Source organism: Streptomyces sp. NPDC059866, assembly GCF_042731325.1.
GTDB lineage: Bacteria > Actinomycetota > Actinomycetes > Streptomycetales > Streptomycetaceae > Streptomyces > Streptomyces flavusporus.
Window position 1 is genome coordinate 1 of the sequence record NZ_JBHWJT010000015.1, and the last position, 221,579, is coordinate 221,579.

The following is a 221,579-nucleotide window of genomic DNA, read 5'->3' on the forward strand; positions in this document are numbered from 1 at the left end:
TCATGGGCCTGATGTACACCGCCCACGCGGCCGTCCCCCACCTGGTCAAGGCCGCCGCCGAGGAGCCGCGCCAGGTCGCCGACATCGTCAACATCGGCTCACTCGCCGGCCGTAACGCTTATGCCATGTCCGCCGTGTACAGCGCGACCAAGTTCGGCGTCGGCGCCTTCAGCGAGGCGTTGCGTCAGGAACTGGCCCGTCAGCACGTCCGCGTCTCCGTCGTCGAGCCGGGCAGCGTCGACACCGAACTGCGCACGCACAACCCCGACGTCATCCAGCAGCACATCGTCGCCGCCCTGGGCGACATCGACCGGTTGCAGAGTCAGGACATCGCCGACACCGTCGGCTACATCGTGACCCGCCCCCGGCACGTGGCCGTCGCCGAACTGCTCGTACGCCCCACCGAGCAGGTCTGAGCACCATCCCCGTAGCCAACTCCGAGGCAGGCAAGGAGGGCAGGGCGCCGTTCCTGCTGGAGGACGAATTGCGCGCGAAGGGCGCCACGTATGTGCGCTCCACCGTCCCGATGACGCCATACCGGATGGTCGGCGTCCGGGTACTCGGCGGCCGCGTTCAGGAACGGCGATCCGCGGGAGCCGCGCTCGCGGGCGTGCTCGGTGATCGCCTCGAAGATCGGGTGGATCGCCTCCGTGGACGGATGCCCGGCGGCCAGCGGTTCGGCCACCTCCCGGTGGCAGGCGTCCTTGCCTTGCCCGTTCACGCCGACACGATCGACCACCCCCACCCCCACCCCCTCCCCACTCTCCGACAAGGGCATCGACATGACCACCAGCACCGCGCAACGAACAGCCCGCTGCCGTCTCTGCAAGCCCTCGCAGGAGCCGAACGACTACACCCTGTTCCTGCGGCAGTGGGTGCGTGCACCGGCCCGCATGGGGGCCATCGCCCCCAGCTCGCGGCACCTGGCCGAGGCGGTCTGCGCCCCGGTGCCCGAACGCGGAGAGCCCGTCGTGGTGGAACTGGGTGCCGGCACCGGACCGTTCACCGCCGAGATCCAGCGCCGGCTCGGCGGGCGCGGCCGCCACCTGGCCGTCGAGATCGATCCACTCCTCGCCCAGCGCCTGCGCCACCGCCACCCGGGGGCGGAGGTGATCCAGCGCGACGCCGTACACCTGCGCCACCTGCTGGACGAGCGTGAAATCGAAAGCGCCGACGTGGTGGTCAGCGGCCTGCCCTGGGCACTTTTTCCCCTCGCCGTCCAACACCGGCTGATGGACGCGACAGCGGCGGTGCTCGCCCCGGCGGGTGCCTTCACCGCGTTCACCTACCTCCACGCCGTTCCCCTCAGCCCCGCCCGTCGGTTCCGCGGGCTGCTGGCCGAGCGCTTCGAGGAAGTCGTGCCCAGCCGCACGATATGGCGCAACTCACCCCCGGCCTTCGTCCTCCACGCGCGCAGACCCCGCCCATAACCCCGGGTTCGGCGCCATGGTCGCTGGGAGGAAGTGTGTCGTCAACAACACCGTGACGAGCCGCGGCGACCGGCTCATCGTGGAGGCCAGTTCCTCCGCCCACTTCTCCACGTGCTCCGGCGCCACATCAACCAGCATGACCAGACAACGACATCGCCGATCAGCAGTCACAAGATCTGAGGCTGTAGTACTTGGCGTCCTGGACGGGCATGCGGAAAGCCGCTCAACAATGCTCACCGCTTGAATCCGCCCCAGGCGGCGCCGGTCAATGGGCCGTCCCGGGAAGTCGGAGCGTCCGCGCGAAGTCGTCCAGTGCCTCCATTGCCGCGGCGATCACTTCCGGATCGTCGTGGTGGCCGCGGAGCAGGACGTCGGGGAGGCCGGGCGGGGTGTGCCAGTGGTACGTCACCGAGGTCATCATGATGGTGCTGTCCGCAGGGTAGGAGCGGGTGACCCGGACCCCGTCCGCGCCCAGGTGGGGAGAGGCGAACGGCACGCTGCCGGTTCGCTGCTGCCACTCGGGGATGTCCGGGTGCGGCACCGTGAGCGTGGTGACTCCCTCGCAGGAGGCAGCGTCACGGGCCTCGCAGTGGAGGCGGGTGGCGTGCATCACCAGCGGCATGTAGGTCAGCGGAACGGGGTGGTAGATGAACGCCTCGTCGGCCTGCAGCTTGTCCCGAAGCGTGACAATCGTCTGCTCGTAGAAGCTCTTGTGGAACCGGCGAATTTTGCGAGTGAGTTCGATGTCGTGGACGGCGGCCAGGCCGGTCAGGTGCAGGTCCAGCCATTCCTTGAAGGTCTTCTTGTCGATCTGGAGGTGAAGATAGCCCCAGAGGTCTGGGCTGGCATCCGTGTCGATGTGGAGCGGGGCGCCGAGGTCAGTGCTCCACAGAGTGCCTTCGGACATGAATGGTCTCTTTCTTCGGGGGGCACGGCAGAAGGGAGCCTTCAGGCGTAGCTCCAGCGGAAGGTGCCCATCACGGCATCGAACAACTCCACGAGGGTGTCGTAGAAGGCGGGATCCGAGCCGGGCGCGATCAGGGCACTGAAGGAGAAGGTGAGGTACTGGTCGGGGGCGCTGTCCGGGACCGGAACGAAGTACTCGACCCGGCGGTGAGCAACGTCGACGCCCTTGGCTGCGTCGGCGGGTACGTCTCGCTCCGAGCGCAGCGCCGCGATGGTGTCGAGCTCCCGCGTCTCGGCACCGGGAGTCACGGAGGCGAGCGCGGCCAGGACCGATTCCGGGCCGCTGTTGGGCCGGACCCGCGGAATCTCGATCGGCTCGGAGGCCACGACCGAGACGGGCAGCGCGATGCCGTGGAGGCGTTCGGTGGGGAGGTAGAGGGTCATGCCTCCCTTGGCGCTGGCCCGGCGGACGACCTTCTTCATCTCCTGGGTGAGCTTCAGCCGGGCCTTCGGAATGTCGTCCTTGGGAAAGCCGACGGGCAGTTGTGCGACGGCCTTGCGGACGATGCGGTCCATCGCTTCCTTGGTGCCCGTGCGTAGCGGAATCACGTCCCAGCCGGGCGGCGGCACCAGGTTGAAACCGTTCGGGGGCCGGCGGTGCTCAGCGGTGGTCATTGCGCCCCCGCGTCACTTCCACGGCGTAGGCAACGCCTACGAAGAGCGCCCACGCCGGGGCGGCGATCATGCCCGGCCAGAAGCCGAAAAACAGCGAGGGTATGAAGAAGCCGCCGCCCATGGCGAGATCCCGGTGAGGTAGGGCGGACGGCCCGCGTGCCGGGGGTACTTCACGAACACCCAGACGTAGTGCAGGAGGCAGCCGACTATCCCGGCCTCGTAGACGTAGAGCACGTCATTCATCAGGGACTTCGGCACCAGGATCATGATTCCCAATACCGGCAGGAACAGCGGCATCCCGATGATCAGCGTCAGCCGGAGCCGCCGGTTGGGGCCGGTGCCGATTCCGGTACGGGCGGCTTCGGCTTCGGCAATGCGTTGCGCCGAGTTCAGGTCCATGGTCATTCCTCACCAGTGGGTGGCGGGGGCGGGCTTCAGGGTGTTGTCCTTCCAGTCCGAGTACGCCGCGTTGTACGGCTTCTCGCCGGTACCGAACTCCTCCTTGGCCCAGCTTGTCAGGTCGCTCTTTCCCAGCGACTTGTCCATGACGTCCATCTCCTTGTCGCCGAGGTGCACCAGCGTCGACAACGGGCTGACCCTCAGCGGCCCCTTGGCGACCAGGCCGACGTTCTGGGAGATGGACTTGCGCATCGCGTTACGGGCCGCTCCGAGGGTCTGCCGCCCCGGCCCTTCAGGCAATTTGGTCATCATCCGCCCCGTGTCGTCCAGGATGCCCTTGACGCCCCTGAGCCCTCGGCTCAGGCCGGCGGCAAGCTCGCCTTCGGATGTGGCCTGCGCCAGGGCGAGGTGTCCGGCTTCGCCATCGAGGACATCGACTTCAAGGGCGGCTGGGTCCACGTCAACCGCCAAGTGCGGCTCGTGGGCACGAAGCCCGTCTTCGCCCTGCCCAAGGGAAACAAGATCCGGTCCGTACCTCTGCCGGCTCAGCTCGCCTTCGCCCTCAAGGCCCACATGAAGGAGTTCCCGCCGGTCGAGGTCACGTTGCCCTGGATAAAGCCGGACGGCGAGCGGAAGCCCTTCAGCCTCCTCTTCGTCGACGCGAAGGGGCGGGCCTACAACCGCAGTGTCTTCAACATGGGCGACTGGAAGCGCGCCCTGGCCGCCGCCGGCGTCATACCTCCCCGCGAGCGCGGGGCGAGGTACCTCCAGGCGGCCCCGGAAGACGGCATGCACGCCCTCCGGCACGCCTAGCCTCCGTACTGCTGGACGCGGGGGAGAGCATCAAGGCGCTGTCCGAGTACCTCGGGCACTCGGACCCCGGCTTCACGCTGCGGACGTACAGGCACCTGCTGCCAGCGAGACCCGCACCCGCAAGGCGATCGACGACGCCTTCACGGAAGCGGAGCCCCAGGACGCCGGAGAAGCCCAGAGCACATCAGTGCCCTCGCCCAAACCCATGTGCCCCCAATGTGCCCTGGCCGCCTGACGGCCCCTCCCGGCACATGACGAGGGCGGGGTCTGAAAACCCCGCCCGAAACCACCGAAACCCCAGGTCAGGGCCACACAAGGCAATACGGCTGATGCCCCGCCTCATGCAACCGATGGCTGAAGTCCTGCCACTCGTGCAGCAGCTGGTACACGTTGAACGCATCCCGCGGCCCACCCCGGTCCGGCACCGTCGACCAGATGAACGCCGCCGCGCCCACCGCCTCCTCGCCGATGCCCCGCAGCGGGTCCACGACCGTCATCGGGAGCTTGACGACCGCGTAGTCGGGATGCAGGACCACCAGCTCCAGCGGCGGCACCTTGTGCAGGGGGACACCCTCGATGCCGGTGAGGACCATCGCGGCCATCGTCTCCGGCTTGATCTTGGTGAACATGCCGTTCATGCCGAGTTCGTCGCCGCCGAGTTCCTCGGGGCGCATCGAGATCGGGACGCGGGCCGCGGTCGCACCGTCCGGCGCGCCGAAGTACTTGTACGTCACCCCCACCCGACCACCATTCCTGCTCCCCGCCCGGAGGCGATCCACCTGGCGGTCGACCCCTCGGTCGATCCGCCGGTCGATCGGTTCGAGCTCACTCGGTACACCCTGTGTCTGTGCCTGACGTGCTTCGGCGGCTTCCTCCGCGTCGCGCCGGTGCCTCCCCCGCCGGGCACGTCGAGGACCCAGGTCATCAGTCCCTTCGCCCAGTCCGCCACCGCGATGCATATCTCCACCCGACTGCTTTTCTAGGACGCGTGGCGCCCGCTGCGCAACCCGATCATCGTGTCAGTGACCTCCCCCACGGTCACGCGCCGAAACGTGCGTTGAAACACCTGTCCGCAGGATCTTTGCAGCCCCTGAACGCCATACTCCGCATGAGCTGTACGTACAGGTCCCAGTATCGGCTCACAGTTTCGCAGACGGGAGTGGGATCGATCACCGGTTTGGCGGCCCCCTGCCGCCCGGCCCCGCTGGCCTACCCTGAGGAGGTCACTGGCAACCGGAGTCCGAGAAGTCGGAGAACTCGCAGGTCATGAGCGAACTGCCTTATTCATACGAAGCGCCTGCGTCGCAGGCTCTGTTCGACCGTGCGGCCGCCGTCACACCCGGCGGCGTGAACTCGCCCGTGCGGGCCTTCCGCGCGGTGGGCGGTACGCCCCGGTTCATGGTGTCCGGCAGGGGGCCGTATCTGACGGACGCGGACGGCCGGGACTACGTCGACCTGGTGTGTTCGTGGGGGCCGATGATCCTCGGGCACTCCCACCCCGAGGTGATCGCCGCCGTGCAGGAGGCGGTCGCGCGCGGTACGTCCTTCGGTACGCCCGGTGAGGGCGAGGTCGCGCTCGCCGAGGAGATCGTCGAGCGGGTCGCGCCGGTCGAGCAGGTGCGGCTGGTGTCCAGCGGGACCGAGGCGACCATGTCCGCCATCCGGCTCGCCCGTGGGTTCACCGGGCGGGCCAAGGTGATCAAGTTCGCCGGGTGCTACCACGGCCACGTCGACGCCCTGCTCGCCTCCGCAGGCTCCGGTGTCGCGACCTTCGCGCTGCCCGACACGCCCGGCGTCACGGGCGCCCAGGCCGGCGACACCATCGTCCTGCCGTACAACGACCTCGAGGCCGTGCACGCCGCCTTCCACGCCCACCCGGGCGAGATCGCCTGTGTCATCACGGAGGCCTCGCCGGGCAACATGGGCGTCGTACCGCCGCTGCCCGGGTTCAACCAGGGGCTGAAGGACGCGTGCCGGACCAACGGTGCGCTGTTCATCTCCGACGAGGTCATGACCGGCTTCCGCACCAGCCGCGCCGGGTGGTTCGGCGTCGACGGTGTGGTGCCCGACCTGATGACCTTCGGCAAGGTGATGGGCGGTGGGTTCCCCGCAGCCGCCTTCGGGGGGCGCGGTGACGTCATGGCGCACCTCGCGCCGGCCGGGCCCGTCTACCAGGCCGGCACCCTCTCCGGGAACCCCGTCGCCACCGCCGCCGGGCTCGCCCAGCTGCGGCTGCTCGACGACGCCGCGTACGCCAAGATCAACGCCGTGTCGCAGCAGATCCAGGCGCTGGTCTCGGAGGCGCTGAGCAAGGAGGGCGTGGCGCACACGCTGCAGAACGCCTCCAACATGTTCTCCGTCTTCTTCACCGACCGCCCGGTGCGCGACTACGAGGACGCCAGGGCGCAGGAGTCGTTCCGCTTCAACGCGTTCTTCCACTCGATGCTGGCGAACGGGGTCTATCTGCCGCCGTCGTCCTTCGAGTCCTGGTTCGTGTCCACCGCGCACGACGAGCAGGCCGTCCAGCGGATCGCCGACGCCCTTCCGGCGGCGGCCCGCGCGGCAGCGGAGGCGACCGCATGAGCCAGACCCGTGACATCACCGTCGTCCACGTCATGCGGCACGGCGAGGTCGCCAACCCGGACGGGATCCTGTACGGCCGGCTGCCCGGCTACCACCTGTCCGAGCTCGGCCGGCAGATGGCCGACCGGGTCGCCGAGCACCTCGCCTCCCGCGACGTCACCTACGTCGCCGCCTCCCCGCTGGAGCGGGCGCAGGAGACGGCGACCCCGATCGCCAAGGCGCACGGCCTGGACCTGGCGACCGACGCACGGCTGATCGAGGCCGACAACGTCTTCCAGGGCAAGACGTTCGGCGTCGGCGACGGCGCGATGCGGCGGCCCGGCAACTGGAAGCACCTGGTCAACCCGTTCCGGCCGTCGTGGGGTGAGCCGTACCTCGAGCAGGTCATCCGCATGATGGGGGCGCTGGACGCGGCGAAGGACGCGGCGCGCGGGCACGAGGCGGTGCTGGTGAGCCATCAGCTGCCGATCTGGATCGTGCGGTCGTACGTTGAGCGGCGCCGGCTGTGGCACGACCCGCGCCGCCGGCAGTGCACGCTCGCGTCCCTGACGTCCTTCACCTACGACGGCGACCGGATCGTGTCCGTCGGCTACACCGAGCCGGCCCGCGACCTCGTGCCCGCCCATCTGCTGGCGGGCGCCAAGCCGGTGAAGGGGAAGGACAAGGCCTTCGGGGCGTAGCGCTCCGCTGGGTTGGTGGGGCTTTCCAGGTAGTAGTTCTTCGGCTGCCGGCCGGTGGGGATTGTTCGCACCGACGGTGGGGGTCCCCCCCGCTCATGGGGGTCCCCCCGCTCGAGCGAAGCCGAGAGTGGGGGAGAAGCCGCGTATCGATGCAGCCCCGCGCCCCTTATGGGGCGCTGTTGCACTGTTGTTGCATTCGTTCCGAAACGCTGGCAATCGGCCGGAACCTCCCCGTCCGTCGCACCCTCTGACTGGGTGACCACCAGAGAGCGCAACGGACGGGGACGGCATGCGTCACATCAGTCGACGGGGAGCGATCGGGCTCGGCGCGGGGGCCGCGGCCGCCGTCGGACTCGCGGGGTGCGGCACCCTCACCTCCTCAGACGGGCCGGCCCACGCCGGAGGTTCCGCCACCAAGGGCAGTCCCACCCCTCGTCCCGACCGCCCCCTCGGCGACGGCTCCACCGCCTTCACCGGCAAGCAGCCCCACCAGCCCGCCGAGCCCGAACCGTTGGAGCCGGGGCAGACCCCGCCGCAGTTCGTCGTCTTCTCCTGGGACGGGGCCGGCGAGGTCGGCAACGGGCTCTTCCCGCGCTTCCTGGACCTCGCGCGCGACCACGGCGCCCACATGACCTTCTTCCTCTCCGGCCTGTATCTGCTGCCCGAGTCGAAGAAGCGGCTCTACGACCCGCCGAACAACCAGCGCGGCGCCTCCGACATCGGCTACCTCACCGACGCGCACATCAAGGACACGCTGAAGAACATCCGCCGGGCGTGGCTGGAGGGCCATGAGATCGGCACCCACTTCAACGGTCACTTCTGCGCCGGGTCCGGCTCGGTCGGCAACTGGACGCCGCAGCAGTGGCGCAGCGAGATCGATCAGGCGAAGTCCTTCGTGAAGGAGTGGCGGACCAACACGGGGTGGACCGATCTGCCCGCCCTGCCCTTCGACTACGACAAGGAACTCGTCGGCGGCCGTACGCCCTGTCTGCTGGGCCAGGACAACCTGCTGCCCACCGCCCGCGAACTGGGCTGGCGTTATGACGCCTCCGCGCCGGGCGGCCTTCAGGTCTGGCCCAGCAAGAAGCAGGACATATGGGATCTTCCGCTCCAGCAGATACCTTTCCCCGGACGCAGTTTCGAGGTCCTCTCGATGGACTACAACATGCTCGCCAACCAGTCGGTCAACTCCACCAACGCCCCCTCCCACAACTACCCGGGCTGGCGGGAGCAGTCGGCACAGGCCTACATATCCGGCTTCAAGCGGGCATACGAGACAAACCGCGCCCCCTTCTTCGTCGGCAATCACTTCGAGCAGTGGAACGGCGGCATCTACATGGACGCCGTGGAGGAGGCGCTGAAGCACATCGCGCGGGAGAAGGAGAAGGGCGGGGACGTACGACTGGTGTCCTTCCGGCAGTTCGTGGACTGGCTGGACGTACAGAAGCCGGAAGTGCTCGACAAGCTGCGGACCCTCGAGGTCGGGCAGGCGCCCGCCGAAGGGTGGAAGCGGCTCTGAAGTGGTCCTGAGATGCGGGTTCACGCCCGCAAGGGGGGTGCGCAAGATCCCCGGAACGGACATGCGAAACTTTTCACATGAGTGCCGCCAGCCGCGCCCCCCTGCGCTCGAACACCACACGCCGCACCCGTCGCCGCGCCGCCCTGCTCACGGCCGGGGCCGCCGCCGCGGCACTCGCCCTCACCGCATGCAGCTCCGGAGGCACCTCCGGGGGCGGCGGTGACACCAACTTCGTCGCGGGCTCCGACGGCATCGACACCGTCGAGAAGGGCGACCGGACCGCCGTACCCGACCTGTCCGGCGAGACCGTCGACGGCAAGCAGCTCGACATCGCCGACTACAAGGGCAAGGTCGTCGTCCTGAACGTCTGGGGCTCGTGGTGCTCGCCCTGCCGCGCCGAGGCGAAGAACCTCGAGACGGTCTACGAGGACACCAAGGACCAGGGCGTCGAGTTCGTCGGCATCAACACCCGTGACACCAGCACCGGTCCGGCGCTCGCCTTCGAGAAGGAGTACGGGGTCACCTACCCGAGCCTGTACGACCCGACGGGCAAGCTGATGCTCCGCTTCGAGAAGGGCACGCTCAACCCGCAGGCCATCCCGTCCACGCTCGTCATCGACCGGGACGGGAAGGTCGCCGCCCGCACGCTCCAGGCGCTCAGCGAGGACAAGCTGCGCGACATGCTCGCCCCGGTCCTTGCGGAGAAGTGACGTGACCGGAGTGTCCGTGCTCGCCGCCGTCGGGCAGAACGAGACCGTCTTCAGCGGTGCTCTGATGCTCGCGATTCCGATTGCTCTGCTCGGCGGCCTCGTCTCCTTCTTCTCGCCGTGCGTCCTGCCGCTCGTGCCCGGTTATCTGTCCTACGTCACCGGAGTCGGCGGTACGGATCTGGCGGAGGCCCGGCGTGGCCGGATGGCCATCGGTGCCTCGCTGTTCGTGCTCGGCTTCACCGCTGTGTTCGTCTCGGGCGGTGCGCTGTTCGGGTTCTTCGGCCAGACCCTTCAGGAACACCAGTCCACCTTGTCCAAGGTGCTCGGTGCGCTCATGATCCTCATGGGTGTGTTCTTCATGGGACTGATGCCCTGGCTCACCCAGCGCGAGTTCCGGTTCCACACCCGTCCGACGGCCGGACTCGTCGGCGCCCCGCTGCTGGGCGCGCTGTTCGGGATCGGCTGGACGCCTTGCATCGGCCCGACCCTCGCCTCGGTGCAGGCTCTCGCGATCAACGAGGCCAGCGCGGGCCGCGGCGCGATACTCACCATCGCCTACTGCCTGGGCCTCGGCCTCCCCTTCGTCCTCGCCGCCGTCGCCTTCCGCAAGGCCCTCGGTGCCTTCGGCTGGGTCAAGCGCCACTATGTCTGGGTGATGCGCATCGGCGGGACCATGATGATCGCGACCGGTGTGCTGCTGCTGACCGGCGCGTGGGACAGCCTGGTGCAGGAGATGCAGACCTGGTCCAACGGCTTCACTGTGGGGATCTGATCGATGAGCAAGACGACAACCAGCGCGCCCACCGGCCAGACCCCTGCCCCCGGCGAGGACCAGGACCTGAGCGCGGCCGGCTCCCAGCTGTCCACCGCGCCCCGCGAGGAGGCGCCCAACCTGCCCTCCCTCGGCGTCATCGGCTGGGCCCGCTGGTTCTGGCGGCAGCTCACCTCCATGCGGGTCGCGCTGCTGCTGCTCCTGCTGCTGTCGCTGGCCGCGATCCCCGGCTCGCTGATCCCGCAGACCGGTAGCGACGCCACCGCGGTCGCCGACTTCCGCGACCGGCACGAAACCCTCGCGCCGATCTACGACAAGCTCGGCCTCTTCCACGTCTACAGCTCGGTGTGGTTCTCCGCGATCTACATCCTGCTGTTCATCTCCCTCATCGGCTGTATCGTCCCGCGCACCTGGCAGTTCGTCGGCCAGCTGCGCGGCCGCCCGCCGGCCGCGCCCAAGCGCCTCACCCGGCTCCCGGCCTACACGACCTGGCGCAGCGAGGCCGAACCCGAGCAGGTCCGTGAGGCCGCGCTGGCCCTGCTGAAGAAGCGCCACTTCCGTGCTCACGCCACCGGTGACGCGGTCGCCGCCGAGAAGGGCTATCTGCGCGAGGTCGGCAACCTCGCCTTCCACATCGCGTTGATCGTGATGCTGATCGCCTTCGGCTGGGGCCAGCTGTTCAAGTCCGAGGGCAACAAGCTGATCCTCGAGGGCGACGGCTTCGCCAACACCCTCACCCAGTACGACGACTTCAAGTCCGGCAGCCTCTTCACCCAGGACGACCTGGACGCGTTCAGCTTCAACCTGCAGGACTTCCAGGGCACCTACGAGGTCTCCGGCCCCAACCGCGGCACCCCGCGCACCTACCAGGCGAAGGTCACCTACAGCGTCGGCGCCTACGGCAAGGAGCAGCAGACCACCATCAAGGTCAACGAGCCGCTGGAGATCGGCACCTCGAAGGTCTACCTCGTCAGCCACGGCTACGCGCCCATCGTCACCGTCCGGGACGCCAAGGGCAACGTCGTGATGGACAAGGAGGCCGTGGCGCTGCTGCCGCTCGACGCCAATGTCACCTCCTCCGGTGCGATCAAGGTCATGGACGGCTACCGCAACGCCAAGGGCGAGAAGGAACAGCTCGGCTTCAACGCCTTCTTCGTGCCGACCTTCGCCGGCGAGGGCCACGGCACGATGCTGTCCCAGTTCCCGGCGGTGCTGAACCCACGGCTCGCGCTGTCGGCGTACCACGGCGACCTGGGCGTCGACTCGGGCATCCCGCAGAGCGTGTACCAGCTGGACAAGAGCCACCTGAAGGAGTTCAAGGACTCCAAGGGCGAGCTGTTCAAGAAGCGGCTGGCCGTCGGCGAGACCATGACGCTCCCGAACGGCGCCGGCTCGGTCACCTTCGAGGGCATCCAGGAGTGGGCCGGCTTCCAGGTCGCCCGGCAGCCCGGCAGCGGCTGGGCGCTCGCCGGAGCGATCGCCGCGATCCTCGGCCTCGCCGCCTCCCTGTTCGTCCAGCGCCGCCGTGTGTGGGTGCGGGCGGTGCGGGGCGCCGACGGAGTCACCGTCGTGGAGATGGCCGGCCTCGGCCGCAGCGAGTCCGCAAAGGTACCGGAGGAACTGGGCGACCTCGCCGGGCTCCTGTACGAGAAGGCACCTGGCGCACCCGACCCCGATCACGAACCCCACCCAACCGACTCCGCTGTTCCTGCCGAAGGGGCTGAGAAGCAGTGACGCTCGCCGCCGCGACCAACGAGAATCTCGCGGACCTCAGCAACACGCTGATCTACTCCGCGATGGCCATCTACACCCTGGCCTTCTTCGCCTACATCGCCGAATGGCTCTTCGGCAGCCGCAGCAAGGTCGGCCGCACCGCCGCCGCGCTCACCGCCAAGACCGGCACCACGGCCGACGCCCCGGCCGTGACCGTGCGCAAGGCCGGCGGGACCGCCGTTCTGGAGCGGCCGAAGGTCGTCGTCCGGGCCGCGGCCGGCAGCCGTGACGTACCGGACGGACCCGGAGCACACGGCGGGGACGCGCAGGGCGACCTCTACGGGCGTATCGCCGTGTCCCTCACCGTGCTCGCCTTCCTCCTCGCGGCCGGCGGTGTGCTCTGCCGTGCGCTCTCGGTGCAGCGGGCGCCGTGGGGCAACATGTACGAGTTCAACATCACCTTCTCCACCGTCGCCGTAGGCGTGTACCTCTCACTCCTCGCGCTGAAGAAGAACGTCCGCTGGCTCGGCCTTCCCCTGGTCACCACGGTCCTCCTCGATCTCGGCCTGGCCGTCACTGTCTTGTACACCGCCAGCGACCAGTTGGTTCCCGCCCTCCACTCGTACTGGCTGTACATCCACGTCTCCACGGCGATCTTCTGCGGCGCGGTCTTCTACGTCGGCGCCGTCTCCACGCTGCTGTACCTGTTCCGCGACTCCTACGAGAACAAGCTCGCCGGCGGCGGCAAGCCCGGCCGCTTCGCGACCTCCGTGCTGGAGCGGATGCCCGCCGCGGCCTCGCTCGACAAGTTCTCCTACCGCGTCAACGCGGCCGTCTTCCCGCTGTGGACGTTCACGATCATCGCGGGCGCCATCTGGGCCGGCGACGCGTGGGGCCGCTACTGGGGCTGGGACCCCAAGGAGACCTGGTCGTTCATCACCTGGGTCGCCTACGCCTGCTACCTGCACGCCCGCGCCACGGCCGGCTGGAAGGGCCGCAAGGCCGCCTACCTGGCGCTGATCGCGTTCGCGTGCTGGCTGTTCAACTACTACGGCGTGAACCTCTTCGTCTCCGGCAAGCACTCGTACGCCGGGGTGTAAGTCCCCCACGCGAGGGCCGGTTCCTGTGACCCAGGTCACGGGAACCGGCCCTCGTCGTACGGACAGGCAAAGGGACGTGGATACGAATCTGCGGAAACGCATCCGCGCGGGGGACCACGACGCCTTCGGTGCTCTCTTCGACGCGTACGCACGCTCCGTCTACAACCACGCCTTCCGGCTCACGGGCGAGTGGTCGACGGCCGAGGACGTCGTCTCGCTGACCTTCCTGGAAGCCTGGCGGCTGCGCGAGAAGCTCGACGAGGACGGCGGCTCACCGCGCCCCTGGCTGCTCGGCCTCGCCACCAACGTCACGCGCAACTCCCGCCGCGCCGCCCGAAGACACGCCGCCGCCGTCGCCCGACTGCCGCGCGACGAGACGGTACGGGACTTCGCCGACGAGGTCGCCGGGCGGATCGACGACGCCGCCCAACTGGCCCTCGTACGCACCGCCCTGGCCAAGCTGCGGCGCGCCGAGCGCGAGGTGCTGGCGCTGTGCGTGTGGTCGGGGCTCGACTACGCCGCTGCCGCCGAGGCGCTCGGCGTGCCCGTCGGCACCGTACGATCACGGCTCTCCCGCGCGCGGACAAAACTCGCGAAACACATGGAACCGCCTCACCCCCACGGACAGATGAGAGGTGACCGCACCACCGCGGTCAGGCCCATCAGGGAGGGAAACCGATGAACCAGCTTCCCGAACGCGACCTTCCGCCGGGCCGTCACCGACTCCTCAAGGAGCATCTGATGACCGAGATCCGGCGAGAGGCACCGACCGAGCAGCGCACGCGCCCCAAGTGGCTGCGGCCCGCGCTCGTTGCGGGTGCCGTCGCGGCCGTGACCGCCGTGACCCTGACCCTCGCCGCACCGTCCGGCGAGCAGCCGACGCCGACCGCCTCGAAGGAGGCCGTGGCGCTGTTGGAGGACATCGCGCTGGCTGCCGAGCAGGCGGACACGCTGAAGATCCGTGACGACCAGTTCGTGTACATCAAGAGCAAGGTCGGCTGGAGCGTGTACGAGGAGGGCAAGCCCGCGAAGCTCGAACCGATCCACCAGCGCGAGGTGTGGCTCTCGGCGGACGGCAGCAAGCGGGGCATGCTGCACGACCCCGTGGTCCGCTCCGACCACGAGCTGCTGGAGAAGGAGACTCCCGGGATCCCCTCCAACACCAACTACCGGCACCTCCAGACCCTGCCCACCGACCCGGACCGGATGTTCGACTGGCTGAACAGTGTCAGCCAGGGCAGCAGCAAGGACGAGGCCAACTTCGTCCTCGTCGGCGACCTCGCCCGCGAGTCCCTGATGCCACCGGCCCAGGCCGCGGCCCTCTACCGGGCGGCCGCGAAGATCCCCGGCGTCTTCGTGATCGACGACGCCGTCGACGCGGCCGGGCGGCACGGCGTGGCGGTCGCCCGGGTGGACGACGGGGAGCGGGTCGAGCTGATCTTCGACAAGGAGACCAAGGAGTTCCTCGGAGAGCGGGAAGTGGCCGTCGAGGACCGCCCGTCGGGCTTCGAGAAGGGCGACGTGACCGGGCGCAGCGCGATCCTGGAGCGCACGGTCGTCGACAAGGCGGGTCAGCGGCCGTAAGGGGTGCATATCGTCCCCGGCGGGGTGAGGCTGGTGTCATGACCGGTTCCATCGAGCAGGGCACCAGCCAGACCCACGGGAACACGCACATCCTGCACTTCCTGGTGCGGCTTCCGCGGCCCATGGAACAGGTCTGGCCCGCGCTGACCACGGGGGACGGGCTCGCGGCCTGGTTCACCCCGGCCGACGTGCTCGAACCCCGCCTCGGCGGCGCGGTCACCCTGCGTGACGTCGGCTCCGGACACGTGACCGCCTGGGACGTGGACCGGGTCGCCGAGTACACGGTGCAGGACGGCGGCCGGATCCGCTTCCACCTGGAGCGCGACGGGGAGGAGGGCAGCGCCCTGCGGTTCACCCACGAGTTCGAGGGCGAGCAGGAGTCGGAGCCACGCTGGCGCGCCCGCTTCGAACGTCTGATCGCATTCCTGGAGGCCGGCGCCCCGTAGCAGGCCTACGGCTCACTCACCGATGTCCTCGTTCCACAGAGCCGAGTGCGTGGCGATGAAGGCGCGCATCATCGCCACGCACTCGGGATCGTCGACGAGCACGATCTCCACGCCGTGCTCCGCGAGCCAGTCGTGCCCGCCGTGAAAGGTGACGGCCTCGCCGATCACCACCCGCGAGATGCCGAACTGCCGGACCAGGCCGGAGCAGTACCAGCACGGCGAGAGCGTCGTCACCATCGTCGTACCGCGGTAGGAGCGCTGCCGCCCGGCGTTGCGGAACGCGGCCGTCTCCGCGTGCATCGAGGGGTCGTCGTCCTGGACGCGCCGGTTGCGGCCGCGGCCGAGCAGGGTGCCGTCGGAGCCGTACAGCGCGGCGCCGATCGGGATGCCGCCCTCCGCCAGCCCGGCACGGGCCTCGGCGACGGCGGTGGCGAGCCACGCGCGGGACTGTGCCTGATCCATACGTCCACTCTGCTGGCGTGCAAGCACCGAGGCAACGTGCCCGAGCCGACGGTCACTGCCTCAAAGGCGGTGGTGTCACTGGCGTTCCAGCACCGCTGTCCCCGCCGTCGTCCCCGTCCGCGACAGCAAGAACCCTGATGGCCCCGTCCTGGTCGTCCGCCGCGAGGCGTGGTCCGCGTTCACTGCGACCCTGCGCTGATCGACCGCCAGATCCGTTCCGGCAGGACACGCGCCGCCTCGTCGAGGTCGACGTCGCCGACGGCCAGCCAGCGGCGGGCGGTGCCGATGACGGGGCCGAGGACGAGGCTCTCGATCAGCGCCGGCGGCAGGGGCGCGATCTCGCCCTTCTCGACGTACAGGTTGATCCAGTCCGACAGCGGCGACAGCCTGGCCTCCTGGGCGTCACGGAGTTGTCTGGCCTGCGTCATTCCGAGGCGGTCGGCGCGGGAGGAGTGCAGCAGCATGCCCGCTTCCGGGTGCTCCTGGATGAAGCCCAGGTAGGCCTTCACGATGGCGCGGACACCGGTCCGGGCGCTGCGGGAACGTTTCACGGCGGTGACCATCTCGCCCAGCAGCCGTTCCAGCCAGCGCATCAGCAGGGCGTTGACGAGGCCGTCGATGCTGCCGAAGTGGTGGTAGAGGCTGCCCAGGCTGACCCCGCTGGCCTTGGTGACGGCGCTGACCGTCAGCCCCTGCTCACCCGACTCGGCGTACACGCGCAGCGCGGCGTTCAGGAGAAGGTCGGTGGTGACCTCGCCGCGGTGCTGCTTGGGGCTCATGAAGGAAATTGTACGGCAGGTTTCTAGAGTGATTTTCTAGAAAAACCCTCCAACTCTGCTGTCTTTTGCCCCACACTTGTGCCCGTGCCCGGACTTGCGTCCGCCCGTCGGGGGGAGGGGTGGACGTGGGTTCGGGTGCCACTGAACGGGGACATCGGGGGGCGTTGGCGCGTGTTGAACCTCAACGGCAGCGGGGCCGAGCCGCTGGAGGACGACGATCCGCGGCGGATCGGGCCGATCCCGCTGGCCGGACGGCTCGGATCCGGCGGCATGGGGCGGGTGTTTCTCGGCGTGTACGAGGGGCGGTACGCCGCCGTCAAGCAGCTGCTGCCCTCCGTCGTCGGCGAGGACCCGGCCTTCCTGCGCCGCTTCGGGCACGAGCTGGACAACCTCTCGCGGCTGCCCGAGCGCGCCACCGCGCCGCTGCTCGCCAGCGATCGCACCGCACGGCCACCGTGGTTCGCCACCGCATACGTCCCAGGGCTCACCCTGCGGGAGGCCGTCGAGGTGCACGGGGGACCCCTGCCCCCCGAGGCGCTGTGGCTGCTGTTACGGGAGGCGGCCGCGGGGCTGGCGGCGGTGCACGCTCTGGAGATGGTGCACCGGGACGTCAAGCCGTCCAACGTCATGCTGACGCTCGACGGCCTCACGCTCATCGACTTCGGTGTTGCGCGAGCGGCCGAGCAGAGCCAGCTCACCCGGACCGGCATGGTCGTGGGCACGCCCGCCTACATGTCTCCCGAACAGCCCTCGGGGGCCCGGCGGTTGACTCCGGCCGTCGACGTGTTCGCGCTCGGCTCGGTGTTGGCGTACGCGGCGTGCGGCCGTCCGCCCTTCGGCGACGAGTCGGGGCACGGCGTGCTGTACCGGATCGTGCACGAGGAGCCGGACCTCGGGCCGCTGCGGGACCGGTGCCCGGGCCTCGTCGAGACCGTGGAGGCCTGTCTCGACAAGGATCCCGAGGGCCGCCCCACAGCGGCTGAACTCGTCGAACTCGCCGAACGGCACGGGCCGTTCACCGAACCGCTGTGGCCGGAGGCCGTCACCGAGCGGCTGGCTGAGCGGACCGCGTTCTCCGAGACGATTCCGGCGATTCCCACGATTCCGGAGAGTGTTCCGGACACCGTTCCGGACCCGGAGGCCGAACCGAAGCCGTCCTCGTCCCGCCCGGAGCCCTCAGAGTCCCCAGAGCGCCCGGAGCGGCCCGACCGTCGCCGGACCCGCGTCCTTTTCGCCGTCGTCCCCGTCGTGGTCGTCGTCACGGGCACGACCCTCGCCATCCAGCTTCTGCCGAACACCTCCCCACCACCGGACGGGGCCCACGCCAAGCCGTCCGCCTCCGTCCCGGCCTCCCTCACCCCCACGCCGTCCTCGTCGCCCTCCTCGGACCCGAGGCCCTCGAACACAGCAAGGCCATCGAACTCCCCGCCCCCGGCCACGTCGCAGGCCGCGGACAGCGGAGCCCGAGAGGAAGGCGTGCAGGACGACTCCGGCGACGCAGCCGCAGGCAGTGGCTCGGACGGAAACGACCGTTCCGCAGGCTCGGGCACCTCCGGCCGGGACACCGACGGCGCCACCGACTCGGGCGCGGGCGCAGCAGCCCCCACCGGCTACTTCCAGCTCAAGAACGCCTACAACGGCCGTTGCCTGGACGGGAGTCAGGGCACCTACGGCGTGAGGTTCGGAGGCTGCTCGGACAGCCCGGCGATGTCGTGGGCGTACAAGAACGGGTCTGGCGGCGCCTACCAGCTGGTCAACGAGTACAGCGGTCAGTGCCTGACCGCCAGTGTCGGCAACGTCACCAGCACGGGCACATGCGACGGCAGCGCCCAGCAGTCCTGGCGCACCGGCTCCGGCGGCACCCTGCAGAGCACGTACAACAGCCTGTGCCTCGACGAGTCCGCCGGCTGGCCCAGCGCCGCGACCTGTGAGTCGGGGAAGGTCTCGCAGCGCTGGACGAAGTTGTAGCCCTGTCCCTGCATCGTCCTCACGACTTGGAGCTGCCAGTGTCGTCTTCGCCCAACCTCCCTTCCACCCCTACTCGGTCGCGCGGCTCCCAATGGCTGGGGGCGTTGGGAGCCGCCGCAGCGACCGTGTTACTCGTGACGCTGACCAGCGGATGCGCCGCCGGCGACAACACCACCGACTCCTCCGCCTACGAGAGCAGCTCCGCGCCCTACGACCCCAGCACCGAAGACTCGTACACGGAGGACGAGCCAACCGAGGACGAGTACACCGACGAGCCGTACACGGAAGATCCGTACACCGAAGACACCGACGACCCCTACGCCGAAGACCCGTACGACACCGAGACCGAGGCCCCCGACCCGTACGAGTCCGGCACCTGCCTCAACGGAACGCTGCCCAACTCCACCACCGCACAGGAGGTCAGCGACGTGGAGGAGGTCTCCTGCTCGGCATCCGACGCCCACTACCAGGTGATCGAGACGATCCCCTTCACCTCGGACATGAGCCGCTGCAGCAGCAATCCCAGGACGGAGTACGCCTTCTCGTCCCGTTACACCATCAACGGCGCGACCATCAACGAGTACGTGTACTGCCTGATCGGCCTCGGCTCGTACGCGCAGTCCTGACGCTCGGCCTCAGCTGTCGTCGCCGTCCTTCTTCTTGTCCCGGCCGTCCCGCTCCTCCCGGTCCTCCTCGGAAAGGGACTTCAGGAACTCCGGGTTGTCGTCCGGCGCGACCCACTGCTGCCGGCGTCCGCCGGCCGCCCAGCCGCCGGGGCGGCCCGGGCCGGCCGGGTGCCGCTTCTTGCCCGCGATCAGCCAGGAGATCGATCCGACGAGCGGGAACAGCAGTACGAGGATCGCCCACAGCGGCTTGGGCATGTGCCGGATGTCCTTCTCGTCGGTGCTGATGCAGTCGATGAACGCATACACGCTCAGTGCCAGTGGCACCACGAACATCAGGATCCGGAGCATCAGCACTCCCCTTGTGGAACGGTGGTCGGGAGCCGCGCGCACGGCCCCCGTGACGGGGCCAGGGTAGCCCCTCGGGGATACTTGGCCCCATGGCATACGACGATCTTCGCTCCCTGCTCAGGGCACTGGAGCGCGAGGGGGACCTGAAGCGCATCAAGGTGGAGGTCGACCCGTATCTGGAGATCGGGGAGATCGTCGACCGGGTGCAGAAGGCGGGCGGTCCCGCGCTGCTCTTCGAGAAGGTGAAGGGGTCGTCGATGCCCCTCGCCATGAACGTCTTCGGGACCGACCGCCGGCTGCTGAAGGCCCTGGGCCTGAAGTCGTACGGCGAGATCAGCGACAAGATCGGCGGGCTGCTGAAGCCGGAGCTGCCGCACGGGTTCGTCGGTGTGCGCGAGGCCTTCGGCAAGCTCGGCGCGATGACCCACGTACCGCCGAAGAAGGTCAAATCCGACAATGCACCCGTCCAGGAAGTGGTGCTGCGCGGCGACGACGTCGACCTCGACGCGCTGCCCGCCCTCTTCACCTGGCCGCAGGACGGCGGCTCCTTCTTCAACCTGGGGCTGACCCACACCAAGCACCCGGAGACCGGGATCCGCAACCTCGGCCTGTACCGCCTCCAGCGCCACGACAAGCGCACCATCGGCATGCACTGGCAGATCCACAAGGACAGCCGCAACCACTACCAGGTCGCCGCGAGGCGCGGCGAGCGGCTCCCGGTCGCGATCGCCTTCGGCTGCCCGCCCGCCGTCACCTACGCCTCCACCGCCCCCCTCCCCGGCGACATCGACGAGTACCTGTTCGCCGGGTTCATCGCGGGCAAGCGGATCGAGATGGTCGACTGCAAGACCGTGCCGCTCCAGGTGCCGGCGCAGGCGGAGGTCGTCATCGAGGGCTGGCTGGAGCCCGGTGAGATGCTGCCCGAGGGCCCGTTCGGCGACCACACCGGCTTCTACACGCCACAGGAGCCGTTCCCGGCGCTGAAGATCGACTGTGTGACGATGCGGAAGCGGCCCCTCCTGCAGTCGATCGTCGTAGGCCGCCCCCCGACGGAGGACGGACCCCTCGGCCGTGCGACCGAGCGTTTCTTCCTCCCCCTGCTGAAGATCATCATCCCGGACATCGTGGACTACCACCTGCCCGAGGCAGGCGGTTTCCACAACTGCGCGATCGTGTCGATCGACAAGAAGTACCCCAAGCACGCGCAGAAGGTGATGCACGCGGTCTGGGGTGCGCACATGATGTCCCTGACCAAACTGATCGTGGTCGTCGACGCCGACTGTGACGTCCACGATCTGCACGAGGTCGCCTGGCGGGCCCTCGGCAACACGGACTACGCCCGCGACCTCACGGTCGTCGAAGGCCCCGTCGATCATCTCGACCACGCCTCCTACCAGCAGTTCTGGGGCGGCAAGGCGGGCATCGACGCGACGAAGAAGTGGCCCGAGGAGGGCTACACGCGCGACGGCGGCTGGCCGGACATGGTGCTGTCCGACCCCGATACGGCGGCGAAGGTCGACCGCCGCTGGAAGGAGTACGGACTGTGAGTTCGGCTTCCGCGGCGCTCCCGCAGCCGGGGCGCACGAAGGCGTTCCTGCGCCTGGTGATGATCGAGCACTCCGTCTTCGCCCTGCCCTTCGCCTACATCGCGGCCCTCACCGCGATGTTCCAGTGGGACAGGAACATCCACTGGGGTCGGCTGCTGCTGGTCACCATCTGCATGGTGGGCCTGCGCACCTTCGCGATGGCCGTCAACCGGATCATCGACCGTGAGATCGACGCGCGGAACCCGCGAACGGCCCACCGCGAGCTGGTGACGGGCGCGATGTCGGTACGGCACGCCTGGACCGGCGCCCTCATCGCCCTGGTGGTCTTCCTCGGCGCGGCGGCCCTGCTCAACCCCCTCTGCCTGGCCCTGGCCCCCGTCGCGGTGATCCCGATGGTGGTCTACCCGTACGGCAAACGGTTCACGAACTTTCCCCAGGCCATCCTCGGCCTCGCCCAGGCCATGGGCCCGGTCGGCGGCTGGCTGGCCGTCACCGGCGAGTGGTCCTGGGAGGCGGTGATCCTGGGCCTGGCCGTCGGCATCTGGATCGGCGGCTTCGACCTGATCTACGCCTGCCAGGACGTCGAGACCGACCGCGAGATCGGCGTCATGTCGGTCCCGGCCCGCTTCGGGATCCCGGCGGCGATCTGGGGGGCGCGGGTCTGCCACGCCGTGACGACGGCGCTGTTCGTCTGGTACGCCGTGGTGACCGACGCGGGCACGTTCTTCTGGCTGGGTCTGCTGATCGTCGCCGGCGCGTTCCTGTACGAGCACACGATCGTCCGCCCGCACGACCTGTCCCGCCTGAACCGCGCGTTCTTCAGCGTCAACGGGTTCATCGGGATTGCCCTGTTCGGGTGCGCGCTGCTGGATCTCCTGGTCCGGGGCCTGACCGTGTGAACAGCGTTCGCCCTGCCCTCGAGGGCATGACCCGGGGGGCACCCCACCGGTCCTGAAGACCTTTCCGTACACCGGTACGCTCAAGGTGTGAACGCAGGAGAAACGCAGCGCGTGCCTTGGATCGTGGGGGTGTCCGGGGCGTCCGGTACGCCCTATGCCGCCGCCGTGCTGCGAGCGCTGCTGGATGCGGGGGAGAGCGTCGACCTGGTCGTCAGCAGGGCCTCCCGGCTCACGCTGCTCGACGAGACCGGTCTGTCGTTCCGGGACGCGCACTGGCAGGACGACCTGCGGGAATGGCTCGCGCGGGGGGCCGACGGGAAACCGGACGCGTTCGCCGTGGACATCTCGGGCGTACGGCACTGGAGTGCCGGGGACCTGGCGGCGGGGCCGTCCTCGGGGTCGTACCCCGCGAAGGGGATGCTCATCGTGCCGGCCTCGACCGCGTGTGTCGCCGGGGTGGCCCTCGGGCTCTCGAAGGACCTGCTGCAACGAGCGGCGAGCGTGACCCTCAAGGAGGGCCGCCCGCTGGTCGTGACCGTGCGGGAGGCCCCGCTGAACGGACAGACGCTCCGGCACCTCGTCAGCCTCGACGACGCGGGCGCCACCGTCGTGCCGGCCTCGCCCGCCTTCTACGCGGGCGCCACCCACATCCAGGACCTCGTCGACTTCGTCGCCGGACGTGTCCTCGACGCGGCGGGCGTCCCGCACACGCTCTACCGCCGCTGGAAGGGCGAACTGGGCGGCGGGTCCCGCACCACCTAACGCCTGATCAACTCCAGGAACTCGTCAGACACTTCAGCGGAAGGCTTCGATCGCATGGACGCCGTGGACAGGCAGCTCATCCAGGCCCTGAGGGAGAACGGCCGGGCCTCCTACGCGGAGCTGGGGCGCCTCGTCGGCCTGTCGGGCCCCAGCGTCACCGACCGCATCAACCGGCTGGAGGCGGCCGGTGTCATCACCGGCTACCGCGCCACCGTGAACGCCGCCTCGCTCGGTCTCGGCGTCACCGCCCTGATCGGCATCTCGCTCTCCGACGCCGCCGACCACGAGGACGTGGCACGCCGGTTGAAGGACCTGCCGGAGATCGAGGACTGCTGGTTCATCGCCGGCGACGACTCGTTCATGCTCAAGGTGCGTGCGACGGACGTCGACGGGCTGGAGAGGATCATCCGGCGGCTGAGCGGGACCAAGGGCGTGTCCCGGACCCGTACCACCATCGTGCTCTCCACCAAGTGGGAGAACCGGGTGGGTGAGCTGCCGGAGGAGGTCTAGGCGTAACGTTGGGCGAGCTGTCGTAGAAAGGGCGAACGCATGGACGTCGGGCTCAAGCGCGAGCTGGAGGAGAAGGTGAGGGCGGGCGTCCGCCTGACCCGCGAGGACGGCATCGCGCTGTACGAGTCGGACGACCTCGCCTGGCTCGGCGGACTCGCCCACGAGGTGCGGACGCGGAAGAACGGCGACGTCGTGCACTTCAACGTCAACCGGCACCTCAACATGACGAACGTGTGCACCGCGTCCTGCGCCTACTGCTCCTTCCAGCGCAAGCCGGGCGAGAAGGACGCGTACACGATGCGCATCGAGGAGGCCGTCAAGCTCGCCAAGGCGATGGAGGGCGAGAACCTCACCGAGCTGCACATCGTCAACGGGCTGCACCCCAACCTGCCGTGGCGCTACTACCCGCGCTCCCTGCGCGAGCTGAAGGCCGCCCTGCCGGACGTCTCCCTGAAGGCCTTCACGGCCACGGAGATCCACCACTTCGAGACCATCTCGGGGCTCAGCGCCTCCGAGATCCTGGACGAGCTGATCGACGCCGGCCTGGAGTCCCTCACCGGCGGCGGTGCCGAGATCTTCGACTGGGAGGTCCGGCAGCACATCGTGGATCACCGCACCCACTGGGAGGACTGGTCCCGTATCCACCGGCTGGCGCACGAGAAGGGGCTCAAGACCCCCTGCACCATGCTGTACGGCCACATCGAGGAGCCCCGCCACCGCGTCGACCACGTGCTGCGGCTGCGTGAGCTGCAGGACGAGACCGGCGGCTTCCAGGTCTTCATCCCGCTGCGTTACCAGCACGACTTCGTCGACATGAAGGACGGGAAGGTACGCAACCGGCTGCAGGCCAGGACCGCGATGGCGACCCCCGCCGAGGCCCTGAAGACCTTCGCCGTCTCCCGGCTGCTGTTCGACAACGTCCCGCACGTCAAGGTCTTCTGGGTCATGCACGGCATCCAGACCGCCCAGCTCGCGCTCCAGCACGGCGCCGACGACATGGACGGCTCGGTCGTCGAGTACAAGATCACGCACGATGCCGACAACTACGGCACCCCGAACAAGCTGACCCGCGACGACCTGCTGGACCTGATCCGCGACGCGGGCTTCCGGCCGGTGGAGCGGAACACGCGGTACGAGATCATCCGCGAGTACGAGGGCGCCGACCCGGCGCGCCGGGAGTCACCGCAGCCGATGCGGGTGTGAGCGTCCGTGAGGGGTACCCGGCGTGGGTGACCCCTCGTACGACCGCACCTGAGGACGCGTACACCGCCGCGCCCTTCGTTCCGGCCGACGGCGCCGATCTCGCCGCCCTGCGCCGCGCCGCCGCCGAATGCCGGGGCTGCCCCCTGCACCGGAACGCCACCCAAACCGTGTTCGGCGCCGGCGACAAGGACGCCCGCGTCATGCTCGTCGGCGAGCAGCCCGGCGACCAGGAGGACCGGCAGGGCAAGCCGTTCGTCGGCCCCGCCGGCCGCCTACTGGACCGCGCGCTGGAAGAGGCCGGCATAGACCCCTCCGAGGCCTACGTCACGAACGCCGTGAAGCACTTCAAGTTCACCCAGGCCGAGCCCCGCAAGCGCCGTATCCACAAGACGCCGACCCTCCGGGAGATGACCGCGTGCGGCCCCTGGCTGGCCGCCGAGCTGGCCGTCGTGGAGCCCGAGCTGATCGTGATCCTGGGCGCGACCGCGGGGAAGGCGCTGCTGGGCTCGTCGTTCCGGGTCGGGGAGGTCCGAGGGGCGCTGCTGGAGCGCGAGATCCACGGCCGGCCGGAGAGGCTGGTGGCGACGGTGCATCCGTCGTCGGTGCTGCGGGCCCAGGACGAGGACCGGAGGGCCGCGTACGAGGGGCTGGTTGCCGATCTGAAAGTGGCGGCGCGAGCACTCTCGTAATAGCTACGATGGCGCGGTGTCCCTTACTTTCACACTCGACCCCGCCGTCGACCCCACCCTCCACGACGGCATCCTCGACCTGTGGACCGACGTGTCCAACGCGGGCGGAGCCGTCGGCTTCGTCCCGCCGGTGACGCGGGAGGCGATCCGGCCGGAGCTGGTGAAGCAGCTCGTCGCCCTCGGCGAGGGCCGGGTCCGGCTGCTCGCCGGGCACGACGAGGACGGACGGGTGGCCGCGACCGCGTTCCTCACCTTCAACGCGCACCGCCTCATGACGCACTGGCTGTGGCTGTACACGGTGATGGTGCACCCGCGCCACCAGGGCAAGGGCTACGGCCGCGACCTGCTGGCCGCCGCCGCGGACGCGGCCCGTACGTTCGATGGGATCGAGGCGATACGGCTCACCTGCCGGGGCGGGCTGGGTCTGGAGCGGTTCTACGGCTCCTGCGGCTACAAGGAGGTCGGCCGCGTGCCCGGCGCCATCCGGGTGGGACCGGGGGACCACCGGGACGACATCACCATGCTGCTGCCTCTGGGCTGACCGCGCGTACCCCCCTCCAAGATCGGCGCAGTGGCGTGCTTCACTGGGGGGTGCCCTTTGGTGACGTTCGGGAACGGAAGAGTGGATTGAGATGCTCCGCTACACACTGATGCGCCTCGGAATCTTCGCAGGCTGCTTCGTGGTCGTCTGGGGCCTCGTCTACACCGGCCTTGCCCCGCGCGGACTGGGCGCCTCCAACGGCATCTGGGTCCTGCTGCTCGCCCTCGTCCTCTCCGCGCCGATCAGCTTCGTGGTGTTGCGCAAGGAGCGGGACCGGGCCTCCGTCCAGATCGTGCAGAAGGTGGACCGGGCGAAGGCCAGCCTGGAGGCCAACCGCAGCCAGGAGGACGTCGCCGACGACTCGGCCCGGGCGCAGGGGCAGACGTCGTAAGGTCCCTCACACACCTGCAGGTGCCCCGGTTTCCGGACCCCCGGAAACCGGGGCACTTTGCGTTGTTCGGGTCATCGTTGCCCCCCCGCCTCTCAAAGTCAGGCTTTGAGGTTCCCAAAGCTCAGGTGTTACGGTCTACAGGTGAAGTCTGCAGCTGTGTCCGCCACGCCCCGAAGCGTCCCGCTCGTGGTGCGTCTGCGCGTGGACCTCTGCCGGTGCGCGTCCGCGACCTGTCGCCTCTGACGTCCTGCGACCCTCGCGCCTTACGCCAGTCACCTCACGTCAGCCCCTGCGCACCCCCAACGGAGCATGTCCGTGTCCGCGAACACGAAGTCCTTCAAGCTGCCCTTCTGGGCCCAGATAATCGCCGGTCTCGTCCTCGGCGTCCTGCTCGGCTGGATAGCCAGGAGCCAGGACCTGTCCTGGCTCGTCACCACCCTCGAGAAGGTCGGCGACACCTTCATCGGGCTGCTGAAGCTCGCCGTCGCCCCGCTCGTCTTCTTCGCGATCCTCGTGTCGATCACCAACCTGCGGAAGGTGAACAACGCGGCCCGGCTGGCCTCGCGCACCCTCCTCTGGTTCATGATCACGTCGCTGATCGCGGTGGCCGTCGGCATCGCCATCGGCCTGGTCACCAACCCGGGTGCCGGCACCGGCCTCACCCCGCAGGACGGCGCGAAGCCCGAGACCACCGGCTCCTGGATCGACTTCCTGACCGGCATCGTGCCGACCGATGTGATCACCCCGTTCACCGAGCTGAACGTACTGCAGATCGTCTTCATGGCCGCCGTCGCCGGCATCGCCGCCCTCCAGCTCGGCGAGAAGGCCCAGCCGATCCTCACCCTGAGCGAGTCCGTCCTCGAACTCCTCCAGAAGGCCCTGTGGTGGGTCATCCGCCTCGCCCCGCTCGGCACCGTCGGCCTCATCGGCAACGCCATCGCCACCTACGGCTGGGACCTGATCGGCCAGTACGCCACCTTCACCGCCGACATCTACGTCGGCTGCGCGATCGTGCTGTTCGTGGTCTACCCGGTGCTGCTGGCGACCGTCGCCAAGGCCAGTCCGCTGCAGTTCTTCAAGGGCGCCTGGCCGGCCATCCAGCTGGCCTTCGTCTCCCGGTCGTCGGTGGGCACGATGCCGCTGACCCAGAAGGTCACCGAGCGCCTCGGCGTCCCCAAGGAGTACGCGTCCTTCGCCGTGCCGTTCGGTGCCACCACCAAGATGGACGGCTGCGCCGCCATCTACCCGGCGATCGCCGCGATCTTCGTCGCGCAGATCTTCGACATCCAGCTGGGCGTCGGCGACTACCTGCTGATCGCGTTCGTCTCGGTGGTCGGCTCCGCCGCCACGGCGGGCCTGACCGGCGCCACGGTGATGCTGACCCTCACCCTGTCCACCCTGGGCCTGCCCATGGAAGGCGTCGGCCTGCTCCTGGCCATCGACCCGATCCTGGACATGATGAGGACCGCTACCAATGTCGCCGGGCAGGCCCTGGTGCCGGTGCTCGTCTCCGCCCGCGAGGGCGTGCTCGACCGCAACGCCTATGACAAGGCGGCGAGTTCCCCCGTGGACGAGCCGCAGCAGGTGACGGTCGCCGCCTGACCGGGAGCCGCCGGAGCTGCGCGGACCGTACGCTGATCCCCATGGGTGCCGTGAAGACCAAGCGGATGCCGCGTGCGGTCCGTGAGCAGCAGATGCTGGATGCCGCCGTGCAGACCTTCGGACAGCGGGGGTACATGGCCGCGTCGATGGACGACATCGCCGAACTCGCGGGCGTGTCCAAGCCGTTGGTGTACCTCTACCTCAACTCCAAGGACGACCTCTTCACCGCCTGCATCCGCCGCGAGGCCAAGGCGCTCACCGCCGCCGTCCGGGCCGGCGTGCACCCCGAACTGCCCGCCGACCGCCAGCTCTGGGAAGGCCTGCTGGCGTTCTTCACCCACACCGCCCGGCACCCCGACGGCTGGTCCGTACTGCACCTCCAGGCCCGCACCCACGGCGAGACCTTCGCCGCCGAGGTCACCGCGATGCGCACGGAGATCGTCACGTTCGTGACGCAGCTGATCGCCGACGCCGCCCGCGAGGCCCACCGTGACCCGGACCTGCCCGACAAGGAGGTCGCCGGGCTGGCCGAGGCCCTGGTCGGCGCCGCCGAGTCGCTGGCCACCTGGGCCAATGCCACCCCCGGCGTCACGGCCCGGCAGGCGGCGGCGACCCTGATGAACTTCGCCTGGGCGGGGCTGGGCGACCTGATGGCGGGGCGGGCCTGGTCACCGCCGCCCGCGTGAGGTGAGCGGGAGCACCTCGCCGGTCACACACCGGCGTTCCCCGCTCCGGAGCTCGAACCGCCCGCCGTCCGCCGCGTACGCCACCGTCCCCGGCAGCAGCACCGGCGCCCGGAACTGCGCCCGTACCAGCACCGCCTCGGGCGTCCCGTGCGCGGCGAGGCAGCGGGCCACCGTCCACATGCCGTGCGCGAGGGGCCGGCGGAAGCCGAACAGGCGGGCGGTGAGCGGATACAGGTGGATCGGGTTGCGGTCGCCGGAGACGGCACCGTACCGCCGCCCGATGTCACTGCCGAGCCGCCACTCGGCGCGGACCGGCAGCGGGGCGCGCTCGGTCCCGGTCGAGGGCCGGGCATCGGTGCGGTGCCGCGCGAGATAGGTGCTCCTCGACTCCCATACGACCTCCCCGCCGGCCCGCGCCTCGGTCACGACCGTCGCCTCCGTCCCGCGCCGGTGCGGAGCCAGTCCCTCGATGCACACGGCGAGTTCGTACGCCCCGGTGGCCGGGAGCGCGGTATGGCGGCTGATCTCCACCGAGGTGTGGACCAGGCCGAGCAGCGGCAGCGGGAAGTGCGGGTCGCTCATCAGGCGCATGGCGAGCGGGAAGCCCAGGACGTGCGGATATGTGAGGGGCAGGGCGTCCTCCCCGGTCGGGAAGCCGCACACCCGCTCGTAGGCGGCGAGCCGGGCCAGGTCGACGCGTACGCCGGACAGGACGAGGCGGGTGCGGGGGAAGCCGGCGTCCGGGCGGGGCTGTTTGAAGGGGGAGAGCAGCGCGCCCCGCGCGAGGGAGCGGACCTGGCCGGGTGCGGTGCCGGTGCAGCTCAGGTGGCGGTCGGCCATGGGTACCCCCTGTCCTCACTGTTTACTCTGGAGTAAGGTTACCGCAGGTAAGCCCAAGCCCTGTCCGGCCCCGAGCTGCACACCCCCGTCCCCGGACCACCTCGGAAGCACCCCCGAACCCGCGCAATCTCCCCACGCGGGCCCCGTAGGATCTCCGCCCACCGGCGGCCGACGGACGAGCCGCGCCGCCGCCGTTGAACGCCTTCGTGCGCACCACGCGTACCTCATGCAGCGAGCAGTGCCGATGTCGTCGCTGCAGGCCCCAGGAGCTGCCATGCCCATCTCGTACTCGTCTGCCCCTTTGCCGCCGGAGTCGTCCGACCCGTCCACGGCCGCGTCGCTCGAGTACGACCCCGACAGCGGGCCGGTCCTTGTCGAGCCCGAGATACGGCGGCTGGACGGGGAGGTGCGGGAAGTGGCCGTACCGCCGCTGGTGCCGCCGGTGTCGCACGGTTCGCTGGCCGACCTGCCGTTCGAGAACGCGGACGCGGCGCCCGGGCATCCGGTGCTCAGCCGCCGTACCGAGGACGGGGGTTGGGCGGACGTGACCGCGGCGGAGTTCGCCGCGCAGGTGCTGGCCGTGGCGAAGGGGATGATCGCCGAGGGGCTGATGCCGGGCGACCGGATCGCGGTCATGGCGCGCACGTCGTACGAGTGGACGCTCCTCGACTTCGCCGCCTGGGCGGCCGGCCTGGTGACCGTCCCGGTGTACCCCACCTCGTCGGTCTTCCAGACCCGCTGGATCCTCCAGGACTCCGGCGCGGTGGCGCTGGCCACGGAGACGGTCGGCCAGGCGGCCGCGCTCGGCCCCGAGCGGGAGCATCTGACCGACCTGAAGCACATGTGGGTCATCGAGAAGGGCCATGTGGACCGCCTGGCGGAGCTCGGCCGGTCCGTGCCGGACACCGAAGTGGACGTACGGCGCGGCATGCTGGGCCCGGACACCCTGGCCACCCTCGTCTACACCTCGGGCACCACCGGCCGCCCCAAGGGCTGCGCGCTCACGCACGGCAACTTCCTGGCGGAGGTCGACAACGCGATCGAACTCCTCTACCCCGTCTTCAAGGCCCGCACCGACGCGGAGCCCTCCACCCTCCTCTTCCTCCCCCTCTCGCACGTCTTCGGCCGCATGGTGTCGGTGGCCTGCGTCCGCGCGCGAGTGCGGATCGGTCACGCGCCCAGCCTGAAGTCGGAGGACCTGCTGGCCGACCTGGCGAGCTTCCGGCCGACCTTCCTCATCGCCATCCCGTACATGCTGGAGAAGATCTTCAACAGCGCCCGCGCGACAGCCGAACGCGGCGGCAAGGCACCGGCCTTCGACCGTGCGGCGAAGGTGGCACGCCGCTACGGCGAGGCGGCGGAGGCCAGGGCGAGCGGCACCGGCCCCGGCCCCGGCGCCTCCCTCAAGGCGGCCCGCGCCCTCTACGACACCCTCGTCTACCGCCGGATCCGCAACGCGCTGGGCGGCAGGGTCCGTTACGTCATCTGCGGAGGCTCGCCCCTGGGCCGCGACCTGGCCGCGTTCTACGCCGGCGCGGGCATCGACGTCTACGACGGCTACGGCCTCACCGAGACGACCGGCGCGGCGACCGTGACCCCGCCGCTCAAACCCCGCCTCGGCACCGTGGGCTGGCCCCTGCCCGGCACGCGCATCCGCATTGCGGCGGACGGCGAGATACTGCTCGCCGGCGGCCAGGTCTTCCGCGGCTACTGGGACCCGTACGCGGGCGGCGTCGTCCCGGCAACGCCCGGCGGCTGGTTCCCCACCGGCGACATCGGCCGGCTGGACGACGAGGGCTACCTCACCATCACCGGCCGGAAGAAGGAGATCCTGATTACGGCGGGCGGCAAGAACGTGGCCCCGGCCCCGCTGGAGAACTGGCTGCGCTCGCACCCCCTGATTTCCCAGTGCATCGTTCTGGGCGACCGCCGCCCCTACATCACCGCCCTGATCACCCTCGACACCGACGGCATCACCCACTGGCGCCAGATGAACGGCAAGCACCCCGTACCGCCGGAACTCCTCGTGACCGACGACGAGTTGCGCGGGGTGGTGCAGCGCGCGGTGGACGAGGCCAACAAGCTGGTGTCGCGCCCGGAGTCCATCCGCCGCTTCGCCGTCCTCCCCGTGGACTTCACCGAGGCCGCCGGCCATCTGACCCCGTCGATGAAGCTGCGCCGGGAGGCGATCCTGCGGGACTTCGCCGGGGAGGTGGAGGCGCTGTACGAAAGCTAGCGGGCGAGATCGGGGAAGGGCACGCCACGCTCAGCGCGCTCGCGCCGCTCTTCGTCGGTCGGAGGGAACCCGGATCGGGTCGGCAAGCCGACCCCTACTGGAAGGTGACCGTCGGGGCCGCCCGCTTCTTTGTCAGTGTCGTGCTTCCACGGCCCGCGTCAAGGGCGCTCCCTCCGGTCGCGTCGCCTTCGGCGATGACCCTGCGGGTCACCCTTGACCCGGTCCGTTCCAGCACGGGTGAGAAGCGAGCGAGCGGCCCGGGAAGGCGGGTGGCCGAGGCCTGTTTGCGGGCGGGGTCGGCTGCGTCGCCGGCCGGGGTTGGCGGGCGCGGTCGCGCCTCGCATGCACGCCGGGTGGGTTTGGCGGCTTGCGGGTGGTGGATGGCTGGGGCGGGCGCGTCGGCAGGGTGGGGGCACGCCGGGTCGGCTTGGCGGCTTGCGGGTGGTGGGGAGGGGGCGCGCGGTGGCGTTCCGGATGCACGCCGGGTCGGGTCGGTTCGGCGGCTTGCGGGTGGTGGGGAGGGGGCGCGCGGTCGCGTTCCGGATGCACGCTGGGTCGGGTCGGTTCGGCGGCAGTGCGGGCGCCGGGTGGTTGGGTCGTGTCCGGTGGTCTGGCCTGGTCACGCCGGGTGGGCCAAGCGGCTTGCGGCCGGTGGCGTGCGACTTCGCGTCGAGGGGAGACGGCGATCGGTTGGGGGCCTGCCCCTCCGGGGCGCCTGCCGACTCGGCGCGGACAGTCCCAGGCGCAATTGGAGGATTTGGGCCACCCCTGGCGTCAAAAGTGCAGGTCACCGGAGAGGCGGGTGGCACAAACCCTCCAATTGTTCCTGGGCAGTGACCTGTGAGGCTGATGTGATCCCACCGGCCGCAAGCCGCTGAGCCCGCCCGGCGTGCATGCGAGGCGCGACCGCGTCCGTCGACGCCGGGCAAGACCGCAGCCGACGTCACTCGTCGGCCAACCTGGGCCACCCGCCTTTCCGGGCCGCTCGCTCGCTTCTCACCCGTGCTGGAGCGAGGTGAGTCAAGGGTCGGCCGCAGGCCGATCGCCGAAGGCGACGCGGAGACGGAGTCGGAGCGCCCTTTACTCGGCTCGTGGAAGCACGACACTGGCCAAGAAGCGGGCGGCCCCGACGGTCACTTGGCAGCGTGCGTGAGGAAGTCGGCCCAGGCGGCACCGCCCAGCACCTTGTCGCCGAACTCGCCGCCAATGCCGTCACCCACGGCCGCGTACCCGGCCGCGACTTCGAAGCTCTCGCTCGCCTGGGGCGTCAGCGAACGCGACGTCGGCAAGACGGTCTGGGCCGAGCTGTCTCTCAAGGAGCCACGGTCTCCGCGAACGCCCGTGCCAGAGGGCTCAGCGCGTCCCAGCGGCGGACTGCCCAGCCGACGGTGAGGGGGCGGAGGGCTGGGAGGGGGATCAGGCGCAAGTCACCGTTGGCTGCAGGGCTGCCGGGGCCGTTGATCCGCAGGCCGGGCAGTGCCGGGACCACCGCCCTGCCCAGCCCCAGTTCCGCCAGCAGCAACGCCGTGTCCCAGTCGGCGACACTCGTGTCGAAGCCGAGGCGGATGCCCAGCTCGGCGCAGCAGGCGTCCAAATGGGCGGCGGACGTCGAGTTCGGGGGGAGGCGGATCAGGCGGAGGCCGGTCAGGTCCTGGACGTCCGCGTACGGGCGGTCGGCCAGCGGGTCGTCGGCCCGTACCGCCAGCACCCACGGCAGGTCGACCACCGGCCGCTGCTCGATGCCGCGCACCGGAGGCCCGAGGGTCACCCAGGCGAGGTCCAGCTCGCTGTCGGTGAGCGCGTCGAAGCAGGCGCGGCTCGAACTCTCCGTACGGAACTCCAGGTTGACCTCGGGATGGCGCCGGCGGAAGGCGACCACCGCGTCGGCCATGAAGTGCCGTACGGTCGTCGCCCCGGTGGCCACCCGGACCGAGCCGCGTTCACCGTCGGCCAGCTCCCGCAGCCGCCGCAGCGCGAGATCCAGCCCGGCGAGCCCTTCCGTGGCCGCGGCTTCGAGCACCCACCCGGCCTGCGTCACCGTCACTCCACGCGGCTGCCGCTCCAGCAGACTGACCCCGGTCTCCCGCTCCAGCCGCTTCACGTGCTGGCTCACGGCCGACTGAGAGCACCCCAGCTCCCGTGCCACCGCACTGAGACTGCCGGCCCGGCACACCGCCACGAACACACGCAGGTCTTCAAGGGTCACAACTCCAAGCTAACACTTGGGTTTTGACAGCAATCCCAAGGATTGACTGGCCCTGCAGGCTGTACGACGATCTTCATCAGGGCCCAGGGCGGCAACCCGCTCCCCACGTCCACCGGCGTCCGGATCCGGGGAGGCAGGGGCAGCGGGTGCCGACCCGCCACCCAGCCCTCGTCGCGAAAGGACGCCCCGTGCCGTCTTCCCACGACCGAGCCACGGCGCTGCTACGGCAACTCGGCGCCGAGTCCGTGCCCCATCCCGGCGGCACGCTCCTCACGCACCTCGACCGCGTCCGCATCCGGCTCGCCGGCTGGCAGGCCCGACCCGCCCTCCAACTCGCCGGGTTCTGCCACGCGCTCTACGGCACGGACGGCTTCCCCAAAGCCCTGCTTCCGCTGCATCGCCGTACCGCGGTCGCCGCCGCCCTCGGTTCGGAGGCCGAGGGGCTCGTGTATCTCTACGCGAGCTGCGATCGGGGGGCCACTTACCCGGTCCTGCCCGACGGCCCGTTCCACGACCGCTTCATGGAGGCCTCCCATACCCCCTCGCTCGCCGTGCTTCGTGACTTCGCGGAGCTCACCGCAGCGAACGAGCTCGACCTCGCCGCCCACGACCCGGAATTCCGCACCCGTTACGGCGCCGACCTCCTCGCCCTCTTCACCCGCTTCCGGCCGCTGCTGAGCGGGACGGCCTGGGACGACTGCGTTGCGGTGCTCGGGGGCAGGCCCTAGGGCCTGCCCGGCGGATCATGCCGGAGACGCGGGGGCTGGCACGCCCATCTGCGGCGTTGTCGTCGGTCGCCGACGCTCCGCGTCGACTCCCTCCTCCGCCTTGCAGCTGGACGCCCCAGCCCCCGCTCACCTGCGCTGACGAGGTGCCGCCGTTTTCCTCCGACCTGATCCACCGGACAGGCCCTAGCCGGCGGAGTCGTCCGCGACGGCCAGGAAGGCGTCGCCCAGGCGCTGTTGCTGTTCGGGCGTGGCGTTGCCGAGTTCGACGGAGTGCCCGTTCGGCTCCACCTTGACGGTGCGGACGGGGCAGGTCTGCATCCACGTCTCGACCAGACGCAGCGCAGGCCGGAGCAGGACGGGCGCGAGGCTGACGGCGAGGGCCCGACCGTGAGCAGTTCGACCGCCTTGGCGTCGGCCGATGAAGTAGCCCTGGATCAGGGAAGTTGGGGATCAGCAGGCGTCCATGCCGGTGCCCCGGCGGCCGGGCTTGCGGGCGATGAGATACGCCTGCGCGGTCGACTCCCCGAGCTCCTCTTCCGCCTCCCGCACCGTCCGCGCCCGCATCTCGAAACCGGCCCCGACCAGCAGCTCGGCGATCCGATCCGGCTGTCGGCGTTCGAAATCCAGGGAGACGGGGTGCCCGAAGGGCCGGTCGAGGCGGCGTGGGCGGTCGCCGACCTGGAAGGCGAGGAACAGATGGCCGCCCGGGGTCAGGACACGGGCGAACTCCGCGAAAAGGCCGGGCAGCCGGTCCACAGGGGTGTGGATGGACGAGTAGTAGGACACGACGCCTGCGAGGTGACCGTCGGGCAGGTCCAGGTCCAGCATCGAACCCTGCTCGAAGCGCAGGCCGGGATTCTCACGCCGGGCGATGGCGAGCATCGACGCCGACAGGTCGAGCCCGAACACCGACAGGCCGAGCGAGGCGAGGTACGCCGTCACCTCCCCTGGTCCGCACCCCAGGTCGGCCACCTCACCGCCATCGCCCACGAGTTCCGCGTACGCGGCCAGCACGGCCCGGTCCATCGGCCTGGCCGCCAGCCCGTCCCGGAACCGGTCGGCGTAGTCCTCGGCAACGGCGTCGTAGAAGTCCCGGGTGGTGGTCAGGAAGTCGCTGTCAGTCATGGTCGGCGACCCTATCCACTCCCACTGACAACCGGCCGCGCACCTGAGGCCACTGCCGTCAAAGGAGAGGGGGGAAGGAATTCTCGGAGAATTCACCTCGGGATACTCGGGCTGCTCGGGCTGCTCGGGAAAAGGCAGGAGCCCCGTCGCCGAAGGCGCGGGGCTCCTTGGGTACTGCACTCGATCCGGATCGGAGGATCAGATCATCAGATCAGACCGGGGTGACGTTCTCCGCCTGCGGGCCCTTCGGGCCCTGGGTGACGTCGAAGGACACCTGCTGGTTCTCCTCAAGGGAGCGGAAGCCGCTCGCGTTGATCGCGGAGTAGTGGACGAAGACGTCGGGGCCGCCGCCTTCCTGGGCGATGAAACCAAAGCCCTTTTCGGCGTTGAACCACTTCACGGTTCCGGTAGCCATAAGCCCTCCTTGGGCTCAAAGGGTTGCCCTGCTCCAGAACCAGCAAGTGTGAAGATCGAGATTCTGCACAACTGCACCCGTCTGAGAACGACGAGAGCCCGCGGTCACATGCTCCGCAGGCTCTGTACTGCAAGGGAAACCAAACTGCAACTTGCGGCGAGCCTAGCACGCGGGAAGCCGAAAGCAATAGAGGTCAAGATCACGTCACCCGAACGTTTGACATCCACTACTCCAGATGACGGTGGGGCCCAGACTTGCACGTCACCCCACAGGGTCAGCGCCTGCCCGGCGGACGCTAGCCTCCGGATGTGGACATTCCTCGCACCCGGCCGCGCGTCGGCCACATCCAGTTCCTGAACTGCCTGCCCCTGTACTGGGGGCTCGCGAGAACGGGCACACTCCTCGACTTCGAGCTGACCAAGGACACCCCGGAGAAGCTCAGCGAGCAGCTGGTGCAGGGCGACCTCGACATCGGGCCGATCACCCTCGTCGAGTTCCTGCGCAACGCCGACGACCTGGTCGCCTTCCCCGACATCGCGGTCGGCTGCGACGGGCCGGTGATGTCCTGCGTGATCGTCTCGCAGGTCCCGCTGGAGCGGCTGGACGGCGCCCGGGTCGCCCTCGGCTCCACCTCCCGCACCTCCGTACGCCTCGCGCAGCTGCTGCTGGCGGACCGTTTCGGCGTACGGCCCGACTACTACACGTGTCCGCCCGACCTCAGCCTGATGATGCAGGAGGCGGAGGCGGCGGTGCTGATCGGGGACGCGGCGCTGCGGGCCAACCTGCTCGACGGGCCGCGCTTCGGGCTGGAGGTGCACGATCTCGGTGCGCTGTGGAAGGAGTGGACCGGACTGCCGTTCGTCTTCGCCGTCTGGGCGGCCCGCCGCGACTACCTGGAACGCGAGCCCGTGATCACCCGCAAGGTGCACGAGGCCTTCCTCGCCTCCCGCAACCTCTCCCTGGAGGAGGTCGGCAAGGTCGCCGAGCAGGCCGCCCGCTGGGAGGCCTTCGACGAGCAGGTCCTGGAGCAGTACTTCACCACCCTCGACTTCCGCCTCGGCGAGCCCCAGCTGGCGGCGGTCGCGGAGTTCGCGCGCAGGGTCGGCCCGACGACCGGCTTCCCGGCGGACGTGAAGGTGGATCTGCTCCAGCCGTAGAGGATCTGCTCCAGCCGTAGGGACCTGGCGCGAGCGGCGGGACTATACGCTGCGGGACAGTGGAGGCGTACGGGGGAAGGGGGCGCACGCCATGCAGCCGCTCGGAGTCGACGAGCCCACGAGCATCGGGCCCTACCGGCTGCTCGGCCGGCTCGGTGCGGGCGGAATGGGCCGGGTGTATCTCGGCCGCAGCGCAGGGGGCCGTACCGTCGCGGTGAAGGTCGTGCACCCGCACTTCGCGCTCGACGAGGAGTTCCGCGCCCGGTTCCGCCGCGAGGTCGAGGCCGCGCGGCGGGTGGGCGGCGCCTGGACCGTGCCGGTGCTCGACGCGGACCCGGAGGCGCCGGTGCCGTGGGTCGCCACGGCGTACGCGGCGGGCCCGTCGTTGACCGTGGCGGTCACGGACGGCGGTCCGCTGCCCACGCATTCCGTACGAGTACTGGGTGCGGGCCTCGCCGAGGCGCTCGCGGCGGTGCACGAACTGGGCCTGGTGCACCGGGACGTGAAACCGTCCAACGTCCTGCTGACGCTGGACGGCCCCCTGCTGATCGACTTCGGCATCGCCCGCGCCACGGACGGCACGGCCTCCCTGACCTCCACCGGCGTCTCGGTCGGCTCGCCCGGCTACATGGCGCCCGAGCAGATCCTGGGCAAAGGGGTCACCGGAGCCGCCGACGTCTTCTCACTGGGCGCGGTACTGGCGTACGCGGCGACCGGCGAGCCGCCCTTTCCCGGGGACTCGTCGGCCGCGCTGCTCTACAAGGTCGTCCACGAGGAGCCACAACTCGCCGCGCTGGAGGGCGGGTTGGTGCGGGAGATCGTCGAGGCATGCCTGGTGAAGGAACCGCGGGAGCGGCCGACCCCGGCGGAGGTGGGCCGGCGGCTCGCGCCCGAGGGGGCGGCGCGGCTGGTCGCGGGCGGGTGGCTGCCCGGGGCGCTGGTGGAGCAGGTCAGCCGTAGTGCCGTACGGCTGCTGAATCTGGAGACGGCGGCGGAGGCGGCTCCTTCGGGGCCGGTGGAATTCAGTAAGCCGGCGGTGGGGGAGGCGCCGCCGGGGCCGGTGGGGTTCGGCAGTCCGGCCGTCGGGGAGACGCCGCCGGGGCCGGTGGGATTCGGCAGTCCGGCGGTGAGCCCGTCCTCGGCCGTGGGGGAGTTCGGGCCGCCGCCCGTGATGCCGGGGGTGCCGCCGGTCGTACCCGAGCCGCGTCCGGCGGAGCCGGAGGACCCGGACCCGACGTCGGGCGGACGGCCCGGCAAGCTCTCCGTCACGTTCGCCGCGTCGGCGGCACCGGAGGCCGGTGGGCGGGGCCGCCGGCTGAGCTGCACGGTGGCGCTCGCGGTCGCCGGGGCGCTGGCGGCGGTGACGGTGGGGTCGGTGTTCGTGTTCGACCTGTTGCCGGACGACCGTCGGGACAGTGCGGATGGGGCCGCCCCGTCCCAGTCCGCAACGCCGGGTGACTCCGCCACGGGTACCGCCTCCGCCGTCCCCGCCCGCTACCTCGGCACCTGGGAGGGCCAGGGCACCGCCCTCGACGGCAACCTGCCGCTCGGCACGTTCCGTATCACCGTCCGGGACGCGGAGGTCGGCGAGGAGCTGGGCCGGCTCCGGCAGACCGACCAGCTGGGCGGCGTCTGTGTCGACGTACTGACCCTGAAGCAGGCGACGGAGAAGCAGCTCGTCGCGACGTCGGTGGGCGCCAAGGAGAACCACGGTGGGTGCAATCCGGCGGCGACGACGGTGCGGCTGATTCCGACGGGGGATGACCTGGTGTACGAGTCGGACAGCAAGGAGTCCGGGAAGCCCGAGGCTCGGATGTCGAAGGTCAAGTAGCACGGCGGTAAGCATCAGCTCCTCGGCGAGGCAGAGCAACGGGCTGTGCGGCAGGCCGTGCTGGACCGCCGGCCCTGTCTCAGTCTGTCGGCCTGTAGGACACGCGTTACCCCTGTACGTACGTTCCTATCGTGCGTCGGCCTTGAGGCTACCGAGGAACCCCGTGAAGGTTTCGGTGGGGAAGGTGAGGGTGGCGCGGGTGGGGTTCTTTGAGTCGCGGATGGCTATGTGGGTGGGGAGGGTGGCGACCTCTACGCAGTTGTTGCCGTCACCGCTTCCCGAGTAGGACGACTTCTGCCAGTTGTCGGGGGTGCTCACGGCGCGCCTCACAGTTCCTTCGACAGTCTGTGGATGAGGTCACGCGAACGTGCGGATTCGAGTGACGCTGCCTTCACCATACGGAAGAGCGTTCGAAAGGCGCCCAGTTGGGCTTCTGCGTCGATGAAGGCTGCTCCCTGGGGTGCGTCGCGCACGGCTGTGTCCAGCTTGGGGACGGCACCGCCCGCGTACATCATGGCGTTGGTGGCTCCGGCGAAGCCGTCCAGGTCGAAGGGGATGACGCGCACGGTGATGTGGTCCGCTTCGGAGGCTTCAAGGATGTGGGCGAGCTGGGCCCGCGCGGCGGGCCGGTCGCCGACTCTGATGCGCAGGGCAGCTTCATGGATCACTGCTTCGTAGGGGACGGGCGTAGGTCCCTCGATGACGGCCTTGCGCTGCATGCGGTGACGGACGCGCAGTTCCAGGTCGCTCTGGGGGAGTCTCGGGACTCGGTACGAGAAGACGGCGCGGGCGTAGTCCTCCGTCTGGAAGAGGCCGGGGATGTGCAGGAACTCCACGTCCAGCCGGTACGTCGAGTGGTACTCCAACTCGGCGAGGTCCAGGAACGGCGTGGGCAGTAGGCCCTGGTACTCCTCCCACCAGCCGCGTGTCCGATCAGTGGCCATCGCTACGAGAGCGGCAATCAACTCCTCGTCCGTGCATGAGTACTGAGCGGCAAGCCTCCGTACCCGCGCCTCGCTCACACCTGCGATGCCGGACTCGATCTGGCTCATCTGGGCTGAGTTCGTCGCGAGCAGTGCGGCGGCCTCAGTCGCCTTGAGCCCTGCGGCATCCCGGAGTTTGCGCAGCTCAGCCCCCAAGCGTACTTGGCGTGCGGTGGGTTGCTGCCTGCGCGTCATGACTCTTCCTTGCCTCAACTGCTGGGAGACAGTGACTCGTTCGAGGGGAAGATTACGGCAGCGGCTTGCTCGGCCCAAACTTTACCTCTACCGTCAGTGACGCGACGCACACGCTGCGAATCCCCGGGATCCCGGAAGCGCACCGCTCCGCCCTGCCATGACGGATGCGGCACTGCCACCGCAACTCCCCTTCCAATGCCAGGAGTCCAGCCATGCCTGAAACCGAAGCTGCCGCCCCCTGGGAGTACACCCTGTACATCCCCCACGACCCCCGCGCCGTCACCGTCTGTCGCCGCACCCTCCGGCTGATCCTCACCATGCACGGCCTGATCAGCATCACTGACACGGCCGAGTTACTCGCGACGGAGCTGGTCGCCGACGCCGTACTGCACACCAAGGGACCCGCCGCTCTGCGTGTGCGGTGGTCGGCGGGGGTGCTGCGGATCGGGGCGTGGGACGCGGATCCGGCTCCGCCCGATCCGCCGGCGCCGGTGGAATCCCTCGCCGAAGCGGAGTGCGGCCGCGGACTGGCCCTCGTCCGTGCTTGCGCCGATCTGTGGGGGTGGCAGCCGCCGGTCAGGGAGGGCAATCGCGGCAAGTACGTGTGGTGTGACCTCGTCGCGGCGTAGTTCGTTGATCACGCCGTATGGAAAGGAGATCTGTTCGTTGACGACTGAGCCCGAGCCGGTGGCCGGACATGCGGAATGTCACGATGAGTCCACGTGCCCGCTCACGCTGCTCTTCGGGCACCCCGTCTTCCTGAAGGCCTACCTTGAGGGGCCGCCGAAGACAACTGGCCCCCTGAGAAGCTCGCTGAGCTGGTCCTGGCTCTTCTGGAGACGGGGCCCTTGGCGGTCACGGACGACATTCGCGCCCGGGTGAATGCCTGCTCCGACCCGGACCAACTCAGGGCATGGGCGGGCCGGGCGATGCGCGTGAACGACCCGGAGGATCTGTTCGCCGAGGGCGCGAGCTGATCCAGCCGTCGAGGCTCGCAGCGGTTCAGCGGTAGATGGACTGGATCCCCTGGACGGTCATGTCCCGAGTTGCCTCGAACGTGCGTCCGGCAGGTCGCCGCCCGTGCCGCCGGAGCCTTCCCAGGGGATCTGCCACGTGATCGAGGTCTTGAGCTGGTAGGGCTCTCAGTTTGAGGCACGGAGGTAGCGGATGCCGCACGGTGGGGTCTTCTCGGCGTCGCCCGATTCATACGGCGGCGAACGACGGGGTCCTGAGCGTGTGAACGGGGTGGACTTGCAGGGTATTTGGGTGAGCAGGAGGGCATGAGTCGAGGGGGGAGCGTGGGGGTGCTGATCGCCGTCGTCGTCGCCGTGGTGTGGGGAGCGGCGGCGGGCGTGCTGCTGCCGCGGGCCGCGTATCGGTTCTCCGTGCCGTCCGAGGAGGACTGGCGGGAGCGGTGCCCGGGCGGGCATGCCGTCCGGGGATGGATCGGGCCGGCGCGGTGCGCGGAATGTACGGCGGCCCCGTCGCCGTACGGCCCAGGCACTCACCTCATGAAGTCGTACGGCCCCAGCACCCCCCTCCTCGCCACGGTCACCGCCCTCCTCTGCGCCGCCGCAACCGCTGTCACCGGCCCCCGGCCCGAACTCGGCGTCTGGCTGCTGATCGTGCCCGTCGGTGTACTGCTCGCGGCCGTCGACCTGCGGGTGCAGCGGCTGCCCGATGTGCTCACCCTGCCCCTCGCGGCCGCCGCCCTCGCCCTGCTCGGCCTGGTCGCGCTGCTGCCCGGGCACGCCGGTGACTGGACCACCGCCCTGCTCGGCGCCCTCGCACTCGGCGCCGGATACTTCGTCCTCTTCCTGATCAACCCCAGTGGCATGGGCTTCGGTGATGTGAAGCTGGCGCTCGGGGCGGGGGCGGTGCTCGGGTGGTACGGGTGGCAGGCCGTGCTGCTCGGGACCTTCGCGGGGTTCGTGTTCGGGGCGCTCTACGGGGGCGCCCTCGTCGTCGCACGGAAGGCGGGGCGCAAGACGGCGATCCCGTTCGGGCCGTTTCTGCTCGCCGGGGCGTACACCGGCCTGCTCGTGGGCGCGGCCTGACGGCAACCCGGGAAAACGGCTGGCGTAGGCTGGTTCAGTCCGTCCACAACCCTTGACGAAAGGGACGCTTCGGTGACCGAGAAGGCCGACCTCCAGTCTGTGCTCGACCGTGCCGCGGCCGGCGGACGGATCACCCCCGAAGAAGCCCTCGACCTCTACCGCGACGCGCCCCTGCACGCACTGGGTTCCGCCGCCGACGCCGTACGCCGCCGCCGTTACGCCGGTGTCGAGCACATCGCGACGTACATCATCGAGCGGAACATCAACTACACGAACGTCTGCGTCACGGCGTGCAAGTTCTGCGCCTTCTACGCCCCGCCGAAGGACACGGCGAAGGGCTGGACGCGCGACCTGGACGACATCCTGCGCCGGTGCGCGGAGACCGTCGAGCTCGGCGGTACGCAGATCATGTTCCAGGGCGGTCACCACCCGGACTACGGCGTCGAGTACTACGAGAAGCACTTCTCGGCCATCAAGCGGGAGTTCCCGCAGCTCGTCATCCACAGCCTGGGGGCGAGCGAGGTCGAGCACATGGCGCGGATCTCGGGCGTCTCCGTGGAGGAGGCCATCCAGCGGATCAACGCCGCCGGTCTCGACTCCTTCGCCGGTGCCGGTGCCGAGCTGCTCCCCGAGCGGCCGCGCAAGGCCATCGCCCCGCTGAAGGAGAGCGGTGAGCGCTGGCTGGAGATCATGGAGACGGCGCACAACCTCGGCGTCGAGTCCACGTCCACCATGCTCATGGGCACCGGCGAGACCAACGCCGAGCGGATCGAGCACCTGCGGATGATCCGTGACGTACAGGACCGGACCGGTGGCTTCCGCGCCTTCATCCCCTACCTGTACCAGCCGCAGAACAACCACCTGAAGGGCCGCACGCAGGCCACCATCTTCGAGTACCTGCGGATGATCGCGATCGCCCGCCTCTTCCTCGACAACGTCGCCCACATCCAGGGCTCCTGGCTGACCACCGGCAAGGACGCCGGCCAGCTGACCCTGCACTACGGCGCGGACGACCTCGGCTCGATCATGCTGGAGGAGAACGTCGTCTCGGCGGCCGGTGCCAAGCACCGCTCCAACCTGCTGGAGATGATCGAGATGATCCGTACGGCGGACCGCGTCCCGGCCCAGCGCTCCACGACCTACGAGCACCTCGTCGTCCACGACGACCCGGCGAACGACCCCGTCGACGACCGCGTCATGTCCCACATCTCGTCCACGGCGATCGAGGGCGGCACGGCTCATCCGGAGCTGAAGCTGCTCGCCTCCAACTGAGTTGCTGACACTGCACGCCGACTCCAGGGGCCGATGCCTGGCCGTGCGCGGTGAGTGGATCGCCGCCGTCGGCATCCTGGAGGAACTCCTCGCCGCGCATCCCGGGGCGCGGGTGCGGCAGTGGCCCGGCATTCTCACCCCGGGGCTGGTCAACCTGCACGGGCCCGAGCTGCTGGAGCAGGCCTATCACCCGGACCCGCGCGAGGCCGACACACTCGGCACCGAACCGCTGACCGGGGACGCGCTCGCCGCGCTCCCCATGGACGAGGCCCGCTGGGGGGCCAGCGCCCGGCGCGGGGTGCAGCGGATGCTGGCGAACGGGACGGTCGCGGTGGCGGGGGAGCTGCGCAACCGGGCCGTGGTGGCCGCCGTGCGGCGGTCCGGGATCGGGGTGGTGGGGCGGCTCGGGGTGCCTGGGGGAGTGCCCGCGCTCGATCCGTTCGGCTCCGGGGTGCCGGTGGAGTTTCCGCCGGAGCGGGAGAGCGGGTCGGCTGCGCGGTTCGCCGTGTTCGACGTGCGGGACGAGGAGGAGCTGGCCGAGCGCGGGGGCGGGAGCTGTGTGGCCACGGTGGTGGCGGGGCGGATCGTCTACCGCCGCCGATAGCGGTCAGCCCGCGAACGCCTCCCCGAACGCCCCCGAACTCTGCTCCATTCCACTGCAGTTGGTCGACGCATCGTCCTGCTCCGCGTCCTCGTCCGCGCATTGCCGGTCGCGGAACGTCGACCACATCGACACCCACCCGATCCCCTTCTCCTCCGCGAACTTCCGCACCTGGGCGGCATCTTCGAGCGTGAACGTCTCGTTGTCGACGTCGTTCACGCCGATCATCGAGGTGAGCGCCATGCCCTGCCAGGCGGCGGCGTCGGACAGGCCGAAGATGCCGGCCAGTTGGGCGTGGGCGGCGGTGGCGGACTGTTCGGCGTAGTCGCCCATGTCGCCGGTGTAGGAGCTGCCGTAGTTCATGGTCATGAGGTTGACCGTGGAGACCTGGACATGGTGGTCGTTGGCCGATTCGAGCAGGGCGACGCCGTCGTCGTCCAGGCCGGACGGCATCACCGGGAGCGTGAACGACACCTCCAGGTCCGGCCGTTCCTCCTGCAGCACCGCGATCGCCTCCGACCGCAGGGCGACCGAGTCGGAGTCGGTCAGCTCGTCGCCCTCGATGTCGAAGTCGGCCCGGGTGGCACCGGCCGCGTCCAGTGCACCGGCGTACGCCTGCGCCAGCTCCTGCGCGCTGTCACAACTCGCCGCCAGTTCCTTGCCGGAGGCGCCGCCGAAGGAGACGCGTACGGTGGCGCCGGAGTCCGTCAGCTGCGAGATGCGGGACGCCACCACCGAGTCGTCGATGGCGTGGGTGCCGTTCCACTTCGGGGTGCAGTCGCTGCCGTCCGAGATCACGAAGGCCAGGTTGTACGTCGCCGGGGAGCCGGCCGCGTCGTTGTCGGAGGCGGTCGTGGCACTGACGTACGGGGCGTACGAGGTGGTGGAGGCCGCCGACTGCGACGGCGACGTGGGTACCGCCGGGGCCGCGTCGGAGGAGCTGCTGGAGCCCGCCGAGCACCCTGCCGTTGCCAGGGCGAACAGACAGGTGAGCCCGGCGGCCGGCTTCAGGAAACTCCTCATGGCGCATGTACCCGCTCTCGTGATGTCCGATTTCGGAATCCGAAATCTCTCACACGGAGTTGGCGGTTTGCGGTGGTATGTCCAGGCGTCCGGGAATTCTCTCAGGGAACGGACAGGCTGGCGCTTTTCTCATGGCTGTCTCATATGCAGACCAGAGAGATGTGCACATAAAGGCTCCCTACTATCCGGGGAATGCATTCCGAGCCTGCCATCGAAAACCGCGCCGCTCCGCGCGGTCGCCGTCGCAAACGCGGCAACGGGTCCGTCTCTGCCTCCGCCTCCGGCTCCGCAGAGGGACCCGTGTTCGTTGACAACTCCGGGCGCCGGGCCAGACTGCTGCGCCGGATCGGACTCCTGCTCGGCGTCGTCTGCCTCGGCTACGCGGTCGTGCTCGGCGCGGCCTTCATGGGCTGGGGCACCTCGCTGACCCCGTCCTCGCTGCTGCCCTTCGCCGGCGGGGCGAACGGTCAGGGCGGCCCCGCCCCGCAGAACGGTCCCGGCAACGGGGCCGTCCCGCCCGGCGGCACCCCGTCCGCGCCACCCTCGGGCGCCACAGCCCCGACCCCGATCCCGACCTCGTCCGCGTCGGCCGTCGCCGCCGCCAACTGACCGGAACGCACCCATCCTCATGACGACGACTTCCCGACGCGGGCGCCGGCGCGCCCCCACCCGTATCGAGCGGGCGGCCGGCCGGGCCGCGGCACTGCAGAAACCGCGTGTCATCCTTGCCCTGCTGCTCCTGCTCGCCCTGACCAGCATCATGCTGCTCGACGGCTATCTGCGCGCTGAGGTCGGCGGCGACCAGCGCGTGCGCAGCGGCGCCAGCTCCAGCGAGGTCCCCGACGAGGTCCTGAACGGCGGGCCGATCCTCACGTTCCGCGGGGGACAGGCGACCACCGTCTCCGTGCCGGACAAGACGATCGCGCTCACCTTCGACGACGGCCCGAACCCCACCTGGACGCCCCAGGTGCTGGAAATCCTGGAGGAGTACGACGTTCCGGCCACGTTCTTCGTGGTCGGCTCGATGGTGTCGCGCTACCCGGGCATCGTCGAGGACATGGTCGAGCAGGGCAACGAGGTGGGCATCCACACCTTCACCCACATCGACCTCTCCTACCAGAGCGACGCCCGCGTCGAGCGCGAGATGCAGCAGACGCAGCTCGCGCTGGCGGGCGCGGCCGGCATCACGACCACGCTGTTCCGTGCCCCGTACTCCTCGAAGACGGACGCCGTCGACAACTACAGCTGGCCCGTCTACCAGAAGCTCGGCGCGGACGGTTACACCAGCGTCTTCATCGACACCGACAGCGAGGACTGGAAGCGGCCGGGCGTCTCGAAGATCATCAAGGGCGCCACGCCGGAGAGCGGTGAGGGTACGTCGGTGCTGTTCCACGACGCGGGCGGTGAGCGCTCGCAGACGATCAAGGCGCTGCCTGCGTACATCAAGAAGATGAAGGCGAAGGGATACACCTTCACCACGATCAGCGGCGTCATGCAGGAGCAGGACGCCGGTGGTCAGGCGGCGAACCAGCAGGCCGACGGCCGGCCATCGGGCGCCCCGGGCGTGGCCGGTGCCCGGGCCGGTGCCGCACCCGGTGGTCTCCAGGCCGCCCACCGCACCGCCACCGGCGCCACCCTCTACGAGGGCAAGGCCCTCGTCGCGGCCGTCGCCGTCGCCGAGTGGACGGTCCCGAGCCTCGCGGTCGGGCTGGCCGTGGTCGGCTGCGCGGTCATGGGCCGGTTCGGCATGATGCTGCTGCTCGCCCGGCGCCACCACCGGCAGCGCAACAGACGCCGGTTCAGCTGGGGACCGCCGGTCACCGAACCGGTGAGCGTGATCGTCCCGGCGTACAACGAGAAGGAGTGCATCGCCAACACCCTGAAGTCGCTGGCGCAGAGCACGCATCCCATCGAGATCATCGTCGTCGACGACGGTTCGACGGACGGTACGTCCGAGATCGCGCGCAGGGCGGCCCATGAGCTCGGCATGACGAACGTCCGGGTCATCCGGCAGGAGAACGCGGGCAAGCCGGCGGCGTTGAACAACGGCGTCCGCAGCGCCAGTCACGACATCGTCGTGATGATGGACGGCGACACCGTCTTCGAGGCCGACACCGTGCGGCAGCTGGTGCAGCCCTTCGCCGACCCCGGCGTCGGCGCGGTCGCCGGCAACGCCAAGGTCGGCAACCGCAACACCGTCATCGGCGCCTGGCAGCACATCGAGTACGTGATGGGCTTCAACCTGGACCGGCGGATGTACGACCTGCTGCGCTGCATGCCGACCATCCCCGGCGCGATCGGCGCCTTCCGCCGGGGCGCGGTGCTCGAGGTCGGCGGGATGAGCGAGGACACGCTCGCCGAGGACACCGACATCACCATCGCCATGCACCGCGCGGGCCGGCGGGTCGTCTACCAGGAGCACGCCAAGGCGTGGACGGAGGCGCCGGGTTCGCTGAAACAGCTGTGGTCGCAGCGGTACCGGTGGTCGTACGGCACGATGCAGGCCCTCTGGAAGCATCGCAGGTCCCTCACGGACAAGGGCCCTTCGGGCCGCTTCGGCCGCGTGGGCATGCCGCTCGTCGTCGTCTTCCAGATCATCACGCCCGTCTTCGCCCCGCTGATCGACGTCTTCACCGTCTACTCGATGATCTTCGTCGACTTCAGGGCGGCGCTGCTCGCGTGGCTGGCAGTGCTGGGCATCCAGCTGCTCTGTGCGGCGTACGCCTTCCGCCTGGACCGCGAGAAGTACCGCTACCTGCTGATGATGCCGCTGCAACAGCTGGCGTACCGCCAGATGATGTACCTCGTCCTCATCCACTCCTGCATCACCGCCCTCACCGGCGGCCGCCTGCGCTGGCAGAAGCTGAAGCGGACGGGCGAGGTGGGGACGCCGGCGGGGGTGGGCTGATGGGGGCGCACAGCAAGGGGGCTGTGCGGCCGGTCGGCCCGGCGGTGGGCAGCGGGGCCAGGGACCGCTACTTCGACACCCTCCGGGCCGCCGCCCTCATCCGCGTCGTCACCTACCACACCTTCGGCTGGCCCTGGGCGGGCATGGTCTTCCCCTCCATGGGGATCATGTTCGCCCTGGCCGGCACCCTGATGGCGAAGTCCCTGGAGCGCCCGGCCCTGGTGGTCGTCAAGAGCCGGATCCGAAGACTGCTCCCGCCCTTCTGGTTCTGGGGCTTCTTCGTGGTCGCCGCCATACTGGTCCACGACTGGATGCCGGGGTGGCAGATCGTCTACTGGATCGTCCCGCTCGGCGACCCGCCGGGCAACGCGTGGGGCATGCAGGCGTACGAGATCCTCTGGTACCTGCGCACGTACCTGTGGTTCGTCCTCCTCTCACCGCTCCTGCTGCGGGTCTTCCGGCTCGCGCCGCTCCCCGTGCTGCTGCTGTCCCTCGTCCCCGTCGTGGTGTTCGAGTTCGCCTGGCAGCCGCCCGGCGACCGGCTCGGCAGCGCGCTCGTCGACCTGGCGACGTACCTCTTCTGCTGGCTCCTCGGCTTCGCGCACCGCGACGGCGTCCTGCAGCGGATGGAACCGGCCGTGGTGGTCGTCCTGTCGCTTGCCGCGCTCGGCTACGGCGGCTGGTACGCCGTCACGCACCAGGCCGACTACGGCACCTACGACCTGGACGAGATCCCGCTCGCGCAGGCCTTCTGGTCGGCGGGCTTCGTGACGCTGCTGATGTGGGCGAAGTCCCGCCACCGGATCGACTTCGAGGGGCTCGCCGGCTTCAGACGGCTCGACCGGATCGTGACGGTCTTCAACGCGCGCGCGGTGACCGTCTACCTGTGGCACCAGATCGCGCTGATCCTCGCCGTCCCGCTGATCGACCAGCTCTGGAAGGTGCCCGCGTTCGAGGCGTACCTGCCGCTGGAGAGCCAGTGGTTCCTGTTCGGCGTGGGGTGGGTGCTGATCGCCGGCTTCGTGCTGCTGTGCGGGTGGGTGGAGGACGTGGCGGCGCGGAGGAAGCCGAGACTCCTCCCGTGAACGCGGGCTGCAAGAATGGGCCCGTGACCCGCGCATCCCTGAACAAGCAGCCGCACGAAGTCGCCTCGATGTTCGACGACGTCGCGGAACGGTACGACCTGACGAACGACGTGCTGTCGCTCGGCCAGGACCGGGTGTGGCGCAGGGAGGTCGCGAAGGCGGTCGACGCCCGGCCCGCGCAGAAGGTCCTGGACCTGGCCGCCGGTACGGCCACCTCCTCGCTGCCCTTCACACGGGCGGGCGCGTATGTCGTCCCCTGCGACTTCTCCCTCGGCATGCTCCAGGTCGGCAAGCAGCGCCACCCGTGGCTGCCGCTGACGGCGGGCGACGCTACGCGGCTGCCGTTCAAGGACGACATGTTCGACGCCGTCACCATCTCCTTCGGGCTGCGCAACGTCCAGGACACGGACGCCGCGCTGCGCGAGATGTACCGGGTGACCCGGCCGGGCGGGCGCGTCGTGATCTGCGAGTTCTCGCATCCGACCTGGGAGCCGTTCCGCAAGGTGTACACCGAGTACCTGATGCGGGCGCTGCCGCCGGTCGCCCGGGCGGTGTCGTCGAACCCGGACGCGTACGTCTACCTCGCCGAGTCCATCCGCGCCTGGCCCGACCAGCCCGCGCTGGCCGAACGGCTGCGCAAGGCCGGCTGGTCGAGGGTGGCGTGGCGGAACCTCACGGGTGGAGTGGTGGCCCTGCACCGGGGGTTCAAGGAGACGTCCTGAGGTTTCCGGTACGGGCGGGCGCTCACCGGATCACCTCGAACGCGTCCCCGGGTGCGTCCAGCTCGCGTTGCAGCCCGCCGCCGGGCGGCTTCGGCAGGCGCGGTTCGCGGACGCCCGCGCCGCCGCCCCCGCCACCGCCCTCGCCGAAGTCGAACCACACGGTGACGACGGCACCGCGGGGCACCTCGACGCCGGGCAGTGGGTACTGCCGTACGACGTAGTCGACGACGGTGAGATGGAAGTCGGGCCGGTCGGGCGCGGCGAGCAGCACTCCGTGTGTCTCGGCCGTCTCGCGGGCGTCCACGGCCATCAGTCCGACGAACTTGGGCACGCGCACTTCGGGCGTCTTGGGTGTGATGTGCACAGATGTCACCCCCCAGCGGTACTGGAAGGGTAACCGCCCGGGGTGCGGTCCGGAAGCGTCAAGTGGCTTTCTGTAGCTGACCGTTACAGTCTGTCACGTCTCTTGCAGCTCGAGTCGGTAGCAGTGCCCCAGCAGATTCGACTCGGGGCTGGTGAAGGTCTCGGTGAGGTGCATGCCCAGCCGCCGGGTGACCGCGATCGACCGCGTGTTGCGCGCGTTGACCATCGCCACCACGCCGCCCACGCCCGTCGCGCGCACGCGCTCCAGCGTCATCTGCGCGGCCGCGGTGACGTACCCCCGGCCCCAGTGCTCCCGCCCCAGTCGCCAGCCGATCTCGATCTCGCCCTTCGGGCCCCACTCCCGCGGCCACGGCTGCGCGCCGGTGAAGCCGATGACCCGGTCTTCCGCGTCGAGCATCGTCCACAGACAGAAGCCCAGCTCGGCGTCGTGCTTGCGCTGGCGGGCGGTGAGCTCCTCGTAGACGGACAGGCCGGCGGACTTGCCGCCGTGGAACTCCATGACGTCCGGGTGGTCGAAAACCCGGTGCCACGCCACGGCGTCCTCGTCGGTGGGGACACGCAGCCGTACCACGGGGAGAGCTCGGTTCACTGGGTATCCCTTCAGCCGGTTGATCAATTCTGCTGCATAGACTGCCCATGTCCAGTGCCGGTCGGCACACAGTTTCCGAACTTGGGGAGATCCAGCCGTGACCGCCGTGACCGAGCCCCACTCCCAGCCCGTCTCCGAGCCCTTCTCCGAGAACACCGCCGATGTGATCGTCGTGGGCGCGGGACCGGCCGGCTCCACGACGGCGTACCACCTCGCCAAGGCCGGACTCGACGTACTGCTCCTGGAGAAGACCGAGTTCCCGCGGGAGAAGGTCTGCGGCGACGGCCTCACCCCACGCGCCACCAAGCAGCTGGTGGCGATGGGCATCGACATCTCCGAGGAAGCCGGCTGGCTGCGCAACAAGGGGCTCAGGATCATCGGCGGGGGCGTGCGGCTGCAGCTGGACTGGCCGGATCTCGCCTCCTTCCCCGACTACGGCCTGGTGCGCAAGCGCGACGACTTCGACGAGCAGCTCGCCCGGCAGGCCCAGAAGGCGGGGGCGCGGCTGTACGAGCGCTGCAACGTCGGCGCGCCGGTCATCGACGACCGCACCGGCCGCATCACCGGCGTGCACGCCAAGCTCGGTGAGGAGAAGCGCGAGGTCACCTTTCACGCGCCGCTCGTGGTGGCCGCCGACGGCAACTCCACCCGTCTCTCCCTCGCGATGGGCCTGCACCGCCGCGAGGACCGGCCGATGGGCGTCGCGGTCCGTACGTACTTCACCTCCCCGCGCCACGAGGACGACTACCTGGAGTCCTGGCTGGAGCTGTGGGACCGCCGCGGCCCCGGCGAGGACCGGCTGCTCCCCGGCTACGGCTGGATCTTCGGCATGGGCGACGGCACGTCCAATGTGGGCCTCGGCGTGTTGAACACCTCCGACTCCTTCAAGGAGCTGGACTGGCGGGAGGTGCTGAAGGCGTGGTGCGCGTCCATGCCCGAGGAATGGGGCTACACGCCCGACAACATGACCGGACCCATCCGCGGGGCGGCGCTGCCGATGGCCTTCAACCGCCAGCCCCACTACACCAAGGGGCTGCTGCTGGTCGGCGACGCCGGCGGCCTGGTGAACCCCTTCAACGGCGAGGGCATCGCCTACGCCATGGAGTCCGGTCAGATCGCCGCCGACGTCATCGTCCAGGCGCACGCGCGGGCCACGCCGGCCCAGCGGGAGGCCGCGCTCCAGCGCTACCCGCGCGTGCTCAAGGACACCTACGGCGGCTACTACACCCTCGGCCGCGCCTTCGTGAAGCTCATCGGCAACCCGAAGGTCATGAAGATCGCGGCCCAGCGCGGCCTCACCCACCCCATGCTCATGAGGTTCACCCTGAAGCTCCTCGCCAACCTCACCGACCCGACGGGCGGCGACGCGATGGACCGGATCATCAACGGGCTGAGCAAGGTCGCTCCGAAGGCCTGATCAGCCGCTCAACGCGGCTGCCTTCGCGGCCCGGCGGGCGAACACCTCCTCCCGCCGGTCCGCCACCTGCCGGAGCGCCTCTTTCCGCTCCCGGCTGGAGAGCCGGTCCAGGTACACGTGCCCGTTGACGTGGTCGGTCTCGTGCGCGAGGCACCGGGCGAAGTACCCGGTCCCCTCGATCACCAGCGGCCGGCCCTCCTGGTCGTACCCGCGGACGACGGCCCGGTCCGGACGCGCTACGTCCATCACCGCGCCCGGCACCGACAGGCACCCCTCGCCCTCGTCGAGCAGCCGTCGCCCGGCCGGGCCGAGCGGTTCCAGCACGGGGTTGACGATGTGTCCGACATGTCGGACACCGTCGTCGTCCGGACAGTCGTACACGAACAGGCGCACATCGACCCCGACTTGGTTCGCCGCGAGTCCCGCCCCGTCGGCGATGTACATGGTCAGGAACATGTCGTCGATGAGCGCGGCGAGATCCGGCCCGAACTCGGTGACGTCCCGGCACGGCTTGTGCAGGACCTCCTCACCGACCTCGGTGATCCGCCGCACCTTGCCGCGCCGGGCCTCGGGCGCGAGCGGGGGGTACGAGTCGACGGGCCGTCCCTGCACGAAGACACTCGGCATCGCTGGCTCTCCTTCTGCTGACCGGTGTTGGTGGGGGTGCTGCGGGCGGCCGGGAATCGGCCTTCCGGCCGTTGCCGCCCGTTCCACCCTCCCGCACTCATGACAGCAGAACACTCACAGCAGCCTCAGGAGCAGACCGGTCACGCCCGCAGGGGAGCGGCCCTCGCACCAGGAGCCGCCGGCCGCGCGGCCGGCGCCGGATCCCGGCAAGCGCGTCGCCGTCCCCGCGCGCAGACGGAAGGGCCGCAGCCCCCGAGCGGCTGCGGCCCTTCCGTACGTCGATCTGCCCTGCGTCAGAGCACGCGCACCGCGCCCGACGCCGGGTAGCCGGAGAGGTCCTGGATGACGACGCCCTTGGCCGAGTTCGCCGCGTCCAGGTACTGACCGTTCCCGATGTACACGCCCACGTGGTACGCCGAACCCTTGCCACCCCAGTACAGGATGTCGCCGACCTGGATGTCGGACAGGGGGATGTCGGTGCCGACCATCGACTGGTCCTGCGACACGCGGGGGAGGTCCACGCCGACCTGCTTGAAGGCGGCCTGGACGAGGCTGGAGCAGTCCCAGGCGTTGGGGCCGGTGGCGCCCATGACGTAGGCGTCGCCCACCTGCGCCTGGAGGAAGGAGATGACCGTCGCCACGCTGCCGCTGGCCGGCGCGGACGCCGTCGTGGACGTGGCGGTTTCGGCGGTCGTGGAGAGGGCGGCCCGCTCGGCGTCGCGCGCGGCACGCTCGGCGGCGGCCTGCCGTGCCTCCTCCGCGGCCTTCTTGCGGGCCTCGGCCTTCTTCTTGGCCTCCGCGAGGTCGGCCTTGGCCTCCTTGGCGGCCTGGGCGGCGGCCGCGTCACGCTCGGCCTGCAGCTCGTAGTTCGCGGCCGCCTGCTGGGTGACGTCCGCGGACTGGGCGACCTGAACGGACAGGTCGGCCGTCAGAGTGGGCAGTTCGAGCGTCTGTGTCACCGGCTCGGCGGCATTCGCCGAAGCCGACGCACCCGCCACTGCCACGGTGCTGAGGATGCCACCGGCAACTCCGGCCCGCATCGCGAGCGTCGAGGCGCTGCGCTGGCGGGGTTTTCGGTGGCTTCGTATGTGAGCGGTGTGGGACATGGGAACAACCGGTATCAGGGGCTCCTCCATACCTTCAAGAAACGTGTGGTGCGCCACAGTTGTTCAACCGGCGCCCCGAATCCTTGGGGCTCAGTTCCTTATTGACGCCGTAACGGACATTGCGGACGCTCCCCATCAAGCCTGTGATCATGGGTTTTCTTCGTTTGGTCCGAATTGCCCCCCGCCTACCACTCGTTGGGGTGGTTGGCCAAGCCTCCTTCTCGGGCGCCTCTCATGAATGTGACGGAGGTCACGGAACGGTCACCGCGGCCACGGCGTCTGCCGCCGCGCATCCGCCCGCGGCGCTCGTGAACGCGTGCACGCGTCCACATCGCGACACCCTCCTCGCTCTGATGTGTGAACGCCGCCCACTATCAGGACGCGAGGTCCATCACCAATTTGCATGCAGCGGAAGTCTCTTGATATTGAGACGACCCCTCCGAGCTGCGCCGACGAGCAGAAATGTCACGTCTGGTGATCACTTGAACGCTTCATGTGCGAAGATCGCCGCTCATCCGACTTCATGATCCTTCATCAGGTGGTGGAGATCACAAAGCTTGTGGAATACCCCGTGTCGCAGATCACAGAGCGGCGGGCATAAGATGCGAGGCAGTTGGGCTTGTGACCTGCTTCACATGTTCTCGATCTTCGCCGGGACGAGCGGGGGTCGTGGGGCCGGTGAGGCAGGCGTGAAGCCTGATGCAAACCGCCAGCAGTCAGTGCCGACTGAGAGGAGCGAGGAGCGGTGAACGCGTATGCGCCCATCCTCGTACTGGGAGCCCTCGGGGCAGGCTTTGCGATCTTCTCCGTGGTCATGGCCACGCTGATCGGTCCGAAGCGGTACAACCGGGCCAAGCTCGAGGCCTATGAGTGCGGTATCGAGCCGACCCCCACGCCGGCCGGTGGCGGGCGCTTCCCCATCAAGTACTACCTGACGGCGATGCTCTTCATCGTCTTCGACATCGAGATCGTCTTCCTCTACCCCTGGGCCGTCACGTTCGACGCCCTGGGGGTGTTCGGGCTCGTGGAGATGCTGCTCTTCGTGCTCACCGTCTTCGTCGCGTACGCGTACGTGTGGCGGCGCGGCGGCCTGGAATGGGACTGAGGGGCCTTTAGTCATGGGACTCGAAGAAAAGCTGCCGAGCGGTTTCCTGCTGACCACCGTCGAGCAGGCCGCGGGCTGGGTGCGCAAGGCGTCGGTCTTCCCCGCCACGTTCGGCCTCGCCTGCTGTGCCATCGAGATGATGACCACCGGCGCAGGCCGCTACGACCTGGCGCGCTTCGGCATGGAGGTCTTCCGCGGTTCACCCCGGCAGGCGGACCTGATGATCGTCGCCGGCCGGGTCAGCCAGAAGATGGCGCCCGTGCTGCGGCAGGTCTATGACCAGATGCCGAACCCCAAGTGGGTGATCTCCATGGGCGTGTGCGCGTCCTCGGGCGGCATGTTCAACAACTACGCCATCGTCCAGGGCGTCGACCACATCGTCCCGGTCGACATCTATCTCCCCGGCTGCCCGCCCCGGCCGGAGATGCTGATGGACGCGATCCTCAAGCTCCACCACAAGATCCAGACCTCCAAGCTCGGCGTGAACGCCGAGGAGGCGGCCCGGGAGGCGGAGGAAGCGGCGCTCAAGGCCCTGCCGACGATCGAGATGAAGGGGCTGCTGCGATGAGCGACGCGAACGGCACCAACGGTGCGTCGAACGGGGTCAACCCCGAGAAGGACCTCGGCGCCTCCAACCTCCCCGGCCAGCGCGGTGAGCACGGTGAGGAGATCCGCGTCCAGCGCGGCATGTTCGGCGCCAACAACGGTGGCGACACCTCCGGCTACGGCGGCCTGGTCCGCTCGGTCCGGCTCCCGGGACCGGCGGCCCGTCCCTACGGCGGCTGGTTCGACGAGGTCGCCGACGAGCTCGAGGGCGCCCTGGAGGAGCAGGGCCTGCTCCCCGAGAACGCCATCGAGAAGACGGTCGTGGACCGCGGCGAACTCACCTTCCACATCGAACGCGAGCACCTGGTCCGCGTCGCCCGCACCCTGCGCGACGACCCGGCCCTGCGCTTCGAACTCTGCACCGGCGTCAGCGGCGTCCACTACCCGAACGACAAGGGCCGCGAGCTGCACGCCGTCTACCACCTGCGCTCGATCACCCACAACCGGCTGCTCCGCCTCGAAGTCAGCGCCCCCGACAGCGACCGGCACATCCCGTCGCTGGTCTCCGTCTATCCGACCAACGACTGGCACGAGCGCGAGACCTACGACTTCTTCGGCATCGTCTTCGACGGTCACCCGGCCCTGACGCGGATCATGATGCCGGACGACTGGCAGGGCCATCCGCAGCGCAAGGACTACCCCCTCGGCGGCATCCCCGTCGAGTACAAGGGCGCCCAGATCCCGGCTCCGGACCAGCGGAGGTCGTACTCGTGAGCACGCACTCAACAGCCGCCGCGTCGGCACGCGAGACCACCGAGGGCACCGTATATACGGTCACCGGTGGCGACTGGGACGAGGTCGTCCAGTCCGCGGCCCGCGCCGACGACGAACGCATCGTCGTCAACATGGGCCCCCAGCACCCGTCCACCCACGGCGTGCTCCGTCTCATCCTGGAGATCGAGGGCGAGACGGTCACCGAGGCCCGCTGCGGCATCGGCTACCTCCACACCGGCATCGAGAAGAACCTCGAGTTCCGCACGTGGACGCAGGGCACCACGTTCGTGACGCGCATGGATTACCTGACGTCCTTCTTCAACGAGACCGGCTACTGCCTCGCCGTCGAGAAACTCCTCGGCATCGAGGACCAGATCCCCGACCGGGCGACGATCATCCGGGTGCTCCTGATGGAGCTGAACCGGCTCTCCTCGCACCTGGTGTGCATCGCGACCGGCGGTATGGAGCTGGGCGCCACCACGATCATGATCTACGGATTCCGTGATCGTGAAATGATTCTCGACATCTACGAGCTCATCACGGGCCTCAGGATGAACCACGCGTACATCCGGCCCGGCGGACTCGCCCAGGACCTGCCGCCCGGCGCGGTGGACCAGATCCGCGAGTTCGTGAAGAAGATGAAGAAGAACCTCCCGGAGTACGACAAGCTCGCCACCGGGAACCCCATCTTCAAGGCCCGCATGCAGGACATCGGCTATCTCGACCTGGCCGGCTGCATGGCCCTCGGCGCCACCGGCCCGATCCTGCGCGCCACCGGCCTGCCGCACGACCTGCGCAAGGCCCAGCCGTACTGCGGCTACGAGACGTACGACTTCGACATCCCGACCGCAGACACCTGCGACGCCTACGGCCGCTTCCTGATCCGCCTCGAGGAGATGCGCCAGTCGCTCAGGATCGTCGAGCAGTGCCTGGACCGGCTGCAGCCGGGACCGGTCATGGTCGCCGACAAGAAGATCGCCTGGCCGGCCCAGCTCGCCCTCGGACCGGACGGACTGGGCAACTCCCTCGACCACATCAAGAAGATCATGGGCACCTCCATGGAGGCCCTGATCCACCACTTCAAGCTGGTGACCGAGGGCTTCCGCGTCCCGCCGGGACAGGCGTACACGGCGGTCGAGTCGCCCAAGGGCGAGCTCGGGGTGCACGCCGTGTCCGACGGCGGCACCCGCCCCTACCGGGTCCACTTCCGCGACCCGTCCTTCACCAATCTGCAGGCCATGGCGGCGATGTGCGAGGGCGGCCAGGTCGCCGACGTCATCGTCGCCGTCGCGTCCATCGACCCCGTGATGGGAGGCGTCGACCGGTGAGCACCAGTTCCTCGGAGCGGGGCGTCAGCCTGGGCATGCCCGAACTGCCCGCGCCCGACTACCCGGACGACGTTCGAGCCCGGCTCGAGCGGGACGCGCGCGAGATCATCGCCCGCTACCCCGACTCCCGGTCCGCCCTCCTGCCGTTGCTGCACCTGGTGCAGTCGGAGGAGGGCCATGTCACGCGCACCGGAATGCGGTTCTGCGCGGACATGCTGGACCTGACCACGGCGGAGGTCACCGCGGTCGCCACCTTCTACACCATGTACCGGCGCAGGCCCTCCGGTGACTACCAGGTCGGGGTGTGCACCAACACGCTGTGCGCGGTCATGGGCGGTGACGCGATCTTCGAGGCGCTCCAGGAGCACCTGGGCGTCGGCAACGGCGAGACCACCGACGACGGCAAGGTGACCCTGGAGCACATCGAGTGCAACGCGGCCTGCGACTTCGCGCCGGTCGTGATGGTCAACTGGGAGTTCTTCGACAACCAGACCGTGGACAGCGCGAAGCGCCTGGTGGACGACCTGCGCGCGGGAGCACAGGTCGCGCCGACCCGCGGGGCCCCGCTGTGCACGTTCAAGGAGACCGCCCGGATCCTGGCGGGCTTCCCCGACGAGCGGGCCGGGGCCGTCGAGGCGACCGGCAGCGCGGGACCCGCTTCGCTGGTGGGCCTCCGCCTGGCCAGGGGAGAGACCGCACCCGCGCGCGTGGTCCACCCGCGGGAGGGGGGACCGCACGACGAGCCGCAGGACAGGGCCGTACACGAGCCGTCGCCCGCCGAACACCTCAGCTCGCACGACGCGCCGCAGGACACATCGGCATCCGACCCCGCGCACCCCGCCGGGCCTGTCGCAGAGGAGGGGGAGTGATGACGTTGGCACCCGAGCTCAAGGACATGAGTCCCGAGAAGCTGCTCGCACCCGTGCTGTCGGCCTTCTGGGACGAGGACAGGTCCTGGACGCTGGACGTGTACCGAAGGCACGAGGGATACGAGGGGCTCCGCAAGGCGCTCGCGATGTCGCCGGACGACCTCATCGCGTACGTCAAGGACTCCGGGCTGCGCGGCCGCGGCGGCGCGGGATTCCCGACGGGAATGAAATGGCAGTTCATTCCCCAGGGTGATGGAAAACCGCACTATCTAGTTGTCAACGCCGACGAATCGGAGCCCGGAACCTGCAAGGACATTCCGCTCCTCTTCGCGAACCCGCACAGCCTCATCGAGGGCATGATCATTGCGTGTTATGCCATCAGGTCGTCGCATGCCTTCATCTATCTGCGTGGTGAAGTCGTCCCCGTATTGCGGCGGTTGCACTCAGCTGTCGCTGAGGCCTACGCGGCCGGCTATCTCGGCAAGAACATCCTGGGCAGCGGACTCGACCTCGACATCACCGTGCACGCGGGCGCGGGCGCGTACATCTGCGGTGAGGAGACCGCACTGCTCGACTCGCTCGAGGGCCGCCGTGGTCAACCGCGGCTTCGTCCCCCCTTCCCTGCTGTCGCAGGCCTCTATGCGTGTCCGACTGTGGTGAACAACGTCGAGTCGATCGCGTCGGTTCCCGCCATCCTGAAAAACGGCAAGGAATGGTTCAGGTCGATGGGCAGCGAGAAGTCCCCGGGCTTCACGCTCTACTCGCTCAGCGGCCACGTCGCGAGCCCCGGCCAGTACGAGGCCCCGCTCGGCATCACACTGCGCCAACTCCTCGAGATGAGCGGCGGGATGCGACCCGGCCACCGACTGAAGTTCTGGACGCCGGGCGGCTCCTCGACACCGATGTTCACCGACGAGCATCTCGATGTCCCTCTTGACTACGAAGGAGTGGGCGCCGCGGGTTCCATGCTCGGCACGAAAGCCCTGCAGTGCTTCGACGAGACGACCTGCGTCGTCCGTGCCGTCACCCGCTGGACCGAGTTCTACGCCCACGAGTCCTGCGGCAAGTGCACACCCTGCCGCGAAGGCACGTACTGGCTCGTGCAGTTGCTGCGCGACATCGAGGCCGGCAAGGGCGTGATGAGTGACCTCGACAAGCTGAACGACATCGCCGACAACATCAACGGCAAGTCCTTCTGTGCCCTCGGCGACGGTGCCGCCTCGCCGATCTTCTCCTCGCTGAAGTACTTCCGCGAGGAGTACGAGCAGCACATCACGGGCCGCGGCTGCCCCTTCGACCCGGCCAAGTCGACGGCCTGGGCCGACCACCGCACGGAGGTGAACGCATGACTGTGACCACCAGCGCTCCCTCGGGCGGGGGAGAGGCGGCGGTCCCGCCGGAAGATCTGGTGACGCTGACGATCGACGGCATCGAGATCAGCGTGCCCAAGGGCACTCTGGTCATCCGGGCCGCCGAGCAACTCGGCATCGAGATCCCCCGGTTCTGCGACCATCCCCTCCTCGATCCGGCCGGCGCCTGCCGCCAGTGCATCGTCGAGGTCGAGGGCCAGCGCAAGCCCATGGCGTCCTGCACCATCACCTGCACCGACGGGATGGTGGTGAAGACCCACCTCACCTCGCCGGTCGCCGAGAAGGCCCAGAAGGGTGTGATGGAGCTGCTGCTCATCAACCACCCGCTGGACTGCCCGGTCTGCGACAAGGGCGGCGAGTGCCCGCTGCAGAACCAGGCCATGTCGCACGGCAACGCCGAGTCCCGCTTCGAGGGCAGGAAGCGGACCTTCGAGAAGCCGGTCCCGATCTCCACGCAGGTGCTGCTCGACCGCGAGCGGTGCGTGCTGTGCGCGCGCTGCACCCGGTTCTCCAACCAGGTCGCCGGTGACCCGATGATCGAGCTGCTCGAGCGGGGTGCGCTCCAGCAGGTCGGCACCGGTGAGGGCGACCCCTTCGAGTCGTACTTCTCCGGGAACACCATCCAGATCTGCCCGGTCGGCGCACTCACCTCGGCGGCGTACCGCTTCCGCTCCCGCCCCTTCGACCTCGTCTCCTCGCCCTCCGTGTGCGAGCACTGCTCCGGCGGCTGCGCCACGCGCACCGACCACCGGCGCGGCAAGGTCATGCGGCGGCTCGCCGCCAACGACCCCGAAGTCAACGAGGAGTGGATCTGCGACAAGGGGCGCTTCGCGTTCCGGTACGCGCAGCTGCGGGACCGGCTGGAGACGCCCCTGGTACGCAACCCCGAGGGCGATCTGGTGCCCGCCTCCTGGCCGGAAGCGCTGCAGATCGCCGCTCAGGGACTCCTCGCCTCGCGCGGGCGCACCGGTGTCCTCACGGGCGGCCGCCTCACCATCGAGGACGCCTACGCCTACAGCAAGTTCGCGCGCGTGGCGCTCGACACCAACGACATCGACTTCCGCGCGCGTCCGCACAGCAGCGAGGAGGCCGACTTCCTGGCCGCGCGGATCGCCGGACGCGGGCGCGACCTCGACGGTACGGGCGTCACGTACACCTCCCTGGAGAAGGCGCCCGCCGTCCTGCTGGCCGGGTTCGAGTCGGAGGAGGAGGCCCCCGGCGTCTTCCTGCGGCTGCGCAAGGCCTGGCGGGGGCACGGACAGAAGGTGTTCTCGCTGGCCACGCACACCACGCGTGGTCTGGAGAAGGCCGGCGGCACGTTGCTGCCGGCGGCTCCGGGCACCGAGACCGAGTGGCTGGACGCGCTCGCGAGCGGGGTCGGCCTGGAGGAGGACGGCGCCAGGGCCGCTCAGGCGCTGCGTACCGAGGGCGCGGTGATCGTCGTCGGCGAGCGGCTGGCCGGGGTGGCCGGCGGCCTCACCGCCGCCGTACGTGCCGCCTCCGCGACCGGCGCGCAGCTGGTGTGGATCCCGCGTCGCGCAGGAGAACGGGGCGCCATCGAAGCGGGCGCGCTGCCGTCGCTGCTGCCGGGCGGACGTCCGGCCACCGACCCACGCGCGCGTGCGGAGGTCGCCGCCGCCTGGGGCGTCGCCGACCTTCCGCACCGCTACGGCCGTGACACCGGCCGGATCATCCAGTCCGCCGCAAACGGCGACCTCCAGGCACTGCTGGTCGCGGGCGTGGAGGTCGCCGACCTGCCCGACCCGGCACGCGCGCGTGCAGCACTCGCCGAAGTCGGCTTCGTGGTGTCGCTCGAACTGCGACCCAGTGAGGTCACGGAACTCGCGGACGTGGTCCTCCCGGTCGCCGCGGTCGCCGAGAAGACGGGCGCCTTCCTCAACTGGGAGGGCCGGGTCCGCTTCTTCGAGGCCGCGCTCAAGCCCGACCAGATGAGCCGCCGACTGGCACCCACCGACGCACGCGTGCTGCAGATGCTGGCCGACGCCATGGACGTACACCTGGGTCTGCCGGATCTGCGGACCGCGCGCGCGGAGCTGGACCGGCTGGGGGTCTGGGACGGGCCGCGGGCCACCGACCCCCTCGAGACGGCGGGCGTGCTGCCGCGTCCGGCGGCCGGGGAAGCCGTACTGGCCGGGCACCGGCTGCTGCTCGACCGGGGTGTGCTCCAGGAGGGCGACGAGGCTCTCGCCGGGACCCGGCACGCCGCACGCGCGCGTGTGTCGCCCGCGACGGCCGCCGAGGCAGGCGTCAAGGACGGCGACGCGCTTGCCGTGACCGGCCCGGCCGGCACCGTCGAACTCCCGCTGCAGATCACCGAGATGCCCGACCGTGTGGTCTGGCTCCCGCTGAACTCGGTCGGCGGCGGCGTCGCCTCCGGTACCGGGGCGCTGCCCGGCTCCCTCGTCCGCATCGGCCCGGCGACCCTCGCCGGCGAGGCCCCCAAGGAGGTGGAGGCATGAGCCCGTACCTCGCCGTTGAAGACCTCTCGATGTTCGGCCGCGACCCGTGGTGGCTGGTCGCCGTCAAGGCGGTCTTCTGCTTCGCCTTCCTGATGGTGACCGTGCTGTTCTCCATCGTCTGGGAGCGCAAGGTCGTCGCCTGGATGCAGCTGCGCATCGGCCCCAACCGGCACGGCCCCTGGGGCATGCTCCAGTCGCTCGCCGACGGCATCAAGCTGATGCTCAAGGAAGACGTCATCGTCAAACGCGCGGACAAGGTCGTCTACGTCCTCGCGCCGATCGTCGCGGCCATCCCGGCCTTCATGGCGATCGCGGTGATCCCCTTCGGGCCGGCCGGCAACGAGATCTCGATCTTCGGCCAGCGCACCACGATGCAGCTCACCGACCTGCCGATCGCGATGCTCTACATCCTCGCGGTCGCCTCGGTGGGCATCTACGGCATCGTGCTGGCGGGTTGGAGCTCAGGATCCACCTATCCGCTGCTCGGCGGTCTGCGCTCCTGCGCGCAGATGATCTCCTACGAGATCGCCATGGGCGCCGCGTTCGCCTCCGTCTTCCTCTACTCGGGGTCGATGTCGACCTCGGCGATCGTCGAGGCGCAGGCGGACCGCTGGTACATCATCCTGCTGCCGGTCTCGTTCCTGATCTACATCGTGACCATGGTCGGCGAGACCAACCGCGCCCCGTTCGACATGCCGGAGTCCGAGGGCGACCTGGTCGGCGGTTTCAACACCGAGTACTCGTCGATCAAGTTCGCGATGTTCATGCTCGCCGAGTACGTGAACATGGTGACGGTCTCGGCCGTGTCCGTGACGCTCTTCCTGGGCGGCTGGCGGGCACCCTGGCCGGTCTCCACCTTCTGGGAGGGCGCGAACCACGGCTGGTGGCCGATGCTCTGGTTCGTCCTCAAGGTGCAGCTGCTGCTGTTCTTCTTCATCTGGCTGCGCGGCACGCTCCCCCGCGTCCGCTACGACCAGTTGATGAAGCTCGGCTGGAAGGTCCTCATCCCGGTCTCCGTGGTCTGGCTGATGCTCGTCGCGACCGTGCGGACGCTGCGCAACGAGAACTACGACTTCGCCGACATCGCCCTCTACGTCGGCGGCGGAGTCCTCGCTCTGCTCCTGCTCTCCTTCGTCGCGGACTTCTTCCGCGAGCGCGGCAAACCCGCGCCCGAACCGCCCGCCCAGGCCGCCGGCTTCGACCCGATGGCGGGCGGATTCCCCGTACCGCCGCTGCCCGGACAGGAGGTGCCGCCGGTGCCGCGACGCAGGTCGCGACGTGAGCGGGAGCTGATTGTCAGTGGTGGGCCTGATACTCAGAGTGACGGATCTCTGGATGGAAAGGAGGCGTCCGATGGCTGAGGAGCCCAAGGAGACCAAGCCCGGTTTCCTGAACCCCGTGGCCGGCTTCGGCGTGACCTTCAAGGCCATGTTCAAGAAGCGGCTGACCGAGCAGTACCCGGAGCAGCAGAAGACCACCGCCCCCCGGTTCCACGGACGGCACCAGCTCAACCGCCATCCGGACGGCCTGGAGAAGTGCGTCGGCTGCGAGCTGTGCGCCTGGGCCTGCCCCGCCGACGCCATCTATGTGGAGGGCGCGGACAACACCGACGAGGAGCGCTACTCGCCGGGCGAGCGGTACGGGCGCGTGTACCAGATCAACTACGCCCGCTGCATCCTGTGCGGCCTGTGCATCGAGGCATGCCCCACGCGCGCGCTCACGATGACGAACGATTTCGAGCTGGCCGACTCCACCCGCGCCAACCTCATCTACACCAAGGAGCAGCTGCTCGCCGGCCTCGAAGAGGGCATGGTCGACTCGCCCCACGCGATCTACCCGGGGATGGACGAGCAGGACTACTACCGGGGGCTGGTCACCGAGGCCGCGCCCGGCACCGAGCGCCAGGTCGCCGTCTCCAAGGGCGAGAAGCCCACGGACGAGGAGGTGGACGCATGAGCGCGCAGCTCGCCGCCTACACCACCTCCACCGGAGAGGCCGTCCAGTTCTGGATCCTCGGCACCGTCGCGGTGATCGGCGCCCTGTGCACCGTCTTCATGAAGAAGGCCGTGCACAGCGCGCTCTGCCTGGCCGGCACCATGATCGTCCTGGCGGTGTTCTACCTCGCCAACGGCGCCTACTTCCTGGGCATCGTGCAGATCGTCGTCTACACCGGCGCGATCATGATGCTGTTCCTGTTCGTGGTGATGCTCGTCGGCGTCACCGCGGCGGACTCCCTGAAGGAGACCATCAAGGGCCAGCGCTGGCTGGCCCTGCTGTGCGGTCTCGGCTTCGGCGTCCTGCTGGTCGGCGGCATCGGCAACGCCTCCCTGAAGGAGTTCAACGGCATCGGCCAGGCGAACGCGGGCGGCAACGTGGAGGGCCTGGCGGCCCTCATCTTCACCAAGTACGTCTTCGCCTTCGAACTCACCGGCGCCCTGCTGATCACGGCCGCCGTCGGTGCCATGGTGCTCACCCACCGCGAGCGCACCGAGCGCGCCAAGACCCAGCGCGAACTGTCCGAGCAGCGCGTGCGCGAGGGCAAGCACGTACCGCCGCTGCCGGCGCCCGGTGTGTACGCCCGGCACAACGCCGTGGACATCGCGGGGCTGCTGCCCGACGGCACCCCGTCCGATCTGACCGTCAGCAAGACGCTGCGCGAACGGGGCCAGATCAGGGACGTGTCGACCGAGGCGATCAACGACCTGCGTGCGCTGGAACAGCGCGCGGAGGAACGCCTGGAGCGGAGCGAGATCGAGCCGCCGTCGTTCAAGCGGACCGAGGAGGCGTCGAAGTGAACCCCGTCTACTACCTCTATCTCGCCGCCCTGCTGTTCACGATCGGCGCGATGGGCGTGCTGATCCGGCGGAACGCGATCGTGCTGTTCATGTGCATCGAGCTGATGCTCAACGCCTGCAACCTCGCGTTCGTCGCCTTCTCCCGGATGCACGGCAATCTCGACGGCCAGATCATCGCTTTCTTCACGATGGTCGTCGCCGCCGCCGAGGTCGTGGTCGGGCTCGCGATCATCGTGTCGCTGTTCCGCGCCCGTCACTCGGCCTCGGTCGACGACGCCAGCCTGATGAAGCTGTAAGGGGTCGGAAGAATCGTGGAGAACCTGATTGCGCTGCTGATCGCGGCGCCCCTGCTCGGAGCGGCCGTCCTGCTGTGCGGTGGCCGGCGGCTCGATGCCGTCGGCCACTGGATCGGCACGGTGCTCGCGGCCGTCTCCTTCGTCCTCGGCGTCGTCCTCTTCGCCGACCTGCTGGGCAAGGACGCCGAGCACCGGACGCTCACGCAGCACCTGTTCAGCTGGATCCCGGTCGAGGGCTTCCAGGCCGACGTGGCCTTCCAGCTCGACCAGCTGTCGATGACGTTCGTCCTGCTGATCACTGGTGTCGGCTCGCTGATCCACCTCTATTCGGTCGGGTACATGGAGCACGACGAGCGGCGCCGCCGCTTCTTCGGCTACCTGAACCTGTTCCTGGCGGCGATGCTGCTGCTCGTCCTTGCCGACAACTACCTGCTGCTGTACGTCGGCTGGGAGGGCGTCGGCCTCGCCTCCTACCTGCTGATCGGCTTCTGGCAGCACAAGCCCAGCGCCGCGACCGCCGCGAAGAAGGCCTTCCTGGTCAACCGCGTCGGAGACATGGGCCTGTCGATCGCGATCATGATCATGTTCACCACCTTCGGTACCTTCGCCTTCGGGCCGGTGCTCGACGGCGTGGGGGACACCTCCGAGGGCACGCTCACCGCCATCGGCCTGATGCTGCTGCTCGCCGCCTGCGGCAAGTCCGCCCAGGTACCGCTCCAGTCCTGGCTCGGGGACGCGATGGAGGGCCCGACCCCCGTCTCGGCCCTCATCCACGCCGCGACGATGGTGACGGCGGGCGTGTACCTGATCGTCCGCTCCGGAGCGATCTTCAACGCCGCGCCCGACGCCCAGCTCGTGGTCACCATCGTCGGTGCGGTCACGCTCCTCTTCGGTGCGATCGTCGGTTGCGCGAAGGACGACATCAAGAAGGCGTTGGCCGGCTCGACCATGTCGCAGATCGGCTACATGATCCTCGCCGCGGGCCTCGGCCCCATCGGCTACATCTTCGCGATCATGCACCTGGTGACGCACGGCTTCTTCAAGGCCGGGCTGTTCCTCGGCGCCGGTTCGGTGATGCACGGCATGAACGACGAGGTCGACATGCGCAAGTACGGCGGCCTGCGCAAGTACATGCCGATCACCTTCGTCACCTTCGGCCTCGGCTACCTCGCGATCATCGGCTTCCCCGGTCTGTCCGGCTTCTTCTCCAAGGACAAGATCATCGAGGCGGCGTTCGCCAAGGGCGGTACCGAGGGCTGGATCCTCGGCGGATGCGCCCTGCTCGGCGCGGCCATCACGGCGTACTACATGACGCGCGTGATGCTGCTGACGTTCTTCGGCGAGGAGCGCTGGCGGCACGCCCCGACTCCGTCCCCGGCCGAGCCCAGCGTGGAGCCCGCCGCCGAAACGCGCGGCGAGCACGCGGAGCCGCACCCGCACGAGTCGCCCAAGGTCATGACGATCCCGATGATCCTGCTGGCCGTCGGGTCGGTCTTCGGCGGCGCCTTCTTCAGCATCGGTGACCGCTTCGTGCACTGGCTGGAGCCGGTCACCGGCCATGACCACGGGCACCCGCCGGTCAGCGCCCTCACGGTCACGCTGTCCACGGTGGCTGTGATGGTGATCGGCGTCGGCATCGCGTACGCGCAGTACGGCCGCCGCCCGGTCCCGGTCGTCGCCCCGCGCGGGTCGCTGCTCACCCGGGCAGCCCGGCGCGACCTGCTCCAGGACGACTTCAACCACGTCGTCCTGGTCCGCGGCGGCGAGCACCTCACGCGCTCCCTGGTGTACGTCGACCACACCCTGGTCGACGGAGTCGTCAACGGCACGGCGGCCTCGGTCGGCGGCCTGTCCGGACGGATGCGCCGACTGCAGAACGGCTTCGCGCGCAGTTACGCGGTCTCGATGTTCGGCGGCGCGGCGCTCATCGTCGCCGCGACCCTGCTGATGAGGGCGGTCTGATACCGATGTCCTTTCCTCTGCTGACAGCGACGGCGGCGCTCCCGGCCATCGGGGCGATCGCCACGGCCGCGGTACCGGCCGCGCGGCGCACCGCCGCCAAGTGGCTGGCGCTGCTCGTCTCGCTCGCCACCCTCGCCCTCGCCATCGCGGTCCTGGTCCGCTTCGACCCGGACGGCGACCGCTACCAGCTCACCGAATCCCACGCCTGGATCGCGGACTTCGGGGTGAGATACGAGCTGGGCGTGGACGGCATCGCGGTGGCGCTCATCGCGCTCACGGCGCTGCTGATCCCGTTCATCATCCTCGCGGGCTGGCACGACGCCGACCCCTTGGAGACCGGAAGCAGGCGGTGGCGGCCGACACAGGGCTTCTTCGCCCTGATCCTGGCCGTCGAGGCGATGGTGATCCTCTCCTTCGAGGCCACCGACGTCTTCCTCTTCTACATCTTCTTCGAAGCCATGCTGATCCCGATGTACTTCCTCATCGGCGGCTTCGGGGACCGTGCCCACGAGCACGGCGAACAGGTGGCGTCGACACAACGGTCGTACGCGGCCGTGAAGTTCCTGCTCTACAACCTGGCCGGCGGTCTGATCATGCTGGCCGCGGTGATCGGCCTCTATGTGGTCGCCGGGAACTTCTCGCTCCAGGAGATCGCCGCGGCACGGGCCAACGGCTCGCTGGACATGGCGACCAGCACCGAACGCTGGCTGTTCCTGGGCTTCTTCTTCGCCTTCGCGGTGAAGGCACCGCTGTGGCCGCTGCACACCTGGCTGCCGAACGCGATGGGGGAAGCCACCGCCCCGGTCGCGGTGTTGATCACCGCGGTCGTCGACAAGGTGGGCACCTTCGCGATGCTCCGCTTCTGCCTCCAGCTGTTCCCGGAGGCGTCGAAGTGGGCGACACCGGTCATCCTCGTCCTCGCCCTGATCAGCATCATCTACGGGGCGCTGCTCGCGGTCGGCCAGCGGGACATCAAGCGGCTGGTGGCGTACGCGTCGATCTCGCACTTCGGCTTCATCATCATGGGCATCTTCGCGATGACCAGCCAGGGCCAGTCGGGCGCGACGCTGTACATGGTCAACCACGGAATCTCGACGGCGGCGCTGATGCTGGTGGCCGGATTCCTGATCTCGCGCCGCGGCTCGCGGCTCATCGCCGACTACGGAGGAGTGCAGAAGGTCGCCCCGGTGCTCGCCGGCACCTTCCTGATCGGCGGCCTCGCGACGCTGTCGTTGCCCGGACTCGCGCCGTTCGTGAGTGAGTTCCTGGTACTCGTCGGTACGTTCGCGCGCTACCCGGCGATCGGCATCATCGCCACCTTCGGCATCGTCCTCGCCGCGCTCTACACCCTCGTCCTCTACCAGCGGACGATGACGGGCCCGGTGAAGCCGGAGGTCTCCGCGATGCCGGACCTCAGGGTGCGTGAGCTCGTGGTGGTCGCCCCGCTGGTCGCACTGTTGATCTTCCTGGGCGTCTACCCGAAGCCCGTCACGGACATCGTCAACCCGGCGGTCCAGCACACCATGTCCGACGTACAGAAGACAGACCCTCAGCCCGAGGTGGAGGCGGCCAAGTGAGCGCAGCAGCCGTCCACAGCCTGTGGACAACCGCGGCCGATCCCATCGGCAAGATCGACGCGCCGAAGATCGAGTACGCACAACTGTCGCCCATGCTGATCGTCATCGGCGCGGCGATCGTCGGGGTGCTGGTCGAGGCGTTCGTACCGCGCAAATCCCGTTATCACGCCCAGATGTTCGTGTCCGTCGTCGGCCTCGCCGCCGCGTTCGCCGCGGCCGTCGCCCTGGCGGCGGACGGATACGGCACCACCAAGGCGCGCATCGCGGCCATGGGCGCGATCGCGGTCGACGGGCCGGCCCTGTTCCTGCAGGGCACGATCCTGCTGGCCGCGCTGGTCGCCCTGTTCACCTTCGCCGAACGGCGACTGGACCCGGCCGCCCACGGCAACCGGGTCGACTCCTTCGCCGCGCAGGCGGCCTCCGTGCCCGGCAGCGACAGCGAGAAGGCCGCGGTGAAGGCCGGTTTCACCACGACCGAGGTCTTCCCGCTGCTGCTCTTCGCGGTCGCCGGCATGCTGCTCTTCCCCGCGGCCAACGACCTGCTGACGCTGTTCGTGGCCCTGGAGGTCTTCTCGCTGCCGCTGTACCTGATGTGCGCGCTGGCCCGTCGCAAGCGGCTGATGTCGCAGGAGGCCGCGGTCAAGTACTTCCTGCTCGGCGCGTTCGCCTCCGCGTTCACGCTGTTCGGCATCGCGATGCTGTACGGCTACTCCGGCTCGATGTCGTACGCGACGATCGCCCGGGTCGTCGACGGCACCATCACCGACGTCACACCGGCGCTCGCGGACACCATGGGCAACGACGTGCTGCTCCTGCTCGGCGCCGCGCTGATCGTCATGGGGCTGCTGTTCAAGGTGGGCGCTGTCCCGTTCCACATGTGGACGCCGGATGTGTACCAGGGGGCGCCGACGCCGGTGACCGGCTTCATGGCGGCGGCGACCAAGGTGGCCGCGTTCGGCGCGCTGCTGCGGATCCTGTACGTCGTGCTGCCGGGGCTGCGCTGGGACTGGCGGCCGGTGATGTGGGGCGTCGCGATCGTCACCATGCTGGGCGGTGCGATCGTCGCGATCACGCAGACCGACATCAAGCGACTGCTGGCGTACTCGTCGATCGCGCACGCCGGCTTCATCCTGGCCGGTGTCGTCGCAACGAGTCCGGACGGGATCTCGTCGGTCCTCTTCTACCTGGCGGCGTACTCGTTCGTGACGATCGGCGCGTTCGCGGTGGTGACGCTGGTGCGTGACGCCGGAGGTGAGGCGACGCACCTGTCCAAGTGGGCCGGTCTCGGCCGCCGTTCGCCGCTGGTCGCGGCCGTGTTCGCGGTGTTCCTGCTCGCTTTCGCGGGCATTCCGCTGACCTCCGGCTTCGCCGGGAAGTTCGCCGTGTTCAAGGCGGCGGCGGAGGGCGGGGCGGCCCCGCTGGTGGTGATCGGTGTGATCTCGTCGGCGATCGCCGCGTTCTTCTACATCCGGGTCATCGTGCTGATGTTCTTCAGCGAGCCGCGCCCCGAAGGGCCGACGGTCGCGGTGCCGTCGCCGCTGACGATGACGGCGATCGGGGTGGGGGTTGCGGTGACGCTGGTGCTGGGTGTGGCGCCGCAGTACTTCCTGGAGCTGGCGGGGGATGCGGGGGTGTTTGTGCGCTGACGCGGCGCTTGCTGTTGTCGGTACGGCGGCGGCCCGGCTCCCGGTGGTGGGAAGCCGGGCCGCCGTGTGTTTCGGGTGGCTTCTGGAACCGGCTCGATGGGGCAAGCCTGTGGATAACTCCGACGCTGTCAGTCCGGACGCCTATCGTGGACGCAGTGGTCGAGATGCGACGTACGGGGGCACGGCGATGGGTGGGACAGGCGGGATCGGTGGAATGGCGGCGGTAGCCGAGAGCGAGGCGCTGGCAGCGCTCCACAGGGTCTTCGGGTACGAGGCCTTCCGCGGTGAGCAGGAAGCGGTCATCGAGCATGTCGTGGCCGGCGGTGACGCCGTCGTGCTGATGCCGACCGGTGGCGGCAAGTCGCTCTGCTATCAGATCCCGGCCCTGGTCAGACCGGGTACGGGCATCGTCGTCTCCCCGCTGATCGCGTTGATGCAGGACCAGGTGGACGCGCTGCGGGCGCTGGGCGTGCGAGCCGGGTTCATGAACTCCACGCAGGACTTCGACGAGCGCCGGGTGGTGGAGGCCGAGTTCCTGGCCGGTGAGCTCGATCTGCTCTACCTGGCGCCGGAGCGACTGCGTCTTGAGCCCACGCTGGATCTGCTCTCGCGCGGCAAGATCTCCGTCTTCGCGATCGACGAGGCGCACTGCGTGTCGCAGTGGGGCCACGACTTCCGCCCCGACTATCTGGCGCTGTCGCTGCTCGGCGAGCGCTGGCCCGACGTGCCGCGCATCGCGCTCACGGCGACGGCCACGCATGCGACGCACCAGGAGATCACCCAGCGGCTGAACATGCCGACGGCCCGGCACTTCGTGGCGAGCTTCGACCGGCCCAACATCCAGTACCGGATCGTGCCGAAGGCGGACCCCAAGAAACAGCTGCTGAGCCTCCTGCGTGAGGAGCACGCCGGCGATGCGGGCATCGTCTACTGCCTCTCGCGCAACTCGGTGGAGAAGACGGCCGAGTTCCTCACCCGAAACGGCATCGAGGCGGTGCCGTACCACGCGGGCCTGGACGCGGGCACGCGCGCGGCGCACCAGTCCCGCTTCCTGCGGGAGGAGGGCCTCGTCGTGGTGGCGACCATCGCCTTCGGGATGGGCATCGACAAGCCGGATGTGCGGTTCGTCGCCCACCTGGATCTGCCCAAGTCGGTCGAGGGGTACTACCAGGAGACCGGCCGCGCGGGACGTGACGGTCTGCCGTCGACGGCGTGGATGGCGTACGGACTCAACGACGTCATACAGCAGCGCAAGCTGATCCAGTCGGGCGAGGGCGACGAGGCGTTCCGGCGCCGGGCCGCCGCGCACCTGGACGCGATGCTCGCGCTGTGCGAGACCGCCCAGTGCCGCCGCGGCCAACTGCTCGCCTACTTCGGCCAGGACCCGGATCCGGCGGGCTGCGGCAACTGCGACACCTGCCTCACTCCGCCCGAGACCTGGGACGGCACCATCGCGGCGCAGAAGGTGCTGTCGACGGTGGTGCGGTTGCAGCGGGAGCGGAGGCAGAAGTTCGGCGCGGTGCAGATCGTCGACATCCTGCTGGGGAAGCGCACCGGCAAGGTCATCCAGTTCGACCACGATCAGCTCTCCGTGTTCGGCATCGGTGAGGAGCTGGCCGAGGGCGAATGGCGGGGCGTCATCCGGCAGTTGCTGGCGCAGGGGCTGCTCGCGGTCGAGGGGGAGTACGGCACGCTGGTGCTGACCGAGTCCAGCGGTTCGGTGCTGCGGCGGGAGCGGGAGGTGCCGCTGCGCAAGGAGCCGAAGAAGCCGGTGACCTCGCGGTCGGCGTCGGCGTCGGCGTCTTCGTCGGGGCGCGGCGTGGGCAAGCCCAAGGTTGCGGCCGCCGAGCTGCCCGAGGAACTGCTGCCGGCCTTCGAGGCCCTGCGCGCCTGGCGCGCAGAACAGGCCCGGGAGCAGGGCGTCCCGGCGTACGTCATCTTCCACGACGCCACGCTTCGGGAGATCGCCACGGCGTGGCCGACGTCGATCGCCGAGCTCGGAGGCATCAGCGGGGTTGGTGAGAAGAAGCTGGCGACGTACGGGGAGGGCGTTCTCGGGGTGCTCGCCTCCCTGGAGGGGCCGCCCGGTGCCCCGGCCGGGCAGGCCGACGCAGGTGCACCGCCGGTTCCGAGAACCGCGGCCGATCAGGGCGGGCCGGACGACTGGCCGGAGCCGCCCGAGGGGCCGGAGCCGGACGACTGGATATAGGCGGACCGCTGGACAGGGGCTCGGGGTGCCTCCGCAGTCCCTCCTGCGCCCTTACCCCAACGCCGTCAGGCCCGGGGCGAACGTGATCAGGAGCGGTACCAGGGGGACCAGGGCGGCCACCGTGGTCGTCAGGGCACGGTGGCGGCGGCCAAGGCGGGGCGGAGGTTGCAGGAGGCGGTCTACGCGTTCGCCGAGGAGGCGGTGGCTGGAGGCGCAGGACAGGACTCCGCGGTGCTGGTTCAGCTCGATCAGCGCCAGAGCGGTGGTGAGGTGGCCGCAGCGGCGGGAGGCGGTGTCGTCGGCGGCGAGTTCGACCAGGCGGCGGGTCTGGTCGCAGAAGTGGGCGAACAGTGGGACACGGGGGAAGCCGGTGGCAAGGGCGGTCGACAGGTGCAGCAGCCAGTCGTGGTGGGCGCGGGCGTGTCCGCGTTCGTGGGTGAGGACGGCGTCCAACTGGTGGTCGGTGAGACGGTGCAGGGCTCCGGTGGTGACGACCAGCTGGGGCGGGTGGCCCGGCAGCCACCAGGCATCGGGGTACTCGTCCTCCAGGACGAGCAGCGGGCCGCGGGCGGCCGGGAGGCCGGCGGGCAGGTCAGGGGCGCGTTCGCGCAGATGGGCGCGGGCCTGGGTGCGGCGCCGCCGGGCCTCGACCAGCTCCCGGGTGAGCATCGCGGTGGTCCAGGCGGCACCGCAGGCCAGCAGCAGGGTGAGCGCAGCGGCCCAGGGAGGCGCGGCGGAGAGGTCGTACGCCGCGGTGACATGGGGCGCTGCGGGGGCGAAGACCTGGTCGCGGACGGTCTGGAAGACGGCGGCCGCACCCAGGAGGAGGGCGGCCAGACAGCACAGCAGGACGGTGGCGACCAGGCACTGCCATACCCACAGCCCGACCACGGGCTCCCGTTCGGGCCACGCGGCCCGGGTCAGCGCACGGGGGGCCGGTACAGCGGCCGTCAGGGCGACGACGCTCAGCAGGAGCAGGCAGACAGTCATGCCACGGGCTCCGGATCCTGGTCGGGAGTGAGGGCGGCTCGGGTCGTGCGGTGGGGGCAGCGGCCGCGCCTGCCGACCGCGTCCCGCGTCCCGCCTCGCGCACACCACCCACCGCCAGTATGACGGCGCCGGGCACCTGGAGTCAGCGCCCGGACCGGCGCTTGCCCGAAAAGCTCACCTCGCGCCACCCCGCAGCTCAGCTCGCGACAACCCTCCCGCTCACCTCCCCCAACCCCACCCGGACCCCGCCGGCCCCCGGTGCCCAGGCCGACAGTGTCACGACATCCCCGTCCTCCAGGAACGTCCGCTTGCCGTCGGGGAGTTCGAGTGGGTTCCGGCCGTTCCAGGTCAGTTCGAGGAGGGAGCCGCGTTCGCGTTCGGTCGGGCCGCTCACCGTGCCCGAGCCGTACAGGTCGCCGGCGCGCAGGGATGCGCCGTTGACGGTCATGTGGGCGAGTTGCTGGGCGGCCGTCCAGTACATGGTGGAGAAGGGGGGTTCCGAGATGACGTGACCGTTGAGAGCGACGGTGATGCGCAGGTCGTAGCCGCCGGGTTCGTCGTCCGTGTCGTCCAGGTACGGGAGGAGGGGGTGGGTGCGCTGCGGTGGGGCCACCCGTGCCTCGTCCAGCGCGTCCAGCGGGGTGATCCAGGCCGACACCGACGTGGCGAAGGACTTGCCGAGGAAGGGGCCGAGGGGGACGTACTCCCAGGCCTGGATGTCGCGCGCGGACCAGTCGTTGAGGAGGCACAGGCCGAAGACGTGGTCGCGGAAGCCGGCCAGCGGAACGGGTCGGCCCAGCGGGGACGGGGTGCCGACGACGAAGCCGACCTCCGCCTCGATGTCCAGGCGGACGGACGGCCCGAAGACGGGCGCGGGGTCGGTCGGGGCCTTGCGCTGGCCGGAGGGGCGGATGACATCCGTGCCGGAGACGACGACCGTGCCGGAGCGGCCGTGGTAACCGATCGGCAGATGCTTCCAGTTGGGGGTGAGTGAGTCGGCGGCGTCGGGGCGGAAGATCTGGCCGACGTTCCGGGCGTGGTTCTCTGAGGCGTAGAAGTCGACGTAGTCCGCGACCTCGAAGGGCAGGTGCAGGGTCACCGAGGAGAGGGGGTGCATCAGAGGCGCGAGGGTTTCGCGGTGGGACGGCACCGTCACCCAGGCGGTCAGCGCCCGCCGGACGTCCGACCAGGCGGTGCGGCCGGCGGCGAGCAGTGGGTTCAGGGTGGGCCGGGCCAGCAGGGCGGCGTAGGGGGAGCCGAGCGCCAGCGCCGCCGCGCCGGCGTCGAGGACGTGGTCGCCGAGGCGGACGCCGACGGTGCGTTCGGTGGACCCGGCGGGTGAGAAAACGCCGTACGGAAGGTTGTGCGGACCGAAGGGGTCGCCCTCGGGGACATCGAAGGGGGGCATTGGGGTGCTGCCTCACTTTCGTACGTACGGTCCATGCGGTTCGCGGCACACGTTACGGCTGCGGCGGCCGTCTTGGGCAGTGACTTAAGCGCGCGAAGAGTCCGTAATGTCAGGAATGAGGGGGTCGTATACGTCCCGCGGCCTCGTCCCGCTGTCCGTGTCCTGCCGTCCGTGACCCACTGTCCGCGCCGCGCCTTCGCCCGGCCGCGGCCGGCACCGAGGAGCCGGACCGCTGAAATGTGGAGAGGTGGAAGGGAGTTGGGGGTGAACGGCGTGGGCGCGGTGTCCGTATTCTCTGATCATGGCCGCACCCATCGCATATGCCGAGCGCACCGCGTACGCCCTCATCGCCACCGACCTGGACGGAACGCTGCTGCGCGGCGACGACACGGTCTCCGACCGGTCGCTCACCGCGCTCGCGCGGGTCTCGGCGGCCGGTGCCCGGCATCTGGTGGTGACGGGACGGCCGGCGCCCAGGGTGCGGCCGCTGCTGAAGTTCCTGGGCGGCGGGGGGCTCGCGGTGTGCGGGCAGGGCGCGCAGTTGTACGACGCCGGCGTGGACCGTCTGCTGTGGTCGGTCACCCTGGACCGGGAACTGGCCGAGACCGCGCTCGGCAAGATCGAGGCGGAGGTGGGCACGGTGTACGCGGCCGTCGACCAGGACGGCGTCGACGGCCTGACGCTCATCGAACCGGGGTATCGGATGCCGCACCCGACGTTGCCGGCGGTGCGGGTCGGCCGGCGTGACGACCTGTGGTGCGAGCCCATCAGCAAGGTGCTGCTGCGCCATCCCACCCTCTCCGACGACGAGTTGGCGTCGGTGGCCCGCTCGGTGGTGGGTTCGCTCGCGACGGTCACCATGTCGGGGCCCGGGACGGTCGAGCTTCAGCCGTCCGGCATCACCAAGGCGACGGGGCTGGCGCTGGCGGCCCGGCATCTGGGGCTGCGCCCCGAGGACACCATCGCCTTCGGGGACATGCCCAACGACATCCCGATGTTCGACTGGGCCGCCCACGGCGTCGCCATGGCCAACGCGCACCCCGAACTGAAGGCGGTGTCCGACGAGATCACTCTCTCGAACGAGGACGACGGCGTCGCCGTCGTCCTCGAACGGCTCCTCACCGAGGACCGGCGCCCGCAGCGGCTCGGCGGGCGCAGGCCCTCGGTGGGTACGAAGGTTCAGTAGGCGCGAAGGGCTCAGTAGGCGCCGAAGACGTTGTCGATCGAGCCGTAGCGGTCGGCTGCGTAGTTGCAGGCGGCGGTGATGTTGGCGACCGGGTCGAACGGGTCGTAGGCCGTGCCGGGCACGTGGTACGCGGCGAAGGTCGGGTCGATGACCTGGAGCAGGCCCTTGGACGGGGTGCCCTTGGCCGCGTTGGAGTCCCAGTTGTTGATGGCGGCCGGGTTGCCGGACGACTCGCGCATGACGTTGCGGTAGATGCCGTTGTAGGAGCCCGGGATTCCGTGCTTCGCCATGATGGCGAGCGACTCGCGGATCCAGCCGTCGAGGTTGTCGGAGTACGCCGTGGTGGCGGTCTTCGCGGTCACCGCGGTGGGGGTGGCGGCCGATGCGGTGCTCGCACCGATGAGCGGCAGGGCGAGCACGGCCGCGCCGGTGCCGGCGACCGTGAGCTTGCGGGCCATGCGGGCTATGCGGGGGGTGCGGGTGCGGAGCTGACCGTTTGCAGGCATGGGGCTGTTCCTCTCCTTCGCCTGCGAGGTGAGCTGTCGGGTTCGGGCTGGGAGGTGCCCGGCCGCGCCCTTGCGAGCGCAACTTCACCCCAAGCCGTTCCGGTGCGTCGTACGACGTCCGGCCCGGCGACTTACCTGGGTCCCCCGCTCCTGCCGTGCGTGAGTGGTCTCGTCATCGGTGGTACCGGGCGGCGGCAGGATTCGGCGTCCGCCCGACTGGCCCGGAACGTATGCGAGAGCACATGTCGGAAACAAGTGGCTGGTTCATGCAACATGCTGTTTGATCTTTGTCTGGGGTGTTTTGTCAGCTTGAGCCTTTGCGTGTGCCAAGGCTCAACTTGCAAGCGGGAAAAGCCGGATGGTCGCCGACTGTTGAAACCTGTCGGCAGGTGAAGGTGAGTCACGTCACGCGCGGGGCGCAAGAGTGTCAAATCGGGCAATAGGCTCAAGTGCCCATCAATCAGCTGTGCATGGGGTGCGCTTCTCCCAAGTGCGGCGGAAGGGAGTCTCTCCGCCTTCTGTGCAAATCACCCCATTGGAGGTCAGAGTCACCTCACGGGGAGGGGTGCAGGAGTGTACGGATGTGCGTCGAGGTCACCCGAATGGTCGGAGGTGAGGCGGAGCAGCTGGGACAATACGGGACAAAGCTCACTCATTCGTATTAAGTCGGTAAATAACTGCTCGTATCAACTGATCGAAAACATACCGCTCGTGATCCGATACAGCCCGGCCTGTAACCCCGGGCGCCCTCGGTGATCGAAACGTGACCGGATACGCTGACTTGAGTGAAGCAGCGACGTATCGACAAACCGCGTAACCGCCGGTAGACACCAGCAGACAGGAGACCCCTCGTGACCGTCGTCGGGCCGTTCGGGCTGAGCGTGCGGGACCAGGCTCTGGAAGCCGATGTCCAGGCCGGATTGGCGGCTGTCGAGGAAGGGTTGCTCGAAGCAACCAAGAGCGAGGTCCCGTTCATCACGGAGGCCGCGCAGCACCTGGTGCGGGCCGGAGGCAAGCGGTTCCGCCCGCTGCTGGTGATGCTCGCCGCGCAGTTCGGTGACCCGTACGCGCCCGGGGTCGTGCCCTCGGCCGTGGTCGTGGAGCTGACCCACCTCGCGACGCTGTACCACGACGACGTGATGGACGAGGCGGAGGTACGGCGCGGGGTACCGAGCGCGAACGCCCGCTGGGGCAACTCGGTCGCGGTCCTCACCGGCGACTTCCTCTTCGCCCGTGCCTCGCACATCCTGGCAGACCTCGGGCCGGAGGCGGTGCGGGTACAGGCGGAGGCGTTCGAACGGCTCGTCACCGGTCAGATCCTGGAGACGGCCGGGCCGTCGGACGGGCGCGACCCGGTCGAGCACTACCTGGACGTACTGGCCGGCAAGACGGGGTCGCTGGTGGCGGTCTCGTGCCGCTTCGGCGCGATGATGTCGGGCGCCGACGAGTCGCTCGTGAACGTCCTGACGCAGTACGGCGAACGGCTGGGCGTCGCCTTCCAGCTCGCCGACGACGTGCTGGACATCGCGTCCGACTCCCACGAGTCCGGGAAGACGCCGGGGACGGATCTGCGGGAGGGCATCGCGACCCTGCCCGTGCTGCGGCTGCGCGAGCGCGCGGCCCGACTGGGGACGGCCGAGGACATCGCCCTGTGCGAGCTGCTGGACTCCGACCTGACGGACGACGCCCGGCATGCGCAGGCGCTGGCCGCGCTGCGCGCGCACCCCGCGCTGGAGCAGGCGCGACGGGACACCGTGCGGTACGCGGAGGAGGCGCGGTCGGCGCTTGCACCGCTGCGGGAGTGCGAGGCCAAGGCGGCGCTCATCGAACTGTGCGACGCGGTGGTGCACCGCGCGGGTTAGGACACGCCCCCCCCCCCGGGGGACATCCCCGGGACCCGGCATCGAGGCGGCGCCTCCCTACGACCCCTACGGGTCGGCGGAGGCGCCGCCTGCTTGTGTCATACCGCAGCAGTACGCGGAGTTGAGCCCGCGGTCTGACGCTTCTTCGCATCCGGTTTGGTCAGATGGAGACCACGGAACACACCACTCCTCACCGATTCGGGTGAGAATGGCGGCTCAGGGTGGACGAGTGCGAGGACGCGAAGTGACGGACAGCCGCCGCCTACGACGGAGGTAAGGCACACATGGCACCGTACGAATCCGACGACAGCACGACCGCGGCGCAGGCCGAAGAACTGCGCGCGGCGCGGCGGCGCAAGGCCGCGCGGTACGTCGTCCCGGCGGCGGTCCTGGGGGTGGCTGCGGGGACCATCGGGCTCGTCCCCGCGATCGCCGACTCCGGCAGCCCCGACCTGCCGGAGATCACCGCACAGCAACTCATCGAGAAGATCGCCGAGTCGGACGTGCAGCAGCTGTCCGGCACGGTGAAGATCAGCACCGATCTGGGACTGCCCGACCTGGGCGGCCTGGAGAGCGGGCTGACGTCCGGCGCGACCCCCTCGGAGGGCGAGGGCTCCGCGGCCGACCCGTCGGCCAAGCTGACCGAGCTGGCATCCGGCACGCACACGCTGCGCGTCGCCGCCGACGGCCCGGACCGGCAGAAGCTGTCGCTGCTGGAGAACGCCGCCGAATACAGCCTGATCCACAACGGCAAGGACGTGTGGGGCTACGACAGCGCGTCCAACGAGGTCTACCACGGCACTGCCACCGAGGCCGCGGACGGCAAGGCGTCCGAGGAGGTGCCGGCCACGCCCAAGGACCTCACCGAGGAGGCCCTGAAGGCGGTGGACGACACGACGTCCGTGACCGTCGACGGCACCGCGCAGGTGGCCGGCCGCGACGCGTACAAGCTGCTCATCGAGCCGAAGCAGTCCGGTTCCACGGTGGGCGCGATCAGTGTGGCGGTGGATGCGGAGACCGGCCTGCCGCTGAAGTTCACGCTGACCCCGGCGAGCGGCGGTGCCGCCGTGGTGGACGCGGGCTTCACCCAGGTCAGCTTCGCCAAGCCGGCCGCGTCGACCTTCGACTTCACCCCGCCCAAGGGTGCGAAGGTGACCGAGGGCGACAGCCTGGAGGCGGCGCCGGAGCACGAGCGGAAGTCCGCGGAGGACCTCGGCAAGGGCCTCGACGGACTGAACGTCATCGGCGAGGGCTGGAACTCCGTCGCCGTCCTCGACACCGGCGCAGAGGGCGGCATGCCCTCCGACGCCGCCGGCGGCGACATGGGCAGCTTCCTGGGCTCGCTCGGCGACGAGGTGAAGGGCAAGTTCGGCTCCGGCACGGTCTTCAAGACCCGTCTGGTCAACGCCCTGATCACGGACGACGGCAAGGTCTACGTCGGCGCGGTCACCAAGGACGCCCTGGTGAAGGCGGCCGACTCCGGGCAGTGAGTACCGTACGGAAGGGGCGGTAAGTACCGTACGCGCACGACGAATCGGGGGAGCCCATGGACGAACCGTCCGCCACGGCAGAGCAGGGCGCGGGTGACGGCGTCATCCACACCCGCGCCCTGACCAAGCGCTACCGCGGCGGACAGCTCGCCGTCGACGGGCTCGATCTGACCGTCCCGGCGGGCAGCGTCTTCGGCTTCCTCGGCCCCAACGGCTCCGGCAAGACCACCACCATCCGCATGCTGATGGGTCTGATCGAGCCCACGTCGGGCACGGCGCACGTGCTGGGGCGGCCCATGCCCCGGGCCACGCGCGCCGTGCTCCCGCACGTGGGCGCCCTCATCGAGGGCCCGGCCCTGTACGGCTTCCTCTCCGGCCGCGACAACCTCCTGCGCTACGACTCCGCAGACCCCGCCGCCGATCCCCGCACCCGGCGGGCCCGTGTCGCCGCGGCGCTGGACCGGGTCGGGCTCGCGGCGGCCGCCGGCAAGAAGGCCAAGGCGTACTCCCTGGGCATGAAGCAGCGGCTCGGACTCGCGGCCGCGCTGCTCCAGCCAAGGCGCCTGCTCGTCCTCGACGAACCGACCAACGGGCTCGACCCGCAGGGCATGCGGGAGATCCGGGCGCTGATCCGGGAGCTGGCCTCCGAGGGCACCACCGTGTTCCTCTCCTCCCACCTCCTCGACGAGATCGAGCAGGTGTGCACGCACGCCGCGGTGATGGCGCAGGGCCGGCTGATCACCCAGGGTGCGGTGACGGACCTGGCGGCGGGCATCAGGGGTCGGCTGGTGGTGACCACACCGGACACCGGCGACGCGGCCCGGGTGCTGAAGGAACGCGGGGTCGCGGACGTCATCGTCGACGAGGACCGGGTGACCGGGGAGCCACCGGACGGGGAACTCGCCGACCTCAGCGCCGCGTTGGTGGCGGCGGGGGTGCGGGTCCGCGGCTTCGGGGTGGAACGGGCCTCCCTGGAGGACGCGTTCGTGGCGCTGACGGGGGAGGGTTTCGATGTCGCAGGTTGAGGCCATCGGCTCCCGCCGCAGCCCGCTGTGGACCTTCGGTCTGCTGCGCAGCGAACTCGCCGTCACCTTCGGCCGCTGGCGCACGCTCGCGCTGCTCGGTGTGCTCGCCGCCGTCCCGGTCCTGGTCGGCATCGCCGTGAAGATCGAGACGAGTGACGGCTCGACGCTGGGCGGCTCAGGCGGTCCGGAGGGCGGCGGGGGTCCGGCGTTCATCACGCAGATCACCAACAACGGACTGTTCCTCGTCTTCACCGCCCTCGCCGCGACCCTCCCGTTCTTCCTGCCGATGGCCGTCGGCGTCGTCGCGGGCGACGCGATCGCCGGCGAGGCGAACGCCGGAACCCTGCGCTACCTCCTGGTTGCCCCCGCCGGCCGTACCCGCCTGCTGCTCACCAAGTACGCGACCACGATGGCCTTCTGCCTGACGGCCACCCTCGTCGTCGCCGTCTCGGCACTGACGGTCGGCGCGCTGCTCTTCCCGCTCGGCGATCTGACGACCATCTCCGGTACGCGGATCAGCTTCGCCGAGGGGCTGGGCCGGGCCCTGCTGATCGCCCTGGTCGTCGCCGCGTCACTGATCGGGATCGCGGCGCTCGGGCTGTTCGTCTCGACGCTGACCAACAGCGGCATCGCGGCGATGGCGACGACGGTCGGGCTGCTGATCACCGTCCAGATCCTCGACCAGATCCCCCAACTGCGCGCGATCCACCCGTACTTCTTCTCCCACTACTGGCTGTCCTTCGCCGACCTGATGCGCGAACCGGTCTACTGGGACGACCTGGTGCGCAACCTCGGCCTCCAGGGCCTGTACGCGGCCGTGTTCGGCTCGGCGGCCTGGGCACGGTTCACGACGAAGGACGTCACCGCGTAGACCTCGTGGGCCTACGAGACCTCGTACGGGAAGCGGGCGAGCGGCGGTTCCTGCGTGAAGAAGGTCTTCGCGCGGGCGAGGGCCTGGGTGTCCTCGAGTACGTCTCCGGGCCTGCTGCCGTTGCCGAGCAGGACCCCGCCGAAGCGCATCCCCATGTAGGCGGCCGAGTGGTTGAGGGTGCCGATCAGCGGGTCGGCGACCTCGCTCTCCTCGTGCGCGAGGGCTGTGACGCCCCACAGGATGCGCCCGGCCAGCGTGGCCTTGAAGTCGAGACCGGGGGTGCGCAGCCAGCCGGACCAGTAGTCCAGGTAGCGCTTGGTGTGGGCGGACACCGAGTACCAGTACAGCGGCGAGGCGATCACGATGTCGGTCGCCGCGAGCGTGGCGTCCAGCAGGAGGGCCACATCGCCCTGAGTGGGGCGGACGTGGTCGCTGTCGTGCCGCAGGTCTTCGAAGTCGGGCAGCGGGTGCTCGGCGAGGCGGATCCACTGCTGCTCGACGTCCGCGGGGAGCTGCTCGGCGGCCCGGCGGGCCAGTAGCTCGGTGTTGCCCTCGCTGCGGCTGCTGCCCAGCAGGAACAGAAAGCGGCGGGTCATGGTTCCCCCAGATCCCAGATGGTCGGCACACGACAATTGCACGCACGTGCATTATATGCACCTGCAAGTAATTCTTGTCCGGCGACCTGGCCGGGGCCTGCTCAGGGGGTCAGCGAGCCGCCCCCGTCAGCCGGGCCAGCGCCTCCGTCTCCCGGGGCGGGCGGCCGCTCAGGTCGCCGAGACGCCAGGCCTGCACCCAGGGCACGCGGTACACGTCGACGACCGACTCGATGAGCTTCGCCTGCTGTGCCAGCGGTCGCGGCAGCCGGCCCGGCGCATCCGCGACCAGCACGACGGCGTCCAGGTCCAGCCCGGCCGGAGCCTGACCACGCCGGAAGATCTCCAGGGCGTGCAGGACGGCCGCCAGCCCCGACGCGTGCGTCCGGGCGACGAGCAGCACCGACGGCGGATCATCGGGGCCGGGCCAGTCGCGCCCGCAGTCCTGACCGCCGTAGACCGCGGCCAGCGTGGTGACTCCCGACCCGCCGTGCGTGCCGACCCAGGAGAAACGCCGGACCGTGCCGGAGGTGCGGGCGGGTTCCGGTTCCGGTACGGCCACCGGTCCCCGGATCCAGATCTCCGGCCCCTGCTGCGCGCCCGTCCGCATGCCCGCTCCTCTCTGTCGTCACCTCATCGATCTTCGCGGCTCGGTGGACGGCTGGGTGACGGGGGTACCCGTTCTTGGGACGAGCCTGTGACGCGCCGGTGACGCGAGCACCGTGGGGGAGCGGCGAGACTCGGGAGTACGGGTTCGCCGACGTGCGGACGCCAGCGAGTGAGGGAACGGATGTCTCGACTCAGCCGCGAGAAGAAGCGGGAACAGCAGCACCAGGCCGCCTCTGCGGTGTCGGCGATCGACGTTCACGTGCCGGGCGCCGGCAACGCCTCGATCGGCGGCGTACCGGTCGTCGCCGCGCCGGGCGAGGAACTCCAGCACGCCGTACTGAACCGCCTTCACCGCATCGCCCTCGCCACCGGCCGACCCGTCCTCGTCAGGGTCCACGACGAGCGCATCGGCTACGTCGTCCCTCTCCAGGTCCACCCGGACGGCTCCAGCCGGTACACGGGGGAACCGGTGCGGACGGGGGCGGAGCCGCAGCCCTCGCAGGAGCCCGCACCCGACCGAGCCACCCAGGTGTTCCGCACGCCCGCCGAACCGCAGGCCGACGCCGCGCCGACGTTCCCGCTGCGGGCGGTGACGGAGCCTCAGCCCTTGGGTGATGCGGTGCCCACCTTTCCGCTGCGGGCGGTGCCCGAGGACGCCGTCCCCGGTTCGGCCGTCGCCGCGCCGACGGGCGAGTTCGGCCCGCCGCCGGTGATGGATGCCAAGCCGCACCCGGAGTCGTTTGCATCGTCGGCGTCGGACCCCGACCCGAAGCCGACCCCGCCCCGGGGCTTCGACGCCGTCGCCGAGGCGATCCTCGGTGGCGTACCCGGCAACCCTGAGAACGCCGAGGGGCACAACGACCCTGCTCCCGCCGTCCTCGCCGAGCCGATCGCCCGGATCGGCGAGGCCGTGAAGGCGGGCCGGATCGATGCCGCGGCGGAGCTGGCCGAGCAGACCCTGGCTCAGGCGGCGGCGACGCTGGCACCGGACCACCCCGAGCTGCTCCGGCTGCGCGAACTCACCGCGTACGTCGCCTACTTGGCGGCCGAACCGGTCCGGTCCTTCCGCCTCTCCCTCGACGTGGTGCACATCCACCGCCGCCTGCGGGACGCGGAGTCCGCCTACGGCAACATCCAGAGCGCGGCCACCGCCTGGCGGGCCGTACGCGACCCCGCGCTCGGGCTGGAGCTGGGGCGGGACCTGATCGGCCTGTGGACCGAGCTGGTCACCGAGGGCGGCCCGGCCGCCGACGACATCGAGGAACTGGAGTCCGCCCGCGCCCGCATGGGCCGCCTGGCGAACCGGGCGGGACGGGCACCCGGAGCGTGATGCAGAGGGACACCAGTCCCTAGTGCACGCAGAACTCGTTCCCCTCCGGGTCCTGCATCACGACCCACTCCCCGCCGGGTTCCTTCACCTCGCGCAGCACACTCGCCCCCAGCTCGCGCAGCCGCTCCACCTCGTCGGCCCGCCGTCCCTGAGCGGGGTGCAGGTCCAGGTGGAGCCGGTTCTTGCCGGACTTGGGCTCGGCGACGCGCTGGAACAGCAGCCGCCGCCCCAGCCCGGTGCCGCTCTCCTCCTCGACCGGGTCCTCCGGATGCCGTACGGCGACCAGGTCCCGGAAGGCGGGGCGGCCGTGGAAGTCGACGGTGGCGGCGACGGGCAGGGCGCCCAGCTGCAGCAGCCGTTCGATCAGGGCGCTGTTGTCCTCGACCTCGTAACCGATCGCGGCGGCCCAGAAGTCGGCCTGTGTGTGCGGGTCGTGGGAATCGATGACGAGCTTCCAGTGCACGGGTGTCGGCGCGTATGTCTTCTCGCTCATGTAACCAGTATTATCGGTTACATGAGCGAGCGTCCACCGGAATTGCCGAACACGTCACCCGGCCTGACCCTGATCTCGCACGAAGGGACGCCCTACCGCTTCGACCCCGGAGCGCTCTGTCTGGAGCTGCTGCCCACCGGCGGGCCCGGAGCCTTCGCGCGTTTCGAGGTGCTGCACGAGCCCGCCGACCTCGTGACCTGGGCCGGTCGCAGCCGGCTGCCGGCCGGACTCGATCTCACCGTCAGCGAGGGCGAACTCGCGGCGGCCCGAGCCCTGCGCGACGCCCTCTTCCTGCTCACCGCCGACCGCGCACACGGCCGCCCGCTCCAGCAGCGCCACCTGGACATCGTCAACGCGGCCGCCGCTGCGCCCTCACTCGTCGCCCGCCTCACCCCGGACGGCACCCACGCGTGGGCCCCGGGCGCCGGCGGCACCCAGCTGCTGTCGACCGTTGCCCGTGACGCGATCGACCTCTTCACCGGCCCGTACGCCGACCGCATCCGTGAGTGCGCCGCCCACGACTGCTCTCTGCTCTTCGTCGACACCTCGCGCCCCGGCCGGCGGCGGTGGTGCGCGATGGAGCACTGCGGGAACCGGGCGAAGGTCCGGGCGCACCGGGCCCGGAAGGCGCCCTAACCGGCCTTGGCCTCGGCCCCGGCCTCTCGTGCGTCGTATGCCGCCCGTGCCGCGGCGATCTCCCGCTGGTGGTCCTCGGTCCATCTGACCAGTGACTGGATCGTGGCGTGCAGTGTGCCGCCGAGCGGGGTGAGTTCGTAGTCGACCCGGGGTGGTACGACCGGGTGCACGGTGCGTCGGACCAGGCCGTCGCGTTCCAGCTGGCGCAGGGTGACCGTCAGCATCCGCTGGCTGACACCGTCGATCTCCCGGCGCAGCTCGGTGAAGCGCAGTCGGCGGTTCTCCAGCAGGGCGATCACCAGCAGGGACCACTTGTCGGCGACGCGGTCGAGGATCTGCCGTACCTCGCAGCCCTCCCGGGTGTCCCACTGGAAGGGGTCGGCGTCGCCGTAGTCCACGGTGCTCGCGCAGTTACTCGGTGACTTCGAAGTGCCTACTTCCATGTCTGTCGATGCTGCCGCAGGCTGGCTGTGGTTACAAGAGGGAACCGACCCTCAGTTCCGTAACCGCCCTGTCTGCGCCTACCTGAGGAGTCCCCATGGGCACCCGCGCCTGGGCCCTGCTGCTCGTGCTGTGCGGAACGATCTTCCTGGAGGGCATCGACGTCGCCATGATGGCGGTCGCGATCCCCACCATCCGGTCCGAACTGGGCCTGTCGACGGGAACGGCCGCCTGGGTGATGAGCGCCTACGTCCTCGGCTACGCCGGCTTCACCCTGCTCGGCGGTCGGGCCGCAGACCTGCTCGGCCGCCGCCGGATGTTCCTGACCTGGCTGACCGTCTTCCTCCTCTTCTCCGGGCTCGGTGGATTCGCGACCGACGGCTGGATGCTGGTCGTCGCCCGTTTCGTCACCGGTGTCGCCGCGGCGTTCATGACCCCGGCCGCGCTGTCGCTGATCACGACGTCCTACGAGGAGGGCCCGCAGCGCAACAAGGCCCTGCTGGTCTTCGCGGGCACGGCGGCCGGCGGTTTCTCGCTGGGCCTGGTCATCGGCGGACTGCTCACCCAGCTCGGCTGGCGGTGGGTGTTCTTCGCGCCGGTGCTGCTGGCGGGGGCGCTGCTGGTCGCGGCGGTGCGGCTGGTGCCCGCGGCGGACGGTGTCCCGCGGGTGCGCGGCGGCTTCGATCTGCTCGGCGCGGTCACCGCGGCCGGTGCCATGCTGCTGGCCGCCTACGCCGTCGTACGCCTGGAACACGGTCTGCACGACTGGCCGCTGACCGCCCTCGCTGTGCTCGCCGCGGCGGCGCTGGGCGGCGCCTTCGTCGCCGTCGAGCGGCGGGCCGCCGCCCCGCTGGTCCGGCTGGGCATCCTGCGCAAGGGGTCCGTGGTGCGGGCCGACCTCGGGGCGCTGCTCTTCGTCGGGGCCTTCTTCGGCTTCCAGTTCGTCGTCACGCTGTATCTGCAGGAACTGCGCGGCTGGTCGTCCCTCCAGACGGCGATCGCGCTGGTCGTCATGGGCTGCGACGCCGTGCTCGCCCCGACGCTCACCCCGAAGCTGGTCGCCCGCTACGGCAACGTCCGTGTGATCCTCGGCGGCTTCGTGCTGGCGGTGCTCGCCTACGGGCTGTTCCTGCCGGTCGGCCTGGACTGGTCGTACGCCGCGATGTTCCCGACGCTGATCCTGGCGGGCACGGCGTTCGCCCTGGCGTACGGGCCGCTGACCATCGCGGCGACGGACGGGGTCGCGGAGGAGGAGCAGGGGCTGGCCGGCGGGCTGCTGAACACCGCCACCCAGTTCGGCTCCGCGATCGGGATCTCCGCGGTGACCGCGGTCTACGGCTTGGCGTCCAGCGGCTTTGGCCCCGAGGCGACGCTCTCCGCGTTCCGTACGGCGCTGACGGTGCCCGTCGCGATGGTGGTGCTGGGCTCCCTGGTCTCGGCCCTGAGCGTGCGGGCCGAGCGGCGCGCGGTGCGCAGCGCGTCCCAGGTGAGCAGCGTGAGCGCCAGCCAGACCAGCGCGAACCCGGCCCAGCGCTCGGGCGGCATGGCCTCGCGGAAGTAGAGGACACCGAGCAGGAACTGGAACACGGGGGCCAGGTACTGCAACAGCCCCAGCGTGGACAGGGGCACGCGGATCGCGGCCGCGCCGAAGCAGACCAGCGGGAGTGCGGTGACGACACCGGTCGTGGCGAGCAGCGCCGCGTGCCCCGCGCCCTCGGTGGCGAACGTGGAGCCGCCGTCGGCCGTCAGCCACAGCAGATAGGCCAGCGCCGGCAGGAACTGGATCGCTGTCTCGGCGGCCAGCGACTCCAGTCCGCCGAGGTTGACCTTCTTCTTCACCAGGCCGTACGTGGCGAAGGAGAAGGCGAGGATGAGCGAGATCCATGGCGGCCGGCCGTAGCCGACGGTGAGGACGAGAACCGCCGCGAAGCCGATCCCGACCGCCGCCCACTGCACGGGCCGCAGCCGCTCCTTCAGGAGCAGCACGCCCATCGCGATGGTGACGAGGGGGTTGATGAAGTACCCGAGGGAGGCCTCGACGACCCGGTCGTTGTTCACGGCCCAGATGTAGACGCCCCAGTTGACGGCGATGACCGCCGCGGCGACCGCGATGAGCCCGAGGCGGCGTGGCTGCTGCAGCAGCTCGCCGGCCCACCTCCACCGTCGTACGACGAGCAGCGCCGCGGCGACGACGACGAAGGACCACACCATCCGGTGGGCGAGGACCTCGAACGGCCCGGCGGGCTTCAGCAGGGGGAAGAAGAGGGGGAACAGCCCCCACATCCCGTATGCCGCGAAGCCGTTCAGCAGACCTATGCGCTGCTCGCCCCTGGACTTCCCGGCCACCGGCTCCTCCTTCATGCGTCAGCCTCGCCTGAACGAAGGTAGCGCCGGGCCACCCCGCCTGTCATGTCCGTATCGCTATACGGTCATGACGGGCGGGGTGCGCTGTGCCGGTCAGCCCTTGAGCGCGGCGGTGACGGCCTCGGAGAGCGGGGTGGTCGGACGGCCGGCCAGGCGGGACAGGTCGCCGGTCGCGACGACCAGCTCGCCCTTCTCGATGGAGACGTCCACGCCCGCGAGGATCGCGGCCATCGGCTCGGGCAGCCCGGCGCCGGTGAGGATGCCGGTGAGCGCCTCGGGCGTGACCGCGTTGTAGACGATCTCCTTGCCGGTCTGCCGGCTCAGCTCGGCCGCGTACTCGGCGAGGCTCCACGCCTCGTCGCCGCCCAGCTCGTACGTCTTGTTCTCGTGCCCCTCACCGGTCAGCACGGCGACGGCGGCGGCCGCGTAGTCGGCGCGGGAGGCGGAGGAGATCCGGCCCTCACCGGCGGCGGCGACGACCGCGTTGTGCTCCAGTACCGGGGCGAGGTTCTCCGTGTAGTTCTCGTGGTACCAGCCGTTGCGCAGCAGCGCGTACGGCACGCCGGACGCCAGGACCGCCTCCTCGGTGCCGCGGTGGTCGTCGGCGAGGGAGGCGGTCAGGCTGCCGGGGGCGCTGGTGTAGGCGAGCAGTGCGACACCGGCCGCCTTGGCGGCGTCGATGACGACCTTGTGCTGGCCGACGCGGCCCTTGTCGAACTCGTTGCCGGAGATCAGCAGCACCTTGTCGCCGGCGGAGAACAGCCCGTCGAAGGTCTCGGGCGCGTTGTAGTCCGCGACCGCCAGCCGTACGCCACGGGCCGCGAAGTCGGCCGCCTTGGCCTCGTCACGGACGACGGCGACGATCTGGTCGGCCGGGACCTTCTCCAGCAACTGCTCGATGACGTGCCGGCCCAGGTGTCCGGTGGCTCCGGTGACGACGATGCTCATGAGGTGACTCCTGTGTACGGGTGAGTACGGGTTGGTATGCACTCACCCTAGGAGCGGCGCTAACTATTGGAAAGTACCCACTTTGAAGTAAGGTACCTGCATGGCGGAGAGTGGAACGGCAGGCGGCTGGAAGCCCGACGGCGAGACGATGTGCCCGCATCGCCTGGTCCTGGAGCACGTCACCAGCCGCTGGGGTGTGCTGGTGCTGATGTGTCTCCTGGAGCGCCCGCACCGGTTCAGCGAGCTGCGTCGGGCGATCAGCGAGGTCCGCCCGGTCAGCGAGAAGATGCTCACCCAGACGCTGCAGACCCTGGAGCGGGACGGCATGGTGCACCGGGACGCCAAGCCGGTGATCCCGCCGCGCGTCGACTACTCCCTGACCGAGATCGGCCGCGAGGCGGCGGAGCAGGTGCAGGGGCTGGCGCTGTGGACCCAGAAGCGGATGGACGACGTGGTGAAGGCGCGGCGGGCATACGACGAGGCCCGGGTCTGAGACCCGGGCCCCTGGGGACGAACGGTGCTCAGCCGACGACCGTCCAGGTGTCGCCGCCGGCCAGCAGTGCGGCCAGGTCGCCCTTGCCGTTCTGCTCGATGGCCGTGTCGAGTTGGTCGGCCATCTGGGTGTCGTAGACCGGCCGGTCGACGGCGCGGAAGACGCCGATGGGCGTGTTGTGCAGGGTGTCGGGGTCGGCGAGCCTGCTCAGCGCGAAGGCGGTGGTGGGGGAGTCGGAACGGGCGTCGTGCACGAGCACCTGGTGTTCGTTCTCCGGCGTCACCGTGACGACCTTGAGGTCGCCGGTCTGCTGGTCCCGTACGACACCACGCGCGTTGTCCCGGCCGAAACGGATCGGCTGCCCGTGCTCCAGCCGGATCACCGCCTCCTCCGCCTGCTGCTTGTCCTTCAGGGCGTCGAACGCGCCGTCGTTGAAGATGTTGCAGTTCTGGTAGATCTCGATCAGGGCCGTGCCCGGGTGGGCCGCGGCCTGGCGCAGTACCTCGGTGAGGTGCTTGCGGTCGGAGTCGACGGTCCGCGCGACGAACGACGCCTCCGCGCCCAGCGCCAGCGACACCGGGTTGAAGGGCGCGTCCAGCGACCCCATCGGCGTCGACTTGGTGATCTTGCCGACCTCGGAGGTGGGGGAGTACTGGCCCTTGGTCAGGCCGTAGATCCGGTTGTTGAACAGCAGGATCTTGAGGTTGACGTTGCGGCGCAGGGCGTGGATCAGGTGGTTTCCGCCGATCGACAGCGCGTCGCCGTCACCGGTGACGACCCACACGCTCAGATCGCGCCGGGAGGAGGCGAGGCCGGTGGCGATGGCGGGGGCGCGGCCGTGGATGGAGTGCATCCCGTAGGTGTTCATGTAGTACGGGAAGCGGGAGGAGCAGCCGATGCCCGAGACGAAGACGATGTTCTCCTTCGCCAGACCCAGCTCGGGCATGAAGCCCTGCACGGCGGCGAGGATCGCGTAGTCACCGCAGCCGGGGCACCAGCGCACTTCCTGATCGGACTTGAAGTCCTTCATGGACTGCCTGGCCTCGGCCTTGGGAACGAGCGAAAGCGCTTCGATCGTGCCCGTGCCTTCCGTGGACGTCTCAGCCATCGATGGCCTCCTTGAGCGCCGTGGCGAGCTGTTCGGCCTTGAACGGCATCCCGTTGACCTGGTTGTACGAGTGGGCGTCGACCAGGTACTTCGCCCGGATCAGCGTGGCGAGCTGACCGAGGTTCATCTCGGGGATCACCACCTTGTCGTAACGCTGCAGCACCGTGCCGAGATTCCGCGGGAAGGGGTTGAGGTGGCGCAGATGGGCCTGCGCGACCGGCTTGCCGGCGGTGCGCAGACGGCGGACCGCGGCCGTGATCGGTCCGTACGTCGACCCCCAGCCCAGCACCAGGGTGCTCGCCTCCTGCGGGTCGTCGACCTCGAGGTCCGGCACGTCGATGCCGTCGACCTTGGCCTGACGGGTGCGGACCATGAAGTCGTGGTTGGCGGGATCGTAGGAGATGTTGCCGGTGCCGTCCTGCTTCTCGATGCCGCCGATGCGGTGCTCCAGACCCGGGGTGCCCGGGATCGCCCAGGGGCGGGCCAGGGTCTGCGGGTCGCGCTTGTACGGCCAGAAGACCTCGCTGCCGTCCTCCAGCGTGTGGTTGGGGCCCTGCGCGAACTGGACCCCGAGGTCGGGCAGCTCGTCCAGCTCCGGGATGCGCCAGGGTTCGGAGCCGTTGGCGAGGTAGCCGTCGCTCAGCAGGAACACCGGGGTGCGGTACGTCAGGGCGATCCGGGCCGCCTCCAGCGCCGCGTCGAAGCAGTCGGCGGGGGTGCGGGGCGCGATCACCGGCACCGGCGCCTCGCCGTTGCGTCCGAACATCGCCTGCAGCAGGTCGGCCTGCTCGGTCTTGGTCGGCAGACCGGTCGACGGCCCGCCGCGCTGGATGTCCACGACCAGCAGCGGCAGCTCCAGCGAGACCGCGAGCCCGATGGTCTCGCTCTTGAGCGCCACGCCCGGCCCCGAGGTCGTGGTCACGGCGAGCGAACCGCCGAAGGCCGCGCCCAGCGCCGCCCCGATGCCCGCGATCTCGTCCTCGGCCTGGAAGGTCCGCACACCGAAGTTCTTGTGCTTGCTGAGCTCGTGCAGGATGTCCGAGGCCGGGGTGATCGGGTACGAGCCGAGGAACAGCGGCAGGTCGGCCTGCTTGCTCGCGGCGATCAGACCGTAGGACAGGGCCAGGTTCCCGGAGATGTTGCGGTACGTGCCGACCGGGAACGCCTTGACGGCCGGCGCCACCTCGTAGGAGACCGCGAAGTCCTCGGTCGTCTCACCGAAGTTCCAGCCCGCGCGGAACGCGGCGATGTTGGCGGTCGCGATGTCGGGCTTCTTCGCGAACTTCGACCGCAGGAACTTCTCGGTGCCCTCGGTGGGCCGGTGGTACATCCAGGACAGCAGGCCGAGGGCGAACATGTTCTTGCTGCGCTCGGCCTCCTTCCGGGTGAGGTCGAACTCCTTCAGCGCCTCGACGGTGAGGGTGGTCAGGGGCACCGGATGCAGGTGGTACCCGTCGAGCGAGCCGTCCTCGAGCGGGTTGGTCGCGTACCCGACCTTCTGCATCGCCCGTTTGGTGAACTCGTCCGTGTTGACGATGATCTCCGCGCCGCGCGGCAGGTCGCCGACGTTGGCCTTCAGGGCCGCCGGGTTCATCGCCACCAGCACGTTCGGCGCGTCACCGGGGGTGAGGATGTCGTGGTCGGCGAAGTGGAGCTGGAAGGACGACACCCCGGGCAGGGTCCCGGCAGGCGCACGGATCTCGGCGGGGAAGTTCGGCAGCGTCGACAGGTCGTTGCCGAAGGACGCCGTCTCCGACGTGAACCGGTCACCGGTGAGCTGCATACCGTCACCCGAGTCCCCCGCGAACCTGATGATCACCCGGTCGAGACGACGGACGTCCTTGACGCCGGCCGCTTTGCGCTGCTCTCCCACGACGGCTCCGTCGGCCTGCTCCGCTTGGCTACTGACCTGGCTCGTCACTGAACTGGACCTCCTTCGAGGCGGCTGTCTGGGAGTGACCTTCCCGCAGGCTCTCCCAAGACCAACCCTACGTCGGCACGGCTTGCCTTCCCTCGGTCATTCGCATGAAGACCCCTCGGTCATTCGCATGAAGAACGCCGCTTGGGACGCGGCCCGTACCCCGGGTAGGACGCAGCCCGTACCCCCGTTGGATGCGCAGCCCGGCCCGTACTCGTCAGGAATTCAAGTACGTCAGGACGGCCAGAACCCGCCGGTGATCCCCCTCGCTCGGGGACAGGCCCAGTTTCAGGAAGATGTTGCTGACGTGCTTCTCGACGGCGCCGTCGCTCACCACCAGCTGCTTGGCGATGGCCGAGTTGGTCCGCCCCTCGGCCATCAGCCCCAGCACCTCACGCTCCCTCGGGGTGAGCCCGGCGAGCACATCCTGCTTACGACTGCGCCCGAGCAGCTGCGCCACGACCTCCGGATCGAGGGCGGTGCCCCCCTCGGCGACCCGCACCACGGCGTCCACGAACTCCCGCACCTCGGCCACCCGGTCCTTCAGCAGGTACCCGACCCCGCGGCTGGATCCGGCCAGCAGTTCGGTGGCGTAGCGCTCCTCCACGTACTGCGACAGCACGAGCACACCGAGCCCGGGATGCTCCTTCCGCAGCTGCACCGCGGCCCTGACGCCCTCGTCGGTGTGCGTCGGCGGCATCCGCACATCGGCCACCACGACGTCCGGCAGGGTCCCTTCGGCGTTCAGATCCGTGATGGTCTTGATCAACGCCTCCGCGTCCCCGACTCCGGCGACGACCTGGTGTCCACGGTCGGTCAGCAACCGGGTCAGGCCCTCCCTGAGCAGCACCGAGTCCTCGGCGATGACCACCCGCACCCTGTCCTCCACGATCCTCGGCCCCCCATTGCCCGACTCGGTCCGTACGACCAGTCAAGCATTCCAGCTTTCGGACGGGGGCGGGACGGCACCGGGAGGGGGCGGGCGCTCACCCCCGCCAAGGGAGTTCCGCGGTGATCCGGGTGGGCCCGCCGGCCGGCGAGTCCACCACGAGGATCCCGTCCACGGCATCCAGCCGCTCGGCCAGCCCGGCCAGCCCGGACCCCCCGCCCGCAGCGGCACCGGCCCCGCCCACGCCGTTGTCCATGACCTGCAGCATCAGCCGGTCCTCCGACCGCCACACATCCACCGCCGCCCAGGTGGCCCGCGCATGCTTGCTGATGTTCTGCAGCAGTTCCGACACCGTGAAGTACGCGATCCCCTCGATCGCCGGCGCCGGCCGCGACGCCAGGTCCACCTCCACCTGCACCGGCACCGTGCACCGCGAGGCGACCGCGGAGAGCGCCGCGTCCAGGCCACGGTCGGTGAGGACCGCCGGATGGATCCCGCGCGCCAGGTCCCGCAGCTCCTGCAGCGCCGTCTTCACCTCACCGTGCGCCTCGTCCACCATCTGCGCCGCCGCCTGCGGATCCTGGCTCAGCTTCTCCTTCGCCAACCCCAGATCCATCGCCAGCGCCACCAGCCGGGCCTGCGCCCCGTCGTGCAGATCGCGCTCGATGCGCCGCAGATCCGCCGCCGCCGTGTCGACGACGACGCCCCGGTCGGACTCCAGCTCCACCACCCGCGTCGCCAGCCGCGACGGCCCGAGCAGCCCGTGCACCAGCAGCCGGTCCACCAGGGTCAACGCCCGCACGATCCACGGCGTGGCCAGCGTGAACAGCAGCCCCACCAGCGCCGTCACCGTGATCTCGAACGGGTTGTCGAGATAGACGTGATGCGTCTCGTCGCCGTACAGCTGGAGCCCGTCCTGCCCGCCGTACACGGGGAACAGCCAGAACCACAGCGGATACGTCAGCAGCGCCCAGCCGTACGCCCAGAAGTTCACCGCGACGACGAAGGAGAACACCGCCCACGGGAAGTGCAGCACCGCGTACAGCAGATGCCGCCACGACGTGCCGCTCTTCAGGACGGCGCCGATCCATCCCATCAGGCCGTTCCTGCGCACCCGCAGCGGCTCCGGGTCGGCCACCTCGAGGCCGAGCAGTCCGCGCGCCCGCGCCCGCTCCAGCGCCCCGAGTCCCCGGCACCCGGCCAGCCCCGCCGCCAGCACCGGAATGCCGAGGAACGTCACCAGCAGCCCCGCACCGAGCGCGAGCATCGTGACGGCGTACGTGAACATCAGCACGCCCATCGGCAGGCTCAGCAGCACATACGCGAACTCACGCCAGCTGCGCGCCTCGAACGGCGCCCGCAGCCCGGCCGGCAGCCGATGCCGCCGCTCGACGTCGCCCCCCAGGCCCAGGCCGGGCCGCCCGCTGTGGGATCCGTACCCCTGTCCGTACTCCGTGGCCATCGGCCTGCTCCCCGTCTCCTCGTCCCGCTCGGTGTGCCTCTGCGGCGGTCCTGCCGTCGTATCTCCACCCTGCTGGGCGGCGGGCGAGCGGACCATGGAGTCCGTCGGCGTCTCGAACGGGGGGTTTTCCCTACCTTCCGCGCCCGCGTCTATGCGCGCCGCGGCTGCCGGTCGCGCCAGGGCAGCTCGGCCGTGATGAGCGTCGGCCCGCCCCGCGGTGACTCGATGACGAACAGACCGTCGACGGCGTCCAGCCGCTCGGCGAGCCCCCGCATCCCCGTACCGCCGTCGAGGCCTGCACCCCCGCGGCCGTTGTCCCCCACCTGTATGAGCAGCCGTTCCTCCGTCCGCCACACGTCGACGGAGGCGGACGTGGCCCCGCTGTGCTTGCTGACGTTCTGCAGCAGCTCGGAGACGGTGAAGTAGGCGATGCCCTCGATGGCCTCGGCCGGCCGCGACTTCAGGTCGACGGTCACCTGCACCGGCACCGTGCAGCGCGAGGCGACCGCGGAGAGCGCCGCGTCCAGGCCGCGGTCCGTGAGGACCGCCGGATGGATCCCGCGGGCCAGGTCCCGCAGCTCCTGCAGCGCCAGCTTCACCTCGCCGTGCGCCTCCTCGACCATCGCCGCCACCAGTTCGTCGGACTGGCCCTCCAGCAGCTTCTCCTTGGCCAGGCCGAGCCCCATCGCCAGATTGACCAGGCGGGCCTGCGCACCGTCGTGCAGATCACGCTCGATGCGGCGCAGATCGGCGGCGGCCGTGTCGACCACGACCCCCCGGTCCGACTCCAGCTCGGCGATCCGCCGCTCCAGTTCGTCGGAGGGCGACAGCAGCCCGCGCACCATCGCCCGGTCCGCGTTGGCCAGGGCGCGGGCTATGAACGGCAGCACCGGCCACAGCACGAACAGCGAGGTCAGCGTGATGACGAAGGTGAGAATGCCCCAGGGCAGCCGCATGAAGTCGTACAGGATGGTCCGCCAGCCCACCGGGTCCTTCAGCGTCATCCACAGCCGGGGGAGGAACCCACCGCCGCCCCGCAACGGCAGCGGACTCGGCTCGTCCACCCGCACCCCGAGCAGCTTCCTGGCCCGCGCCCGCTCCAGCTTTCCCAGCTGCCGCGCGCCCATCAGTGCCGCCGCGAGCAGCGGGAACCCGATCACCGTGACGGTCAGGAAGGCGCTGGTGAACAGCGCCGTCGCCACATAGACGAAGCCCAGCAGCGACATCGGCAGATTGGCCAGGAGATGCGCGATCTCCTTCCAGGTGTGCACGTCGTAGGCGAAGCGGGGCGGCGGCACGCGGTCGCCGTCGCGGTCGGCGGGCGCCGGGCTCGACGCGGGGAAATTCTCGGTCACATGGGCCAGCGTGCCCGGCGGCGCGTGGCCGCGCCATGAGGTGGACCGCCAGGTTCTGCTGAGGAAAACCCCACCCCGGCCGCTCAAGGCGATGATGAGCTGCTTACCGCCGCTTTAACAGGCCCTAGACTCACGTTGCGTACAGATACCGCAAGGTCATCGGATCGAGGTCAGGGGAGCGAGGGACGGACGTGCGGGAACCGACCGTCGAACGGACCGCAGTCGTCGCGGCCGACTACTTCCAGTCCTATTCGGTCGTCGGGCTGCTCGCCGCCATCGGCGTGCTGTTCGTCGCCATCGCATTCGGCGCCGGCCGACTGCTGCGCCCTGTCGTCCCCACCCCCGAGAAGCTCCTGACGTACGAGTGCGGCGTCGACCCCGTGGGCGAGGGCTGGGCCCACACCCAGGTCCGCTACTACGTCTACGCCTTCCTGTACGTGATCTTCGCGGTCGACTCGATCTTCCTCTTCCCGTGGGCAACGGTCTTCGCCGCCCCCGGCTACGGGGCGACGACCCTCGTGGAGATGTTCCTCTTCCTCGGCTTCCTGGCCGTGGGACTGCTGTACGCCTACAAGAAGGGTGTCCTGGCATGGACGTGACGCCAGAAGCGACCCCCTCGGCGACTCCTTCCGAGCCCGTACTGCTCCCGGAGCCGAAGCGTCTCGGCGCCCTTGCGCGCCTCGCCCCCGAGCCCATGAAGGTCGTCCTGAACTGGGGCCGCCGCTACTCGCTCTGGGTCTTCAACTTCGGACTCGCCTGCTGCGCCATCGAGTTCATCGCCGCATCGATGGCCCGCCACGACTTCATCCGCCTCGGCGTCATCCCGTTCGCGCCGGGCCCGCGCCAGGCCGACCTGATGGTCGTGTCGGGCACGGTCACCGACAAGATGGCGCCTGCCATCAAACGCCTGTACGAGCAGATGCCCGAGCCGAAGTACGTCATCTCCTTCGGCGCCTGCTCCAACTGCGGCGGCCCTTACTGGGACTCGTACTCCGTCACCAAGGGCGTCGACCAGATCATCCCCGTCGACGTCTACGTCCCCGGCTGCCCGCCCCGTCCCGAGGCACTGCTCCAGGGCATCCTCAAGCTCCAGGAGAAGATCGCCCGCGAGTCGCTGGGCGAGCGCTACGGTACGGCGCGCCCGTCGGCGGCCGCGCTGCAGAGCGGCCTGGTGCAACCGTCGGCCGCGGCCGGCCCCGGTGCGGGGGAGGCCTGATGAGCAGCACGGTCGGCTGGCTGCCCGCCCCCGCCGAGCAGCTGTTCGGTGCGGAGGCCACGGCCGAGGAGTCGTACGAGGTCCTGACGGTCGACGTACCCCCGACCACCTGGACCGCGGCGCTGCGCACCGCCCGCGACGAGCTGGGCTGCACCTACTTCGACTGGCTGAGCGCGGTCGACGAGCCGGGCACGGGCTTCCGCATCTCGGCGCACGTCGTCGCGCTCTCCCCCGTACGCCGCCTGCTGCTGCGCACCACGGTCCCGCACGAGACCCCCGTCCTCGCCTCCGCCGTGGACGTCTACGCGGGCGCGGCGTGGCACGAGCGCGAGACTCACGAAATGTTCGGCGTCCGCTTCGAGGGTCACCCGGCCCTGGACCACCTCCTCCTTCCGGAGACCTTCGAAGGCCATCCGCTCCGCAAGGACTTCGTCCTCGCCTCCCGCGTCGCCAAGGCGTGGCCGGGGGCGAAGGAACCGGGAGAGGCCGCGGCCCACGGCGCCCCCAAGCGCCGCCAGATGCTGCCCCCGGGCGTCCCCGACCCGAACGAATGGGGCCCGCTCAAGGGCCAGCTCCCCCCGGCCCCCGCCCGTCCGGCGCGCGGCGCCGCCCGCCCCGCAGGCGAACGCCCCGCACGCCGCACCCGCACGGCCACGGAAGGGTCGGCTTCGCAGCGCCCGACACCCGCCTCCACGCCCGCCGAATCCCCACGCCGCGCGCGCAGCGCGAGCGAGGGGTCGGCTTCGCAGCGGGCGGAGGGCGCGGCTGCTGGGCCCCGGCGTGCGCGGAGCGCCGGTGAGGGCTCGGCTTCGCAGCGGGCGGAGGGCACGGACGCCGAGCAGACCCGGCCCGACACCGCCGCCCCGCGCAGCTCCGACGCGCCGTGGCACCACGCACGTCCGACGTTCGACGAGCGCGAGGAGAAGGACACGGAGCAGACCCCCGACCCCGAGGACCCCGCAGGAGGCCGGCAGTGAACGACGCGCTCGACGTCGCCCTGCGACTTCTGATCGTCTTCGGTGTGTTCCTCACCTTCCCTCTGATCGTCGGCCAGACCGAGCACAAGGTGATGGCACACATGCAGGGCCGCCTCGGTCCCATGTACGCCGGCGGCTTCCACGGCTGGGCCCAACTCGTCGCCGACGGCGTGAAGTTCGCGCAGAAGGAGGACGTGGTCCCGACCGGCGCGGACCGCCGTATCTTCCAGCTCGCGCCCGCCGTGGCCCTCCTGCCGTACCTCCTGGTCCTGCTCGCCATCCCGATCGGCCCCGGCGAGGGCGCGGTCGGCGAGGTCATCGACGCGGGCATCTTCTTCGTGCTCGCCGTGATGGGCGTCGGTGTCCTCGGCTCGCTCATGGCCGGCTGGGCCTCCGCCAACAAGTTCTCCCTCCTCGGCGGCCTGCGCACCGCCGCTCAGCTCCTCGCCTACGAACTCCCGATGCTCCTCGCCGCCGCCTCCGTCGCCATGGCGGCCGGCACGGTCTCCCTCCCCGGCATCCTGGACGCCTTCGAGTGGTGGTGGCTGCCCTGGCAGATCGTCGGCGCGATCGTCTTCTTCGTGGCAGGGCTGGCCGAGCTGCAGCGCCCCCCGTTCGACATGCCCGTCGCCGACTCGGAGATCATCTTCGGCGCGTACACCGAGTACACCGGACTGCGCTTCGCTCTCTTCCTCCTCGCCGAGTACGCCGGAATCATCGTCCTGTGCGGCCTGACCACCGTCCTCTTCCTGGGCGGCTGGCACGGCCCCTGGGGCGCCGACGGCCTCGGCTGGGTCTGGACCCTGCTGAAGACCGCCGTCCTCGCGTTTCTCGTGATCTGGCTGCGCGTGACCTACCCCCGCCTGCGCGAGGACCAGCTCCAGAAGCTGTCCTGGACCCTCCTCGTCCCCCTTTCCCTCGCCCAGATCGCCCTCACCGGCATCGTGAAGGTGGTGATCCAGTAACCATGGCTCCGATCCCTGGCAGTGGCCTCGCCAAGGGCCTGGCCGTCACCCTCCGCACGATGACGAAGAAGACCGTCACCGAGCAGTACCCGGACGTCCAGCCCGACCTTCCGCCCCGCACCCGGGGTGTGATCGGTCTGTTCGAGGAGAACTGCACGGTCTGCATGCTGTGCGCCCGGGAGTGCCCGGACTGGTGCATCTACATCGACTCCCACAAGGAGACGATCCCGGCGGCGACGCCCGGCGGCCGTGAGCGCAGCCGCAACGTCCTCGACCGGTTCGCCATCGACTTCTCGCTGTGCATGTACTGCGGTATCTGCATCGAGGTCTGTCCTTTCGACGCGCTGTTCTGGTCCCCGGAGTTCGAGTACGCCGAGACCGACATCCGTGATCTCACCCACGAACGCGACAAGCTCCGCGAGTGGATGTGGACGGTCCCGGCCCCGCCCGCCCTCGACCCCGGCGCGGAGGAGCCGAAGGAGATCGCCGCCGCCCGCAAGACCGCCGAGAAGCTGGCGGCCGCGCAGGCCGCGCCGGCTGAGTCGGCGAAGCCGACGGGGCCGACGGGGCCGACCGAGTCGGCCGCACCCGCTGATCCGCAGGGAGGGGAGTCGTGACTCTCGCCGCAGCCGCCACGACGGCGCACGCCACGGCCACCACCACGGCCGCGGACGCGCACGGCTTCCTCTCCCCGACCGGCGTCGAGATCGCCTTCCTCCTCGTCGGCCTGGTCACCTTCGGCGCCGCGATCGTCACCGTCACCACCAGACAACTGGTGCACGCCGCCCTGTGGCTGGTGGTGACCCTCGGCGGTCTCGCCGTCGAGTACCTGCTGCTCACCGCCGAGTTCATCGCCTGGGTGCAGGTCCTCATCTACGTCGGTTCCGTGGTCGTCCTCCTCCTGTTCGGTCTGATGCTCACCAGGGCCCCCATCGGCCGTTCCCCGGACGCCGACTCCGGCAACCGCTGGGCCGCCCTCACCGTGGCCGTCGCCTCGGCCGCCGCCCTGATCTGGGTCGTCGTCGACGCGTTCCGTACGACCTGGATCGACCTGGACGGCGCCCCCGCCGGCTCCACCGAGGTCACCGGAAAGGCCCTCTTCCAGAACTGGGTGCTTCCCTTCGAGGCCCTCTCCGTCCTCCTTCTCGCCGCCCTCGTCGGTGCGATCGTGCTGTCCCGCAAGGCGAAGGCAGCCGAGTCCGGCACCGAGAGCGCCCCGCCCGTCCCGAGCACCCGAACCGCCAAGGGCAGTGACAAGGGCGGTGTCCGCTGATGCACCTCGCCTATCCCGCCGTCCTCTCCGTCCTCCTCTTCTGCACCGGCCTGTACGGCGTCCTTGCCCGCCGCAACGCGATCCTGGTCCTGATGTCGGTCGAGCTGATGCTGAACGCCGTCAACCTGAACCTGGTCGCCTTCGACGTCTGGCTCAGCAGGACCGCCGAGGAGACCCTGCACTCCGGTCAGGCGCTGACCCTGTTCACCATCGCCATCGCGGCCGCCGAGATCGGCATCGGCCTGGCGATCGTCCTCGCCGTCTACCGCAACCGCGGCACCTCGGACATCGACAAGCTCCGCGACACCGCCGAGGGCCACGAGGCCGACGCATCCGCCGGCGACGCTGCCGCGGCCGAGCCGGCCGCCGAGAAGGCTGAGGCCACCGCGTGACCACGACCACCCTCGCCGTCCTCGTCCCCCTCCTTCCGTTCCTGGGAGCAGCCGCGGGCCTGCTCCTCGGCCGCACGGCTCCCGGCTTCGTCCGTCCGGTCGCCGTCCTGCCGACGCTCGCGTCGCTCGTGCTCGCCGTGCTGGTCGCCGTGCGCCAGGGCGGCGACGAGGCGGTCGACGCCGCGACCGAACTCACCCCCACCGGCTCGGTCCCGATCGAGCTGGCCCTGCACATCGACGGCTTCGCCGCCCTCGTCGCCGTGCTGGTCGCGTTCGTGGCCACCTGCGTGCAGATCTACTCGACCGGCTACCTGCGCGACGACCCGCGCTACCCCTCGTACGCCGCGCTCGTGTCCCTGTTCACCTCCGCGATGCTGCTCGTCGTCTACTCGGGCGACCTGATGCTGCTGCTGGTCGGCTGGGAAGTCATGGGCATCTGCTCCTACTTCCTGGTCGGCCACTACTGGGAGACCCCGGAGGCCCGCGCCGCCTCCCTCAAGGCCTTCCTGGTGACCAAGCTCGGTGACGTCCCCTTCCTGATCGGTCTGTTCGCGCTGGCCACCGACGCCGGGTCGTTCCGCATCACACGGGTCCTCGGCACCGTCGCGAACGGCGGACTCGACCACCCGACACTGATCGCCCTGCTGCTCCTGGCCGGCGTGGCGGGCAAGTCGGCACAGTTCCCGCTGCACACCTGGCTACCTGACGCGATGGCGGGCCCCACCCCCGTCTCCGCGCTGATCCACGCCGCGACGATGGTCGCCGCCGGTGTCTACTTCATCGCCCGCCTCCTCCCGGTGTTCGAGGCCTCCCAGGCCGCGATGGTCGTCCTCGCCGTCATGGCCGCCGTCACCATGGCCGGTTCGGGCCTCGCCGCGCTGGCCCAGGACGACATCAAGCGCGTCCTGGCCTACTCGACGATCGGCCAGCTCGGCTACATGACCGGCGCCCTGGCCGTCGGCGACCGCGGAGCCGCCGTCTTCCACCTCCTCTCGCACGGCGCCTTCAAGGCGCTGCTGTTCCTCGCGGCGGGCGTGATCATCCACGCCGCCGGCACCAACTCCCTGGCCGCCATGTCCCGCATGCACGGCCTGCGCGACCGCGTTCCCGACGCCTACTGGACGATGACCGTGGCGCTCCTCGCACTCGCCGCGATCCCGCCCTTCAGCGGCTTCTTCTCCAAGGAGTCCGTCCTCGGCGCCGCCGAACACGTCACCACCGGCCACAGCGAGCACGCCCCCGCTGCCGCGGGCTGGATCGTCCTCGTCGTCGGCCTGCTCACGGCCCTGCTCACCGCCGCGTACGCCGTCCGCCTCTGGCTGCTCGCCTTCCGCGGCCACGGCACCGAGGCTCCGGACCACGGCAGGCAGCCCCTGACGATGACCGTGGTCCTGTGGGTGCTCGCCGCCCCGTCCCTCGCCCTCGGCGGACTGGCGTACCAGTCGCTGCCCGGCTGGTTCGACGGCGGTGAGCTGACCCCGACCCTCACCACGTCCGTCCTGGGCACGGGGCTGGCCCTGGTCGGGGGCATCGTCACCTACGCCGCCTGGCGGCACACCACCGAACTGGCGGCCCGCGTGCCTCTGGGTGCGGTCGCGGCCCACCCCGAGGGCGACGCCGCGCAGGTCGAGGCCGAGGCCATCGCGAGCCACGAACCCGTGTACGGAGGCGTGGCCTACGCGCCCGACCCGGCGGACCCGGGACGCCTGCTGCTCGGCCCGCTGCACCGCCACGCGGCCGTCGGCTTCCACGTGGACGCCGTGTACTCGGCGCTGTTCGTCCGCCCCGTCCGGGCCGGCGCCGGTCTCGTCCGCTTCCTCGACCGCGAGGTCGTCGACACCTACGTGCGCGGCGCGGGTGCCCTGCCCCGCTGGCTCGGTGCCGCCGTACGCCGCGCCCAGACCGGCAATGTGCAGACCTATGTGAGCGCGCTGCTCGCCGGCACCGTCGTCCTGGTGGTCGCCGCCGTCCTCGTCGCCACGGGAGCGTGAGCAGGCGTGATCGATATCAGCGAGTCCGTGATGCAGTTCCTTCTGGCGTTCATCGTCGTCGGCCCGCTCCTCGGTGCCGCCGCCGCTCTCCTGCCCGCCCCGCCCGGGCTGAAGGGGAAGTCTCCCGAGCAGGCCGTGCTGCGGCATGGCGTCACCGTGACCGGCGCGGTCCTCATCGCCGCGATCGTCCTCGCGCTCGGCTTCGACCACGACCAGCCGTCGAAGATGCAGGCCGGCACGGACATCAGCTGGATCCCCGCACTCGACGTGCGCATCCACCTCGGCGTCGACGGCATTTCCCTCCCCCTTCTGGTGCTGACCGCGCTGCTGACCTTCCTCTGCGCGCTCTACTCGTACTTCAGGATGCCCGCGGGCCCGACCCCGAAGGCGTTCGTCGCTCTGCTGCTTCTCCTCGAGTCCGGCACCCTCGCCACCTTCGCCGTGCTCGACCTGCTGCTGTTCTTCCTCGCCTTCGAGATGGTCCTGATCCCGATGTACTTCCTCATCGCCCGCTGGGGCGGTGAGGGGCGGACGCAGGCCGCCTGGAAGTTCATCCTCTTCACACTGCTCGGTTCCGTGGTCATGCTGCTCGGCCTGCTCCTGATCGGAATCACGGCGGGCACATTCGACATGGTGGCACTCGCCACTGACAACGGCCGGTCGCTGACCACATCCGTGCAGGTCGTCGCCGTATTGGCGATCGGGATCGGGCTCGCGGTCAAGACGCCGATGTGGCCGTTGCACAGCTGGCTGCCCGACGCTCACACCGCCGCGCCGACCGTCGGCTCGGTCCTGCTGGCCGGCGTCCTGCTGAAGATGGGCACGTACGGGTTCGTCCGAATCCTGCTGCCGGTTGCGCCGGACGGCTTCCGCACGTTCGCGCCCTACCTCGCCGCCTTCGCCGTCGTCGGCATCATCTACGGGTCCCTGGCCTGCCTGGCCCTCGCCAAACAGGGCGCGAAGGGCGATCTGAAGCGCCTCATCGCCTACTCCTCCGTCGGCCACATGGGCTTCGTCCTGCTCGGCATCGCGACCATGACGCCGACCGGCGTGAACGGCGCGCTGTTCGCCAACATCGCCCACGGCCTCATCACCGGCCTGCTCTTCTTCCTGGTCGGCGCGCTGAAGGACCGCACCGGCACCACCGACCTCGACGCCCTGGCCGAACAGACCGGCGCCGCGCTGTACGGCAAGGCCCCGCGCTTCGGCGGTCTGCTCGCCTTCGGCGCGGTCGCCTCACTCGGCCTGCCGGGCCTCGCCGGATTCTGGGGCGAGATGCTGGCGCTGTTCGGCGCGTTCCGGCCCGCCGCCGACCTCAGCCGCCCCGCCTTCCTGACCTTCATGGCGATCGCCGCGTTCGGCACGCTGCTGACGGCCGCGTACCTGCTCGTCGTGGTCCGCCGGGTCTGCATGGGCGCCGTACCGCAGGACGCGCCCGAACTCGCCGATGTGCAGACCTACGAGTTCGCGGCCTGGACCCCGCTCGTCGCCCTCACCGTCGTCGCCGGACTCTGGCCGAAGGCCCTCCTCGGCCTGACCGACCCGGCCGTGCAGCAGCTCCTTGCAGGAGGCACCCGATGAGCTCCCTGGCACAGCCGATGGCCCAGTCCATGGTCCAGTCCGTCGACTGGCTCGCCATCGCGCCGCCCACCATCGCGGCCGTGGTCGGACTCGGTGTGCTTGTCGCCGACCTGTTCGTCGACGACGCCAGAAAGGCCCTCCTCGGCCGGGTCTCCGTCGCCGGGCTCGCCGTGTCGGCACTGATGCTGCTGCCGCTCCTGGACGGCGACCGCTCCACCTTCTGCCTCACCGGCGACGCCGACGTCTGCAGCTACACGGCGGACCGCTTCACGCTCGTCATCCAGTTCCTGGTCCTCGGCGGCGCCCTCCTGGCGGCCCTCCTGTCCGTCACCGCCCTGAAGGACGCGCGCAGAGGACTCCCCGAAGGGGAGTTCTGGTTCCTGCTGCTCTCCTCGGCGGCCGGCGCCGCCCTCCTGCCCGCCTCCCGCGATCTCGCGACCCTGATCGTCGCCCTGGAGGTCGCCTCCCTGCCCGCCTTCGCCCTGGTCGGCATCCGCCACGGCGACAAGAGGTCCTCCGAAGCCGCCCTGAAATTCTTCCTGTCCTCGGTCACCGCGACCGCGGTCAGCCTCATGGGCATCAGCTTCGTCTACGCCTCCACCGGCACCCTCTACCTCACCCAGATCGCCGACCGCATCCAGGACGTCGACGGACAGCTCGACACCCTCGCGCAGACCGGAGTCGTCCTCACCCTCATCGGCTTCGCGTTCAAGACGGCCGCCGTGCCCTTCCACTTCTGGGTGCCCGACACGTATGTGGGTGCGCCGCTCCCCGTTGCGGCGTATCTGTCGGTCGTCGGCAAGGCGGTCGGCTTCACCGGCCTGATCCTGGTCACGGTGATCGCCTTCCCGTCGTACGCCGACGCCTGGGGCCCGGCACTCGCCGCGCTGGCCGCCCTCACCATGACCGTCGGCAATGTCGGCGCCCTCCGTCAGCAGGGCACGCGCGCGTACAGCGCGGTTCGCCTGCTCGCCTGGTCGTCCGTCGGCCAGGCCGGCTACCTCCTGGTGCCGATCGCCGCCGCCGCGTACTCCGACGACGCCGAGCAGTCGATCGGCTCCACGGTCGCCTACGCGCTCATGTACGCCGCCGTGAACCTCGGCGCCTTCGCGGTGGCCGCACTGGTGGGCCGTACGAAGACCCTCAACCGCATCACCGACTACCGGGGCCTGTACGCCTCGAACCCCGTGACCGCGCTGCTCCTGGCCTTCTTCCTGCTGTGCCTGGCGGGACTGCCGCCGGGCATCATCGGCCTCTTCGCGAAGGTCACCGTCTTCTCCGCCGCCGTCGACGCGGGCCTGGGCTGGCTGGCCGTGGTCATGGCCGCCAACGTGGTGATCGCGCTGTTCTACTACCTCCAGTGGACGGCCCTGCTGTTCCGCGCTCCTGAGGGCGAGCCCGCCAAGCACCTCGTCCCGGCCCCCCTCACGGCCGCGATCGCCCTGACCGCCGCCCTGGGCATCGGCCTGTCCGGCGCACCCCAGCTGGTGCTGCGCTTCACGGACACCGGGCTCTTCTAGTACGCCGAACAGGCCACCGTCACCCGCACGGCCCAAGCGCGCCGCCGACCGCGCAAGGGAACTCGTGGCTCCCGCCTGGCGTTGTCCAAACCGGGAGGTTCCACTGGTCGTGTCACCACGGACCAGCGGGATCAGAGATCAGCAAGCAAAGGGTTCCCCTGCTGCACCACTTGGAGGGCGTACCGTGCACCGCCGGCACAACGGGCTCAGGACCGCAGTACTCCTCGGGGGACTGTCCGCACTCATCATCGTCATCGGCAGCTTCTTCGGGCGTGTCGGGCTCGTCGTCGCCGTCCTGGTCGCGCTGGGCACGAACGCGTACGCGTACTGGAACAGCGACAAGCTCGCGCTACGCGCGATGCGTGCCCGCCCGGTGAGCGAGTTCGAGGCACCCGCCCTGTACCGCATGGTCCGCGACCTCTCCACGCAGGCCCGCCAGCCGATGCCCCGCCTGTACATCTCCCCGACGGAGGCGCCGAACGCCTTCGCGACCGGCCGCAACCCGCGCAACGCCGCCGTGTGCTGCACCGAAGGCATCCTGCGCATCCTGGACGAGCGTGAACTGCGCGGTGTCATCGGTCACGAGCTGAGCCATGTCTACAACCGCGACATCCTCATCTCGTCCGTCGCCGGAGCCCTCGCCTCCGTGATCATGTTCCTGGTCAACTTCGCCTGGCTGATCCCGATCGGCCGCTCCGACGACGACGACGGCCCCGGCCTCTTCGGCATGCTGCTGATCATGATCCTGGGTCCCCTCGCGGCCGGCGTGATCCAGATGGCCATCAGCCGCTCCCGGGAGTACGAGGCCGACGCGTCCGGCGCCCAGCTGACCGGCGACCCGCTCGCCCTGGCCAGTGCCCTGCGCAAGCTCGAGGCCGGCACCAAGCAGCTTCCGCTGCCTCCCGAGCCCCGGATCGAGACCGCGAGCCACATGATGATCGCGAACCCGTTCCGTCCGGGCCAGGGACTGTCCAGGATGTTCTCCACACACCCGCCCATGGCGGAGCGCATCGCCCGGCTCGAGCAGATGGCAGGCCGCCGCCCGTGAGGACGGCCCCGACCGTCATGGGCTGACCGGCGGAGGTCAGCGACCGCCGAACTGCTGGTCCGTCGGAACGATCTCACGACCCAACGGCATGAGCGAGACCGGGATCAGCTTCAGATTGGCCCACCCGAACGGGATCCCGATGATCGACAGGAACAGCGGGATGCTGGTGATCAGGTGCCCCAGGGCCAGCCACCAGCCCGCAAAGATCACCCAGATCACGTTCCCGACGAACGACGGCGCCCCCGCGTCCCGCCGCTCCACGGTCGTCCTGCCGAACGGCCACAGCACGAAGCCCGCGATACGCAGTGACGCAATGCCGAACGGGATGGTGACGATCAGGATGAAGCACACCAGGGCGGCGACGGTATAGCCGATCGCCATCCAGATCCCGCAGAAGATCAGCCACAGGATGTTCAACAGCAGGTTGAACAACTTCATGATCGGCACCTTCCAGGTCGCTGCCGGAACTGCCTGCCGAGACAAGTATCAGCCGGTCACGCCGTTCAGGCAGGGCCGCAGCATCCTTGTAGCGCGATCGGGAACGTTTCGGGACGATCTCGCAGTTCGTCCTGACGGGGAGGGCGATCCGACGCCGAGGCGCCCCTACCGCGCAGCCGTCCTGCGCCGTATGCCATACGCGACCACCCCCACCGCCAGCACACCCGCGCCGGCCACCACCGAGGTCCCCGGCAGTGAGAACGCCAGCACGACACAGCCGAGCAACCCCACCACAGGCACCACGCGCCTCGCGGGAGCCGTGTCGAGCGTCCAGGCCGAGGCATTGGCCACCGCGTAGTAGGCCAGCACACCGAAGGAGGAGAAACCGATGGCGCCCCGCACATCCACCGTGGCGGCCAGGGCGGCAACCACCACGCCCACGGCCAACTCCGCCCGGTGCGGCACCTGGAAACGCGGATGCACGGCGGACAGCGCGCCCGGCAGATGCCGGTCCCTCGCCATGGCCAGCGTGGTCCGGGAGACGCCGAGGATCAGGGCGAGCAGCGAGCCCAGCGCGGCCACCGCGGCACCCACCCGCACCACAGGCACCAACCCCGGCACGCCGGCTGACCGCACCGCGTCGGCCAGCGGCGCGCCCGCCTGCCCCAGACCCTCCGACCCGAGCACGGAAAGAACGGCCACCGCCACGCAGGTGTAGACCGCCAGCGCGATACCGAGGGCCAGCGGAATCGCGCGGGGAATCGTGCGCACGGGATCCCGTATCTCTTCACCGAGGGTCGCGATACGCGCGTACCCGGCGAACGCGAAGAAGAGCAGACCAGCCGCCTGCAGCACGCCCCCCGCGCCACCCGAGGCGCCGATGTCGAGGCGTCCCGCGTCCGACGCCTCGGAGCCCAGACACACCACCACCACGAAAGCGAGGACAGCCAGGACCACGGCCACGATCGACCGCGTCAGCCAGGCCGACTTCTGAACACCGCCGTAGTTCACCGCGGTCAGCGCGACCACGGCCGCGACCGCCACCGCGTGCGCCTGCTCCGGCCAGACGTACGTGCCCACAGTGAGCGCCATGGCCGCGCAGGACGCCGTCTTCCCGACCACGAACGACCAGCCCGCGAGATACCCCCAGAACTCCCCGAGCCGCTCGCGACCGTACACATACGTTCCACCCGAGGCCGGGTACCGAGCCGCCAGCCGCGCGGACGACATGGCGTTGCAGTACGCGACCACCGCGGCGACGGCGAGCCCGACCAGCAGTCCGGAGCCGGCCGCTTCGGCCGCGGGTCCCAGAGCAGCGAAGATCCCGGCCCCGACCATGGAGCCCAAGCCGATGATCACGGCGTCGCCCACGCCGAGGGTGCGCCGTAGTTCCGAACCTGGCTGTGTCATGTGCCGCACCCTACTGACCAGTGCAACCGCCCCGTGCACACAGCCCGTCCTGGCCGACAACAGATCAGGAACACGCGTGCGCGCAGCGCGCAGGGGTGGGCATCGGATGCCCACCCCTGCACGTACGGCGCCGCGAGGCCGGACGGCGACCGGCTAGCGGTAGTTCACGAACTGCAACGCGAAGTCGAAGTCCTGTCCCTTCAGAAGGGCGATCACAGCCTGCAGGTCGTCCCGGCTCTTGGAGCTGACCCGCAGCTCTTCACCCTGTACCTGGGCCTTGACGCCCTTGGGGCCCTCGTCGCGGATGATCTTCGCCACCTTCTTCGCGTTCTCCTGGGAGATGCCCTCCTGGATCGACGCGAAGATCTTGTACTCCTTGCCGGAGAGCTGGGGCTCGCCCGCGTCCAGAGCCTTAAGCGAGATGCCGCGCTTGATCAGCTTGGACTGGAAGACGTCGAGGACGGCCTTCACGCGGTCCTCGGAGTTCGCCTCCATCAGGATCTTGTCGCCGGACCACGAGATCGAGGCACCCACGCCCTTGAAGTCGTAGCGCTGCGAGATCTCCTTGGCGGCCTGGTTGAGGGCGTTGTCGACCTCCTGCCGCTCGACCTTCGAGACGATGTCGAAACTGGAGTCGGCCATGTGCTGTGGCTCCTTGTATCCGGGTGCGTATTGGTGCGGGGCGGCATACGCAGGGCGACAGCCGAGCCCGGCTCGGCCCCGGGCCGCATCCGGACAAGCCTAGCCACCCCTCGTCCCGCGAGCGCCGAATAGTCGGGTGCGAAGCACCCCTGCCTATCGGGTATTGTTTACGTCGTTGCCAGCGAGCTCCGCCGAAAGCGGGTTCGAATGGCGGCAAACCCGGCGGTGTGCCCGAGCGGCCAAAGGGAGCAGACTGTAAATCTGCCGGCTCAGCCTTCCCAGGTTCGAATCCTGGCGCCGCCACACTGAGGAAGACCCTCTCCCCACCTGCGGAAACGCGGTGCGGAGGGGGTTTTCTCGTTGCGGCAGGGTCCCGGTTCGTCTCCTGCTCCGGATTCTCAGTTGCCGGCCACCGACTTCACCGACACCGACACCGGAGCGGACCCGCTGACCAGCTCCAGGGTCAGGCCGGCCGTCGCCGGGGTCTCCAGCAGTTCGGCCAGTACCGCGGCCACGTCGTCGCGTGGGACCGCACCGCGGCCCGTGTGCGCCTCCAGGCGTACGAGGCCGGTGCCGGGGTCGTCCGTGAGCGAACCGGGGCGCAGGATCGTCGAGTCCAGGGCGTCCAGACCGCGGATGTACTTGTCCGCCTTGCCCTTGGCGCGCAGGTAGACGTCGAAGACCTCGTTGCCCTCGTGCTTCGCGTCCGCGCCCATGGACGACACGACCAGGAAGCGCCGTACGCCCGCCCGGACCGCGGCGTCCGCGAACAGGATCGCCGCACCCTTGTCCACGGTGTCCTTGCGTGCCGCCCCGCTCCCCGGGCCGGCACCGGCCGCGAACACGGCTGCGTCCGCGCCCTGAAGGTGCGCCGCGACCTCCTCGACCGTGGCCGACTCCAGGTCCAGCAGGACGGGTTCGGCACCCGCCTCCCGCAGATCGTCGCCCTGTTCCGAGCGGCGGATGATGCCCGCCACCTCGTAACCGCGCGCGGTGAGCAGCCGCTCCAGCCGCAACGCGATCTGACCATGACCGCCAGCGATGACAATGCGCATGTTTCCGACCGTACGCCCGGACGGCCGTATGCGCCCCACGACCCGAGCCCCACCCCACGGCGCGTCCTCCGGAAGCGCATGCGCGGGCGTATGCGCCGGGGCGCATACGCCCCCATGTATATGCGCCCCCGAACGCGCTCCTGCACCACCGACGCGCCCCGCGCCCGCCCCCGCTCACACCTCGTCCTGCCCCCTCACCCCCTCACGACAACTCCTTCCGCCCCTGCCGAGGCAACCCCAGCTCCGCCGCAGCCGCCCCGGCCTCCGTGGCCTCCCAGTTGCAGTACTCCCGTACGGAGCTCGTCCGCGCCACCACGCGCCCCCGGTGCACCACGATCCGGCTGTACGCCAGCGACAGCGCACCCGCGAGCTGATCCCCTCGCACCGCCAGCAGTTCGGCCGGGAAGCCCGCCTCCACGCGCACCTCGGGCAGGCCCAGGACGGCTCGGGCCGAGGCGCTCACCGCGTCGTAGGCGTCCTCGGGGCGCAGCCCGTAACGGGAGGCCAGCAGGTAGGCGGCCTCCAGTGGGTCGCCTCGACCCACCGGGTTGGACACGTCCCGCAGGGCGCCGCTGCCGGCGGCGACCCGAACGCCGGCGGCGCGCAGCAGTCGTACGGGCGCCGTGTCGCGTCGGTCGACGCCGCCGCAGCCGCCCTGTGGCAGGCACACGACGGTCACTCCGGCCGCCGCCAACTGGTCGGCGGTGCGCGCGGCCACGTCGGCGGACAGTCGGCCGAGGCCGCCGCACGGGCCGATCGTCACGCCCGGGCGCAGCCCGCCGGCCATCGCGGCGAGGCGGGCGAGGCGCGCCGGGTCGGTGGCGTCGGTGTGCAGGTCGACAGGGCAGCCGTGTTCGGAGGCGAGCTCCAGGACCGTCTCGACGTAGCCCGTCGGATCGGGATCGAGATCAGGACAACCCCCCACCACAGAGGCCCCCATCTTCATCGCGTCCTGCATCATGGCGAGCCCGTCGGCCCCGGCCACCCCGGTCAGCACCCGCGGCACCGCGACCGCCGCCAGCGCGGCGAGCCCGCGCAGTGAGCGACGGGCCTGAAGGACGGCGGTCAGCGCGCCGAGCCCCTGAACGTCGCCCACGCGCACATGGGCCCGCAGCGCGGTCGCCCCGTGCCCGAGTTGCAGCAGGGCGGCCTCCGTGGCCCGGCGCTGGATGTCCTCGGGTTCGTACGAGAGCGGACTGCCGTCGGCGGACAGCGCGGTGTCCGGGTGAGCGTGGGGTTCGGCCGGGGCCGGCAGAAGGAGATACCCGCCGAGGTCCACGCGCGTACAGCGGCCGCGGGTACTGCCCAGGCTGCCAGCCGTACCGACCGCCTCGATCCGCCCGCCGCCCACCCGGACGTCCACGGTCCGGCCGTCGGTGAGCCGCGCCCCGCACAGCAGCAGGGAGGCCGCGGCGTGCTGCCCCGGGGAGTCCGACGGGGACGACGAGGGGTCGGGCGGCTGCGGTTGGCTGTCGGGCATCGCGTTCCAGGGGCTCGGGGGCTCGGGGCTCGGGGGCTCGGGGGTCGTGATGTGCGGCACGGGGTGCGTATGCGGCCAAGATCACGCAGAGTGAGTCGAGCCTAGGACGGCGGCCGGTCCCCGGCGGGGAGGAGCGTAAAAGTCGTACCGGTGTGGCCCGCCGAACCTGAGCAGTGCGGGAGAGGGCTCGCGGGGCTGCTGAGAGATCCGTTTTCGCGGCGGGGCTGGGGCCGGGAAACGGATTTGGGTGAACGGCGGCCGAGCGTGTAATGTCTTCATCGCTCGCCCCAATAGCTCAGTCGGCAGAGCGTCTCCATGGTAAGGAGAAGGTCAACGGTTCGATTCCGTTTTGGGGCTCTGGTGTGGGAGGTTCCCGTCGCAAGACGGGGCCTGATCACATCACAGCGGTGTAGCTCAGTCGGTAGAGCAAGCGGCTCATAATCGCTGTGTCACCGGTTCAAGTCCGGTCACCGCTACTGACAGTAGCCGATTGCGGGGTCGGTCCTTCGATCGGCTACTCTTTCTTGCGTTGAACTAACCTACCCGTTCGTCAAGGAGCACTCACGTGGCTGCCACCGACGTCCGCCCGAAGATCACGCTGGCCTGCGTGGAGTGCAAGGAGCGGAACTACATCACCAAGAAGAACCGGCGTAACAACCCGGACCGTCTCGAGATGAAGAAGCACTGCCCGCGCTGCAACGCGCACACGGCGCACCGCGAGACGCGCTGACCAGGCTCGTACATCTCGAAGATTCAGATCTTTCAGATCTCTGCCACGAGGCCACCCCGCAGTTCGAGGGGGTGGCCTCGCGGCTTTTCGGTCACCCTTTCGGTCGGCGTGGCGTCGAGCGCAATCGGGCACAGTCCCCTTTTATACGGTTGACCGGGCACGGTGCCCGCAAGCGGACGCCGTAAGAAGGCCGTCGTCCACCGGTCAACCACAGCAGACACCAGGAGGTGCCGAGCCATGGCGCTCGACCAGTCCTTCGTGGGGCGGACCTACCCGCCCACCGACCCCTATGAGGTGGGCCGGGAGAAGATCCGTGAGTTCGCGGAGGCGGTGGGTGACGCCAACCCGGCCTACACGGACCCGGAGGCCGCCAAGGCCCTCGGTCACTCCGATGTGATCGCCCCGCCGACCTTTGTGTTCGCGATCAGCTTCAAGGCCGCGGGCCAGGTCGTCGCCGACCCGCAGCTCGGCCTGGACTACAGCCGGGTCGTGCACGGCGATCAGAAGTTCGCCTACAGCCGTCCGGTGCAGGCCGGTGACCGGCTGACGGTCACCTCGACCATCGAGTCGATCAAGTCCCTCGCGGGCAACGACGTCCTGGAGATCCGCGGCGAGGTGCACGACGAGGCCGGCGAGCACGTCGTCACCGCCTGGACCAAGCTGGTGGCCCGCGCGGCCGAGGAGGCGTGAGCAGATGACCGCCAAGATCGCGTACGCCGACGTCGAGGTCGGCACCGAACTGCCCGCGCAGAGCTTCCCCGTGACGCGCGCCACCCTCGTCCAGTACGCGGGGGCCTCCGGGGACTTCAACCCGATCCACTGGAACGAGAAGTTCGCCAAGGAGGTCGGACTGCCGGACGTCATCGCGCACGGCATGTTCACCATGGCCGAGGCGATCCGCGTGGTCACCGACTGGACCGGTGATCCGGGAGCGGTCGTCGAGTACGGCGTCCGCTTCACCAAGCCCGTCGTCGTCCCGAACGACGACAAGGGGGCCGTGATCGAGGTCTCCGGCAAGGTCGCGGCCAAGCTCGACGACAGCACCGTACGGGTGGACCTGACGGCCACCAGTGACGGGCAGAAGGTGCTCGGGATGTCGCGGGCGGTCGTACGGCTGGCCTGAGCGGGGCGGCGAGGCGAGAGACAGGGGCGCCGGGCTGTCAGTGCCGTCTCGTAGTCTTGAGCGCGTGCAGGAACTCCACGACGCCCCTCTCGCCCCGCTGACCACCCTCCGGCTGGGCGGCCCCGCGACCCGGCTGGTCACCGCGACGACGGACGCCGAAGTGATCGACGCCGTCCGCGAGGCCGACTCCACCGGTACGCCGTTGCTGCTCATCGGCGGCGGTTCGAACCTGGTCATCTCGGACAAGGGGTTCGACGGCACCGCCCTGCGCATCGCCACGCGCGGCTTCGAACTCACCGGCACACGGCTGGAGCTCGCCGCCGGCGAGGTGTGGACCGACGCCGTCACCCGCACGGTCGAGGCCGGACTCGCGGGCATCGAGTGCCTGGCCGGCATCCCCGGCTCGGCGGGCGCGACGCCGATCCAGAACGTCGGGGCGTACGGCCAGGAGGTCTCCTCGACGATCACCGAGGTCATCGCCTACGACCGCCGGGCGGGCGAGACGGTCACCCTGGCCAACGCCGAGTGCGCCTTCTCCTACCGGCACAGCCGCTTCAAGGCCGACCCCGAGCGGTACGTCGTCCTGCGCGTCCGCTTCGAGCTGGAGGACGCGGGCGGGCTGTCGGCACCGCTGAAGTACGCCGAGACCGCACGCGCCCTGGGCGTCGAGCCCGGCGACCGCGTCCCGCTCGGCGACGCCCGCGAGGCCGTGCTGAAGCTGCGCGCCGGAAAGGGCATGGTCCTGGACCCCGAGGACCACGACACCTGGTCGGCCGGCTCCTTCTTCACCAACCCGATCCTGACCGACGCGGGGTTCGCCGCGTTCCACGCGCGCGTCCGGGAGCGGCTCGGCGACGGCGTCGAGCCGCCCGCCTACCCGGCGGGGGAGGGGCACACCAAGACCTCCGCGGCCTGGCTGATCGACAAGGCGGGCTTCACCAAGGGCTACGGCACGGGCCCGGCCCGTATCTCCACCAAGCACACCCTCGCCCTCACCAACCGCGGGGAGGCGACCACGGAGGATCTGCTGGCGCTGGCCCGCGAGGTCGTCGCCGGAGTCCATGAGGCGTTCGGAATCACGCTGGTCAACGAACCGGTGACGGTCGGCGTCAGCCTCTAGAGGCCGGGCGGCTCCGGAGCCCGGGTGGCCCGGTTTCGTCCCCCGTCGCCCGCGGAACGCTCAGGCGGTCAGCCAGTCGTCCACGCCCGCCAGCAGCTTCGCCCGCACGTCCTCCGGTGCCGCCGAAGCCCGTACCGACTGGCGTGCCAGTTCCGCCAGCTCCGCGTCGGTGAAGCCGTGATGCTCCCGGGCGAGCTCGTACTGCGCCGCCAGACGGGAGCCGAAGAGCAGGGGGTCGTCGGCGCCCAGCGCCATGGGCACGCCCGCCTCGAAAAGGGTGCGCAGCGGGACGTCCTCCGGCTTGTCGTACACGCCGAGCGCCACGTTCGACGCCGGACACACCTCACAGGTGACGCCCCGGTCGGCCAGGCGCTTCAGGAGCCGTGGATCCTCGGCCGCCCGCACGCCGTGACCCACCCGGTTGGCGTGCAGGTCGTCCAGGCAGTCGCGAACCGAGGCCGGGCCCGTCAGTTCGCCACCGTGCGGAGCCGAGAGCAGACCGCCGTCCCGGGCGATGGCGAAGGCCCGGTCGAAGTCCCGTGCCATGCCCCGCCGTTCGTCGTTCGAGAGGCCGAAGCCGACCACGCCCCGGTCGGCATAGCGGACCGCCAGCCGGGCCAGCGTGCGGGCGTCCAGCGGGTGCTTCATACGGTTCGCAGCCACCAGGACCCGCATACCGAGCCCGGTCTCCCGCACCGCCGTGTCCACCGCGTCCAGGATGATCTCCAGCGCGGGGATAAGACCACCCAGACGGGGGGCGTACGACGTCGGATCCACCTGGATCTCCAGCCAGCCCGAGCCGTCCTTCAGGTCCTCCTGAGCCGCCTCCCGCACCAGCCGCTGGATGTCCTCCGGCTCCCTGAGGCACGAGCGGGCCGCGTCGTACAACCGCTGGAAGCGGAACCAGCCCCGCTCGTCCGTTGCCCGCAGCTTCGGCGGCTCCCCGCTGACCAAGGCCTCGGTCAGCACGTCGGGCAGTCGCACCCCGTGCTTGTCGGCGAGTTCCAGCAGAGTGGCGGATCGCATCGACCCGGTGAAGTGCAGGTGCAGATGGGCCTTCGGGAGGGCGGAGACATCACGTACACGTTCCATCCCAGGATCCTGCCGTACGGCCCTGCCGTCCCGGTAGCGCTTTCCCCTCGAGTGGTCTTGCTCGCACGAAGAAACGGGCCGCCTCCCCACAGGGAAACGGCCCGCCACGCGCGCGTGAAGCCCGGAAACGTCAGTCGCGCGCCTCTGCCAGCAGCTTCTGGATCCGGCTCACGCCCTCGACGAGGTCCTCGTCACCCAGGGCGTACGACAGTCGCAGATAGCCCGGCGTGCCGAAGGCCTCGCCCGGCACCACCGCGACCTCGGCCTCCTCCAGGATCAGCGCGGCCAGCTCGACCGTGTCCTGCGGACGCTTGCCGCGGATCTCCTTGCCGAGCAGCGCCTTCACCGACGGGTAGACGTAGAAGGCGCCCTCGGGCTCCGGGCACACCACGCCGTCGATCTCGTTCAGCATCCGCACGATGGTCCTGCGGCGCCGGTCGAAGGCCTCGCGCATCTTCGCCACGGCGTCCAGATCGCCGGAGACGGCGGCCAGCGCGGCCACCTGCGCCACGTTCGAGACGTTCGACGTGGCGTGCGACTGGAGGTTCGTCGCGGCCTTGACCACGTCCTTCGGGCCGATGATCCAGCCCACGCGCCAGCCCGTCATCGCGTACGTCTTCGCGACGCCGTTGACCACGATGCACTTGTCGCGCAGCTCCGGCAGGACCGCCGGCAGCGACGCGGAGGCCGCGTCGCCGTAGACCAGGTGCTCGTAGATCTCGTCGGTCAGCACCCACAGCCCGTGCTCGACGGCCCAGCGGCCGATCGCCTCGGTCTCGGCCTCGCTGTACACGGCGCCCGTCGGGTTCGACGGGGAGACGAACAGCACGACCTTGGTCTTCTCGGTGCGGGCCGCCTCCAGCTGCTCCACGCTGACGCGGTAGCCGGTCGTCTCGTCGGCGACGACCTCGACCGGGACACCGCCGGCCAGCCGGATCGACTCCGGGTACGTCGTCCAGTACGGCGCCGGGACGATGACCTCGTCACCCGGGTCGAGGATCGCGGCGAACGCCTCGTAGATGGCCTGCTTGCCGCCGTTGGTGACGAGGATCTGCGAGGCGTCGACCTCGTAGCCCGAGTCACGCAGCGTCTTCACGGCGATCGCGGCCTTCAGCTCGGGCAGACCGCCGGCCGGCGTGTAGCGGTGGTACTTGGGGTTCTTGCAGGCCTCGATCGCGGCCTCGACGATGTAGTCCGGGGTGGGGAAGTCGGGCTCGCCGGCGCCGAAGCCGATCACCGGACGCCCGGCGGCCTTCAGGGCCTTGGCCTTGGCGTCCACGGCGAGGGTGGCGGACTCGGAGATCGCGCCGATGCGGGCGGAGACCCGGCGCTCGGTGGGAGGGGTTGCAGCGCTCATGGACCTCATCGTTCCAGACCGGAAACGAGCCCGGCACACGGGTTTCACGGACTGAACGACAGGGGGTCAACACCTGAACAACAGTGCGGACAGGTGGGATGGCCTGGGCGATCTTCCGGAGCCGACCCGGCCCGGGGCGCCTGACCTTGGAGGATCCACCGGCGATCTCCGGCCGACCCGCCGGAGATCTTCCGGCCGTCCACCACCCTTCTGCCACCCGTCTTCCATCCGCCAAGCCCCCTACGGGCACTTTCTGTTCGACGACCGGCTCAGGACCACGTACACTCTCACCTCGTTGGCCCACAGCAGCCCGCACACACCAGGTGCACACCGAGCACCCGGTCGTATGCGGTACGTTGGTGGGCAGACAAAGGGTCGTAGCTCAATTGGTAGAGCACTGGTCTCCAAAACCAGCGGTTGGGGGTTCAAGTCCCTCCGGCCCTGCTACACACACCGCCAGGATGTGTGCGCAGGTACGTACAGCAATGCACCGCCGTGCGGCTCAGACCGGGCGCGGCACGGCCACGACCCGGGATCAGGTGAGGACGAATGACGGACGCCGTGGGCTCCCTCGACACGCCTGATGCTCAGGACGAGGCGCCGGAGTCCAAGAGGACCCGCAAGGGCGGCAAGCGCGCCAAGAAGGGCCCGCTGAAGCGCCTTGCGCTCTTCTACCGGCAGATCGTCGCGGAGCTTCGCAAGGTCGTCTGGCCCTCGCGCAACCAGCTGACGACGTACACGACCGTCGTGATCATCTTCGTCGTCATCATGATCGGCCTGGTGACCGTGATTGACTATGGGCTCGACCACGCCGCCAAGTACGTCTTCGGCTGAGCCAAGAGCGAAGGGCGCCGTCACCGGCGCCCCTTTCGCGCGTTCCACCCCTATGTATCCAGGAAGAAGCAGCCACCGTGTCTGACCCGAACGTGAACGACGCCATCGAGCCGGTCGAGTCCGTGGAAGACGAGCTCGACATCGTCGAGGGTGCGGACGAGGACCTGGATGAGGCTGAGGCTGCCGAGGCCGCCGCGGACGAGCCCGCGGAGGAAGCCGCCGTGCACGTCGAGGAGGAGCCCTCCGAGGAGGGCGAGGGGGAGCCCGAGTCCGAGCTCGACCCCGTGGAGAAGCTCCGCGAGGAACTGCGCACCCTGCCCGGTGAGTGGTACGTCATCCACACCTACGCCGGCTACGAGAACCGCGTGAAGACCAACCTGGAGCAGCGCGCCGTCTCGCTGAACGTCGAGGACTACATCTTCCAGGCCGAGGTGCCGCAGGAAGAGGTCGTCCAGATCAAGAACGGCGACCGCAAGACCATCCGCCAGAACAAGCTCCCCGGGTACGTCCTGGTGCGCATGGACCTGACGAACGAGTCCTGGGGCGTCGTCCGCAACACGCCGGGCGTCACCGGCTTCGTCGGCAACGCCTACGACCCGTACCCGCTGACCCTGGACGAGATCGTCAAGATGCTCGCCCCGGAGGCGGAGGAGAAGGCCGCCCGCGAGGCCGCCGAGGCCGAGGGCAAGCCGGCGCCGCAGCGCAAGGTCGAGGTCCAGGTGCTGGACTTCGAGGTTGGCGACTCGGTCACCGTCACCGACGGCCCGTTCGCCACGCTCCAGGCCACGATCAACGAGATCAACGCCGACTCCAAGAAGGTCAAGGGCCTGGTGGAGATCTTCGGCCGGGAGACCCCGGTCGAGCTCTCCTTCGACCAGATCCAGAAGAACTGACCTCTGTGCCGACCGCACCGGTTCGGGCTCGTGCAGGCCAGCGTCCGGAGGGACGTGTCACGCGGGCCGACGGCTTTGCCCATCGGTACCAGGGCACGAAGGCGATTGGCGGCATGGAGCGGTTTTCCGCGCTCTGATCCTGTGCAACCCATGGGATCGCTAAGCCAATCAGAGACGCTGGGCAACTGCCGGCCGGCCTCGCTGCCGGTCGGCACGAGTGCCAAGCGCCGGCTCGACGGCGAGCGCGTGGACATCGTCCACCGTGCCGACGATCCGCAGCGTGTCGCGCTCGCGCACCAGGTGAGTGTCCGCGGGACTCGCTACCAGGCCGGCTTCACCGGCCTCCTGGCGTTGACCTCGCTGTCCGGCGCCGTCGCCTGGACGGTCAAACTGCGTCGCGCGAGGGCCGCCGAACCCCGTATGACCTGATCGATTTCAGAACCTGCACACCGACCCGTTATCGTTGTGCGGTATGCCTCCATCCGGATGATCCGGACCGGACGGCTGAAAAACTCTCACTAAGGACCCGGAGAGAGCATGCCTCCCAAGAAGAAGAAGGTCACGGGGCTCATCAAGCTCCAGATCCAGGCCGGTGCGGCCAACCCGGCTCCGCCGGTCGGCCCCGCGCTGGGTCAGCACGGCGTCAACATCATGGAGTTCTGCAAGGCCTACAACGCCGCGACCGAGTCGCAGCGTGGCTGGGTCATCCCGGTGGAGATCACGGTCTACGAGGACCGTTCCTTCACCTTCGTGACCAAGACCCCGCCGGCCGCCAAGATGATCCTCAAGGCCGCGGGCGTGGAGAAGGGCTCCGGCGAGCCGCACAAGACCAAGGTCGCGAAGATCACCCGCGACCAGGTCCGCGAGATCGCCACCACCAAGATGCCCGACCTCAACGCCAACGACCTGGACGCCGCCGAGAAGATCATCGCCGGCACCGCCCGTTCCATGGGCGTCACGGTCGAGGGCTGAGCCCCAACCTCCCCGAAGCAGAAGTGGCAGGGCCTGCTCGGCCCGGACCACGACTCCTAAGAATCCCCAGGAGCAGTAGTGAGCAAGCGCAGCAAGTCTCTCCGCGCTGCGGACGCCAAGGTCGACCGGGAAAAGCTGTACGCCCCGCTCGAGGCCGTCCGTCTCGCCAAGGAGACCTCCACGACCAAGTTCGACGGCACCGTCGAGGTCGCCTTCCGTCTGGGTGTCGACCCGCGCAAGGCCGACCAGATGGTCCGTGGCACCGTGAACCTTCCGCACGGCACCGGTAAGACCGCCCGGGTCCTGGTCTTCGCGACCGGTGACCGTGCCGAGGCCGCGCGTGCCGCGGGCGCCGACATCGTCGGCGCCGACGAGCTGATCGACGAGGTGTCGAAGGGCCGTCTGGACTTCGACGCCGTCGTCGCCACCCCGGACCTCATGGGCAAGGTCGGCCGCCTCGGCCGCGTCCTCGGCCCGCGTGGTCTGATGCCGAACCCGAAGACCGGCACCGTCACCCCCGACGTGGCCAAGGCCGTCACCGAGATCAAGGGCGGCAAGATCGAGTTCCGCGTCGACAAGCACTCGAACCTGCACTTCATCATCGGCAAGGCGTCCTTCGACGACACCAAGCTGGTGGAGAACTACGGCGCCGCGCTGGAGGAGATCCTCCGTCTGAAGCCGTCCGCCGCCAAGGGTCGCTACATCAAGAAGGCCGCCATCACCACCACGATGGGCCCCGGCATCCCGGTCGACCCGAACCGCACCCGCAACCTCCTCGTCGAGGAGGACCCGGCTGCGGTCTGAGCCCTCAGGCTCACCCCAACCGGTCACGGGCCCCGCACCTTCCGAGGTGCGGGGCCCGTTCCCTTTCCGCTGCCGGGTACGACTGTCAGTGCCCTGGGTTAGCGTTCTTGCACGGGACTCGCATCTCGCACAGGGGGGACGAATGACGAGCACCAGCCTGCGCACCGGCGTGCGCCGCGTGGCCCTCGCGATCGCAGCGGCGACCGCGCTGACCGGCTTGGCTGCCTGCATCTCCACGGACCCCTCCGGCCGCCCCGCCCCGGACGACAGCCCGGCCCGCGACAGCGCAACCGGCGCCGCCCAGGCCCGCCCGACGGCCGAGCTGCGCTCCGCCGAGCGGTCCACCGACCGGGCCGGCTCCGCCCGCGTCGAGTCCACCACGACCATGGGCACGATGATGTCCATGACCGCCGACGGCGTCCTCGGCTGGGGCGACGCCATCACCGGCACCCTGACGATCACCTACACCGGCGGCACGATGGCCGACACGATGCGCCGCCTCGGCAGCACGTCGATGGAGGCCCGCTATCTGCCCGACGCCTACTACGCCCGCATGGGCGACGAGTTCGCCGCGCAGGCGGGCGGCAGGCACTGGCTGAAGTACGCGTACGACGGCCTGGAGCAGCTGGCCGGCAGCTCCGGCGCGTACCTCGAGAAGCAGCTGCGGCAGAGCACCCCCGACGAATCGGTACGGCTGCTGCTGGAATCGGACGACGTGCGCAGGGTCGGCGAGGAACGGATACGTGGCGAGCGCACCACGCACTACTCCGGCACGGTCGACGTCGGCGACGCCGGTGTCACCACGCAGACCGTCGACATATGGGTCAACGACCGGGACCTGCTGGTCAAGAAGGTCGAGAAGGGCCGCACGACGAGCGGCGAGCTCACCCAGACCGCCTACTACAGCGACTACGGCGCCGAGGCCACCGCCGAGGAACCCCCGGCCGCCGACACCCAGGACGTCAAGGACCTGCTGAAGCCCGGGTGAGCCCTTCTGTGGCCCAGGGAATTCGGGGAACCCTCCGGGGCCCCTGGGATAGGCTCCAGCCCTGTTGCTTTGAATCGGTCATGTGTTCCTTGGGGGGAATCGATGGGTCTTTCTGTACGTACGCGGGGCGGGGTGGCGGGAGCCGGGCTCGCGGCACTGGTCCTCGGCGGTGCGGTCGGCTGCGGTACCGAGCAGGCGCCGGCCATGACGCCCGCCGCGGCTGTCGCCAAGGCGGCGGAGAAGACGGAGGACATCACCTCCCTCCGCTACCGGATGAAGGGCGAGGTCCCCGGCGACGGCCGGGTCGAGGCCGAGGCGGCGATGAGCATGAAGCCGCAGGCCATGAGCATGAAGATCACCATGCCCGACGACCCGGAGATGACCGGCCCGGTGGAGATGCGCCTGGTGGGCAAGGCGCTGTACCTCGGCGGCGAGTCGATGGCCGAGGAGATGGACGGCAAGAGCTGGATGAAGATCGACGCCTCCGAGCTGGGTGGCGGGCACAGCCTCGGCTCCGGGGCGAGCGGCCTCGACCAGGCCGACAGGAACCCGGCTGCCGAGTCCGCCTTCCTCACCGGCTCCGACGACGTCGAGGAGGTCGGCACCGAGACGGTCGACGGCGTGGAGACCACCCACTACAAGGGCACGATCACCCTCGACGAGATGCGGGACAGCCTCAAGGACGAGGACAAGAAGACCCGCGAGCTGCGCGAGAAGAGCCTCGAGCAGTACGAGGACATGGGCGTCGACGAGCTGACCATGGACATGTGGGTCGACGGCGACGACCACACCAAGCAGTTCCGTATGCAGGGCGACGCCGACAAGGGCAGGCTCGACATGACGGTGACGTTCCTCGACTACAACGAGCCGGTGACCGTCCAAGCCCCGCCTGCCAAGGAGACGCTCGACCTCGCCGAGATGATGAAGGAACTCGGGGAGAGCTGACCAGCCCGGAGCCGAGCACCGTCGTACGACCGGATTTGCTTGACAGCGATCCGGTCCCGTACTCTTCTGCAGAAGCCAAAGACCGCTGGTCGTTGCCGCGTGCTCGTACGAGGGCGCGGTGGCCGAAGGATCCGCTGAACTGCGGACGACCCGCGTAGGTGACAGTGGAAGTGCTCCCGGACCGGTTCCGTCCGTACGGAATCCGTCTGGTCGAGCTACGCCCCGTGCGCCTGCGCCGGGGCGTTTCGTTTTCCCCAGTCCTCCTTCGGGTCCGCGCGGTCCGAATCACCCGGAAGGAGGCCGAGGCTCTATGGCGAGGCCCGACAAGGCTGCCGCGGTTGCCGAGCTGACGGACAAGTTCCGCAGCTCCAACGCCGCCGTGCTGACCGAGTACCGCGGTCTCACCGTGGCTCAGCTCAAGCAGCTGCGCCGTTCGCTCGGTGAGAACGCCCAGTACGCCGTGGTGAAGAACACGCTGACCAAGATTGCGGCCAACGAGGCCGGGATCACGACGCTGGACGACCAGTTCGCTGGTCCGACGGCTGTCGCCTTCATCACCGGCGACCCGGTGGAGTCGGCGAAGGGTCTTCGTGACTTCGCCAAGGACAACCCGAATCTCGTCATCAAGGGCGGTGTCCTTGAAGGCAAGGCGCTGTCCGCCGACGACATCAAGAAGCTTGCGGACCTCGAGTCTCGCGAGGTTCTGCTCTCCAAGCTGGCCGGTGCCTTCAAGGCGAAGCAGTCCCAGGCTGCCTCCGTCTTCCAGGCGCTGCCGTCGAAGCTCGTCCGCACCGTGGACGCGCTGCGTGCCAAGCAGGACGAGCAGGGCGGTGCCGAGTAACTCGGCTCGCATCCCGGCCACCGCTGCCTGAACGCGGAGGCCGTCGCGGGCCAGACGTACGCCCGCCTCACATGTACATCCGGCACCTGCCGAATTAGTGGAAGGACCGCCATCATGGCGAAGCTCAGCCAGGAAGACCTGCTCGCGCAGTTCGAGGAGATGACCCTCATCGAGCTCTCCGAGTTCGTGAAGGCGTTCGAGGAGAAGTTCGACGTCACCGCCGCCGCGGCCGCCCCGGTCGTCGTCGCCGGTGGTGCCGGTGCCGCCGCCGGCGCCGAGGCCCCGGAGGAGAAGGACGAGTTCGACGTCATCCTCACCGGCGCCGGTGACAAGAAGATCCAGGTCATCAAGGTCGTGCGCGAGCTGACCTCCCTCGGCCTGAAGGAGGCCAAGGACCTGGTGGACGGCGCCCCGAAGCCCGTCCTGGAGAAGGTTGCCAAGGACGCCGCCGACAAGGCCAAGGAGTCCCTCGAGGGCGCCGGCGCCTCCGTCGAGGTCAAGTAAGACCTTTCGGAGTATCTCCGCACCTCTCAGCGCGCCGAGTGCGGCCCAGTAGGGCTGTAACGCGAACGCACCGAAGAGCGATCATCCATCCGGGTGGTCGCTCTTCGGCGTTCAGGGGGCTTGGGTGGCGGCTACCTTGCACGCCCGGACGGGAGGGGTAAGGTGATCTTCGTCCTGCCTCCGAGCGCGCACGTGACGAGCGCAGCACCCGGTTTGAGCCAGGGGGGCCTTGACGAACTGCACGCAGCGCGCAATTCTCAGGACGCGTCGTCACAAGGATCCGAATCCGAGGCATGGATCGACGGCGAAGAGGGCAGTATCAACGTGCGTTGAGGGTGTCGCCTTGTCGCAGGGGTTGAGAACAACGAGGGCAACGAGGGTTCCGAAAACCCGCGCTGGACATCAGTGTGCCGAGTGGCTACACTGACCCTTTGCGCTGCCTGTTAGCTGTCCCCTGCCCGTCACCAGGGGCATGCCCTCGCTCGAGCACCGACGACCGGACCGTCCCTGACCTGGCCATTTGGTCAATCAAGGGAACCTGTCTCTGTGTATCGGTGAGGGGCCGGTACGCGCGTAGTGAGTCCGAGCCCTCGGAAGGACCCCCTCTTGGCCGCCTCGCGCACTGCCTCGACCGCGAATACGAACAACGGCGCCAGCACCGCCCCGCTGCGCATCTCCTTTGCAAAGATCAAGGAGCCTCTCGAGGTTCCCAACCTGCTCGCGCTGCAGACCGAGAGCTTTGACTGGCTGCTCGGGAACATCGCCTGGCAGAGTCGGGTCGAGGAGGCTCTGGAGTCCGGTCAGGACGTCCCCACCAAGTCCGGGCTCGAGGAGATCTTCGAGGAGATCTCCCCGATCGAGGACTTCAGCGGGTCGATGTCGCTGACCTTCCGCGACCACCGCTTCGAGCCGCCGAAGAACTCGATCGACGAGTGCAAGGAGCGTGACTTCACCTACGCGGCTCCGCTCTTCGTCACCGCCGAGTTCACCAACAACGAGACCGGCGAGATCAAGTCCCAGACGGTCTTCATGGGCGACTTCCCGCTCATGACGAACAAGGGCACCTTCGTCATCAACGGCACCGAGCGTGTCGTGGTGTCGCAGCTGGTCCGTTCGCCCGGTGTCTACTTCGACTCCAGCATCGACAAGACGTCCGACAAGGACATCTTCTCCGCCAAGATCATCCCGTCCCGGGGTGCCTGGCTGGAGATGGAGATCGACAAGCGCGACATGGTCGGTGTGCGCATCGACCGTAAGCGCAAGCAGTCCGTTACCGTCCTGCTCAAGGCGCTCGGCTGGACGACCGAGCAGATCCTCGAGGAGTTCGGCGAGTACGAGTCCATGCGCGCCACCCTGGAGAAGGACCACACCCAGGGCCAGGACGACGCGCTGCTCGACATCTACCGCAAGCTGCGCCCGGGCGAGCCCCCCACGCGTGAGGCCGCGCAGACGCTGCTCGAGAACCTCTACTTCAACCCCAAGCGCTACGACCTCGCCAAGGTCGGCCGCTACAAGGTCAACAAGAAGCTGGGCGCCGACGCTCCGCTGGACGCGGGCGTCCTGACCGTCGAGGACATCATCGCGACGATCAAGTACCTGGTGCAGCTGCACGCCGGTGAGACCGAGACGGTCGGCGACAGCGGTCAGACGATCGTCGTCGAGACCGACGACATCGACCACTTCGGCAACCGTCGTCTGCGCAACGTCGGCGAGCTCATCCAGAACCAGGTCCGTACGGGTCTGGCACGTATGGAGCGCGTCGTGCGGGAGCGCATGACCACGCAGGACGTCGAGGCGATCACGCCGCAGACCCTGATCAACATCCGGCCGGTCGTCGCCTCCATCAAGGAGTTCTTCGGCACCAGCCAGCTGTCGCAGTTCATGGACCAGAACAACCCGCTGTCCGGGCTGACGCACAAGCGTCGTCTGTCCGCGCTCGGCCCGGGTGGTCTGTCCCGTGAGCGGGCCGGCTTCGAGGTCCGTGACGTGCACCCGTCCCACTACGGACGCATGTGCCCGATCGAGACCCCTGAAGGCCCGAACATCGGTCTGATCGGTTCGCTCGCCTCGTACGGCCGGGTCAACGCGTTCGGTTTCGTCGAGACCCCGTACCGCAAGGTCGTCGACGGCCAGGTCACCGACGATGTGGACTACCTGACCGCCGACGAGGAGGACCGCTTCGTCATCGCGCAGGCCAACGCGCCGCTGACCGACGAACTCCGGTTCGCCGAGGCCCGCGTGCTGGTCCGCCGCCGTGGCGGCGAGGTCGACTACGTCGCGCCCGACGACGTGGACTACATGGACGTCTCGCCGCGCCAGATGGTGTCGGTCGCGACCGCCATGATCCCGTTCCTCGAGCACGACGACGCCAACCGTGCCCTCATGGGCGCGAACATGATGCGTCAGGCCGTGCCGCTGATTAAGTCCGAGTCCCCGCTCGTCGGCACCGGCATGGAGTACCGCTCCGCGGTCGACGCCGGCGACGTGGTCAAGGCCGAGAAGGCGGGTGTGGTCCAGGAGGTCTCCGCGGACTACATCACCACCGCCAACGACGACGGCACGTACATCACGTACCGCCTGGCCAAGTTCGCCCGCTCCAACCAGGGCACCTCGGTCAACCAGAAGGTCATCGTCAACGAGGGCGACCGAGTCATCGAGGGCCAGGTCCTCGCCGACGGTCCGGCCACCCAGAACGGCGAGATGGCCCTCGGCAAGAACCTGCTCGTGGCGTTCATGCCGTGGGAGGGTCACAACTACGAGGACGCGATCATCCTGTCGCAGCGCCTCGTGCAGGACGACGTCCTCTCCTCGATCCACATCGAGGAGCACGAGGTCGACGCCCGTGACACCAAGCTCGGCCCGGAGGAGATCACCCGGGACATCCCGAACGTCTCCGAGGAGGTCCTCGCCGACCTCGACGAGCGCGGCATCATCCGCATCGGTGCCGAGGTCATCGCCGGTGACATCCTCGTCGGCAAGGTGACCCCGAAGGGTGAGACCGAGCTGACCCCCGAGGAGCGCCTGCTGCGCGCGATCTTCGGTGAGAAGGCCCGTGAGGTCCGTGACACCTCGCTGAAGGTGCCGCACGGCGAGACCGGCAAGGTCATCGGCGTGCGCGTCTTCGACCGCGAGGAGGGCGACGAGCTTCCCCCCGGTGTGAACCAGCTGGTGCGCGTGTACGTCGCGCAGAAGCGCAAGATCACCGACGGTGACAAGCTCGCCGGCCGCCACGGCAACAAGGGCGTCATCTCGAAGATCCTGCCGATCGAGGACATGCCGTTCCTGGAGGACGGCACCCCGGTCGACATCATCCTCAACCCGCTGGGTGTCCCGTCCCGAATGAACCCGGGACAGGTCCTGGAGATCCACCTCGGCTGGCTCGCCAGCCGCGGCTGGGACGTCTCCGGCCTCGCCGACGAGTGGGCCCAGCGCCTGCAGGCCATCGGCGCCGACAGCGTCGAGCCCGGCACCAACGTCGCCACCCCGGTCTTCGACGGTGCGCGTGAGGACGAGCTCGCGGGTCTGCTGCAGCACACCATCCCGAACCGTGACGGCGAGCGCATGGTGCTCCCGTCCGGCAAGGCGCGGCTGTTCGACGGCCGTAGCGGTGAGCCGTTCCCGGACCCGATCTCGGTCGGCTACATGTACATCCTGAAGCTGCACCACCTGGTCGACGACAAGCTGCACGCCCGTTCGACCGGTCCGTACTCGATGATCACCCAGCAGCCGCTGGGTGGTAAGGCCCAGTTCGGTGGCCAGCGGTTCGGCGAGATGGAGGTGTGGGCACTCGAGGCGTACGGCGCCGCCTACGCCCTCCAGGAGCTGCTGACCATCAAGTCCGACGACGTGACCGGTCGCGTGAAGGTCTACGAGGCCATCGTCAAGGGCGAGAACATCCCCGAGCCCGGCATCCCCGAGTCCTTCAAGGTGCTCATCAAGGAGATGCAGTCTCTCTGCCTGAACGTGGAGGTGCTGTCCAGCGACGGTATGTCCATCGAGATGCGAGACACCGACGAGGACGTCTTCCGCGCTGCGGAGGAGCTCGGCATCGACCTGTCCCGGCGTGAGCCGAGCAGCGTCGAAGAGGTCTGACGGGAGTCCGGCCGGGGTGCGCATTGCCCCGGCCGGCCCCAGGACCCCCGTATCAGACCCAATGACTTACGACCCTGAGAGGGATTGACGCATAGTGCTCGACGTCAACTTCTTCGACGAGCTCCGGATCGGCCTGGCCACCGCTGACGACATCCGTCAGTGGAGCCACGGCGAGGTCAAGAAGCCCGAGACCATCAACTACCGCACCCTCAAGCCCGAAAAGGACGGACTCTTCTGCGAGAAGATCTTCGGTCCGACCCGGGACTGGGAGTGCTACTGCGGCAAGTACAAGCGCGTGCGCTTCAAGGGCATCATCTGTGAGCGCTGTGGCGTCGAGGTCACGCGCGCCAAGGTGCGCCGTGAGCGGATGGGCCACATCGAGCTGGCCGCCCCCGTCACGCACATCTGGTACTTCAAGGGCGTTCCGTCGCGGCTGGGCTACCTGCTCGACCTCGCCCCGAAGGACCTGGAGAAGGTCATCTACTTCGCGGCGTACATGATCACGTACGTCGACGAGGAGCGCCGCACCCGCGACCTGCCCTCGCTGGAGGCCCATGTCTCCGTCGAGCGCCAGCAGATCGAGCAGCGCCGCGACGCCGACCTGGAGACCCGCGCCAAGAAGCTCGAGGCCGACCTGGCCGAGCTGGAGGCCGAGGGTGCCAAGGCCGATGTGCGCCGCAAGGTGCGCGAGGGTGCCGAGCGTGAGATGAAGCAGCTGCGCGACCGTGCGCAGCGCGAGATCGACCGCCTCGACGAGGTGTGGAACCGGTTCAAGAACCTCAAGGTCCAGGACCTCGAGGGCGACGAGCTGCTCTACCGCGAGCTGCGTGACCGCTTCGGCACGTACTTCGACGGTTCGATGGGTGCCGCGGCGCTGCAGAAGCGCCTGGAGTCCTTCGACCTGGACGAGGAGGCCGAGCGCCTCCGCGAGATCATCCGCACCGGCAAGGGCCAGAAGAAGACCCGCGCCCTGAAGCGGCTGAAGGTCGTGTCCGCGTTCCTGCAGACCTCCAACAGCCCCAAGGGCATGGTCCTGGACTGCGTCCCGGTCATCCCGCCGGACCTCCGCCCGATGGTGCAGCTGGACGGTGGCCGCTTCGCGACCTCCGACCTGAACGACCTGTACCGCCGTGTGATCAACCGGAACAACCGACTGAAGCGGCTTCTCGACCTCGGCGCGCCCGAGATCATCGTGAACAACGAGAAGCGCATGCTCCAGGAGGCCGTCGACGCGCTGTTCGACAACGGCCGCCGCGGCCGTCCGGTCACCGGTCCGGGCAACCGCCCGCTGAAGTCCCTCAGCGACATGCTGAAGGGCAAGCAGGGTCGCTTCCGTCAGAACCTGCTCGGTAAGCGTGTGGACTACTCCGCGCGTTCCGTGATCGTCGTCGGTCCGCAGCTGAAGCTGCACCAGTGCGGTCTGCCGAAGGCGATGGCGCTGGAGCTCTTCAAGCCGTTCGTGATGAAGCGCCTGGTCGACCTGAACCACGCGCAGAACATCAAGAGCGCCAAGCGCATGGTCGAGCGCGGCCGCACGGTCGTGTACGACGTGCTGGAAGAGGTCATCGCGGAGCACCCGGTTCTGCTGAACCGTGCGCCCACGCTGCACCGCCTCGGCATCCAGGCCTTCGAGCCGCAGCTGGTCGAGGGCAAGGCCATCCAGATCCACCCGCTCGTCTGCACCGCGTTCAACGCGGACTTCGACGGTGACCAGATGGCCGTGCACCTGCCGCTGTCCGCGGAGGCGCAGGCCGAGGCCCGCATCCTGATGCTGTCCTCGAACAACATCCTCAAGCCCGCCGACGGCCGTCCGGTGACGATGCCGACCCAGGACATGGTGCTGGGTCTGTACTTCCTCACCACGGACTCCGAGGGCCGCGACATCAAGGGCGCCGACCGTCCGTTCTCCTCGGTCGCCGAGGCGATCATGGCGTTCGACGCCGGCGAGCTGTCGCTGCAGGCGCCGGTCGACATCCGCTTCCCGGTGGGCACCATCCCGCCGCGTGGCTGGGAGCCGCCGGTGCGCGAGGAGGGCGAGCCGGAGTGGCAGCAGGGTGACAGCTTCACGCTGAAGACCACGCTGGGCCGTGCGCTCTTCAACGAACTGCTGCCCGAGGACTACCCGTTCGTCGACTACGAGGTCGGCAAGAAGCAGCTCTCCCAGATCGTCAACGACCTGGCCGAGCGCTACCCGAAGGTCATCGTGGCGGCGACGCTCGACAACCTGAAGGCGGCCGGCTTCTTCTGGGCCACCCGTTCCGGCGTCACCGTCGCCATCTCCGACGTCGTCGTCCCCGAGGCGAAGAAGGAGATCGTCAAGGGCTACGAGGCGCAGGACGAGAAGGTCCAGAAGCAGTACGAGCGCGGTCTGATCACCAAGGACGAGCGCACGCAGGAACTCATCGCGATCTGGACCAAGGCGACCAACGAGGTCGCCGAGGCGATGAACGAGAACTTCCCGAAGACCAACCCGATCTTCATGATGGTGAGCTCGGGTGCACGAGGCAACATGATGCAGATGCGTCAGATTGCCGGTATGCGTGGTCTGGTGTCGAACGCGAAGAACGAGACGATTCCGCGTCCGATCAAGGCGTCGTTCCGTGAGGGTCTGTCCGTGCTGGAGTACTTCATCTCCACGCACGGTGCCCGTAAGGGTCTGGCGGACACCGCCCTGCGTACCGCCGACTCGGGTTACCTCACCCGTCGTCTGGTGGACGTCTCGCAGGACGTCATCATCCGCGAGGAGGACTGCGGCACCGACCGTGGTCTGCGTCTGTCGATCGCCGAGCGCGGTGCCGACGGTTCGCTGATCAAGGCGGAGGACGTCGAGACGTCCGTGTACGCGCGCTGCCTCGCCGAGGACATCGTGGTGGACGGCAAGGTGCTGGCCCCGGCCGGTACCGACCTGGGCGACGTGCTCATCGACGAGCTGATCCGGCACGGCGTCTCCGAGGTCAAGACCCGTTCGATCCTGACCTGCGAGTCGCACGTCGGCACCTGCGCCATGTGCTACGGCCGCTCGCTGGCCACCGGCAAGCTGGTCGACATCGGTGAGGCGGTCGGCATCATCGCCGCCCAGTCCATCGGTGAGCCCGGTACCCAGCTGACGATGCGTACCTTCCACACCGGTGGTGTGGCCGGTGACGACATCACCCAGGGTCTGCCCCGTGTCGTCGAGCTCTTCGAGGCCCGTACCCCGAAGGGTGTCGCCCCGATCTCCGAGGCCACCGGCCGCGTGCGGATCGAGGAGACCGAGAAGACCAAGAAGATCGTCGTCACCCCGGACGACGGCAGCGACGAGACGGCGTACCCGATCTCGAAGCGTGCCCGACTCCTGGTCAGCGAGGGCGAGCACGTCGAGGTGGGCCAGAAGCTCACCGTGGGTGCCACCAACCCGCACGACGTGCTGCGCATCCTGGGCCAGCGTGCCGTCCAGGTCCACCTGGTCGGCGAGGTCCAGCGGGTGTACAACTCGCAGGGTGTGTCGATCCACGACAAGCACATCGAGATCATCATCCGGCAGATGCTGCGCCGTGTGACGATCATCGAGTCCGGCGACGCCGAGCTGCTGCCCGGCGAGCTGGTCGAGCGCTCGAAGTTCGAGACCGAGAACCGTCGTGTGGTCCAGGAGGGCGGTCACCCGGCCTCCGGTCGTCCGCAGCTGATGGGTATCACCAAGGCCTCGCTGGCGACCGAGTCGTGGCTGTCGGCGGCGTCCTTCCAGGAGACGACCAGGGTCCTCACGGACGCGGCGATCAACGCCAAGTCCGACTCCCTGATCGGCCTCAAGGAGAACGTCATCATCGGTAAGCTCATCCCGGCCGGTACGGGCCTGTCCCGCTACCGCAACATCCGGGTCGAGCCGACCGAGGAGGCCAAGGCCGCGATGTACTCGGCCGTCGGCTACGACGACATCGACTACTCGCCGTTCGGCACCGGCTCCGGCCAGGCCGTACCGCTGGAGGACTACGACTACGGTCCGTACAACCAGTAAGCGAGCGTCCGCTTGACGCACTGAAGGGCGGTCTCCCCGTTACGCGGGAGGCCGCCCTTCGGCGCATCATGGAGGAGACCCCCGCCGTCCCGGGAGGTGGTTGGTGGTGTCGTACCCCGCATGGCAACCCTGGGGGCAGCCCAGCACCCCGTCGATGCTCGCCTCGCACGCCGACCGTGAGCGCGCCGTGGATGTGCTCAGAGCCGGCTACGGGGAGGGGCGGCTGGAGCATGCCGAGTTCGAGAAGCGGGTTGCGCGGGCGTATGCGGCCCGTACGGTGGGGGAGCTGGCGCTGCTGGTCGCCGACCTGCCGCAGGGGCCCGTACCGCATCTCACGGCCGGCTCGCCCGTGCCCCGGACGTTCGCGCCCGTGCCGACGGCGCGGACGAACATGAAGGCGGTCGGGTCCGCGATCTGCGGGGCCCTGTGTCTGGTGACCGTAGGTCTCACCGGTATCCCCGCGGTGATTCTGGGGCACTCGGCACGGGCCGAGATCCGGCGCACCGGGGAGGGCGGCGACTGGCTGGCGCTGACCGGTCTGGTGTTCGGCTGGCTGTCCACGGCGGGCTGGGCGCTCGTCCTGGCCGTGGTGCTGGCGGTGACGCTCGCCGCGTGGTGACACAGCCGGACGACGTCCGACCGAAGATCATGAGAGGGTGCCCGGAGATGCGGGAGTCGTCGATTCGAAGATCACCGAGGGTACCGGGGCTTGACATACCTCGCATGGCGAGGTGGGTGACGCCCATTTGTTTTGACCACAGCGAATGAGGTAGGTACGCTCAGACCTTGTGCCTGGGGTGTGCCCTGGCTCTCGTGCGTGCCTTCAGACCGCACCGGGGGCCGAGACCGGCCACCGTAATCTGCGCCTCTTTCTGCCTAGCGGCGGGAGTGCCGCGGGATTCGACACACCCGACCGCGTGGGTCGGCGACGTTCCAGGTTAGCTGTACCCATCGGCACACAGAAACCGGAGAAGTAGTGCCTACGATCCAGCAGCTGGTCCGTAAGGGCCGGCAGGACAAGGTCGAGAAGAACAAGACGCCCGCACTCGAGGGTTCCCCTCAGCGTCGCGGTGTCTGCACGCGTGTGTTCACGACCACCCCGAAGAAGCCGAACTCGGCCCTGCGTAAGGTCGCGCGTGTGCGTCTGACCAGCGGGATCGAGGTCACCGCTTACATTCCGGGTGAGGGACACAACCTGCAGGAGCACTCCATCGTGCTCGTGCGTGGTGGCCGTGTGAAGGACCTGCCGGGTGTTCGCTACAAGATCATCCGCGGTTCGCTCGACACCCAGGGTGTCAAGAACCGCAAGCAGGCCCGCAGCCGCTACGGCGCCAAGAAGGAGAAGTAAGAATGCCTCGTAAGGGCCCCGCCCCGAAGCGCCCGGTCATCATCGACCCGGTCTACGGCTCCCCTCTGGTGACCTCCCTGATCAACAAGGTGCTGCTGAACGGAAAGCGCTCGACTGCCGAGCGCATCGTTTACGGCGCCATGGAGGGCCTGCGCGAGAAGACCGGCAACGACCCGGTCATCACGCTCAAGCGCGCTCTCGAGAACATCAAGCCGACCCTCGAGGTCAAGTCCCGCCGTGTCGGTGGCGCCACCTACCAGGTCCCGGTCGAGGTCAAGCCCGGCCGTGCCAACACCCTGGCGCTGCGCTGGCTGGTCGGTTACTCCCGCGCCCGTCGCGAGAAGACCATGACCGAGCGTCTGCTCAACGAACTCCTCGACGCCAGCAACGGCCTCGGTGCCGCTGTGAAGAAGCGCGAGGACACGCACAAGATGGCCGAGTCCAACAAGGCCTTCGCGCACTACCGCTGGTAGTCGCTACCCACATCGAGACCGAGAGAAGACTGAAGCCTTATGGCTACCACTTCACTTGACCTGGCCAAGGTCCGCAACATCGGGATCATGGCCCACATCGACGCGGGCAAGACGACCACCACCGAGCGGATCCTGTTCTACACCGGTGTGTCTTACAAGATCGGTGAGGTCCACGACGGCGCTGCCACCATGGACTGGATGGAGCAGGAGCAGGAGCGTGGCATCACGATCACCTCCGCTGCCACCACCTGCCACTGGCCGCTGGAGAACGTCGACCACACCATCAACATCATCGACACGCCGGGCCACGTCGACTTCACCGTCGAGGTGGAGCGATCCCTGCGCGTGCTCGACGGTGCCGTGACGGTGTTCGACGGCGTCGCCGGTGTCGAGCCCCAGTCCGAGACGGTGTGGCGTCAGGCGGACCGCTACGGCGTTCCGCGTATCTGCTTCGTCAACAAGCTCGACCGCACCGGTGCCGAGTTCCACCGCTGCGTCGACATGATCACCGACCGCCTGGGTGCGCAGCCGCTGGTCATGCAGCTGCCGATCGGTGCGGAGGCGGACTTCAAGGGCGTCGTCGACCTCGTGACGATGAAGGCCCTGGTCTGGTCGGCCGAGGCCACCAAGGGCGAGATGTACGACACCGTCGACATCCCGGCCACGCACACCGAGGCCGCCGAGGAGTGGCGCGGCAAGCTGCTCGAGGCCGTCGCGGAGAACGACGAGGAGCTGATGGAGCTGTACCTGGAGGGCGAGGAGCCCTCCGTGGAGCAGCTGTACGCGGCGATCCGTCGTATCACCATCGCGTCCGGCAAGGGCGAGGGCACCACGGTCACCCCGGTGTTCTGCGGCACCGCGTTCAAGAACAAGGGCGTTCAGCCCCTGCTCGACGCGGTCGTGCGCTACCTGCCGTCCCCGGTCGACATCGAGGCCATCGAGGGCCACGACGTCAAGGACCCGGAGACGGTCGTCACGCGCAAGCCGTCCGACGACGAGCCGCTCGCGGCGCTGGCGTTCAAGATCATGAGCGACCCGCACCTCGGCAAGCTCACCTTCGTCCGCGTGTACTCCGGCCGCCTGGAGTCCGGCACCGCCGTGCTGAACTCCGTCAAGGGCCGCAAGGAGCGCATCGGCAAGATCTACCGCATGCACGCCAACAAGCGTGAGGAGATCGAGTCGGTGGGCGCCGGCGACATCGTCGCCGTCATGGGCCTGAAGCAGACCACCACCGGTGAGACGCTGAGCGACGAGAAGCAGCCGGTGATCCTGGAGTCCATGGACTTCCCGGCGCCGGTGATCCAGGTCGCCATCGAGCCCAAGTCCAAGGGCGACCAGGAGAAGCTGGGTGTCGCCATCCAGCGCCTGGCCGAGGAGGACCCGTCCTTCCAGGTCCACTCGGACGAGGAGACCGGCCAGACCATCATCGGAGGCATGGGCGAGCTGCACCTCGAGGTGCTGGTCGACCGTATGCGCCGTGAGTTCAAGGTCGAGGCCAACGTCGGCAAGCCGCAGGTCGCGTACCGCGAGACGATCCGCAAGTCGGTCGAGAAGGTCGAGTACACCCACAAGAAGCAGACGGGTGGCACCGGCCAGTTCGCTCGCGTCATCATCGCGATCGAGCCGATCGAGGGCGGCGACGCCTCGTACGAGTTCGTCAACAAGGTGACCGGTGGCCGCGTCCCGAAGGAGTACATCCCCTCGGTCGACGCCGGTTCGCAGGAGGCCATGCAGTTCGGCATCCTCGCCGGTTACGAGATGACCGGTGTGCGCGTCACGCTGCTCGACGGTGCCTACCACGAGGTCGACTCCTCCGAGCTCGCGTTCAAGATCGCCGGTTCGCAGGCCTTCAAGGAGGCCGCGCGCAAGGCCAGCCCTGTGCTGCTCGAGCCGATGATGGCCGTCGAGGTCACCACGCCCGAGGACTACATGGGTGACGTCATCGGCGACATCAACTCCCGCCGTGGCCAGATCCAGGCCATGGAGGAGCGGGCCGGTGCCCGCGTCGTGAAGGGCCTCGTGCCCCTGTCGGAGATGTTCGGCTACGTCGGAGACCTCCGTAGCAAGACGTCGGGTCGCGCAAGCTACTCGATGCAGTTCGACTCCTACGCCGAGGTTCCGCGGAACGTCGCCGAGGAGATCATCGCGAAGGCCAAGGGCGAGTAACGCACCGCGTTCACACGCCGTAGGCTTGACTCCGGAGCCTCACGGGGCATTCCCCCGCATTCTCGGGTGAATGTCCCGGGGCCCGGGATTTAACAGCAAAGATCACCTGGCGCCGATGAAGTAAGGCGTACAGAACCACTCCACAGGAGGACCCCAGTGGCGAAGGCGAAGTTCGAGCGGACTAAGCCGCACGTCAACATCGGCACCATCGGTCACATCGACCACGGTAAGACCACCCTCACGGCGGCCATTACCAAGGTGCTGCACGACGCGTACCCGGACCTGAACGAGGCCACCCCGTTCGACAACATCGACAAGGCGCCGGAAGAGCGTCAGCGCGGTATCACCATCTCCATCGCGCACGTCGAGTACCAGACCGAGGCGCGTCACTACGCGCACGTCGACTGCCCGGGTCACGCGGACTACATCAAGAACATGATCACGGGTGCGGCGCAGATGGACGGCGCCATCCTCGTGGTCGCCGCCACCGACGGCCCGATGCCGCAGACCAAGGAGCACGTGCTCCTGGCCCGCCAGGTCGGCGTTCCGTACATCGTCGTCGCCCTGAACAAGGCCGACATGGTGGACGACGAGGAGATCATGGAGCTCGTCGAGCTCGAGGTCCGTGAGCTCCTCTCCGAGTACGAGTTCCCGGGCGACGACCTGCCGGTCGTCCGCGTCTCCGCGCTCAAGGCCCTCGAGGGCGAGAAGGAGTGGGTCGACTCCGTTCTCAGCCTGATGAGCGCCGTCGACGAGTCCATCCCGCAGCCGGAGCGCGAGGTCGACAAGCCGTTCCTGATGCCGATCGAGGACGTCTTCACGATCACCGGTCGCGGTACGGTCGTCACCGGCCGTATCGAGCGTGGTGTCCTCAAGGTCAACGAGACCGTCGACATCATCGGCATCAAGACGGAGAAGACCACCACCACGGTCACCGGCATCGAGATGTTCCGCAAGCTGCTCGACGAGGGCCAGGCCGGTGAGAACGTCGGTCTGCTGCTCCGCGGCATCAAGCGCGAGGACGTCGAGCGCGGCCAGTGCATCATCAAGCCGGGCTCTGTCACCCCGCACACCGAGTTCGAGGCCCAGGCCTACATCCTGTCGAAGGACGAGGGTGGCCGCCACACCCCGTTCTTCAACAACTACCGCCCGCAGTTCTACTTCCGTACGACTGACGTGACCGGTGTCGTGCACCTCCCCGAGGGCACCGAGATGGTCATGCCGGGCGACAACACCGAGATGAAGGTCGAGCTCATCCAGCCGGTCGCCATGGAAGAGGGCCTGAAGTTCGCCATCCGTGAGGGTGGCCGGACCGTGGGCGCCGGCCAGGTCACCAAGATCGTCAAGTAAGTTCCGCTTGCTTGAGGGTCGCCTGACCTGAAAAGGCCTGAAGGGGCCCGTACGACTTCGGTCGTACGGGCCCCTTTGCTGTTGTGCTGGATGGCCTCTCGAACATTCGGAGGGTTGTGCTGGCGGTGGGTGAAACCTAATCGAATCTTGTGCGGCGGATTGGCGAGAGTTCCGGCAACTCCCGGTGGGCGCGGGGGGATTGTTCTTTTCTGTCCCGGTGGGGCGGAAGGCGCGGCCGTAGCGTGAACCGTGGTCCAGTGGCCGTCGGGCCCCGAGTCTCTCCCGAGGATGGCTAGGTCTCTTGATGCAGGGTGTGCGCAGCGGATTGTCGATACCGATGCCGGTCGCGGTGGCCGAACGCCCGCCAGAGCCACTTCGTACGCCGAACATCGACACGTCGTCCCGCTCCTCCCGGCAGCGCCCGCGGCTGTACGTCATCGACGGCATCCGTCTGGCCGCCGCCCTGATGGTCGTCCTGCACCACTTCGTCGGTACGCGCCGGGCCAATGAGCCGGGCAACATCATCTGGGACCGGTCGGTGTCGGACATCATGCCGACGGTGTTCCGCGTCGCCTCCTTCGGCTGGATCGGCGTCGAGATCTTCTTCGTGATCAGCGGCTTCGTGATCTGTATGTCGTGCTGGGGCCGTACGCCGAAGGACTTCTTCGTGTCGCGGGTGATCCGCCTCTACCCCGCGTACTGGTTCGCCGTCTTCTTCACGACCGCGGTGCTGGTGCTGCTGCCGAGGGTGATGGAGCGGTTGCCGCTGCGGGAGGTCCTGTTCAACCTGACGATGCTGCAGGCGGGTTCCGACGTCCCGAACGTCGACCCGGTGTACTGGACCCTCTGGTCGGAGCTCCGCTTCTACCTGCTGTTCCTCGTCGTCGTGGCCATGGGCCTGACATACCGCCGGGTCGTCGTCTTCTGCTGCATCTGGGGTGCGGCGGCGATGCTCGCGCCGATCTCCAAGTTCCCGCTGATGGTGCTGGTCGCCGACCCGAGCGCCGCCTGGTACTTCATCGCCGGCCTCGCGCTCTACCTCATGTACCGCTTCGGCCAGGACCTCCTGCTGTGGGGCATCCTCGCGATGGCCTGGCTCATGGGCCAGCTGGAGCTGGGGGAGCGGGTGGCGTACGAGCAGGTGAGCAGCTGGCGCGGCGCGGTCGTCATCTTCACGGTCTTCATGCTGGTGATGGTGGCCGTCGCGCTCGGCTACACGGATCGCATCCGGTGGAAGTGGCTGGTGACGGCGGGCTACCTGACGTACCCCCTCTACCTCACCCACTACGTCGCCGGTGCGGTGCTCATCAACCGCCTGCGGGACACGATGGATCCCCGGCTCCTGGTCGCGGTGCTGATCGCCGGGTTCCTGGTGCTGAGCTGGCTGGTGCACCGGTTTGTGGAGCGGCCGGTGGCGCGGATGCTGAAGCGAGGGCTGGACTCGTCCTTCGTGCGGCTGCGGGGCTTCCAGCGGGCGGCGTAGTCGGTCGTACTCCGTGCGTGAAGCGTAGTTCGGCCCAGACCGTCTTGCGCGGGGTCGGGCCCTCGGCCACTCCCCAGCGGTCGGCGAGCGTGTCGACGAGGAGGAGGCCGCGGCCGGACTCGCCGTCGGACGTGGCTCGTCGGGGCAGACGGTCACCGCGGGTGTCGGTGACCTCGATGCGGAGGGTGTCGCCGACGACGTAGAGCGTGAGCCGGAAGTCCCGTCCCGGTACACGCCCGTGCGTCACGGCGTTCGCCGCCAGTTCGGCCACGATGTGGCTCGGTGCGTCCAACGGGAGCCCCCAGGAGCGCAGTTGCTCGACGGCCAACAGGCGCGCCAGGCGGGCCGCGCGGCGGGTCGGGGACAGCGAGACGCTGAAGTTGCGGATGGGGCAGTCGAGTTGGGCGTCGGCCTCGGCGGTTTCTTGATTCACGTCACTCAGCGTGCCGACCTTCGCCTACCGTGAACAGTGACTGCGCCGTTGCGTACGGTGACTGTCCGGCGGTTGTCCGGTGGTGTCCGGGCTGTCGGGGCGGCCCGTACGGGTAGGGGCGTGGCGGTACGACGCGGTACGACGGAGGGGCGCCGGCATGACGGTGGAAGCGGACGCGGGGCGGCTCAAGACCGAGGCGGACGAGCCGGGTTGGGAGGTGGACCCCGACGATGACTGGGGGGTCGCGGTCGTCGCGACCGTCGGGCGGCAGTTGAAGCTGCGGCGGGAAGCGGTGGGGATGCGGGCCGCCGAGTTCGGGAAGGCGGTGGGGTACGGCGAGGACATGGTCTACAAGATCGAGAGCGGGAAGCGGATTCCCCGGCCTGAGTATCTGGACAAGGCGGATGAGCTGTTGGGGGCGGATGGGTTGCTCGCCGCGATGAAGGAGGACGTGAAGAAGGTTCGGTATCCGAAGAAGGTGCGGGACCTGGCGCAGCTGGAGGCAAAGGCGGTCGAGCTTCAGCTCTACGACCCTCTGAACGTCCACGGGCTGCTGCAGACGCCGGAGTACGCCCGCGGGCTGCTCCTGATGCGGCGCCCCGCGTACACGGAGGACGAGGTCGAGCGGTTCATCGCAGCGCGCGTGGCACGCAAGGCCGTCTTCGAACGGGACCCGGTGCCCGAACTCAGCTTCGTCCTGGAGGAGTGGACGCTTCGGCGTCCGCTCGGCGGAATGGCTGCGTTGCGCCGCCAGCTGGAACATCTGCTGGAGATGGGGGAGTTGCGGAACGTCGAGCTGCAGGTGATGCCGATGGATCGCGAGGAGCACGCGGGCGTGGACGGCGGCATTGATGTGCTGAAGTTCGCCGACGGCTCGGCTGTGGGACGTTCGCCGGTACTGGCCAACGGCCGGCCGGTCTCCGAGCCGAGGCACCTCCGTATCCTTGAACTGCGGTATGGCATCATCCGGGCTCAGGCTCTCACCCCACGTGAGTCGAGGGCCTTCATCGAGCAACTGCTGGGGGAAACATGATCCGCAACGCCTCGGCCGGGGACACCTCCGAGCTGGCGTGGTTCAAGAGCAGCTACAGCAGCGGCAGCGAAGGCGACTCCTGTGTCGAGGTCGCCCCCACCTCCGGCACCATCCACGTCCGCGACTCCAAGCACACCGTCGGCCCTCTTCTCGCGCTCACGCCGGAGGCCTGGTCGGCCTTCGTGACGTACGCCTCGGAAAGCTGACGTCTTTTCGTCTCCCGTGCAACGCTTCACCCTCCTCGGTGGTCTTCTCTGCGTCGACCGCCCATGGGAGGAAGCCTCGTGCGCACACGCACCCTGCTCACGTCTGCTGTCATGCTCGCCTCAGGGCTCACCCCGCTCGTCGCGGGTGGAGCCCAGGCAGCCGTCGGCACTCCGGGCGACATCAACAAGGACGGTTACCGCGATGTCGTCGTCTCGGCGCCGGACGCCAAGGTCTCCGGTCACGCCAAGGCCGGTGCCGTGGTCATCATGTACGGCGCGGCACGCGGCATCGACACCTCCAGACGCACCGTCCTGACGCAGAACTCCCCTGGCATTCCCGGCGGTGCCGAGGCGGGTGACCGCTTCGGTGCCGCCGTCGTCGTGCAGGACCTGAACGCCGACGGGTACAGCGACCTGGTCGTGGGCGCCCCGGGCGAGGAGGTCTCCGGAGACGTGGGCGGCGGGTCGGTCACGGTCGTGTGGGGCACCGCGTCCGGTCCCACGAAGGCGAAGACGGTCGCCGACCCCTGGCCGTCCTCCCACGACGCCTACGGCAGAACGCTGGCGGTGGGCACCTACAACTCCCTCAACCCCGTCAACGACGGCAAGCTGTCGATCGCCATCGGCGCCAACGACGGTGAGGTGACGTTCATGCCTGCCAACCTTTCGGCGCAGTCCAACACCTCCGGCATCGGTACCGACTTCAACCCGGGCCATGGCATCGTCGCCCTGACCGCGGTCGACCTGCCCAACACCGACGACGACCGGCTCATGATCCACGGTCGTGGCGTCTGGGACGGAGGGTGGGGCTACGACGGCCACGGCGACGACCCCGGTACCCGGCTCGTCTCTCCCGGGGGCTTCGAGACGTACGTGCTGCCTCCCGGCACCGTCTCCGCCGTCGGCAACCTGGACGGCAACGGCTCACCGGACCTCGTCGTGGGCAACCCCGAGGACCCCGCCCAGAGCCCGGAAACCTCGCTCGGCGGCCGGGTCACCGTCTACTACGACGCCGCATACGGCGGCTCCCCGAGCCGCATCCAGACCATCAGCCAGGACACCCCTGGCGTCCCCGGCGCCGGTGAGGCAAGCGATCGCTTCGGCGCCTCGGTCGCGATCGGCGACACCGACAAGGACGGCCGGGCCGACCTGGTGATCGGCTCCCCGGGCGAGGACGGCAACACCGGCGCCGTCACGGTCGTACGGGGCACCACCGGCACCCTCGACAGTGCCCACGCCCGCACCTGGACGCAGAACAGCCCCGGCGTTCCGGGCAGTTCGGAAAAGGGCGACGCCTTCGGCACGGCTGTGCGGATCGTCGACACCAACAAGGACGGCTACGCGGACCTGCTGATCGGCGCTCCCGGCGAGAACGGCGGCGCGGGCTCGCTGTGGGCGCTCCGTGGCTCGGCAGCGTCCGTCACGGCGTCGGGCGCCGTCAGCGTCAGCACGGGCGGCGCGGGACTCGGGTCGGCCGGTGCCGCTCGCCTCGGAGGCGTGGTGACCGGCCCGTGACCCGACTCCCCTTCCGCGCCGTCCCGTCACCCGCCCGAACCGGAGCCACCATGTCGCCCCGTCCCACCCGCACCTCCCGCCTGCTGGCCACCGCGGTCGCGGTGAGCGCCGCCGCGGCACTCACCGCCGTAGCCCTGCCCGCCCAGCCCGCAGCGGCGGCCACCCCCTACCGCGGCGCCAACAACGCCACCGTCCAGGACGACTTCAACGGCGACGGCTACCACGATCTGGCCGTCGGTGCGCCCGGTGCCGCCAACGGCTCGGTCGACGCGGCCGGCGCGGTCGTCGTGCTGTACGGCTCCGCGAGCGGTGTCACCGCCTCCCGGCGCACGGTCATCACCCAGGCGACGAGCGGCATCCCGGGCTCCCCCGAGGAGTGGGACCGGTTCGGGACGGCCGTCACTTCCGCCGATCTGGACCGTGACGGCTACGCCGACCTGCTCGTCGGCACCCCCGGGGAGTCGGCGGGCACCATGGGGGGAACCGGCTCGCTCACCGTGGTGTGGGGCGGCTCCGCCGGCCTGAAGGGCGGCGCCTCGGTCCCGACGCCGACCGGCCTGGACGAGGGCTGCAACTTCGCGGCCGGCATCGCCGCGGGCGACGTCACCGGCGACGGAGCCCCCGACCTCGGTGTCACCGGCCAGTGCGGCGCCACCACGTACACGGGCCCCTTCACCCGTACCGGCTCCCCGGCTCGCCGGGCCTTCGTGAACGACCTCGGTACCAACCGCGGGGTGGTCATCGGTGACGTCGACGGGGACGGCAAGGCGGAGAGGTTCTGGCTGCCAGGCCCCACCAACGGGGACGTCAGCGGTCCCGTGCACCTGGAGAACGAGAACGGCTCGTACACCGAACTGCCGCTCGCCGACGGCCTGTCCGGGCAGATCGGCGACGTCAACGGCGACGGATACGGAGACCTGGTCACCGGCAACCCCTACGACGCGTCGCTGATGTCCGGCGCCACTCCCGCGCACCGGGGCGGCGAGATCCAGGTCCTCTACGGCAGTGCGCAGGGCATCACCGTCGACCAGAAGCCCCGCGTGTTCCACCAGGGCATCGCCGGAGTGCCGGGCGGCGGCGAGGACGGCGACCTGTTCGGCTTCTCCCTCAGCGTCGGCGACACCAACGGCGACAAGTACGCGGACGTCCTGGTCGGAGCCCACGGGGAGGCCGTGGGCTCCGCCGGCTACGCGGGCACAGCGACCCTGCTGCGCGGATCGGCCACCGGTCTGACCGCGACCGGCGCCAAGTCCTACTCGCAGGACACCGCCGGGGTGCCCGGCACCGCCGAGAAGGGCGACATGTTCGCCGCGTCCACGCAGCTGATCGACCTGAACAAGGACGGCCGCGCCGAAGCCGTCGCCGGCACGCCCGGCGAGAACTCCGACGGACTGGTGTGGATCGCCCGCGGCGCCACGACCGGCCCGGTCACCAGCGGCTCGACAACCATCAGCGGCACCGGTGCCGGCCTGGCCCGTCGCTACTCCGAGATCGACTTCGGGGAGGAACTGGCCGGCGCCCGCTCGTCGCTCTAGGACCTTGCAATGGGACGATGTCGGCGCAGATGATCGAGCGAACGGGGAGGCCGGCGTCATGGCCCGCTACATGGAGACGCTGACCGTCGAGCGGGGCGGTTTCCGGATCAAGGTGCCGGAGTCGTGGTGGGAGTTCGACGTACGGCCGGAGTCGCGGGACGACTCGATCCGGCGGATGGTGAACGAGCGGGTGGAACAGCACCCGGAGCTGGCCAAGTACCGGGACACGTACATGACCTTCCTGCGGAAGGCGGCCACGGACGCCTGGAAGTCGGGTGCGCTGTACTGCGGTTGCATGGCGGAGAGCTTCGGCGGCGAGACGCCGATCATCGGCTCGGTGACGGTGTCACTGGTGGGCGGTTTGTCTCAGTCCCAGTCGTAGTCCTCGCCGGCAGGGAACCTCACGTCCGTGCACCCACGCCGCTCGGTGATGTCGTCGACGTACGCCCGGAAGACTTCCTGCATCCGGTCGCCGATGACGCCGTCGTACGTGTAGCTGGTGGTGAGGGTGTACATCGCCGGCTGGCCCTCGCAGGTCGAGGAGGCCCACAGGATCCCGCCGCCCTCGTGGCCCCCCCGCGGTTCCGGGCTTGAGGTAGCGGTCGCCGTCCAGGATGTCGTCGTAGCCGACCGAGGCGGTGTCCGGACCGAAGTACGAAACCGCCCGTATCCACCAGGGCGAGTGCGTCAGCGCGCTGTCGCCGTACTTCTGTGCATCTTCCGGACCGCTCCACCGCACCGTGTGGACCCGGTCGGGGCTCATGGCCAGCAGGCAGGGTTCCTCCGCGCTGCGGGGCGTGGTGGGGACCTCCAGCATGCGGTCGGGAAGCCTGCCCTGCCCCGTGCGCGCGATGTACCGGCCGTACCAGGCGCAGGAGGCGTCCGCCGTGTCCGCCGCCCGCAGGGTCGCGCCCACGGGAGCGAGGCTCGCCGGAAGGTCGTGGAGGCGGGTCACGCAGCCGATCTCGGCAGCGGCCCCTGCCGTCGCCCGGTGCGCGATGGCGGCCAGGCGGGAGCGGTCGCCGTCGCTCACCTCGTCGTACTGGGCGCGTGCCGTGACCCTCAGCAGCTGAGGGATGTCGCCATCGGACCTCCCGTTCGTGCACTCGGCCCGGACCGTGACGAAGCCGTCGCCGTGGATGCCGAGGGAGCCGTCGCCCAGGGGCCGGCCCTCCGGGTGGTCGGCCCGACGGGTCACGTCCTTCTCGTGCAGGCGGTAGTCGAACGGCTCCATGGCCACGTCATCGCCCACGTGGTGCAGAGGCCGGCCGTCGGAGGACGTCCGTACGAGGAGTGTGAAGAGCTCGTCCGTATGGCCCGGCTCCGGGACCCGGTAGATGCGGCAGAGTCCCGGGAGGCGGCTTTCCGGATCCAGCCGCAGGTCGTCGGGCTTCGCCCTGACCATCCCGCCCCGCAGGTCCATCACGTCCTCGCCGGAGACCAGCCCGCCGCACGCCGCTGCGATCTCCCGCTCACTCGCGGCCCGGTCGCGGGCGTCGTCGTAAGTGAGCCAGAACGCCCACAGGCTCGCACCGATACCCAGCACCGCCGTGCCGCACCACAGACGGACGAGCCATCCCGGCCACGGCCGCCCGTCACGTCGGTCGTACCAGCGCATCCGCTCGTCAGCCCCCCGCGGACCCTGTGTGAGGAGTCCCTCGTTCTCCGTGGATCATGCAGAAGCTGTCAGTCATGCCCATGGCGATACGGTCGGCGAAGGGGTGCCGAGTCGGGTGGTGTTTGACCTGCGTCACCCCCGGGGTATTCTCTCCGGCTCGATTGGCCAGCCCCCCGCCCCATATGGCAGACTGTCCGAGTTGCTCGGTCGAGTGTTGATGCTGCGCGCCTCCCGCCGGGAGGACCGGAAGCGAGTCCCACAGTACTCGTCGTCCCCGTGTGGGGCGGACGTACGGGAATCTTCCGGGAAGCGTGGGCGCGGCACCGGCCAGGCGCCCGGTGGGCCTTTCGTCCCCGGCTTGCGGTTCGCAAGGGCCGCGTTTCCCAGCAAGGGATGTTCCGCAAGGGACATCTGTGTCAGCGGGAGCGCGACACGCCCGACCGCGTGGGTCGGAGAAAAGCAAGGGAACGCCGGGTTCCAGAGCGTTACGAGAGACAGGACTACTGAGTAGCCATGGCGGGACAGAAGATCCGCATCCGGCTCAAGGCCTACGACCACGAGGTCATCGACTCCTCGGCGAAGAAGATCGTCGAGACGGTGACCCGCACTGGTGCGTCGGTCGCGGGCCCGGTGCCGCTGCCCACTGAGAAGAACGTGTACTGCGTCATCAAGTCGCCGCACAAGTACAAGGACTCGCGCGAGCACTTCGAGATGCGCACGCACAAGCGCCTGATCGACATCCTCGACCCGACGCCCAAGACCGTTGACTCTCTGATGCGACTCGACCTCCCGGCCGGTGTCGACATCGAGATCAAGCTCTGAGGCCGGTGATCTGAGAGATGGCTAAGCAGATCAAGGGCATCCTGGGCGAGAAGCTCGGCATGACGCAGGTGTGGGACGAGAACAACCGTGTTGTTCCGGTCACCGTCGTCAAGGCCGGCCCGAACGTCGTCACCCAGGTCCGTACGAACGACACCGACGGCTACGAGTCGGTCCAGATCGCCTTCGGCGAGATCGACCCGCGCAAGGTGAACAAGCCCCTCAAGGGCCACTTCGCCAAGGCCGACGTCACCCCTCGTCGTCACCTCGTCGAGATCCGCACCGCGGACGCCTCCGAGTACACGCTCGGCCAGGAGATCACCGCCGAGGTGTTCGAGGCCGGCGTCAAGGTCGACGTGACCGGCAAGAGCAAGGGCAAGGGCTTCGCCGGTGTCATGAAGCGCCACAACTTCCGTGGCCTCGGCGCCGGGCACGGTACCCAGCGCAAGCACCGCTCGCCCGGTTCCATCGGTGGCTGCGCCACCCCGGGCCGTGTGTTCAAGGGCCTCCGCATGGCGGGTCGTATGGGCAACGAGCGGGTCACCACCCAGAACCTGACCGTCCACGCCGTTGACGCGGAGAAGGGTCTGCTGCTCATCAAGGGCGCGGTTCCCGGTCCGAACGGCGGCCTCGTCCTGGTCCGCACCGCGGCCAAGGGGGCCTGAGGTAACCGATGAGCACTGTTGACATCCTTTCGCCGGCGGGCGACAAGGCCGGTTCCGTCGAGCTCCCCGCGGAGATCTTCGGCGTTGAGAAGGTCAGCATCCCGCTGATCCACCAGGTCGTCGTCGCGCAGCTGGCTGCCGCCCGTCAGGGCACGCACAAGACCAAGACCCGTGGCGAAGTCCGCGGTGGTGGCAGGAAGCCGTACCGCCAGAAGGGCACCGGCCGCGCCCGTCAGGGCTCGACCCGCGCTCCGCAGTTCGCCGGCGGTGGCGTCGTCCACGGCCCGCAGCCGCGTGACTACTCGCAGCGGACCCCGAAGAAGATGAAGGCCGCGGCCCTGCGCCACGCCCTCACCGACCGGGCCCGCCACAACCGCATCCACGTCGTCTCCGGCGTCGTCGAGGGCGAGACGCCGTCGACGAAGTCCGCCAAGACGCTGTTCGGCAAGATCTCGGAGCGCAAGAACCTGCTCCTGGTCGTCGACCGCGCCGACGAGGCCGCGTGGCTGTCCGCCCGCAACCTGCCCCAGGTCCACATCCTGGAGCCGGGCCAGCTGAACACGTACGACGTTCTCGTCTCGGACGACGTGGTCTTCACCCAGGCCGCGTTCGAGTCCTTCGTGTCTGGCCCCAAGGCCGCTGACACCGAAGGGAGCGAAGCCTGATGGCTACGCGTCACCCGAGCATTGCCTCCAAGGCGGCCAAGGCCGCCAAGGCCGCGCGCGTCGCCAAGGCGCGTCGCCACGCCGCCGAGGGCAAGAACACCGTCGAGACCCCGGTGAGCAAGTCCTTCACGGACCCCCGTGACGTGCTGCTCAAGCCGGTCGTCTCCGAGAAGAGCTACGCGCTCCTCGACGAGGGCAAGTACACGTTCATCGTCGCCCCGAGCGCCAACAAGACCCAGATCAAGCAGGCCGTCCAGGCGGTCTTCTCGGTCAAGGTCACCGGGGTCAACACGATCAACCGCCAGGGCAAGCGCAAGCGCACCAAGACCGGCTTCGGTCAGCGTGCCGGCACCAAGCGCGCGATCGTGACCCTTGCCGAGGGCGACCGTATCGACATCTTCGGCGGTCCGACCGCCTAAGGGCGGTCCGGATCGTCCGATATCGGACGAGGACTGAGAAATGGGAATCCGCAAGTACAAGCCGACTACGCCGGGCCGTCGTGGTTCCAGCGTCGCCGACTTCGTCGAGGTCACGCGGTCCACGCCGGAGAAGTCGCTGGTCCGTCCCCTGCACAGCAAGGGCGGCCGTAACAATTCCGGTCGTGTGACCGTCCGCCACCAGGGCGGTGGCCACAAGCGCGCCTACCGCGTGATCGACTTCCGTCGTCACGACAAGGACGGCGTGCCGGCGAAGGTCGCGCACATCGAGTACGACCCCAACCGCACCGCGCGCATCGCGCTGCTGCACTACGCCGACGGCGAGAAGCGCTACATCCTCGCCCCGCGCAACCTGCAGCAGGGCGACCGTGTGGAGAACGGTCCCGGGGCCGACATCAAGCCGGGCAACAACCTGGCCCTCCGCAACATCCCGGTCGGTACCACGATCCACGCGATCGAGCTCCGTCCCGGTGGCGGTGCCAAGTTCGCCCGCTCCGCCGGTGCCTCCGTGCAGCTGCTCGCGAAGGAGGGCTCCATGGCCCACCTGCGCATGCCGTCCGGAGAGATCCGCCTGGTCGACGTGCGCTGCCGCGCCACCGTCGGCGAGGTCGGCAACGCCGAGCAGTCGAACATCAACTGGGGCAAGGCGGGCCGCAAGCGCTGGCTGGGCGTTCGCCCGACCGTGCGTGGTGTGGTCATGAACCCGGTCGACCACCCGCACGGTGGTGGTGAGGGCCGTACCTCCGGTGGCCGCCACCCGGTCTCGCCGTGGGGCAAGAAGGAAGGCCGTACTCGTTCTCCCAAGAAGGCGAGCAACAAGTACATCGTCCGCCGCCGCAAGACGAACAAGAAGCGCTAAGGACGGGTTGAGATGCCTCGTAGTTTGAAGAAGGGACCCTTCGTCGACGACCACCTGATGAAGAAGGTGGACGCTCAGAACGAAGCCGGTACCAAGAACGTCATCAAGACCTGGTCCCGCCGCTCCATGATCGTGCCGGACATGCTCGGCCACACGCTCGCGGTGCACAACGGCAAGACCCACATCCCGGTGTTCGTCACCGAGTCGATGGTCGGCCACAAGCTCGGCGAGTTCTCGCCGACGCGCACCTTCCGGGGTCACGTCAAGGACGACCGCAAGTCGAAGCGCCGCTGACGCGGATCGCATTCAGACACGTAAGTAACTGAAGGGACAACCATGGAAGCCAGGGCCCAGGCGCGGTACATCCGCGTCACGCCCATGAAGGCCCGCCGCGTGGTGGACCTCATCCGTGGCATGGACGCCACGGAGGCCCAGGCGGTCCTGCGATTCGCTCCGCAGGCCGCCTCCGTGCCGGTCGGCAAGGTGCTCGACAGCGCCATCGCCAACGCCGCGCACAACTACGACCACACCGACGCCGACAGCCTCTTCATCTCCGAGGCGTACGTCGACGAGGGCCCGACCCTGAAGCGGTTCCGTCCGCGCGCCCAGGGCCGTGCCTACCGGATCCGCAAGCGGACCAGCCACATCACCGTGGTCGTCAGCAGCAAGGAAGGAACCCGGTAATGGGCCAGAAGGTAAACCCGCACGGGTTCCGGCTCGGTGTCACGACCGACTTCAAGTCGCGTTGGTACGCCGACAAGCTGTACAAGGACTACGTCAAGGAAGACGTCGCCATCCGTCGGATGATGACGTCCGGCATGGAGCGCGCCGGTATCTCGAAGGTGGAGATCGAGCGCACCCGTGACCGTGTCCGCGTGGACATCCACACCGCGCGTCCGGGCATCGTCATCGGCCGCCGCGGCGCCGAGGCCGACCGCATCCGCGGTGACCTGGAGAAGCTGACCGGCAAGCAGGTCCAGCTGAACATCCTCGAGGTCAAGAACCCGGAGACGGACGCTCAGCTGGTGGCCCAGGCCGTCGCCGAGCAGCTGTCCTCCCGCGTCTCCTTCCGCCGTGCCATGCGCAAGAGCATGCAGTCGGCGATGAAGGCGGGCGCCAAGGGCATCAAGATCCAGTGCGGTGGCCGCCTCGGCGGCGCCGAGATGTCCCGCTCGGAGTTCTACCGCGAGGGCCGTGTGCCCCTGCACACGCTCCGCGCGAACGTGGACTACGGCTTCTTCGAGGCCAAGACGACCTTCGGCCGCATCGGTGTGAAGGTCTGGATCTACAAGGGCGACGTCAAGAACATCGCCGAGGTCCGCGCCGAGAACGCTGCCGCCCGTGCGGGTAACCGCCCGGCCCGCGGTGGCGCCGACCGCCCGGCCCGTGGTGGCCGCGGTGGCGAGCGGCGCGGTCGTAAGCCGCAGCAGGCTGCCGGCGCCGAGGCCCCCAAGGCCGAGGCCCCTGCCGCTCCGGCTGAGAGCACCGGAACGGAGGCCTGACCGACATGCTGATCCCCCGTAGGGTCAAGCACCGCAAGCAGCACCACCCGAAGCGCAGTGGTATGTCCAAGGGTGGAACGCAGGTTGCGTTCGGCGAGTACGGCATCCAGGCGCTGACCCCGGCGTACGTGACGAACCGCCAGATCGAGGCGGCTCGTATCGCCATGACCCGTCACATCAAGCGTGGCGGCAAGGTCTGGATCAACATCTACCCGGACCGCCCGCTCACCAAGAAGCCGGCCGAGACCCGCATGGGTTCCGGTAAGGGTTCTCCGGAGTGGTGGGTGGCCAACGTCAAGCCCGGACGCGTGATGTTCGAGCTGTCGTACCCCAACGAGAAGATCGCCCGTGAGGCGCTGACCCGTGCGGCCCACAAGCTGCCGATGAAGTGCCGGATCGTCAAGCGCGAGGCAGGTGAAGCGTGATGTCGGCCGGTACCAAGGCGTCCGAGCTGCGCGAGCTGGGCAACGAGGAGCTTCTGGCGAAGCTTCGCGAGGCCAAGGAAGAGCTGTTCAACCTCCGCTTCCAGGCGGCGACCGGTCAGCTCGAGAACCACGGCCGTCTGAAGGCGGTCCGTAAGGACATCGCCCGGATCTACACCCTGATGCGTGAGCGCGAGCTGGGCATCGAAACGGTGGAGAGCGCCTGATGAGCGAGAGCAACGTGACTGAAGAGAAGACCGCGCGCGGTTTCCGCAAGACCCGTGAGGGTCTGGTCGTCAGCGACAAGATGGACAAGACCGTCGTCGTCGCCGTCGAGGACCGTGTCAAGCACGCGCTGTACGGCAAGGTCATCCGCCGTACCAACAAGCTCAAGGCGCACGACGAGCAGAACGCCGCGGGTGTCGGCGACCGCGTCCTCCTCATGGAGACCCGGCCGCTGTCCGCGACGAAGCGCTGGCGCGTCGTCGAGATCCTCGAGAAGGCCAAGTAATTCCCGTAAGGGAGTTCCTTAAGCAAGGTATTCCTGCGGGGCAAACCCCGCAGGTCAGTTCCGCCAGGCTCCAACAGGGCTGAGCAATCAGCCCTGTTGGGGAACCGGCAGACGATCAGGAGATAGACGTGATCCAGCAGGAGTCGCGACTGCGTGTCGCCGACAACACTGGTGCGAAGGAGATCCTTTGCATCCGTGTGCTCGGTGGCTCCGGTCGCCGCTACGCGGGCATCGGTGACGTCATCGTCGCCACCGTCAAGGACGCGATCCCCGGTGGCAACGTGAAGAAGGGTGACGTCGTCAAGGCGGTCATCGTTCGCACCGTCAAGGAGCGTCGCCGCCAGGACGGCTCGTACATCCGCTTCGACGAGAACGCCGCCGTCATTCTGAAGGGCGACGGCGACCCTCGCGGCACCCGTATCTTCGGCCCGGTCGGCCGTGAGCTGCGCGAGAAGAAGTTCATGAAGATCATCTCGCTCGCGCCGGAGGTGCTGTAAGCATGAAGATCAAGAAGGGCGACCTGGTCCAGGTCATCACCGGCAAGGACAAGGGCAAGCAGGGCAAGGTCATTGCCGCTTACCCGCGCGACGAGCGCGTCCTGGTCGAGGGTGTCAACCGGGTCAAGAAGCACACCAAGGCCGGCCCCACGGCTCGCGGTTCGCAGGCCGGTGGCATCGTCACGACCGAGGCGCCGATCCACGTCTCCAACGTCCAGCTGGTCGTTGAGAAGGACGGCAAGAAGGTCGTGACCCGCGTCGGTTACCGCTTCGACGAAGAGGGCAACAAGATCCGCGTTGCCAAGCGGACGGGTGAGGACATCTGATGGCTACCACCACCACTCCGCGTCTGAAGACGAAGTACCGCGAGGAGATCGCGGGCAAGCTGCGTGAGCAGTTCTCCTACGAGAACGTCATGCAGGTTCCCGGCCTCGTCAAGATCGTGGTCAACATGGGTGTGGGCGACGCCGCCCGCGACTCCAAGCTGATCGAGGGCGCCATCCGCGACCTCACCACGATCACCGGTCAGAAGCCGGCCGTCACCAAGGCCCGCAAGTCCATCGCGCAGTTCAAGCTGCGTGAGGGTCAGCCGATCGGTGCCCACGTCACGCTCCGTGGCGACCGCATGTGGGAGTTCCTGGACCGCACCCTGTCGCTCGCGCTGCCGCGCATCCGCGACTTCCGTGGTCTGTCCCCCAAGCAGTTCGACGGCCGTGGCAACTACACCTTCGGTCTCACGGAGCAGGTCATGTTCCACGAGATCGACCAGGACAAGATCGACCGTACCCGGGGTATGGACATCACCGTGGTCACCACGGCGACCAACGACGAAGAGGGCCGTGCTCTTCTCCGTCACCTCGGCTTCCCGTTCAAGGAGGCGTGAGCGAGATGGCGAAGAAGGCTCTGATTGCCAAGGCTGCTCGCAAGCCCAAGTTCGGTGTGCGTGGCTACACGCGCTGCCAGCGCTGCGGCCGTCCGCACTCCGTGTACCGCAAGTTCGGCCTCTGCCGCGTGTGCCTTCGTGTGATGGCTCACCGTGGCGAGCTGCCGGGCGTGACCAAGAGCTCCTGGTAATCCCCCACATAAGGGATTCCGGAAGCTCTCGGTAAGTAAAGGGCAGTGTCAGGTGCCCACCTCTCCATGGCTTAGGCTTGGAGGGTTGGGCGCCTGACGCCCATACGACTTACTACGCCGTAGGTCCACCGCGCCGCACCCGTCCCGTCTCGGATCGGGGAGAGGGATGGCGCACCAGGAAACCCCGGCGAGAGAGGCCGAAGGCCAATTCATGACCATGACTGATCCGATCGCAGACATGCTTACGCGTCTGCGGAACGCGAACTCGGCGTACCACGACACCGTGGCGATGCCGCACTCGAAGATCAAGTCGCACATCGCGGAGATCCTCCAGCAGGAGGGCTTCATCACGGGCTGGCGCGTCGAGGACGCCGAGGTCGGCAAGAACCTCGTCCTCGAGCTGAAGTTCGGCCCGAACCGTGAGCGCTCCATCGCGGGCATCAAGCGGATCTCCAAGCCCGGTCTCCGGGTGTACGCGAAGTCCACCAACCTGCCGAAGGTGCTCGGCGGCCTCGGCGTGGCGATCATCTCCACGTCCCACGGGCTCCTCACCGACAAGCAGGCCGGCAAGAAGGGCGTAGGCGGAGAAGTTCTCGCCTACGTCTGGTAACGGAAGGGAACGGAGGAAACAGCTATGTCGCGCATCGGCAAGCTCCCCATCGCGGTTCCCGCCGGCGTGGACGTCACCATCGACGGCCGCACGGTCTCGGTCAAGGGCCCCAAGGGCGAGCTGACCCACACCGTCGCCGCGCCGATCGAGATCGTCAAGGGTGAGGACGGCGTTCTGAACGTCACCCGCCCCAACGACGAGCGTCAGAACAAGGCCCTGCACGGCCTGTCCCGCACGCTGGTGGCGAACATGATCACCGGCGTGACCCAGGGTTACGTGAAGAAGCTCGAGATCAGTGGCGTCGGTTACCGAGTGACCGCCAAGGGCTCGAACCTGGAGTTCGCGCTCGGCTACAGCCACCCGATCGTGGTCGAGGCCCCGGAGGGCATCACCTTCAAGGTGGAGAACCCGACCCGTTTCTCGGTCGAGGGCATCGACAAGCAGAAGGTCGGCGAGGTTGCGGCCAACATCCGCAAGCTGCGCAAGCCCGACCCGTACAAGGCCAAGGGCGTCAAGTACGAGGGCGAAGTCATCCGCCGCAAGGTCGGAAAGGCGGGTAAGTAAGCCATGGCATACGGACAGAAGATCCTTAAGGGCGACGCCTACAAGCGCGCCGCGATCAAGCGCCGTCACATCCGGATCCGCAAGCGGATCAACGGTACGGCGGAGCGTCCCCGTCTCGTGGTGACCCGCTCGAACCGCCACATCGTGGCCCAGGTGATCGACGACATCCAGGGTCACACCCTGGCGTCGGCGTCCACCCTGGACACCTCGATCCGCGGTGCCGAGGGTGACAAGTCCGCGCAGGCCAAGCAGGTCGGCGCCCTGGTCGCCGAGCGTGCCAAGGCCGCCGGCGTCGAGGCTGTCGTGTTCGACCGTGGTGGCAACCAGTACGCCGGGCGCATCGCCGCTCTGGCGGACGCCGCCCGCGAAGCCGGCCTGAAGTTCTGAGCCGGTTCCGTAGCTAGCGGAAACAGAGAGAGGTAATTCCAATGGCTGGACCCCAGCGCCGCGGTGGCGGTGCCGGTGGCGGCGAGCGGCGGGACCGGAAGGGCCGTGACGGCGGCGCAGCTGCCGCCGAGAAGACCGCGTACGTTGAGCGCGTTGTCGCGATCAACCGCGTCGCCAAGGTTGTGAAGGGTGGTCGTCGCTTCAGCTTCACCGCGCTGGTCGTGGTGGGCGACGGTGACGGCACCGTGGGTGTCGGATACGGCAAGGCCAAGGAGGTGCCGGCCGCCATCGCCAAGGGCGTTGAGGAGGCCAAGAAGCACTTCTTCAAGGTCCCCCGGATCCAGGGCACCATCCCGCACCCCATCCAGGGTGAGAAGGCTGCCGGCGTCGTGCTGCTCAAGCCCGCGTCGCCCGGTACCGGTGTTATCGCCGGTGGTCCGGTGCGTGCCGTGCTCGAGTGCGCCGGTATCCACGACGTGCTGTCGAAGTCGCTCGGCTCCGACAACGCGATCAACATCGTGCACGCGACCGTGGAGGCCCTGAAGGGCCTGCAGCGTCCCGAGGAGATCGCGGCCCGCCGTGGTCTGCCGCTCGAGGACGTCGCCCCCGCGGCCCTGCTGCGTGCGCGTGCCGGGGCGGGTGCGTAATCATGGCGCAGCTCAAGATCACGCAGGTCAAGTCCTACATCGGCAGCAAGCAGAACCACCGTGACACCCTGCGGTCGCTTGGTCTCAAGGGGATCAACACCGTGGTCGTCAAGGAGGACCGCCCCGAGTTCCGCGGCATGGTGCACACCGTCCGCCACCTCGTGACGGTCGAGGAGGTCGACTGATCATGGCGGAGCAGAACCCGCTGAAGATCCACAACCTCCGTCCCGCCCCGGGCGCCAAGACCGCCAAGACCCGTGTCGGTCGTGGTGAGGCGTCGAAGGGTAAGACGGCCGGTCGTGGTACCAAGGGCACCAAGGCCCGCTACCAGGTTCCGGAGCGCTTCGAGGGTGGCCAGATGCCCCTGCACATGCGCCTCCCGAAGCTGAAGGGCTTCAAGAACCCGTTCAAGACCGAGTACCAGGTCGTGAACCTCGACAAGCTGGCCGCGCTGTACCCCGAGGGTGGCGAGGTCACCGTCGAGGGCCTCGTGGCCAAGGGTGCCGTTCGCAAGAACAGCCTCGTCAAGGTCCTCGGCCAGGGCGAGATCTCCGTGGCGCTGCAGGTGACGGTCGACGCCGTCTCCGGCTCCGCCAAGGAGAAGATCACCGCCGCCGGCGGCACCGTCACCGAGCTCGTCTGAATCCAGCAGGCGTCTCGATGACTTGAGCGATCCCGACCGGGGATACCCCACAAATGGGGTATCCCCGGTCGGTCGTTCCAAGGGTGGCAGTCCCGCGGGTAAGGTGGCCTGCACTGCCAACTTTCACAGCGTGCCGCACCTGAGGCACTCTGAGCGGCAGTTGACCGTTACGTAAGTCGTTGTCTTATCGGAATCTCACGACCATCACCCTTGACGCAGTTGCGCGGGGGTCGCAGGAGGCACCGTGCTCACCGCGTTCGCCCGGGCGTTCAAGACGCCCGACCTGCGCAAGAAGCTGCTCTTCACGTTCGGCATCATCGTGGTGTACCGGATCGGTACGCACATCCCGATCCCGGGTGTCGACTACCAGAACGTCCAGACCTGTATCGACGTGGCCAAGGGCAACCAGGGTCTGTTCGGTCTGGTCAACATGTTCAGCGGCGGCGCGCTGCTGCAGATCACGATCTTCGCGCTCGGCATCATGCCGTACATCACCGCGAGCATCATCCTGCAGCTGCTGACAGTGGTGATCCCTCGCCTCGAGGCCCTCAAGAAGGAGGGTCAGGCCGGTACGGCGAAGATCACGCAGTACACCCGTTACCTGACCGTGGCGCTGGCCATCCTGCAGGGCACCGGCCTGGTGGCCACCGCCCGCAGCGGCGCCCTCTTCAGCGGCTGCCCGGTGGCGAGCGAGATCGTCCCGGACCAGTCGATCTTCATCACCGTCACCATGGTCATCGTGATGACCGCCGGTACCGCCGTCGTCATGTGGCTCGGTGAGCTGATCACCGACCGCGGCATCGGCAACGGCATGTCGATCCTGATGTTCATCTCGATCGCCGCGACCTTCCCGGCCGCCCTGTGGGCCATCAAGGAGCAGGGCTCCCTGGCGGACGGCTGGATCGAGTTCGGTGTGGTCATCCTCGTCGGCCTGTTCATGATCGGCCTGGTGGTCTTCGTCGAGCAGGCCCAGCGCCGTATTCCGGTCCAGTACGCGAAGCGCATGATCGGCCGCCGGTCCTACGGCGGCACGTCGACGTACATTCCGCTGAAGGTCAACCAGGCGGGCATCATCCCTGTGATCTTTGCCTCGTCGCTGCTCTACATCCCGGCACTGATCGCGCAGTTCTCGAGTGGCAATTCGAGCTGGAAGACCTGGATCGAGGCCCATCTCGTCCAGGGCGACGACCCGATTTACATTGCTCTGTACTTCTTGCTCATTGTTTTCTTCGCCTTCTTCTACGTGGCCATCACGTTCAACCCCGAGGAAGTCGCGGACAACATGAAGAAGTATGGTGGCTTCATCCCGGGCATCCGGGCTGGCCGACCGACCGCTGAGTACCTTTCCTATGTGCTCAACCGGATCACGTGGCCGGGCTCGCTGTACTTGGGTCTGATCGCTCTCGTGCCGACAATGGCGTTGGCTGGATTTGGGGCAAACCAGAACTTCCCGTTCGGCGGGACCAGCATCCTGATCATCGTGGGTGTCGGTCTCGAGACCGTGAAGCAGATCGAGAGCCAGCTCCAGCAGCGCAATTACGAAGGGTTCCTCCGCTGATGCGAATCGTCCTCGTCGGGCCGCCGGGCGCGGGCAAGGGTACGCAAGCCACCCGCCTTGCCGAGAAGCTGTCGATCCCGCACATCTCCACGGGTGACCTGTTCCGCGCCAACATCAGCCGGCAGACGGAGCTCGGCAAACTGGCGAAGTCCTACATGGACGCCGGCAACCTGGTGCCGGACGAGGTCACCATTGCCATGGCGAAGGACCGCATGGAGCAGCCGGACGCCGAGAACGGCTTCCTGCTGGACGGTTTCCCGCGCAACGTCTCGCAGGCCGAGGCGCTGGACGAGCTGCTGCAGACCGAGGGCATCGAGCTGGACGCCGTGCTGGACCTCGAGGCTCCCGAGGACGAGGTCGTCAAGCGGATCGCCGGGCGGCGGATCTGCCGCAAGGACTCCGCACACGTGTTCCACGTGACGTACAGCCCGCCGAAGAAGGAGGGCGTGTGTGACGTCTGCGGCGGCGAGCTGTACCAGCGGGACGACGACTCCGAGGAGACCGTGCGCACCCGGCTGGAGGTCTACCACACGCAGACCGAGCCGATCATCGACTACTACAAGGCGCAGGGTCTGGTCGTGACCATCGAGGCCATGGGCCCGGTGGAAGAGATCACGAGTCGCGCGCTGGCGGCGCTCAAGCGCGACGCGAAGTAGTCGTTACGCAGCTACGGCCGCGGTTCCCTGGAAAGGGGGCCGCGGCTGCTGTGTGCCCGCAGCCACGGCAGTCCCCCGTATCGTTGAAGGCGTCCGTACTCTTTTCCCGTCTGAGAAAGGCCCCCGCCCCCATGGTGCAGATCAAGAGCCCCGAGCAGATCGCCAAGATGCGTGAGGCGGGGTTGGTCGTTGCCGCCATTCACGCGGCCACGCGGGAGGCCGCCGTGCCGGGCGCCAGCACCAAGGATCTGGACGAGGTGGCGCGGAAGGTGCTCGCGGAGCACGGGGCCAAGTCGAACTTCCTGGGGTACGGCGGGTTCCCGGCGACGATCTGCACCTCCGTGAACGAGGTCGTGGTCCACGGGATCCCCGCCGAGGACGTCGTCCTCAAGGACGGGGACATCATCAGCATCGACGCCGGCGCCATCATCGACGGCTGGCACGGGGACGCCGCCTACACCGCCTTCGTCGGATCCGGTCACGCTCCGGAACTCATCGAGCTGTCGCGGGTGACCGAGGAGTCCATGTGGGCCGGCATCGCCGCGATGAAGCTGGGGAACCGGCTCGTCGACATCTCGCGGGCCATCGAGACGTACATCCGCCGCCAGCCGAAGCCCGGCGGGGGCCGCTACGGGATCATCGAGGACTACGGCGGTCACGGCATCGGCTCCGAGATGCACATGGACCCGCACCTGCTGAACTACGTCGAGCGGCGCCGGGGCAAGGGCCCGAAGCTGGTGCCGGGCTTCTGCCTCGCGATCGAGCCGATGGTCTCGCTGGGCACCCCGAAGACGGAGGTCCTCTCGGACGACTGGACGGTGATCACGACCGACGGTACGTGGTCGTCCCACTGGGAGCACTCGGTCGCGCTGACCGAGCAGGGGCCGCTGGTGCTCACGTCTCCCGACGGGGGTAAGGCGAAGCTGGCGGAGTACGGGGTTGTGGCTGCGCCGGATCCGCTGGCCTGAGCGCCTTCCAGGGAGGGCGGTCCTGCCGACTGGCGGCTGCGGGCTCGTGGGGGCTGGTCGCGCCCACGGTGGGGGTCCCCCCGCTCGAGCGAAGCCGAGAGTGGGGGAAGAGCCGCATGCCGACAGAGCCCCGCGCCCCTTTGGGGTGCTTAATGATCTGCCTGCTGGGGCAGACTTCCCCGATTCGTCTTTCCGGTTGCGCTGACGTAGACTGACTCGTCGGCTCTTGTGCACCCGCATGCCTGCATGCGCCCCGCAAGGGAAAGTGCAGGGGTCGATCAAGGTAGTCGATTCCGAAGGGCGAAGCGTGGCCAAGAAGCAAGGTGCCATCGAGATCGAGGGCACTGTCGTCGAGTCTCTGCCGAACGCCATGTTCAAGGTCGAGCTCCAGAACGGCCACCAGGTCCTGGCACACATCAGCGGCAAGATGCGTATGCACTACATCCGCATCCTCCCTGACGACCGGGTCGTGGTGGAGCTGTCTCCGTACGACCTGACGCGTGGCCGGATCGTCTACCGGTACAAGTAGATCTTGCCCACGTCCCGCGTTTCCCGCGGGGCCGCCGGCAACTGACCCGGAGAACCTCACATCCCATGAAGGTCAAGCCGAGCGTCAAGAAGATCTGCGACAAGTGCAGGGTGATCCGCCGTCACGGTCGGGTCATGGTGATCTGCGAGAACCCGCGCCACAAGCAGCGCCAGGGCTGATCGCAGGCCATTTCCCTCTGCATGCGCAGAGATTCGCGCGACGCGAGCTGAATATGTTCATACGCAGGGCCCGAGCCCTACGGCTCGACACCCCCGGTTCGGAGGCCGGGGACCCAGTTCGTACCTCGTACGGCGGCTGGGAGTCGGTTCTGCGGAAGACCTCCGAAGATCAACTGGAGCCATTGAATGGCACGCGTTTCCGGTGTTGACATCCCGCGCGAAAAGCGCGTGGAGGTCGCCCTCACCTACGTGTTCGGCATCGGCCGGACCCTTTCGCAGCAGACGCTGGCCGCCACCGGCGTCGACCCGAACACCCGCGTCCGCGACCTCTCCGAGGAGCAGCTCGTCGCGATCCGCGAGTACGTCGACAACAACATCAAGACCGAGGGTGACCTCCGTCGCGAGATCCAGGCCGACATCCGCCGCAAGGTCGAGATCGGCTGCTACCAGGGTCTGCGGCACCGCCGCGGTCTGCCCGTCCGCGGTCAGCGCACCAGCACCAACGCCCGCACCCGCAAGGGCCCGCGTCGCGCCATCGCCGGCAAGAAGAAGCCGGGCAAGAAGTAGTCCGCAGCGGACCTCAAGTCCACGGTCTTCGCTGTAGGACCGACCACCTCCCGTAGGAGTTAAGAGATGCCCCCCAAGGGACGTCAGGGCGCTGCCAAGAAGGTGCGCCGCAAGGAAAAGAAGAACGTCGCTCACGGCCACGCGCACATCAAGAGCACGTTCAACAACACGATCGTCTCCATCACGGACCCGTCCGGCAACGTGATCTCCTGGGCCTCCGCCGGCCACGTCGGCTTCAAGGGCTCCCGGAAGTCCACGCCGTTCGCCGCGCAGATGGCCGCCGAGTCGGCTGCCCGCCGCGCCCAGGAGCACGGCATGCGCAAGGTCGACGTGTTCGTGAAGGGCCCGGGTTCGGGTCGTGAGACCGCGATCCGTTCGCTCCAGGCGACCGGTCTCGAGGTCGGCTCCATCCAGGACGTCACCCCGACCCCGCACAACGGCTGCCGTCCGCCGAAGCGTCGTCGCGTCTGACGCACGTCGGCTGCTTCGAGCAGGCTGGGGATTCGGGCGGTACGGCTCTGTCGGGTCGTATCGCCCGTACCCTTGTAATACCCGCGCCTCTCATGGGTGCGGTTTCCGTCGGGCGTCAAATAGCGGGCGTCCACGAAAGAAGGATCTGATCCACACATGCTGATCGCTCAGCGTCCCTCGTTGACCGAAGAGGTCGTCGACGAGTTCCGCTCCCGGTTCGTGATCGAGCCGCTGGAGCCGGGCTTCGGCTACACCCTCGGCAACTCCCTGCGTCGTACCCTCCTGTCCTCGATCCCCGGTGCGGCGGTCACGTCCATCCGCATCGACGGTGTCCTGCACGAGTTCACCACCGTGCCGGGCGTCAAGGAGGACGTCACCGACCTGATCCTCAACATCAAGCAGCTGGTCGTCTCTTCGGAGCACGACGAGCCGGTCGTGATGTACCTGCGCAAGCAGGGCCCGGGTCTGGTCACCGCCGCCGACATCGCGCCCCCGGCCGGTGTCGAGGTGCACAACCCCGACCTCGTCCTGGCCACGCTCAACGGCAAGGGCAAGCTGGAGATGGAGCTCACGGTCGAGCGTGGCCGTGGTTACGTCTCCGCCGTGCAGAACAAGCAGGTGGGCCAGGAGATCGGCCGTATCCCGGTCGACTCCATCTACTCGCCGGTTCTGAAGGTCACGTACAAGGTCGAGGCCACGCGTGTCGAGCAGCGCACCGACTTCGACAAGCTGATCGTCGACGTCGAGACCAAGCAGGCGATGCGTCCGCGTGACGCGATGGCCTCCGCCGGTAAGACGCTGGTCGAGCTGTTCGGGCTCGCCCGTGAGCTCAACATCGACGCCGAGGGCATCGACATGGGTCCGTCCCCGACGGACGCCGCGCTCGCCGCCGATCTGGCGCTGCCGATCGAGGAGCTGGAGCTCACCGTTCGGTCCTACAACTGCCTCAAGCGTGAGGGCATCCACTCCGTGGGTGAGCTGGTCGCCCGCTCCGAGGCCGACCTGCTCGACATCCGCAACTTCGGTGCGAAGTCGATCGACGAGGTCAAGGCGAAGCTGGCCGGTATGGGCCTGGCCCTGAAGGACAGCCCGCCCGGATTCGACCCGACCGCCGCCGCGGACGCCTTTGGCGCCGACGACGACGCGGACGCGGGCTTCGTCGAGACCGAGCAGTACTAAGAGCTCGGGACCGACTGCCGGTTCTTGGCTGCGGGACCGTTGTGGCTGGTCGCGCAGTTCCCCGCGCCCCTATGGGGCGCGGGGTCTCCGACGGGCAAACCCGCCCGCTCGGATACTGACCCCGGTACCTGACACGGCCGGGGCAGACACCTAGGAGAAACACCATGCCGAAGCCCACCAAGGGTGCCCGTATGGGCGGCAGTGCCGCGCACGAGAAGCTGCTTCTTGCGAACCTCGCGAAGTCGCTGTTCGAGCACGGTCGTATCACCACCACCGAGGCGAAGGCTCGTCGGCTGCGGCCGTACGCCGAGCGTCTGATCACCAAGGCGAAGAAGGGTGACCTTCACAACCGCCGTCAGGTGCTCCAGGTGATCACGGACAAGAGCGTCGTCCACACGCTCTTCACCGAGATCGGCCCGCGCTACGAGAACCGTCCGGGTGGCTACACCCGTATCACCAAGATCGGTAACCGTCGTGGCGACAACGCGCCCATGGCTGTCATCGAGCTGGTCGAGGCGCTGACGGTCGCGCAGGAGGCCACGGGTGAGGCCGAGGCCGCCACCAAGCGTGCGGTCAAGGAGGCCGAGGAGGCCAAGGCCGAGGAGACCAAGGTCGACGTCACCAAGGATGTCGCCGAGGCTCCGGCCGAGGAGTCCAAGGACGCCTGAGGCTGAGCTCTCGCTGAGCGGGTCCGCCCTTGACGGGGCGGGCCCGTTTTCGCGTACCTGAGAGGATCAAGGAGTGAGTGACGAAGTACAGCCCGGGTTCGTACGCCTACGGCTCGATCTGTCCTATGACGGCACCGACTTCTCCGGCTGGGCCAAGCAGGCCGGCGGGCGGCGGACCGTGCAGGGGGAGGTCGAGGACGCGCTGCGTACCGTCACGCGGTCGCGGGACACGTACGAGCTGACCGTCGCCGGACGGACCGACGCCGGGGTGCATGCGCGCGGGCAGGTGGCGCACGTGGATCTGCCGGAGGCTGTCTGGCGCGAGCATCACGAGAAGCTGCTCAAGCGGCTCGCCGGGCGGCTGCCCAGGGACGTGCGGGTGTGGGCCCTCAGGGAGGCGCCCAGTGGCTTCAACGCTCGTTTCGCGGCGATCTGGCGGCGCTACGTCTACCGCGTCACCGACAATCCCGGCGGCGTGGACCCGTTGCTGCGGGGCCATGTGCTCTGGCACGACTGGGCGTTGGACGTCGACGCGATGCAGGCGGCCGCCAAGACCCTGGTCGGGGAGCACGACTTCGCGGCGTACGCGAAGAAGCGCGAGGGGGCGACGACGATCCGCGAGATCCTCGACTTCGGGGTGCGTCGGCACGCGGACGGCATCGTCGAGATCGAGGTCCGCGCCGACGCCTTCTGTCACAACCAAGTACGTTCCATGGTCGGTGCGTTGCTGTTCGTGGGCGACGGGCACCGTGGTGTGGAGTGGCCGCGGAAGGTCCTCGACGCGCGGGTCCGCGACAGCGCCGTGCATGTCGTCCGGCCGCACGGGCTGACCCTGGAGGAGGTCGGCTATCCGGCGGACGACCAGCTGGCGGAGCGGCAGCGGCAGGCGCGGCGGAAGCGGGGCGAAGTGGAGTGAGGGGGCTCAGCGACTGTTGCCGCGGAGCCCCCTCCAGGGTGAACCGAGGTCGACCGGATCAGCCGGCCAGGACCTTCTTCAGCGTCGGCTGGAGGAAGGGGACCAGGGACTTCGCGTAGCCCGCCGTGATGTGGCTGGAGTCGAAGTAGACGACCTGGTCGGCGATCACCGTCGGGCACACGTTGTCCGCGCAGAACGCGGGCAGCGTCTCGATGATCTCGGCGCCGTGGCGTTCGGCCACCTTCTGCTCCATGGCCCGGTACTCGGGATACTCGATGGCCTTGTCCTTGGTGGGATTGCAGGCCGAGATGTCATCGGTGTGGGTGGCGAGGCAGTCGGGCACGTTGGCGCCGGGTTGCGGGGTGTCCGTGATGTAGACGAGCTTGGCGCCGGTGTCCTCGAAAACCTTGAAGGCCTCCTCGGCGCCGGCCTCGGTCGCCTCACGACGCGTGCGGTTGGTGACGACGATGACGTCGGGGCTGAGGTCCTCGATCTCCTTGAACGCCGTCTTCCGCCAGCTGTCGCACTCGGTGTACAGCCGGTTCAGCTCGGGGTTTTTGATGGCATAGACCTCGGGGGAGCAGCCGCCCTTCGCCATGGTCACCACCTTGGCGTCGAGCTTCTTGCCGAGCTCGTGGAAGGCGTCACCCCACTGCCAGGCGTGCGAGTCCCCGATGACGACGATCGACTTCTTGCCCGCCGGGTCGCCGATGACGCAGTTCTTCCGCATGACGAACTCGTCGACTTCGGTGTTGTCGATACACCCGTAGTGGGTGTGGTCCTCCGGGGACGTCGCCAGGGCGCCCTGGGTAACCGCGGAGAGCTGTGTCCGAGTGACGGCGCTCTTCACCGAGTCCGCGCCGCTGTACCCGGCGCCGGCGCTCGCGACGGTCGTCGGGGTCGAGATGTTCAGCGGAACGACCATGGCGAAGGCCATGGCTCCGGCCGTTCCCGCCGTGGCCGTGCCGCCGACGAATATGCCCTTCCACGGGCGCGCCACCAGCTGGGCGTTGTTCCTGAACCGGCGCTCTACGGTGTAGTGCATGAGGTACGCCAGCAGCAGGGAGACCACCGCCACCCGCAGACGGTCGGAGTAGGTGAACTCCCGCTCGATGATGCTGGGCCACAGGATGAGTATCGGCCAGTGCCAGAGGTACCAGCCGTAGCTGACGTTTCCGACGGAGTTGAAGACGGGGTTGTCGAGGAACCGTTCCGCGCCGAGGCGGGGGTTGGCGCAACCGCCGGCGATGATCATGGATGCGCCGAGCACGGGGCCGGCCACCGCGTACCCCGGCAGCGGGGTCTCCTCCGTGATGAGGAGCGCCGTACCGAGCGTGACTGCGAGCCCCAGCCAGGAGACGACGGCCGCCAGCCCGGTGTTCATGCGGGAGAGGAGCGGAGCGCTGAGGGCGAGAAGGACGCCGAACGCGATTTCCCAGATGCGGGTGTGGGTGCTGAAGTAGGCGAGGGGCTGGTTGGAGCTGGTTGTCGTGTAGCCCAGATAGAACGATCCGCCCACCACGGCCATGAGGAACAGCGCCAGCAGAACGCGGTTGCGGAAGATGGCGCGGCTGATGCCGACGACGACGACCAGGGCGATCGGGGCGACGACGTAGAACTGCTCCTCGATGCCCAGCGACCAGAAGTGCTGGTACGGGGACTGGCTGCCGTCGTTGGCGAAGTAGTCGGTACCGGTTTCGACGAGGCGCCAGTTCATGACGCTGAGCGCCGCGCTCAGGCCGTCCGTCATGTACTCGCGGAACCTGAGTGGGCTGGCAAACACCCACGACAGGATCGCCGTGGCGATGATGGTGACGCCCATGGCCGGGGCGAGTCGTCTGAAGCGGCGCGCCCAGAACTTGGTCAGCGACACCTTGCCCGTCTTGTCGATCTCGGCGAGGAGCTGGCTGCCGATGAGGAAGCCGCTCAGCACGAAGCTCACGTCCACGCCACCGTGGATGTCGAGCACGCCGACGTGCATGCTGACCACCATCATGATGGCTACGGCACGCAGGCCCTGAATGTCCGGCCGGTACTTGCGAAGACGCTCCGTCTTCTCGGCCGATGTGCGATGGCGGGACATGTTTCTCCAGTAACTGACTGTCAGGTCAGGCCGTGGGGCAGGCAGCGGCTTCAGTGGACCGTCGCGCAGGCGGCAGCCGTACCGCTGACGCGTACACCTTGGGCGGGGATGCGGATGCCGCACGACAGGCGCAGCTGGGCGGGCAGCTCGTTGTCCGCGCCGACGTGCGCATGGCATCCCACGACCGCCTCACGCAGGAGGGAGGCGCTGCCGATGGAGGAGTCGTGATCCACCACGGAGTCGTGGATCTGCGCGCCCTCGGCGACCGTGACACCCCCGCCGATGATGGAGCGGTCGACGACCACGTGCGGGCCGATGACGGCGTGCGGACCGATCGTCGAGCCGCCCGTGATGCGGGCGGTCGGGTCGATGGTGGCTGTGGGGTCGACCATGATGTCGGCCGGTCGCTCCACCAGGGGAGAGAGGACCGTGCCGGTGACCAGGTCGGCGGACCCGTGGACGAAGGCCAGCGGGGTGCCGAGGTCACGCCAGTAGTCGTCCGTGGTGTGGCCGAACACGCGGCTGCCCTGGGCGACGAGCTGTGGGAAGGTCTCCTGCTCGACGGAGACCTCGCGGTCGGCCGGGATGGAGTCGAGCACGGAGCGGCGGAACACGTAGCAACCGGCGTTGATCTGGTCGGTGACGCATTCCTCGGCGGTCTTGGGCTTCTCCAGGAAGGAGAGCACGCGCCCGGACTCGTCCGTCGGCACCAGGCCGAAGGCGCGGGGGTCGGAGACGCGCGTGAGGTGCAGTGTCACGTCGGCTTCCCGTGCCTCGTGCCGCTGCAGGACGTCCCGCAGGTCGAGGCCGGACAGGATGTCGCCGTTGAGGATGAGGACCGGCGCATCCGCCGGACTGCGCAGCAGACGCGCGGCGTTGCGGATCGCTCCGCCGGTGCCGAGCGGAACCTCCTCGACGGCGTAGGAGATCTCCAGGTCCTGGGAGAAGTCCTTGAACTCCTCCTCGAAGAGGCTGGCGAGATACGAGGTGGCGAACACCACGTGCTCGACGCCTGCATCCATCAGCTTGGCTATCTGGTGCCGGATGAAGGAGGAGCCCGCCACGTTGAGCAGCGGCTTCGGGGTGTGGTTCGTCAGGGGGCGCAGGCGAGTTCCCTTGCCGCCCACCAAAATGATGGCTTCTTGCATGATTGCCTCGCTCGGTCAGCTAGCGGTGTCGGTGCCAGGGCCTGCGTAGTCAGAGGTGAAGCAGGACTTGATGGCCTTCTCGGTGAGGGGGCGTCCGGCGAAGTCCAGTCGGGACTGCTTCTTGTCGTCGGGCTTGTCGTTCGGGTTGTCGTCGAAGTAGATCGACCACCAGTAGACGCCGCTCATCTGCCGTTCCTGGACGACCTGGCAGACGGCCGTGTACCAGTTCGCCTGCACCTCGGGGTTGACGGCACGCTTGGTGTAGAAGTCGCCGGGAGCCCGGTACGCGCCGTTCATGGCTCCGATGCCGGCCTCGGCGATGGTGATCTTCGGCAGGGGGCCGGTGGCCTTCTTGTCCAGCCAGTCGTTCCAGCCGTCGACGAGCGTGTCCACCGACGCGTCGTCCTCGACCTTGACGGGGAAGTAGGCGTCGACGCCGAGGTGGTTGACGGGCATGGTGATCGGGCCCCGGACGTAGTTGTCCCAGTTCGCGTCGTACGCGACCTCGCCGATGAACAGCTTCTCGGCATTGTCCACGAGGGCGTCCCAGCGGGGGTCACCTTCCATGGAGTTCAGCTCTGTGCCGATGACGAAGGTCGTCGCCTGCTCGCTGTCCGCCGCCTCCAGATAGGGCGTCAGGAATTCCTCGTACGAGGTGAACCAGGCATCACGGTCGGTCGGCTGGATGTTGCCGCGCCAGTCGCCGTTGTCCACGTCGAGGGACGCCTCGTCCAGCAGGGGCCGTACCGTGGTACGCAGTCCGGCCTCATGGAAGATCCCCAGGACGTCAGCCATCCGCTGCGGCGAGGGGGTCTTGTCGCTCGCACCGATCTCCGTGGAGTCGCGGCCGCCGGTGATGAACGGGAAGCTGATGCTCACCGAGTTGGCGTGCAGGCCCACTAGGTAGTTGGCCTGGAGCCGGGCCTGCTTCTCGACGTACTCCGCGGAGTCGGCGTTGTCCTCCCAGTAGATCTGGACACCCCACTGCGGCATGCCCTCTTTCCACTCTTTGTCCACCTTGGCCAGCTCCACGGTCGGGGACGTGGAGCCGCCGGTGCCGTCGCCCACGCCCGGAGCCTGGTCGGACGAGGTGCTCTCGTCGCCGTTGATCACGAGATGCGGAACCAGGGAGCCGGCCTCCCATCGCAGGGGGTGGTCACCGAGGACGAAGGGGACCGCGATCACCGAGGCGATGACGGTTATGGGCAGCACGGCAAGCATGGGCAAGCGGGCGCGCTTCATGAGGTGTCGGTCTCTTCCGGGTCAGGCGGGCTTGGCGATGACGACGAACTTGTTCTCCTCGCGGCGGATGAACTTCATCAGGCCCTTGAAGCCGCCGAGCCCTTCGAGGAGGGAGAACAGGGGCAGCAGGAGGAGGACCGCGATGGGCTCCCACCACTTGCGCCTGCCGTTCACCGAGGCGATCGCGTTGAGCCGCAGTCCTTCCCAGTACGCCCAGATCACATACGCGAAGCTGATCGACCACAGCACCACGACCGACTGGGTCACCGGCGAGGTGTTCATGTCGTTGATGATCCAGGCCATGAGCAGCACGGCTCCGATGTGCTGCAGCGGGCCGAGGATCCAGCTGGTGACACACATGGTCATGAACCAGCGGTAGCGGAAGGGCACCTTGCGGTTGAAGCAGAGGGCGACCAGGCCCCATGCCCAGCGTTCACGCTGCTTGACGAAGTCCTTCATGTTGGCCGGCGAGGCGCCGTAGCACCGACCGTTGAACCAGTCGCTGCGGCCCGGGTAGAGGCGGCAGAAGGTCAGGGCCAGCCGGGCGTCCTCGACGATCTCCTTGGGGCCGAAGTCCCAGCCGATCTCGGCCTCGATGGACGCACGGATGACGAGGAGTTCGCCGTGCACACCGGCGGCCGGCGTGCCGAGTCCCGTGAAGGCGCGGAACCGCGCGATGTCGTCCGCCGGGCGAATGGCGTCGGCGAACCACGTGAACATGTTGACCGCGTTCTCCCGCGGGTACGTCAGGATGCCCTGCGCCATGTGCTTGACCTCGTCGGGGGTCGCACGGCGCTGGCGGTTGATGAACTGGGCGAGAGACGCGGCGGTGTCGGGGCCGACGCCGGTGTCGTCGTCCATGTGCAGTACCCAGACGTTCTCCAGGGCCTCGCCCTCCGCGATGCGCAGCTCGTGGGCGTAGTTGTTGGCGCGGGCCTTGAAGCGGGTGCCGTTCTTGGTCTCGTAGGCCTTCGGGACGGTGACCACGCGGATCAGCGGGTGGCTCGCCGCAAGTGCGTCGATCCGGTCGGCGGCCTCGCAGCCCTCCTCGGTGAGGACGTCCACGCGCATGTACGGGAACCACTCGGGGAGGTGCTCCACGTAGGAGAGGACGGACCGCTCCAGGGCCGGGTAGGTGTCGTGGCGGCCGATGGTGGGCACGAGCGTGATCAGGAAGTCCTGTTCCACCGGCGCGGGCGGGGTCATCAGATGGGCCTTGCGGGCCCGGCGGCGGATCAGTACGAAGCCCTGGATCGACACGAGTACACCCGGGACGGGCAGGGCCCAGGCGATGGTGATCAGCCAGGCCAGCGGTGAGTCCGTGGGTGTGTACGACCAGAGGCTGAAGAAGAGCAGGACCACCAGCGGAATGAAAAACGGCAGGATGCCCGGCTTCCACGCGGCGGTGCGTTTCGCCAGCTTCGCGTTGTGCCGCGAATGCGGCATACCCCCGTCGACCAGTGTCGATGCCATGACGACTACGGAACTCCTGTGAGATCGATAGTGCGTTGAGGCAACAGATCTCGGTCATGGCACGGCGCAGCGCACCGCGACAGACTTGCTCCGGGTTTCTGCCCCCCGACGCCACCCTTGGCGTACGGCACGCGCCGCTCAGATGCCCCCCCGGGCGCCCAGAACTACGTGCCAAACAGGTGCACGATCCTGGCATATGCAGACGGACGTGTGAACACTTGTGAGGGAGATGTGTTCAAAAGTTAACCAAGTTAGGTCTGACGTGGTGATCTGACGTCGAATCCGCCGGTCTGTGCCGACCCGCCCTTGATCACCCGGCTCGAGCCGTACGTGCGCTTCACATCGGCGCCGGTGTTCTTGCCCCGCGGCTCGGAGACGTTGTCGTACGTCAGGGCCTGGCCCCACACCGTCCACAGCACCCACGGGGTCCTGGCCAGGGTGCTCGGCTGGGCCGCGTTGAGCGGGACGTGGAAGGACTCGGTGACGGCACGGGGTCTGCCGTACGGCTCCAGGCCCCGGTACCAGACCTCGGTCCAGCCCTCGCCGCGGAACGGCCGGGCGGGGGTGTCGCTGTAGTCGTCGACGCCCACGACGTCGACGTAGCGGCCGCCGGGGTAGTAGGGCCGGGGCTCCTTGCCGTAGCGGCCGTCCCAGGAGTTCGGCGCCCACACGAAGATCAGGTTGTGCAGTCCGCGGCGGCCCACGAGGTAGTCGTACGTCAGACGCCACAGCCTCCGGAACGCGGCCGGGTCCTGGCCGGCCCACCAGAAGCCCCGGCCCGGCGCCGTGTTCATCTCGTGGTACGGCCGCAGCAGCACCGGCACCCCGCGGTCGGCGAGGTAGCCCAGGTGGTCGGCGAGGAAGCCGAGGTCGTGGAGCAGCGCCCCGTGCTCGGTGGTGCCCGGGGTGACGACCCGGGTGAACCAGTCGGGGTCCCGTGCGCCGGGGGAGTTGCGGTGCTTGGTCTGTTCGAAGCCCTTGACCGGGCTGCCCGGGTACGGCTGGTGAAAGGAGAAGCCGACCAGACCCGACGGACCGCCGCCGTTGTGCGGCAGGGACACTTCGCCGCCGGAGGCGCAGTCCGTGTGCGTGCCCGAGGGGCGGTAGGAGCCGTCGGCCGGCCGGGGCAGGCCCGCCCACACGCCGACCGCCAGGTCGACGGCGTCGTCCACGTACCCCCAGTACCGGCGGCAGCCCGGCCATGCGCCGGAGTAGGAGCGGGTCCGGCCCACCGCCCAACCGGCTTGGCCGTAGCCCGGGCCGAGGTCCAGCTCGACGAAGCCCGGCAGCCGGCCGGTGATGTCCCGGGCCTTGCGGTAGTAGTAGCCCGGCTGCTTGGTGCCCCGGTAGTCGCCGTACGCCGGGTTGTACCGCTCGTTGTGCAGCTCCACGTGCTGGCCGATCACCGTGCGGCTCGGCCGACCCCGGCGCGCGTCGTTCTCCAGGGTCACCAGCAGGGCGTACACCCGGCGCGCGGCAGGGGTGGCGTGCGGGTCCCGTTTCCGCAGGTCGGTGGGTACCGACCTGCTCTCGTCGGCGCCCGTTTCCCGGTCCGGCCAGGCCGCCCGTATCCCGAGCGGCGCGAGCAGCGCCGCGCCGGCCCCGGCGCCGATCAGCCCGAGGCGCCCGCGCATCCGCATCGCGTCACCTACCGGAGTGGGCGCGCGGGCTGGTGGGACGGGTCACTCGTTGGCCGCCGCCGACGCCTGGGCCTCGCCGCGGCGGCGGATCTGGCGGAAGGTGAACTCGGCCAGGTCGTCGCCGGAGGAGAAGACTTCCGTGTTCTTCGGCGTCACATCGTTGCCGTTGGTGTAGCCGGCGATCGTGAAGTAGGCGTAGCGGCCGTAGAAGTTGGTCGTCGTGCGGCAGACCGCGGCGTTGCAGAAGTCCTTGATCCCGCCGCCGGACAGGGACTTGACCCTGCTCTTGCTGTCGGCCTCGGCTTTGGCCTTGGCCGCCCGGGCCTCAGTGTCGAAGACGGCCACGCCCACCGTCACCGCGACACTGCCCTTGGTGTAGGTGACACGGAGCAGACGGGTGCAGTCGTTCGCGTCGAGGACCTTCGGCAGTGTCCCGCTGGCCGCGTTGGCGCAGCTCTTCGTGTCGGCCGTCGGGCCCTTCTTGTACACGGTCTCGCCCATGGTCAGCTGGGTGCCCGGGAAGAGCCGGTCCGCGCTGAGCGGGGCCTTGTCCTTGTTCTTGCTGGAGACGAAGTCCTTCGGGTCCAGCGGCGGCGGGGCGCTGGTCGGCGCGAACGACGGGGCCGTGGCGGACTTGCTCGGGAGGTCGACGGTGGCCGGCAGCTGGGAGCTCGGCCGGTTCGAGGCCTGGCTGTCGCCGTTCGCCGAGACGACGGCCACGGCGACGGCAGCACCTATCGCCACGGTGGCGACTGCTCCGCCGCCGATGAGCAGCAGTCTGCGGCGCTTGTTGCGCGCCTCGGACGCCTCGGCGAGGGCAGCCCAGTCCGGGCTCTGGCCACCGGCGTCGTTCCAGGGCTGCTGCGAATGCGGTTTCCAGGGATCCCACTGGGACTGGGGTCCCCCCTGCCCAAAGCTCATGGGGCGCATCTTAGACGGGCCGAGGGGTGTGCTGGTCCGTCTCAACCGGCCCTGAAGCCCCTAGCGTTCGCTCCATGAGGACGGGCAAATGCGGCATCTCCGGGTGGTTGGTACGAAGGGCTTCGTGGCTGGTGCGTGCGGTGCTCGTCGACGTCGGGGTGGGGGTGCTGCTCTCCGGGGTCCCGGCGGCCTGCTCGCCGTACGGCTACTGCGTCCCGTTGGTGTCCCGCTGCTGGTCGCCCGGGTTGCGCAGGCGCCTGAGGCGGGCGGTCACGTTCTGTGTCGCGGCGATCGCGGTCCTGGGTGCGGGCGCGAGGTCCTAAGCTGGGGGGCGAACAGGTTGCCGGGCGGTGTCGACCCGTTTTGACCGGGTGGGCGCGCCGCAGGTATCCTGCATGTTCGTTGTGTATTGGCTTGCTCATTCTCACGGGACGGGCCCTTACACCGGTCCACCGGGCCGATGACCAGCGACCCCACGTACGCGGTTTGCGTCGCCGCCGTGCGGTCCAGGCTGTCGTGATCGTTTCGGTGACCTTGTTTAGGACCATTCACTCGAAGCGAAGGCTACGAACCGTGCGTACGTACAGCCCCAAGCCCGGCGATGTGACGCGCCAGTGGCACGTCATTGACGCTCAGGACGTCGTCCTGGGCCGTCTCGCCACCACTGCCGCCACCCTTCTGCGGGGCAAGCACAAGCCGATCTACGCGCCCCACGTCGACACCGGTGACTTCGTCATCATCGTCAACGCCGACAAGGTGCACCTCTCCGGCAACAAGCGGACCCAGAAGATGGCGTACCGCCACTCCGGCTACCCGGGTGGTCTGCGCTCCGTCCGTTACGACGAGCTGCTCGAGAAGAACCCCGAGAAGGCCATCGAGAAGGCCGTCAAGGGCATGCTCCCGAAGAACACCCTGGGCCGTCAGATGCTCTCGAAGCTGAAGGTCTACCGCGGCGAGAACCACCCCCACGCTGCTCAGCAGCCGGTTCCGTTCGAGATCACCCAGGTCGCGCAGTAAGTCCGGCCACCCCCTAAGACCGAAGAGAATCTGAGGAGAATCGTGGCCGAGACCACTGCCGAGCAGCCGCTCGAAGAGCTTGACATCGACAGCTACACCACCGAGTCCGAGGTCCCCGTCGAGGGCGAGTACACCTCGGAGTCCATGGCCTCCCGCTTCGGCGAGCCCCAGCCGGCCGCCGGCCTGGGCCGTCGCAAGAACGCCATTGCCCGCGTCCGGATCGTTCCGGGCTCCGGCAAGTGGAAGATCAACGGTCGCACCCTCGAGGACTACTTCCCGAACAAGGTGCACCAGCAGGAAGTCAACGAGCCCTTCAAGGTGCTCGAGCTCGAGGGCCGCTACGACATCATCGCCCGGATCGCCGGTGGCGGTGTCTCCGGTCAGGCCGGTGCGCTCCGTCTCGGTGTCGCCCGTGCGCTGAACGAGGCCGACGTCGACAACAACCGCGGCCCGCTCAAGAAGGCCGGCTTCCTCCGCCGCGACGACCGTGCGGTCGAGCGCAAGAAGGCCGGTCTGAAGAAGGCCCGCAAGGCTCCGCAGTACAGCAAGCGCTAAGCTTCGCTGCCTGCTGGTACGTACCCCGTACGTACTCCGAACGCCCCGGCGGCACGCCACTGTGCCGCCGGGGCGTTCGTTTATCACAGCCCACAGGCGTATAACGGCACAAGACGCTCAAAGGCTGGTGTGATCGGATGGCCAGGCATCGAATGCCTGGGACACGGGAGCCATGTGCGCGGGCCGCACCCGCACGGGCGACCGGAACTGACGCTTCCTCAGGAGGACAAGTGGGACGACTCTTCGGCACGGACGGCGTGCGCGGTGTCGCCAACGCGGATCTGACGGCCGAGATGGCGCTCGGTCTGTCGGTCGCGGCGGCCCACGTACTGGCCGAGGCGGGCACCTTCGCAGGCCACCGGCCCACGGCGGTGGTCGGGCGTGACCCGCGCGCGTCCGGGGAGTTCCTGGAGGCCGCCGTGGTCGCGGGCCTCGCCAGCGCCGGCGTGGACGTGCTGCGCGTCGGCGTGCTGCCGACGCCGGCCGTGGCGTATCTGACGGGTGCGCTGCGGGCCGACCTGGGTGTCATGCTCTCCGCCAGCCACAACGCCATGCCGGACAACGGCATCAAGTTCTTCGCCCGCGGCGGACACAAGCTCGCCGACGAGCTCGAGGACAAGATCGAGGCCGTGTACGAGGCGCACCGGCACGGTGAGCCCTGGGAGCGGCCCACCGGGGCCGGTGTCGGGCGGGTCCGGTCCTACGAGGAGGGCTTCGGCCAGTACGTCGGCCACCTGCTCGACGTACTGCCGAACCGGCTGGACGGGCTGAAGATCGTCCTGGACGAAGCGCACGGCGCGGCCTCGGGGGTCTCGCCGGAGGCGTTCGCGCGGGCCGGTGCCGAGGTCGTCACGATCGGGGCCGAGCCGGACGGGCTCAACATCAACGACGGGTGCGGGTCGACGCACCTGGGGCAGCTCAAGGCCGCGGTCGTCGAGCACGGGGCCGATCTCGGTATCGCGCACGACGGTGACGCGGACCGGTGCCTCGCCGTGGACCACACCGGTGAGGAAGTCGACGGCGACCAGATCCTGGCCGTGCTCGCGCTGGCGATGCGGGAACGTTCCGCTCTGCGGGCCGAGACCGTGGTGGCGACCGTGATGTCCAACCTCGGCTTCAAGCTGGCCATGGAGCGTGAGGGTATCGCGCTGGTGCAGACCGCGGTCGGTGACCGGTATGTGCTGGAAGAGATGAAGGAGCACGGCTTCGCGCTCGGTGGTGAGCAGTCCGGACACGTGATCATCCTGGATCACGCGACGACGGGTGACGGCACGCTGACCGGGCTGATGCTGGCCGCACGGGTCGCCGAGACGGGTCGTACGCTGCGCGAGCTGGCGGGCGTGATGGAGCGGCTGCCGCAGGTGCTGATCAATGTGCCGGATGTGGACAAGGCGCGGGTGAAGACGTCCGCGGATCTTGCGGCGGCGGTTGCCGAGGCGGAGCGGGAGCTGGGGTCCACCGGGCGGGTGCTGTTGCGGCCCTCGGGGACGGAGCCGCTGGTACGGGTGATGGTCGAGGCGGCGGATATTGATCAGGCTCGGTCTGTGGCGGGGCGGTTGGCTGATGCGGTGAAGTCGGCGCTGGGGTAGTTCCCGGTGCCGGGTTCTGGGCGGGGGTTCTGTGCTGGGCGGGCTGCGGGTTCGTTGTGGCTTGTCGCGCCCGCGCGGCGGAGCCGCATGCCGGCAGAGCCCCGCGCCCCTTACGGGGCGTTGCTCTTCCCGCGTTGGGGGGACCAGAGCCACTTCTGGGTCAGCAGGGTCAGGGTGCCGGCGAGGATGATGCCCAGCAGGTTGAGCAGGAGCTGTTCCGTGGAGCCCCAGGTCTGGCCCGTGTCGCCGTAGCTCAGGGCCACGGCTGCGTTGGCGGCGGCCGGGACGGTCGTCACGGAGATGGCGACGCCGACCATGGCGCCGGACTTCGCGGAGGTCAGGGAGAGGGTGCCGGCGGCGCCGGCGAGGACCGCCACCACGAAGGAGAACCAGTCGGGGGCGTAGACGAAGCCGGTCTGCGGCCGGTCAGCCTTCAGCTGGTCCCTGCTGAACAGCCCGACGGCGTCCATGAAGAGGCTGAAGCCCACCGTCACGGCCATCGCCACCGCGAAGCCCACGAGCAGCGCGATCAGTGAGCGCAGGGCCAGGTGCGGCCTGCGCTGCACCATCGCGGTGGAGATGCCCGCCAGCGGGCCGAACTCCGGGCCGACCGCCATTGCGCCCACGATCAGGATCGCGTTGTCGAGGACGACACCGCAGGCCGCGATCATCGTGGCCAGCGTGATGAAGGCGAGGTAGGTGATGGAGAGGGTCGACTCCTCGTGCGTCGCCTCCGTCAGGTGCTCCCACAGCACGGCGTCCGCGGGCTCGCCCGGAGCCTCCTCCTCGGCCTTCTCGGCCCGCTTGGACAGGGAGAGATCGATGTTCTCGACGGCGATGGAGCCGGTGTCGTCGAGGCCCATCCGCTGCAGTCCGGTGAGCAGCTCGTCGCCCGCCTCACGCGCCACGTCGCACATGACGACGTCCCCCGAGGGATTGCGGGCGGCGCCCGGCATCACGACCAGGTGCGTGGTGCCGACCGTCTTCTCGATCAGGCGGATCACGTCCCCGGTCTTCTCGGGCGGCGTGATCAGGCGCAGATGCAGCATGGCGGCAGCGTAACGGTCAGAGCTTGCGCAGGCTCAGGCGTTGCACCTTGTGGTCCGGGCCCTTGCGGATGATGAGGGTGGCGCGGCCGCGGGTGGGAGCGACGTTCTCGACGAGGTTGGGGCGGTTGATCGTGCGCCAGGTGGTGCGGGCGTAGTCGAGCGCCTCCTCCTCGGAGACCTGGGTGTACTTGCGGAAGTACGAGGACGGGTTCTGGAAGGCGGTTGCGCGCAGTTTCCTGAACCGGTTGAGGTACCAGCTCTCGATGTCCTCGGTGCGGGCGTCGACGTACACGCTGAAGTCGAAGTAGTCGGCGAGGCCGACCCGGGTGCGGCCGTCCTTGCCGGGGAGGGCGGGCTGGAGGACGTTCAGGCCCTCGACGATCAGGATGTCCGGGCGGCGGACCACGAGGCGTTCGCCGGGGACGATGTCGTAGATGAGGTGCGAGTAGACGGGGGCCGTCACCTCGTCCTTGCCGGCCTTGATGTCGGCGACGAAGCGGGTCAGGGCGCGGCGGTCGTACGACTCGGGGAAACCTTTTCGCGACATCAGGCCGCGGGCCTGGAGCTCCTTGGTGGGCAGCAGGAAGCCGTCCGTCGTCACCAGCTCCACGCGCGGGTGCTCGGGCCAGCGGGAGAGCAGGGCCTGCAGGAGGCGGGCGACGGTGGACTTGCCCACGGCCACCGAGCCGGCGACGCCTATGACGAAGGGGGTGCCCGACTGCGAGCCCTGTTCGCCGAGGAAGATGTTGAGCGCGCCTCTGAGGCCGTCCGTGGCGCCGATGTAGAGGTTGAGGAGCCGCGACAGCGGGAGGTAGATGTCCCGCACCTCGTCGAGGTCGATGACATCGCCGAGACCGCGCAGCTTCTCGACCTCCTCCGCGGTGAGCGGCAGCGGCGTCTTGTCCCGCAGCGCGCTCCACTCCGAGCGGGTGAGGTCGACGTAGGGAGTCGCCTCCGGCCTGGGCCGGTGGGCGCTCCGGGGCATCGAGGAGACCGGAGAGATCACAGTCCATTGTTACGGGAGGACGAACGGACGGTGAGGTGGGATCCGTCACGCCGCTCCCGGTGCCGCTCGGCGGGCCGGTCCCGTTGCGGTGTTCGTACCGGCGTGGGAATTTCCGAATTCGGGCACGCTGCGACCAGTTCTGCGCTGAAAACGATCGTAGGCTGCCGGTCATGTGCGGAATCGTGGGATACGTGGGAGCGCAGTCGGCGCTCGAGGTCGTGACGGCCGGGCTGAAGCGGCTGGAGTACCGGGGATACGACTCGGCGGGCGTCGCCGTGCTCGCGGACGGCGGACTGGCGGCGGCGAAGAAGGCCGGGAAGCTGGTCAACCTGGAGAAGGAACTGGCGGACCGGCCGCTGCCGACGGGCACGACGGCGATCGGGCACACGCGGTGGGCCACGCACGGCGGGCCGACGGACGCGAATGCGCATCCGCATCTCGACAACGCCGGGCGGGTCGCCGTCGTGCACAACGGGATCATCGAGAACTTCGCCCGTCTGCGCGCGGAGCTGGAGGAGCGCGGGCACTCGCTGACGTCCGAGACCGACACCGAGGTCGTCGCGCATCTGCTGGCCGAGGAGTTCTCGTCGTGCGCGGATCTCGCGGAGGCGATGCGGCTGGTGTGCCGACGGCTGGAAGGGGCGTTCACGCTGGTCGCGGTGCATGCCGACGAGCCGGATGTGGTGGTGGGGGCGCGGCGGAACTCGCCGCTGGTGGTGGGTGTTGGAGAGGGCGAGGCCTTTCTCGCCTCGGACGTCGCCGCGTTCATCGCCCACACGCGGTCGGCGATCGAGCTGGGTCAGGACCAGGTGGTGGAGCTGCGCCGGAACGGGGTGACGGTGACCGGCTTCGACGGCCGTCCGGCGGACGTCCGGTCGTACCACATCGACTGGGACGCGTCGGCCGCGGAAAAGGGGGGCTATGACTACTTCATGCTCAAGGAGATCGCCGAGCAGCCCAAGGCGGTCGCCGATACGTTGCTGGGGCGCATCGACGCGGCCGGCTCACTGACGCTGGACGAGGTACGGATCCCTCCGGGGGTGCTGCGGGAGGTCGACAAGGTCGTCATCGTGGCGTGCGGTACGGCCTTCCACGCCGGGTTGATCGCGAAGTACGCCATCGAGCACTGGACCCGCATCCCGTGCGAGGTGGAGCTGGCGAGCGAGTTCCGCTACCGGGATCCCATCCTCGATCAGCAGACCCTGGTCATCGCCATCTCCCAGTCCGGCGAGACCATGGACACGCTGATGGCCGTACGGCACGCGCGCGAGCAGGGCTCGAAGGTGCTGGCGATCTGCAACACGAACGGTTCGACGATTCCGCGTGAGTCGGATGCGGTGCTGTACACGCATGCCGGTCCCGAGGTGGCGGTCGCCTCGACCAAGGCGTTTCTGACGCAGCTCGTGGCGTGTTACCTGGTGGCGCTGTATCTGGCGCAGGTGCAGGGCACCAAGTGGGCGGACGAGATCCGGGACGTCATCCGGGAGTTGTCGAGGATCTCCGGCGAGGTCCGGCAGGTCCTTCAGACCATGGAGCCGGTACGGGAGCTGGCGCGCTCGCTCGCCTCGAAGAACACGGTGCTCTTCCTGGGCCGGCATGTCGGTTATCCGGTCGCCCTTGAGGGCGCGCTGAAGCTGAAGGAACTCGCCTACATGCACGCCGAGGGGTTTGCGGCGGGTGAGCTGAAGCACGGTCCGATCGCGTTGATCGAGGAGGACCTGCCGGTGGTGGTGGTCGTGCCGTCGCCGCGGGGTCGGTCCGTGCTCCACGACAAGATCGTGTCCAACATCCAGGAGATCCGGGCGAGGGGTGCGCGGACGATCGTGATCGCGGAGGAGGGGGACGAGGCGGTGGTGCCGTACGCCGACCATCTCGTACGGATTCCGGTGACGCCGACGTTGCTTCAGCCGCTGGTGGCTACGGTGCCGTTGCAGGTGTTCGCATGCGAGTTGGCTACTGCGCGGGGGAACGAGGTGGATCAGCCTCGGAATCTGGCGAAGTCGGTGACGGTGGAGTAGGGCCCGCTCTTCAAGGCTTCTGTGAAGGGGGTGAAGGCTCCGGTCGGGAAGGTGAGGGTGGCCCTGGCCGGGGCCTTGGAGTCGCGGACGGCAACGTGGGTGGGGGAGTTTGCGATCTCCACGCAGTCGTTGCCGTCGCCTTCTCCGGAGTAAGAGGACTTCCGCCAGTTGTCGAGGGTGGTCATGGGGTGCCTCACAGCTCTTTCGCCAGCTTGTGAATGAAGTCGCGCGACCGCTCGGGGGCGAGTGCTACAGCCTCCACTTTACGGAACCGCGTTCGATAGGCGTTGAGCTGAGCTTCGGAGTCGATGAAGATCGAGCCATAGGGCGCGTCCCGCACCACCGTGTCCAACTTGGGCAGGGGGCCGCCCACGTAGGTCATGGTGTTCGAAGCCCTGGAGAAGCCGTCCAGGTCGAAAGGGATGACGCGGAGGGTGATGTGGTTCGCTTCGGAAAGCTCGACGAGGCGGGCGAGTTGAGTCCGTGAGGCGGCGCGGTCGCTGACCCTGATGCGCAGTGCCGCCTCGTGGATCACCACTTCGTACGGGATGCTGATCTCCTGACGTGCCATACGGTGGCGGACCCGCAACTCAAGCTCATCAGGCGTGAGTTCTGGCACCCGGGAAGAGAAGACGGAGCGGGCGTATTGCTCGGTCTGAAGCAAGCCCGGTACGAACAGGATGGCTACCTCGCGGCGGAACGAGGCGTGGTGGTCCAGTTCCGACAGGTCCAGGAACGACGTGGGCAGCAGGCCTCGGTACTCCTCCCACCAACCGCGTGTCCGGTCGGTGGCCATCGCGACCAGGGCATCGATGAACTCGTCGTCCGTGCAGGCGTAGTGGGACGCGAGGCGGCGAAGTCGCTGCTCACTCACGCCCGCGAGCCCGGACTCGATGTGCGTGATTTGGGCGGGGCTCACTCCGAGCAGCGCCGCCGCCTGGCGGGCGTTGAGATCAGCTGCCTCGCGGAGTCTGCGCAATTCAGTCGCCAGACGAAGCTGACGTGCCGTCGGTTCGCGCCTCAAAGCTCTCGACTGCTCCTAGGCCGAACGCGCCTGTGGGCGCGACTCGTTCGGGGCCAGATTACGTGATCGGCTTGCTGCATCTCTAGATTTAGATCTGCCGTCTGTGATGCGACGCGCACGCTGCGGAACGCCGGGACCCCGGAAGCGCACCGCGCCGTCCTGCCATGACGGCTGAGGCAATGACACCGCCGGGCATCGCATCAACCCCTCACCATCCACCGGAGGTTGCCGCATGCCCGAAAACGAGTCCTGGGAATACTCCCTCTGCATCCCGAACGACCTTCGAGCGGTCACCATCAGTCGCCGTACCCTCCGGCTGATCCTCACGATGCACGGCCTGATCCGGCTCGTCGACGTCGCCGAACTGCTGGCGACCGAGCTGGTCTCCAACGCCGTACGGCATACCAAAGGGCCAGCGGCGCTGCGGGTGCGCTGGTCGGCCGGCGTGTTGCGCATCGGGGCGTGGGGCGCCGACCCCGAACCGCCCGAACCGCCACGGCTGCTCGGGCAGCTCGCCGAGTCGGAGGAGGGGCGTGGGCTGGCGCTCGTGCGGGCCTGCGCCGATGTGTGGGGGTGGCAGTTGCTGGCCAGGGACGGTAACCGGGGCAAGTACGTGTGGTGCGAGCTGGCTGCCGCCGCGTAAGGCGTGTTGCTCAGCCGTCGGCTGGTGACGTGACCGTCCGGGCCGCTCGCTCGCTTCTCACCCGTGCTGGAACGGACCGAGTCAAGGGTGGCCCGCAGGGCCATCGCCGAAGGCGACGCGGAGCGCCCTTTACTCGGGCCGTGGAAGCACGACACTGACAAAGAAGCGGGCGGCCCCGACGGCAACCCCGCCATCCGACAGCAACTCCTGGAGATGCCCGCCCCCGTCGTCGCGGACGCCCTTGGCTACCACGACAAGACCACCACCCGGCTCCGTACCGAGGCCGGAGGTACCTGGAGCCGATACGCCCCCCGCGACCACACACGGTCACCAGCTGGCTGGACTCCACCACGCAACAGCTGAATAGGCAAGCTCACCAGTATGGAACACCCCAGTACAAGGCCGCTTCCAGCGCCGGGCGGGGCGCCCAGGTGTGGATGTACTCACGCCCGGGCATGGCCGTGGTCATGGCGGACAGTGGTGCTGTGCTGGGATTGATCGGGGCAGTAGGCGGGGCCTTGGTCGGTGGGGCTGCGGGTGTATACGGTCCTCTTCTCAGGCGAAGTACCGCCTGCCTGTACTGCTTGTCGTGGTCTGTCAGGACAGGGCCACGGCCAAGTGGGCGGCCGGCCCCTTCGACTGCGGCACGCGTGGCTGGACGGCTCAACGGACGTGTCCGCTGGTCGCCGGGCCGAACAACCTGCCGGTGATCATTGACGCCAGGACCGCGGCGAAGAACCCGGCACTGGCCGTGCTCTCCGCCTTGGCGCACGCCCGCAGCCCCGAGTGCGACGCCATACTGGAGGCGATCGGCCGCGCCCTTCAGGCACTCCACGAGACGGACCCTGAGACCGCTGGGTACTTCTTCGAGTTCCTGGAAATCAACCTGGGGAACACCCCAGCCGGAGAGAAATGGAGGAGAGACATGTCGTTCGTCAGTTACTTCCCCGGTCGGGGGACGGTTCGTGAGACGGCCTACCTGGAAGGCAAGACGGAGGCAAGACGGAAGGCAAGGCCGAAGACCGTGCCTCGCTGATCCTGCGTGTGCTGGAGAAGCACGGCATCTTCGTCTCCGAGGAGGCGCGGGAGCGCATCACCTCGTGCTCGGACCTTGACACCCTCACTCTCTGGTTCGACCGGTCCCTGACCGCCACGACGACCGAAGACCTTTTCGCCGAGGACCCGGAGGTTCCGGGGACCAGTCCGGAACGGGCCTGAATCTGATCACCGGTGAGCCGAGCCTGGGGGCGCCCGGCGGATCGTAGAGTGCCCAGGTGAGCATCATCGGGGTCGGTATCGACGTGGCCGAGATCGATCGGTTCGCGGCGTCGCTGGAGCGGACGCCTGGGCTGGTCGACCGGCTGTTTGTGCAGAGCGAGTTGCTGCTGCCCAGCGGGGAGCGAAGGGGCGTTGCCTCGCTCGCCGTGCGGTTTGCCGCGAAGGAGGCCCTCGCCAAGGCCTTGGGAGCGCCGCCCGGGCTGCACTGGACGGACGCCGAGGTGTACGTCGAGGACAGTGGGCAGCCTCGGCTGAAGGTGACCGGCACCGTGGCGGCTCGGGCGGCGGAGTTGGGTGTGCGGTCGTGGCACCTGTCGCTCAGTCATGACGCCGGAGTGGCCTCGGCCGTTGTCATCGCCGAGGGGTGAGACGGACCGCCGAGGCCGAACCCCGCGTCAGCAGATCGACTGGGTGCTGTTCACCAGCGTGTTGTTGCGGAACGTGGTGTTCGTGCCGCAGGGGCTTTCGCGGATCGCGGAGTTGGTCACCGTCAGGTTCTGGATGGTGATGTCGGAGTTGTTCGGGAACTCCGAGCGGGCCGCCAGGCGGATCTCGCCGCCGCCGGTGACGCTGCCGCTCTGGGCGGCGATGTTCACGTTGTAGCAGTTCTCGATCAGGATCGAGTTGTTGCCGGTGTTGGAGATGTTCACCCGGTCGATGACCGCTCCGCCGCTCTCGGAGACGCAGAAGACGCCGCGGCCGCCACCGCGGGCGATCACCTCGCCCACGCGGATGTTGGTGGGATAGCCGCTGCCCACCCGGCCGTTGCGGTTGGCCATGCGGAACGCGGCGTAGCCCGTGCCGGTGCCTGCGCCGTCCGCGTCGACCTTCGTGACCGTCGCGTTGATGGTCTGGTTCAGCAGCAGCCCCGACTCACCGACGTTCCGGGCGGTGACCGTGCCGATGGTGATGCCGTCCACGCCGTACGTCTCGACCGCGTGGCTGCTCGCGCCGGAGACGTAGACGTTGTCTATGCGGACGTTGCGTGTCCATTGGGTGGTGTCGCCGCGGTTGTCGATGCGGATGCCGAGGCCGGCCGAGAGACGCATGTCGATCTGACCGAGGATCACGTTCTGGACGTTGCGCAGGAAGACGCCGTAGAGCGGGCTGCCGGTGACGTTCAGGTGCTGGACCTCCACGTCACGGGTGCCGCGGGAGTAGACCGGCGCCTGGTCGCCGGAGCCCGTGCCGGTGACGTTGATCGTGCCGCAGACGTCGAGGACGGTGTAGCTGGGGAGGGAGATGCGGGATCCGGCGGACATCGAACCCGAGTCGCGTACGACCACGCGTTCCTTGGCAGTACGGCCCGCAGTGAGGCTGTTGACGGCCGCCTGGACCGCTGCCCGCATGTCGGTGCCCGTGTGGACGACGCTGCCGCCGCGGCGGGCGGTCCAGGTGCTGCCGCTCTGCACGGCCTCCGCCTGATACGAGCCCTCACCGCAGGCGGCGGCCGCCCGGGCGGGAGCGGCGGTGGCCTGGGCGGGGGCGGTGAGCGTGCCTGCGGTGGTGAGGAGGGCGACCGCGCCGGTGGCGGCGAGAAGTGCGGCTCTGCGTCCCATGGGGGTTGGGTCCTCTCGTCGAATCGTTCGACTGAATCGATTCATCCTGTGGGGGCCGGTGAGTTTGGCAACGCGGTGGCCAAGCGTCAATGGGTGCGACGAGGTTGGTGATGTGGGGGAGACTCGGGCGTATGCGGACTGCGTACAGCGTGGAGACGGTCAGGGCGGCTGAACGGGACTTGATGGCGCGGCTTCCGGAGGGGGCGTTGATGCAGCGGGCGGCCGCCGGGCTCGCCGCGGCCTGCGCGGACCTGCTGGGGCGGGTGTACGGCAGCCGGGTCGTGCTGCTGGTCGGCAGTGGGGACAACGGGGGTGACGCGCTGTACGCCGGGGCGCGGCTGGCCCGGCGCGGTGCGGGGGTGACAGCGGTGTTGCTGTCGCCCGAGCGTGCCCATGCGGGTGGGCTCGGGGCGTTGCGGCGGGCGGGGGGTGTCGTCGCGGGGGCCGGTGGCGCCGAGGAGTTGATCGGGCGGGCCGATCTCGTCGTGGACGGGATCGTCGGGATCGGGGGCAAGGGCGGGCTGCGCGCGGAGGCGGTGCCGCTGGCGGAGGCGGCGGCGCGGGGGCGGGCTGCCGTGGTCGCGGTGGATCTGCCGAGTGGCGTCGATGTCGACACCGGGGAGGTGCGGGGGGCGGCCGTACGGGCCGATCTCACGGTGACGTTCGGGACGCACAAGCCGGGGCTGCTGGTGGATCCGGCGCGGGAGTACGCCGGGTCGGTGCGGCTCGTCGACATCGGGCTGGAGCTGCCTGCCGAGGCCGAGTTGGAGGCGTTGCAGCACGCGGATGTGGCGGCGCTGCTGCCGATGCCGGTGTCGGAGAGCGACAAGTACCGGCGGGGCGTTGTCGGGATCGCCGCCGGATCGGCGCGGTATCCGGGCGCCGCGGTGCTCGCCGTCGCCGGGGCCCTGCGGGGTGGGGCGGGGGCCGTGCGGTATGTGGGGCCGGCCGGGGATGCGGTGATCGCGCGGTTCCCGGAGACGCTCGTGTCCGATCAGGGGCCTCGGCGGGCGGGGCGGGTGCAGGCGTGGGTCGTCGGGCCGGGGGCCGGGGACGACGCGGGGACGGTGGCCGAGGTACTGGCGGCCGACGTGCCGGTGCTGGTGGATGCGGACGGGCTGCGGCTGGCCGACGCCGGGGCGGTACGGGGGCGTGGCGCGCCCACGTTGATGACTCCGCATGCCGGGGAGGCGGCGGCGTTGCTGGGGGTTGCGCGGGAGGAGGTCGAGGGGGCTCGGCTTGCGGCGGTGCGGGAGTTGGCGGGGCGGTACGGGGCGACCGTGCTGTTGAAGGGGTCGACGACGTTGGTTGCCGGGGCGGGGGGTGGGCCCGTACGGGTGAATCCGACGGGGACGCCGTGGCTCGCCACGGCGGGGAGCGGGGATGTGCTGTCCGGGCTTGCCGGGTCGTTGCTGGCGGCGGGGCTTTCTGCGGTGGATGCGGGGAGTGTGGCGGCGTATCTGCATGGGCTGGCCGGGCGGTATGCGGCGGATGGGGCGCCGGTGGGGGCGCATGATGTGGCGGGGGCGATTGGGGGGGCTTGGCGGGATGTGTGTGGGTGAGTGGGTGCCGGGGGGGCCGGCGGTGGGTGGGGTGCGTCACCCGGCGACGGGTGGGTGACCGTCGGGGCAGTGGGCGGCGGGTGGGGTGCATAACCCGGCGCTGCGGGGTGCCGCTGCGCCCACCCGTGCCGCCCCAGCGGCACGACTGCCCGCAGCTGCGTGCGGTGCGGCTGCCCGCGGCTGCCCGCAGCTACGTGCGGTGCGGCTGCGTGCGGTGTGGCTGCTCGCGGCTGAGTGTCGAAGGGACGTCCGATCGCTCTGAGACACTAAGCGCGATGAGTACGACTGCACACCTGCCCAGCGCCCCGTTGCGTGCCCGGGCCGAGATTGATCTGGGGGCCCTTCGGGCCAATGTGCGTGCCCTGCGTGCGCAGGCGCCCGGTGCGGCTCTGATGGCCGTGGTGAAGTCCGAGGCGTATGGCCACGGGGCGCTGCAGTGCGCCCGCGCGGCGGTGGACGCGGGGGCGACCTGGCTGGGTACGGCCACGCCCGAGGAGGCGCTGGCGCTGCGCGCGGCGGACGGGCTGCCGGCGGACGTCAGGATCATGTGCTGGCTGTGGACGCCCGGCGGGCCCTGGCGGGAGGCGATCGAGGCCGGTCTCGACGTCTCCGTCAGCGGGATGTGGGCCCTGCGGGAGGTCACCGAGGCGGCGCGCGGGGCCGGCCGGCCGGCGCGGGTGCAGCTCAAGGCCGACACCGGGCTCGGGCGGGGCGGCTGTCAGCCGGGCGAGGACTGGGCCGAGCTCGTCGGGCAGGCGGTCAGGGCGGAGGCCGAGGGGATCCTTCGGGTCACCGGGCTGTGGTCGCACTTCGCCTGCGCCGACGAGCCCGGGCATCCGTCCATCGCCCTCCAGCTCGGGCGGTTCCGGGAGATGGTGGCGTACGCCGAGGGGGCGGGCCTGCGGCCCGAGGTACGGCACATCGCGAACTCGCCGGCCACGCTCACGCTTCCCGAGGCCCACTTCGACCTCGTACGGACCGGGATCGCGTTGTACGGCATCTCGCCCAGCCCCGAGATCGGCACCCCGGCCGACTTCGGGCTGCGCCCCGTGATGACGCTGTCGGCCTCGCTGGCGCTGGTCAAGCAGGTGCCCGGGGGACACGGGGTCAGCTACGGGCATCGGTACACCACCCCCGGCGAGACCACCCTCGGCCTCGTCCCGCTCGGCTACGCGGACGGCATCCCGCGGCACGCCTCGGGGACCGGGCCGGTGCTGATCGGCGGCAAGTGGCGGACCGTCGCGGGGCGGATCGCGATGGACCAGTTCGTCGTCGACCTGGGGGGCGACGTGCCCGGGCCGGGGGCGGAAGCCGTACTGTTCGGGCCCGGCGACCGCCGGGAGCCCACCGCCGAGGACTGGGCGCAGGCCGCGGGGACCATCGCGTACGAAATCGTCACGCGCATCGGAACACGTGTTCCCCGCGTCTATGTGAACGGGGAGCAGGACGGGTAACCCGCCCAGAGGTCCCGCAGCAGTACATCGGCATCGTGTGTGACAGACACCGGAACCACCCGACCCACCAGCCCGGCGAAGAGGAGCGGTACGTGAGCGAGAGCAGTGCGGAGGGCGTAGCGAGCGCCGCCGCGGCGGCCGTCGCCTCCGCAACGGGGGCGGCCGACAACTGGCGCAAGGTCACCGGCATCGCGGGCGCCGCCATAGGAGTCATCGCCGCGGGCGCGGCGGCCGGCGTCGCGATAGAACGGATGACCGTCGGCCGCGGCATACGGAAGAAGGCGCGGCTCGCCCTCGACTCGGCGGGGCCGTACGGCGCACTGCGCGGCACACCCGGCCGCGCCTACGCCGAGGACGGCACCGAGCTGTACTACGAGGTCGACGAGGTCGAGACCGAGGCGGGAGTGGCGCCGCGCCGCCGCCGGCTCTTCGGCCGCAAGGCGCCCGCGCCCGTCACCGTCGTCTTCAGCCACGGCTACTGCCTCAGCCAGGACTCCTGGCACTTCCAGCGGGCCGCGCTCCGCGGTGTCGTCCGGACCGTCCACTGGGACCAGCGCAGCCACGGCCGGTCGGGTCGGGGGGTCGCGCAGGTGCAGGACGGCGCGCCGGTCACCATCGACCAGCTCGGCAGCGACCTGAAGGCCGTCCTCGACGCGGCCGTGCCCGAGGGGCCGATCGTGCTGGTCGGGCACTCCATGGGCGGGATGACGGTGATGTCCCTGGCCGACCGGTATCCGGAGCTGATCCGCGAGCGGGTCGTCGCCGTGGCGCTCGTGGGTACGTCGTCGGGGCGGCTCGGCGAGGTCAACTTCGGGCTGCCCGTCGCGGGCGTCAACGCGGTGCGGCGGGTGCTCCCCGGCGTGCTGAGGGCGCTCGGGCAGCAGGCCGAGCTGGTGGAGAAGGGGCGGCGGGCCACCGCCGATCTGTTCGCCGGGATCATCAAGCGCTACTCCTTCGCCTCCCGGGACGTCGACCCGGCGGTCGCCCGGTTCGCGGAGCGGATGATCGAGGGCACGCCGATCGACGTGGTCGCCGAGTTCTACCCGGCGTTCACCGACCACGACAAGACGGAGGCGCTCGCCCTCTTCCAGGACCTGCCGGTGCTCGTCCTGGCCGGGGTCAAGGACCTCGTCACGCCGAGCGAGCACAGCGAGGCCATAGCCGATCTGCTGCCGGAGGCCGAGCTGGTGCTCGTGCCGGACGCCGGGCACCTGGTGATGCTGGAGCACCCGGAAGTGGTCACCGACCGGCTCGCCGACCTGCTCACCCGCGCGGGTGCCGTTCCCGCAGGGGCTACCGTGGGTGGCTATGGAAGCACCACCGCACAACCCGGCTGAGACCGAGCTGATCGTCCACTCGCCCGAGCAGATGCGCGAGCTCGGCCGCCGCCTGGCCAAGCTGCTGCGCGCCGGCGACCTGGTACTGCTCAGCGGTGAGCTCGGCGCGGGCAAGACGACGCTGACCCGCGGACTCGGCGAGGGCCTCGGGGTGCGCGGCGCGGTCACCTCGCCGACGTTCGTGATCGCCCGGGTGCACCCCTCCCTGGGGGACGGGCCTCCGCTGGTCCACGTCGACGCCTACCGGCTGGGCGGCGGTCTGGACGAGATGGAGGATCTCGACCTCGATGTCTCGTTGCCCGAGTCGGTGATCATCGTGGAGTGGGGCGAGGGCAAGGTCGAGGAACTGACCGACGACCGGCTGCACGTCGTGATCCACCGGGCCGTCGGGGACACGACGGACGAGGTGCGGCACGTGACGCTCACCGGGATCGGGGAGCGCTGGGCCGCGGTGGACCTGAGTGTGCTCTCGGCCTGAGAGGCCGGGTGGTCTGGGAACTTCATGAACGTTCCGACAATGCGTCGGCAAGATGTTGCGTCCGGCCGCTCCGGCGTGGTCACATGGTATCCAGTCCGTAGTTAGGTCTACCTAACTACGTCCGCCCCCGGGCCTCAGGAGGCGTCCATGTCGGCTACGGAACGAGACGAGACGGTGCCGCGCGTGGTGGCCGGGGTGTCGATGCGCGACCTGCTGGCGTCCTGTGCCGCCGCGCACGCGATCTCGACGCCGCCGCGCGACCCCGAGCCGAGGGCGCCGCAGGTACCGCACGTACGCCAGGCTTCCGAGGGTCACCGTGAGGCGGCGTAGCTCTATCGGATGACGACGACCTTCTGGCCGATCGTCGCGAACTTCCACATTTCGTTGCCGTCCGCGCGGGACTGGCGGATGCCGCCGGTCCGCGCCTTCGGGTCGGGCGGTGGGGTCAGGCCGTTCTTCGCCGCGCTGAAACCGATGGGCACGTGGTCCACGCTGGTGAAGCGGACGACGTGCTCGACGGGGATGCCGTCGGATCCGGTGACCGCGCCCGAGCGGGACGTGACGTAGTAGGTGTCCGGCGCGGGGTCGACGGTGCTCGGGGTGACCCGGAAGGTGCGCACGACCCTGTTGTCCGGGCCGACCAGCCACACCCGGTCGTCGTCCAGGGAGTACACGACCCGTTCGCCGGTGCCGGAGTTGCCGGGCAGGGCGGTGGGGTTGTTCCTGTCCCGGGGGGCCTTCGACGCAGCCGCCGATCTGTCGCCCGCCGCGCTCAGCTCCGCCGGGATGTTCGCCGACGCCTGATAGCCGAGATACCCGACCGTCACGAGGGCCGCCGCCGTGAGACCGGTGACGAGTCCGGCGCTGGTGCTGGACACGGACGTCCACCTCCGGGTCGTTTTGTCCACGTCTGTGGTGAATCTGTGGTGACGCTAGCAGTAGCGGAGACGTGGGCCGGGGTGCCCCGAGGAGCCGTAGGCTGTTTGCGTGCTCTTGCTCGCTCTTGATACCGCAACGCCCGCCGTCACCGTCGCGCTGCACGACGGTACGGACGTCATCGCCTCGTCGAGCCAGGTGGACGCCCGCCGGCACGGTGAGCTGCTGTTGCCGGCCGTCCACCGTGTGCTCGGCGAGGCGGGGCTCACGCTGGACGCCGTCACGCGGATCGTCGTGGGGGTCGGCCCGGGCCCGTACACCGGGCTGCGCGTCGGCCTGATGACCGCCGACACCTTCGGGCTCGCGCTCGGCGTGCCCGTGCACGGCGTGTGCACGCTGGACGGCCTCGCCTACGCCGCCGACATGGAGGGCCCCTTCGTCGTGGCGACCGACGCCCGGCGCAAGGAGGTCTACTGGGCGCGGTACGCCGACTCCCGCACCCGCGTCACGGACCCGGCCGTCGCCCGGCCCGCCGACATCGCCGCGCAGGTCGAGGGGCTGCCCGCGGTCGGTGCGGGCGCGCTGCTGTACCCGGACACCTTCCCGGTCGTGCACGAGCCCGAGCACGTCTCCGCGGCCGCCCTCGCCCGGCTGGCCGCCGAGAGGCTCGGCAAGGGTGAGGAACTCCCCGCGCCCCGCCCGCTGTATCTGCGCCGGCCCGACGCCCAGGTGCCCAAGAACTACAAGGTGGTCACCCCGAAGTGACCGCGCCCGTGACGCCCGTGACGCCCGTGACGCCCGTGCTGCGTGAGATGCGCTGGTGGGACATCGATCCCGTGCTGGAGCTGGAGCGGGACCTGTTCCCCGAGGACGCCTGGTCGCGGGGCATGTTCTGGTCCGAGCTCGCTCATGCGCGCGGCCCCGGGGCGACCCGGCGGTACGTGGTGGCGGAGGACGAGGCCGGCCGGATCGTCGGGTACGCGGGCCTCGCCTCCGCCGGTGACATCGGGGACGTCCAGACGATCGCCGTCGCTCGTGACCACTGGGGCACCGGACTCGGCGGGCGGCTGCTGACCGAGCTGCTGCGGGCCGCGACCGCCTTCGAGTGCGCCGAGGTGATGCTCGAGTGCCGGGTGGACAACGTCCGCGCCCAGAAGCTGTACGAGCGCTTCGGCTTCGAGCCCATCGGCTTCCGGCGCGGCTACTACCAGCCGGGGAACGTGGACGCCGTGGTGATGCGTCTGGCGACCGCGCCCGACAGCGGCTCCGCCGCGGGCGTGCCCTCTGGCCCCGCTGCGCCCGCTGCTCCCTCTGCTCCCTCAGCTCCCTCAGCACCTTCTGCACCCTCTGAACAAGGAACCGAGATCCATGACTGACGAACCCCTGGTCCTGGGGATCGAGACCTCCTGCGACGAGACCGGCGTCGGCATCGTCCGCGGCACCACCCTGCTCGCGGATGCCGTCGCCTCCAGCGTCGACGAGCACGCCCGCTTCGGCGGGGTCGTGCCGGAGGTCGCGTCCCGCGCGCACCTGGAGGCGATGGTGCCGACCATCGACCGGGCGCTGAAGGAGGCAGGGGTCAGCGCGAAGGACCTCGACGGCATTGCGGTGACCGCAGGTCCGGGGCTCGCGGGCGCGCTGCTCGTCGGGGTCTCGGCGGCGAAGGCGTACGCCTACGCGCTGGGCAAGCCGCTGTACGGCGTCAACCACCTCGCCTCCCACATCTGCGTCGACCAGCTGGAGCACGGGGCGCTGCCGGAGCCGACGATGGCGCTGCTGGTGTCCGGCGGGCATTCGTCGCTGCTTCTCTCCTCCGACATCACCTCCGACGTCCGTCCGATGGGCGCGACCATCGACGACGCGGCCGGCGAGGCCTTCGACAAGATCGCCCGGGTGCTGAACCTCGGCTTCCCGGGCGGCCCGGTCATCGACCGGTACGCGAAGGAGGGCGACCCGGACGCCATCGCGTTCCCGCGCGGTCTGACCGGCCCACGCGATCCGGTGTACGACTTCTCCTTCTCCGGACTGAAGACGGCCGTGGCCCGCTGGATCGAGGCCAGACGGGCGGCGGGGGAGGAGGTGCCGGTGCGGGACGTGGCGGCGTCCTTCCAGGAGGCGGTCGTGGACGTGCTGACCCGCAAGGCCGTACGGGCCTGCAAGGACGAGGGCGTCGACCACCTGATGATCGGCGGCGGTGTGGCCGCCAACTCCCGGCTGCGGGCGCTGGCCCAGGAGCGGTGCGAGGCGGCCGGGATCCGGCTGCGGGTGCCCCGGCCGAAGCTGTGCACGGACAACGGCGCGATGGTCGCGGCGCTGGGCGCGGAGATGGTGGCACGCAATCGGCCGGCGTCGAGCTGGGACCTGTCGGCGGACTCGTCGCTGCCGGTGACGGACCCGCATGTGCCCGGGCACGATCACGTGCACGAGGTCAGCAAGGAGAACCTGTACTCGTGACGGTGGCGTTGATGTGGGAGGCGCGGGCGGTTCCCGGGCGCGGGGCGGACCTGCTGGCCTGGGCCGCCGCGCAGCAGCTCCCCGGGCAGCCGCTGCGCCGCGAGATCTTCCGCGCCCCGCAGGACCGCGTCCTCGTCATCACCTGGTGGGACGCGCCCTACGATGCCGTCCTCCCCGAACTGCCGGAGCCGGACGGGGAGTTGGTCACTCGGGCGGTGCATCGGTGGCGGTTCGAGTCGGTGCGGGCGGACTGACCGGCGTGCGGGAGGTCACCCCACGCCGGACACCTCCGTCTCGCAGCGCAGTCGGCGATCCGGGCCCAGCACCCGCACCGGTCCCGTGAGAGTCAGCTGTGCCGTGTGCCGTACGTCCGCGCTGGATGCCGCCAACCGCAGTTCCAGGGCGCCCGGTTCGACCACCCTTCGGCCGGACCGGTCGGTGAAGGCCGAGAGATCCGCGTGGAAGCGGAAGGTCACGCGAGCCGCGTCCCCCGGCTCCAGCTCCACCCGGCGGTAGCCGATCAGACGGACGTCCGGGCGGGTCACGGAGGCCACCGGGTCGTGCAGGTAGAGCTGGACCACCTCCGCTCCCGCGCGGTCGCCGGTGTTGCGGACGACGACCGAGACGTCGTACGAGCCGTCCGTGCCGATGGCGGGATGCGTGCCCTCGACGGGCTCCCAGGCGAACGTCGTGTACGAGCGGCCGTGTCCGAAGGCGTACAGCGGGGTCGGGTCCAGGTTGCTGACCTCGCCCGCCAGGCCCAGCGGCGGCTGGAGGTACGTCCACGGCTGCCCGCCGGGCAGGTCCGGGACGCTCACCGGGAGCCGGCCGGACGGGTTGACGCGGCCCGACAGGACCCCCGCCACCGCCGGGCCGCCCTCCTCGCCCGGGAAGAACGCCTGGACGGACGCGGCCAGCCGGCCGTGCCAGCGGCCCAGGGCGTACGGCCGGCCGGTGAGCAGGACCAGCACCACCGGGACGCCGGTCGCCACCAGCGCGTCCAGCAGATCGCCCTGGACACCGGGCAGACCGAGATCGGCGGCGTCGCAGCCCTCGCCGGAGGTGCCACGGCCGAACAGGCCCGCCCGGTCGCCCAGGACCGCCACGCACACATCCGCCTCCGCCGCCCGTGCCACCGCCTCCTCGAAGCCGGAGGTGTCGGGGTCGGCGACCCCGCAGCCCTCCGCGAACGTCACCTTCGCGTCGGGGAGTTCGGTGCGCAGCGATTCGAGAAGGGTCGGGATCTCGATGCCTGTCGGGACCTCGGGGTGGGAGGGCAGGACGTGGGAGGGGAAGGAGTAGCAGCCGAGCATCGCCAGGGCGTCCGCGGCCCTGGGGCCCACCACGGCGACACGGGTGTCCGGCGCCAACGGCAGCACGCCGTCCGGGTTGTCCAGCAGGACCACCGACTCCTGAGCCAGACGCCGGGCGAGCGCGCGGTTCGCCGCCGCGTCCAGGTCGATCGACTCCTGCGGCTCGGGCTGCCAGTCCTCGTCCAGCAGGCCCAGCTCGCACTTCTGGAGCAGGACGCGGTGGGCCGCCCGGTCCACGAGTTCCTCCGGGACCGCCCCCGCCTGCACCGCGGCCACCAGCGGCTCCCCGAAGCACTTCAGCGTCGGCAGCTCGACATCGATCCCGGCCGCCAGCGCCCGATGCGCTGCCTCGGCCGGGGTGCCCGCCACGCGGTGCAGGGTCTCAAGGAATCCGACGCCGAAGTAGTCCGAGACGACGGTTCCGGTGAACTGCCATTCCTCCCGGAGGAGTTCGGTCAGCAGCCAGGGATCGGCCGACGCCGGTACGCCGTCCGTCTCGTTGTACGCCGCCATCACCGAGCGTGCGCCGCCCTCGCGCAGCGCCAGCTCGAACGGGGCCAGGGTGACGTCCGTGAACTCCCGCACGCCCGCCCGCACCGGGGCCAGGTTGCGGGCGCCGGCCGAGGACGCGTAACCGGCGAAGTGCTTGAGCGTGGCGACGATCCCGGCCGACTCCAGGCCCCGCACATAGGCGGCGCCGATCGTGCCGACCAGGTACGGGTCCTCGCCGATCGTCTCCTCGACCCGGCCCCAGCGCAGGTCCCGTACGACGTCCAGGACCGGGGCGAGGCCCTGGTGGACGCCGACCGAGCGCAGGTCGGCGCCGATCCGCCGGGCCATCTCCTCGACCAGCGCCGGGTCGAAGGTCGCGCCCCAGGCGAGCGGGACCGGGTACGCCGTCGCCTGCCAGGCCGTGAAGCCCGCCAGGCATTCCTCGTGGGCGATCGCCGGGATGCCGAAGCGGCCGGCCTCGACGATCCGGCGCTGGGCCTGCGCCAGGGAGCGGGCACCGGCCGCCGGATCGACGGGGGCCGTGCCGAAGGGGCGGGTGAGCTGGCCCAGGCCGTGCCGGATCAGCTCGTCGAGATCGAAGGCATCGGTCATGTCGTGCTGGTGGGGGGCGACTCCGGCGCCGTCCGTGCCGGCCCCCACCCACACGCCGTACAGCTGGGCGGTCTTCTCCTCGAGGGTCATCCGGGAGAGGAGGTCGGCCACACGGGTGGCGACGGGCAGGGCGGGGTCACGCCAAGGGGCGGTGCTCATGAAACTCCTGTCGGGAGGGTGGGGGTCACTTACCGCTGGTCACTTGCCGCCCACGCCCATCAGGCCGCCCACCAGCGCGCGGCGGGCCACCAGGTAGACGGCGAAGATCGGGATGCCGGAGAGGACGACCGAGGCGAGCAGGGCGGGGACGTTCACGCCGAACTGGCTGACGTAGTTGAACAGTCCGAGGGTCAGGACACGCGGACCGTCGGACTGGGTGAAGATCAGCGGGAAGAGGAAACCGTTCCAGGCCTGCAGCGCGGAGTAGATGACGACCGTGCCGATGCCGCCCTTGGCCAGCGGGACGGTCAGCTGGAACAGCATCCGCAGCGGTGAGGCACCGTCCAGCGCCATCGCCTCGTACAGCTCCTCGGAGATGTCCCGCAGCGTGCCGGTCAGGATCAGCACCGCCACCGGCATCGCGAAGGCCGCCGTCGGCAGGATGACCGCGAGCAGACTGTCGTAGAGGTTCAGCTTGGCGATCATCAGGTAGAGCGGCACCACGACCGCCTGCGCCGGGATCGCCACCCCGAGCAGGAAGAGCCGGAAGGCGGCTCCCGACCAGCGGTTGCGGGTGCGTACGGCGACGTAGGCGAGCGGGACGCACAGGACCAGGACGATGGCCACGACCGCCGCCGCCACGATCGCCGTGTTCGTCAGGAAGTGGCCGAAGCCGTTGTTCAGGACGGTGTTGTAGTTCTCGAGGGTCGGATTCGTGGGCGGTTGCAGAGCGTTCTGGCCCAGGGCCTCGTCCTGGCGGGTGAGGGAGGCCGAGATCATCGCGTAGATCGGGATGATCACGACCGCGAGCCAGATCAGGGAGCCCAGACCCGCCAGGGGGTTGGCGCGCCGGGTCCAGTGCCGGGGGCGGTGCCGGGCCGGCGGCGGTGGTGTGCCGGGGCCGGTGGTCTTCACCGGGCGGGGCAGCGTGTCGTACGACATTCCGTCACATCCCTTCCCGGGTGCTGCGCATGGCGCCGAAGCCGGTCAGCCGTACCAGGAGCAGGGACAGCCCGGTCGCGGTCGCGACCAGGAAGGAGGCGATGGCGCTCGCGTAGCCGAAGTCGTAGCTCTTGAAGCCCGCCTCGTACATCAGGTACGGCAGGATCGCGGTGTCCGTGCCGGGGCCGCCCTGGGTGAGGATCAGCACCGTCTCGAAGTACGTGAGGGAGCCGACCACCATCAGGACGCCGGACGTGGCCATGGTGTTGCGCAGCTGGGGCAGGGTGATGGAGAAGAACTGGCGGTAGCGGCCCGCTCCGTCGATCGCCGCCGCCTGGTAGAGGATGTCCGGGATCTGACGGGCGCCGCCCTGGTAGATCAGCGTGTGGAACGGGATGAACTGCCAGCCGCCGACGAAGACGATCGCGAGGAAGGCGCCGCTGGAGGAGCCGAGGGTGTCCTGCCGGACGATGCCGAAGTTCGGGTCGAGCAGGGCGAAGAAGAGCAGGGCGATCGCCGTCGAGGACAGCAGGAACGGCACGAAGAAGATCGCGGAGAGGACGGCGCGGCCTCGTTGCCGGCCCGCCGCCCACACGCCGAGCAGCAGGGCCACGACGGTCTGGAAGGCCCAGCTGACGACCGTCAGCAGGACCGTCAGCCACAGGGACTGGGTCAGCCGGGGGTCGTCCAGCAGCTTCTGCCAGTTGGCCAGCCCGACCGGCCTCGGATCGCCGAGGCCGTTCCACTCGGTGAAGGAGAGGTAGAACGCCAGGGCCATCGGCGCCACCGCGAAGAACGCGAAGAACAGCACCCCGGGCAGGGCCCAGCCGGCGTGCGGCCGGCCGGCCCGGGTGCGCATGCTCATCGCCCGGCTGCTCGCGCTCACCGCAGCTCCTTGAGCGCCGAGACGAACCGGCTCGGCGTCGACTTGCCCACGAACAGCTTGTTGATCTCCGTCAGCATCGGCGTCTGGACGCTCGGGTCGACCGCCTGGTCCCAGCTCAGCGTGAAGGCGGGGGCCTGCTCGACCATCTCGTACTGGAACCTGGCGAACTCCGGGTTCGGCGCGGCGTCCAGCAGCGCGGCCGCGTTGGACGTCGTCGGGATGTCTCCGTTGGCGACCAGGTCCTTGGCGTACGCCTCGGACGCGCAGTCCTTGAGGAAGGCGATCGCGGCGTCCTTGTTGCGGGTGCGGGCGTTGACGGACCAGTAGTTGGTGGGGTTGCCGACCACGTTGCGCACATCGCCGGAGCCGCCCTCGACCGTCGGGAAGGCCGCCCAGCCCAGGTCGTTCTTCGCGAAGTCGGGGAACTTGCCGAGCTGCGTGGAGTACTCCCAGGAGCCCATCAGATGCATCGCGGCCTTGCCCTTCGCGAAGACCGCGGGCGCGCCGCCGTTGACGTAGGACACGGAGCTGAAGCCCTCGCCGAAGGCGCCGTCGTCGATGAGGTCCCGTACGGTCTCGGCGGCCTTGAGGACGGCCGGGTCGCCCCAGCCCGACGCGTCGCCGTTCTTGATCCGCTCGAAGACCTCGGAGCCGCCGATGCGGTCGACCAGGTACTCCAGCCACATCAGCTCGGGCCAGATGTCGGAGCCGCCGAGCGCGAAGGGGGTGATGCCGGCCTTCTTGAGCTTGGCGTTGTTGTCGAGCAACTGGTCCCAGGTGGTGGGCGGTTGCAGCTTGTGCTCGGTGAACACGGCTTTGTTGTAGAAGAGGATCACCGGCTGCATACCGCGCATCGGTATGCCGTAGTTGCGCCCGTCCAGGCCGCCGGCCGCCAGCACCGAGGGCAGGAAGCCGTCCTTGAGGACCGGGTCGTTCTTGATGGTGTCGGTCAGGTCGACGAGCTGATCGGCCTCCTGGTACGCCTTGATCGAGCCGCCTCCCCAGTTGAACAGGACGTCGGGGGCGTTGGGCGAGCCCATCGCCGTGCGCAGCTTGGCCGGGTACTCGGTGCCGGGGATCTTCTGCAGCTTGACCGTGCCCTTGGCCGACTTCGCGGCGGCCGAGCCGTTGAAGCGGGCGACGGCCTTCTCCTGCACCTTCACGGCGTCGTCGCCGTACACGAGGGCGGTGAGGGTGCCGCCGCCGCTGCCGGAGTCACCGCCGGAGCCGCAGGCGGTGAGCCCGGTGGTGAGCAGGGTGGTGGCACCGGTGCCGAGCACCCAGCGCCTGCTGAACGTTCGCCCGCCGTTGGACGACGTGGTGGACCCCATGACAGCACGCACCTCTCGAATGTTTCGTGAATCTTCTCGAATGTTCCGGGAATTTAAAGCGGCGGAGGGGGCCCGTCAAGAGGTCGCGCAGAGATACGATCGCCGCCATGACTCCCCCGGAACGTGCAGAAACCCAGACGACAGGACGGTCCGCACAGACCGCGACGCTCGCCGAGATCGCCCGCGAGGCCGGCGTCTCCGCTCCGACTGTTTCGAAGGTCCTCAACGGCCGGGCCGACGTGGCCCCGGGCACCCGCAACCGCGTCGAGGAACTGCTGCGCACCCACGGCTACCGGCGGCGCCGGGCCGAGTCGTCCCGCTCGCCCCTGATCGACCTGGTCTTCCACGAGCTGGAGAGCGCCTGGGCGCTGGAGGTCATCCGGGGCGTGGAGAACGTGGCCAGCAGCGCGGGGCTGAGCGTCGTGCTCTCCGAGAGCGCGGGCCGGCTCACCCCGGGGCGGACCTGGGCCGACCAGGTCGCCGCCCGCCGTCCGCACGGCGTGATCCTCGTGCTCTCCGAGCTCGACGAGTCCCAGCGTGCACTGCTGACCAGCAGGTCCATCCCGTTCGTGGTGATGGACCCGGCGGGCGATCCGGGCGCCGACGTGCCGTCGATCGGCGCCACCAACTGGCAGGGCGGACTGGCCGCCACCCGCCATCTGGTCGAGCTGGGGCACCGCAGGATCGGGGCGATCAGCGGGCCGTCGCGGATGCTGTGCAGCCGGGCCCGGGTGGACGGTTACCGGGCGGCGCTGGAGACGGCGGGGCTGCCGGTGGACCACTCGCTCGTCGCGGCCGGCGACTTCCACCACGAGTCCGGCTACCGACTGGGTCTGGAGCTGCTGCGCCGCCCGGACCGGCCGACCGCGGTCTTCGCCGGGAACGACCTCCAGGCGCTCGGGCTGTACGAGGCGGCGCGCGAGCTGGGGCTGCGTGTGCCGGAGGACCTGAGCGTGGTCGGGTTCGACGATCTGCCGGTGGCGCGCTGGGTGGGGCCGCCGCTGACGACCGTACGGCAGCCGCTGACGGAGATGGCCGAGGCGGCGGCCCGGCTGGTGCTGGAGCTGGGGCGCGGGGAGGGGGCTCAGGCCGCCACCCGGGTGGAGCTGGCGACCAGCCTGGTGGTGCGCAGCAGTACGGCGCCGCCGGCCTCGTGACGGGACGGGCGCCAGTGGCCGGAAGCTGACGTATTGACGCATGGGCGACTGCCTCAACACTCCTCCGAAGCCAATCGGATGCACCGCCGAAACTTTCGGAGGCACCCGCACATGAGATCTCTGAGATCAGGCCGGTCCCTGGCGTCGCTGCTCACCGGCCTCGCCGCACTCGGCGCCTTGACTGCCGCCGCCCCTCGGCGCACGCCGCCGACGCCCCGCTGCGCGACCTCGCCGACGCCCAGGGCAAGATCATCGGCACCGCGGTCACCGGCTCCAAGCTCACCGGCACCTACGGCGACATCGCGGACCGCGAGTTCAACTCGCTCACGCCCGGCAACGCCATGAAGTGGGAGTCGGTCGAGCCGAGCCGCGGCACCTACAACTGGGCCGAGGCCGACCGGATCGTGGACTTCGCCGAGGCGCACGACCAGCAGGTGCGCGGCCACACCCTCGTCTGGCACAGCCAGAACCCCGCTGGCTGACGAACGGCTCCTGGACGCCGGCGCAGCTCAGCGGCATCCTCCAGGACCACATCACCACCGAGGTCACCCGCTACCGGGGCCGGCTCGCCGCCTGGGACGTGGTCAACGAGCCCTTCAACGAGGACGGCACCTACCGGCGGACCCTCTGGTACGACAACCTCGGCCAGGACTACATCGCCCAGGCCCTGACCTGGGCGAAGGCCGCCGACCCGGCCGCCGAGCTGTACATCAACGACTACAACGTCGAGGGCGTGAACGCGAAGAGCACCGCCCTGTACGACCTGGTCAAGTCGCTGAAGGAGCGCGGCGTCCCGATCGACGGGGTGGGCCTGCAGGCTCACCTGATCCTGGGCCAGGTGCCCTCGACGATGCAGCAGAACATCCAGCGCTTCGCCGACCTCGGGGTCGACGTCGCCATCACCGAGTCGGACATCCGGATGCAGCTGCCGGCCACGGAAGCGAAGCCGGCCCAGCAGGCCGCCGACTACCGGGCGGTCATGAACGCGTGCCTGGCGGTGTCCCGCTGCACCGGCGTCACCGTCTGGGGCTTCACCGACTCCGACTCCTGGATCCCGGACGTCTTCGAGGGCTACGGGGCGGCGACCCCGTACGACGAGAACTTCGCGCCGAAACCGGCGTACCACGCGATCGCCGAGTCCCTGGGCGGGAGCGGCACGCCCACCGGCGGGTGCACGGCGACGTACGGCATCGCCGGTCAGTGGAGCACCGGCTTCACCGGGCAGGTCAGGATCGCCTGCTCGGGCGCGTCGCTGTCGTCCTGGAAGGTGAACTGGACGTACGGGGCGGGCCAGCACATCACCCAGGCCTGGAACGCGACCTGCACACAGTCGGGCGCCGCGGTCAGCTGTTCCAACGCCTCCTACAACGGGGCGGTGCCGGACGGAGGGTCGGTGACGTTCGGGTTCAACGGGACGTGGAACGGGAGCAATACGGTGCCCGTGGTGACCCTGGGCTGAGAACCCGCAGCGGAATATGAGATTTTCGGAAGAAAACACGGTCTGGCGTCCCTGCTCGCAATAATTCGGACTTACGTTCCTCCCTGTGACGGGACTTGACGAGAACGGGGACGACGGCAGACGAGCGGGCCGGCGGTCGGCTGGGTGGAAGGCCGCCGGCTTCGCACTGGCGGGCGTTCTGCTGCTGGGCGCCGCCGCGGGGGGCTGGGTCTACTGGCACCTGAACGGCAACATCGAGAGCGTCGACATCAACAGCACGCTCGGCGACGACCGTCCGCCGAAGCCGACGCCCTCCGTGTCCCCGTCCGCCTCGATGCCGCCCGGCGAGGCCCTCAACATCCTCGTGCTGGGCTCCGACTCGCGCAGCGGCGCCGAGAACCAGGCGCTCGGCGGCGGCGACAGCTCCGGCGGCGCCCGGTCCGACACGGCGATGGTCGTGCACCTGGACGCCGGACGCACCGATGCCACGGTGGTCAGCATTCCGCGCGACACCCTGGTCACCCGGCCGTCCTGTCCGCTGGCGTCCGGCGGAGAGACGGCCGAGGCGTACAACGCGATGTTCAACAGCGCGTACTCGGTGGGCGGTCCGGTGTGTGCGGTGAAGACCGTCGAGTCCATGACGAACGTCCGCATGGACCACTACATCGAGATCGACTTCTCCGGCTTCGCGAAGCTGGTGGACGCGCTCGGCGGGGTCACCGTCACCACGGACCAGGACATCGACGACGAGGACAGCCATCTGACCCTGCCGGCCGGCACCCACCACCTGGACGGCGAACAGGCCCTCGGCCTGGCCCGCACCCGGCACGGCATCGGCGACGGCAGCGACCTGGGCCGCATCGGCCTCCAGCAGCAGCTCGTGAAGGCGCTGCTGGAGCAGATCGCATCGACGAGCCTGCTCTCCGACCCGACCCGGCTCTACGAGGTCGCGGACGCCGTCACCGGCAGCCTCACCACCGACACCGGCCTCGACTCCCTCGGCGAACTGGTGAGCCTCGGCCAGAGCCTGCAGGGCCTGTCCGCCGACGGGGTCGAGACGGTGACCATGCCGGTCGTCCCGGCCGCGGACCGCAACCGGGTGGTGGCTCAGGAGCCGGAGGCGGGGGAGCTGTGGGAGTCGTTGCGGTAGGAGCGGGTGGGGCTCACTCACCCAACGGGTGGCCCACCAGCATCGCCGGATGACCCGCGACCCGGGTCAGGAAGACGGTGGCCGCGTTGGGGCCGTGGGGCTTGACCTTCTTGCGCAGTTCTTCCGGCGCGACGGCTGAGCCCCGCTTCTTGACGGTGAGGATCCCGACCTCCCGCTCCCGCAGCAGCGCCTTCAACTTCTTGATGTTGAAAGGGAATTGGTCGGTGATCTCGTAGGCGGAGGCGTACGGCGTGGTACGTGCCTCGTCGGCCGTGACGTACGCGATGGTCTCGTCGACCAGCCCGCCGCCCAGCTCGTCGGCCACCTCGGCGACCAGATGGGCGCGGATGACGGCGCCGTCGGGCTCGTGGAGAAAGCGCCCGACCGGACGCACGGGGGGATTCGGCAGCCCGCGGGAGCGCAGTGTGCGCGGCCCCGGCAGCAGGGTGGCCCGCACCAGGCCGGGCTCGGTGCCGAACCACAGCACCGCCTCCTTCACGTCCCCGCCGTCCGAGATCCACTCGGCCTCGGCCGTGTCGGGCACGGCCTCGTGCGGAATGCCCGGCGCGACCTTCAGCGCGGCGTGCGGGGCCCGGGCGGCCGCCTGCACGGCCCACGACAGCGGCGGCGAGTACGCCTCCGGATCGAAGATCCGCCCGCCCGTCGCCCGGCCACCACCCCTCATCGACACGCTTCGCGCGGCCCCTCCTGATTGTCCACCCCGCCGAGCCGGGTCCACGAAGACCGCGTCGTACGCCGACACGTCCACCTCCGTGACATCCGCCTCGCGCACCTCGATCAGCCCGTCGAGCCCCAGCGCCTCGGCGTTCGCCCGCGCCACCGCCGCCGTCAGCGGATCCCGGTCCACGGCGAGGACCCGGATCCCGGCCCGGGCGAGCGCGACCGCGTCGCCGCCGATCCCGCAGCACAGGTCGGCCACGGAGGTCACGCCCAGCTCCTGGAACCTCCGCGCGCGGTACGCCGCCACGCTCGCCCGCGTCGACTGCTCCACCCCGTCGGGTGTGAAGAACATCCGCTCCGCGTCCCCGGCCCCGAACTTCGCCACCGCCCGCTGCCGCAGCAGCGCCTGGCCGAGGGCTGCCGACACCAGCTCGGCCGGGTGCTCGCGACGCAGCCGGGTCGCGACGGCGAGTTCCTGGGCGGGGTCCGTGCCGCGCACCTCGTCGAGGAGGGCCCGGCCTTCGGGAGTGAGCAAGGGAGCGAGGAGGTCGTTCACCGGGCCATTGTCGGCCAGTCGGTGGATGGTGCGCCTCCGGCGGCGGTGTCGGCCGGGGTTCGCGAGCCGGTCCTGCGAGGATCCGCAAGCATGCGAGTAGTACTACAAAATGACAAAAACCGGTCGCGTGGGCGTCCAGGGGCCAGGGCCTCGGTCGCCGCACTGGCCCTCGCCGCCATCGCCTCCGGCTGCGTGCAGGGCGGCTCGGAGGTACCGCCCGCTCCCGGCCAGCCACCGCCGCTCAAGGCGCCCCCGGCCCGCGCTCTGGACGGCTACGCCGCCAAACTCCGCGCCGAGCACGCCGCCCGCGCCGCCGCCGCGAAGCGCTGGGGTCTGAAGGAGATCCCCCTCAAGCCGCCGCTGCCCCCCGCGAAGAAGCCGAGGATCACGACGCGCGAGGGCTTCGAGGTCGACGGCCACCTCGAGGACGACCTCCCGCCGGTCTTCACCACCATCCCCACCCAGCACAAGATCGTCTTCCTCACCATCGACGACGGTGCGGAGAAGGACCCGGCGTTCCTGCGGATGATGAACGACCTCGATGTCCCGTACACGGCCTTCCTCAGCGACTACCTGATCAACGAGGACTACGCCTACTTCAAGCGGATGCAGGACACCGGTGTGGCCCTGAACAACCACACCCTGAACCACCCGTACCTGCCCGGCCTCTCCTACGACGACCAGAAGCGCGAGATCTGCGGCATGCAGGACGTCATCGAGAAGCACTACGGCACCCGCCCGCTCCTCTTCCGCCCGCCCTTCGGCAACTACAACAGGGACACCTTGTACGCCGCCAAGGCCTGCGGCATCAAGTACGCCCCCCTCTGGAACGAGGAGGTGTTCGTCGACCACTGGGACTACCGCGAATGGGACCAGGACCTGCACCCCGGCGACATCGTCCTCAGCCACTTCCGCGGCCGGGACGACTGGGAGGGCACGATGCCCGACATGATCCGCCGGTTCCTCGACAAGGTCACGGCCCAGGGGTATGCGGTGGCCCGGCTGGAGGACTACCTGTGACCAGGGCCTGTCCGGCGGCCGGGGAGTCGGCGACCGACGACAGCGCCGGTGGGGGAGGGCGTGCCGGACCCCGCGTCTGCGGCATGATCCGCCGGACGGGCCCTGGGCGCAGACGGCTGGCCGGCCCCGCACTGCTGCTGATCCTGCTGACCGGCTGTGCCCTGACCGTCACCCCCGTCGAGCGCTCCGCCAAGGGGCCGTCGGACCGGGCGGGAGCCCCCGGTTCCCCCTCGGAAACCCCACCCCACGTCCGCTGGGGCCTGACCACCCCCCTGCCCCCGGCCCCGCAACCGTCCCTGTCTCTCCCCTCCCGGCGCCCGGGCGGCCTCCCACCCGTCGTCGACCGCGTCCGGACCCGCGACAAGGTCGTCTTCCTGACCTACGACGACGGCGCCGAGAAGGACCCGCGGTTCGTCGACATGGTCCGCGAACTGCGCCTGCCGGTCAGCATGTTCCTCACGGACAGCGTCGTCGGACCGGGCTACGGCCACTTCGCCCGCCTGCGCTCGGTCGGCGCGAGCGTCCAGAACCACACCCTCGACCACGCCGCCCTGCGCGGACTGCCGTACGCCGGTCAACGCGCCGAGATCTGCGGCCAGCAGAACAAACTCCGGTCCCGCTTCGGGATCCGCCCCCGCCTCTTCCGGCCGCCCTACGGCACGTACGACACGACCACCCTGCGCGCCGCCGCCGACTGCGGCATCGCCGCCGTGGTCCTCTGGCGCGCCACCATGAACGCCGACACCCTCGCGTACACCGCCGGAGCCCCCCGCCTCCACCCCGGCGACATCATCTCCGTCCCCGCAACGGAAACCCCCACCCCGACCCTGCGGTCCCGCACGACGCACCTGCTGCGCCTGATCCAGCAGGAGGGCCTGACGGTGGGACGGCTGGAGGACTACCTGTAGCTGCCCACCCAGCCCGTTGGGGGTGCCCCCTCTGGGGGAGTTTGAGGACGAGGCCGTTCAGGCCGAAGCGGGGGTCTGGGGGCGGCAGCCCCCAGGTCGGGGGCACACCGACGCAGGGCACCGAACAACCGTCGGCCACAAAATTCACCCGCGCCGCGCCGCAGGCAATTGGCACTCCGCTTGACCGAGTGCTAACCCCGGTCATAGTCTCGGCTCTGGCACTCGACACAGGAGAGTGCCAACAAAGCGACGGGCAGGTCCGGCACCCGCGACGACGGATCGACCTGGTCGCCACCTCAGACAGTTAACCCCGTGAGATCTCCGAAGGGGGAGGTCGGATCGTGACGACCGCCAGCTCCAAGGTTGCCATCAAGCCGCTCGAGGACCGCATCGTGGTCCAGCCGCTGGACGCCGAGCAGACCACGGCCTCTGGCCTGGTCATTCCGGACACCGCCAAGGAGAAGCCCCAGGAGGGCGTCGTCCTGGCCGTGGGCCCGGGCCGCTTCGAGAACGGCGAGCGCCTTCCGCTCGACGTCAAGACCGGCGACATCGTGCTGTACAGCAAGTACGGCGGCACCGAGGTGAAGTACAACGGCGAGGAGTACCTCGTCCTCTCGGCTCGCGACGTGCTCGCGATCATCGAGAAGTAAGACCACCTCAAGTTTTTGAGCTGCGCCCCTGGCCCCCGCGACCACTGAGAAGCCGGGCGCCCGGGGCGCAGCGTCATTTCATCCAAGATTTCCGAGAGGGCTCACGCTGTCATGGCGAAGATCCTGAAGTTCGACGAGGACGCCCGTCGCGCCCTCGAGCGCGGCGTCAACAAGCTCGCCGACACGGTCAAGGTGACGATCGGCCCCAAGGGCCGCAACGTCGTCATCGACAAGAAGTTCGGCGCCCCCACCATCACCAACGACGGTGTCACCATCGCCCGTGAGGTCGAGGTCGAGGACCCGTACGAGAACCTCGGCGCCCAGCTGGTGAAGGAGGTGGCGACCAAGACCAACGACATCGCTGGTGACGGTACGACCACCGCCACCGTGCTGGCCCAGGCGCTGGTCCGCGAGGGCCTGAAGAACGTCGCCGCCGGTGCCTCCCCGGCCGCCCTGAAGAAGGGCATCGACGCCGCCGTCGCCGCCGTCTCCGAGGACCTGCTGGGCTCCGCCCGGCCGATCGACGAGAAGTCCGACATCGCCGCCGTCGCCGCGCTGTCCGCCCAGGACCAGCAGGTCGGCGAGCTGATCGCCGAGGCGATGGACAAGGTCGGCAAGGACGGTGTCATCACCGTCGAGGAGTCCAACACCTTCGGTCTGGAGCTGGACTTCACCGAGGGCATGGCCTTCGACAAGGGCTACCTGTCGCCGTACTTCGTGACGGACCAGGAGCGGATGGAGGCCGTCCTCGACGAGCCGTACATCCTCATCCACCAGGGCAAGATCTCCGCGATCGCGGACCTCCTGCCGCTGCTGGAGAAGATCATCCAGACCAACTCCTCCAAGCCGCTGCTGATCATCGCCGAGGACGTGGAGGGCGAGGCCCTGTCCACCCTCGTCGTCAACAAGATCCGCGGCACCTTCAACGCCACCGCCGTCAAGGCCCCCGGCTTCGGCGACCGCCGCAAGGCGATGCTGCAGGACATGGCGGTCCTCACCGGCGCCACGGTCATCTCCGAGGAGGTCGGCCTCAAGCTCGACCAGGTCGGCGTCGACGTTCTCGGCACCGCCCGCCGCGTCACCGTCACCAAGGACGACACCACGATCGTCGACGGTGCCGGCAACAAGGCGGACGTCGAGGGCCGCATCGCCCAGATCAAGGCCGAGATCGAGGCCACGGACTCCGACTGGGACCGCGAGAAGCTCCAGGAGCGCCTCGCCAAGCTGGCCGGCGGCGTGTGCGTGATCAAGGTCGGCGCCGCCACCGAGGTGGAGCTGAAGGAGAAGAAGCACCGTCTGGAGGACGCCATCTCCGCGACCCGCGCCGCGGTCGAGGAGGGCATCGTCTCCGGTGGTGGCTCCGCGCTCGTCCACGCCGTGAAGGTGCTGGAGGACAACCTCGGCAAGGAGGGCGACGAGGCCACCGGTGTCGCCGTCGTCCGCAAGGCCGCCGTCGAGCCGCTGCGCTGGATCGCCGAGAACGCCGGCCTGGAGGGCTACGTCATCACCTCCAAGGTCGCCGAGCTCGAGAAGGGCCAGGGCTTCAACGCCGCCACCGGCGAGTACGGCGACCTGATCAAGGCCGGCGTCATCGACCCGGTCAAGGTCACCCGCTCCGCCCTGGAGAACGCCGCCTCCATCGCCTCCCTGCTGCTGACGACCGAGACCCTGGTCGTCGAGAAGAAGGAAGAGGAGCCGGAGGCCGCCGCCGCGGGCCACGGTCACGGCCACGCGCACTGACGCCGGCCGCCACCCGGCAACAAGGGCCCGGCGTCCCCTCGGTGAGGGGGCGCCGGGCCCCGCGCGTTGCCGTGCCGCCTACCGTTCCAACTCCTCGAACGCGCCCAGCTGCGTCATCAGCCCCATCCGGTCGTACTCCCACCAGCCCTCGGCGAGCTTTCCGTCCCCGCCGCACCGGAAGATGGTCGTCCCCGTCATGGAGACCTGCTTCCCGGTGGCCGGGATCCCCAGGAAGTCGCCCTTGTGGGTGCCCTTCCAGAACCACCGCGCGCACACCCGGTCGCCCTGCGCGATGAGATCCTCGATGCTGAACTCGAAGTCGAAGGCCGCCCGCCACTCGTCCAACTCGCGCCGGACGTGGTCCATCCCGAGGACGTCCTGCTCATCCGCGGGATTGTGCTCGTGATAGTGCTCCGCCATCACGGCGTTCAGCGGCGGCAGCTCACCCTTCGTGGCGATCACCTCGAAGAACCGCCGCACGGTCGCCGCGTACAACTGCTCGTCGCGCACCACGTCCAGATCGGTGAACGTCGGCATCTCGTCGCACAGGGCGACCATCTCCCGGAAGATCCGATCGGTCTCCGGCAGAGTGGAATTCCGCATCGCCTCCTCGTACGACGGGAATTCCACGATCTCGATGACATGCGACGCGTCGGACCGGTCCTTCCCGATCACACTGTGCGTCGCCGTCCGCTTCCCCTTGGTCTGCTCGACCCAGGTGTCCATCAGCCGGTTCATCTCGTCGAACCGACTGGTCTTGCAGTCGATGACCTGCACGAATGTCATGGAGCCACCTCCCGGCCCCCCTGGTCCGGTTGAACAGCTCCATTGTCCTACGGACTCCCCCCACGGAGTCCTGTCACGGACCGCTACTGCGGCCCGTACTTCCGCCCCGTCCGGGAACTGACCCCTCCGAGCAGCCCCCGGGGCGCCACCTTCACCAACCCCATCAGCGCCTTGTACCGCGGATCCGGAATCGACACCGACTTCCCCCGGGCCAGATCCGAAAGCGCCGCCGCCACGAGCTTGTCGGCGTCGAGCCACATCCAGCCCGGGATGTTGTCCATCCCCATCCCGGCGCGCTCATGGAACTCCGTCCGCACGAACCCGGGGCACAGCGCCATCAACCGCACTCCGCTGCCCTCCAGATCGCGCGCCACGCCCTGGGTGAACTGCACGACCCACGCCTTCGACGCGCCGTACGTCCCGCGCGGCAGAAACGCCGCGACCGAGGCGACGTTGACGACACCGCCGCGCCCGCGCTCCTGCATCGCCTCCGCCGCCGCCGACGTCAGCCGCAGCACCGCCTCGCAGTGCACCTTGAGCATCTTCAGCTCGTCGGCCATGGAGACATCGAGGAAGCGGCCCTTGTTGCCGAAGCCGGCGTTGTTGATCAGCAGGTCGACGGGGTTCTTGCGGTCGCCCAGCCGGGCGGTGACCGTCTCGATGCCGTCGTCCGTCGCCAGGTCCGCCGTCAGCACCTCCGCCTCGATGCCGTGCCGGTCGTGCAATTCGGTGGCCTGCTCGCCGAGCCGCTTGGTGTCCCGGGCCACCAGAACCAGGTTGTGCCCGTCAGCCGCCAGCCGCCGCGCGAACGCGGCGCCGATTCCCGCGGTCGATCCCGTAATCAGAGCCGTTGTCATGGACCAAGAGTAGTGACCCGGAGGTGAAGATTCCGTGCGTGGCGGGCGGGTGAGGACGGCTCAGGGCCCCTGCGGGGGACACCGTCCATGATGATCCGTCAGGAAGGGTGCTGCTCCACGTACTTGCGCGCCGCCGCCAGCGTCTCCGGATGCAGCGCCGTCCCCGCCACGAGCAGCCGGGGCAGCAGCTCCCGCTCGGTGGTGACCGCCCGGAACTGCAGGGCGACCGTCACGTCGTGGTCAGGACGGTGGACGATCTCGACCCGGTCCCCGGCACGGATCTCGCCCGGCTCGATCACCCGCAGGTACGCACCCGACGCCCCCTTCTCCGTGAACCGCTTCACCCACCGCTTCTCGCCCAGGTGCCCCTGGAAGGTGCGGCACGGGATCCGCCCGCTGGAGACCTCCAGCACCACCCCGGCACCGATGCGCCAGCGCTCGCCGATCAGCGCGCCGGACACATCGAGGCCCTCAGTGGTGAGGTTCTCGCCGAACGACCCGTTGGCGAGCGGTCGCCCGAGCTCGCGCTCCCAGTCGTCCAGATCCTCGCGCGCCACCGCGTACACGGCCTGGTCGTTGCCCCCGTGGTGCTCTCTCTTGCACACCGCATCCCCGGCCAGCCCGCTCCCGCCGATGCCCTTGGGGCCGGGCGCCGCCACCCGCACCGGCCCCTCCACAGGCTGCTTGTCGATGCCGGTCAGGCCCTCCGGACTGTCCGTGTACGGCACGGCCTTCGGACGGCCCAGGTTGACTGAGAGAAGCTTCATGAGCGCACGGTAGGCGACCCGCCGTCAAAGAGTCGACTCAGTATTCGGCGTCGTATCAAAGTCTCGCTTATCCTCGAAGGGTGATCGAGGCCCGTCATCTGCGCGTCCTGCGCGCCGTCGCCACCACCGGCTCCTTCTCGGCGGCGGGGCGCGAACTGGGCTGCACCCAGCCCGCCGTCAGTCAGCAGATGAAGGCCCTGGAGGCCTCCGTCGGCACACCGCTGCTGGTCCGCAGCGGCCGCGAGATGCGCCTCACCCAGGCCGGCGAGGCGCTCGTACGGCACGCCTCGGGCATCCTCGCCGGGCTCACCGCGGCCGAGGAGGAGGTCGCCGCGATCGCCGGCCTGCGCGCCGGGCGGGTCCGGCTCGTCTCCTTCCCCAGCGGCAGCTCCACTCTCGTCCCGAGCGCCCTCGCCGCCCTGCGCGCCGCGCACCCCGGCACCCGGGTCTCCCTGGAGGAGGCCGAGCCGCCGAAGTCCGTCGAGCTGCTGCGCGAGGGCGACTGCGACATCGCGCTCGCCTTCCGCTACGAGGGAGCGGCGGGCGCCGAGGAGTGGGACGACCTGGTGGTACGGCCGCTGCTGAGCGACCGGCTGGTGGGGCTGGTGCCCGAGCGGCACCGGCTCGCGCGCGCGGAGTCCGTCGCCATCGGCGAACTCGCCGAGGAACCGTGGATCGCGGGCTGCCCACGCTGTCGCGGTCAGCTGATCGAGGTGTGCGAGGGGGCGGGCTTCACCCCCCGGATCGACTTCGCCACCGACGACTATCCGGCGGTTGTCGGCCTGGTCGGCGCGGGTCTGGGGGTCGCCGTGCTGCCCCAGCTCGCGATCGAGTCGGTACGGCCGCGGGGGGCGCGTGCGGTGACATTGGAGCCGGCGGTACGGCGGGAGATCGTCGCCCTCACGCTGCCCGACCTGGCTCAGGTGCCGGCGGTGGTGGCAACGCTGGACGAGTTGACGCGCGCGGCGGCGCGCTGAGCCCCCCTGGGCGTGGCGTACATCGGGTCAAAAGTGTGGGCACGTGGGCGCGGGTCCTCCTGCAGAAACGTTCCTTCAGATGTTCAGTTGCTCGTGGCGGTGCTTCCGTCGGCCGTCGACGCCGACACCAGCCGGTGCCGTGCCCGTCCCATGAGCTCCTCGCGCTCGTCCTCGGTCAACCCGCCCCACACGCCGTACGGCTCGCGTACCGCCAGCGCATGCGCCGCGCACTCCGCGCGGACCGGGCACCTCATGCAGACCTCTTTGGCCGAGTTCTCGCGAGCGCTCCGAGCCGCCCCGCGCTCGCCCTCCGGATGGAAGAAGAGCGAGCTGTCCACCCCGCGGCAAGCAGCCAGGAGCTGCCAGTCCCACAGGTCCGCGTTCGGTCCGGGAAGGCGGGAGAAATCTGCCATTGCGTGACCCCTTGTAGCCGTTCTGGGTGGATACAGTGCCCACGACCGTACAACTACGATCTAAGGAGATGAAAATATGACTCATTGCGAATCTAGTCTCAGACACCAGTGAATGGGAAGAAATAGGGCTAAATGGGGCATGGTTGTGGTGAAACGTTGAGGGTCCACTGCGCGCGCCTGCCGCGTGTCCGCCCCCTCACGTAGAGTGCCGAAGACGGCACACAGCCCCGTAACTCTTTCGAGTGACCGTCGTTGAGAGTGCGGAGGCGGTTGAAAACACAAGCGCTCGGGCAGGCGTCCGAGACGGTCGACCGCACAGGTGACGATTTCGTACCAGCCTGGAGGCTCAAGGTGACGCGCATCAGCTGCGGAGGGCGGCCATGACTTCCGTCCTCGTCTGCGACGACTCCCCGCTTGCCCGAGAGGCGCTCCGCCGCGCGGTCGCGACCGTGCCCGGTGTCGAGCGCGTGACGACGGCGGCCAACGGCGAGGAAGTCCTCCGCCGCTGGGGTGCCGACCGCTCGGACCTCATTCTCATGGATGTGCGCATGCCCGGTCTGGGCGGCGTCGAGACCGTGCGGCGGCTGCTGTCCGCCGACCCCGGTGCGCGCATCATCATGCTCACCGTCGCCGAGGACCTGGACGGCGTGGCCCTCGCGGTCGCCGCCGGCGCCCGCGGCTACCTGCACAAGGACGCCTCGCGCGCCGAGCTGCGCGCCACCGTCACACAGGCCCTCGCCGACCCCACCTGGCGGCTCGCCCCGCGCCGGCTGCGCTCCGCCGAGATGGGCGCCGCGCCCACGCTCACCGCGCGCGAGATCCAGGTGCTCGAAGGCATGAGCCACGGCCGCTCCAACGCCGAGATCGGCCGCGAGCTGTTCCTCTCCGAGGACACCGTCAAGACCCACGCCCGCCGCCTCTTCAAGAAGCTCGGTGCCTCGGACCGGGCGCATGCGGTGGCGCTCGGGTTCCGGTGGGGTCTGGTGCGGTAGCGCTCCGCTGGGTCGGGCGGTTACGGGCTGCGGGTCGTTCTTCGTGAGCTGCGGGTTGTGGGGTGCGACTCATCTGCGGGCCGCGGGTCGTCTGCGGGCTGCTGGTCATCTGCGGGCCGCTGGTCGTCTGCGGGCTGCAGGTCGTCGTTGTGGGCTGCGGGTCTCTGTTGGCTGCGGGGCGTCTGTGGCGGGGCGCAGCCATGCGGCGGAGCCGCATTTCGATACTGCTCGCGCCCCTGGCGTCCCCTGGCGGGGCGCGGTGGTGGACGGTCGGATCGGCAGGCTGTTCGGTGGCCGCTGCTCGTTTCGGCGCGGATGCCGCATCCTTGAGGTGTGGAGTTCCTCGGGGACGAGTCGGTCGAGCGGAAGGGGAGGGCGCAGGGGATGAGTTCCAGCGCACCTGCTCATAACGCTTCGGTGCACAACAACGGAGGCGGTGCCGCGGAGTACCCGGCCGCAGGGCACCATGGACCGATGCGTGACGACGAGGCGGCCACTGCCCAAGGGGCGATCGGTGCGCTTGTCCACCGCGCGGTCGACGGGGACGAGCAGGCCACGCACGATCTGCTCGCCCATGTCCACCCACTGGCCCTGCGCTACTGCCGCACCCGGCTGTCCCGCCTCCCGGGTGATGCGCGCCATTTCGTCGAGGACCTGGCCCAGGAGGTCTGTGTGGCCGTCCTCCTCGCCCTGCCGCGCTACCGGGACACCGGGCGCCCCTTCGAGGCCTTCGTCTTCGCCATCGCCGCCCACAAGGTCGCCGACCTGCAGCGGGCCGCGATGCGGCACCCCGGCTCGACGGCGGTCCCGTCCGACGAGATGCCGGAGCGTCCGGACGACTCGCTGGGCCCGGAGGAGCGGGCGCTGCTCAGCAGCGACGCCGCGTGGGCCAAGAAACTGCTGGCCAACCTCCCGGAGAACCAGCGCGAACTGATCCTGCTCCGCATCGCCGTGGGTCTCACGGCGGAGGAGACTGGACAGATGTTGGGAATGTCACCCGGCGCGGTCCGGGTGGCCCAGCACAGGGCGCTGAGCAGGCTGAGGGCCCTGGCCGAGCAGTGAAGCCGGCCACGGATGAACAGGCTTCCGCTCGGTTCCGTACGAACATACGAAGCCCGCGGCGGCCCAGAACCGTGGAATGAGAGAGCCATGCTTCCCGTTAGCATGGACATCCGCACCGATCAAGGCCATTTGGGGAAGGTGTCATGACTGCCAACGTCGACGGAGTGCCCGGGAAATTCGCGACACTCGGGCTGACCTACGACGACGTGCTGCTGCTGCCGGGCCCGTCGGACATGGCACCCGACGAGATCGACACCGCCTCGTACGTCTCCAAGAACGTGCGGGTCAACATCCCGCTGCTGTCCGCCGCCATGGACAAGGTCACCGAGTCGCGCATGGCGATCGCGATGGCCCGCCAGGGCGGCGTCGGTGTGCTGCACCGCAACCTGTCCATCGAGGACCAGGCCAACCAGGTCGACCTGGTCAAGCGCTCCGAGTCCGGGATGGTCACCGACCCGATCACCATCAACCCGGACGCCACGCTCGCCGAGGCCGACGCGATCTGCGGCAAGTTCCGGATCAGCGGCGTCCCGGTCACCGACCCGGCCGGCAAGCTGCTCGGCATAGTCACCAACCGCGACATGGCCTTCGAGACCGACCGCTCCCGCCGGGTACGCGAGGTCATGACGCCGATGCCGCTGGTCACCGGCAAGGTCGGCATCTCCGGCACGGACGCCATGGAACTGCTGCGCCGGCACAAGATCGAGAAGCTGCCGCTGGTCGACGACGCGGGTGTCCTCAAGGGCCTGATCACGGTCAAGGACTTCGTCAAGGCCGAGAAGTACCCGAACGCCGCCAAGGACGCCGAGGGCCGCCTGCTCGTCGGCGCGGCGGTCGGTGTCGCGGGCGACGCCTTCGAGCGCGCCCAGGCCCTGATCGAGGCGGGCGTCGACTTCATCGTCGTCGACACCGCGCACGGCCACTCCCGGCTGGTCGGCGACATGGTCGCCAAGATCAAGTCGAACTCGTCCGGCGTCGATGTCATCGGCGGCAACGTCGCCACCCGCGACGGCGCCCAGGCACTGATCGACTCCGGTGTGGACGGCATCAAGGTCGGTGTCGGCCCCGGCTCCATCTGCACCACCCGCGTGGTCGCCGGCGTGGGCGTCCCGCAGGTCACGGCCATCTACGAGGCCGCGCTCGCCGCCAAGGACGCCGGCGTTCCGGTGATCGGCGACGGTGGTCTGCAGTACTCCGGCGACATCGCCAAGGCCCTGGTCGCGGGCGCCGACACGGTGATGCTGGGCTCGCTGCTCGCGGGCTGCGAGGAGTCGCCGGGCGAGCTGATGTTCATCAACGGCAAGCAGTTCAAGTCGTACCGCGGCATGGGGTCGCTCGGCGCGATGCAGACCCGCGGCGACCGCAAGTCGTTCTCCAAGGACCGCTACTTCCAGGAGGGCGTCGCCTCCGACGAGCAGCTGGTCCCCGAGGGCATCGAGGGCCAGGTGCCCTATCGCGGCCCGCTGTCCTCCGTCGTCCACCAGCTGGTGGGCGGTCTGCGCCAGTCGATGTTCTACGTCGGCGGCAGGGACGTGCGCGCGCTGCAGGAGCGGGGCCGGTTCGTCCGGATCACCTCGGCGGGCCTGAAGGAGAGCCACCCGCACGACATCCAGATGACCGTCGAGGCGCCGAACTACAGCCGTAAGTGAGGCGCACGCGCGCGTGAAGCACGTCCAAGGGCGGCACCGGGTGCTCCGGGGCCGCCCTTGTCGTACCTGTCGGGGATACTGGAAGGCGCTGCAACGCATCAGGGAAAGGCCTCACAAGTGACTGAGATCGAGATCGGGCGCGGCAAGCGCGGCCGCCGGGCGTACGCCTTCGACGACATCGCCGTCGTCCCCAGCCGCCGTACGCGGGACCCGAAGGAGGTCTCGATCGCCTGGCAGATCGACGCCTACCGCTTCGAGCTGCCCTTCCTGGCAGCCCCCATGGACTCGGTCGTCTCGCCGGCCGCGGCGATCCGCATCGGCGAGCTCGGCGGCCTCGGCGTGCTGAACCTCGAAGGCCTGTGGACGCGGTACGAGGACCCGCAGCCGCTGCTCGACGAGATCGTCGGTCTGCCGGTCGAGGCCGCGACGCGTCGCCTGCAGGAGATCTACGCCGCTCCCATCAAGGAGGAGCTGATCGGGCAGCGCATCAAGGAGGTGCGCGACTCCGGCGTGGTCACCGCCGCCGCGCTCTCCCCGCAGCGCACGGCCCAGTTCTCCAAGGCCGTGGTGGACGCGGGCGTGGACATCTTCGTCATCCGCGGTACGACGGTCTCCGCGGAGCACGTCTCGTCCTCGCACGAGCCGCTGAACCTGAAGCAGTTCATCTACGAGCTCGACGTCCCGGTGATCGTCGGCGGCTGCGCCACCTACACCGCGGCCCTGCACCTCATGCGCACCGGCGCGGCCGGCGTCCTGGTCGGCTTCGGCGGCGGCGCCGCGCACACCACGCGCAACGTCCTGGGCATCCAGGTGCCGATGGCCACCGCGGTGGCCGACGTGGCGGCGGCCCGCCGGGACTACATGGACGAGTCCGGCGGGCGGTATGTGCACGTGATCGCGGACGGCGGCGTCGGCTGGTCCGGCGACCTGCCCAAGGCGATCGCCTGCGGCGCCGACGCGGTGATGATGGGCTCCCCCCTCGCGCGCGCGACGGACGGCCCCGGCAAGGGCCACCACTGGGGCATGGAGGCCGTCAACGAGGAGCTGCCGCGCGGCAAGAAGGTCGACCTCGGCACGGTCGGGACCATAGAGGAGATCCTCACCGGGCCGTCGCACACGCCCGACGGTTCGATGAACTTCTTCGGTGCGCTGCGGCGGGCCATGGCCACGACCGGCTACAGCGAGCTGAAGGAGTTCCAGCGGGTCGAGGTGACGGTGGCGGACTCGCAGCATCGGCGGTGACGCTGCGCTCGGCCTGAGCGGAGGGGCTCGGTTCACCCGACGGGGGTGTGGCCGGGCCCCTTTCGTGTGCCCAAGTGGGCTGGTGGGGCGTGTTTTGTGGTGGGGGGGGGCGCCTATGGGCCGCCACCGCAAGCCCACCCGCTGGGATCGGATCCGTCTTTGGATGGTGAAGTGCCGAAGGAGGTGGATCTTGCGGATTTTCGGATGGTGAGTGTCCACCCCTACAACACCCAGGGGTGGACACTCCGTGAACCATCTTGGAGCCTGCCGCAGCGCCACCTGCGGTGGGCTCCACCTGTTCCGTACGGTTACAGGCGCAGAATGCCGCACGCCACAGCCTCAGAGGCTCGCGCATCCCACGCGCCCCCTTCACAACCGATGCGCCGCCCCCGTAGGCGTGGCCCCCCGCGTGTCCAGCAGGAGCTGGGCCTTCACCGACAGGCCCTGCAGGTCGTACGTCCGGTGCTGCTGGAGGAGGATCGTCAGGTCGGCGTCGGCCGCGGCCTCGTAGAGGGAGTCCGCGCGCGGGACCGGGCGGTCGAGGACGCTCCAGGACGGGATGTGCGGGTCGTGGTAGCTGACGGCGGCGCCGAGCTCCATCAGGCGGACCGCGATCTCCTGCGCCGGGGTGCCCTGCTGGTCGGCGAGGTCGGGCTTGTAGGTGACGCCGAGCAGCAGCACGCGCGCGCCGCGGGCCGATTTGCCGTGCTCGTTGAGGAGGGTGGCGGCGCGCTGGACGACGTAGCGGGGCATCCGGCTGTTGACCTGCTGGGCCAGCTCCACCATGCGCAGCCCGCGGCCCGAGCGGCCGGTCAGGTCCTGTGGAACGGCGTGGCCGCCGACGCCGGGGCCGGGGCGGAAGGCCTGGAAGCCGAACGGCTTGGTCTCCGCGCAGCGGATGACGTCCCACAGGTCGACGCCCAGGTCGTGGCACAGGACGGCCATCTCGTTGACCAGAGCGATGTTGACATGCCGGTAGTTGGTCTCCAGGAGCTGCACGGTCTCGGCTTCGCGGAGTCCACGCGCGCGTACCACCTTGTCGGTGAGCCGGCTGTAGAAGGTGGCGGCCGACTCCGTGCAGGCCGGGGTGAGGCCGCCGATGACCTTCGGGGTGCCGGCCGGGGTGAAGTCGCGGTTGCCGGGGTCGACCCGACTGGGTGAGTAGGCGAGGTGGAAGTCGCGGCCCGCGCGCAGGCCCGAGCCCTCCTCGAGGAGCGGGCGCAGGAATTCCTCCGTCGTCCCCGGGGATACGGGCGACTCCAGGATGACCGTGGTGTGCGGGCGCAGCCGTGGTGCCAGGATGTGGGCGGCCATCTCCACCTGGCTCAGGTCGAGCCCGCCGTCCGCGCTCCTGGGCGCCGGTGCGCAGATGACCGCGGTGCGCACCCGGCCGAGCTCGGCCGGTCCCGCGGCGTGCCGGAAGCCCCCCGAGAGCATCCGGCGCAGTTCGGCGGGGCTGAGCGAGCCGGGCTCCGGGCCGGTTTTGTAGCCGACGGTGGGGATGCCGGCGGCGACGGCGGCCTGGGCCAGCGGCAGGCCGAGCGGGCCGAGTCCGATGACGGCGAGATCTGCGGGCATGGCGTGGGCCGTCCTTCCCAGTAACCGAAGCGGGACAGGTGCGCAAGCCCTGTGGACAGTTCAGGACGCAGCGCAATGTCACACTAGGAGTAAATATGACCGATTTGCTGGATTGATCGGGCGCGTTTCCGCGAGTGTTGTCCACAGGCTGAGGTGCGTGGTGGCTGAAGTCGGGCAACCCGGTCAGAATCTGGGCATGGGGATACGGGTCGGGCGATCAGCGGGAGGCAGTGGTGAGGACAGGGACACTGGGGCCGGCGCAGCGGGCCGAGTCACTCGCGGCAATGGCCGAGCGGGAACTGGATGTGCTGGTCGTGGGCGGTGGCGTGGTCGGCGCGGGCACCGCGCTGGACGCCGTGACACGCGGGCTGTCCACGGGTCTGGTCGAGGCGCGTGACTGGGCGTCGGGCACGTCGAGCAGGTCCAGCAAACTGATCCACGGCGGCCTGCGGTATCTGGAGATGCTCGATTTCGCGCTCGTCCGGGAGGCACTGAAGGAACGCGGGCTGTTGGTGTCGCGGCTGGCTCCGCATCTGGTGAAACCGGTGCCGTTCCTGTACCCGCTGCAGTACAAGGGCTGGGAGCGCCTGTACGCCGGTTCGGGTGTCCTGCTCTACGACGTCATGTCGATGGCCCGCACCCACGGCCGGGGCCTGCCCCTGCACCGCCACCTGAGCCGCCGTCACGCCCTGCGCATCGCCCCCGCCCTGAAGAAGGAGGCGCTGGTCGGAGCCCTGCAGTACTACGACGCCCAGATGGACGACGCCCGTTACGTCGCCACACTCGTGCGTACGGCGGCGTCGTACGGCGCGAAAGTCGCCAACCGCGCGCGCGTGACCGGATTTCTGCGCGAGGGCGAGCGCGTCGTCGGCGCCCGGGTGCAGGACGTCGAGGCGGGCGGGGAGTACGAGGTCCGGGCCAAGCAGATCGTCAATGCCACCGGCGTGTGGACCGACGACACCCAGGCGATGGTGGGGGAGCGGGGGCAGTTCCACGTCCGGGCGTCCAAGGGCATCCACCTGGTCGTGCCCAAGGACCGGATCCACTCCACCACCGGCCTGATCCTGCGTACCGAGAAGTCCGTGCTGTTCGTCATCCCCTGGGGCCGGCACTGGATCATCGGCACCACCGACACCGACTGGGACCTCGACAAGGCGCACCCGGCCGCGTCCAGCGCCGACATCGACTATCTGCTGGAGCGTGTGAACTCGGTGCTGGCGGTGCCGCTCACACGCGACGACGTCGAGGGCGTGTACGCGGGACTCCGGCCGCTGCTCGCCGGCGAGTCGGACGCCACCAGCAAGCTGTCCCGCGAGCACACCGTCGCGCATCCCGTGCCGGGGCTGGTCGTGGTGGCGGGCGGTAAGTACACGACGTACCGCGTGATGGCCAAGGACGCGGTCGACGAGGCCGTGCACGGGCTCGACCTGCGGGTCGCCGAGTGCGTCACCGAGGACGTCCCCCTGCTCGGCGCCGAGGGGTACCCGGCGCTGTGGAACGCGCGGGCCCGGATCGCCGCGCGCACCGGACTCCATGTGGTGCGCGTCGAGCACCTGCTGAACCGGTACGGGTCGCTGGCCGAGGAGTTGCTCGAGCTCATCGCCGCCGACACCTCGCTGGGCGAGCCCCTGCACGCGGCGGACGACTATCTGCGCGCCGAGGTCGTGTACGCCGCCTCGCACGAGGGCGCGCGGCACCTGGACGACGTACTGACCCGGCGCACCCGCATCTCCATCGAGACCTTCGACCGGGGCACCCGCAGCGCCCGTGAGGCCGCCGAGCTGATGGCGCCGGTGCTCGGCTGGGACAAGGACCACATCGAGCGGGAGATCGAGCACTACAACAAGCGGGTGGAGGCGGAGCGGGAGTCGCAGCGCCAGCCGGACGACCTGACGGCGGACGCGGCGCGGCTGGGGGCGCCGGACATCGTGCCGCTGTAAAGGGACGACAGCGTCGGGAGGGGCACCCTGGGCGTCGGGCACTTGTCGGGTGAGGGACAATGGAAGCTCTGTCAGGGCGGGTTGCATGAGGGGACGCATGTCGGAGGCGGAGCGGGCGGGGACATCCCGTCAGGACACTCGTCAGGACAAGAGCGAGCGTCTTCTCGCGGGGCGGTACCGGCTGGGTGAAGTACTGGGCCGCGGCGGCATGGGTACGGTGTGGCGCGCCGAGGACGAGACGCTCGGCCGGACGGTCGCCGTCAAGGAGCTGCGGTTCCCGTCGAACATCGACGAGGAGGAGAAGCGCCGGCTGATCACGCGCACGCTGCGCGAGGCCAAGGCCATTGCGCGGATCCGCAACAACAGCGCGGTGACGGTCTTCGACGTGGTCGAGGAGGACGACCGGCCGTGGATCGTGATGGAACTCGTCGAGGGCAAGTCCCTTGCCGAGGCCATCCGTGAGGACGGCCTCCTCGAACCGAAGCGTGCCGCCGAGGTCGGCCTCGCCATCCTCGACGTACTGCGCTCGGCGCACCGCGAGGGCATCCTGCACCGCGACGTGAAGCCGTCGAACGTACTGATCGCCGACGACGGCCGGGTCGTGCTCACCGACTTCGGCATCGCCCAGGTCGAGGGCGACCCGTCCATCACCTCCACCGGCATGCTCGTCGGCGCCCCCTCCTACATCTCGCCCGAGCGCGCCCGCGGACACAAGCCCGGTCCGGCCGCCGACCTGTGGTCGCTCGGCGGTCTGCTGTACGCGGCGGTCGAGGGCGTGCCGCCGTACGACAAGGGCTCCGCGATCGCGACCCTCACCGCGGTGATGACCGAGCCGCTGGAGGAGCCGAAGAACGCCGGACCCCTCAAGGACGTCATCCACGGACTGCTCACCAAGGACCCCGCCGAGCGGCTCGACGACGCGGGTGCCCGCGCGATGCTCAACGCGGTCATCCACGCGCCCGAGCCGAAGACGGCCGAGCCGGCCGACGCGACGAAGGTCGTTCCGCTGCCGCCGCAGCCGCCCGCGACGCAGGGAAGTTCGGCGGGGGCCGGTGGTAAGGAGGCGGCTGATCGGCTGCGCGGGGCGTTGCGCTCGGCGCGCAAGGCCGCGGCGGGTGCGGCCACCTCGGCCCGTACGAAGACCACGAGCTCCGCATCGGCGGAGGCCGGCGCGCCCGTGACCGCTTCCCCGGCCGCGTCGTCCGACGCCGGTGAGCAGACGACGAAGGCCACCCAGGGCACGCAGGGCGGGAACGCCGGTTCCGGCGGCCGGAGTTCGGGGTGGCCCGTGATGACGCCGCCCGACCTGCCGCCGCGGCCCGCACCCAGGGCGCCGCTCACCGACGTGGTGCCCCGGCGGACGCTGGTCATCATCGCGGTGGCCGTGCTGGTCGTCGTGCTCGGCATCGTGCTGGCCGTCTCGCTCGGCGGGGACGACAAGGGGTCCGACGGAGCCGGCAGCGGTGGCAACAAGGCCGTCGCCGGGGCGAGCAGAAGCGCCGACACCAAGACGGACGACGACGGCGGGGTCCGTACGGACCCGGAGGCGACGCAGTCGGCGACGGGGGGCGCCACACCGGACAACACGCCGAGCGCAAGCGGCGGTGCGGGCGCCGAAGGTGACGAGGACTCAGGGGACGGCTCCGACGCCTCGGACTCCT

Annotated in this window: 226 protein-coding genes, 4 tRNA genes, 6 pseudogenes and 1 riboswitch (1 of these 237 running past the window's edge); of the genes and pseudogenes, 169 read left to right on the plus strand and 67 right to left on the minus strand. The window is 69.4% G+C overall.

Translation table 11 applies throughout. The annotated features are described in order from the left end of the window. The coding region (locus ACFV7R_RS23075) for an SDR family NAD(P)-dependent oxidoreductase (RefSeq protein WP_385266333.1) at positions 1 to 416 on the plus strand (416 nt) is incomplete at its 5' end. A 366-nt stretch (positions 417 to 782) separates the two neighbouring features. After that, positions 783 to 1,430, plus strand: coding sequence for a class I SAM-dependent methyltransferase (locus tag ACFV7R_RS23080; protein WP_385266336.1), 648 nt, complete (start codon positions 783 to 785; stop codon positions 1,428 to 1,430). Positions 1,431 to 1,695: 265 nt separating this feature from the next. On the opposite strand, the gene ACFV7R_RS23085 is transcribed toward ACFV7R_RS23080, so the two are convergent. The 4 genes from ACFV7R_RS23085 to ACFV7R_RS23100 all read right to left on the minus strand — a co-directional run bounded on the left by ACFV7R_RS23085 (position 1,696) and on the right by ACFV7R_RS23100 (position 3,710). Then, a complete protein-coding gene (locus ACFV7R_RS23085; RefSeq protein WP_385266339.1) occupies positions 1,696 to 2,337 on the minus strand; it encodes a hypothetical protein in 642 nt (213 codons plus the stop codon). 41 nt (positions 2,338 to 2,378) lie between these two features. Then, on the minus strand, positions 2,379 to 3,011 hold the full coding sequence (locus ACFV7R_RS23090) for a hypothetical protein (protein WP_385266342.1): 633 nt from the start codon (positions 3,009 to 3,011) through the stop codon (positions 2,379 to 2,381). Between the two features lie 66 nt (positions 3,012 to 3,077). Next, a complete protein-coding gene (locus tag ACFV7R_RS23095) occupies positions 3,078 to 3,410 on the minus strand; it encodes a hypothetical protein (RefSeq protein ID WP_385266344.1) in 333 nt (110 codons plus the stop codon). 9 nt (positions 3,411 to 3,419) lie between these two features. Further along, a complete protein-coding gene (locus tag ACFV7R_RS23100; RefSeq protein ID WP_385266831.1) occupies positions 3,420 to 3,710 on the minus strand; it encodes a hypothetical protein in 291 nt (96 codons plus the stop codon). A gap of 60 nt (positions 3,711 to 3,770) precedes the next feature. Here ACFV7R_RS23100 and ACFV7R_RS23105 point away from each other — a divergent pair. Further along, a pseudogene (locus ACFV7R_RS23105) lies at positions 3,771 to 4,458 on the plus strand (tyrosine-type recombinase/integrase); the annotation flags it as partial. Positions 4,459 to 4,525: 67 nt separating this feature from the next. On the opposite strand, the gene ACFV7R_RS23110 reads toward ACFV7R_RS23105, so the two are convergent. Further along, entirely contained in the window at positions 4,526 to 5,182 is a 657-nt protein-coding gene (locus tag ACFV7R_RS23110; protein WP_206306890.1) for a hypothetical protein, read from the minus strand. A gap of 307 nt (positions 5,183 to 5,489) precedes the next feature. Between ACFV7R_RS23110 and hemL the strand changes: the two genes are divergently transcribed. The 10 genes from hemL to ACFV7R_RS23160 all read left to right on the plus strand — a co-directional run bounded on the left by hemL (position 5,490) and on the right by ACFV7R_RS23160 (position 15,330). Continuing rightward, complete coding sequence (gene hemL, locus ACFV7R_RS23115; protein WP_385266347.1) at positions 5,490 to 6,806, plus strand: glutamate-1-semialdehyde 2,1-aminomutase; 1,317 nt, start codon at positions 5,490 to 5,492, stop codon at positions 6,804 to 6,806. Beyond that, positions 6,803 to 7,486 carry a histidine phosphatase family protein gene (locus ACFV7R_RS23120; RefSeq protein WP_385266350.1) on the plus strand — a complete coding sequence of 228 codons (684 nt, stop codon included), beginning with the start codon at positions 6,803 to 6,805 and terminating at the stop codon, positions 7,484 to 7,486. The genes hemL and ACFV7R_RS23120 overlap by 4 nt, the downstream gene beginning before the upstream one ends. Before the next feature lie 289 nt (positions 7,487 to 7,775). Continuing rightward, positions 7,776 to 9,005, plus strand: coding sequence for a hypothetical protein (locus tag ACFV7R_RS23125; RefSeq protein ID WP_385266353.1), 1,230 nt, complete (start codon positions 7,776 to 7,778; stop codon positions 9,003 to 9,005). Positions 9,006 to 9,082: 77 nt separating this feature from the next. Continuing rightward, entirely contained in the window at positions 9,083 to 9,715 is a 633-nt protein-coding gene (locus tag ACFV7R_RS23130) for a TlpA family protein disulfide reductase (RefSeq protein ID WP_385266356.1), read from the plus strand. Between the two features lie 64 nt (positions 9,716 to 9,779). After that, complete coding sequence (locus ACFV7R_RS23135) at positions 9,780 to 10,487, plus strand: cytochrome c biogenesis protein CcdA (protein WP_263493550.1); 708 nt, start codon at positions 9,780 to 9,782, stop codon at positions 10,485 to 10,487. A 3-nt stretch (positions 10,488 to 10,490) separates the two neighbouring features. After that, positions 10,491 to 12,221: a cytochrome c biogenesis protein ResB gene (locus tag ACFV7R_RS23140; protein ID WP_385266359.1), complete on the plus strand. Its 1,731-nt coding sequence runs from the start codon at positions 10,491 to 10,493 to the stop codon at positions 12,219 to 12,221. After that, positions 12,218 to 13,300 (plus strand): c-type cytochrome biogenesis protein CcsB, encoded by a 1,083-nt coding sequence (ccsB, locus tag ACFV7R_RS23145; RefSeq protein WP_385266361.1) that lies wholly within the window; start codon positions 12,218 to 12,220, stop codon positions 13,298 to 13,300. Before ACFV7R_RS23140 ends, ccsB begins: the two co-directional genes overlap by 4 nt. Positions 13,301 to 13,376: 76 nt before the next feature. Continuing rightward, positions 13,377 to 13,982: an RNA polymerase sigma factor gene (locus ACFV7R_RS23150; protein WP_385266364.1), complete on the plus strand. Its 606-nt coding sequence runs from the start codon at positions 13,377 to 13,379 to the stop codon at positions 13,980 to 13,982. Next, positions 13,979 to 14,884 carry a CU044_5270 family protein gene (locus tag ACFV7R_RS23155; RefSeq protein ID WP_385266367.1) on the plus strand — a complete coding sequence of 302 codons (906 nt, stop codon included), beginning with the start codon at positions 13,979 to 13,981 and terminating at the stop codon, positions 14,882 to 14,884. The genes ACFV7R_RS23150 and ACFV7R_RS23155 overlap by 4 nt, the downstream gene beginning before the upstream one ends. A gap of 38 nt (positions 14,885 to 14,922) precedes the next feature. Continuing rightward, positions 14,923 to 15,330, plus strand: coding sequence for an SRPBCC domain-containing protein (locus ACFV7R_RS23160; RefSeq protein ID WP_385266368.1), 408 nt, complete (start codon positions 14,923 to 14,925; stop codon positions 15,328 to 15,330). A gap of 12 nt (positions 15,331 to 15,342) precedes the next feature. Here the strand turns inward: ACFV7R_RS23160 and ACFV7R_RS23165 are convergent, their stop codons facing one another. Further along, complete coding sequence (locus tag ACFV7R_RS23165; protein ID WP_385266370.1) at positions 15,343 to 15,792, minus strand: nucleoside deaminase; 450 nt, start codon at positions 15,790 to 15,792, stop codon at positions 15,343 to 15,345. 55 nt (positions 15,793 to 15,847) lie between these two features. Here ACFV7R_RS23165 and ACFV7R_RS23170 point away from each other — a divergent pair, with 55 nt between their 5' ends. Further along, a complete protein-coding gene (locus tag ACFV7R_RS23170) occupies positions 15,848 to 15,991 on the plus strand; it encodes a DUF397 domain-containing protein (RefSeq protein WP_385266813.1) in 144 nt (47 codons plus the stop codon). On the opposite strand, the gene ACFV7R_RS23175 is transcribed toward ACFV7R_RS23170, so the two are convergent. After that, positions 15,972 to 16,571: a TetR/AcrR family transcriptional regulator gene (locus ACFV7R_RS23175; protein WP_385266371.1), complete on the minus strand. Its 600-nt coding sequence runs from the start codon at positions 16,569 to 16,571 to the stop codon at positions 15,972 to 15,974. The two genes, ACFV7R_RS23170 and ACFV7R_RS23175, sit on opposite strands and share 20 nt — an antisense overlap. Positions 16,572 to 16,742: 171 nt before the next feature. On the opposite strand from ACFV7R_RS23175, the gene ACFV7R_RS23180 reads away from it, so the two are divergent. Together ACFV7R_RS23180 and ACFV7R_RS23185 are read left to right on the plus strand one after the other, a co-directional pair. Continuing rightward, a complete protein-coding gene (locus ACFV7R_RS23180) occupies positions 16,743 to 18,539 on the plus strand; it encodes a protein kinase (protein WP_385266373.1) in 1,797 nt (598 codons plus the stop codon). A 134-nt stretch (positions 18,540 to 18,673) separates the two neighbouring features. Then, the gene (locus tag ACFV7R_RS23185) at positions 18,674 to 19,165 is read left to right on the plus strand and encodes a hypothetical protein (RefSeq protein WP_385266375.1); all 492 of its coding nucleotides are present in this window, start codon (positions 18,674 to 18,676) and stop codon (positions 19,163 to 19,165) included. A 9-nt stretch (positions 19,166 to 19,174) separates the two neighbouring features. Here ACFV7R_RS23185 and ACFV7R_RS23190 read toward each other — a convergent pair whose 3' ends face one another. After that, complete coding sequence (locus tag ACFV7R_RS23190) at positions 19,175 to 19,513, minus strand: PLD nuclease N-terminal domain-containing protein (protein WP_385266377.1); 339 nt, start codon at positions 19,511 to 19,513, stop codon at positions 19,175 to 19,177. Positions 19,514 to 19,602: 89 nt separating this feature from the next. Between ACFV7R_RS23190 and ACFV7R_RS23195 the strand changes: the two genes are divergently transcribed. From ACFV7R_RS23195 to ACFV7R_RS23240, 10 genes are all read left to right on the plus strand, one after another. Then, a complete protein-coding gene (locus tag ACFV7R_RS23195; RefSeq protein ID WP_385266380.1) occupies positions 19,603 to 21,060 on the plus strand; it encodes a menaquinone biosynthesis decarboxylase in 1,458 nt (485 codons plus the stop codon). Next, positions 21,057 to 21,959, plus strand: coding sequence for a menaquinone biosynthesis prenyltransferase MqnP (gene mqnP, locus ACFV7R_RS23200; protein ID WP_385266382.1), 903 nt, complete (start codon positions 21,057 to 21,059; stop codon positions 21,957 to 21,959). Before ACFV7R_RS23195 ends, mqnP begins: the two co-directional genes overlap by 4 nt. Before the next feature lie 111 nt (positions 21,960 to 22,070). Beyond that, positions 22,071 to 22,721, plus strand: coding sequence for a UbiX family flavin prenyltransferase (locus tag ACFV7R_RS23205; RefSeq protein WP_129799615.1), 651 nt, complete (start codon positions 22,071 to 22,073; stop codon positions 22,719 to 22,721). A 54-nt stretch (positions 22,722 to 22,775) separates the two neighbouring features. Next, positions 22,776 to 23,231 carry an Lrp/AsnC family transcriptional regulator gene (locus ACFV7R_RS23210; protein WP_129799414.1) on the plus strand — a complete coding sequence of 152 codons (456 nt, stop codon included), beginning with the start codon at positions 22,776 to 22,778 and terminating at the stop codon, positions 23,229 to 23,231. A 39-nt stretch (positions 23,232 to 23,270) separates the two neighbouring features. Next, positions 23,271 to 24,434, plus strand: a complete 1,164-nt coding sequence (mqnE, locus tag ACFV7R_RS23215) for an aminofutalosine synthase MqnE (RefSeq protein ID WP_385266385.1) — start codon at positions 23,271 to 23,273, stop codon at positions 24,432 to 24,434. 26 nt (positions 24,435 to 24,460) lie between these two features. Then, positions 24,461 to 25,123 carry a UdgX family uracil-DNA binding protein gene (locus ACFV7R_RS23220; protein ID WP_385266387.1) on the plus strand — a complete coding sequence of 221 codons (663 nt, stop codon included), beginning with the start codon at positions 24,461 to 24,463 and terminating at the stop codon, positions 25,121 to 25,123. A gap of 16 nt (positions 25,124 to 25,139) precedes the next feature. Then, positions 25,140 to 25,664, plus strand: coding sequence for a GNAT family N-acetyltransferase (locus ACFV7R_RS23225; protein WP_385266390.1), 525 nt, complete (start codon positions 25,140 to 25,142; stop codon positions 25,662 to 25,664). Positions 25,665 to 25,755: 91 nt separating this feature from the next. Then, positions 25,756 to 26,055 carry a DUF4229 domain-containing protein gene (locus ACFV7R_RS23230; protein WP_385266393.1) on the plus strand — a complete coding sequence of 100 codons (300 nt, stop codon included), beginning with the start codon at positions 25,756 to 25,758 and terminating at the stop codon, positions 26,053 to 26,055. Between the two features lie 309 nt (positions 26,056 to 26,364). Then, positions 26,365 to 27,657: a dicarboxylate/amino acid:cation symporter gene (locus ACFV7R_RS23235; protein ID WP_385266396.1), complete on the plus strand. Its 1,293-nt coding sequence runs from the start codon at positions 26,365 to 26,367 to the stop codon at positions 27,655 to 27,657. A gap of 41 nt (positions 27,658 to 27,698) precedes the next feature. Continuing rightward, on the plus strand, positions 27,699 to 28,343 hold the full coding sequence (locus ACFV7R_RS23240) for a TetR/AcrR family transcriptional regulator (RefSeq protein WP_129799402.1): 645 nt from the start codon (positions 27,699 to 27,701) through the stop codon (positions 28,341 to 28,343). Here ACFV7R_RS23240 and ACFV7R_RS23245 read toward each other — a convergent pair. Beyond that, a complete protein-coding gene (locus ACFV7R_RS23245; RefSeq protein ID WP_385266399.1) occupies positions 28,326 to 29,183 on the minus strand; it encodes a MaoC/PaaZ C-terminal domain-containing protein in 858 nt (285 codons plus the stop codon). The two genes, ACFV7R_RS23240 and ACFV7R_RS23245, sit on opposite strands and share 18 nt — an antisense overlap. A gap of 274 nt (positions 29,184 to 29,457) precedes the next feature. On the opposite strand from ACFV7R_RS23245, the gene ACFV7R_RS23250 reads away from it, so the two are divergent. Beyond that, positions 29,458 to 31,419 (plus strand): AMP-dependent synthetase/ligase, encoded by a 1,962-nt coding sequence (locus ACFV7R_RS23250; protein WP_385266401.1) that lies wholly within the window; start codon positions 29,458 to 29,460, stop codon positions 31,417 to 31,419. A 1,133-nt stretch (positions 31,420 to 32,552) separates the two neighbouring features. Here the strand turns inward: ACFV7R_RS23250 and ACFV7R_RS23255 are convergent. Together ACFV7R_RS23255 and ACFV7R_RS23260 are read right to left on the minus strand one after the other, a co-directional pair. Beyond that, entirely contained in the window at positions 32,553 to 32,735 is a 183-nt protein-coding gene (locus ACFV7R_RS23255) for a hypothetical protein (RefSeq protein ID WP_385266404.1), read from the minus strand. Beyond that, positions 32,732 to 33,625 carry a LysR family transcriptional regulator gene (locus tag ACFV7R_RS23260; RefSeq protein WP_385266406.1) on the minus strand — a complete coding sequence of 298 codons (894 nt, stop codon included), beginning with the start codon at positions 33,623 to 33,625 and terminating at the stop codon, positions 32,732 to 32,734. The genes ACFV7R_RS23255 and ACFV7R_RS23260 overlap by 4 nt, the downstream gene beginning before the upstream one ends. A 188-nt stretch (positions 33,626 to 33,813) precedes the next feature. On the opposite strand from ACFV7R_RS23260, the gene ACFV7R_RS23265 reads away from it, so the two are divergent. Next, the gene (locus tag ACFV7R_RS23265) at positions 33,814 to 34,353 is read left to right on the plus strand and encodes a DUF6817 domain-containing protein (protein WP_385266409.1); all 540 of its coding nucleotides are present in this window, start codon (positions 33,814 to 33,816) and stop codon (positions 34,351 to 34,353) included. A gap of 183 nt (positions 34,354 to 34,536) precedes the next feature. Here ACFV7R_RS23265 and ACFV7R_RS23270 read toward each other — a convergent pair whose 3' ends face one another. The 3 genes from ACFV7R_RS23270 to ACFV7R_RS23280 all read right to left on the minus strand — a co-directional run bounded on the left by ACFV7R_RS23270 (position 34,537) and on the right by ACFV7R_RS23280 (position 35,893). After that, positions 34,537 to 34,671 (minus strand): hypothetical protein, encoded by a 135-nt coding sequence (locus tag ACFV7R_RS23270; protein ID WP_385266412.1) that lies wholly within the window; start codon positions 34,669 to 34,671, stop codon positions 34,537 to 34,539. Between the two features lie 132 nt (positions 34,672 to 34,803). After that, on the minus strand, positions 34,804 to 35,478 hold the full coding sequence (locus ACFV7R_RS23275) for a class I SAM-dependent methyltransferase (RefSeq protein WP_385266415.1): 675 nt from the start codon (positions 35,476 to 35,478) through the stop codon (positions 34,804 to 34,806). A 211-nt stretch (positions 35,479 to 35,689) separates the two neighbouring features. Then, positions 35,690 to 35,893, minus strand: coding sequence for a cold-shock protein (locus tag ACFV7R_RS23280; RefSeq protein ID WP_003992177.1), 204 nt, complete (start codon positions 35,891 to 35,893; stop codon positions 35,690 to 35,692). 308 nt (positions 35,894 to 36,201) lie between these two features. On the opposite strand from ACFV7R_RS23280, the gene ACFV7R_RS23285 reads away from it, so the two are divergent. Further along, the gene (locus tag ACFV7R_RS23285; protein ID WP_129799394.1) at positions 36,202 to 37,050 is read left to right on the plus strand and encodes a menaquinone biosynthetic enzyme MqnA/MqnD family protein; all 849 of its coding nucleotides are present in this window, start codon (positions 36,202 to 36,204) and stop codon (positions 37,048 to 37,050) included. A gap of 91 nt (positions 37,051 to 37,141) precedes the next feature. Continuing rightward, positions 37,142 to 38,881: a serine/threonine-protein kinase gene (locus ACFV7R_RS23290; protein ID WP_385266418.1), complete on the plus strand. Its 1,740-nt coding sequence runs from the start codon at positions 37,142 to 37,144 to the stop codon at positions 38,879 to 38,881. A gap of 126 nt (positions 38,882 to 39,007) precedes the next feature. Here the strand turns inward: ACFV7R_RS23290 and ACFV7R_RS23295 are convergent, their stop codons facing one another. Continuing rightward, positions 39,008 to 39,199 carry a DUF397 domain-containing protein gene (locus tag ACFV7R_RS23295; protein WP_385266420.1) on the minus strand — a complete coding sequence of 64 codons (192 nt, stop codon included), beginning with the start codon at positions 39,197 to 39,199 and terminating at the stop codon, positions 39,008 to 39,010. A gap of 8 nt (positions 39,200 to 39,207) precedes the next feature. After that, positions 39,208 to 40,059 carry a DUF5753 domain-containing protein gene (locus tag ACFV7R_RS23300; RefSeq protein WP_385266423.1) on the minus strand — a complete coding sequence of 284 codons (852 nt, stop codon included), beginning with the start codon at positions 40,057 to 40,059 and terminating at the stop codon, positions 39,208 to 39,210. 212 nt (positions 40,060 to 40,271) lie between these two features. Here ACFV7R_RS23300 and ACFV7R_RS23305 point away from each other — a divergent pair, with 212 nt between their 5' ends. Together ACFV7R_RS23305 and ACFV7R_RS23310 are read left to right on the plus strand one after the other, a co-directional pair. Next, the gene (locus ACFV7R_RS23305; protein ID WP_385266426.1) at positions 40,272 to 40,688 is read left to right on the plus strand and encodes an ATP-binding protein; all 417 of its coding nucleotides are present in this window, start codon (positions 40,272 to 40,274) and stop codon (positions 40,686 to 40,688) included. Between the two features lie 219 nt (positions 40,689 to 40,907). Beyond that, positions 40,908 to 41,036 (plus strand): hypothetical protein, encoded by a 129-nt coding sequence (locus ACFV7R_RS23310; protein ID WP_385266428.1) that lies wholly within the window; start codon positions 40,908 to 40,910, stop codon positions 41,034 to 41,036. Between the two features lie 25 nt (positions 41,037 to 41,061). Here the strand turns inward: ACFV7R_RS23310 and ACFV7R_RS23315 are convergent. After that, a pseudogene (locus tag ACFV7R_RS23315) lies at positions 41,062 to 41,270 on the minus strand (hypothetical protein); the annotation flags it as partial. A 69-nt stretch (positions 41,271 to 41,339) separates the two neighbouring features. Between ACFV7R_RS23315 and ACFV7R_RS23320 the strand changes: the two are divergent. The 3 genes from ACFV7R_RS23320 (at position 41,340) to ACFV7R_RS23330 (ending at position 43,992) form a co-directional block, all read left to right on the plus strand. Then, complete coding sequence (locus ACFV7R_RS23320) at positions 41,340 to 42,116, plus strand: prepilin peptidase (RefSeq protein ID WP_385266431.1); 777 nt, start codon at positions 41,340 to 41,342, stop codon at positions 42,114 to 42,116. Positions 42,117 to 42,188: 72 nt separating this feature from the next. Beyond that, complete coding sequence (gene mqnC / locus ACFV7R_RS23325; RefSeq protein ID WP_385266434.1) at positions 42,189 to 43,388, plus strand: cyclic dehypoxanthinyl futalosine synthase; 1,200 nt, start codon at positions 42,189 to 42,191, stop codon at positions 43,386 to 43,388. A 1-nt stretch (position 43,389) separates the two neighbouring features. Next, complete coding sequence (locus ACFV7R_RS23330) at positions 43,390 to 43,992, plus strand: hypothetical protein (RefSeq protein WP_385266437.1); 603 nt, start codon at positions 43,390 to 43,392, stop codon at positions 43,990 to 43,992. Between the two features lie 3 nt (positions 43,993 to 43,995). Here ACFV7R_RS23330 and ACFV7R_RS23335 read toward each other — a convergent pair whose 3' ends face one another. Next, complete coding sequence (locus ACFV7R_RS23335; RefSeq protein ID WP_385266440.1) at positions 43,996 to 45,012, minus strand: chitinase; 1,017 nt, start codon at positions 45,010 to 45,012, stop codon at positions 43,996 to 43,998. Positions 45,013 to 45,312: 300 nt separating this feature from the next. On the opposite strand from ACFV7R_RS23335, the gene ACFV7R_RS23340 reads away from it, so the two are divergent. Genes ACFV7R_RS23340 through ACFV7R_RS23355 form a run of 4 tightly spaced genes read left to right on the plus strand, consistent with a single transcriptional unit; the run spans position 45,313 to position 49,727 of the window. Next, complete coding sequence (locus ACFV7R_RS23340) at positions 45,313 to 45,621, plus strand: hypothetical protein (RefSeq protein WP_385266442.1); 309 nt, start codon at positions 45,313 to 45,315, stop codon at positions 45,619 to 45,621. Positions 45,622 to 45,640: 19 nt separating this feature from the next. Continuing rightward, the gene (locus ACFV7R_RS23345) at positions 45,641 to 47,920 is read left to right on the plus strand and encodes a bifunctional polysaccharide deacetylase/glycosyltransferase family 2 protein (RefSeq protein ID WP_385266445.1); all 2,280 of its coding nucleotides are present in this window, start codon (positions 45,641 to 45,643) and stop codon (positions 47,918 to 47,920) included. After that, complete coding sequence (locus ACFV7R_RS23350) at positions 47,920 to 49,005, plus strand: acyltransferase (RefSeq protein WP_385266448.1); 1,086 nt, start codon at positions 47,920 to 47,922, stop codon at positions 49,003 to 49,005. The genes ACFV7R_RS23345 and ACFV7R_RS23350 overlap by 1 nt, the downstream gene beginning before the upstream one ends. A 23-nt stretch (positions 49,006 to 49,028) precedes the next feature. Next, the gene (locus tag ACFV7R_RS23355; RefSeq protein ID WP_385266450.1) at positions 49,029 to 49,727 is read left to right on the plus strand and encodes a demethylmenaquinone methyltransferase; all 699 of its coding nucleotides are present in this window, start codon (positions 49,029 to 49,031) and stop codon (positions 49,725 to 49,727) included. A gap of 22 nt (positions 49,728 to 49,749) precedes the next feature. On the opposite strand, the gene ACFV7R_RS23360 is transcribed toward ACFV7R_RS23355, so the two are convergent. Beyond that, complete coding sequence (locus ACFV7R_RS23360) at positions 49,750 to 50,100, minus strand: PASTA domain-containing protein (protein ID WP_385266452.1); 351 nt, start codon at positions 50,098 to 50,100, stop codon at positions 49,750 to 49,752. An 84-nt stretch (positions 50,101 to 50,184) separates the two neighbouring features. After that, entirely contained in the window at positions 50,185 to 50,700 is a 516-nt protein-coding gene (locus ACFV7R_RS23365; protein WP_385266454.1) for a GNAT family N-acetyltransferase, read from the minus strand. 97 nt (positions 50,701 to 50,797) lie between these two features. On the opposite strand from ACFV7R_RS23365, the gene ACFV7R_RS23370 reads away from it, so the two are divergent. Beyond that, positions 50,798 to 52,117 carry a geranylgeranyl reductase family protein gene (locus ACFV7R_RS23370; RefSeq protein WP_206306889.1) on the plus strand — a complete coding sequence of 440 codons (1,320 nt, stop codon included), beginning with the start codon at positions 50,798 to 50,800 and terminating at the stop codon, positions 52,115 to 52,117. On the opposite strand, the gene def is transcribed toward ACFV7R_RS23370, so the two are convergent. Further along, positions 52,118 to 52,744 (minus strand): peptide deformylase, encoded by a 627-nt coding sequence (gene def / locus ACFV7R_RS23375; protein ID WP_385266456.1) that lies wholly within the window; start codon positions 52,742 to 52,744, stop codon positions 52,118 to 52,120. A 293-nt stretch (positions 52,745 to 53,037) separates the two neighbouring features. Then, a complete protein-coding gene (locus tag ACFV7R_RS23380; RefSeq protein ID WP_385266458.1) occupies positions 53,038 to 53,880 on the minus strand; it encodes a C40 family peptidase in 843 nt (280 codons plus the stop codon). A 715-nt stretch (positions 53,881 to 54,595) separates the two neighbouring features. On the opposite strand from ACFV7R_RS23380, the gene ACFV7R_RS23385 reads away from it, so the two are divergent. The 15 genes from ACFV7R_RS23385 to recQ all read left to right on the plus strand — a co-directional run bounded on the left by ACFV7R_RS23385 (position 54,596) and on the right by recQ (position 72,807). After that, entirely contained in the window at positions 54,596 to 54,955 is a 360-nt protein-coding gene (locus tag ACFV7R_RS23385; protein ID WP_007383963.1) for an NADH-quinone oxidoreductase subunit A, read from the plus strand. Positions 54,956 to 54,968: 13 nt separating this feature from the next. Continuing rightward, positions 54,969 to 55,523: an NADH-quinone oxidoreductase subunit B family protein gene (locus ACFV7R_RS23390; protein ID WP_023547484.1), complete on the plus strand. Its 555-nt coding sequence runs from the start codon at positions 54,969 to 54,971 to the stop codon at positions 55,521 to 55,523. Continuing rightward, complete coding sequence (locus ACFV7R_RS23395; RefSeq protein WP_385266460.1) at positions 55,520 to 56,275, plus strand: NADH-quinone oxidoreductase subunit C; 756 nt, start codon at positions 55,520 to 55,522, stop codon at positions 56,273 to 56,275. Before ACFV7R_RS23390 ends, ACFV7R_RS23395 begins: the two co-directional genes overlap by 4 nt. Next, a complete protein-coding gene (locus tag ACFV7R_RS23400) occupies positions 56,272 to 57,603 on the plus strand; it encodes an NADH-quinone oxidoreductase subunit D (protein ID WP_385266463.1) in 1,332 nt (443 codons plus the stop codon). The genes ACFV7R_RS23395 and ACFV7R_RS23400 overlap by 4 nt, the downstream gene beginning before the upstream one ends. Continuing rightward, positions 57,600 to 58,472: an NADH-quinone oxidoreductase subunit NuoE gene (gene nuoE / locus ACFV7R_RS23405; RefSeq protein ID WP_385266466.1), complete on the plus strand. Its 873-nt coding sequence runs from the start codon at positions 57,600 to 57,602 to the stop codon at positions 58,470 to 58,472. Before ACFV7R_RS23400 ends, nuoE begins: the two co-directional genes overlap by 4 nt. After that, the gene (gene nuoF, locus ACFV7R_RS23410) at positions 58,472 to 59,821 is read left to right on the plus strand and encodes an NADH-quinone oxidoreductase subunit NuoF (RefSeq protein WP_129799346.1); all 1,350 of its coding nucleotides are present in this window, start codon (positions 58,472 to 58,474) and stop codon (positions 59,819 to 59,821) included. The genes nuoE and nuoF overlap by 1 nt, the downstream gene beginning before the upstream one ends. Beyond that, positions 59,818 to 62,322, plus strand: a complete 2,505-nt coding sequence (locus ACFV7R_RS23415) for an NADH-quinone oxidoreductase subunit G (protein ID WP_385266469.1) — start codon at positions 59,818 to 59,820, stop codon at positions 62,320 to 62,322. The genes nuoF and ACFV7R_RS23415 overlap by 4 nt, the downstream gene beginning before the upstream one ends. Further along, a complete protein-coding gene (gene nuoH / locus ACFV7R_RS23420; protein ID WP_385266472.1) occupies positions 62,319 to 63,683 on the plus strand; it encodes an NADH-quinone oxidoreductase subunit NuoH in 1,365 nt (454 codons plus the stop codon). Before ACFV7R_RS23415 ends, nuoH begins: the two co-directional genes overlap by 4 nt. After that, a complete protein-coding gene (nuoI, locus tag ACFV7R_RS23425) occupies positions 63,676 to 64,278 on the plus strand; it encodes an NADH-quinone oxidoreductase subunit NuoI (protein ID WP_129799343.1) in 603 nt (200 codons plus the stop codon). Before nuoH ends, nuoI begins: the two co-directional genes overlap by 8 nt. Next, positions 64,275 to 65,117, plus strand: a complete 843-nt coding sequence (locus ACFV7R_RS23430) for an NADH-quinone oxidoreductase subunit J (RefSeq protein ID WP_385266475.1) — start codon at positions 64,275 to 64,277, stop codon at positions 65,115 to 65,117. The genes nuoI and ACFV7R_RS23430 overlap by 4 nt, the downstream gene beginning before the upstream one ends. Beyond that, positions 65,114 to 65,413, plus strand: a complete 300-nt coding sequence (gene nuoK / locus ACFV7R_RS23435; RefSeq protein ID WP_385266477.1) for an NADH-quinone oxidoreductase subunit NuoK — start codon at positions 65,114 to 65,116, stop codon at positions 65,411 to 65,413. The genes ACFV7R_RS23430 and nuoK (ACFV7R_RS23435) overlap by 4 nt, the downstream gene beginning before the upstream one ends. Before the next feature lie 15 nt (positions 65,414 to 65,428). Beyond that, positions 65,429 to 67,375, plus strand: coding sequence for an NADH-quinone oxidoreductase subunit L (gene nuoL, locus ACFV7R_RS23440; RefSeq protein WP_385266480.1), 1,947 nt, complete (start codon positions 65,429 to 65,431; stop codon positions 67,373 to 67,375). Between the two features lie 5 nt (positions 67,376 to 67,380). Continuing rightward, positions 67,381 to 68,952 (plus strand): NADH-quinone oxidoreductase subunit M, encoded by a 1,572-nt coding sequence (locus tag ACFV7R_RS23445; RefSeq protein WP_385266483.1) that lies wholly within the window; start codon positions 67,381 to 67,383, stop codon positions 68,950 to 68,952. After that, positions 68,949 to 70,598, plus strand: coding sequence for an NADH-quinone oxidoreductase subunit NuoN (gene nuoN / locus ACFV7R_RS23450; RefSeq protein ID WP_385266486.1), 1,650 nt, complete (start codon positions 68,949 to 68,951; stop codon positions 70,596 to 70,598). The genes ACFV7R_RS23445 and nuoN overlap by 4 nt, the downstream gene beginning before the upstream one ends. 187 nt (positions 70,599 to 70,785) lie before the next feature. Next, complete coding sequence (recQ, locus tag ACFV7R_RS23455) at positions 70,786 to 72,807, plus strand: DNA helicase RecQ (protein ID WP_385266489.1); 2,022 nt, start codon at positions 70,786 to 70,788, stop codon at positions 72,805 to 72,807. A gap of 51 nt (positions 72,808 to 72,858) precedes the next feature. Here the strand turns inward: recQ and ACFV7R_RS23460 are convergent, their stop codons facing one another. Together ACFV7R_RS23460 and fahA are read right to left on the minus strand one after the other, a co-directional pair. After that, on the minus strand, positions 72,859 to 73,797 hold the full coding sequence (locus ACFV7R_RS23460) for a M56 family metallopeptidase (RefSeq protein ID WP_385266491.1): 939 nt from the start codon (positions 73,795 to 73,797) through the stop codon (positions 72,859 to 72,861). Positions 73,798 to 73,993: 196 nt separating this feature from the next. Then, positions 73,994 to 75,205: a fumarylacetoacetase gene (gene fahA, locus ACFV7R_RS23465; RefSeq protein ID WP_385266494.1), complete on the minus strand. Its 1,212-nt coding sequence runs from the start codon at positions 75,203 to 75,205 to the stop codon at positions 73,994 to 73,996. Positions 75,206 to 75,506: 301 nt separating this feature from the next. On the opposite strand from fahA, the gene ACFV7R_RS23470 reads away from it, so the two are divergent. Then, positions 75,507 to 76,391: an HAD family hydrolase gene (locus ACFV7R_RS23470; protein ID WP_385266496.1), complete on the plus strand. Its 885-nt coding sequence runs from the start codon at positions 75,507 to 75,509 to the stop codon at positions 76,389 to 76,391. An 11-nt stretch (positions 76,392 to 76,402) separates the two neighbouring features. Here ACFV7R_RS23470 and ACFV7R_RS23475 read toward each other — a convergent pair whose 3' ends face one another. Beyond that, positions 76,403 to 76,897, minus strand: coding sequence for a transglycosylase SLT domain-containing protein (locus ACFV7R_RS23475; protein WP_385266499.1), 495 nt, complete (start codon positions 76,895 to 76,897; stop codon positions 76,403 to 76,405). Between the two features lie 5 nt (positions 76,898 to 76,902). Beyond that, a riboswitch (cyclic di-AMP (ydaO/yuaA leader) is annotated at positions 76,903 to 77,073 on the minus strand. 675 nt (positions 77,074 to 77,748) lie between these two features. Between ACFV7R_RS23475 and ACFV7R_RS23480 the strand changes: the two genes are divergently transcribed. From ACFV7R_RS23480 to ACFV7R_RS23495, 4 genes are all read left to right on the plus strand, one after another. Beyond that, complete coding sequence (locus ACFV7R_RS23480; RefSeq protein WP_385266502.1) at positions 77,749 to 78,759, plus strand: polyprenyl synthetase family protein; 1,011 nt, start codon at positions 77,749 to 77,751, stop codon at positions 78,757 to 78,759. A gap of 284 nt (positions 78,760 to 79,043) precedes the next feature. Beyond that, positions 79,044 to 80,249, plus strand: coding sequence for an outer membrane lipoprotein carrier protein LolA (locus tag ACFV7R_RS23485; protein WP_385266504.1), 1,206 nt, complete (start codon positions 79,044 to 79,046; stop codon positions 80,247 to 80,249). Between the two features lie 56 nt (positions 80,250 to 80,305). Then, positions 80,306 to 81,274 (plus strand): ABC transporter ATP-binding protein, encoded by a 969-nt coding sequence (locus tag ACFV7R_RS23490; protein ID WP_385266507.1) that lies wholly within the window; start codon positions 80,306 to 80,308, stop codon positions 81,272 to 81,274. After that, positions 81,261 to 82,145, plus strand: coding sequence for an ABC transporter permease (locus ACFV7R_RS23495; protein WP_385266510.1), 885 nt, complete (start codon positions 81,261 to 81,263; stop codon positions 82,143 to 82,145). The genes ACFV7R_RS23490 and ACFV7R_RS23495 overlap by 14 nt, the downstream gene beginning before the upstream one ends. An 11-nt stretch (positions 82,146 to 82,156) precedes the next feature. Here ACFV7R_RS23495 and ACFV7R_RS23500 read toward each other — a convergent pair whose 3' ends face one another. Then, positions 82,157 to 82,741 (minus strand): flavodoxin family protein, encoded by a 585-nt coding sequence (locus tag ACFV7R_RS23500; protein WP_385266513.1) that lies wholly within the window; start codon positions 82,739 to 82,741, stop codon positions 82,157 to 82,159. A 109-nt stretch (positions 82,742 to 82,850) separates the two neighbouring features. Beyond that, complete coding sequence (locus tag ACFV7R_RS23505; RefSeq protein ID WP_385266516.1) at positions 82,851 to 83,348, minus strand: DUF6668 family protein; 498 nt, start codon at positions 83,346 to 83,348, stop codon at positions 82,851 to 82,853. A 180-nt stretch (positions 83,349 to 83,528) separates the two neighbouring features. On the opposite strand from ACFV7R_RS23505, the gene ACFV7R_RS23510 reads away from it, so the two are divergent. Continuing rightward, positions 83,529 to 84,677 carry a tetratricopeptide repeat protein gene (locus ACFV7R_RS23510; RefSeq protein ID WP_385266519.1) on the plus strand — a complete coding sequence of 383 codons (1,149 nt, stop codon included), beginning with the start codon at positions 83,529 to 83,531 and terminating at the stop codon, positions 84,675 to 84,677. 19 nt (positions 84,678 to 84,696) lie between these two features. Here the strand turns inward: ACFV7R_RS23510 and ACFV7R_RS23515 are convergent, their stop codons facing one another. Then, complete coding sequence (locus ACFV7R_RS23515) at positions 84,697 to 85,170, minus strand: VOC family protein (protein WP_385266522.1); 474 nt, start codon at positions 85,168 to 85,170, stop codon at positions 84,697 to 84,699. Positions 85,171 to 85,191: 21 nt separating this feature from the next. On the opposite strand from ACFV7R_RS23515, the gene ACFV7R_RS23520 reads away from it, so the two are divergent. Then, positions 85,192 to 85,806: a CGNR zinc finger domain-containing protein gene (locus tag ACFV7R_RS23520; RefSeq protein ID WP_385266524.1), complete on the plus strand. Its 615-nt coding sequence runs from the start codon at positions 85,192 to 85,194 to the stop codon at positions 85,804 to 85,806. Here the strand turns inward: ACFV7R_RS23520 and ACFV7R_RS23525 are convergent. Beyond that, entirely contained in the window at positions 85,803 to 86,249 is a 447-nt protein-coding gene (locus ACFV7R_RS23525) for a winged helix-turn-helix transcriptional regulator (RefSeq protein ID WP_385266527.1), read from the minus strand. The two genes, ACFV7R_RS23520 and ACFV7R_RS23525, sit on opposite strands and share 4 nt — an antisense overlap. A 95-nt stretch (positions 86,250 to 86,344) precedes the next feature. Here ACFV7R_RS23525 and ACFV7R_RS23530 point away from each other — a divergent pair, with 95 nt between their 5' ends. Beyond that, positions 86,345 to 87,808: an MFS transporter gene (locus ACFV7R_RS23530; RefSeq protein ID WP_385266530.1), complete on the plus strand. Its 1,464-nt coding sequence runs from the start codon at positions 86,345 to 86,347 to the stop codon at positions 87,806 to 87,808. On the opposite strand, the pseudogene rarD reads toward ACFV7R_RS23530, so the two are convergent. Further along, positions 87,793 to 88,608, minus strand: a pseudogene (rarD, locus tag ACFV7R_RS23535) (EamA family transporter RarD); the annotation flags it as partial. The gene ACFV7R_RS23530 and the pseudogene rarD sit on opposite strands and share 16 nt — an antisense overlap. 96 nt (positions 88,609 to 88,704) lie before the next feature. Next, positions 88,705 to 89,559, minus strand: coding sequence for an SDR family oxidoreductase (locus ACFV7R_RS23540; protein ID WP_385266532.1), 855 nt, complete (start codon positions 89,557 to 89,559; stop codon positions 88,705 to 88,707). A gap of 100 nt (positions 89,560 to 89,659) precedes the next feature. Between ACFV7R_RS23540 and ACFV7R_RS23545 the strand changes: the two genes are divergently transcribed. Beyond that, a complete protein-coding gene (locus ACFV7R_RS23545; protein ID WP_385266535.1) occupies positions 89,660 to 90,052 on the plus strand; it encodes a winged helix-turn-helix transcriptional regulator in 393 nt (130 codons plus the stop codon). 28 nt (positions 90,053 to 90,080) lie between these two features. On the opposite strand, the gene ACFV7R_RS23550 is transcribed toward ACFV7R_RS23545, so the two are convergent. The 5 genes from ACFV7R_RS23550 to ACFV7R_RS23570 all read right to left on the minus strand — a co-directional run bounded on the left by ACFV7R_RS23550 (position 90,081) and on the right by ACFV7R_RS23570 (position 96,784). Continuing rightward, on the minus strand, positions 90,081 to 91,160 hold the full coding sequence (locus ACFV7R_RS23550; RefSeq protein ID WP_385266537.1) for a 2-oxoacid:ferredoxin oxidoreductase subunit beta: 1,080 nt from the start codon (positions 91,158 to 91,160) through the stop codon (positions 90,081 to 90,083). Then, positions 91,153 to 93,081, minus strand: coding sequence for a 2-oxoacid:acceptor oxidoreductase subunit alpha (locus ACFV7R_RS23555; protein ID WP_385266540.1), 1,929 nt, complete (start codon positions 93,079 to 93,081; stop codon positions 91,153 to 91,155). The genes ACFV7R_RS23550 and ACFV7R_RS23555 overlap by 8 nt, the downstream gene beginning before the upstream one ends. Before the next feature lie 214 nt (positions 93,082 to 93,295). Further along, a complete protein-coding gene (locus ACFV7R_RS23560; protein WP_276322832.1) occupies positions 93,296 to 93,955 on the minus strand; it encodes a response regulator transcription factor in 660 nt (219 codons plus the stop codon). Positions 93,956 to 94,064: 109 nt separating this feature from the next. Then, positions 94,065 to 95,429, minus strand: coding sequence for a sensor histidine kinase (locus tag ACFV7R_RS23565; RefSeq protein WP_385266542.1), 1,365 nt, complete (start codon positions 95,427 to 95,429; stop codon positions 94,065 to 94,067). 149 nt (positions 95,430 to 95,578) lie between these two features. Further along, positions 95,579 to 96,784 (minus strand): sensor histidine kinase, encoded by a 1,206-nt coding sequence (locus tag ACFV7R_RS23570; protein ID WP_385266544.1) that lies wholly within the window; start codon positions 96,782 to 96,784, stop codon positions 95,579 to 95,581. A 191-nt stretch (positions 96,785 to 96,975) separates the two neighbouring features. Here ACFV7R_RS23570 and ACFV7R_RS23575 point away from each other — a divergent pair, with 191 nt between their 5' ends. The 11 genes from ACFV7R_RS23575 (at position 96,976) to htpX (ending at position 107,747) form a co-directional block, all read left to right on the plus strand. Next, on the plus strand, positions 96,976 to 97,383 hold the full coding sequence (locus ACFV7R_RS23575; RefSeq protein ID WP_129799316.1) for an NADH-quinone oxidoreductase subunit A: 408 nt from the start codon (positions 96,976 to 96,978) through the stop codon (positions 97,381 to 97,383). Then, positions 97,374 to 98,000, plus strand: a complete 627-nt coding sequence (locus ACFV7R_RS23580) for an NADH-quinone oxidoreductase subunit B (protein WP_385266547.1) — start codon at positions 97,374 to 97,376, stop codon at positions 97,998 to 98,000. Before ACFV7R_RS23575 ends, ACFV7R_RS23580 begins: the two co-directional genes overlap by 10 nt. Next, positions 98,000 to 98,977: an NADH-quinone oxidoreductase subunit C gene (locus ACFV7R_RS23585; protein ID WP_385266549.1), complete on the plus strand. Its 978-nt coding sequence runs from the start codon at positions 98,000 to 98,002 to the stop codon at positions 98,975 to 98,977. Before ACFV7R_RS23580 ends, ACFV7R_RS23585 begins: the two co-directional genes overlap by 1 nt. After that, the gene (locus tag ACFV7R_RS23590; RefSeq protein WP_129799314.1) at positions 98,974 to 99,942 is read left to right on the plus strand and encodes a complex I subunit 1 family protein; all 969 of its coding nucleotides are present in this window, start codon (positions 98,974 to 98,976) and stop codon (positions 99,940 to 99,942) included. Before ACFV7R_RS23585 ends, ACFV7R_RS23590 begins: the two co-directional genes overlap by 4 nt. 2 nt (positions 99,943 to 99,944) lie before the next feature. After that, on the plus strand, positions 99,945 to 100,559 hold the full coding sequence (locus ACFV7R_RS23595; RefSeq protein WP_385266552.1) for a NuoI/complex I 23 kDa subunit family protein: 615 nt from the start codon (positions 99,945 to 99,947) through the stop codon (positions 100,557 to 100,559). Beyond that, complete coding sequence (locus tag ACFV7R_RS23600) at positions 100,556 to 101,215, plus strand: NADH-quinone oxidoreductase subunit J (protein WP_385266555.1); 660 nt, start codon at positions 100,556 to 100,558, stop codon at positions 101,213 to 101,215. The genes ACFV7R_RS23595 and ACFV7R_RS23600 overlap by 4 nt, the downstream gene beginning before the upstream one ends. Further along, positions 101,215 to 101,607: an NADH-quinone oxidoreductase subunit NuoK gene (gene nuoK, locus ACFV7R_RS23605; RefSeq protein ID WP_224738322.1), complete on the plus strand. Its 393-nt coding sequence runs from the start codon at positions 101,215 to 101,217 to the stop codon at positions 101,605 to 101,607. Before ACFV7R_RS23600 ends, nuoK (ACFV7R_RS23605) begins: the two co-directional genes overlap by 1 nt. Then, the gene (locus tag ACFV7R_RS23610; protein WP_385266557.1) at positions 101,604 to 103,598 is read left to right on the plus strand and encodes an NADH-quinone oxidoreductase subunit L; all 1,995 of its coding nucleotides are present in this window, start codon (positions 101,604 to 101,606) and stop codon (positions 103,596 to 103,598) included. Before nuoK (ACFV7R_RS23605) ends, ACFV7R_RS23610 begins: the two co-directional genes overlap by 4 nt. A gap of 6 nt (positions 103,599 to 103,604) precedes the next feature. Continuing rightward, positions 103,605 to 105,179 carry an NADH-quinone oxidoreductase subunit M gene (locus ACFV7R_RS23615; RefSeq protein WP_385266559.1) on the plus strand — a complete coding sequence of 525 codons (1,575 nt, stop codon included), beginning with the start codon at positions 103,605 to 103,607 and terminating at the stop codon, positions 105,177 to 105,179. Beyond that, entirely contained in the window at positions 105,176 to 106,699 is a 1,524-nt protein-coding gene (locus ACFV7R_RS23620) for an NADH-quinone oxidoreductase subunit N (protein WP_385266562.1), read from the plus strand. The genes ACFV7R_RS23615 and ACFV7R_RS23620 overlap by 4 nt, the downstream gene beginning before the upstream one ends. Positions 106,700 to 106,883: 184 nt before the next feature. Beyond that, the gene (gene htpX, locus ACFV7R_RS23625; RefSeq protein WP_385266565.1) at positions 106,884 to 107,747 is read left to right on the plus strand and encodes a zinc metalloprotease HtpX; all 864 of its coding nucleotides are present in this window, start codon (positions 106,884 to 106,886) and stop codon (positions 107,745 to 107,747) included. Positions 107,748 to 107,783: 36 nt separating this feature from the next. On the opposite strand, the gene ACFV7R_RS23630 is transcribed toward htpX, so the two are convergent. The 3 genes from ACFV7R_RS23630 to ACFV7R_RS23640 all read right to left on the minus strand — a co-directional run bounded on the left by ACFV7R_RS23630 (position 107,784) and on the right by ACFV7R_RS23640 (position 110,237). Further along, entirely contained in the window at positions 107,784 to 108,185 is a 402-nt protein-coding gene (locus ACFV7R_RS23630; protein ID WP_385266816.1) for a YccF domain-containing protein, read from the minus strand. A gap of 165 nt (positions 108,186 to 108,350) precedes the next feature. Next, complete coding sequence (locus ACFV7R_RS23635) at positions 108,351 to 109,595, minus strand: APC family permease (protein WP_385266567.1); 1,245 nt, start codon at positions 109,593 to 109,595, stop codon at positions 108,351 to 108,353. Between the two features lie 153 nt (positions 109,596 to 109,748). Continuing rightward, a complete protein-coding gene (locus ACFV7R_RS23640) occupies positions 109,749 to 110,237 on the minus strand; it encodes a YajQ family cyclic di-GMP-binding protein (RefSeq protein WP_129799305.1) in 489 nt (162 codons plus the stop codon). A gap of 221 nt (positions 110,238 to 110,458) precedes the next feature. On the opposite strand from ACFV7R_RS23640, the gene ACFV7R_RS23645 reads away from it, so the two are divergent. Continuing rightward, a tRNA-Tyr gene (locus tag ACFV7R_RS23645) sits at positions 110,459 to 110,540 on the plus strand. A 95-nt stretch (positions 110,541 to 110,635) separates the two neighbouring features. Here the strand turns inward: ACFV7R_RS23645 and ACFV7R_RS23650 are convergent. Further along, the gene (locus ACFV7R_RS23650) at positions 110,636 to 111,292 is read right to left on the minus strand and encodes an SDR family oxidoreductase (RefSeq protein WP_385266570.1); all 657 of its coding nucleotides are present in this window, start codon (positions 111,290 to 111,292) and stop codon (positions 110,636 to 110,638) included. A 202-nt stretch (positions 111,293 to 111,494) separates the two neighbouring features. Next, a complete protein-coding gene (locus tag ACFV7R_RS23655) occupies positions 111,495 to 112,772 on the minus strand; it encodes an amidohydrolase family protein (RefSeq protein ID WP_385266573.1) in 1,278 nt (425 codons plus the stop codon). Positions 112,773 to 113,056: 284 nt separating this feature from the next. Between ACFV7R_RS23655 and ACFV7R_RS23660 the strand changes: the two genes are divergently transcribed. The 6 genes from ACFV7R_RS23660 (at position 113,057) to ACFV7R_RS23685 (ending at position 115,745) form a co-directional block, all read left to right on the plus strand. After that, positions 113,057 to 113,129: transfer RNA gene (locus tag ACFV7R_RS23660), tRNA-Thr, on the plus strand. Between the two features lie 46 nt (positions 113,130 to 113,175). Next, positions 113,176 to 113,248: transfer RNA gene (locus tag ACFV7R_RS23665), tRNA-Met, on the plus strand. A gap of 89 nt (positions 113,249 to 113,337) precedes the next feature. Beyond that, positions 113,338 to 113,502, plus strand: coding sequence for a 50S ribosomal protein L33 (gene rpmG / locus ACFV7R_RS23670; RefSeq protein ID WP_003948671.1), 165 nt, complete (start codon positions 113,338 to 113,340; stop codon positions 113,500 to 113,502). 237 nt (positions 113,503 to 113,739) lie between these two features. Further along, positions 113,740 to 114,192 carry a MaoC family dehydratase N-terminal domain-containing protein gene (locus ACFV7R_RS23675; protein ID WP_385266576.1) on the plus strand — a complete coding sequence of 151 codons (453 nt, stop codon included), beginning with the start codon at positions 113,740 to 113,742 and terminating at the stop codon, positions 114,190 to 114,192. Positions 114,193 to 114,196: 4 nt separating this feature from the next. Continuing rightward, a complete protein-coding gene (locus tag ACFV7R_RS23680) occupies positions 114,197 to 114,625 on the plus strand; it encodes a MaoC family dehydratase (RefSeq protein ID WP_224738978.1) in 429 nt (142 codons plus the stop codon). Positions 114,626 to 114,689: 64 nt separating this feature from the next. Continuing rightward, entirely contained in the window at positions 114,690 to 115,745 is a 1,056-nt protein-coding gene (locus ACFV7R_RS23685) for a UDP-N-acetylmuramate dehydrogenase (protein ID WP_385266579.1), read from the plus strand. Between the two features lie 60 nt (positions 115,746 to 115,805). Here the strand turns inward: ACFV7R_RS23685 and ACFV7R_RS23690 are convergent, their stop codons facing one another. Continuing rightward, the gene (locus ACFV7R_RS23690) at positions 115,806 to 116,837 is read right to left on the minus strand and encodes an adenosine deaminase (protein ID WP_385266583.1); all 1,032 of its coding nucleotides are present in this window, start codon (positions 116,835 to 116,837) and stop codon (positions 115,806 to 115,808) included. A 130-nt stretch (positions 116,838 to 116,967) separates the two neighbouring features. Further along, positions 116,968 to 118,194 (minus strand): pyridoxal phosphate-dependent aminotransferase, encoded by a 1,227-nt coding sequence (locus ACFV7R_RS23695; protein ID WP_224738975.1) that lies wholly within the window; start codon positions 118,192 to 118,194, stop codon positions 116,968 to 116,970. Between the two features lie 371 nt (positions 118,195 to 118,565). Here ACFV7R_RS23695 and ACFV7R_RS23700 point away from each other — a divergent pair. From ACFV7R_RS23700 to ACFV7R_RS23785, 18 genes are all read left to right on the plus strand, one after another. Beyond that, positions 118,566 to 118,638 (plus strand) — tRNA-Trp (locus tag ACFV7R_RS23700). Positions 118,639 to 118,743: 105 nt separating this feature from the next. Further along, entirely contained in the window at positions 118,744 to 119,028 is a 285-nt protein-coding gene (gene secE / locus ACFV7R_RS23705; protein WP_385266586.1) for a preprotein translocase subunit SecE, read from the plus strand. A gap of 77 nt (positions 119,029 to 119,105) precedes the next feature. After that, entirely contained in the window at positions 119,106 to 119,921 is an 816-nt protein-coding gene (gene nusG / locus ACFV7R_RS23710) for a transcription termination/antitermination protein NusG (protein ID WP_224738973.1), read from the plus strand. Positions 119,922 to 120,071: 150 nt separating this feature from the next. After that, the gene (locus ACFV7R_RS23715; RefSeq protein WP_385266588.1) at positions 120,072 to 120,350 is read left to right on the plus strand and encodes a hypothetical protein; all 279 of its coding nucleotides are present in this window, start codon (positions 120,072 to 120,074) and stop codon (positions 120,348 to 120,350) included. Between the two features lie 108 nt (positions 120,351 to 120,458). After that, entirely contained in the window at positions 120,459 to 120,893 is a 435-nt protein-coding gene (gene rplK, locus ACFV7R_RS23720; RefSeq protein ID WP_004927359.1) for a 50S ribosomal protein L11, read from the plus strand. A gap of 78 nt (positions 120,894 to 120,971) precedes the next feature. Next, complete coding sequence (rplA, locus tag ACFV7R_RS23725) at positions 120,972 to 121,697, plus strand: 50S ribosomal protein L1 (protein ID WP_129799294.1); 726 nt, start codon at positions 120,972 to 120,974, stop codon at positions 121,695 to 121,697. A 142-nt stretch (positions 121,698 to 121,839) separates the two neighbouring features. Further along, positions 121,840 to 122,685, plus strand: coding sequence for a hypothetical protein (locus ACFV7R_RS23730; RefSeq protein ID WP_385266593.1), 846 nt, complete (start codon positions 121,840 to 121,842; stop codon positions 122,683 to 122,685). Between the two features lie 102 nt (positions 122,686 to 122,787). Continuing rightward, positions 122,788 to 123,630: a DUF1396 domain-containing protein gene (locus ACFV7R_RS23735; RefSeq protein WP_385266595.1), complete on the plus strand. Its 843-nt coding sequence runs from the start codon at positions 122,788 to 122,790 to the stop codon at positions 123,628 to 123,630. A gap of 310 nt (positions 123,631 to 123,940) precedes the next feature. Then, positions 123,941 to 124,471 carry a 50S ribosomal protein L10 gene (gene rplJ, locus ACFV7R_RS23740; protein ID WP_129799292.1) on the plus strand — a complete coding sequence of 177 codons (531 nt, stop codon included), beginning with the start codon at positions 123,941 to 123,943 and terminating at the stop codon, positions 124,469 to 124,471. Positions 124,472 to 124,585: 114 nt separating this feature from the next. Continuing rightward, the gene (gene rplL, locus ACFV7R_RS23745; protein WP_129799291.1) at positions 124,586 to 124,975 is read left to right on the plus strand and encodes a 50S ribosomal protein L7/L12; all 390 of its coding nucleotides are present in this window, start codon (positions 124,586 to 124,588) and stop codon (positions 124,973 to 124,975) included. 606 nt (positions 124,976 to 125,581) lie between these two features. Then, the gene (gene rpoB, locus ACFV7R_RS23750; protein WP_385266600.1) at positions 125,582 to 129,067 is read left to right on the plus strand and encodes a DNA-directed RNA polymerase subunit beta; all 3,486 of its coding nucleotides are present in this window, start codon (positions 125,582 to 125,584) and stop codon (positions 129,065 to 129,067) included. A gap of 94 nt (positions 129,068 to 129,161) precedes the next feature. Further along, positions 129,162 to 133,061, plus strand: a complete 3,900-nt coding sequence (locus tag ACFV7R_RS23755) for a DNA-directed RNA polymerase subunit beta' (protein ID WP_129799289.1) — start codon at positions 129,162 to 129,164, stop codon at positions 133,059 to 133,061. Positions 133,062 to 133,167: 106 nt separating this feature from the next. Then, positions 133,168 to 133,680 (plus strand): DUF1707 and DUF4190 domain-containing protein, encoded by a 513-nt coding sequence (locus tag ACFV7R_RS23760; protein WP_385266603.1) that lies wholly within the window; start codon positions 133,168 to 133,170, stop codon positions 133,678 to 133,680. 357 nt (positions 133,681 to 134,037) lie between these two features. After that, positions 134,038 to 134,409, plus strand: a complete 372-nt coding sequence (rpsL, locus tag ACFV7R_RS23765) for a 30S ribosomal protein S12 (RefSeq protein ID WP_003948652.1) — start codon at positions 134,038 to 134,040, stop codon at positions 134,407 to 134,409. Positions 134,410 to 134,411: 2 nt separating this feature from the next. Further along, complete coding sequence (rpsG, locus tag ACFV7R_RS23770) at positions 134,412 to 134,882, plus strand: 30S ribosomal protein S7 (RefSeq protein ID WP_003998848.1); 471 nt, start codon at positions 134,412 to 134,414, stop codon at positions 134,880 to 134,882. Between the two features lie 39 nt (positions 134,883 to 134,921). Continuing rightward, positions 134,922 to 137,048 carry an elongation factor G gene (gene fusA, locus ACFV7R_RS23775; RefSeq protein ID WP_129799288.1) on the plus strand — a complete coding sequence of 709 codons (2,127 nt, stop codon included), beginning with the start codon at positions 134,922 to 134,924 and terminating at the stop codon, positions 137,046 to 137,048. A gap of 156 nt (positions 137,049 to 137,204) precedes the next feature. Beyond that, positions 137,205 to 138,398 (plus strand): elongation factor Tu, encoded by a 1,194-nt coding sequence (gene tuf / locus ACFV7R_RS23780; protein ID WP_385266607.1) that lies wholly within the window; start codon positions 137,205 to 137,207, stop codon positions 138,396 to 138,398. A gap of 337 nt (positions 138,399 to 138,735) precedes the next feature. After that, positions 138,736 to 139,881 (plus strand): acyltransferase family protein, encoded by a 1,146-nt coding sequence (locus ACFV7R_RS23785; RefSeq protein WP_385266610.1) that lies wholly within the window; start codon positions 138,736 to 138,738, stop codon positions 139,879 to 139,881. A 21-nt stretch (positions 139,882 to 139,902) separates the two neighbouring features. Here ACFV7R_RS23785 and ACFV7R_RS23790 read toward each other — a convergent pair. After that, positions 139,903 to 140,314 (minus strand): annotated as a pseudogene (locus tag ACFV7R_RS23790) (ATP-binding protein); the annotation flags it as partial. A gap of 157 nt (positions 140,315 to 140,471) precedes the next feature. Here ACFV7R_RS23790 and ACFV7R_RS23795 point away from each other — a divergent pair. From ACFV7R_RS23795 to ACFV7R_RS23815, 5 genes and pseudogenes are all read left to right on the plus strand, one after another. Next, a complete protein-coding gene (locus ACFV7R_RS23795; protein ID WP_385266612.1) occupies positions 140,472 to 141,347 on the plus strand; it encodes a helix-turn-helix domain-containing protein in 876 nt (291 codons plus the stop codon). Next, positions 141,344 to 141,553: a DUF397 domain-containing protein gene (locus ACFV7R_RS23800; RefSeq protein WP_385266615.1), complete on the plus strand. Its 210-nt coding sequence runs from the start codon at positions 141,344 to 141,346 to the stop codon at positions 141,551 to 141,553. Before ACFV7R_RS23795 ends, ACFV7R_RS23800 begins: the two co-directional genes overlap by 4 nt. A 78-nt stretch (positions 141,554 to 141,631) precedes the next feature. Beyond that, entirely contained in the window at positions 141,632 to 143,068 is a 1,437-nt protein-coding gene (locus tag ACFV7R_RS23805) for a hypothetical protein (RefSeq protein WP_385266618.1), read from the plus strand. 50 nt (positions 143,069 to 143,118) lie between these two features. Further along, a complete protein-coding gene (locus ACFV7R_RS23810) occupies positions 143,119 to 144,603 on the plus strand; it encodes a hypothetical protein (RefSeq protein ID WP_385266620.1) in 1,485 nt (494 codons plus the stop codon). 58 nt (positions 144,604 to 144,661) lie between these two features. Continuing rightward, positions 144,662 to 144,964: pseudogene (locus tag ACFV7R_RS23815) on the plus strand (hypothetical protein); the annotation flags it as partial. Here ACFV7R_RS23815 and ACFV7R_RS23820 read toward each other — a convergent pair. After that, the gene (locus tag ACFV7R_RS23820; RefSeq protein WP_385266622.1) at positions 144,950 to 146,221 is read right to left on the minus strand and encodes a hypothetical protein; all 1,272 of its coding nucleotides are present in this window, start codon (positions 146,219 to 146,221) and stop codon (positions 144,950 to 144,952) included. The pseudogene ACFV7R_RS23815 and the gene ACFV7R_RS23820 overlap by 15 nt on opposite strands. 513 nt (positions 146,222 to 146,734) lie before the next feature. Here ACFV7R_RS23820 and rpsJ point away from each other — a divergent pair. From rpsJ to truA, 31 genes are all read left to right on the plus strand, one after another. Further along, complete coding sequence (gene rpsJ, locus ACFV7R_RS23825; protein ID WP_003948644.1) at positions 146,735 to 147,043, plus strand: 30S ribosomal protein S10; 309 nt, start codon at positions 146,735 to 146,737, stop codon at positions 147,041 to 147,043. A 17-nt stretch (positions 147,044 to 147,060) separates the two neighbouring features. Beyond that, on the plus strand, positions 147,061 to 147,705 hold the full coding sequence (rplC, locus tag ACFV7R_RS23830) for a 50S ribosomal protein L3 (protein ID WP_129799277.1): 645 nt from the start codon (positions 147,061 to 147,063) through the stop codon (positions 147,703 to 147,705). A gap of 8 nt (positions 147,706 to 147,713) precedes the next feature. Further along, entirely contained in the window at positions 147,714 to 148,370 is a 657-nt protein-coding gene (rplD, locus tag ACFV7R_RS23835) for a 50S ribosomal protein L4 (protein WP_385266625.1), read from the plus strand. Then, positions 148,370 to 148,789 (plus strand): 50S ribosomal protein L23, encoded by a 420-nt coding sequence (rplW, locus tag ACFV7R_RS23840; protein WP_385266627.1) that lies wholly within the window; start codon positions 148,370 to 148,372, stop codon positions 148,787 to 148,789. Before rplD ends, rplW begins: the two co-directional genes overlap by 1 nt. 40 nt (positions 148,790 to 148,829) lie before the next feature. After that, positions 148,830 to 149,666 (plus strand): 50S ribosomal protein L2, encoded by an 837-nt coding sequence (gene rplB / locus ACFV7R_RS23845; protein WP_053135624.1) that lies wholly within the window; start codon positions 148,830 to 148,832, stop codon positions 149,664 to 149,666. 12 nt (positions 149,667 to 149,678) lie between these two features. Continuing rightward, positions 149,679 to 149,960 carry a 30S ribosomal protein S19 gene (rpsS, locus tag ACFV7R_RS23850; protein ID WP_129799274.1) on the plus strand — a complete coding sequence of 94 codons (282 nt, stop codon included), beginning with the start codon at positions 149,679 to 149,681 and terminating at the stop codon, positions 149,958 to 149,960. A gap of 42 nt (positions 149,961 to 150,002) precedes the next feature. Continuing rightward, the gene (rplV, locus tag ACFV7R_RS23855; RefSeq protein ID WP_003974262.1) at positions 150,003 to 150,350 is read left to right on the plus strand and encodes a 50S ribosomal protein L22; all 348 of its coding nucleotides are present in this window, start codon (positions 150,003 to 150,005) and stop codon (positions 150,348 to 150,350) included. Beyond that, entirely contained in the window at positions 150,350 to 151,168 is an 819-nt protein-coding gene (gene rpsC / locus ACFV7R_RS23860) for a 30S ribosomal protein S3 (protein ID WP_055706471.1), read from the plus strand. The genes rplV and rpsC overlap by 1 nt, the downstream gene beginning before the upstream one ends. Before the next feature lie 5 nt (positions 151,169 to 151,173). Beyond that, positions 151,174 to 151,593 carry a 50S ribosomal protein L16 gene (rplP, locus tag ACFV7R_RS23865; RefSeq protein ID WP_093613754.1) on the plus strand — a complete coding sequence of 140 codons (420 nt, stop codon included), beginning with the start codon at positions 151,174 to 151,176 and terminating at the stop codon, positions 151,591 to 151,593. Continuing rightward, on the plus strand, positions 151,593 to 151,817 hold the full coding sequence (gene rpmC / locus ACFV7R_RS23870) for a 50S ribosomal protein L29 (protein ID WP_003974259.1): 225 nt from the start codon (positions 151,593 to 151,595) through the stop codon (positions 151,815 to 151,817). Before rplP ends, rpmC begins: the two co-directional genes overlap by 1 nt. Then, entirely contained in the window at positions 151,817 to 152,101 is a 285-nt protein-coding gene (gene rpsQ, locus ACFV7R_RS23875; RefSeq protein WP_067283945.1) for a 30S ribosomal protein S17, read from the plus strand. Before rpmC ends, rpsQ begins: the two co-directional genes overlap by 1 nt. Positions 152,102 to 152,229: 128 nt before the next feature. Next, complete coding sequence (gene rplN, locus ACFV7R_RS23880; RefSeq protein WP_129799272.1) at positions 152,230 to 152,598, plus strand: 50S ribosomal protein L14; 369 nt, start codon at positions 152,230 to 152,232, stop codon at positions 152,596 to 152,598. 2 nt (positions 152,599 to 152,600) lie between these two features. After that, positions 152,601 to 152,924: a 50S ribosomal protein L24 gene (gene rplX, locus ACFV7R_RS23885; RefSeq protein WP_129799271.1), complete on the plus strand. Its 324-nt coding sequence runs from the start codon at positions 152,601 to 152,603 to the stop codon at positions 152,922 to 152,924. Then, complete coding sequence (gene rplE, locus ACFV7R_RS23890; protein ID WP_385266635.1) at positions 152,924 to 153,481, plus strand: 50S ribosomal protein L5; 558 nt, start codon at positions 152,924 to 152,926, stop codon at positions 153,479 to 153,481. Before rplX ends, rplE begins: the two co-directional genes overlap by 1 nt. Positions 153,482 to 153,486: 5 nt before the next feature. After that, the gene (locus tag ACFV7R_RS23895; RefSeq protein WP_385266818.1) at positions 153,487 to 153,672 is read left to right on the plus strand and encodes a type Z 30S ribosomal protein S14; all 186 of its coding nucleotides are present in this window, start codon (positions 153,487 to 153,489) and stop codon (positions 153,670 to 153,672) included. Between the two features lie 211 nt (positions 153,673 to 153,883). After that, a complete protein-coding gene (gene rpsH / locus ACFV7R_RS23900; RefSeq protein WP_129799270.1) occupies positions 153,884 to 154,282 on the plus strand; it encodes a 30S ribosomal protein S8 in 399 nt (132 codons plus the stop codon). Between the two features lie 24 nt (positions 154,283 to 154,306). Then, entirely contained in the window at positions 154,307 to 154,846 is a 540-nt protein-coding gene (gene rplF, locus ACFV7R_RS23905) for a 50S ribosomal protein L6 (protein ID WP_129799269.1), read from the plus strand. Positions 154,847 to 154,849: 3 nt separating this feature from the next. Beyond that, positions 154,850 to 155,233 carry a 50S ribosomal protein L18 gene (rplR, locus tag ACFV7R_RS23910; RefSeq protein ID WP_129799268.1) on the plus strand — a complete coding sequence of 128 codons (384 nt, stop codon included), beginning with the start codon at positions 154,850 to 154,852 and terminating at the stop codon, positions 155,231 to 155,233. Between the two features lie 41 nt (positions 155,234 to 155,274). Next, positions 155,275 to 155,880, plus strand: a complete 606-nt coding sequence (rpsE, locus tag ACFV7R_RS23915; protein ID WP_009190144.1) for a 30S ribosomal protein S5 — start codon at positions 155,275 to 155,277, stop codon at positions 155,878 to 155,880. 2 nt (positions 155,881 to 155,882) lie between these two features. Further along, positions 155,883 to 156,065: a 50S ribosomal protein L30 gene (rpmD, locus tag ACFV7R_RS23920; RefSeq protein ID WP_003998814.1), complete on the plus strand. Its 183-nt coding sequence runs from the start codon at positions 155,883 to 155,885 to the stop codon at positions 156,063 to 156,065. Positions 156,066 to 156,067: 2 nt separating this feature from the next. Then, a complete protein-coding gene (gene rplO / locus ACFV7R_RS23925) occupies positions 156,068 to 156,523 on the plus strand; it encodes a 50S ribosomal protein L15 (protein ID WP_014674382.1) in 456 nt (151 codons plus the stop codon). A 244-nt stretch (positions 156,524 to 156,767) separates the two neighbouring features. After that, positions 156,768 to 158,081 carry a preprotein translocase subunit SecY gene (gene secY, locus ACFV7R_RS23930; protein WP_385266640.1) on the plus strand — a complete coding sequence of 438 codons (1,314 nt, stop codon included), beginning with the start codon at positions 156,768 to 156,770 and terminating at the stop codon, positions 158,079 to 158,081. Further along, entirely contained in the window at positions 158,081 to 158,737 is a 657-nt protein-coding gene (locus ACFV7R_RS23935) for an adenylate kinase (protein WP_385266642.1), read from the plus strand. Before secY ends, ACFV7R_RS23935 begins: the two co-directional genes overlap by 1 nt. A gap of 131 nt (positions 158,738 to 158,868) precedes the next feature. After that, positions 158,869 to 159,705: a type I methionyl aminopeptidase gene (gene map / locus ACFV7R_RS23940; protein ID WP_385266645.1), complete on the plus strand. Its 837-nt coding sequence runs from the start codon at positions 158,869 to 158,871 to the stop codon at positions 159,703 to 159,705. Between the two features lie 307 nt (positions 159,706 to 160,012). Further along, complete coding sequence (gene infA / locus ACFV7R_RS23945) at positions 160,013 to 160,234, plus strand: translation initiation factor IF-1 (protein ID WP_003948620.1); 222 nt, start codon at positions 160,013 to 160,015, stop codon at positions 160,232 to 160,234. A 65-nt stretch (positions 160,235 to 160,299) separates the two neighbouring features. Next, positions 160,300 to 160,413, plus strand: a complete 114-nt coding sequence (gene rpmJ, locus ACFV7R_RS23950) for a 50S ribosomal protein L36 (protein ID WP_003998809.1) — start codon at positions 160,300 to 160,302, stop codon at positions 160,411 to 160,413. Between the two features lie 186 nt (positions 160,414 to 160,599). Next, positions 160,600 to 160,980, plus strand: a complete 381-nt coding sequence (rpsM, locus tag ACFV7R_RS23955; protein ID WP_037858429.1) for a 30S ribosomal protein S13 — start codon at positions 160,600 to 160,602, stop codon at positions 160,978 to 160,980. A 66-nt stretch (positions 160,981 to 161,046) separates the two neighbouring features. Further along, positions 161,047 to 161,451 (plus strand): 30S ribosomal protein S11, encoded by a 405-nt coding sequence (gene rpsK, locus ACFV7R_RS23960; protein WP_003956432.1) that lies wholly within the window; start codon positions 161,047 to 161,049, stop codon positions 161,449 to 161,451. Positions 161,452 to 161,607: 156 nt separating this feature from the next. Next, the gene (locus ACFV7R_RS23965; RefSeq protein ID WP_003966937.1) at positions 161,608 to 162,630 is read left to right on the plus strand and encodes a DNA-directed RNA polymerase subunit alpha; all 1,023 of its coding nucleotides are present in this window, start codon (positions 161,608 to 161,610) and stop codon (positions 162,628 to 162,630) included. Between the two features lie 164 nt (positions 162,631 to 162,794). Beyond that, the gene (rplQ, locus tag ACFV7R_RS23970) at positions 162,795 to 163,298 is read left to right on the plus strand and encodes a 50S ribosomal protein L17 (protein ID WP_385266648.1); all 504 of its coding nucleotides are present in this window, start codon (positions 162,795 to 162,797) and stop codon (positions 163,296 to 163,298) included. 73 nt (positions 163,299 to 163,371) lie between these two features. Beyond that, on the plus strand, positions 163,372 to 164,214 hold the full coding sequence (truA, locus tag ACFV7R_RS23975; RefSeq protein WP_385266651.1) for a tRNA pseudouridine(38-40) synthase TruA: 843 nt from the start codon (positions 163,372 to 163,374) through the stop codon (positions 164,212 to 164,214). A 58-nt stretch (positions 164,215 to 164,272) separates the two neighbouring features. On the opposite strand, the gene ACFV7R_RS23980 is transcribed toward truA, so the two are convergent. The 6 genes from ACFV7R_RS23980 to ACFV7R_RS24005 all read right to left on the minus strand — a co-directional run bounded on the left by ACFV7R_RS23980 (position 164,273) and on the right by ACFV7R_RS24005 (position 172,721). Continuing rightward, positions 164,273 to 166,297, minus strand: coding sequence for an acyltransferase family protein (locus ACFV7R_RS23980; RefSeq protein WP_385266654.1), 2,025 nt, complete (start codon positions 166,295 to 166,297; stop codon positions 164,273 to 164,275). A 50-nt stretch (positions 166,298 to 166,347) separates the two neighbouring features. Beyond that, positions 166,348 to 167,445 (minus strand): sugar phosphate nucleotidyltransferase, encoded by a 1,098-nt coding sequence (locus ACFV7R_RS23985; RefSeq protein WP_385266657.1) that lies wholly within the window; start codon positions 167,443 to 167,445, stop codon positions 166,348 to 166,350. 15 nt (positions 167,446 to 167,460) lie between these two features. Further along, positions 167,461 to 168,687 carry a glycoside hydrolase family 113 gene (locus tag ACFV7R_RS23990; protein WP_385266660.1) on the minus strand — a complete coding sequence of 409 codons (1,227 nt, stop codon included), beginning with the start codon at positions 168,685 to 168,687 and terminating at the stop codon, positions 167,461 to 167,463. A gap of 21 nt (positions 168,688 to 168,708) precedes the next feature. Beyond that, entirely contained in the window at positions 168,709 to 170,160 is a 1,452-nt protein-coding gene (locus ACFV7R_RS23995) for a glycosyltransferase family 2 protein (RefSeq protein ID WP_385266662.1), read from the minus strand. Positions 170,161 to 170,411: 251 nt separating this feature from the next. After that, complete coding sequence (locus tag ACFV7R_RS24000; RefSeq protein ID WP_385266665.1) at positions 170,412 to 171,794, minus strand: glycoside hydrolase family 26 protein; 1,383 nt, start codon at positions 171,792 to 171,794, stop codon at positions 170,412 to 170,414. Between the two features lie 48 nt (positions 171,795 to 171,842). Beyond that, positions 171,843 to 172,721 (minus strand): hypothetical protein, encoded by an 879-nt coding sequence (locus ACFV7R_RS24005; protein ID WP_385266668.1) that lies wholly within the window; start codon positions 172,719 to 172,721, stop codon positions 171,843 to 171,845. 74 nt (positions 172,722 to 172,795) lie between these two features. Between ACFV7R_RS24005 and ACFV7R_RS24010 the strand changes: the two genes are divergently transcribed. The 4 genes from ACFV7R_RS24010 (at position 172,796) to glmM (ending at position 175,882) form a co-directional block, all read left to right on the plus strand. Next, a complete protein-coding gene (locus ACFV7R_RS24010) occupies positions 172,796 to 173,044 on the plus strand; it encodes a hypothetical protein (RefSeq protein ID WP_385266671.1) in 249 nt (82 codons plus the stop codon). 250 nt (positions 173,045 to 173,294) lie between these two features. Beyond that, the gene (rplM, locus tag ACFV7R_RS24015; RefSeq protein ID WP_385266674.1) at positions 173,295 to 173,738 is read left to right on the plus strand and encodes a 50S ribosomal protein L13; all 444 of its coding nucleotides are present in this window, start codon (positions 173,295 to 173,297) and stop codon (positions 173,736 to 173,738) included. Between the two features lie 42 nt (positions 173,739 to 173,780). Next, positions 173,781 to 174,293: a 30S ribosomal protein S9 gene (gene rpsI, locus ACFV7R_RS24020; RefSeq protein WP_385266677.1), complete on the plus strand. Its 513-nt coding sequence runs from the start codon at positions 173,781 to 173,783 to the stop codon at positions 174,291 to 174,293. A gap of 230 nt (positions 174,294 to 174,523) precedes the next feature. Next, complete coding sequence (gene glmM, locus ACFV7R_RS24025) at positions 174,524 to 175,882, plus strand: phosphoglucosamine mutase (RefSeq protein ID WP_385266679.1); 1,359 nt, start codon at positions 174,524 to 174,526, stop codon at positions 175,880 to 175,882. 110 nt (positions 175,883 to 175,992) lie between these two features. Here glmM and ACFV7R_RS24030 read toward each other — a convergent pair whose 3' ends face one another. Together ACFV7R_RS24030 and coaA are read right to left on the minus strand one after the other, a co-directional pair. Continuing rightward, positions 175,993 to 176,931 carry a DUF389 domain-containing protein gene (locus ACFV7R_RS24030; protein ID WP_385266682.1) on the minus strand — a complete coding sequence of 313 codons (939 nt, stop codon included), beginning with the start codon at positions 176,929 to 176,931 and terminating at the stop codon, positions 175,993 to 175,995. Positions 176,932 to 176,947: 16 nt separating this feature from the next. Beyond that, positions 176,948 to 177,916, minus strand: a complete 969-nt coding sequence (gene coaA, locus ACFV7R_RS24035) for a type I pantothenate kinase (RefSeq protein ID WP_385266685.1) — start codon at positions 177,914 to 177,916, stop codon at positions 176,948 to 176,950. Between the two features lie 191 nt (positions 177,917 to 178,107). Between coaA and glmS the strand changes: the two genes are divergently transcribed. Next, positions 178,108 to 179,955 carry a glutamine--fructose-6-phosphate transaminase (isomerizing) gene (glmS, locus tag ACFV7R_RS24040; RefSeq protein WP_385266688.1) on the plus strand — a complete coding sequence of 616 codons (1,848 nt, stop codon included), beginning with the start codon at positions 178,108 to 178,110 and terminating at the stop codon, positions 179,953 to 179,955. On the opposite strand, the gene ACFV7R_RS24045 is transcribed toward glmS, so the two are convergent. Next, positions 179,916 to 180,140: a DUF397 domain-containing protein gene (locus tag ACFV7R_RS24045; protein WP_385266691.1), complete on the minus strand. Its 225-nt coding sequence runs from the start codon at positions 180,138 to 180,140 to the stop codon at positions 179,916 to 179,918. The genes glmS and ACFV7R_RS24045 overlap by 40 nt on opposite strands. A gap of 8 nt (positions 180,141 to 180,148) precedes the next feature. After that, positions 180,149 to 180,979 (minus strand): helix-turn-helix domain-containing protein, encoded by an 831-nt coding sequence (locus ACFV7R_RS24050; protein WP_385266694.1) that lies wholly within the window; start codon positions 180,977 to 180,979, stop codon positions 180,149 to 180,151. A 232-nt stretch (positions 180,980 to 181,211) separates the two neighbouring features. On the opposite strand from ACFV7R_RS24050, the gene ACFV7R_RS24055 reads away from it, so the two are divergent. From ACFV7R_RS24055 to ACFV7R_RS24075, 5 genes are all read left to right on the plus strand, one after another. Next, complete coding sequence (locus ACFV7R_RS24055) at positions 181,212 to 181,622, plus strand: ATP-binding protein (RefSeq protein WP_385266697.1); 411 nt, start codon at positions 181,212 to 181,214, stop codon at positions 181,620 to 181,622. A gap of 63 nt (positions 181,623 to 181,685) precedes the next feature. Further along, positions 181,686 to 181,985: a hypothetical protein gene (locus tag ACFV7R_RS24060; RefSeq protein WP_385266700.1), complete on the plus strand. Its 300-nt coding sequence runs from the start codon at positions 181,686 to 181,688 to the stop codon at positions 181,983 to 181,985. A gap of 226 nt (positions 181,986 to 182,211) precedes the next feature. Further along, on the plus strand, positions 182,212 to 182,658 hold the full coding sequence (locus ACFV7R_RS24065; protein WP_385266703.1) for a hypothetical protein: 447 nt from the start codon (positions 182,212 to 182,214) through the stop codon (positions 182,656 to 182,658). 8 nt (positions 182,659 to 182,666) lie between these two features. Continuing rightward, positions 182,667 to 182,840, plus strand: a complete 174-nt coding sequence (locus tag ACFV7R_RS24070) for a hypothetical protein (RefSeq protein WP_385266705.1) — start codon at positions 182,667 to 182,669, stop codon at positions 182,838 to 182,840. Positions 182,841 to 182,896: 56 nt separating this feature from the next. Beyond that, entirely contained in the window at positions 182,897 to 183,268 is a 372-nt protein-coding gene (locus tag ACFV7R_RS24075; protein WP_385266708.1) for a holo-ACP synthase, read from the plus strand. Positions 183,269 to 183,295: 27 nt separating this feature from the next. On the opposite strand, the gene ACFV7R_RS24080 is transcribed toward ACFV7R_RS24075, so the two are convergent. Continuing rightward, complete coding sequence (locus ACFV7R_RS24080; RefSeq protein ID WP_385266711.1) at positions 183,296 to 184,459, minus strand: hypothetical protein; 1,164 nt, start codon at positions 184,457 to 184,459, stop codon at positions 183,296 to 183,298. Positions 184,460 to 184,590: 131 nt separating this feature from the next. Between ACFV7R_RS24080 and ACFV7R_RS24085 the strand changes: the two genes are divergently transcribed. The 5 genes from ACFV7R_RS24085 (at position 184,591) to ACFV7R_RS24105 (ending at position 189,620) form a co-directional block, all read left to right on the plus strand. After that, complete coding sequence (locus tag ACFV7R_RS24085; RefSeq protein WP_385266714.1) at positions 184,591 to 186,021, plus strand: NAD(P)H-hydrate dehydratase; 1,431 nt, start codon at positions 184,591 to 184,593, stop codon at positions 186,019 to 186,021. A gap of 275 nt (positions 186,022 to 186,296) precedes the next feature. Continuing rightward, a complete protein-coding gene (gene alr, locus ACFV7R_RS24090) occupies positions 186,297 to 187,475 on the plus strand; it encodes an alanine racemase (RefSeq protein ID WP_385266717.1) in 1,179 nt (392 codons plus the stop codon). A gap of 92 nt (positions 187,476 to 187,567) precedes the next feature. Continuing rightward, a complete protein-coding gene (locus tag ACFV7R_RS24095; protein WP_385266720.1) occupies positions 187,568 to 188,812 on the plus strand; it encodes an alpha/beta fold hydrolase in 1,245 nt (414 codons plus the stop codon). Beyond that, positions 188,784 to 189,290, plus strand: coding sequence for a tRNA (adenosine(37)-N6)-threonylcarbamoyltransferase complex ATPase subunit type 1 TsaE (gene tsaE, locus ACFV7R_RS24100; protein WP_129799246.1), 507 nt, complete (start codon positions 188,784 to 188,786; stop codon positions 189,288 to 189,290). Before ACFV7R_RS24095 ends, tsaE begins: the two co-directional genes overlap by 29 nt. Before the next feature lie 147 nt (positions 189,291 to 189,437). Continuing rightward, positions 189,438 to 189,620: a hypothetical protein gene (locus ACFV7R_RS24105; RefSeq protein ID WP_385266723.1), complete on the plus strand. Its 183-nt coding sequence runs from the start codon at positions 189,438 to 189,440 to the stop codon at positions 189,618 to 189,620. Positions 189,621 to 189,622: 2 nt separating this feature from the next. Here the strand turns inward: ACFV7R_RS24105 and ACFV7R_RS24110 are convergent, their stop codons facing one another. Continuing rightward, positions 189,623 to 190,168 carry a hypothetical protein gene (locus ACFV7R_RS24110; protein WP_385266725.1) on the minus strand — a complete coding sequence of 182 codons (546 nt, stop codon included), beginning with the start codon at positions 190,166 to 190,168 and terminating at the stop codon, positions 189,623 to 189,625. A 109-nt stretch (positions 190,169 to 190,277) separates the two neighbouring features. On the opposite strand from ACFV7R_RS24110, the gene tsaB reads away from it, so the two are divergent. Genes tsaB through ACFV7R_RS24130 form a run of 4 tightly spaced genes read left to right on the plus strand, consistent with a single transcriptional unit; the run spans position 190,278 to position 192,874 of the window. Then, entirely contained in the window at positions 190,278 to 190,931 is a 654-nt protein-coding gene (gene tsaB, locus ACFV7R_RS24115) for a tRNA (adenosine(37)-N6)-threonylcarbamoyltransferase complex dimerization subunit type 1 TsaB (RefSeq protein ID WP_385266728.1), read from the plus strand. A gap of 47 nt (positions 190,932 to 190,978) precedes the next feature. After that, the gene (gene rimI / locus ACFV7R_RS24120; RefSeq protein WP_385266820.1) at positions 190,979 to 191,542 is read left to right on the plus strand and encodes a ribosomal protein S18-alanine N-acetyltransferase; all 564 of its coding nucleotides are present in this window, start codon (positions 190,979 to 190,981) and stop codon (positions 191,540 to 191,542) included. Next, positions 191,535 to 192,620, plus strand: a complete 1,086-nt coding sequence (gene tsaD, locus ACFV7R_RS24125; RefSeq protein WP_385266731.1) for a tRNA (adenosine(37)-N6)-threonylcarbamoyltransferase complex transferase subunit TsaD — start codon at positions 191,535 to 191,537, stop codon at positions 192,618 to 192,620. The genes rimI and tsaD overlap by 8 nt, the downstream gene beginning before the upstream one ends. Beyond that, a complete protein-coding gene (locus tag ACFV7R_RS24130) occupies positions 192,617 to 192,874 on the plus strand; it encodes a hypothetical protein (protein ID WP_385266734.1) in 258 nt (85 codons plus the stop codon). The genes tsaD and ACFV7R_RS24130 overlap by 4 nt, the downstream gene beginning before the upstream one ends. A gap of 15 nt (positions 192,875 to 192,889) precedes the next feature. Here ACFV7R_RS24130 and ACFV7R_RS24135 read toward each other — a convergent pair whose 3' ends face one another. The 4 genes from ACFV7R_RS24135 to ACFV7R_RS24150 are packed head-to-tail and all read right to left on the minus strand — an operon-like array spanning position 192,890 to position 198,355. Continuing rightward, complete coding sequence (locus ACFV7R_RS24135; protein WP_385266737.1) at positions 192,890 to 195,196, minus strand: glycoside hydrolase family 3 N-terminal domain-containing protein; 2,307 nt, start codon at positions 195,194 to 195,196, stop codon at positions 192,890 to 192,892. Between the two features lie 39 nt (positions 195,197 to 195,235). Beyond that, positions 195,236 to 196,138, minus strand: a complete 903-nt coding sequence (locus tag ACFV7R_RS24140; protein ID WP_385266740.1) for a carbohydrate ABC transporter permease — start codon at positions 196,136 to 196,138, stop codon at positions 195,236 to 195,238. Between the two features lie 4 nt (positions 196,139 to 196,142). Beyond that, positions 196,143 to 196,997 carry a carbohydrate ABC transporter permease gene (locus ACFV7R_RS24145; protein WP_385266822.1) on the minus strand — a complete coding sequence of 285 codons (855 nt, stop codon included), beginning with the start codon at positions 196,995 to 196,997 and terminating at the stop codon, positions 196,143 to 196,145. Positions 196,998 to 197,020: 23 nt separating this feature from the next. After that, positions 197,021 to 198,355 (minus strand): ABC transporter substrate-binding protein, encoded by a 1,335-nt coding sequence (locus ACFV7R_RS24150; protein ID WP_385266742.1) that lies wholly within the window; start codon positions 198,353 to 198,355, stop codon positions 197,021 to 197,023. Positions 198,356 to 198,462: 107 nt separating this feature from the next. Between ACFV7R_RS24150 and ACFV7R_RS24155 the strand changes: the two genes are divergently transcribed. From ACFV7R_RS24155 to ACFV7R_RS24165, 3 genes and pseudogenes are all read left to right on the plus strand, one after another. Then, positions 198,463 to 199,512 carry a LacI family DNA-binding transcriptional regulator gene (locus tag ACFV7R_RS24155; RefSeq protein WP_385266745.1) on the plus strand — a complete coding sequence of 350 codons (1,050 nt, stop codon included), beginning with the start codon at positions 198,463 to 198,465 and terminating at the stop codon, positions 199,510 to 199,512. Between the two features lie 111 nt (positions 199,513 to 199,623). Beyond that, positions 199,624 to 200,971 (plus strand): annotated as a pseudogene (locus ACFV7R_RS24160) (endo-1,4-beta-xylanase). Between the two features lie 85 nt (positions 200,972 to 201,056). Next, positions 201,057 to 202,100: an LCP family protein gene (locus tag ACFV7R_RS24165; protein ID WP_385266747.1), complete on the plus strand. Its 1,044-nt coding sequence runs from the start codon at positions 201,057 to 201,059 to the stop codon at positions 202,098 to 202,100. 13 nt (positions 202,101 to 202,113) lie between these two features. On the opposite strand, the gene ACFV7R_RS24170 is transcribed toward ACFV7R_RS24165, so the two are convergent. Then, the gene (locus tag ACFV7R_RS24170; protein WP_385266749.1) at positions 202,114 to 203,337 is read right to left on the minus strand and encodes a methyltransferase domain-containing protein; all 1,224 of its coding nucleotides are present in this window, start codon (positions 203,335 to 203,337) and stop codon (positions 202,114 to 202,116) included. Positions 203,338 to 203,427: 90 nt separating this feature from the next. Here ACFV7R_RS24170 and ACFV7R_RS24175 point away from each other — a divergent pair, with 90 nt between their 5' ends. The 4 genes from ACFV7R_RS24175 to groL all read left to right on the plus strand — a co-directional run bounded on the left by ACFV7R_RS24175 (position 203,428) and on the right by groL (position 207,655). Next, on the plus strand, positions 203,428 to 204,357 hold the full coding sequence (locus ACFV7R_RS24175) for a polysaccharide deacetylase family protein (RefSeq protein WP_385266751.1): 930 nt from the start codon (positions 203,428 to 203,430) through the stop codon (positions 204,355 to 204,357). 83 nt (positions 204,358 to 204,440) lie between these two features. Continuing rightward, positions 204,441 to 205,265, plus strand: a complete 825-nt coding sequence (locus ACFV7R_RS24180; RefSeq protein ID WP_385266825.1) for a polysaccharide deacetylase family protein — start codon at positions 204,441 to 204,443, stop codon at positions 205,263 to 205,265. 341 nt (positions 205,266 to 205,606) lie between these two features. Beyond that, complete coding sequence (groES, locus tag ACFV7R_RS24185; RefSeq protein WP_055493212.1) at positions 205,607 to 205,915, plus strand: co-chaperone GroES; 309 nt, start codon at positions 205,607 to 205,609, stop codon at positions 205,913 to 205,915. 111 nt (positions 205,916 to 206,026) lie between these two features. Then, entirely contained in the window at positions 206,027 to 207,655 is a 1,629-nt protein-coding gene (groL, locus tag ACFV7R_RS24190; RefSeq protein WP_385266754.1) for a chaperonin GroEL, read from the plus strand. 78 nt (positions 207,656 to 207,733) lie between these two features. On the opposite strand, the gene ACFV7R_RS24195 is transcribed toward groL, so the two are convergent. From ACFV7R_RS24195 to ACFV7R_RS24205, 3 genes are all read right to left on the minus strand, one after another. Then, positions 207,734 to 208,441, minus strand: a complete 708-nt coding sequence (locus ACFV7R_RS24195) for an ester cyclase (RefSeq protein WP_129799235.1) — start codon at positions 208,439 to 208,441, stop codon at positions 207,734 to 207,736. Positions 208,442 to 208,524: 83 nt separating this feature from the next. Further along, positions 208,525 to 209,298, minus strand: a complete 774-nt coding sequence (locus ACFV7R_RS24200) for an SDR family NAD(P)-dependent oxidoreductase (protein ID WP_385266758.1) — start codon at positions 209,296 to 209,298, stop codon at positions 208,525 to 208,527. Positions 209,299 to 209,396: 98 nt separating this feature from the next. After that, entirely contained in the window at positions 209,397 to 210,065 is a 669-nt protein-coding gene (locus tag ACFV7R_RS24205) for an MOSC domain-containing protein (RefSeq protein ID WP_385266761.1), read from the minus strand. 80 nt (positions 210,066 to 210,145) lie between these two features. Here ACFV7R_RS24205 and ACFV7R_RS24210 point away from each other — a divergent pair, with 80 nt between their 5' ends. Further along, positions 210,146 to 211,042 carry a LysR family transcriptional regulator gene (locus ACFV7R_RS24210; RefSeq protein ID WP_385266764.1) on the plus strand — a complete coding sequence of 299 codons (897 nt, stop codon included), beginning with the start codon at positions 210,146 to 210,148 and terminating at the stop codon, positions 211,040 to 211,042. 83 nt (positions 211,043 to 211,125) lie between these two features. On the opposite strand, the gene ACFV7R_RS24215 is transcribed toward ACFV7R_RS24210, so the two are convergent. Then, positions 211,126 to 211,455, minus strand: coding sequence for a WhiB family transcriptional regulator (locus ACFV7R_RS24215; protein ID WP_129799231.1), 330 nt, complete (start codon positions 211,453 to 211,455; stop codon positions 211,126 to 211,128). Between the two features lie 380 nt (positions 211,456 to 211,835). Here ACFV7R_RS24215 and ACFV7R_RS24220 point away from each other — a divergent pair, with 380 nt between their 5' ends. The 4 genes from ACFV7R_RS24220 to ACFV7R_RS24235 all read left to right on the plus strand — a co-directional run bounded on the left by ACFV7R_RS24220 (position 211,836) and on the right by ACFV7R_RS24235 (position 216,400). Then, positions 211,836 to 212,447 carry a response regulator transcription factor gene (locus ACFV7R_RS24220; RefSeq protein ID WP_003948568.1) on the plus strand — a complete coding sequence of 204 codons (612 nt, stop codon included), beginning with the start codon at positions 211,836 to 211,838 and terminating at the stop codon, positions 212,445 to 212,447. 474 nt (positions 212,448 to 212,921) lie between these two features. Further along, on the plus strand, positions 212,922 to 213,509 hold the full coding sequence (locus ACFV7R_RS24225; RefSeq protein WP_129799230.1) for a sigma-70 family RNA polymerase sigma factor: 588 nt from the start codon (positions 212,922 to 212,924) through the stop codon (positions 213,507 to 213,509). A 143-nt stretch (positions 213,510 to 213,652) separates the two neighbouring features. Next, on the plus strand, positions 213,653 to 215,158 hold the full coding sequence (gene guaB / locus ACFV7R_RS24230) for an IMP dehydrogenase (RefSeq protein ID WP_385266768.1): 1,506 nt from the start codon (positions 213,653 to 213,655) through the stop codon (positions 215,156 to 215,158). Between the two features lie 117 nt (positions 215,159 to 215,275). Then, positions 215,276 to 216,400, plus strand: coding sequence for a GuaB3 family IMP dehydrogenase-related protein (locus ACFV7R_RS24235; RefSeq protein ID WP_129799228.1), 1,125 nt, complete (start codon positions 215,276 to 215,278; stop codon positions 216,398 to 216,400). A gap of 369 nt (positions 216,401 to 216,769) precedes the next feature. On the opposite strand, the gene ACFV7R_RS24240 is transcribed toward ACFV7R_RS24235, so the two are convergent. Beyond that, positions 216,770 to 217,978 carry a nucleotide sugar dehydrogenase gene (locus ACFV7R_RS24240; protein WP_385266771.1) on the minus strand — a complete coding sequence of 403 codons (1,209 nt, stop codon included), beginning with the start codon at positions 217,976 to 217,978 and terminating at the stop codon, positions 216,770 to 216,772. Positions 217,979 to 218,211: 233 nt separating this feature from the next. On the opposite strand from ACFV7R_RS24240, the gene ACFV7R_RS24245 reads away from it, so the two are divergent. Together ACFV7R_RS24245 and ACFV7R_RS24250 are read left to right on the plus strand one after the other, a co-directional pair. Beyond that, positions 218,212 to 219,918 carry a glycerol-3-phosphate dehydrogenase/oxidase gene (locus tag ACFV7R_RS24245; protein WP_385266774.1) on the plus strand — a complete coding sequence of 569 codons (1,707 nt, stop codon included), beginning with the start codon at positions 218,212 to 218,214 and terminating at the stop codon, positions 219,916 to 219,918. Between the two features lie 97 nt (positions 219,919 to 220,015). Continuing rightward, positions 220,016 to 221,579, plus strand: partial view of a protein kinase gene (locus ACFV7R_RS24250; protein WP_385266827.1) — the 5' portion only. Its footprint extends 443 nt past the window's final position; the window shows 1,564 of its 2,007 coding nt (coding positions 1-1,564); the start codon lies at positions 220,016 to 220,018; its stop codon lies off the right edge, out of view.

What these genes read in the sequence shown, in the direction of transcription:
- ACFV7R_RS23080 (WP_385266336.1), top strand. Translation starts at nt 783, where the DNA reads ATGACCACCAGCACCGCGCAACGAACAGCCCGCTGCCGTCTCTGCAAG.
- ACFV7R_RS23085 (WP_385266339.1), bottom strand. Translation starts at nt 2,337, where the DNA reads ATGTCCGAAGGCACTCTGTGGAGCACTGACCTCGGCGCCCCGCTCCAC.
- ACFV7R_RS23090 (WP_385266342.1), bottom strand. Translation starts at nt 3,011, where the DNA reads ATGACCACCGCTGAGCACCGCCGGCCCCCGAACGGTTTCAACCTGGTG.
- ACFV7R_RS23095 (WP_385266344.1), bottom strand. Translation starts at nt 3,410, where the DNA reads ATGGACCTGAACTCGGCGCAACGCATTGCCGAAGCCGAAGCCGCCCGT.
- ACFV7R_RS23110 (WP_206306890.1), bottom strand. Translation starts at nt 5,182, where the DNA reads ATGCATCGCGGTGGCGGACTGGGCGAAGGGACTGATGACCTGGGTCCT.
- hemL (WP_385266347.1), top strand. Translation starts at nt 5,490, where the DNA reads ATGAGCGAACTGCCTTATTCATACGAAGCGCCTGCGTCGCAGGCTCTG.
- ACFV7R_RS23120 (WP_385266350.1), top strand. Translation starts at nt 6,803, where the DNA reads ATGAGCCAGACCCGTGACATCACCGTCGTCCACGTCATGCGGCACGGC.
- ACFV7R_RS23125 (WP_385266353.1), top strand. Translation starts at nt 7,776, where the DNA reads ATGCGTCACATCAGTCGACGGGGAGCGATCGGGCTCGGCGCGGGGGCC.
- ACFV7R_RS23130 (WP_385266356.1), top strand. Translation starts at nt 9,083, where the DNA reads ATGAGTGCCGCCAGCCGCGCCCCCCTGCGCTCGAACACCACACGCCGC.
- ACFV7R_RS23135 (WP_263493550.1), top strand. Translation starts at nt 9,780, where the DNA reads ATGCTCGCGATTCCGATTGCTCTGCTCGGCGGCCTCGTCTCCTTCTTC.
- ACFV7R_RS23140 (WP_385266359.1), top strand. Translation starts at nt 10,491, where the DNA reads ATGAGCAAGACGACAACCAGCGCGCCCACCGGCCAGACCCCTGCCCCC.
- ACFV7R_RS23155 (WP_385266367.1), top strand. Translation starts at nt 13,979, where the DNA reads ATGAACCAGCTTCCCGAACGCGACCTTCCGCCGGGCCGTCACCGACTC.
- ACFV7R_RS23160 (WP_385266368.1), top strand. Translation starts at nt 14,923, where the DNA reads ATGACCGGTTCCATCGAGCAGGGCACCAGCCAGACCCACGGGAACACG.
- ACFV7R_RS23165 (WP_385266370.1), bottom strand. Translation starts at nt 15,792, where the DNA reads ATGGATCAGGCACAGTCCCGCGCGTGGCTCGCCACCGCCGTCGCCGAG.
- ACFV7R_RS23175 (WP_385266371.1), bottom strand. Translation starts at nt 16,571, where the DNA reads ATGAGCCCCAAGCAGCACCGCGGCGAGGTCACCACCGACCTTCTCCTG.
- ACFV7R_RS23190 (WP_385266377.1), bottom strand. Translation starts at nt 19,513, where the DNA reads ATGCTCCGGATCCTGATGTTCGTGGTGCCACTGGCACTGAGCGTGTAT.
- ACFV7R_RS23195 (WP_385266380.1), top strand. Translation starts at nt 19,603, where the DNA reads ATGGCATACGACGATCTTCGCTCCCTGCTCAGGGCACTGGAGCGCGAG.
- ACFV7R_RS23210 (WP_129799414.1), top strand. Translation starts at nt 22,776, where the DNA reads ATGGACGCCGTGGACAGGCAGCTCATCCAGGCCCTGAGGGAGAACGGC.
- mqnE (WP_385266385.1), top strand. Translation starts at nt 23,271, where the DNA reads ATGGACGTCGGGCTCAAGCGCGAGCTGGAGGAGAAGGTGAGGGCGGGC.
- ACFV7R_RS23230 (WP_385266393.1), top strand. Translation starts at nt 25,756, where the DNA reads ATGCTCCGCTACACACTGATGCGCCTCGGAATCTTCGCAGGCTGCTTC.
- ACFV7R_RS23235 (WP_385266396.1), top strand. Translation starts at nt 26,365, where the DNA reads ATGTCCGTGTCCGCGAACACGAAGTCCTTCAAGCTGCCCTTCTGGGCC.
- ACFV7R_RS23240 (WP_129799402.1), top strand. Translation starts at nt 27,699, where the DNA reads ATGGGTGCCGTGAAGACCAAGCGGATGCCGCGTGCGGTCCGTGAGCAG.
- ACFV7R_RS23245 (WP_385266399.1), bottom strand. Translation starts at nt 29,183, where the DNA reads ATGGCCGACCGCCACCTGAGCTGCACCGGCACCGCACCCGGCCAGGTC.
- ACFV7R_RS23250 (WP_385266401.1), top strand. Translation starts at nt 29,458, where the DNA reads ATGCCCATCTCGTACTCGTCTGCCCCTTTGCCGCCGGAGTCGTCCGAC.
- ACFV7R_RS23270 (WP_385266412.1), bottom strand. Translation starts at nt 34,671, where the DNA reads ATGCAGACCTGCCCCGTCCGCACCGTCAAGGTGGAGCCGAACGGGCAC.
- ACFV7R_RS23275 (WP_385266415.1), bottom strand. Translation starts at nt 35,478, where the DNA reads ATGACTGACAGCGACTTCCTGACCACCACCCGGGACTTCTACGACGCC.
- ACFV7R_RS23280 (WP_003992177.1), bottom strand. Translation starts at nt 35,893, where the DNA reads ATGGCTACCGGAACCGTGAAGTGGTTCAACGCCGAAAAGGGCTTTGGT.
- ACFV7R_RS23290 (WP_385266418.1), top strand. Translation starts at nt 37,142, where the DNA reads ATGCAGCCGCTCGGAGTCGACGAGCCCACGAGCATCGGGCCCTACCGG.
- ACFV7R_RS23300 (WP_385266423.1), bottom strand. Translation starts at nt 40,059, where the DNA reads ATGACGCGCAGGCAGCAACCCACCGCACGCCAAGTACGCTTGGGGGCT.
- ACFV7R_RS23305 (WP_385266426.1), top strand. Translation starts at nt 40,272, where the DNA reads ATGCCTGAAACCGAAGCTGCCGCCCCCTGGGAGTACACCCTGTACATC.
- ACFV7R_RS23320 (WP_385266431.1), top strand. Translation starts at nt 41,340, where the DNA reads ATGAGTCGAGGGGGGAGCGTGGGGGTGCTGATCGCCGTCGTCGTCGCC.
- ACFV7R_RS23335 (WP_385266440.1), bottom strand. Translation starts at nt 45,012, where the DNA reads ATGAGGAGTTTCCTGAAGCCGGCCGCCGGGCTCACCTGTCTGTTCGCC.
- ACFV7R_RS23345 (WP_385266445.1), top strand. Translation starts at nt 45,641, where the DNA reads ATGACGACGACTTCCCGACGCGGGCGCCGGCGCGCCCCCACCCGTATC.
- ACFV7R_RS23350 (WP_385266448.1), top strand. Translation starts at nt 47,920, where the DNA reads ATGGGGGCGCACAGCAAGGGGGCTGTGCGGCCGGTCGGCCCGGCGGTG.
- def (WP_385266456.1), bottom strand. Translation starts at nt 52,744, where the DNA reads ATGCCGAGTGTCTTCGTGCAGGGACGGCCCGTCGACTCGTACCCCCCG.
- ACFV7R_RS23380 (WP_385266458.1), bottom strand. Translation starts at nt 53,880, where the DNA reads ATGGAGGAGCCCCTGATACCGGTTGTTCCCATGTCCCACACCGCTCAC.
- ACFV7R_RS23390 (WP_023547484.1), top strand. Translation starts at nt 54,969, where the DNA reads ATGGGACTCGAAGAAAAGCTGCCGAGCGGTTTCCTGCTGACCACCGTC.
- ACFV7R_RS23395 (WP_385266460.1), top strand. Translation starts at nt 55,520, where the DNA reads ATGAGCGACGCGAACGGCACCAACGGTGCGTCGAACGGGGTCAACCCC.
- nuoF (WP_129799346.1), top strand. Translation starts at nt 58,472, where the DNA reads ATGACGTTGGCACCCGAGCTCAAGGACATGAGTCCCGAGAAGCTGCTC.
- ACFV7R_RS23415 (WP_385266469.1), top strand. Translation starts at nt 59,818, where the DNA reads ATGACTGTGACCACCAGCGCTCCCTCGGGCGGGGGAGAGGCGGCGGTC.
- nuoH (WP_385266472.1), top strand. Translation starts at nt 62,319, where the DNA reads ATGAGCCCGTACCTCGCCGTTGAAGACCTCTCGATGTTCGGCCGCGAC.
- nuoI (WP_129799343.1), top strand. Translation starts at nt 63,676, where the DNA reads ATGGCTGAGGAGCCCAAGGAGACCAAGCCCGGTTTCCTGAACCCCGTG.
- ACFV7R_RS23430 (WP_385266475.1), top strand. Translation starts at nt 64,275, where the DNA reads ATGAGCGCGCAGCTCGCCGCCTACACCACCTCCACCGGAGAGGCCGTC.
- ACFV7R_RS23445 (WP_385266483.1), top strand. Translation starts at nt 67,381, where the DNA reads ATGTCCTTTCCTCTGCTGACAGCGACGGCGGCGCTCCCGGCCATCGGG.
- recQ (WP_385266489.1), top strand. Translation starts at nt 70,786, where the DNA reads ATGGGTGGGACAGGCGGGATCGGTGGAATGGCGGCGGTAGCCGAGAGC.
- ACFV7R_RS23460 (WP_385266491.1), bottom strand. Translation starts at nt 73,797, where the DNA reads ATGACTGTCTGCCTGCTCCTGCTGAGCGTCGTCGCCCTGACGGCCGCT.
- fahA (WP_385266494.1), bottom strand. Translation starts at nt 75,205, where the DNA reads ATGCCCCCCTTCGATGTCCCCGAGGGCGACCCCTTCGGTCCGCACAAC.
- ACFV7R_RS23470 (WP_385266496.1), top strand. Translation starts at nt 75,507, where the DNA reads ATGGCCGCACCCATCGCATATGCCGAGCGCACCGCGTACGCCCTCATC.
- ACFV7R_RS23475 (WP_385266499.1), bottom strand. Translation starts at nt 76,897, where the DNA reads ATGCCTGCAAACGGTCAGCTCCGCACCCGCACCCCCCGCATAGCCCGC.
- ACFV7R_RS23485 (WP_385266504.1), top strand. Translation starts at nt 79,044, where the DNA reads ATGGCACCGTACGAATCCGACGACAGCACGACCGCGGCGCAGGCCGAA.
- ACFV7R_RS23490 (WP_385266507.1), top strand. Translation starts at nt 80,306, where the DNA reads ATGGACGAACCGTCCGCCACGGCAGAGCAGGGCGCGGGTGACGGCGTC.
- ACFV7R_RS23495 (WP_385266510.1), top strand. Translation starts at nt 81,261, where the DNA reads ATGTCGCAGGTTGAGGCCATCGGCTCCCGCCGCAGCCCGCTGTGGACC.
- ACFV7R_RS23500 (WP_385266513.1), bottom strand. Translation starts at nt 82,741, where the DNA reads ATGACCCGCCGCTTTCTGTTCCTGCTGGGCAGCAGCCGCAGCGAGGGC.
- ACFV7R_RS23505 (WP_385266516.1), bottom strand. Translation starts at nt 83,348, where the DNA reads ATGCGGACGGGCGCGCAGCAGGGGCCGGAGATCTGGATCCGGGGACCG.
- ACFV7R_RS23510 (WP_385266519.1), top strand. Translation starts at nt 83,529, where the DNA reads ATGTCTCGACTCAGCCGCGAGAAGAAGCGGGAACAGCAGCACCAGGCC.
- ACFV7R_RS23515 (WP_385266522.1), bottom strand. Translation starts at nt 85,170, where the DNA reads ATGAGCGAGAAGACATACGCGCCGACACCCGTGCACTGGAAGCTCGTC.
- ACFV7R_RS23520 (WP_385266524.1), top strand. Translation starts at nt 85,192, where the DNA reads ATGAGCGAGCGTCCACCGGAATTGCCGAACACGTCACCCGGCCTGACC.
- ACFV7R_RS23525 (WP_385266527.1), bottom strand. Translation starts at nt 86,249, where the DNA reads ATGGAAGTAGGCACTTCGAAGTCACCGAGTAACTGCGCGAGCACCGTG.
- ACFV7R_RS23530 (WP_385266530.1), top strand. Translation starts at nt 86,345, where the DNA reads ATGGGCACCCGCGCCTGGGCCCTGCTGCTCGTGCTGTGCGGAACGATC.
- ACFV7R_RS23540 (WP_385266532.1), bottom strand. Translation starts at nt 89,559, where the DNA reads ATGAGCATCGTCGTCACCGGAGCCACCGGACACCTGGGCCGGCACGTC.
- ACFV7R_RS23545 (WP_385266535.1), top strand. Translation starts at nt 89,660, where the DNA reads ATGGCGGAGAGTGGAACGGCAGGCGGCTGGAAGCCCGACGGCGAGACG.
- ACFV7R_RS23550 (WP_385266537.1), bottom strand. Translation starts at nt 91,160, where the DNA reads ATGGCTGAGACGTCCACGGAAGGCACGGGCACGATCGAAGCGCTTTCG.
- ACFV7R_RS23565 (WP_385266542.1), bottom strand. Translation starts at nt 95,429, where the DNA reads ATGGCCACGGAGTACGGACAGGGGTACGGATCCCACAGCGGGCGGCCC.
- ACFV7R_RS23580 (WP_385266547.1), top strand. Translation starts at nt 97,374, where the DNA reads ATGGACGTGACGCCAGAAGCGACCCCCTCGGCGACTCCTTCCGAGCCC.
- ACFV7R_RS23585 (WP_385266549.1), top strand. Translation starts at nt 98,000, where the DNA reads ATGAGCAGCACGGTCGGCTGGCTGCCCGCCCCCGCCGAGCAGCTGTTC.
- ACFV7R_RS23595 (WP_385266552.1), top strand. Translation starts at nt 99,945, where the DNA reads ATGGCTCCGATCCCTGGCAGTGGCCTCGCCAAGGGCCTGGCCGTCACC.
- nuoK (WP_224738322.1), top strand. Translation starts at nt 101,215, where the DNA reads ATGCACCTCGCCTATCCCGCCGTCCTCTCCGTCCTCCTCTTCTGCACC.
- ACFV7R_RS23620 (WP_385266562.1), top strand. Translation starts at nt 105,176, where the DNA reads ATGAGCTCCCTGGCACAGCCGATGGCCCAGTCCATGGTCCAGTCCGTC.
- ACFV7R_RS23630 (WP_385266816.1), bottom strand. Translation starts at nt 108,185, where the DNA reads ATGAAGTTGTTCAACCTGCTGTTGAACATCCTGTGGCTGATCTTCTGC.
- ACFV7R_RS23635 (WP_385266567.1), bottom strand. Translation starts at nt 109,595, where the DNA reads ATGACACAGCCAGGTTCGGAACTACGGCGCACCCTCGGCGTGGGCGAC.
- ACFV7R_RS23640 (WP_129799305.1), bottom strand. Translation starts at nt 110,237, where the DNA reads ATGGCCGACTCCAGTTTCGACATCGTCTCGAAGGTCGAGCGGCAGGAG.
- ACFV7R_RS23650 (WP_385266570.1), bottom strand. Translation starts at nt 111,292, where the DNA reads ATGCGCATTGTCATCGCTGGCGGTCATGGTCAGATCGCGTTGCGGCTG.
- ACFV7R_RS23655 (WP_385266573.1), bottom strand. Translation starts at nt 112,772, where the DNA reads ATGCCCGACAGCCAACCGCAGCCGCCCGACCCCTCGTCGTCCCCGTCG.
- ACFV7R_RS23675 (WP_385266576.1), top strand. Translation starts at nt 113,740, where the DNA reads ATGGCGCTCGACCAGTCCTTCGTGGGGCGGACCTACCCGCCCACCGAC.
- ACFV7R_RS23680 (WP_224738978.1), top strand. Translation starts at nt 114,197, where the DNA reads ATGACCGCCAAGATCGCGTACGCCGACGTCGAGGTCGGCACCGAACTG.
- ACFV7R_RS23690 (WP_385266583.1), bottom strand. Translation starts at nt 116,837, where the DNA reads ATGGAACGTGTACGTGATGTCTCCGCCCTCCCGAAGGCCCATCTGCAC.
- ACFV7R_RS23695 (WP_224738975.1), bottom strand. Translation starts at nt 118,194, where the DNA reads ATGAGCGCTGCAACCCCTCCCACCGAGCGCCGGGTCTCCGCCCGCATC.
- secE (WP_385266586.1), top strand. Translation starts at nt 118,744, where the DNA reads ATGACGGACGCCGTGGGCTCCCTCGACACGCCTGATGCTCAGGACGAG.
- ACFV7R_RS23715 (WP_385266588.1), top strand. Translation starts at nt 120,072, where the DNA reads ATGGGATCGCTAAGCCAATCAGAGACGCTGGGCAACTGCCGGCCGGCC.
- rplK (WP_004927359.1), top strand. Translation starts at nt 120,459, where the DNA reads ATGCCTCCCAAGAAGAAGAAGGTCACGGGGCTCATCAAGCTCCAGATC.
- ACFV7R_RS23730 (WP_385266593.1), top strand. Translation starts at nt 121,840, where the DNA reads ATGACGAGCACCAGCCTGCGCACCGGCGTGCGCCGCGTGGCCCTCGCG.
- ACFV7R_RS23735 (WP_385266595.1), top strand. Translation starts at nt 122,788, where the DNA reads ATGGGTCTTTCTGTACGTACGCGGGGCGGGGTGGCGGGAGCCGGGCTC.
- rplJ (WP_129799292.1), top strand. Translation starts at nt 123,941, where the DNA reads ATGGCGAGGCCCGACAAGGCTGCCGCGGTTGCCGAGCTGACGGACAAG.
- rplL (WP_129799291.1), top strand. Translation starts at nt 124,586, where the DNA reads ATGGCGAAGCTCAGCCAGGAAGACCTGCTCGCGCAGTTCGAGGAGATG.
- rpsG (WP_003998848.1), top strand. Translation starts at nt 134,412, where the DNA reads ATGCCTCGTAAGGGCCCCGCCCCGAAGCGCCCGGTCATCATCGACCCG.
- fusA (WP_129799288.1), top strand. Translation starts at nt 134,922, where the DNA reads ATGGCTACCACTTCACTTGACCTGGCCAAGGTCCGCAACATCGGGATC.
- ACFV7R_RS23785 (WP_385266610.1), top strand. Translation starts at nt 138,736, where the DNA reads ATGCCGGTCGCGGTGGCCGAACGCCCGCCAGAGCCACTTCGTACGCCG.
- ACFV7R_RS23795 (WP_385266612.1), top strand. Translation starts at nt 140,472, where the DNA reads ATGACGGTGGAAGCGGACGCGGGGCGGCTCAAGACCGAGGCGGACGAG.
- ACFV7R_RS23800 (WP_385266615.1), top strand. Translation starts at nt 141,344, where the DNA reads ATGATCCGCAACGCCTCGGCCGGGGACACCTCCGAGCTGGCGTGGTTC.
- ACFV7R_RS23810 (WP_385266620.1), top strand. Translation starts at nt 143,119, where the DNA reads ATGTCGCCCCGTCCCACCCGCACCTCCCGCCTGCTGGCCACCGCGGTC.
- ACFV7R_RS23820 (WP_385266622.1), bottom strand. Translation starts at nt 146,221, where the DNA reads ATGCGCTGGTACGACCGACGTGACGGGCGGCCGTGGCCGGGATGGCTC.
- rpsJ (WP_003948644.1), top strand. Translation starts at nt 146,735, where the DNA reads ATGGCGGGACAGAAGATCCGCATCCGGCTCAAGGCCTACGACCACGAG.
- rplC (WP_129799277.1), top strand. Translation starts at nt 147,061, where the DNA reads ATGGCTAAGCAGATCAAGGGCATCCTGGGCGAGAAGCTCGGCATGACG.
- rplD (WP_385266625.1), top strand. Translation starts at nt 147,714, where the DNA reads ATGAGCACTGTTGACATCCTTTCGCCGGCGGGCGACAAGGCCGGTTCC.
- rplW (WP_385266627.1), top strand. Translation starts at nt 148,370, where the DNA reads ATGGCTACGCGTCACCCGAGCATTGCCTCCAAGGCGGCCAAGGCCGCC.
- rplB (WP_053135624.1), top strand. Translation starts at nt 148,830, where the DNA reads ATGGGAATCCGCAAGTACAAGCCGACTACGCCGGGCCGTCGTGGTTCC.
- rpsS (WP_129799274.1), top strand. Translation starts at nt 149,679, where the DNA reads ATGCCTCGTAGTTTGAAGAAGGGACCCTTCGTCGACGACCACCTGATG.
- rplV (WP_003974262.1), top strand. Translation starts at nt 150,003, where the DNA reads ATGGAAGCCAGGGCCCAGGCGCGGTACATCCGCGTCACGCCCATGAAG.
- rpsC (WP_055706471.1), top strand. Translation starts at nt 150,350, where the DNA reads ATGGGCCAGAAGGTAAACCCGCACGGGTTCCGGCTCGGTGTCACGACC.
- rplP (WP_093613754.1), top strand. Translation starts at nt 151,174, where the DNA reads ATGCTGATCCCCCGTAGGGTCAAGCACCGCAAGCAGCACCACCCGAAG.
- rpmC (WP_003974259.1), top strand. Translation starts at nt 151,593, where the DNA reads ATGTCGGCCGGTACCAAGGCGTCCGAGCTGCGCGAGCTGGGCAACGAG.
- rpsQ (WP_067283945.1), top strand. Translation starts at nt 151,817, where the DNA reads ATGAGCGAGAGCAACGTGACTGAAGAGAAGACCGCGCGCGGTTTCCGC.
- rplX (WP_129799271.1), top strand. Translation starts at nt 152,601, where the DNA reads ATGAAGATCAAGAAGGGCGACCTGGTCCAGGTCATCACCGGCAAGGAC.
- rplE (WP_385266635.1), top strand. Translation starts at nt 152,924, where the DNA reads ATGGCTACCACCACCACTCCGCGTCTGAAGACGAAGTACCGCGAGGAG.
- ACFV7R_RS23895 (WP_385266818.1), top strand. Translation starts at nt 153,487, where the DNA reads ATGGCGAAGAAGGCTCTGATTGCCAAGGCTGCTCGCAAGCCCAAGTTC.
- rpsH (WP_129799270.1), top strand. Translation starts at nt 153,884, where the DNA reads ATGACCATGACTGATCCGATCGCAGACATGCTTACGCGTCTGCGGAAC.
- rplF (WP_129799269.1), top strand. Translation starts at nt 154,307, where the DNA reads ATGTCGCGCATCGGCAAGCTCCCCATCGCGGTTCCCGCCGGCGTGGAC.
- rplR (WP_129799268.1), top strand. Translation starts at nt 154,850, where the DNA reads ATGGCATACGGACAGAAGATCCTTAAGGGCGACGCCTACAAGCGCGCC.
- rpsE (WP_009190144.1), top strand. Translation starts at nt 155,275, where the DNA reads ATGGCTGGACCCCAGCGCCGCGGTGGCGGTGCCGGTGGCGGCGAGCGG.
- rpmD (WP_003998814.1), top strand. Translation starts at nt 155,883, where the DNA reads ATGGCGCAGCTCAAGATCACGCAGGTCAAGTCCTACATCGGCAGCAAG.
- rplO (WP_014674382.1), top strand. Translation starts at nt 156,068, where the DNA reads ATGGCGGAGCAGAACCCGCTGAAGATCCACAACCTCCGTCCCGCCCCG.
- ACFV7R_RS23935 (WP_385266642.1), top strand. Translation starts at nt 158,081, where the DNA reads ATGCGAATCGTCCTCGTCGGGCCGCCGGGCGCGGGCAAGGGTACGCAA.
- map (WP_385266645.1), top strand. Translation starts at nt 158,869, where the DNA reads ATGGTGCAGATCAAGAGCCCCGAGCAGATCGCCAAGATGCGTGAGGCG.
- rpmJ (WP_003998809.1), top strand. Translation starts at nt 160,300, where the DNA reads ATGAAGGTCAAGCCGAGCGTCAAGAAGATCTGCGACAAGTGCAGGGTG.
- rpsM (WP_037858429.1), top strand. Translation starts at nt 160,600, where the DNA reads ATGGCACGCGTTTCCGGTGTTGACATCCCGCGCGAAAAGCGCGTGGAG.
- rpsK (WP_003956432.1), top strand. Translation starts at nt 161,047, where the DNA reads ATGCCCCCCAAGGGACGTCAGGGCGCTGCCAAGAAGGTGCGCCGCAAG.
- ACFV7R_RS23965 (WP_003966937.1), top strand. Translation starts at nt 161,608, where the DNA reads ATGCTGATCGCTCAGCGTCCCTCGTTGACCGAAGAGGTCGTCGACGAG.
- rplQ (WP_385266648.1), top strand. Translation starts at nt 162,795, where the DNA reads ATGCCGAAGCCCACCAAGGGTGCCCGTATGGGCGGCAGTGCCGCGCAC.
- ACFV7R_RS23980 (WP_385266654.1), bottom strand. Translation starts at nt 166,297, where the DNA reads ATGTCCCGCCATCGCACATCGGCCGAGAAGACGGAGCGTCTTCGCAAG.
- ACFV7R_RS23985 (WP_385266657.1), bottom strand. Translation starts at nt 167,445, where the DNA reads ATGCAAGAAGCCATCATTTTGGTGGGCGGCAAGGGAACTCGCCTGCGC.
- ACFV7R_RS23990 (WP_385266660.1), bottom strand. Translation starts at nt 168,687, where the DNA reads ATGAAGCGCGCCCGCTTGCCCATGCTTGCCGTGCTGCCCATAACCGTC.
- ACFV7R_RS23995 (WP_385266662.1), bottom strand. Translation starts at nt 170,160, where the DNA reads ATGGCATCGACACTGGTCGACGGGGGTATGCCGCATTCGCGGCACAAC.
- ACFV7R_RS24000 (WP_385266665.1), bottom strand. Translation starts at nt 171,794, where the DNA reads ATGCGCGGGCGCCTCGGGCTGATCGGCGCCGGGGCCGGCGCGGCGCTG.
- ACFV7R_RS24005 (WP_385266668.1), bottom strand. Translation starts at nt 172,721, where the DNA reads ATGAGCTTTGGGCAGGGGGGACCCCAGTCCCAGTGGGATCCCTGGAAA.
- ACFV7R_RS24010 (WP_385266671.1), top strand. Translation starts at nt 172,796, where the DNA reads ATGAGGACGGGCAAATGCGGCATCTCCGGGTGGTTGGTACGAAGGGCT.
- ACFV7R_RS24030 (WP_385266682.1), bottom strand. Translation starts at nt 176,931, where the DNA reads ATGCTGCATCTGCGCCTGATCACGCCGCCCGAGAAGACCGGGGACGTG.
- coaA (WP_385266685.1), bottom strand. Translation starts at nt 177,916, where the DNA reads ATGCCCCGGAGCGCCCACCGGCCCAGGCCGGAGGCGACTCCCTACGTC.
- glmS (WP_385266688.1), top strand. Translation starts at nt 178,108, where the DNA reads ATGTGCGGAATCGTGGGATACGTGGGAGCGCAGTCGGCGCTCGAGGTC.
- ACFV7R_RS24045 (WP_385266691.1), bottom strand. Translation starts at nt 180,140, where the DNA reads ATGACCACCCTCGACAACTGGCGGAAGTCCTCTTACTCCGGAGAAGGC.
- ACFV7R_RS24055 (WP_385266697.1), top strand. Translation starts at nt 181,212, where the DNA reads ATGCCCGAAAACGAGTCCTGGGAATACTCCCTCTGCATCCCGAACGAC.
- ACFV7R_RS24080 (WP_385266711.1), bottom strand. Translation starts at nt 184,459, where the DNA reads ATGGGACGCAGAGCCGCACTTCTCGCCGCCACCGGCGCGGTCGCCCTC.
- ACFV7R_RS24085 (WP_385266714.1), top strand. Translation starts at nt 184,591, where the DNA reads ATGCGGACTGCGTACAGCGTGGAGACGGTCAGGGCGGCTGAACGGGAC.
- alr (WP_385266717.1), top strand. Translation starts at nt 186,297, where the DNA reads ATGAGTACGACTGCACACCTGCCCAGCGCCCCGTTGCGTGCCCGGGCC.
- tsaE (WP_129799246.1), top strand. Translation starts at nt 188,784, where the DNA reads ATGGAAGCACCACCGCACAACCCGGCTGAGACCGAGCTGATCGTCCAC.
- ACFV7R_RS24105 (WP_385266723.1), top strand. Translation starts at nt 189,438, where the DNA reads ATGTCGGCTACGGAACGAGACGAGACGGTGCCGCGCGTGGTGGCCGGG.
- rimI (WP_385266820.1), top strand. Translation starts at nt 190,979, where the DNA reads ATGCGCTGGTGGGACATCGATCCCGTGCTGGAGCTGGAGCGGGACCTG.
- tsaD (WP_385266731.1), top strand. Translation starts at nt 191,535, where the DNA reads ATGACTGACGAACCCCTGGTCCTGGGGATCGAGACCTCCTGCGACGAG.
- ACFV7R_RS24135 (WP_385266737.1), bottom strand. Translation starts at nt 195,196, where the DNA reads ATGAGCACCGCCCCTTGGCGTGACCCCGCCCTGCCCGTCGCCACCCGT.
- ACFV7R_RS24140 (WP_385266740.1), bottom strand. Translation starts at nt 196,138, where the DNA reads ATGTCGTACGACACGCTGCCCCGCCCGGTGAAGACCACCGGCCCCGGC.
- ACFV7R_RS24145 (WP_385266822.1), bottom strand. Translation starts at nt 196,997, where the DNA reads ATGCGCACCCGGGCCGGCCGGCCGCACGCCGGCTGGGCCCTGCCCGGG.
- ACFV7R_RS24150 (WP_385266742.1), bottom strand. Translation starts at nt 198,355, where the DNA reads ATGGGGTCCACCACGTCGTCCAACGGCGGGCGAACGTTCAGCAGGCGC.
- ACFV7R_RS24155 (WP_385266745.1), top strand. Translation starts at nt 198,463, where the DNA reads ATGACTCCCCCGGAACGTGCAGAAACCCAGACGACAGGACGGTCCGCA.
- ACFV7R_RS24175 (WP_385266751.1), top strand. Translation starts at nt 203,428, where the DNA reads ATGCGAGTAGTACTACAAAATGACAAAAACCGGTCGCGTGGGCGTCCA.
- ACFV7R_RS24180 (WP_385266825.1), top strand. Translation starts at nt 204,441, where the DNA reads ATGATCCGCCGGACGGGCCCTGGGCGCAGACGGCTGGCCGGCCCCGCA.
- groL (WP_385266754.1), top strand. Translation starts at nt 206,027, where the DNA reads ATGGCGAAGATCCTGAAGTTCGACGAGGACGCCCGTCGCGCCCTCGAG.
- ACFV7R_RS24195 (WP_129799235.1), bottom strand. Translation starts at nt 208,441, where the DNA reads ATGACATTCGTGCAGGTCATCGACTGCAAGACCAGTCGGTTCGACGAG.
- ACFV7R_RS24200 (WP_385266758.1), bottom strand. Translation starts at nt 209,298, where the DNA reads ATGACAACGGCTCTGATTACGGGATCGACCGCGGGAATCGGCGCCGCG.
- ACFV7R_RS24205 (WP_385266761.1), bottom strand. Translation starts at nt 210,065, where the DNA reads ATGAAGCTTCTCTCAGTCAACCTGGGCCGTCCGAAGGCCGTGCCGTAC.
- ACFV7R_RS24215 (WP_129799231.1), bottom strand. Translation starts at nt 211,455, where the DNA reads ATGGCAGATTTCTCCCGCCTTCCCGGACCGAACGCGGACCTGTGGGAC.
- ACFV7R_RS24220 (WP_003948568.1), top strand. Translation starts at nt 211,836, where the DNA reads ATGACTTCCGTCCTCGTCTGCGACGACTCCCCGCTTGCCCGAGAGGCG.
- ACFV7R_RS24225 (WP_129799230.1), top strand. Translation starts at nt 212,922, where the DNA reads ATGCGTGACGACGAGGCGGCCACTGCCCAAGGGGCGATCGGTGCGCTT.
- guaB (WP_385266768.1), top strand. Translation starts at nt 213,653, where the DNA reads ATGACTGCCAACGTCGACGGAGTGCCCGGGAAATTCGCGACACTCGGG.
- ACFV7R_RS24240 (WP_385266771.1), bottom strand. Translation starts at nt 217,978, where the DNA reads ATGCCCGCAGATCTCGCCGTCATCGGACTCGGCCCGCTCGGCCTGCCG.